The organism is Salinicola avicenniae (genome assembly GCF_023736115.1).
GTDB classification, from domain to species: domain Bacteria; phylum Pseudomonadota; class Gammaproteobacteria; order Pseudomonadales; family Halomonadaceae; genus Salinicola; species Salinicola avicenniae.
Genome location: NZ_JAKQZC010000001.1, coordinates 515,976 through 741,616 on the forward strand (window position 1 = coordinate 515,976; position 225,641 = coordinate 741,616).

Sequence of the window (225,641 nt, forward strand, 5' to 3'; positions counted from 1 at the left end):
TCGATAACGGCAGGATATTGCTGGTCAAGGAGAAGATGGACGGTCGCTGGACGATGCCCGGCGGCTATGCCGAGGTCGGCGTCTCCGCGGCCGACAATACGGTCAAGGAGGTGTGGGAAGAGGCCGGCATTCGCGTCGCGGCGTCTCGCCTCTACGCCATCCGTCACAAGGCGCGGCATGCCTATCCGCCGGATGTGGTCGATTTCTACAAGTTCTTCTTTCTCTGCGAGCGGCTCGACGGCGCGGCCCTGGACCCCGGCCACGAGGTCCATGACGCGGCCTATTTTTCGCCCGACGACCTGCCGCCGCTTTCCGAACCTCGCGTCATCGCGCGGGATATCGCCGATGCTTTCGCCTACTTGGCCGATCCGCAGCGACCCGCGATAATCGATTGATATCCCATCGACCGTGAAAGCGTCTCTCCGCCGCCGGCCGTCAGGCTGGTGGCTCGCGGTTCGAGGCCAACAATGCGCTCAGGCGAGGAGAATCCCGGATGCGGCGGATCGGCTGGCTGGGCATGGCGTTCGTACTGTGTAGCGTCGCGGGATGCACCGCCTTGCCACCTCCGGAGGGGCGCTCGGTCTCCCGTGCCCTGCCCGCCGAAGCGACCGCCGATACGGTGCTGGGGCGCGCGGTCGAGGCACGCGCGGCGCGCGAGCCGGCCGGTCGTAGCGGCATTCACCCCATGCTCGATCCTCGGGAAGCCTTCGCGGCGCGCCTGCTGCTGGCCCGGGCGGCGGAGCGGACGCTGGATGTTCAGTACTATATCTGGCGCGACGACTTGACCGGCACCTTGCTGCTGGATGCGCTGCGAGACGCCGCCGACCGCGGAGTTCGCGTGCGCCTGCTGCTGGACGATAACGGGACGACAGGGATGGATGACACGCTGGTCACGCTCGATGCGAATCCCAATATCGACGTCCGCCTGTTCAATCCGTTCAGGCATCGGGATTTCAAGTGGCTCGGTTACCTGACCGATTTTTCCCGCGCCAACCGGCGCATGCACAACAAGTCGTTCACCGCGGACAATCAGGCCGCGATCATCGGGGGGCGCAACGTTGGCGATGAGTACTTCGGCGCCGATGACGGCATCCTGTTCGCGGATCTGGACGTGCTGGCCGTCGGCCCGGTAGTTCAAGCGCTTTCTCGCGATTTCGATCGTTACTGGGCCAGCGACTCGTCGTATCCGGTCGCCGACGTGGTCGACGACGTCGCCCCCGACGATTCGTCGTCCTTGGCAGCGCGAGCCAGAGCGCTCGAAACCGCGCCGGAAGCGAGGGCCTATCAGGAGGCGCTGGAGCGCTCGGCGCTGATTCGGCGCCTGGAGACGGGCAACCTGTCGCTCGAGTGGGCGGATGTCGAGCTGCTCAGTGACGATCCGGCCAAGGGTCTGGGGCAGGCCTCGTCGGACAGCCTGGTGCTGAGCCACATCATGGCGCTGGCCGAGGCCAGTGATCGCACCTTCCTGCTGGTGTCGCCCTATTTCGTGCCGACCGATGCCGGCAGCGAGATTTTTCGCCAGATGGCCGCGCGTGGCATCCAGGTACAGGTGCTGACCAACTCGATGGCCGCGACCGACGTGTTGGCGGTGCATGCCGGCTACACCCGCCAGCGTCGTACGTTGCTCGAGTCCGGCGTCACGCTCTACGAGCTCCGGCGGCAGCACTCGGCAGCCGGCCGTCAGGTAGGCCTCTTCGGCAGCTCCGGGGCCAGCCTGCATGCGAAGACGTTTGCGCTGGATGGCCAGCGGCTATTCGTAGGGTCGTTCAATTTCGATCCGCGCTCCGCCAACCTCAACACCGAACTGGGCTTCGTCATCGAGAGTCCCGCGCTCGCGGCGCAGATGGCGGCGCTGTTCGAGGAGGACATTCCCCGGCTCGCTTACCGGGTCAGACTGGATCGCGATGGCGACATGGAGTGGATAGCGCTGGACGGAGATCGACGCGAGATCTATCGGCATGAGCCCAACTCGACCTGGTGGCAGCGAGGCACCGTCTGGCTGATTTCGAAGCTGCCGGTGGAGTGGCTGCTGTGATCTACCCAAGACGCTGCGAGGCGGCTATCGGGCACTGCGCTAGCCGCTGTCCATGGTGACGGTCCTCAAGGTGACGGTCCGGGAATCGGGCGCCGGGATTGACACCTTGAGACGTGGTGCTGGGGATGAGATACGGTGGGTCGGGTTTCGAGCGCCGCCGGCTCAGAACTCGGTCCACTCTTCAGCTTCGGTGGCACGGTTCGTCTGCGGCGCGGCGGAAGGGCGCGTAGCCTGGGCAGGCATGGGTGTGGCGGCGTTGAGGCGCTGCGGCGCCGGCGCATTCATGCGCGGCGTGGCACTATCCACGGCGTCCAGTCGGAAGATGGCCACCAGCGTCTGCAGTTCGTCGGCTTCCTGCTCGAGTGTGCGCGCGGCATTGGCTGCCTGTTGGACCAATGCGGCATTCTGCTGTGTCACCTCGTCCATCTGGGTGATCGCCTGATTGACCTGGGTGATGCCGTTGGTCTGCTCTTCCGAGGCGGTGACGATCTCGCGCATGATGTCGTTGACGTGGCTGATCGCCGAGACGATATCGGTCATGGTTGCGCCCGCATTGTCGACCAGTTTGGTCCCCGCCTCGACTCGTTCCGCCGAACCCTGGATGAGTTCGCGAATCTGCTTGGCCGCGTCCGCCGAGCGGCGGGCCAGCGTCTGCACTTCACTGGCGACAACCGCGAAGCCGCGCCCCTGCTCGCCGGCACGAGCGGCCTCGACCGAGGCATTGAGCGCGAGGATATTGGTCTGGAACGCCAATGAGTCGATCGTATCCAGATTCTCCACCGCCTGGCGGGAGTTGGCGCTGATCTCGTGCATCGTCGTCACCACCTGGCCAACGACCTCCCCCCCGCGATTCGCGACACCGGTTGCTTCGTCGGCCAGCTGGCTGGCCTGACGCGCGTTGTCGGTATTCTGGCGTACGGTCGATGTCAGCTGTTCCATGCTGGCGGCGGTCTCCTCGAGCGAGGCCGCCTGCTGCTCGGTGCGCGAGGAGAGATCGGTATTGCCCTGCGCGATATCGGTCGCGCCGCCATGCACATTGTCGCTGGCGCGGCGAACATTGCCGACCGTGCGTGCCAGATGGCTGCGCGTGCTCTCCAGCGCCTTGAACAGGCGCCCGATCTCATTGTTGCCACGACTCTCCACCGCGCCGGACAGGTCGCCGTCGGCCAGCCGCTCGAAATGTCCGACGAGGCGGTTAAGCGGGCGGATCACGTTGGCCGTCACGCCCCACAGGATGATGCCGACCAGCAGCACGGTCATCACGACCGTGATGCCGATGGCCATGTTCAGCCAGCCGGTATCCAAAAGCCCCTGGCCACCGGTATTGACGGCATAGGCGGCCAGGCCGGCCTCGGCCAGGACCAGTAGCGCAAAGGCCGCGACCACAAGAATCCAGCTGGTGCGTACGGTGAGATCGTCGATTCGTTTCATGCGGCAGCATCCATCTTCGAATTGGCTGAGCGAAAGCGGGATGGCGGGTGCGGTGGCGTGCAGCGTTACCCCTCCCCGATAACGGATTATCGGCCGGTCGAGCGCTGCCTTGAGCGCGTTGGCCAGCGGTGGCGGTCACCCTCTTTGCGTCACGCGGTGGTAACGCCAGGCGGGTGCGGATGCCGGGCAAAATCATCGCACGGGGCTGAGTTCCGCAGACGGTGACAAAACGTCACGCGCCAAGCCGCGCCGCCGGCCCGGATAAGGGCTAGCGGCGAGGTTGCCGTCTTGAAGGAGTGGGAGGGCGTCGGGACAGAGCGTCATGCGGGACGCCGAATCAGCGCGCGTGAGCGTCCAGGCGCCGTTGTATCAGCGTACCGAGGAAGGCGGCCAGTGACAGCAGCGCGACCAGGCCGCCATAGGCGTAGGTGGTCGGCAGCAGACCGAAATGCTGGGTCGCGATACCGCCGAGCAGGGCCAGAGAGCTCGCGGAGAGATAGCAGATCACGTAGAACGCGGCCATCAGCGCGGAGCGCTCATGGGCGGGAGCCATGGGCATGATCGTGCGCATCGCGCCCATGAACGCGGCGCCGAAGCCCACGCCGGCGACCGCCGCCCCGAACAGCAGCAGGGCCAGCAGCTGCAGATGGACGCCGGAGAGCATCAGCAGCATGCCGACGATCAGGCAGGCGGTCCCGATCAGCAGGGGAACATGGGGCGGTCGGGCCCGCAAGTAGAGAATGCTGATGCCGCCGACGAACGGCAGCAGGAAGGTGATCAGGCAGTCGACCACCGGATTGTGGATACCGCTGACGCGCTCGACCAGCATGGGCCCGAGGGATAGCGAGAAACCGCCCAGCGCCCAGGACGAGATGACGGCGGGAATGGTGCGCAGCAGCGGCCCGCGAACCGGTGGCGGTACGCGCGCCCGGGGGCGCAGCGACGCCATGGCACCCGGGCGGCGTTCGACGCTCTCGGGAATTCGCCGAAGCAGCAGCAGTTGCAGGGCTAGCAGGGCCGCCAGCAGGGCATAGGTCAGATGCATGGGCGACGGGGCATAGGTAACCAGCGCCCCGGCCACCAGCGCACCGATACCCATCCCGCAGAGTGGCGCGATGCTGGCCATGACCGGGCCGCGGGTATGGTCGCTGTCGAGCATGGCGGCCGCCAGGGCGCTGGTCACCACGCCGGTGGCGATCCCCTGCATGACGCGTGCGGCCAGCAGCCAGACCAGATCGTCGGCGAGCAGAAACAGGCCCATCGACAGCAGTTCGAGAACGATCGCGACCGCCACTACCGGACGTCTACCGAGATAATCCGAGAGGGAGCCGGTAACCAGCAGCGTGATCATTAGGGCAAAGATATAGCTGGCGAAGATCAGCGTCAGCCAGGTGGTCGAAAAGCCCCAGGCGGTCTGATACGCCTGATAGAGCGGTGTCGGTGCGCTGGAGGCGGCGAGAAAGGTCACCATCAGCAGGGTGTAATAGAGCAGGGCGCCCGGGCGTGGCGAAGGATAGACGTTGGTCGAGCCGGCGGACGAGGGCGGTGCCATGAAGGATTCCATTAATGCTAAAATTTTGCGTTAGGCAGGAGTCTGAGCTTAGCAGGCTCATAAAGCAAACTTTTTGCGTTTGTCTCCGGCGCCCCGGAGCGCGCCCTCGGCGGATAGAGACCATGACAGGCAGGGAAGGAGTTCGGCCTGGCGGCCGAAGTGCCAGAGTGCAGCAGGCGGTGCACGCCGCGGTGCGAGCGCTGCAGGAGAGCGGTTCGCGCGAGATGCTGACGATACCGAGGATCGCCGAGCGCGCCGGCGTGACACCGTCGACGCTCTACCGGCGCTGGGGTAATCTGGCCGAGCTGCTGGCGGATGTCTCGCTGGAGCGGCTGCGCCCCGATGAGACACTGCCGGATACCGGCACGTTGGCCGGTGATCTTCAGGCCTGGGGCGATCACTATCTCGAGGAGATGCTGTCGGTGCCCGGGCGTCTGGCCCTCAACGACATCATGGCGAGCACCGACGATGCCCGGCGCGAGCGCTGTCGCCGCTATACCGAGTCAGTGCTCGAGACCCTATGCTGGCGCGCGCGGCAGCGGGGCGAATGGACGCCAGAGATTCCGCGGCTTGTCGATGGCGTGATCGCGCCCATGACCTATCGCCTGCTCTATGATCGCGCCGCGGCGACGCCTGCCAACCTGGCCCGATGGATCGCCCATAGCCTGGGCGGACCGGCTGATCGTGGCCGCGATCCCGCGTAACCGACCTATCAAGGTTCAACCGACATTAACTTGATTAACATCAGCCTCATCAATTAACTCTGGTGAATTTTTCCTTCTTTTTCAGTGATTTATTGAATTTTGGCGGTTGCCGGACTAGAGTGGGATTCTCCTTGGGGAGTAGCCGGTCGCCATCAGGGCGACGTTCGCGTCAACATGCTCGGTCCTTGACCGTGGCGCGGACACCGATCTCGGTTGGCGAGACCATGGATACTGCCGCGCGCAACGTCGGGTGCCGGCGGTGTCATGGGAACCACCGGCTGGACAATGTCATGAACCCTGCATCCTTCATTCTGCTGGCCTTCGCGATGTCGACCGATGCCTTTGCCGCTTCGGTCGGCAAGGGCGCGGCGCTCGATCGTACGCGAGTCGGTGAGGCGCTACGCATCGGCGCGATTTTCGGCGCGATCGAAAGTATCACGCCGGTGATCGGCTGGGCCCTTGGCATGGTGGCCGCCCGCTACATTGCCGAGTGGGACCACTGGGTCGCCTTCGTGCTGCTGGGGGGGCTGGGGTTACACATGGTCTGGTCCGGGCTGCAGGTCGAACGGCAGGGTGACAAGACGCCGGCGACATCCCGACGCGCGTCGCGGTGGGGCATGGCCGCCACCGCGCTGGCGACCAGCATCGATGCCATGGCCGTCGGCGTGACGCTAGCCTTCACCGACGTCAACATCGTGCTGGTCGCCGCAACGATTGGCCTGGCCACGATGTTCATGGTGACGATAGGCATCCTGCTCGGGCGTGCGATCGGCTCGATCGTCGGCAAGCGCGCCGAGGTTCTGGGCGGATTGGTGCTGGTCGGTATTGGCGCCACGGTGCTCTACGAACATCTGTCGACCCAGGTGGGATGAGCCGCCGCCCCGGGAGAGATCACGCGTCACGACATGGTTTTCTGCACGACATGGTTTTCTGTACGACTTAGTTTTCTGCACGACATGGTTTTCTGTACGACTTAGTTTTCTGCACGACATGGTTTTCTGTACGACTTAGTTTTCTGCACGACATGGTTTTCTGTACGACTTAGTTTTCTGCACGACACAGTTTTCTGGAGGTAACATGAGCCGCCACCCGATTCGGGATAACGCGCTCAAGGCCGCACTGCGCTCACCGCAGTTTCGGCAGCAGCAACAGCAACCCAAGAAAGGCAAGGGCAGCTATACCCGCAAGGGTCGCGCCCCTCAGGGAGGGCGCTATCGCCAAGCGGCCTAAGACCGACCGCTTGGCCATGGCGCTCTCCGCCCGCTGGCACCCCGATGCCCCCGCTTCTGTTTTTTAACGCTTCGTAAGCACTCGCGCTTTCGATGCCGCCCCATTCTCGGTTTATGGCGTCCCGTCTTCTTCCGGATAGCTAGACGTCTACGCTAGAAGAGACATCCGCGATGGAGCCTTTCATGTCCTCCTCTCTCTGGCACATGCCGCTGCACGATTTTCAGCGAGCGGTCGAAACGCGCTCCACGCCCGGGTGTGGTGCGGCGGCTGCGCTCAATGGCTGTTTGGGGCTTTCTCTTGTGCTCAAGGGCGTACAACTGGCGAATGACAAGAGCGATGCACAGCAACGCCTGATCGAGGCAGGCGAAAGCTTGCAGCGTGCGCTGGCGGCGGCAGTCGATGACGATGCTGCCGCTTTTTCTCGCTATCTCGAGGCGCGCAAACGTCCGGCAGATAGCGCTCACGCGCGTCAGCAGCGGGAAGCGGCGCTGGCGGCAGCGGGGGAGGAGGCGATACGCATTCCGCTGGCGGCGGCCGAACGGTGTCTGGCGGCACTGGCCCTGGCGCTCGACATCCGTCCGTTGACCGGTGCGATGCTGCAAAGCGATATCCGTGCCGGGGCCGCATTGCTCGGCGGTGCGCTGGAGGCTCTGCTGGTCGGCGTCGAGGCCAATCTGGCCGGTCAACCGGATTCGGTCGGCCGCCTGTCGCATGAAGCGCGCTGTCGGGAGCTGCGAGAAGCCGGGCAGGCCTATCGGCGACAGCTCGATCCGCCGGACTGACGCGGTGAACGAGCCAGGCAAGCCCCAAGCGCCCGGATTCGTCGTCGACCAAGCCGCCCTAGACCGATACCCCCATGTTTCCCGGTCCCGTTCGGGGTGGGCATTGCACCGTCGCTTCGACGCCTGCGCGCAGGCCCCGTGAGTCTGGCGGCAGTCGGCCACCCAGCTGGACTGTTCCTGCTCGGTCAGGCGAACGTTGCCTGCAGCGCTGGCGTACCGGCTTCAGACGTCCGGCTTGCCGCGCTCTGAAGGTGACTGCCGCGCTCGGACTCCTCGAGCCGGAAGGTCGCCACGGCGTCGGCGAGCTGATTGGCCTGTTGCTCGAGGGTCTGCGCCGCGGTCGCTGCCTGCTGCACCTGTGCCGCGTTCTGCTGGGTCACCTCGTCCATCAGCCCGACCGCCTGGTTGACCTGAGAGATGCCCATGCTCTGTTCGCGCGAGGCCGCCGAGATCTCCTGCATGATATCGGCGACCTGGCGGATCGAACTCTGCAGCGTCTGCATGGCACCATCGGCCTCCTTGACCAGCCTGTCCCCGTCCGCCACCTGGCGGTTCGAGGTCTCGATCAGGCCGCGGATTTCGCGAGCGGAGTCGGCGCTGCGACTGGCCAGGTTACGGACCTCGTCGGCCACGACAGCAAATCCCTTGCCGTGCTCCCCGGCACGGGCTGCCTCCACCGAGGCATTGAGCGCCAGCAGGTTGGTCTGGAACGTGATCGCATCGAGCACGCCGATGATTTCGTGGATGCGTTTGGCACTCTCGGAGATCGCTTGCATCGTGCTCGTGACTGCCGCGATCACCTCCGCGCCCTGGCTGGCGCTGGCGCTGGCCTCGCCCGCGAGCGTATTACCCTGGGCGGCGTTATCGGCGTTCTGCTTCACCGTCTCGGTAATCTGATCCATGCTGGCGGCCGTTTCCTGCAAGGAGGCGGCCTGTTCGTCGGTGCGTACCGAGAGATCCATATTGCCCTGCGCGATGTCGCGACTGCCGACGTGGATGGCGCCGCTCGCCTGGCGTACCGTCAGTACGGTACTCGACAGACCGGTCTGCATTTCCCGCATGGCGCGGAACAGCGTGCCGATCTCGTTGCGGCCGTCGACGTGAATCGGGCGCGTGAAGTCGCCGCCGGCGATCGCCTCGAAATGGGTGGCGGCCTGGCGCAGCGGGCGGACGATGGTCCGTGCGATCCCCTGACGTACCATCACCACGATCACGATAGCCAGCAGGAGCACGCCGATCTTGATCAGGTCGGCACGCTGCTGGAAGGCGGTGATTTCCGCCATCAGGCCGGCACCGCGCGCATCCGCATAGTCGATGAAATCCTGCCCGACATGATGGAACTCGGCGAACGTCGCCTCGACTTCGGGCAACAGCGCTTCGAAGGCTGCCATGTCGCCTCGGTTCAGGGCGTCCAGCTGTGGCGCGATGCCGTCATCCACCAGGTGCTGGTAGGTTTCCTCGATGGCGTTGGCGAGCGGTTGGCCACGCGGTGACTTTGGCTCATCCGCAAACTGCTGGTGGCGATGCGCCGCCAGCGCCATGGCTTCCTGGGCCAATGCGAGGTAGTGGCTCGCACGCTCGGTGTTGCGCTGCTCCAGCGCCCGTGCCGCCTTGGTACTGTCTAGTTGGACATCGGCGAGATGGGCCCAGGTCAGGTTGAAGGCATTGAGCTGATGCACATTGATGGCATTGAGCTCGTCCAGTGCTGTCTCGCCCTTGCGGTCGACGAGATAGCCCAGACCCGCGGTTAAGAGAATCAGCAGACTAAAGACAATCAGCATCGCGGTCAGAGAAGTGTTGACCGAAAGGTTATTGAACAGGCGTCTCATAGCAGTAACCCGAAGTGTGTTTTCTAAGTTTGATTAGTTTTGGCCGAATCCTCGTCTTTCTTGTTGTCTATAGCGAGCGCGTTTTCCCGGTTTGGCCTGTTTTTATCAAGATGCTGTTTTATAGAGTTTTTAATCGGCAGTAGTGCTTTTCGAGTCTCCCGGATGACTTGATGTACTCGTTATATCGCCCATTCGATAGGCCCTCTTTAGGGCGCTCCCAAAATAAACAGAACCTGAGTCTTCAGTATAATTAGGCTTTCTATTAGGCGTTTGTCCGATAAAAAATTCGGAAGCCTCGAGCTGCCGTTTGCGACTCACGCGGCGAGGCATGACAGGTGCGCATGATCGTGAAATCTGCCGTGACTCGGCCTAACCTGAGACGACTCAAATCTTAGATAGCAGGAGCATCGCCAGCGCTCGGAAGAGAACTCAATCCGGTAGGGGCGCTTCGAAGGTGTCGTGATGGCGCAGGGTCAGGGTAGTCCCGATGGAGGCGACGATGATCAGGCCAATTGCAAACCACTGCAGCAGGCCGAGATACTGGCCGAGAAAGAGCAGACCGGAGAGCGCTCCGATGGCCGGTTCCAGGCTCATCAACGTGCCGAAGGTCTGGGTTGGCAGGCGAGGCAGCGCGATCATCTCCAGAGTATAGGGCAGTGCCGTGGAGAGCACCGCCACGGCGAAGGCGAAGGGCAGGACGTCCGGCGAGAAGATGATCGGACCGACATCGATCAGGCCGACTGGCGCGATGATGACCGCAGCGATGCTAATGCCCAGCGTGGCGCTCTGCGCCCCATTGACAGCGCCGGCCTTCTGGCCAAAGAGGATATAGATTGCCCAGCAAACGCCGGCCCCGAGCGCGCAGGCAGCGCCATAGGGATCAACCGGTTCGGCGCTGTCGTCGCCCAATAGCAGCAGCAGGAGCAGTCCGATCACGGCGAAAGCCACCCAAACGAGATCCAGCCAGCGCCGCGAGGCGAGCATGGCCACCGCCAGCGGGCCGGTGAACTCCAGGGCCACCGCGATCCCGAGTGGTACGGTGGCCAGCGCCTGATAGAACAGCAGATTCATGAAGCCCAGCGCAACGCCGTAGGTCAGCGTCGATTTCCACGCTCGGCGGCTCAACTTCCGCCGCCAGGGGCGCATCACGGCCAGCAGCAGGACCGCGGCTAGAATCAGACGAATCGAGGTGGTGCCGGTCGCGCCGATCACCGGGAAAAGCGTCTTGGCGATCGACGCGCCACTCTGGATCGAGCACATGGCGACCAGCAGCATGGCGACTGGCCAGATTCGAGCCACGAGCTCACGCACGGCAACGGACATGACACCTCCCCGATGGATGGTTTTCAGACGATTCGCTCGGCGACGCCGCGCCGGATGCTAGAGTGCCCATCCAACACCCGATGGTGACCGGCTTCTGTGCTCGGGACGCCTTGCGCTTCACTACGCTCGTCGTCGCGGCGGCATTGGCCCAGGAAAGGATGGCTGATTGTACGTATGGGCAATATATTGCACAACTCCGGTAGGCGCTCCGATGTGCTGGTCAACGTGGCAGCCAACGTGCGTCGCTTGCGCCTCGCTAGAGGGGAGAGCCAGCAGGCCCTGGCCGAGCGTGCCGGTATTAGCCGTCGCATGCTGGTCAATATCGAAAAAGGCGACGTCAACGTCAGCCTGGGCACGCTGGACCGGCTGGCTGCGGCGTTGGGTGTCGCCTTTCACGCCTTGATCCAGCAGGCGGATAGCGACGGCGCGGCGCGCATCGACGAGATTGCCTGGGCCGGGGCATCACCGCAGAGCCGCGCTCGGCTGCTGGCAAGCCAACCGGCGCGTCATGAGGTTGAACTGTGGGCCTGGTCGCTGGCGCCGGGCGAGCGTTATGACTCCAGCGCCGACAACGCCGGCTGGCACGAGATGCTGGTGGTCATCGGAGGGCGGCTCACACTCGAACTAGCGAGCGGCGACGTGACGATTGCTTGCGGCGATTTCCACGTCTTTCCCAGTGACCAACCCTATGCCTACCGTAACGACGGCGACGAGCTGCTGCGCTTCCTGCGCAATGTGGTGTATTGAGGGGGCGCGAGTCGCGGTAAAAACAGGCCGACGGTTCGCAAAAGGCCGTCTATCCCCGATCGCCCGGTGGGGTGATCCTCCGATCACTAAGCAGCCGGCCGATAGACACTTCACCGGTGGAGATGGAGAGCGTCGGCTACAGACCTGCCTATTGCGCGGCCGTGCTCTCCTGGTTCAGGATTTTTAATCCAAAAGAACAGGTAACAATATTTTAACGATGCATCGGGTCTCTCTAGTGTTGGGTCGACGCGACCAATAACAACGCTAGAGGCCAGATGAGTACATCAACCGCGTTCGTTTCGACGGGATTTTGTCTCAGGCCGTATGCCGATCTGGCTGTCAGTCGCTGGGTGCAGTGTCGAATGATGCGGGGTTCTTGTCCGTGGGGCAGCGAGCGCGACGTGCTAGGCAGTATTAAGCATCGCCGATAGCGACAGCCGCGCGTCCCGCATCTCGGTAGCGCCTCTCGATTTTCAAGGACACGGATATGACACACGACAAGACAAGCACCGATACGCTGGTCGTCGGCGCGGGACAAGCCGGCATCGCCATGAGCGAGCATCTCGGCCGCCATGGCGTGCCGCATCTGGTGCTGGAGCGCGACCGCATCGCGGAGCGCTGGCGCAGTGCCCGCTGGGATTCGCTCGTGGCCAATGGCCCAGCTTGGCACGACCGTTTCCCCGGCATGGAGTTCTCGAATATCTCTCCGGAAGGCTTTGTGCCCAAGGAGCAGGTGGCGGATTACTTCGAGTCCTACGCACGCAAGTTCGAGGCGCCCATTCGGACCGGTGTCGAGGTCAAGCGGGTCACCCGCAACGAGGGGCGGCCGGGGTTCACGGTGGAAACCTCGGAAGGCGTGATCGAGGCGCAGCGCGTCGTGGCGGCAACCGGTGCGTTCCAGGCACCGGTCATTCCCTCGATCGCACCGCAGGATCCCCTCCTGACTCAGCTGCATACGGCCGACTATCGCAATCCCGAACAGCTCCCCGAGGGCGCCGTACTGGTCATCGGCGCTGGCTCATCCGGGACTCAGGTCGCGGCTGAACTGAATCGTGCCGGCCGGAAGGTCTATCTCTCCGTCGGGCCGCATCATCGCCCACCGCGCGCCTATCGTGGGCGTGATTTCGTCTGGTGGTTAGGGGTGCTCGGCGAATGGGACAACGAAATCCGCCAGCCGGGATCGGAGCACGTCACCATCGCTGTCACCGGTGCGCGGGGTGGCTATACCATCGATTTCCGCCGACTGGCACACGAAGGCGTGACGCTAGTCGGGCGTACCGAGGCTTTCGTGGACGGCGTGGCGCGCTTCGCCTCCGACCTGCGCGCGAACCTCGATGCGGGGGATGCCAACTATCTGGCACTGCTGGATGGCGCCGATGCCTATGCCGAGCGCAACGGTCTCGAGCTGCCGCCGGAACCGGAAGCGCGGGTTATCCCGGAAGATCCCACCTGTGTCAGCGACCCGCTGGCCGAACTCGATCTGGCGAAGGCGGGCATCACGACCATCGTCTGGGCGACCGGGTTCTCGCAGGACTATGACTGGCTGGCCGTCGATGCCTTCGATGAGCAGGGCAAGCCGAGCCACCAGCGTGGTGTTTCGAGCGAACCCGGAGTCTATTTTCTTGGCCTCCCCTGGCTTTCCCGCCGTGGTTCCAGTTTCATCTGGGGCGTTTGGCATGACGCCAAGCATATCGCCGATCACATCGCCAAGATGCGTGGCTACCTCGCGCACTACGAGGCGCCGGGGGCCGTATCGGTGACGTTAACGGCGTCGACTGAGCCGGCGAGCACCGATGCCGACGCACGGAGGGTCAGCTAATGCCGACGCATACGCGCATTCGCATGTTCAATACCCAGGAAACCTATCCCAACCAGACGCTGGACAATGATCTGTGCCAGGCCGTCCGTGCCGGCAACACGGTCTATGTCCGCGGGCAAGTCGGGACCGACTTTGACGGCAATCTGGTCGGCCTGGGCGACCCACGAGCGCAGGCCGAGCAGGCAATGAAGAACGTCAAGCAGCTGCTCGAGGAAGCCGGCAGCGATCTCTCGCACATCGTCAAGACGACGACCTACATCACTGATCCGCGCTTTCGCGAGCCAGTCTATCGCGAAGTCGGTCAATGGCTGCGCGGGGTCTTTCCGATCTCGACCGGACTGGTCGTTGCCGGTCTGGCGCAGCCGGAATGGTTGATGGAGATCGATGTGATTGCCGTCATTCCCGAGGAGGAAGCATGACCTTTTCCATCGCGGCACGTTGCGCCGAGACCGGCGAAACCGGTTGCGCGGTCAGCTCTTCAAGCATCTGCGTGGCGGCACGCTGCGCGTTCGCTGGTCCCAAGGGGGCCGTGCTGACACAGAACGTGACAAACCCGGCGCTGGGACCGCAGGGGCTCGCGCTGATGGCGGCCGGTCACGCACCGCAAGAGGCGCTGAAACAGCTATTGGCCGGTGAGGCTGCCCCCGAATACCGGCAACTGCTGCTGATCGACGGTGCGGGGCGTACCGCGGTCTACGATGGCGCCAGCGCGCTGGGTATCGTCGGGCGAGCCGATGGGGTCGACTGCGTCGCGGCAGGCAACCTGCTTGCCGACGCCGGCGTGCCAAGAGCCATGGTCAATGCGTTCGAGCAGAGCAACGGGCCGCTGGCCGAACGTCTGCTGGTGGCCATGGAGGCTGGCATGGCGGCCGGCGGCGAGGCGGGGCCGGTCTACTCGGCCGGGCTGGTGGTCGCGCGGCCTGACGTATCCTGGCCGGTTGTCGATCTGCGTGTCGACTGGGCCGAGGCGCCCATCGACGGACTGCGAAATCTCTGGATGCGCTATGTGCCGCAGCTCGAAGCCTATGTCACACGCGCCCGGCAGCCGGTAGCCGCGCCCAGCTACGGCGTGCCCGGTGATCAATAGCGCAGGTTGCGTTGCTGGATCGGAAAAGCTGATTCAGCGTCTCGGATAAATTGATTATCGCTGAGCTATCGACCTTCGGTAAGTTGACCTCAGATCTCTCTGCCGCGGCCGTTTGCCAGCAAGACCACGATAACAACAAGGTGGTGACAGACATGTTAAGTCATTCTCAGATCGAACAATTTCACCGTGATGGCTATCTGGTCGTGGAGAACGTGCTCGCTGCAGACGAGCTGACGGCACTCAACGACGCCTTCAACCGCTGGGTCGATGATAGCCGCGAGCAGACGGCAGCCTATGGCGAAACGCTGGATCGCCGTGCGCGTTTCGACGTCGGTGGCGACCATAGCGCCGAGCATCCTTCCTTGCGCCGGGTCGCGTCGCCGACCGAAATCTCGCCGGCCTACCTTCAGGTCGCGACGGATTCCCGTATGGCTGACATGGTGCACGAACTGATCGGTGCCGCCGGGGTTCGCCTGCACCACAGCAAGGTCAATTCCAAGCTGCCGGGTACCGAAACGCAGGTGAAATGGCATCAGGATTTCCTTTTCACGCCCCATAGCAACGACGATCTGGTGACTGCGCTATTGATGGTCGGTGAAGTGACGGCCGAGAACGGCCCGCTGCAGGTCATCCCGGGCAGCCACAAGCAGCCGCTCTACTCGCATTGGCAGGACGGGCGCTTCACGGGCAGCGTCGATGACTCGGTCATTGCCCGCGAGTGCCAGTCCCCGGTCGAATGCATCGGTCCTGCCGGTTCGGTCTGCTTCATGCATACGCGCCTGCTGCATGCCTCGGCGCCCAATGCTTCTCGTCTGCCGAGAACCCTGTTTATCACGGTCTATGCCGCCGAGGATGCGCTGCCTTACGGCGACAACCCGCTGCCTAGTCGACATCAGGGGATGCTGGTGCGAGGCGAAGAGAGTGGTGCGGTACGCACCACAGCCAACGTGCTGAAGCTGCCGCAGAAGCCCAATGGGGCCTCCTTCTTCGTGCAGCAAGCCGGCAGCGATGCGATGACATAGGCCGATCCCGCCATCGCCGTGAGAAACCGATAAAGACCCTAAGAAAGGACAGTCGACGTCAACACAGTCGATGCCAGCGCAATCTGTTCCAACAATGACAAGACAGGATGACAACCATGAAGATGATGATGGCGGTGGGTGTACTGGCCATGCTGAGTGCGTCGGTGATGGCGCAGGCCGACACGCTGGATGATGTGAAAGAGCGCGGCGTGCTGCGAGTGGGGACCGAGATGCAGTTTGCGCCCTTCGACTACCTGGAGAATGGTCAGCAGTCCGGTTTCAACAAGGCCGTCTTTGAAGAGGTCGGTAAAGCGCTGGGAGTCGAGGTGGGTTTTGTCGATCTGCCCTGGGCCAGCGTGCTGCCGGGTCTCGAGGCCGATAAGTACGATATGGTGGCGGGGCCGCTGATCATCACGCAGGAACGCATGGAGCGCTATCGTTTCACCGCACCGGTGGCGGAGAGCTCGGTGGCCCTGCTGACCCGGGCCAGCGACGATAGCATTCATGCGCCATCGGATATCGCCGGCAAGGTGGCGGGTGGCGGCAAGGCTTCGGCACAGCTCGCCGCGCTGGAGTCCTATGTCGAGACGCTCGATGAGCCGGTAGAAATCCGTGAATACGTCGACAACAATCAGGCCTATGCCGATCTGGCGGCGCGGCGTCTCGACGCCGTCGCCAACTCGCTACCCAATATCGCCTACATTGCCAAGCAACGGCCTTCGCTGTTCAAGGTGGTGACGCCCTCGTTCGGGCCGCAGAGCTGGTTTGCCTATATTGGCCGTGGTGGTGATGAGTCGGCGAGCCTGATCGACGCGTTCAACGCGGCGTTGGCGGAGATGCGCGAGGATGGCCGTCTGGCGCAACTGCAGGAAACGTGGATCGGCCAAGCGATGGATGTGCCCGATCACCCGGTGCCCGCCGAATAAAGGGCGCCTGCGATGTTCGATCCTGGTCTGTTGATTCAGAGCCTGCCGTTACTGCTGGCAGGTCTCTGGAACACTGTCTGGCTATCCGCCGGCGGCCTGCTGGCGGGTTTCGTTATCGGCGTTGGCGTGTGTTCACTGAAGCTCTCTGAACGCACGGTGCTGCGTCGGCTCGGTGGCGCCTATGTCAGCGTCTTCCGCGGCATTCCCCTGCTGATCCAGCTCCTGTTCATCTATTACCTGCTACCGCGTCTGGGGCTTGATGTGCCTGCCTGGGTCGCGGCGATGGCAGGTCTAGCGCTTTGCTGCGGTGCCTATCTGTCGGAAATCCTGCGCGGCGGGTTCTTGACCCTGCCGCCCGGACAAGTCGAGGCGGCGCGTCTACTGGGACTCGGCGGACGCGACATCCTGGTTCGCATCAAGCTGCCTCAGGCGTTGCGGGCAACGCTGCCGGCACTGCTCAATGAGGTGATTCTGTTGATCAAGGCTTCGTCGTTGATCTCGGCGGTCGGGCTAGCGGAGTTGACTCGCACGGCGCAGAACCTGGCTGCCAGTACCTTCCTGCAGCTGCAGTTCTACCTGGCCGCGGCGGTGCTCTATTGCGTCGTCAACATCAGCCTGGCGCTGCTGGCCGGACGGCTGGAGCGGCGTTTCGAAGCGGGGAGAGCCTGATGGATTTCAGTGTGTTGACCGAGCATGCCGGGGAGATCGGCAGCGGATTCCTGATGACGCTCTGGACCTGGATCGGCGGCGTCGCGCTCGCACTGGCAGCGGGCCTGGTGATCGCTGTGATCCAGCTCAGCGCGGGGCCCTGGATTCGCGGTGCGCTGCGGTGCTACATCGAGGTCATTCGGGCCACGCCGTTTCTGGTGCAGCTATTCCTGCTTTACTACGGTGGCCCCAGTTTCGGACTATCGCTTTCGCCGATGGCCGCCGGCCTGATCGGTCTGGGCCTCTACGGTAGCGTCTACTTCGCCGAGATCTTCCGTACCGGCTTCACCTCGATACCGCAGGGCCAGATTGAAGCGGCACAAATGCTGGGATTGACGTCACGACAGATCGTCTGTCGCGTGCAGATACCGCAGATGCTGGTGCTGATCCTGCCGGCGCTGGTCAACTTCACCACCATTCTGGGCAAGGAAACGCCGGTGCTGTCGATCATCACCGTACCCGAACTGACCTTCGTACTGACCGGTGTCGGGGCCGAGACCTTTGCCTACGTCGAGACCCTGCTCGCGCTCTGCGTGGGTTACTTCATCCTGGCCGAGCTTTGCTCTCGACTGGGGCAGTGGCTCGAGCGCCGAGCCAGTCTTTATCTTACCCAAGGCGTGCGGACGCCGCGTACCCTCAAGCCTCAGGAGACCGCCGCATGAGTGTCTTGCCGCTGACAAAGAATGGTCACGAGGTCATGCTCGAAGCGCGTGGCATGAGCAAGCGGTTCGGAGAACACACCGTGCTGCGAGATATCAGTCTGTCGATCCAGCGCTCGGAGGTTGTCTGCCTGATCGGCCCTTCGGGGTCGGGCAAGAGCACCTTGCTGAGAAGTCTCGCCTTTCTCGAGGCGTACGACGACGGCGAAGTGTTCGTGGAAGGGGAGCTGCTCGGCTACGATCGTGCTCAGGGAGGGCGCCGTGTGATCTCGCGACCGGCCCGGTTGCGTGAGGTGCGGCGCAACATGGGGATGGTCTTTCAGCAGTTCAATCTCTGGCCGCACATGAGCGTGGCCGAGAATGTCATGGAGGCGCTGATTCGTGGTCGAAGGCTATCGCGCGCCAAGGCACGCAAACTGGCGCTGGAAACGCTGGAGAAGGTCGGGCTCGTCGACAAGGCCGATGCCTGGCCCAATCGCCTGTCCGGCGGCCAGCAGCAGCGGGTCGCTATCGCCCGTTCCTTGGCCATGTCGCCGGCGATCATGCTGTTCGACGAGCCTACTTCTGCGCTCGACCCGGAACTGGTCGGTGAAGTGTTGCAGGTGATGAAGCATCTCGCCGAAGAAGGCATGACCATGGTGGTGGTGACCCACGAGATGGGATTTGCCGCGCAGGTGGCGGATCGCGTTGTCTTTCTCGACGGGGGACAGATCGTCGAGCAGGGGGCGCCGGCCAAGCTGTTCCGGGAGCCGAGTTCTCCCCGGTTGGCTCAGTTCCTCAAGAACTATCTCGAGCGCAATTCGCTATTCGACGATCGGCCAGCTGCCAACGGCACCTGTCTCTAGGCTTCGTTAAGGCTGACATGGACGGGCGTGACAAGGCAGCGCAAGATGCTTGACGCCGCACCGGTGCGATACGGGGGCGGCCCATCCCATCGAATTCGACTCTGCCGGGAAGCCCAGATGTTACATGCCACCCTTAAGCAGCTGCGCTATTTCGTGGTCGCCGGGGAGCTCAAGAGCGTCACGCGTGCCGCCGAACAGCTACACGTGTCGCAGCCTTCGGTCTCGGCGGCCATCGCCTATCTGGAAGGTACCGCTGGCGTACAGCTGTTCGTGCGCCACCATGCCCAAGGGCTATCGTTGACGACCGCAGGCGTTCAACTGCTCAATCGGGCACGTGCGCTGCTTTACGATGCTGACAGCCTGATGCAGTTCGCAGTCTCACTGGGCGAAGAGATTGCCGGCCCTCTGAATATGGCTGCCTTTCATACCTTTGCACCTATCTTCATGCCGCGGCTGATGCAGGCGTTTCTCGATCGGTTTCCACGAGTCGAACCGCAGTGCGACGAGGGGCATCAGGTCGATATCGTCGATGGACTGCGTCATGGTCGCTACGAGCTTGGCCTGATCTACGATATGCAGGTGCCGGACGATATCGACTTCCAGCCGCTCTGTCGTTTCCCGCCGTACGTCGCGGTCGCGCCAGACCACCCGCTCGCCGCGCACGAGCGTCTCTCGATCGATACCCTGAGCGAGTACCCCATGGTGCTGCTCGACTGGCCGATGAGTCGGGACTATTTCCTGTCACTGTTTTTGGATGCGCCACGTCAGCCGACCATCGCCCATCGGGCGACATCGCTGGGGATGGTACGCGGGCTGGTTGCCAATGGGTTCGGCTTCTCGCTGCTCAATGTGCCACCGGGGCGGCATCTGGCACTCGATGGCAAATCCTTTCGCACGATTCCGCTCGAAGGGGAGGTGAGGGCCTTGACGGTAGGCATGGCCAGGCTCAAGGGCATTCGTCTCAGCCCCGCGGCGCAGGCCATGGGCGAGTTCCTGCGCCACAGCGAGCTACTACGACAGGCGCCGCTGTCGGCAGAGGTCGAATCGTCGGCCGTCTCGCCGCCCGGGCAACCAAGGAGTGTTGAATAGGAAAAACTGATGCCAAAGCGAGCATAAAGATATTTTAAAAATTCAAGGCGGCTCAGTAGCGTAAAACTATGACGACACGAGAATCTCTACGGTTCCCGGTCGCACCATAACAATGACAAGGATATTTTCTCATGCCCGATAGGCTCCCTGACGAGGCGCAGCTTCGTGTGGATATGGCCGCGTTGTTTCGGATCGTAGCCCGTCAAGGCCTGCACGAGGCCGTGGCGAATCACTTCAGCGCTGCGGTCTCCGCTGACGGTCGCCGATTCCTGATGAATCCCAAGTGGAAACACTTCTCACGCATCTGCGCCAGTGACCTGGTGCTTTTCGATCTCGACGGTGAGACACCCGATGTATCGCGGGTCGTCGATCCTACGGCCTGGGCGATTCACGGCCAGATGCACCGTCTGATGCCCCAGGCACGCGTCGTTCTGCACCTGCATCCCCCCTTCGCCACCACGGTAGCCACGCTGAAAGACCCCACGATATTGCCGATCGATCAGAATACGGCGCGCTACTTCAATCGTGTGGCCGTCGACCAAGGGTTCAGCGGCATGGCCAACAGTGAGGAGGAGGGGGCCCGTCTCGCCGGTCTGCTGGGGGACAAGTCGCGGCTGATGATGGGCAATCACGGTGTCATGGTCGCGGCGGAGACCGTCGGCGAGGCCTTCGACGACATGTACACGCTAGAGCGCGCCTGCCGCACCCTGGTGCAGGCCTATGCGACCGGGCAGCCGCTCAACGTGCTGCCCGACGCCGTGGCCGAAGCGACGGCGCGTGACTGGGAATCGATCCGTGATTTCTCGGTGACTCACTTCGAAGAGATGAAAGCGATTCTGGATCGTGAGGATCCGGATTACGCGGCGTGAAATCTCGGCGCGATGCTCATCGTGTCCCCGACTCCTGCCAATCGTGATCGTGGCCCCGGTTTCCCTACAGGGGACGGCCGTTTAGGCCAGGAGGGAGTGCGTTGCGAAAAATTTGTCCATGGAGAGAAAAACAATGACTCAAATCATGCGCTTTCACCATGACCGAACTGCCAACTGGAAACGCAAGTTACTCGGTGGTTTCGGCGCGATGGCTCTGGGTGTCGCCAGTCTCGGGGCGCAGGCCGGCACCTTGTCGATAGGTCACACCACCTGGGTTGGTTACGGCACACTGTATCTTGCACAGGCCAAGGGATTCTTCGAGGAAAATGGTTTAACGGTCGAACTGCCCACATTCGAGGATTCTTCCGCCTATATGGCGGCACAGGCGGCGGGCCATCTCGACGGCTCGGCGGGGACCATCGCGGAATTGCTGAAATATCGTTCCGCCGACTTCTGCTTCAAAAGCGTGGTGGTGCTAGATGGCAGTAACGGTGGTGATGGTTTGTTAGCGGACGAGTCGGTAGCGTCGGTCGAGGAGATCAAGGGCGAAACCGTTGCCATGAACGAGGGAGGCGCTTCCCAGTTCTGGCTCGCCTACCTTCTGTCTCAGCATGGCATGTCTCTCGATGACGTCACAGTCCAGAACATGTCTGCGGATGCCGCAGCGGCAGCATTCATCGCGGGTCGTGTACCGGTCGCTGTCACTTGGGAACCTAATCTGAGTTTCGTGCGCTCTCATGATGCGGGCCAGGTCTTGGTTGATAGCAGTGCGACGCCGGGTGTCATCATCGACGTCGTGGCGTTGAGCTGTGATGTCATTGATGAGCGCCCCGACGATGTTCGAGCGCTGGTCCAAGGGCTCTATAAAGCGGTCGACTATCTCGATGCCCATCCTGCTGAGTCCTATCAGTTGATGGCCGATGGCGTGGGCGGCTATCTCAGTGACCCTGCGGATCTCGCCGAAGCCACTGAAGGCGTCGAGTTCTACGGCCAGCGCGGCAACCGGAACTTGCTCGGTACACAGGACGAACCAGGGTCTATCGCCGAACTGATTGATCTCGCGCGTGATACCTGGAATCAGTTGGAAAACCGGGATATCACGGCAGCCTATAAAGAGGTCGTGGATCCGTCATTTGCCGAGACGCGTTGAGGGGGATTCATGGCCACGTCTACGCTATGGCAACGATGCTTGACCCCTCGGGCTCATCTCCCCAAGCGCCTGACCTGGATCGCGGGCATTGGTATCTGGCTGTTGGTGATCGTCCTCTGGTCTCTGGTGACATACGGCGGACTCGTACGGTCGATCTTCCTGCCGACGCCGACTGCCGTGTTGAGCACGGCAGTGCGTATGATTGGTGATGGTTCGCTATGGCAAGATATCTGGGCTAGCGCCCAAGTCGTCATCTATGGGTTCGTACTGTCGTCGATCCTGGCCATCCCGCTCGGCATTCTGATGGGCAGTTTTCGCTTGGTACAGGCACTACTCGATCCATTGGTCAACTTCATGCGCTATCTGCCGGTCACGGCCTTTGTGCCGCTGTTGATCCTATGGATCGGCATCGGCATTGAGCAGCGGGTTACCGTGATCTTCTTCGGTATCTTTTTCCAACAGCTTGTCATGATCGCCGATGTTTCACGTGGAGTGTCTCAGGATCTCATCAACGCCTCCTACACACTTGGCGCCAAGCGTCGGGATGTCGTTGCGCACGTGTTGTTTCCCGCCTGCTTGCCAGGTGCGATCGACATGCTGCGCGTCACCATGGGATGGGCATGGACCTTTGTCGTGGTTGCCGAGCTGGTCGCGGCGGACAGTGGGCTTGGCTACATCAGTCTCAAGGCGATGCGAGGGTTTCAGGTTGACGTGATTTTCCTGTCCATCGCCCTGATTGGTCTGTTGGGACTGATGACGGATCAATGTTTTCGATTCCTGCGTGCGAGGATTACATCATGGGCACTCTAACCGTCCCTGGTCCGACGATAGGAGTCGATTCGAAGGATATTCATGCCTCGGCGGCGCCAAGCCCCTGTCTGGATATCCGGGATATTAGCCTCACCTTCTCGTCGGGGAGTCGCTCGGTTACCGCGTTGGAGCATATCTCTCTGCAAGTGCCGGAGAATGAGTTCGCTGTCATCGTCGGCCCCTCCGGGTGCGGTAAATCGAGTCTGCTGTATCTTACCGCCGGATTGATGGCTCCGACTGCTGGTGAAATTCGTGTCAACGACCAGCGAGTCACCGGCCCGGGAGCCGACCGCGGTATGGTTTTCCAATCGTATACGCTATTTCCTTGGCTTAGCGTGCGCGACAACGTGGCGTTCGGACTGAAACGACGTCGTATACGGCCAGCGCAACGCCAGGAGATCGTCGAGCAATATCTCAGAGAGGTAGGCCTCGAGAGCTTTGCCGATGCTTGGCCGCGACAGTTGTCGGGCGGCATGATGCAGCGAGTGGCGATTGCGCGAGCATTGGCCAATGACCCCGATATTCTCTTGATGGACGAGCCTTTCGGCGCGCTTGATAGTCAGACACGGCTATCCATGCAGCAGTTGCTACTGGATGTCTGGGAGCACAACAGCAAGACCGTGCTCTTCGTGACGCATGACATCGACGAGGCCATTCTGTTGGCGGACCGGATCTATGTCATGAGCGGCCGGCCTGGCGTCATCTGCGAGACGATCGATGTACCACTCAAGCGCCCTCGGTCATCCGAAGTCGTCATGGACGCGAGCTTCATCGAGATCAAACGGCAAATCCTGTCTCGTCTTCATCAACACGATGATTGAACTCCTTGCCGAGTACGCTGGTCTCGACGACAACGTCTCCCGACCAGTCCCCTCGCCGCTGACGGCTTTTCGTCAATTACCGTTCTGACCAATCTCCCGCCTCTCAGCGGCGTTCTCCGGGACGCCTTGAGAGGTTGTCCGCTATCGCGAAAGGCCGCCTAGGGCGCGACCTATTCGATGGCCACTCGATCTAACCTGGTCACTCTCTCCTGCTAAGCCACACTACAAGGTTTGTCGGCCCGCGGCCTCCACGGGGGACGGCTTGGAGTCTTACCCTTCAACCCATGCGTTCGCCGATACCGTCTACGCTGAGGGTTTATGCCTTCACGCGCGATGATAACGACAACCCCTAGTGACCGAGGCTAGTCATGCAATGGACGATCAACGGCCAGATTCGACAGGCCGAGGTGGATTTCCGAACATCGCTGCTCGACTTGCTGCGCGAGCAGTTTCAACTCAGTGGTACCAAGAAGGGCTGTAACCAGGGCGCCTGCGGGGCCTGCACCGTGCTGCTCGACGGTCAGCGCATCAACGCGTGCCTGACGCTGGCCGTGCAGGTTCAGGGGCGCTCGATCACGACGATCGAGGGGCTGGCGAGCGGCGAGGCCCTGCACCCTGTTCAGGCTGCCTTCATCGAACATGACGGTTTCCAGTGCGGCTACTGTACGCCGGGGCAGATCTGCTCAGCGGTGGGGCTGGCCGGCGAGCTGGCGCGCGGCTGGCCGAGTGCCGTCACCGCCGATCTCGCCGCTGATGACATCGCATTCGATCGCCTCGAACTGCGTGAACGCCTGAGCGGCAATCTCTGCCGTTGCGGTGCCTACAACGGCATTGTCGATGCCGTGGCCGCGTCACTGGGCCAGGAGGCGGGCGCATGAGAGCGTTCGACTACCACCAGGCCGTGGGCAGCGAGCAGGCGATCGAGCGGGCCATGCGCCGCGAGCAGGCCCGTTATCTAGGCGGCGGCACCAACCTGGTCGACCTGATGCGCGAGACGATCGAGGGGCCGGCGATGCTGATCGATGTCAGCAATTTGGCTCGCGACATCGAGGAGAGCGAGTCGGGTGGTTTGTTCATCGGTGCGGGTGTCACCAATGCCGAACTGGCCGCCGATCCGCGCGTGCGGCGGCAATATCCGGGGCTGTCGCGCGCGATCCTGTGCGGCGCCAGCGCGCAGATCCGAAATCGAGCGACGGTTGCCGGTAACCTCCTCCAGCGCACCCGATGTGCCTATTTCTATGACATCGGCGCCCACTGTAACAAGCGCGAGCCGGGCAACGGCTGTGATGCCCAAGAGGGATTCCATCGTTATCACGCGATTCTTGGCACGTCGTCATCCTGCCTTGCCACCCATCCGTCGGATATGGCCGTGGCGATGGTCGCGCTCGAGGCCCGCGTGCATCTTCGTGGCCGGGACGGCGAGCGCGTGATCGCGCTGACCGAGTTATACCGTGAGCCCGGCGAGCGACCGGACCTCGAGACCGTGCTCACGGCCGAAGAGCTGATTGTCGCGGTCGAGCTGCCGCCGCTGCCGATGGCGGCGAGTAGCGAATACCGCAAGGTACGTGATCGCGCCAGCTACGCGTTCGCGCTGTTATCGGTGGCGTCGATGCTCGAGCTCGATGGCGCCACCATCAAGCAGGTGCGCCTGGCACTCGGCGGCGTGGGCACCCGACCGTGGCGTGCCTGGAAAGCGGAGGCGGCACTGCGTGGACGACCGGCAAACGCCGCAACGTTCGAAGCGGCCATCGATGCCGAACTGGCCGCGGCCCGACCGCAGTCAGACAATGCCTTCAAGGTGCAGCTGGCACGTCGCGTGGTGATTTCGGAACTGAATCAGCGCCTGGCGCAGGCCCGCCAGGGAGGGGAAGCCTCGTGAATCCGTTTACGCCATCCCACGATACACGTCACGAGGAGAAGCCTCCCGGGGCACTGGCCGGTGACTACTGGCGTCCGGACGGTTCTCCCGATCCGCTGGGCAGTGGATTGCATGCCGGGATCGGTGTGTCACTGGCAAGAGTCGACGGTCAGCGGAAAGTGACCGGTCAGGCGCCGTTCGCCGCGGAATTCCGCTTCGCTGACATGCTCTATGCGGCGCTGTCCTACAGCACCATCGCCAACGGGCGTATCGTCGACATCGATACGCGTGCGGCCGAGGCGATGGACGGCGTGGTGCTCGTCATGACCCACGAAAATGCGCCGCCGCTGCGCACACCTCCAGTGTTTCTCGGCTCGCCCCACGGTGCGGCGGGCGATGACTACCCGGTCATGCAGAGCGATCGCGTGCACTGGAACGGCCAGCCGGTAGCGCTGGTGCTGGCCGAGACGCAGGAGCAGGCGGATGCGGCGGCCGAGAGCCTGCTTGTCCGTTACGCGCGCGAGACGGCGATGACCGATTTCGAGATCGCGAAGTCGCAGGCGCGTGAGCCGGATAGTGTCCTCGGCGGGCCGGCGACGATCACGCGTGGCGACGCCGACGCTGCGTTTGAGACGGCGGCATATCGAATCGATGCGACCTACACCACGCCGCGCCACAATCACAATGCCATCGAGCCGCATGCGCTGACGCTTGCCTGGCATCATGACGGCAAGCGCGAGACCCTGCGAATCCACGATGCCTCGCAGTGTGTCGACCTGGCAGTGACATCGTTGGCGGACGTGTTCGGTCTCGACCCCGGACAGATTCACGTGACGTCGCCTTTCGTCGGTGGCGGCTTTGGCAGCAAGACGCTCTGGCAGCATCAGATCCTGGCGGCGGCAGCGGCGAAGCTGGCGGCGCGCCCGGTACGGCTGGCGCTCTCGCGCGAGGGTGTCTATCGCGTTGTCGGTGGGCGAGCCTGTACCGAACAGCGGGTGGCTTTGGGCGCCGACAGCAGCGGCAAACTGCAGGCGCTGGTCCATACCGGGGTGGCGGCGATGACACGCCACAATTACCTGCCGGAGCCCTTCGTCCAGGCCACCAAGTGTCTCTATGGGGTCGACAATCTCCGGCTCGCAGTGACGGTCGCCGACATGCATATGCTCGCCAACACGTTCATGCGCGCACCGGGAGAGGCGGTCGGTACCTTCGCGTTGGAAAGCGCGCTGGACGAGCTGGCCGAGCTGCTCGGTATGGACCCGCTGGCGCTGCGCGCGCGCAATGAGCCGGAGCGCGATCCGCTCAGCGGTCTGCCATTTTCGTCGCGGCATCTGCGGGAAGCGGCGAGCGCCGGCGCCGAGCGCTTCGGCTGGTCTTCTCGCCACGCAGCACCCGGCAGCCGACGCGAGGGCGAGTGGCAGATCGGCATGGGCTGCGCTACCGCGACCTACCCGTATCAGCGCATGCCCGGGGCGGCGGCGCGAATCACGCTCGATGCCGAGGGCGCGACGGTCGAAGTCGCCGCGCACGAGATGGGCATGGGCACGGCGACGGTACAGACGCAGGTCGCTGCCGCGCGCCTGGGCCTGCCTGTGGAGACGATCCGCTTTCGCTATGGGGACTCCTCGCTGGCGGGGGCGGTGCTCGCCGGTGGCTCGCAGCAGACCGCCGCCATCGGTGGGGCGGTAATTGCCGCGCAGCGGGCGCTGGTCGACGCGCTGCTGGCGAGGCTCGAGGACGACTCTCCGCTGGCTGGGCTCTCCGCCGATGACATCGAATGTCGTGATGCCGGACTGGGGGCCATTGGCAATGCCGTGCGTTTCGTGAGCTACCGCGAACTGCTCGAGCAGGCCGGAAAGCGCGAGATCTCGGTCGAGGCGAAGGCCGCCGACTCGGAGGAGAAGTCGCACTGGTCGATGCACTCCTTCGGTACGATCTTCTGCGAAGTCGGCGTGAGCGAGGTCAGCGGCGAGGTGCGCGTGCGCCGATTGCTGGGCTCGTTCGACTGCGGGCGAATACTCAATGCCAAGACGGCCGCGAGCCAGTTCCGCGGCGGCATGATTATGGGGCTCGGCCTCGCGCTGATGGAGGAGACCTGGTTCGACGCGCGCAGCGGTCGGATCATGAATCCGAGCCTGGCCGATTATCATGTGCCGGTGCAGATGGACGTGCCCGATATCGACGTCATGTGGACGGACATTCCCGATCCGCACACGCCGATGGGGGCCCGCGGGATCGGCGAGATTGGCATCACCGGCGTCGGTGCGGCGGTCGCCAACGCGGTCTACAACGCCTGCGGCAAGCGAGTACGCGATTTGCCGATCACGCTCGATAAGCTGCTGTAGCGCAGCTTCGCGGCAGGAAACGAGCCGGCCCGGCATCTTGCGGGCCGGCTTTTTGGTGTCGAGTTCAGTTCCGCCGTCAGGCGGTTTCACGCATGATGTCGAGGCACGGGCAGCGACCGATCAAACGTGAAAGGAGACCGGACATGGTCAGGGCGGGGATGAAGCGGGCGGGATGTGTGGCCAGTATGGCGCTGGTGTTGGCCGGCACGACGAGCGGGGCGATGGCGCAGCAGGCGCCGACGAGCCCGAAAGACGCGCTGGAAACCGTCATCTTGCCGCTGATGGACGAACAGCAGATACCCGGCATGGCGATTGCCCTCATCCAACCCGGCGGCATGCTGATCGCCAACTACGGCCTTGCCGATCGAGAAGCGGGTACGCCGGTCGACAACGAGACCTTGTTCGAGATCGGGTCGCTGAGCAAGCCATTTACCGCCACGCTCGCCGCGCTGGCTGTCGAGGAAGGTCGGTTTGATCTTGACGCGCCGGTGAGCGATTACCTGCCTGCGCTCGAGGGGAGCGCCTTCGACGGCATTACCGGCGCGAACCTCGCGACGCACACCGGGGGCGGCTTGCCACTGTTCGTGCCGGACGCGGTGACAGATCGCGCCTCGCTGATGGCGTGGTATCGCGACTGGCAGCCGAGCCAGCCGGTTGGCGAGAGCCGTACCTACTCCAACTTGGGCATTGGCCTGCTGGGGCTGGCCGCCGCTGCCAGCCTTGAAAGCGACTTCGTGCCGGCCATGCGTCACCGCCTCTTTGCCCCGCTGGGGCTCGATCACTCCTGGTATGACGTGCCCGACTCGCGGCACGCTGTCTATGCCATGGGCGAGAGCCAGACGGGAGAGGCGGTTCGTGTTTCGCCGGGGATACTCGATGACGAGGCCTACGGCCTCAAGACCACGGCGGCGGATCTGGCGAGACTGGTGCAGGCGAATCTGGGGCTGCTGGCGCTGGACGACGAGCTGCAGCGGGCGATCGATGCCACGCGAGCGGGCTACTATCAGGTGGGCGCCATGACTCAGGATCTGATCTGGGAGCAGTACCCTTTGCCGGTATCACTTGACGCGCTGCTGGCCGGCAACGGCTACGACATGATTCTCGAGCCCAACACGGCCGAGGCGATAGCGCCGCCGCAAGCGCCGCGTGATGACGTCTGGATCAACAAGACGGGCTCCACCAACGGCTTCGGCGCCTATGTGGTGATGCTGCCAGGCGAGCGGACCGGGCTCGTCATGCTCGCCAATCGCAACTATCCCAACGAGGCCCGGGTGAGGGCGGCGTATCGTATTCTCGAAGGGCTCGGCACCCTCCCCACCTCGTAGCAGGCGCTGCAGGGCGTCGCATTGTCGCCGGGCGTTGTCGTGCAGCCGCTTTTCGCCGAGAGCGTCGAGGCGCGGCTGTCGGCAAGCCATGGCTCAGGCAAAGCCGATGCCTTGGCTGTTGACGAAAAGGGCGTAAAGCGAGTGGCTGCTCGCCATGAAGAGGCGGTTGCCTAGGGCCCCGCCGAAGCAGACATTAGCGCAGCGTTCGGGGAGGTGAATGTGTCCGATTGCCTGTCCGGAAGGGTTGAAGATCCGCACGCCATCGAGAGTCGCTGGGTCGCCATCAGGCGTGCCGCTGCTACCCCATCCCGCCCAGATATTGCCATGGATGTCGACGGCAAAGCCGTCCAGTGCGCCAAAATTCTGCGCCTCAACAAGCTTGGTTTTCTGGCTTAGCTGGCCATTTTCGTGAGTAAATTGCCATAGGATACGGTTGGGTTTAGTGCGGCCTTCGACCAGGAAAAACCGACTACCGTCGGCGGAAAAGGCCAGACCGTTGGGGCCGGCGATATCATCGAGTACCTGCTCGATTTCACCGCTGTCGGCATCGATGCGATAGAGCGCGGCTGGCAGTTCCTGCTCGACGATGCGGCCTTCGTAATTGTTGCCGAGCTGAAAAGGTGGGTCAGTAAACCAGATGTCGCCGTTGCTGGCGCAGACCACGTCGTTGGGTGAATTGAACGGTTTTCCCTGATATTGATCGGCCAGTACGGTGATCTGGCCGTTGTATTCGGTACGTGTCACTCGTCGGCCGATGGACCCCTCGCAGGTGATCAGCCGGCCTTGGTTGTCGCGAGTGTTGCCATTGGCATAGTTGGACGGTGACCGAAACGTGGACGCATGGCCGGTTGTTTCGTCCCAGCGAATCAATCGGTTGTTGGCAATATCGCTGGCGATAAGGTAGCGGCCATCGCCAAACCAGACCGGACCCTCCAGCCATCGGAATCCGGTGGCCAAGCGCTCAACACTGGCATTGAACAGCCGGTAGTCGAGAAAACTCGGATCGAGGACTTCAACGGCGGGGTCGGGGTATCGCAAAGAGGGCTCCCATGCGGCACGGGCCGGCAGCACGGCCATCGTGGCGAAGGCCGCACCCGCCGTTATCAGACCTCTTCGCATGGTGTCGACAGGAATTTTCGGGGATGAAGTAGGATCATTCATGCGTGTTGTTCTCTATGTCATACAAAGTCTCTCGAACTCTAATTCACGAGGGAGAACGCAGAAATAACGCAAAAGTCGTACAACATCCGGAAAGCGCATTGGCTCGATGCGATTTTGCGAGATCAGTTTGGCTTCGTGGCTGCCGCGATGACACGCGCGGCCGACGGCAATACCCTCGGTCGGCCCCACCCGGTGGCTCTGTCAGACTGGTCTGTCATCTGGTCAACCAAGGCCTGGCGTGTCCCCACGGCATCGCTCGATGAGACTTAGCTGTTGACGTCGACCACCAGCCGACCGCGGACCTCTCCCTTCAATAGCGCTGCGGCCTGCTCGAGCGTCTCGCTCAGGCGAGTATCGCGGGCGATCTCCTGTAGCAGGTCTGGCTCGATATCCTCCGCCAGGCGGGCCCAGGCGCGGTCGCGCTCCACGGCGGGGCGGGTAACGCTGTTGATGCCGAGCAGGCTGATGCCTCGCAGAATGAACGGCGCCACGCTGGCGGGGAGGTCCATTCCCTGAGCGAGCCCGCAGGCGGTCACCAGGCCATCTGGCAGTGTCTGCGCGCAGGCGTTGGCCAGCGTATGGCTGCCGACGGAGTCGACGGTGGCGGCCCAGCGTGCCTTCGCCAGTGGCTTTCCCGGGGTCGACAGGGTTTGTCGGTCGATGATCTCGGCGGCGCCAAGGCGCGTCAGGAAGGCGGACTCCTGCGGTCGGCCGGTGGCAGCGACAACCCGGTAGCCCTGGCGCGCAAGCAAGGCAATCGCGAAGCTGCCCACGCCGCCGTTGGCGCCGGTCACCAGGACGTCGCCGTGGTTCGGTGTCAGGCCGTGGCGCTCGAGCGCCAGTACGCTCAGCATGGCCGTGTAGCCGGCGGTGCCAATGGCCATTGCCTGATGGCTATCCAGCGCGTCCGGCAGACGCGTCAGCCAATCACCGCTGACCGAGGCGCGCTGAGCCAGCCCGCCCCAGTGGGTCTCGCCGATGCCCCAGCCATTCAGGACCACGCGGTCGCCTGCGACCCAATCGGGATGCTCGCTGTGTTCGACCACACCCGCGAGATCGATCCCGGGCACCAGTGGGAATTGGCGAACCACGGCGCCGTTGCCGGTGATGGCCAGAGCATCCTTGTAGTTCAGCGTGCTCCATTCGACGCGTACCCGGACATCGCCCGCCGGCAGGCTATCCTCTGACAGGGAGGTCAGCGAGGCATGGCACCGGTCATCGACCTGTTCCAGTAAGATGGCATTGAACACGGCAATCTCCCTAGCGCGCGGCAGAAGCGGGCATCACTGCCCGTCAAGGCGCCGACATCGTCTGTCGACCGCCATCGCTGACGATAGGAAAAGCGCTCGGCGAATGCCATGCGCCCTTTGTGGCACGCGCATGCGGCGGGAACAACGGCCGTGCGTGCCCATTCGATGGGTGGCAAGGCGAGGGCACGCGCGCCTTCGAACGCCGGCGGCCCGCACTGGGAGTGCCGGTGCGGGCCGTCGAGCGTGTCACGGACGCATCGGATCAGCCGTCGCTGGTTGCCGGCTCCGATTGCGATGCCGGCGTTGTGGTCAAGTCCGGCTCGGTGAGCTCCAGGAGTTCGCGGGACATGGTGCGCACGTCGTAGAGCAGCTGCGGATTATCGGCGAGCGCCTGGCCGTAGGAGGGAATCATCGTTTTCAGCGTGGCCTGCCACTCGGGGCTGGCTACCTGATCCGGGAAGACACGCTCCAGCAGCTTGAGCATGATCGACGGCGCCGTCGAGGCGCCCGGCGAGGCGCCGAGCAGTGCCGCGATGGAGCCCTCGGCGCCGGTCACCAGTTCGGTGCCGAACTGCAGCGTACCGCCCTTGCCCTCGACGTCCTTGATCGTCTGCACGCGCTGGCCGGCGGTCCAGAGTTTCCAGTCTTCCTGCTTCGCTTCCGGATAGTAGTTCTGCAGTTCCTTGAACTGTCCGCTCTCGGACATGCGAAGCTGGCTGATCAGGTAGCGGACCAGATCCAGATTGTTGAGCCCGACCTTGGTCATCGGCCACAGGTTGTTGGGCGTGACCGAGCGCACTAGGTCCGTCCAGGAGCCGTTCTTGAGGAACTTGCTGGAGAAGGTCGCGAACGGCCCGAACATGATCGCCGGGGTACCGTCGAGAATGCGCTTGTCGATATGCGGCACCGACATCGGCGGCGAACCCGCGGGCGCCAGGCCATAGACCTTGGCGTCGTGCTTGGCGACCACTTCCGGATTGGTGGTATAGAGGAACTGACCGCCCACCGGGAAGCCGCCGTACATGCGGGCTTCCGGAATGCCGGATTTCTGCAGCAGCGGCAGCGCCGCGCCGCCGGCGCCGATGAACACGAAGCGGGCATTGACGCTGCGTTCGTTGCCGCCGTCGCTGGTGTTCGCCACCGTGACCTTCCAGCTGCCGTCGGCGTTGCGCTTGAGGTCGCGGACCTGGGTGTTGACCGACAGGTGGAAGTTGTCGCGCCGGGCCAGCGATTTCATCATCTGGCGGGTGATCTCGCCGAAGTTGACCTCGGTGCCGATAGGCATGCGGGTCGCGGCGACCGGTTCAGCGGCATCGCGCCCGGTCATCACCAGCGGGATCCACTTCGAGATCTGCTCGGGATCCTCGGAGTACTCCATGCCCGCGTAGAGCGGATTCTCGTGCATCGCCTCGAAGCGCTTGTTCAGAAACGAGACGCGCTCGCCGCTCCAGACGAAGCTGAGATGGGGCACGGTGTTGATGAAGGACCGCGGATTGGCCAGTACGCCTTCGCGGACCTGGCTGGCCCAGAACTGGCGCGACACCTCGAACTGCTCGGTGATGTTGATGGCGCGCTGGATATCGACGCTGCCGTCCGGCTGCGGCGAGGTGTAGTTCATCTCGGCGAAGGCGGCGTGGCCGGTGCCGGCATTGTTCCAGACGTTGGAGCTCTCCTCGGCGGCCTTGTCGAGGCGTTCAAAGAGGTGAATGGTCCAGTCCGGCTGGAGTGCCTGCAGCAAGGTTCCCAGCGTGGCACTCATGGTGCCGCCGCCGATCAGAACCACATCGACGTTGGGGGTATCGTCGGAACTCGCGCCAGCGGAGGAGGTATCGATACTGGCGCTCAGGATAGAAGCGTGACGCAGTTTCATGGGGGCTCTCTGTCTGATGGACAGGCGCGAATGCGAATACGCGATTAGTTTAATGAGGTCGCCACGCTATTGCCATGGTCCCGCAACGGCGAAAGCCGCTGGTAGTTGCGGGGTTTTCGTTTTTTATTTGTTAAAAACAATTAGTTATCGCCAAATGGCGATTTTTTACAGCCTCGAAAGGAAACGACCCCGTGCCGCCGGAAGGCGGTACGGGGTCGTGATCGGGCGTCGCGGTACCGAGCGTCAGACGTCGGTGGTTGCCTCACCGGCGGGCGCGCCTTCCGGGGCGATCGCTTCCTCGGAGGGGGCTTCACCCTCTTCGGCTTCCGCCTCGGCCGCCTGTTCGAAGGTGGTCGGCGCGTCGCCATTGGTCAGTCCGAGATCGTCCGCCGTGCGCTGGCGCAGTTCGCGCAGCAGTGCCGGATTGTCCGCCAGCTGCTGGCCATAGGAAGGAATGATCTCACGCAGCTTGTCCTGCCAGGCCGCGCTGGCCACCTGCTGCGGGAAGACGCGATCCAGCAGGCGCAGCATGATCGGCGGGGCGGTGGAGGCGCCGGGAGACGCCCCCAGCAGCGCCGACATGGAACCGTCCTCGGATGTGACGACTTCGGTGCCGAACTGGAGCACGCCGCCTTTATCCGGATCGTTCTTGATGATCTGCACGCGCTGACCGGCGGTCCACAGCTCCCAGTCGTCCGGATCGGCTTCCGGATAGAACGCCTGCAGGGCGTCGAAGCGATCTTCGTCGGACTGCATCACCTGGCCGACCAGGTACTGCACCAGATTGAAGTTGTCCATGCCGACTTCCATCATCGGCCAGGTGTTGCTGAAGGTCATCGAGTCCAGCAGATCGGTCCAGGAGCCGTTCTTGAGGAATTTGCTCGAGAAGGTCGCGAACGGGCCGAAGAAGAGTGCCGGTTGGCCGTCGAGCATGCGCGCATCCAGGTGCGGTACGGACATCGGCGGCGAGCCTTCGGCGGCCAGGCCGTAGGCTTTCACCTGATGGCGAGCGACCACGTCCGGGTTGGTGGTGTAGAGGAACTGGCCGCCCACCGGGAAGCCGGCATACTGTTCGGCCTCGGGAATGCCGGAAGCCTGCAGGAGCGGCAGCGCGGCACCGCCTGCGCCGATGAAGACGTAGCGAGCATCGACGGAGGATTCGCCGCCGTTGGCCAGATCGGCCACGGTGACTTTCCAGGTGCCGTCATCGTTGCGCTCCAGGTCGCGCACTTCACTGTTGAGGGACAGGGTGAAGTGGTCGTCGTCGGCCAGCGAGCCAACCAGCTGACGGGTAATCTCGCCGTAGTTGACCTCGGTACCGATCGGCATGCGAGTCGCGGCGATAGGACCGTCGTTTTCCGCTCCCTCCATGGCCAGTGGCAGCCACTCGCGGATCGTTTCGCGATCTTCCGAGTACTCCATCTGGTCGTAGAACGGGTGCTGATGCATGGTGGAATAGCGCTCGCGGAGGAAGTTCACGTGATCCTCGCCCCACACGATGCTCATGTGTGGCGTGCTGGTGATGAAAGAGGCCGGATCGTGCAGGACGCCCTGTTCGATCTGGTGCGACCAGAACTGGCGCGAGATCTCGAAGTCCTCGGTCACGCCGATGGCACGGTCAATGGCGACGCTGCCGTCTTCGCGCTGCGGCGTATAGTTCATCTCGCAGAAGGCGGAGTGGCCGGAGCCGGCGTTGTTCCAGGCATTGGAGCTCTCCGCGGCGACTTCGCCGAGCCGTTCGAACAGCGTGATGTTCCAGTCCGGCTGCAGCTCCTGCAGGTAGGTGCCGAGCGTGGCGCTCATGGTGCCGCCGCCAATCAGCACGACGTCGACGGGCGCATCCGACGCCCAAGCCGGCGTGACACTGGTCGCAAGACCCAGTCCCAGCGCAATACCCCTTAAATGTTTCATGAAAACCCCTTGAGTGTGAATCGTGACGCGAGTCGATCCCGATGCGAACGCTGACGAATTGCTGTCGCATATATGGTTGTTATTGGCTGGCGGCAATGGACGAGCGATGCGGCATGGCGCAACGCGTTATCGGCGCCGAATAACGTCGCTGTAGCGGTGACGGCGATGAAGCTGACTGGCAGACCCTCAGGCCATTCAACACGTTGGGCATGCGCTGTGGTGGCACGCCATCGCGGTCTTATCCCGAAAAGGCGGCAGCGATTCTAGGGAGCGCCAGGGGTGCTGTAAATTGTCGCAGGCCAGGCCGCTCAGGGGTTTGATTTTATAAGTTTAATAATGGATCGATGATCGTCAGCTTTAATCAGAAAAAGCGGAGAAGCATGGCGATTTCGACAGATCGCGCGCGTCTTTTTCGATAGTAAATAAACTAAAAAATCATTTATTCAATGATCAAATATCGGCCTCGTGCAAGCAGAAAGCGCTCGGCGACAGCCTGTGACCTTCTCGTTCATGGCGTGCTTGACGGCCGACGAATTGTTTAGCAAGCTAACAAGGCGTTGCGGCAATGTGTCGCAGGAGTGTGCGTTGCAGGAAAGTGCGTCGCAGGAAGGTGTCTCGCAAGGAAGGGGGCGCAGGAAGGAAGTGCGTCGTAACGGCGAGTGGCCCATGAGCCACTGTCATCTTTTTCGTCACCGCAGGAGGGAGTATGAAAATCTTCAACCGGTTGTTATCGATGCTGGCGACGGTCGTCGTCTCTGCCGTACTGCCGTTTTCTCTGGCTGCGGAAAGCGAGGCAAGCCAGGCGGTGAGCCATCACAGCGAGGCGGCCAACGAAGCGGGTCTAGCGGCGCCTCAAGATGACGAAACGCGTTCGGCAGACTCGACCCACTGAACGCGCCTGCCACGGCACGCAGGGTGCCGGCGGTGCCGGTTTGGCTAAAGTCGGCTGGTTGCAGGGCCAAGCCCGGGGGAGCATGGGGCAACGCCATCAACGACCGGAGTGCCTGTCATGCCTGTTTATGCCTATTGGGATCATGTGCCTCGTCTACCCGACAAGAATCGCTATTGGGTCGCCCCCGGCGCGCATGTCATCGGCCAGGTCGAACTGGGAGAGGATGTGGGTATCTGGTTCAACGTGGTGATCCGCGGCGACAATGACCGCATCGTGATCGGCGCGGGCAGCAATATTCAGGAAAGCGTCATGCTGCACACCGATCCGGGGTTCGAGCTTCGTATCGGACGCGGCTGCACCATCGGTCACCATGCCATCCTCCATGGCTGTACGTTGGGGGACAATACGCTCGTCGGCATGGGCGCGACCGTACTCAACGGGGCACAGGTCGGCAATAACTGCCTGATCGGTGCCAGCGCCTTGGTCACCGAGGGCAAGTACTTCCCCGACAATTCGCTGATCGTGGGCTCGCCGGCCAAGGCGATTCGCACACTCGACACGGCAGCAGTGGAAGGCCTCAAGACCGCCGCAACGCACTACGTCGAGCGCTGGAAATCGTTCGCCACCGGATTGCGCTGCCTTGAGGCCTGAACGAGTTGATCAGGCACCGCCCCGCCTGCAAGGCGTGTGCTGGCGTTGACGACTCGAATGCCCCCCGGCAGGCCGACTCACCAGTCTGGCCCGCCCTCATCAAGTCTGATCGTTTCCAGGAGGGCCCATGTTGCCCGATTACACCACCGATGAGCCCGACCTCGAAACGCTGCGTGCGCGGTCGGGTTGGACCGTCATCGAGTTTGGCGCTCCCTGGTGCCCCTGGTGTCAGGCCGCCCGTCCTCTGATCGAGGCGGTTCTCGATGAGAGACCGGACCTTGTCGTCTTTCGTATCGAGGACGGCAAGGGGCGTCCGCTGGGTCGAGCATTCGGCGTCAAGCTGTGGCCGACGTTCGTCTTTCTGCGTGATGGCGAGGAGATCGCGCGTTGCGTGAGACCGGAATCGACCCAGTGCCTCCGAGAGGCGCTGCCGCCGGGCCTTGGCGGCCATGCTGTGGATGGGTGACTGCCTAGTTCATAGCGAAATCGGCGCAAATGCCTTACAAATCGATACATAAACAAGCCGATTACTTGATCTGCATAAAGCTTATTCATACCCAACGGGCGTAAGGTGGGCGTACAGCGTCAGGGAGACGCCGTGCCAAGGAAGGAGTCGCGGGAAGCGACCGCCACAAGGACGCATGGCAGGAAGCCATGGCTAGTAGGCAAGGAACCGCAGCGCTATCGACCCGGCCCCCGTGGCCGGGTTTTTTGTGTCTATCGTATGGGCTCGTACCGCCGTTGTTCGCGCCGTGTGGTGCCTGTTCCACTCTTGTCTTGTGGCGAATGAGAGACGGCGTGACGGCGTAGCCCTGCTCACATGTCGGTGGCGATGGTCATGCCGAGCCGCACGGCTGACGACCTCTCGACGAGACGCTGGTCTGAGAGGGCCTCGTGGTCGATAGTGAGGGAAACGGCCATGGTTGACGCCGGTCCGGGCTTGAACAGTGGTCGGAAGAGGAGATGCGTGATGAAAGATACCGCTAGCAGGCTGCGAGCGTTATTGACCGGGTTTTGCCTGGTACTGGTAGCTGCCGTGACAACGGCACACGCGCAGGGCGTGGAGAGTGACTCGCGGGCTGGTTCGACGGCGTCGGAGTCATCGTCTCGGCCTACCCAGGTCACCCGCCCTACCGATACGAAGGCGTCGGCGTCCCCTCGCGACGAGAACTCGATGACCCGCTACCAGGACCGACAAGCCGAGCAGGCAGAGCGATCCCGCAGGCTCGGCAGAGATGGCGCCGACCATCAGGGGGCGGCTCGGCAGGAGCGCCGCGATCCTTGAGCCTTCACTGGCAAGCGGCGCCGGGCCACCGCATGCGGTGGCAGGGCCTTACCGCTTTCAGGTGGGCGCCAGCGTCAGCAGTTCGCGCTCCAGGCTGAAGACGTGGGCGTCGCCGAATCCCAGTTCCCGTAGCGCCGCCGCCAGATTGAGCAGATAGTCGCGATTGGGGCCGCTGGGGCCATGCGAATCGGCGATCTGACGGGCAATATCTCGCTCTGCCGCCGGTCCGAGGTAGGCTTCGTTGTCTTCGCCGGCGAGATAGACCACACCCTCTCGGGCCGTCCCGTCATCGAAGCGCATCTCGGTGACGACGCGCAGATAGCCGTTCTTTTCGCGATGGTCGAGCTGTGCGAATAGAGCCGGCGAGATGCGATAGGCCATGCCGTGACAGGTCGCCCCTTCCTCGGGTACCAGCGTGACCACCCGCCCAGGAGCGTCCGGCGTGCCACGATGATCGTGGGACCCCTGCCAGAAACGTCTCGTCCAGCCGCGAATCGAGGCCGGGCGACGCTCGAGATAGTCGAAGTCCGCTTTCCAGATCAGTGAACCGTAGCCGAATAACCAGACCGACTCATGGCCATCGAAGTGAGTCATCCGGCGATTGTGCGCGGTGGTGTCGAGTGACATGAGAACCCGTAGCCGTGGGTGAAGCAGGCAATATGCGGGGCGGGTTGGCGTTTCTCAAGCCTGGCCATCAGGCCCGGTACCCTACCAGTGCCGTTGCGGATCGTTTAGCCACTGGCTGACCGGGCCGATGCCGTCGGCACACCAAGGCTCGCTCAGGCGAGTGATGAAGAAGTCGGTCTTGCTACCGAAGGCGCGCGTCAGGCGCGAACGCAGAAACTCGATCGGGTTGGTCGACTCGATCAACCAGGCCGTGCTGAAAAGGCGCGTCGTCTCGAAGCGATCGAGCATGGTTTCCAGCCGGTGTCGGTCCATCCGCCCCAGCGGTCTGTCGAAAGTCAGGCAGTAAATGCCCATGACGCACTCCTTGCTGTCGATTGCTCGCTACCGATTGACCGTTCTGCCGTTCAGCCTAGGAGGTTCTCGCGTAACTGTCTTTAGCATCGGTCAATGCTTGGCGGCGTCCCCGGTATCGCAGTGGTCACGGGGCAGGATCAAGTTGAGCACGATGGAGGCCAGGGCGCCCGGGATCAGGCCGGACTCGAGCAGCACGCCGATCTGTTGAGGCGCATTCTCGTAAAGTCCGCTCTGAGCCGGCAGGCCGATCGCCAACGCCAGCGAGACGCCGACGATCAGCATGTTGCGTTTGTTGAACGCCGCGTGAGAGAGCATTTTCACGCCAGCGCTGGCAATCATTCCGAACATGATGATCACGGCGCCGCCCAGCACCGCTGCGGGGATCGCCGAGACGATCGCGCCGAGTTTGGGCACGAGACCGGCCAGCACCAGGAAGGCGCCGCCGATCGCGACCACGAAGCGGCTGGCGACGCCGGTCAGCGCCACCAGGCCGACGTTCTGGCTGAAGCTGATCTGCGGAAAGGCGCCGAACAGGGCGGCGAAGCTGCTGGATAGGCCGTCGGCCATGACGCCGCCGGAGAGTTCGCGCGGTGTCGCCTCGCGCTCGGCGCCGCCGATCGCCGTGCCGGAGATATCGCCGATCGATTCGGCGCACGTCACCACGGCCATCAGCGCGATCGCGAGAATTGCTACCGGGTCGAAGGCGAGGCCGACCTGGAAAGGTATCGGCAACTGGAACCAGCGGGCATCGCCGACCTTGGCAAAGTCGAGCAGGCCCATCGGCGCCGCGACTACGCAACCGACCAGAATGCCGATCAGCACCGCCGCTTCGGAGAGAAACCCGCGACAGAACTGGTGAAAGGCCACGGTCACGACGAATACCAGTGCGGCCAGCAGCAGGTGATGGGGCGCCCCGAAGTCCGAGGCGCCGACGCCACCGCCGACATAGGCGAAGCCAACCGGCAGCAGCAGAATGCCGATCAGCAGCACGAAGGTGCCCGAGACCACCGGCGGGAAGAAGACGCTCAGGCGTTTGTAGAAGAGCCCGACCACGGCCATCGCCAACCCGCCGACCAGCGCACCCCCGAAGACCGCGGGCAAGCCTTGGCTGGCCGCGATGGGGATCATCACCGGCACGAAGCCGAAGCTGGTGCCCATGACGATCGGCAGGCGAGCCCCGAGCGGCCCGACGCCGAGTGTCTGTACCAGCGTCGCCACGCCGGCAACGAACATCGCCATTTGCACCAGAAACATCGTATCGGCGCCGGAGAGCCCGGCCGCGCCGGCGATGATCAGCGGTACGGCGGCATTGCTGACAAACATGGCCAGCACGTGTTGTATACCGAGAGGAATGGCTTTCCGCAGCGGCGGAAGATAGTCGACGTCACGTAGCCTGGCGTCGGTTTTTTCTGCCGTGAACGGCTGTTTTCGGGGCGTCGCCGTGTCGACAACCGGGGATCTCGAGGCGGCTTCCTGGCTCATGATGGGCTCCGGGCGCGTTATTGTTGTGTCGCGTTAGGGCTACTGTAGAGATTTTTTGTGTACAAAAAAACCGATAGACACTCGCGATGCTCGACAACGCTCATGGCGGATCCGGCCACCAGCGCGATAGCGCCTCGTCGGCGCGTCGTTTGATGTCTTCATCGAGGTAGACCGAGACGGCCACCAGTGCCGCGGCCAGCACGCTGGCATCGTCGGTATAGCCGACGCCTGCGATGAAGTCCGGAATCGCGTCGAGCGGGGAGATAAAGTAGCCCAGTGCACCGACGATCGTGGATTTGGCCCACACCGGCACGTCGGGACGCTTGAGCACGAAATAGAGTTCGAGCGCCTTGCGCGCACCTTCTCGTCCGGTTTGCCTGCCGACGCGTGTCAGCTTGTGCCAGAAGCGTTTATCGCTGTAGGCCGCGCGGTGCGGTGCAGTGTCGAACGCACCCGACGACCGGGCTTCGGTGACGCGAACTCGATCGTCGTCGGTGCAATCCGCCGTATGGCGTGGCTCGTCGATAGGGTGGGATGGCTCTTGCCGGTCAATGGCATCGCCGGCGGTGCGGTTGCGCCGGAAGAGGCGAGGGACGCGTGGGGTGGCGGGCATGGCCGGGCTCCGTCTTGGACCGTCTTTCCAGTCTAGTCAGCGTGACGACGACGGCACAACGGCGCCCGGCAGGGACGGAATCAGTCCTTCACGCCGCCGTCGAAGTCGATCTCGAGGCTGAGGGCCGCGTTGAGTGGCAGATTGTTCACGCTGAGCGCGTGCTCGGTCATCTTGCGAATCAGCGTTTCGTACTCGTCGCCACCGCGCTCCTTGATCGCCTTGACCTGATTTTCCGACAGGTTTTCGCTACCCAGATAGTTCTTGGCCGTCTTGCGCAGTGCATTGCCCGCCTCGCCGCCGGTGAGAGTGTGAAACTCATCGGCGTCCATGCCGTCGTTATGGACCAGGATTTCCATGTCGAACACTCCTTGTGATGTGACGTTGTGGCACTCAAAACCTAGTCGTCCCCAGCGCTTCGCTCAAATGCTGTCGATGAAAATTTGATGCATCATGATTTGACGCCGCCTGGAAAGCGGAGTAACGAATGACAGTTGGCGGCATGGCCGCACTCACGTGTCTTGGCGACGTCATGCCATGGCGACGATGATAGCGACGATGTCGAAGCCTCTCGTTTCAGGCAATACGCTCCTTAGGTAACTCGATCCTCAAGTAACTCGCTCTTCAGGTAACAACAAGGACAATCGCATGACCCCGGCAACGACCGACCTGACTCCGATCCGTACCGCCGTCGACGGCAAACGTCTGTGGCAAAGTCTGATGGCGCTGGCCGTTATCGGCGCCACGCCCAAAGGCGGCAACAATCGCCAGGCGCTGACCGAACTCGACCGCGAAGGGCGCGATCTGCTGACGCGCTGGTGTGAAGCCGAAGGGCTGACGGTGCGCTTTGATGCCATCGGCAACCTGTTCGCCCGACGCGCCGGTCGTCAGCCCGACGCCGACCCGGTGGCGATCGGCAGCCATATCGATACCCAGCCCACCGGTGGCAAGTTCGATGGCTGTTTCGGCGTGTTGGCCGCGCTCGAGGTGATCCGCACGCTCAACGCCCAGGATATCGAGACCGAACGGCCGATCGAACTGGTCTCCTGGACCAACGAGGAGGGCTGCCGGTTCGCCCCCTGCATGATGGGCTCCGGTGTCTTTACGGGACAACTCTCGCTCGAGGCAGCCCGCGCGCGTGCCGATGTCGACGGCATCACCGCCGGCGAGGCGCTGGATGCCATCGGCTATGCCGGCCGTGATGCCGATTGTCCGCGACGTTTCGCCGGCTACCTCGAAGCCCATATCGAGCAGGGGCCGATCCTCGAGGATGAAGGCAAGACCATTGGCGTGGTGACCGGTGCCTTGGGGCTCAAGTGGTTCGACGTGACGCTGACCGGCATGGACGCGCATGCCGGACCGACACCGATGCATCTGCGTCGAGACGCGCTGCTTGGCGCCACGCGGGTGGTCGAGGCGGTCAACCGCATCGCCACCGCGCAGGCCCCCGACGGACGCGGTACCGTCGGCGCCTTCCAGGTCTCGCCCAACTCGCGCAACGTGATTCCCGGACAGGTCACGCTGAGCGTCGATTTCCGCCATAGCGACGACAAGACGCTGGCCGCGATCGTTGACGAGTTTCGCCGTACGCTCGATGGCATCGCCGCCGAGACCGGTCTCGGGATCGAGATCACGCCTACCGCCGACTACCCGCCCCAGCATTTCGACCGCGCCTGCATCGACGCCGTGCGCCGCGGCACCGAGGCGCATGCGTATGCCCATCGAGAGATCGTCAGCGGCGCTGGACACGATGCCGTATTCGTCGCTGACGTGGCACCGACGGCGATGATCTTCATCCCTTGCGAGAACGGTATCAGTCACAACGAGAGCGAGTACGCTACGCCCACGGACGTGACCGCCGGTGCCAACGTGCTGCTGCACGCCACGCTCGAGTTGGCCGGTCAGACGGCTAAAGTCACGGCGGCGGAGACTGATGCATGAGTCATAACATCGATACGCCAGCAACCGCGCTGCACGCGCTGCACGCGCTGACCGCGCAGGAAGCGTTGGAAGGCTTTGCCAGCGGCGCATTCTCTCCGGTCGAGCTGACCGCCGACTGCCTGTCGCGGATCGAGCGCTTCAATCCGGTGGTCAACGCCTTCTGCCATGTCGATGCCGACGGCGCGATGGCCGCAGCGCGCGAAGCCGAAGCGCGCTGGCAGCGTGGGGCACCGAAGGGGCCGCTCGACGGTGTTCCGGCGACGATCAAGGACCTGACGCTGACGGTCGGCATGCCGACCCGCAAGGGCTCGACGACAACGGCTGAACTGACCATGGCGACCGGCCCGTGGGAGATCGATGCGCCCTTTACCGCGATGATGCGCGAGGCGGGCGCCGTGCTGCTGGGCAAGACCACCACGCCGGAGTTCGGCTGGAAGGGCGTCACCGACAATCCGCTCTACGGCATCACCCGCAACCCCTGGAACCCCGAGCTGACCGCCGGTGGTTCCTCCGGTGGTGCTGGGGCGGCGGCCGCGCTCAATCTGGGGCTTCTGCATCAGGGCAGCGATGCCGGCGGCTCGATCCGCATTCCGTGCGGCTTTACCGGGACCTTTGGCCTCAAGCCGACCTTCGGCTTCATTCCGCAGTGGCCGGCCAGCGCGATGACTACGCTCTCGCACCTGGGGCCGATGACGCGCAACGCCGCCGACAGCGCGCTGATGCTGTCGGTCATCGCGCAGCCGGATCCGCGCGATGGCTACGCGGGGCCGGCATGCTCGCTCGACTGGCTGGCAGCACCGCCGGCCGATCTCACGGGCATGCGCATCGCCTACAGCCGGGATCTCGGCTATGTATCGGTGGCACCGGATATCCTGCGGGCAGTCGATGCGGCAGTGGCGCATCTGCGCGCGCTGGGTGCCGAGGTCATCGAGTGTGACCCGGGCTTCGACTCGCCCCAGCAGACCTTCGACACCCTCTGGCACGCCGGCGCCTCGCGGCTGCTGGATGGCCTCGACGACGCGCAGATCGAGGCGCTCGATCCGGGTCTCCGGCGGATCGCCGAGCACGGTAAGACGCTCTCGCTCACCGACTACCTGATCGCCCGCGAGCAGCGTGCGGCGCTGGTGGCACGGATGGCCGAATTCCACCGCGAATTCGATCTGCTCGTCACACCGACGCTGCCGTTGGCGCCCTTTGCCGCCGGCCACGAGACTCCCCCCGGCAGCGGCTACGTCGATTGGGTCGACTGGACGCCGTTCAGCTATCCGTTCAACCTCACCCAGCAGCCCGCCGCCTCGTTGCCCTGCGGCCTCGATGACGCTGGCTTGCCTGTTGGTCTGCATCTGGTCGGCCCGCGCTACCGCGACGACCGCGTGATGGCCGTGGCCCAACTGCTCGAAGCGCAACTGCCGAGGCTAGTACCGCCGATGGCCGCGACGTGATCCGGCGCGGGCCCGCCCCGAGCGGTGTACGAGGCCCGAACGCCGTCCGCGGGAAGACATCCGCATGAGTCAGGCGTCCTCTTGGGGAAGAGAAGGGAGAACCATGATCGCCGAGACACCGGAACCGCCTTACTACGCCGTGATCTTTACTTCGCTGATGACCGAGGAGGTCGATGGCTATGCGGCCATGGCCGAGCGCATGGTCGCGCTGGCGTCGCAGCAGCCCGGCTTTCTCGGCATGGAATCGGCACGCGAGGAAGTCGGGGTCACCGTTTCTTACTGGAGCAGCCTGGAAGCGATCAGGGCGTGGAAGGCGCAGCTCGATCACCGGGAGGCGCAGCGGTTCGGTCGAGAGCGTTGGTATGCCGCTTATCGAACGCGTATCGCGCGCGTCGAGCGGGAATATGGCACCTCGATTCCGCCCCCGTCTGATGGCCCGCTTTCACCGACACAGGAGTATTCATGACCGCCGCACGCCCGACAACGCTATCCGCCGCCTGGAGCCTCTGGACCCTGCTGCTGGGCGTCGGGCTTCTGATGATGGGCAACGGTCTGCAGGGGTCGCTACTCGGCGTGCGCGCCTCGGCAGCGGATTTCGGCAATACCGTCACCGGGCTGGTGATGTCTGCCTATTTCGTCGGATTCCTCGCCGGCTCGGTACTAACGCCACGCAAGCTCAGGGAGGTGGGGCACGTTCGCGTCTTTGCGGCGCTAGCGTCGATCACCTCGGTCGCGATCCTGATTCATGCGTTGTTCGTCGATCCACTGATGTGGGCAGCGATGCGGTTTGTCACCGGGTTTGCCTACGCCGGGCTCTATGTCGTCGCGGAGAGCTGGCTCAACGGCTATGCCAGCAACCGCCTGCGTGGTCGCCTGCTCGCGATCTACATGGTGATCAGCTATCTCGGCATGGGCGGCGGCCAGCTGCTGCTGGGTAGCGCCGATCCGGACGGCATGGCGCTGTTTCTGCTGGTCTCGATTCTGGTCTCGCTGGCACTGGTGCCCATTCTGATCAGCTACACGCCGCAGCCGGAGATCACGCAGGCGGAGTCGATGAGCCTACGGGCGCTCTACCGTCTCTCGCCGCTCGGCACGGTAGGCTGCTTCATGACCGGTGTCACCAACGGCGCCGTGTTCGGCATGGGCGCGGTCTTCGCCAACGGTAGCGGGCTAGACGTGGGTCAGGTCTCGGTGTTCATGGGCGCGTTCATCTTCGGCGGTGCCGTAACACAGTGGCCGCTGGGCAAACTGTCCGACAAGGTCGATCGGCAATGGGTGATCGTGGTGGTCGCGCTGATCGCTGTCGCGCTGTCGCTGTTCGGTGCGATCTCCAGCGGCGGGTCGCCGACCTCGCTGACCGTACTGGGGGCACTGCTGGGGGCGACCACGCTGACGCTCTATTCGATCTTTCTCGCCTGTGCCAACGACTTCCTGACCGATCAGCAGACCGTCGCGGCGAGCGCCAGCCTGGTGCTGGCGCTGGGGATCGGGGCCATTCTCGGGCCGGTGAGTGCCGGGTTGCTGATGGAGTGGCTGGGGCCGGATGGCTTTCTGTGGGATCTCGCGGCGATGCACGTGGTGATGGTGCTGTTTGGCCTTTACTGCATCCGCATGCATCCGACCAGCGCGTCCGACGAGCAGGGCCACTATGTGATGGTGCCCTCGGAGACGGCGCCGCTGGGGACGGCATGGACCGAGGAAGCCGCAACGGAGCTCGGGCAGCTGGAAATGAACTTCGACGAGGCCGACACCGAGGCGGCAACGTGACGAGGCAACGCCCTAGATGGTCGGCGTGTCGTCTCGCGAGGCAGTGCGGGGGTGACGCACCGCCCCCGGCGTCTGCCCGGTTTCGCGCTTGAAGGCGCGGGAGAAGGCGGCCTGCGAGCCGTAGCCGAGACGGTCGGCGACCTGCTCGATGGAGAGCCCTTTCTCGCCGATCCACTGGCTGGCCAGCTGCATGCGCAGCTGCGTGACGTAGCCGAGCGGGGAAACGCCGAGCGCGGCACGGAATTTCTCGGCGAAGACGGAGCGCGAGCTGCCCATCGCCGATGCCATCTCAGCGACCGTCCAGTCGTGGCCCGGGGCACGGTGAATGGCGGCGATCACGCGGCCGAGGCGCGGGTCGTGCAGTGCCTCGACCCAGCCGCCGATATCGCTGCACCCGCACTCGACCCAGCCGCGCACGATGCTGGCCGCCACCACGTCCGCCAGTCGCGAGAGAATCCCCGCGGCGCCGGCGCGTTCCAGTCTCGCTTCCCGTGCCATCGCTTCCAGCATGGGCAGGATCTCGGGATAACGGGAGAGCAGCGTGCCCACATGCATCACCGTCGGCATCATCGAGATCAGCGGCTGCATGCCGCCGAGATCGAATTGCATGCAGCCACTGAAGAGGTGGACGGCTTCGCGCTTGTCGATCGGATCGCGGCAGGTATCGACATGGCTGACGCTGTCGCAAAGCGGGATGGCGTCGATCTGCTCGATGTCGCGGCTTTCGACGTCGGGCGAGGAGAGCAGGTGATGGTCGCCGCCGCGCGGCAGCAGGACGGCATCGCCGGTCTGCAGCCACTGGTGGTCGTGGCCGACCGTCAGCAGGACCGGCCCCTGGGTGACGAAGTGGAAATGCGCGAATTGCCTGGCGTTATCGAAATGAATGCCGAACGGCGGCGCAACTTGAACGCAGCGGTAGCTGAGGCCCGAGAGCCGCATGCCGAGCAGCAGCTCGTTGATCCATGCGTTGGCGGTGACGCCGATCGTTGTCATCAGACGGAATCCGGAGTATCGATCAATCATTCGAGAGTATCGATGATAGATTATCCTGTCTTGCGACTTTAGTCTAAGCGGCATTCTCGACACCGACAGGATCCTTCGCGATGCCGACCCAAGACTCTCGAGACGCCGCTTCGGCGTCTACCTCACCACCTTCTGCCACGACGTCTGCCCCGGCCACGCCCAAGGCTGCCTGGAGCGCCGTATTTTCGCTGACGCTGGGCGTTTTCAGCCTGGTCATGGCGGAATTCCTGCCGGCCAGCCTGCTGACGCCGATGGCCGAATCGCTCGCGATCAGCGAGGGGCAGGCCGGTCAGGCAGTGACCGCGACCGCTATCCTGGCGCTGCTCTCGGGGCTGCTGGTGACGGCGGCGACCCAGCGACTCGATCGCCGTCACGTCCTGCTGGGCTTCTCCGTGTTGATGATCATAGCCAACCTGCTCGTCGCGCTGGCTCCTCATCTGGCTTGGCTGCTGGCCGGCCGCATGCTGCTGGGCGTCGCGCTCGGCGGGTTCTGGGCGCTGTCGGCCGCCACCGTGATGCGGCTGGTACCGGAGCACGACGTGCCGCGAGCGCTGTCGCTGATCTTTACCGGTGTGCCGATCGCTACGATCAGTGCCGCGGCGCTGGGTAGCTATCTCGGCGATCTGGTCGGGTGGCGCAACGTGTTCCTGCTGGCGACGGCGCTGTCGGCGGTTACGCTCCTGGTCCAGGCGGTCACGCTGCCGAAGATGACGCCGGAACGTCCGACCCCGTTGAGCACGCTGATCAGCGTGGTCAGGCGCCCCGGCATCGGGGTCGGTATCGTCGCCATCGTGCTGGTCTTCTGCGGCCACTTTGCGCTCTTCACTTACGTGCGGCCGTTTCTGGAGACGGTTTCCGGCATGGGCATCAACGGTATCTCCTCGACCCTGCTGGCATTCGGCGTGGCCAACTTCGTCGGTACGCTGGTGGCTGGCTATCTGCTCGAGCGCAGCCTGCGCCTGACGCTGCTGTCGATGCCGTTGATCATGGGCGTCATGGGCTGGCTGCTGTCGACGTTCGGCGGTATTGCCATCAGCACCGATGCCGTGATGATCGCGCTCTGGGGCTTCGCCTTCGGTGCCGTGCCGGTGGCGTGGTCGACCTGGATCACCAGGGTGGTGCCGGATGAAGCCGAGAGCGGTGGCGGCCTGATCGTGGCCTCGATCCAGCTGGCGATCGCGCTGGGCGCGGCCATCGGCGGCGTGGTCTTCGGCGTCGGTGGTGTCCTCGGTGTCTGCGCCACGGCGGGCACGCTGCTGCTGGCGGGCGCGGCGTTGGTGACGGTTGGCGTGCGAACCCGGGCGCGGTCGTCCATGGATGCGTGCGCGGGAGTCGCGGACGGTCATTGACGGACTCGTCGGGCATCCGTACGGGTGCCCGACGTCTCTCTCCTTCGGGGCGGTTTTTAGAAAGAAGCCACCAGATTAGCAAAGGCGTACTGACCGGCAGCAAACGCGATATGGGCGATGATGACGTAGACAATAAGCACCGCCTGGTTGGGTAGCTTGCGCCCCAGAACTCCGCCGCCGAGTCCTGGCATCAGGATGAGCAAACCGGCCAGCGAGCTGATCACGACTCCGACCCAGAACACCGGCATGACCTGTGGATCGGCGATATAGTCCACGCCCCAGATCAGCAGTATGAGCATTGCGTAGGCCAGGCCGACGAGATAGTGGAAGAGCCAGCCGACGATCTTTTCGCGACCGCCTGGAGCCGGCCGATCGGGACGACTGTCCAGTACCAGACGTCCTTTGGGAATATCGAGCAACCAGCGGCCAACTACACCCCAATCGGTGCCCGCCATGCCCGTGGTTTTTGCTACGAGCCATGCCCAAAGGTCGAGAACGATCGTCGAGCCGACGCCGACGACCAGTATGAAAACCACGACTCCATCCATGACGCCTCCTTCGCGACGAGCTTCTGAAACCTCGGCAGCCAGATAAACGGACTGTACAGTCTCACCACCTGCCAAGACCATGATAAAAACGGCCAGATATTATCACGCCTGAAGCACTATGACTTCACGGATGTGCGCTTGACGTTCAATTATGGATCGATTAGTCTATAACTATGTGAGGCAGACTCCGTACCAGTGATTACGAGGCAATCTTGTACTGAAATTCGCCTCATAAAGCTTTGCCAATTTATCGCAAATTCTGTGGAGGAGGTAATATGGCTGCGTCTACGATCAATCTCGAACTTAGCTGGAAAGATGGATTCAAGGGTAGTGGCAAGATCGTCGGTAAGGAATTTTCCACCGATATCAGCATCCCGGCGGAGTATGGCGGCCCTGGTAAAGGCAGCAACCCGAAAGAGCTTTACACAGCCTCGACGGCGGCGTGCTTCATCTCGACGCTGACGGCGATGATCGGCGGCAAGAAGCTGCCGCTTCAGCAGCTTTCGGTAGATACCCAGGCCGATATCGATGGTGATGAATTCGTTATCACGCATACTGCCAATGTCGTGCTCGAAAGTGCTGCGAGCGACGAAGATGTCGAAAAGACGAAAGAAGTCGTCATCAAGGCAGACGAAAACTGTGTCGTCGGCAACCTGGCCCGCAAGGCTGGCGTAGAAGTGAATGTGAAGCCGGTCGTCAGCAAAGCCTGATTCGATTTCCGGTAACGCCGAAATGAAAATGGCCTGCTGAAAAGTAGGCCATTTTTTATCGATATATTCGCGATTACGTCAGTTTTATCCAGGATAATATTCTATCAAGTCATAAAAATCGGTAGAAATACGTCCTTGAAAGAACTCAGTTTTGTCAGTAAACACGAAAAAACGGGCGAGTGTTCATGTTTCACTCGCCCGTTTGGCATCGTACCGGGGTGATGAACTATCTTATCCGGTTCGACTCTCCTGCTCGCTGAGAAACTTCTCGGCATCCAGCGCTGCCATGCAACCGCTGCCAGCCGAGGTGATGGCTTGGCGATAGACGGCATCGGCGACATCGCCTGCAGCAAAGACCCCGGGCACCGAGGTTTCTGTCGAATTCCCATCCAGCCCCGAGTTGACGATGATATAGCCATCTCGAAGTTTCAGGGAATCGGCAAAAATTTCGGTGTTGGGTTTGTGGCCGATGGCCACGAACAACCCGGAAATGGCCAGGCGCGTCAGGGCACCAGTCTCGGCATCCTCGATCATGACTCCGGTCACGCCGGTCTCATCGCCGAGCACTTCGGAAACCGTGTGATTCCAGCGAACACTGATCACACCTTCTTTCACTTTTTCCATCAGCCGATCCTGCAGTGCGGCTTCTGCGCGAAGCTTGCCTCTGCGATGGACCAGCGTGACGTGGGAGGCAAGATTGGCAAGATAGAGCGCTTCCTCCACCGCCGTATTGCCGCCGCCCACGACCACGACGTGGTTTCCCTTGTGAAAGAAACCGTCACAGGTAGCGCAGGCCGAGACGCCTTGTCCCATGAAGCGGCCCTCGGACTCCAGTCCGAGGTATAGCGCCGTGGCACCGGTCGCGATGATCAATGCGTCACAGGTGTAGGTTTCGTTGCCTTTCAGCGTGAAAGGGCGCTTGCCGAGATCGACCGACTCGATGTGATCCATCAGGATCGTCGTGCCGACGTTTTCAGCGTGCTGGCGCATCCGTTCCATCAGCTCGGGCCCGAGAATGCCGCTGCCTTCACCGGGCCAGTTATCCACGTCCTGGGTCGTGGTTAGCTGGCCGCCCATCGTGCTTCCGGTGATCAGCGTCGGCTTCAGGTTGGCCCTGGCGGCATAGACTGCCGCCGTGTAGCCGGCCGGGCCGGACCCGAGCAAGATGACGTTGCTATGGCTCATCGTGTAACTCCCAGAGGGTCAGATCGAGTTGACGAGATCCACGAGGCCGCGCTCGTTCAAAAGCCCCGTATGGCGCTGGACCTCTTCGCCGTTCTTGAACGCGACAACGGTCGGGATGCTGCGGATGCCAAGCTTGCGCGCGATGTTCGGGCTGTGATCCAAATTCATTTCAGACAGTAGCGCCTTGTCGCCAATGTCCTTCGCCGCCTTCTTGTACATCGGCTGCATCATCATGCAGGGCGGGCACCACGGCGCCCAGAAGCGGACCAGCACTACATCGGATTCGCTCAGCGTGCTGTCATACTGATTTTCGGTGATCGATTTGATTTGATCGCTCATTATCACACTCCTGATTGGGTCGATTGACAGAGATTCGCCGTTACGCTGCGGCTGACAACGATTTGGCGTGCTTCTTGTCCCAGGCACCGCTCACCAGGGTCAGCAGGATGCTGACACCGACAACGATGGCGGCCGCGGGACCGGTGGCCATCAGGCCAAAGTGTTCGACGACGATCCCGCCAATCCAGGCGCCGGCGGCGATACCGCCGTTGAAGGCGCCGATATTGATGCTCGAGGAAGCGTCGACCGATTTAGGGGCGTGGATTTCAGCCTGCTGCACCACGTAGAGCTGCAGGACGGGAATACTGCCGAAGGCGACGGCGCCCCACAGCATCACGACCGGCACCATGAGCACCTTGTTGACCGCGACGAGACTGAGAACCGCCATGGCGAACGTGAGCAGACCGAGGATCCAGAGCAGAGCGGCAATGGCGCCTCTCTTGTCTGCCAGGCGTGCGAAGAAGGTATTGCCCAGCGTGACGGCTATGCCGTAGAAGATCAGCACGGTGCCGACACCGGAAACCGAGAAGCCGGTCACCTCCTGCAGTATCTCGGAGAGATAGGTGTAGGCGATGAAAGCGCCACCATAGCCGATGCCGGTAATCAGGAAGACGAGCAGCATCTTGGGGACGGTGACGATGCTGAGCTGCTCGATCAGGCTGGCTGGCTCAGGGCGCTCGACCTTCTTCGGCAGAAAGATCCACAGGGCGATGATCGACAGTGCGCCGAGTACCGTGATGAACAGAAAGGCTGCGCGCCAGTCGAACAGATCGGTCAGGAAGGTACCGAGCGGTACACCGGCCACGAGCGCCACGGTCAATCCCGTGAACATGATGCCGATCGCCGCACCGGATTTTTCCTTGGGGACGGAGTTAGCCGCAACCACGGTCGCCATGGAATAGAAAACACCCTGAACTACGCCGGCCAGCACGCGGCCGATCAGCAGCATTGGGTAACTCTGCGCCTGCCAGGCGAGCCAGTTCGCGGCCACGAAAAGAATCATCAAACCGCAGGCGAGCAGACGCCGGTCGATTCGACTGGTCAACGGTGTGATGATCGGTGCCGCGATGGCTACGCCCAGCGCGTAAAGACTGACTAGTTGGCCAGCAGTAGGGATATCGATCTGCATGTCGGTCGCGATAGCGGGCAGAATGCCCACGACCACGAACTCGGCCATGCCGATGGCAAAGGCGGCTGCGGCCAGTGCATAGAGAGAAATTGGCATCGTTTGTCCCGGACCCCGAAAGGGAAGTTAGTGACTTATGGAATGGTTAGTCCGGAATTTGAGCAGAAGTCGTATTCCCTTGTCAATGAATTGTGGAATGAGTAGTCTAATAATGTGTGAAGCGCGGTGAGCAACACCCCGCGGGAGGGCGAAAATGGCCAGAACCGGAAGACCCAGAGAGTTCGATCGGGAAAGCGCCGTTCGGCAGGCGATGAATCTTTTTTGGGCGAAAGGGTTCGAGAGTACGTCTCTCTCGGATCTCAAAAGCACGCTGGGCGGGCTCTCCTCGGCCAGTTTCTACGCGGCCTTCGGCTCCAAGAAGGCTCTGTACGAGGAGTGTTTGGCGGAGTACATGGGCACCTGCGGAGAGCTCGTCGCGACGCTGCGGGACGAGTCGCTGTCGGCGCGGGAGGCACTTCGAGCGATGCTGTGGCGCTCCATCGAGATTCAGACTTCGAGAGATTCACCGCTGGGCTGCATGGCGGTGCTGTCAGGCATCGTCTGTGATGATGACAACGCCGATGTCGCGGAGTTGGCGCGTAACGCCAGGAAGGTCAATCGTGACGCCATCGCCGACTGTATCGCCAGAGGCGTGGCGAATGGGGAGCTCGCCGATGATGGCTCCGCAGAGGCCTTCACGCTGACGCTGGACTCCTTTCTCAAGGGGCTCGCCGTTCAGTCGCGAGACGGAATCTCGCGTGAGGCACTGCTGCGCTCGGCCGATCAGCTGCTGTCGATCCTGGATCGCTGAACGCTCCATGCGCTCACCGTCGTCGTCTGGCAAAGGAGCTTGTGAGTCGCGTGCCCGAAAGAGGAGATAATCGGACAACCGGACCGAGAAGGCTCGTCTTGCCTGGGGTGGTCGATAATGGTCTGCTATAAGTCGGACTACCGACCATGAACATCGAAAAGGACACGACGATGGGTATCTCCCCCCAAGCAGGACGCTTGCCCGAAGAGAAGACGCTGGCGAATCTGCCGCGTCTCGTCGCACGCTATTACAGCGAGCGTCCCGATCCGAGCGACCCCGGCCAGCAGGTCGCCTTTGGCACCTCCGGCCATCGCGGCTCGTCGCTCAAGACGAGCTTCAACGAGTGGCACATTCTGGCGACGACCCAGGCGATCTGCGAGTATCGCGAGGCGCAGGGCATCGACGGGCCGCTCTACATTGGCATGGATACCCATGCGCTCTCCGAGCCAGCGTTCGTCTCAGCGCTGGAAGTGCTCGCGGCCAATGGTGTCGAGACGCGCATCGATGCCGGCTGCGAGGAGACTGGGGGCGACGTCGGCTATACACCGACCCCGGCGATCTCCAATGCCATCCTGGTCCACAATCGCGGTCGAGCGCACGGTTTGGCCGACGGTATCGTGATCACGCCGTCCCACAATCCGCCGGTGGATGGCGGTTTCAAGTACAACCCCACCAACGGTGGTCCCGCCGATACCAGCATCACCGGCTGGATTCAGGATCGCGCCAACGCCCATTTGGCCGACGGTCTCGCCAATGTTCAGCGCGTGAGCTATGCCGACGCGCTGGCAGCGCCTACCACCCAGCGTTTCGATTTCATCGATAGCTACGTCAGCGGTCTGGATCAGGTCATCGATATGGCCGCGATTCGCGATTCCGGGCTCAAGTTCGGCGTCGATCCGCTGGGTGGCGCCGGTGTGCACTACTGGCCGCGCATCGCCGCGAAGTACGATCTGCCGCTGGAGGTGATCTCGACCACCGTCGATCCGACCTTCCGCTTCATGCGCGTCGATTGGGACGGCAAGATCCGCATGGACTGCTCGTCACCGCATGCGATGGCGGGGCTGATCGAGAACAAGGATCGCTTCGATGTCTCCTTCGCCTGCGATACCGACCACGATCGCCACGGGATCGTCGCTCGCTCGACGGGGCTCTTGAACCCCAATCACTACCTCGCTGTCGCCATCGAGTACCTGTTCACGCATCGCCCGAACTGGGGTGACAAGGCCGCGATTGGCAAGACGCTGGTCTCCTCCTCGATGATCGATTACGTCGCCGAAGGACTGGGACGCGAGGTGGTCGAAGTACCGGTGGGCTTCAAGTGGTTCGTCGACGGGCTGATCGAGGGCTCGCTGGGCTTCGGCGGCGAGGAGTCCGCCGGCGCGTCGTTCCTGACCAAGGATGGCCACCCGTGGTCGACCGACAAGGACGGCATCATTCTCGGCCTGCTGGCCGCCGAGATCACCGCCGTCACCGGCAAGGACCCGGGCGAGCGCTACCGGGCGCTGACCGAGCGTTTCGGCGCCCCGGTCTACGAGCGGGTCGATGCGCCGGCCAACCGTGAGCAGAAGGCCAAGCTCAAGGCGCTCTCGCCGGAACAGGTTACGGCCGAGACGCTGGCCGGGCATCCGATTACGCGCAAGCTGACCGAAGCGCCGGGCAACGGTGCCGCCATCGGCGGGCTCAAGGTCGTCACCGATGCCGGCTGGTTCGCCGCGCGGCCATCCGGCACCGAAGATGTCTACAAGATCTATGCCGAGAGCTTCGAGGGCGACGCCCATCTGAAACGCATTCAGGAAGAGGCCAAGGCGCTGGTCGACCAGGTCCTCGCCGGCTAGTTCGTCTCCCGTCGAGGAGATTGTCGCCGACATGGCGCGCCAGCCGTGTCGGTGCCCTCCTGCCAGATCGCCGACGTCCTGTTGGCGAACATTCACTTCAAGTTTGGCTTCGGTCTCGCCGATATCGCAGGCAGACGGTCACCAGACCGGTGATGCGATATGCCGCCCACGCGAGGTGGTTTGGTGTCTCATGCCTGCCGAGGTCTTTCCATGCATTTCAAATCCGTACGCACCCTGGTCACGCTGCTGGTCGGCGGTTGCATCCTGCTGGTGGTGGCCGCGCTGGTCGGCTATTCGCTGTATGCCAGTACACGCTCCCAGGCGCTGGTCGATGCGCGCACCCAGGCCTTGATGGAAGATAGCGTGGATCAACGCCTCGACGCGGTCGCCTCGGATCAGGCGGCACGTATCAAGGCGCCACTCGAGCGGGCGCTGACACTAGCCACGCAGCTGGCCAATACCAATGCCCTGATGGGCGAGACCGATGCAGACGGGCAGAGGCGCCTCTACCTGGGGCGCAACGAGCTTTCGAATCTGGTGCGCCAGACGGTGGTCGACAACCCTGACCTGCTGGACGCCTTCATCGGCTGGGAGCCGGACGCCTTCGGCAGTGACAGTTACTATCTCGATCGCGAGGATCAGGGCTACGATGCCGACGGCCGCTTCATGCCGTGGTGGTACCGTAACGAGAGCGGCGATGTCGCGGTGTACCCGTTGGGCGAGACGCTGGAAAGCGAGACACTGATGGCCAGCGGCGTGCGCGAGGGAGAGTATTATCTCTGCCCGAAAGAGACCGGCCAACCCTGCATCATCGATCCGGCTCCCTATGACTACAACGGCGAAACGTTGATGGTGACCTCCTTCAACGTACCGGTCATGGTGGACGGCGAATTTCGAGGCAGCGCCGGGGTCGACCTCTCCGTCGATTTCATTCAATCGCTGCTGGTCGAGGCCGATGCCTCGCTCTACGACGGCGCGGGTCGATGGGCGTTGATCGCGCCGGGTGGCGGCGTCACGGCGCTGACCGACAGCAGTGACGTGAGCGCGGCGCTGGGCGAGCCGGCGACGGCCGTCTTTGACACCGCGCTGGCGCAGCGAATCGACAGCGCCCGCACGGGCAGCCCGGTGCGCGAGACCGTCGACGGCGAAGTTCAGCTCTATTGGCCGTTCACTGTCGGCGATGCCGAGAGCACGCCTTGGGTCCTGATGATCAGCCTGCCGCAAAGTGCAGTCCTGGCCGGGCTTCACGACCTGCAGGGGGCGCTGGAGGCTCGCCGCCACAGCGATACCCTGGCGATGCTCGCGGTTGGACTCGGTGTCGTAGTGCTGGGGCTGATCGTCAGCTGGCTGCTGGGTGGCAGCTTGTCCCGGCCGCTGCGTCATCTGGCGAATCGCATGCGCGAGATCGCGTCCGGCGACGGCGACCTCACTCGCCGCCTGCCGGTGAAGGGGCGCAACGAAACCGCCGAACTGGCGCTTCAGTTCAATGCGTTCGCCGACAAGATGCAGGATGTGTTGCATCAGGTTCGCGACAGCAGCGAGAGCGTCAATATCGCTTCGCGCGAGATTGCCAGCGGCAGCGAGGATCTCTCGCGGCGAACCGACTCGATGGCCGCCAGCCTGCAGCAGACGTCGGCCTCGATGGAGGAGCTGACCAGCACGGTCGAGCATACCGCGCAGTCAGCCCGTCAGGTCGACCAGCTCGCGGTTTCCGCCACCGAAGCGGCGCAGCGGGGCGGCGAGGTGGTCTCCGACGTGGTACAGACGATGGACGAGATCGAGGCGTCGTCACGCCAGATCACCGAGATCGTCACGACCATGGATGGCATCGCCTTCCAGACCAACCTGCTGGCGCTCAACGCTTCGGTTGAAGCGGCGCGGGCCGGCGAGCATGGGCGCGGTTTTGCCGTGGTGGCCGAAGAGGTGCGCAAACTTGCCAGCCGTAGCGCCGAGGCGTCGCATCAGATCAAGGCGCTGGTGGAGACCTCGACCGGCAAGACCCAGCTGGGCGCGCAGCGGGTGCGTCACGCCGGCGAGGCGATGGAAGAGATCGTGGCCAGCATCGCACGAGTGACCGATGTGCTGGGCGAAATCAGCGCGGCGACCGGCGAGCAGAGTCAGGGCATCGGGCAGGTCAATCAGGCGGTGGTCGAAATCGACAACGTGACCCAGAAGAACGCCTCGATGGTCCAGCAGACCGCGGCGGCGGCGGCGGAGCTGCAGCGGCAGTCGCAGCGTCTGGCCGCGACCGTGGGTGTCTTCCAGCTAGGCGAGCCGCCGGCGACAACGAACGCCGCATCCCGAGAGACCCCCGCCGCACTCTCCTCACCGGTGCGTCGGACGCCTGAGCTCGCCTGATCAGCGCCGCGCGGCCAGTGCGCAGAAGAAGTCGATGTACTGGCCGTGCCCGTCGGGAAAGATCACGTCCAGCTTGAGGGGATCGTCGGGGTCGGTGATCCCCTCCAGCGCCGGCCAGATGTCGACCTCCGCTCCCTGAAGCTGCTCGGCCAGGCGGTCGGCATCGACGCCAGGCCGTCTGACCTCGCCGCCGCTGCTGTCGACGAAGAGCACGCGGTTGCCGCTGTCGAATGTCTCGCCCAGCTGCTGGACCAAGGTCAGGAAACCGCGGTCGCTGCCGCCGCGCAGCCGTTGGTGCCGACCCTCGGTCGTTTCGGTGAAGGAGGTCACGGTATCGCCGACACCGACGATCGTCGGCATCAGTGCCGGATCGAAGTGATCACGGGCCAGCGCGAGCAACGCGTCATGGTCGCGCGGCGCCTCGCGGGCGTTGAACGCCTCGCCGAGGGGATAGTGACCGGTATGGCGGTGATAGTAGCGGTTGAGAATCACCAGCACGCCGACCTCCTTGACCGCTCCGCGGAGCATGAATTGGAAATCCGTGGTACCGGCGCTGGTCGATCGGCCCTCGCGTTCCACGCTTTCCCTTAGCCGTTCGTTGCCGGCCTCGTCATGGCCGGCGTTGGGCGCATAGTGCACGAAGAAGGCATCGCCGAGCCCGGCCTCGTCGGCGGCCTCGAGCTGGCCCTGCATGAACGCGGCCACGTCCTGCTGCAGCTGGCGGTAGCGCTCGGGCGCTGTCTGCCAGTGGCGATGAAAGACGTTGAGATTAAGCGTCGGCGAGGCCAGGTTGTCGAGCACGGCGGCAGCGATCAGATCGCGGCGGCAGGCGCTGTCGAGCGCGTAAGGCGGCTCGGCGAGTCGTGCATCGAGGAACTGCTCGGCTTTGGCCGGAAAAGCCGCCAGAAAAGCCAACTCCGCATCGCTGACGCCAGGATGCGAGACATCGCCGAAGCGGTCCTGCCACTGTACGCCTCCAGCGGCCAAACCCGGCAGATAGCGGCCCTGCTCGCCAGCACGATCCGGCGTCGCGAAATGCGCCTCGACGATGCCGTTTACGCCGCGCGAGCCGATGTGCTCGCCGTTGGTCAGCACGAAAAAATGACCGTCGAGTCGGCGCGCCGCGTCGAGGTAGCGGCGTTCGAGCTGGCGGGTCAGCGGATCGCCGACCAGCCCCATGCAGACACCATCCAGGTCCTGGATGATCAACAGGTTATCGGTCGCGGCCAGGTCGTCCAGCAGCGCGTCGTGGTCGAGCGAAAAAGGGGCGGATCGAGTCATGGTCGGCAGCAAGCCATATCGAGACAGTGGAAAGACGTTGGCCTTCAGTATAGAGGTTTGGCACGTTGTAGAGAGTTGACGCGTTGTAGAGGGTTGATGCGTTGCCATGGCCAGCGGGCGCTGATGTCACCGGCCGGTTTGCCGAGGCCCGCCGGGACGACTAGCCTGCAGGGGCGCGCCGTGATAGCGGCGTGCGCCCGTCGCGCCGGGAGGGCGTGACGCCAGCCACAGGAGGAGGCAACGATGTCCAGTCCCGAACACAAGCAGAAGATCTGGCAACTGATCGACAAGATCAAGGTCGGCATGCTGGTGACGCTCGACGATGGGGTGCCGCGCTCGCGGCCGATGCACCTGGTGCAGGATGCCTACGACGGCACGCTCTGGTTCTACACGCGCCGCAGCGCCGAAAAAACCTTCGAGGCAGCGGAAGACCGTGACGTCTGCCTCTCGTTTTCCGATCAGAACGATGGCATCTACGTGTCGCTATCCGGGCGGGCACGACTGCGGGACGACCAGGCGCTGATCGAGAAATACTGGAACCCGTTCGTTGCGGCCTGGTTCGAGGGCGGCAAGGATGACCCCGATATCACCATGCTCGAGGTCGACGTCGATTTCGGCGAGCACTGGAAGGCTCGGGAGAGCAAGACGTTCCAGCTCTACGAGATCGCCAAATCCAATCTCAAGAAAGACCATCAGCCCGATCTCGGCGAAAACGAAAAGTTCGGCGAGTAAGAAGCGGCGAGTAAGAAGCGGCGAGTGAGAAGCTTGGGTGAGAGGCGGCAAGTGATTCCCACTGCATGATTGCCTGCGCCGTCGGCACGCGGCCGGCGGCGTCACGGCCGGCCGAGATTGACAGCGACCCGCCAAGTCAGGATAAAGGCTCCTCAACGGTGACATAGCGAATTCCCATGTTTCTCCTGACGGCGTTTGTCGTTCTCTCCATCGGCTTCTCCTTCATCTGCTCGGTGCTGGAGGCCGCGTTGCTCTCTCTGACGCCCAGCTATATCGCGCAGTTCAAGGAGTCGCGGCCCAAGCTGCATGACTCGCTCAACGCACTCAAGTCCAATATCGACCGTCCGCTGGCGGCGATCCTGACGCTCAATACCATTGCGCACACCGTCGGCGCTACCGGCGTTGGGGCGCAGGTCGCGGCTGTCTTTGGCGAAGCGCACGTGGCGATCGCCTCCGCACTGATGACCTTTGGCATCCTCGTCTTCTCGGAGATCATCCCGAAGACGATCGGCGCGACCTACTGGCGCACGCTGGCGCCGCTGTTGCCTAAAGTGCTGCGAACCATGGTCTGGATGCTGGCACCGTTCATCTGGCTCTCCGAAATGATCACCAACCGGATCGCCAAGTCGGAGAACGATGTCGACATGCGCGGCGAGATCAAGGCGCTGGCGCGCATCGGGCTGGAAGAGAAGGCGCTCGACCCGGACGAGACGCGAACTATCACCAATATTCTCAATCTGCACGAGATTCCGGTGAAGAGCGTGATGACGCCGCGCACGGTGTGCGAGACCGTCACGCCGGACATGACGGTGGCCGAATTCGACCACCGCTACGGTAAGACGCAGTTCACCCGCTTTCCGGTGATGGACGGCGCTGAGGACGCGCTGGGCTACGTGCACAAGGCGGATACCTACCACGCCGACGACGAACAGACGCTGAAGACGTTGATGCACTCGGTGGCCGCGGTCGACGAGAGCGACAGCGTGGAGCACGTCTTCACCGCGATGCTCAAGGACCACAACCATATGCGCGTGGTCTACGACGACCATGGAAGCTGGGTCGGCCTGATCACCATGGAGGACGTGATCGAGACGATCCTCGGCCAGGATATCGTCGACGAGACCGACAACGTCCAGAACCTGCGCAAGTACGCTAAACAGCGCTGGCTGAAGCGTATTCGGCGCGACAGCGCCAGCTGATCGACAGCGGTCGTCCCTGCTGGATATCGCTCCCGGTGTAGGCCGGGGCGACCGCGATCGGCTTTCCCGGCTGCTCTTCTCAACCTGTCGACCGCGGCGGCCATAGCTGTGGACGATAGCGTTTGCTTGGCACATTAAATGTTATGATATAACATTGTTTATCGCCAGCGCCGAGGAGGTTGTCATGGCTCGTCAGACACACATCGACAGCAACGCCAAGCTGTTGGCAATGCCAGAGCAGGACTACATGAACGCCGCGCAGCTTGCGTATTTCCGACGTCTTCTGACCGAGGAGCGCGCATCACTAGAATCGGCACTGGCGCAGACGCGCCAGACCATCGTCGACAGTCGCGGTGCCGGTGACGATGCCGATCTCGCCGCCAACGAAGAGACGCTGCGTCTGCTGCTGCGGCAGGCAGAACGCGAAACGCGTCTGCTGCGCAAGATCGACGTCACGTTGCGGCGGCTCGACGAAGGTGAATATGGCTTCTGCGAGGAGACCGGCGCGCCAATCGGTCTGCAGCGCTTGCTGCTGCGCCCGACCGCGACGCTCTGCCTCGAAGCCAAGGAGCGCCAGGAGATGCAGGAACATCATTACGCCAAGCGGCGCAGCGCCTGACACGCAGCGACGCTTGGCCGGACCGTTGGGAGCCATGTCATGAATCCTTTACCCGTCACCGTGCTCTCCGGCTTTCTGGGTGCCGGCAAGACCACCGTGCTGAATCATCTGCTCAACAATCGCGACGGTCGGCGTATCGCCGTCATCGTCAACGACATGAGCGAGATCAACATCGATGCCGCGCTGGTCGAGCGCGAAGTCGAATTCAATCGCGCCGAAGAAAAACTGGTCGAGATGAGTAACGGCTGCATCTGCTGCACGCTGCGCGAAGACCTGCTGGTCGAAGTGAACCGGCTCGCCGACGAGGGTCGCTTCGACTATCTGGTGATCGAATCCACCGGCATCTCCGAGCCGCTGCCGGTCGCCGAGACCTTCACCTTCGAGGACGAAGAGGGCCGCAGCCTGTCGCAGGTCGCGCGACTGGATACGCTGGTCACCGTGGTCGACGGCGCCAATTTTTTGTCGCAGTACCATGAGGCCAAATCGCTGGCGGAAGCCGGTGAAAGCCTGGGCGAGGAAGACGAGCGCAACGTCGCCGACCTGCTGGTCGACCAGATCGAGTTCTGTGATGTGCTGTTGATCTCGAAGTCGGACCTAATTGCGCCGCGCCAGCTCGAGGAGCTCAAGGCGGTGCTGCGAACGCTCAATCCCGACGCCGAGATCCTGCCGATCCAGCACGGTGGCGTCGCGTTGGACAAGGTGCTTGATACCGGACTGTTCAATTTCGACAAGGCGCAGCAGGCGCCGGGCTGGCTCAAGGAGATGCGCGGCGAGCACGTGCCGGAAACCGAGGAGTATGGCATCTCCAGCTTCAGCTTCGAGGCGCGGCGGCCCTTTCATCCGCAGCGTTTTCACGATGTGCTCCACGGTGATTGGGGTGGCGGCAAGCTGTTGCGCTCCAAAGGCTTTTTCTGGCTTGCCAGCCGCCCACAGTTCGCCGGCCAATGGAGTCAGGCTGGTGGCATTGCTCACCACGGTTTTGCCGGGCTGTTCTGGCGCGCGGTGCCGGAATCGCGCTGGCCGCAGGAGCCCGACTATCTCGCCTCGATCCGGGAAAAATGGGAAGAACCGTTTGGCGACATGCGACAGGAGCTGGTCTTTATCGGACAAGGTCTGGATGAGGCCGAGATCCGTCGTCGCCTTGAAAGCTGCCTGCTCACCGATGAAGAACTGGCGGGAGGCAAGGCGGCTTGGTTGAACCTGCCCGACCCCTTTCCCGATTGGGGAGTCGGTGTGCCCGCCGCTGACGACACCGCGCCTGCCTGACCTCATTTCCAGTCTGGTCTCCACCAGGGTTTCCCCGGTCCTCGGACCGGGGTTTTTTTGCCTGAAATCGTGATCCGCAGCTCGCGGCGATCAGCCGGGGTCAATCGCCAACATCAGACGCTGGCCCGGTGGCGAGCGATGGATCAAGCCGCCACCGGCATTGCCGATCCAGCCCGAGCCCTTCATCAATGCCAGGTCTCCGGCGGCCAGGCGTTGAATCTGGCTGGCGTCGCGGACGATATCGGGTTTGTCCGGAGACGCCGCGCCCAAGCCTCGGCGGTTGGCGGCATGCTCCGGCAGCCACTCGGTGCCGGGGCCGGCGTAGGTGGTGATAAAGCGAACGCCGAGATTGTCGACGTGGAAGCGGGGGCACATCGCACTGTTCAGCCGGCGCAGGCGGACACCGATCAGCGGCGCCTCGAACAAGTAGGCGATCGCCTCGGCCAGCAGGCAGACGTCGTCGACCAGGGCGTCCTCCTGTGGCGCTTTCAGCTCGCGTGCCAGATCGGCGCGCATGGCATCGTTGGGCGCGCCGCGCCAGGACCACTCGAGGGAGCGGGGTTGGCCCATTACGCCGTCGACGCTCGCCGCGATCTCGTCGGAGAGCGGTCGTCGCATCACGCTCAGCGTCATGCCGTCGTCGAAGATGCATAGGAGACGATCAATCGTGTCGCCGATAGCCCAGTGGGGCATGGCCGCCAATGGCGGGGAGGGAAGATCAATGGCTGGCATGAAGGCTCCGGTGGCGGTTGTCATGGCGTTATCGTCCTCGTCGCCGCGACGCCAAGGTGACAGCGCGCGCGGAGAGGGGGCGTAGCGTTTCGGTGGAAATATCAGGGTTGTGCGTCGCCATATTTGTTATGTTATAACATAATTAATTGAGCGTCGACGGTCCGCAGCGATCGTGCAGAGATGCCATGAGCTGGGCGGATGGCCTGCAGCAGGGTGTCCCGCACCGAATGAAACCGGCGACGTCACGGCGTCGTCCCAACGATTCAGGAGTAGAGTCATGAAGACACGTGCCGCGATTGCCTGGGCGCCGAACCAGCCGCTCGAGTTCGAGGAGGTGGACCTCGAAGGCCCGAAAGCGGGCGAGGTCCTGGTGCGCATCGTCACCACCAGCCTGTGCCACACCGATATGTTCACGCTGTCGGGCAAGGACCCGGAAGGGCTCTTCCCCTGCGTGCTGGGGCACGAGGGCGTCGGCATCGTCGAGGAGGTCGGCAAGGGAGTCACCTCCGTGGTACCGGGCGATCACATTATCCCGCTCTACACGCCGGAAGACCCCAACTGCCCTTACATCCAGTCCGGCAAGACCAATCTGTGCCAGACCATCCGCAAGACGCAGGGCCAGGGCCTGATGCCGGACGGTACCAGCCGTTTCTCCTACAAGGGCAAGATGCTGCGCCACTACATGGGCACCAGTACGTTTAGCGAGTACACGGTGTTGCCGGAGATCGCCGTGGCCAAGATCAGCAAGGATGCGCCGCTGGCCAAGGCCAGCGTGATGGGCTGCGCGGTGCCGACTGGCATGGGCGCGGTGCGCAATACGGCCAAGGTCCAGCCCGGCGACACGGTCGCGGTTTTCGGCCTGGGCGCGGTCGGCATGGCGGTGATCCAGGGCGCCAAGCTGCAGGGCGCGGGGCGAATCATCGGTGTGGACATCAACCCGGCGAAATTCGCCCTGGCCGAGTCGCTGGGTGCGACCGAGTGTATCAATCCGGATGACTTCTCCGAGCCGCTGCACGAGGTCGTGATCGACATGACCAATGGTGGCGTCGACTTCTCGTTCGAGTGCGTGGGCAACGTGCGCCTGATGCGCGCCGCGCTGGAGTGCTGTCACAAGGGATGGGGCGAGAGCATCATCATCGGCGTGGCCGGTGCCGGCGAGGAGATCGCGACCCGACCGTTCCAGCTGGTAACCGGGCGCGTCTGGAAAGGCTCGGCATTCGGCGGCGTTCTGGGTCGTTCCCAGCTGCCGGGCATGGTCGACGAATGGCTCTCGGGGCGCTTCGACGTCGATCCGTACATCACCCACAACATGGCGCACGACCAGCTCAATACGGCCTTCGACCTGCTTCATCGCGGCGAGGCGATCCGCTCGGTGATCCACTATCAGCCTCAGGAGACGATGACCGGCGACCTCCCCGGCACCATCGTCGGCCGGCATCAGAAGACATTGGAGCCAGCGTGATATTCAGACAATCCCGATCCCTTCAGCGGCGTCCGGTAAGCGGACGCCCGATGAAGCGCATGCTGTGGCTGTTGGGGCTTGCCGCTGCTCTAGCGGCGCTGCCCGCGGTTGCCGGCAGTACGCACTACCCGCTGACGATCGATAACTGTGGCACGCCGGTGCGAGTCGCCGCGCCGCCCGAGCGAACCGTGACGGTCGGTCAGTCGGCGACCGAGACGCTCTATGCGCTCGGCCTCGCCGACAAGGTCGTCGGCACGTCAGTCTGGTTCACGCCGGTCTTGCCGCAGTTTCGCGAGGTCAACGCGGGTATCGAGCGGCTAGCCGATAACGACCCAAGCTTCGAGTCGGTGGTCAACCGTCATCCGGATCTGGTGACCGCCCAGTTCGAATGGCATATCGGCCCGACCGGTAGCGTGGGCACCCGGCAGCAGTTCCGCGATCTGGGCATCGCCACCTATATCATGCCGGCGGATTGCGAGCACAAGGACAATTCGACGGGCGGCGACGGTACCCGGGCGGCGGCGTTTTCGCCCGACTCGGTCTACCAGGGTATCTCACAGTTGGCCGCGATCTACGACGTCCAATCCGCCGGCGAGCAGTTGATCGCCTCGCTCAAGGCGAAAGAGGCCGCAGCGGTTTCGCAAGCCAAGGCGCTCGATCTGCCGGAGGATCTCTCGGCGGTCTTCTGGTTCTCGTCACCGGACGATGGTGTAGCGCCCTACGTGGCGGGAAGAAAGGGGGCGCCGGGTTACATGATGAAGACGCTTGGCATCCACAACGTCATCGAGTCGGATGACGAGTGGCCGACCGTCGACTGGGAGACGATCGCCAGAGCCAATCCGGACATCATCGTGATCGCGCGGATGGATCGCCGGCGCTACCCGGCCGATTCGGTCGAGGCGAAGCTCGCATTCCTGCACAGCGACCCTGTCGCCAGCCAGATGATGGCGGTCAAGCAGGGGCATATCGTCGAGATGAATGCCCATGCGATGAGTGCCACGATGCGCACGATCTATGGTCTCGAGACGTTGACCGACGCGCTGGCGACAATGTCCTTCCCGCGATGATGGCGGTGAAGCCACAGCAGGCCAGCCCGCTTCGGTCTCGCTGGTTTTGGCTGTCGCCGCTGCTTCTGCTGGGCTCCTTGGTGGCGGGCGCGGCGATTGGCGAGACGACGATCCCGATAGACACCGTCCTGAAAGTCGTCGCCAACCGTTTCGTCGATGCCCATTATCCCATCGATCCCATCGATGCCGGTATCGTCTGGAACTACCGCTTGAGCCGCTCTGTCGTGGCGGGCTGCTGCGGTGCGGGGCTGGCATTGGCCGGTGTGGTCTTGCAGGCGCTGCTGCGCAATCCGCTGGCCGATCCCTACCTGATGGGGATTTCGGCGGGGGCCTCGACCGGCGCCGTGCTGGTGGCCATCGCCGGATGGGGCGGCGGTGTTCTCTCGCTCTCCTCGGGGGCCATGGCTGGGGCGGCCGCTGCCTTCGGTCTCGTCACGCTACTGGCCGGCGCGGCAGGTCGCGGAGTCGGTCGCAGCGGCAGTGCTGCGGGGGCGGGGGGCATCATCCTGGCGGGAATCGCCGGCTCGAGCCTGTTCAATGCGCTAACCGCTTTTGTCATCGCGCGCTCTGCCAGTGCCGAACAGGCACGCGGCATCATGTTCTGGTTGATGGGCAACCTCTCCGGGGTGCGCTGGGAGGATGCTTACTTCGCGGTTCCCGCCGTTCTCGTCGCGTTGTTGACCTGCCTCTGGCATCGGCAGGCGCTCGATGCCTTCACGTTCGGCACCGACAGCGCAGCGTCCATGGGAATTGCGGTACGGCCGGTGCGCGCCGTGCTGATCGGTACCGTGGCACTGGTCACGGCGGTGATGGTGTCCATGGTCGGTGCCATTGGTTTCGTGGGACTGGTTGTTCCCCACGCGATGCGCCTGCTGGTGGGTAGCCGTCACTGGCGCTTGGTGCCGGCTTCCGCTGTTGCTGGCGCTATTTTTCTGATCGGTGCCGATGTGGTCTCGCGCATCATCGTCAAGGGGCAAGTGTTGCCGATCGGCGTGGTCACATCGTTGATTGGCGCACCGGTATTCGCGGTCATTCTGATACGGGGAGCGACATCACGGTGAATCTGACCGTCGACAATGTGGGGTGGCGGATCCGTGGCCGCCCGCTGCTACAAGACGTGAGCTTCGAGGTCCAGTCTGGTGAGACACTGGGACTCATCGGGCCCAACGGTTCTGGCAAGACCACGCTGTTACGGTTATTGGCAGGACTCGAGAAAACCAAGCAGGGTACCGTCTATTTGGGCAATCGGGATATCAGTCGTCTGCCCCGGAGGGAGGTAGCTCGAACGGTGGCTTTCGTCGAACAGCAGGCGAGTACGGAAGAACGCATCAACGTCTACCAGGCTGTCAGTCTAGGGCGTACGCCGTTTCTATCTCCGCTGCGGCCGTGGGCGCTGGAGGACGAGCAGATCGTTGCCTGCGCCCTGCACGACGTGGGGATGTCGCAATTGGCCAACCGTGCCTGGCATACGTTATCCGGCGGTGAGCGTCAGCGTGCGCATATCGCCAGGGCACTGGCGCAGCAGCCAGAGATTCTTCTGCTCGACGAGCCAACGAATCATCTGGATATTCGCCATCAGCTGTCGCTGCTGCAGCTCGTCGATCATTTGCCGGTCACCGTGATCGTCGCACTCCACGATCTCAACCAAGCCATGATGTGCGATCGAATCGGCGTCATGGAGGAGGGGCGGCTAGTCGATATCGGAACGCCGCGAACGGTGCTTACCGCGGCGAGGCTGCGTCAGACCTTCGGCGTACATGTCGATATCTTGCCGGCGCCCGGTGAAGCGAATCCGGTCATGCGCTTCCGCCAGGCGCTCTGATGTCCCGGGCGTTGCCAAGAGAACAAAAGAGTCTATTTATCGAGCTGTTTGAGACGTTGTTCAGCTTTTTTCAGAGCGGTCATCTTCTCCGGTCTTTTCATGGACTTCCAATGGCGTATGTCTTCGAGGGTGCGTCCGCAACCGGTACACAGCCCTCCTTTGAGCTGACAAATGGCAACGCAGGGGCTCTCGATTTTCTTGGCCATGGGGACGCGATATCCTGTCGTGTGTTCGTCGCTGCCAAACTTTCGCCATGCTTTGCGGGGAGTTCGGCGCCTCTCGTCCGGCTCGCGGCCTGACAGTCAAGGTCGTTTGAGCGTCTCGTATCCTTACCCCGCAACGCACCGGCGAGATGCTACCCGTGTCAGCCGACTGAGAGCATAGATCCCGAAGCTCAGTCCGGCGATGCAGGAGGATGCCGGCAGATTGGCGTAATAGGAGAGGATAAGCCCACCCATTGCTTCGCCAAGCGCGAGCAGCGCAGTGAGAGCCAGCCCCATGCCAACACGCCCGCTCCACGCCTGTGCGGCGCTGGCAGGACCGATGAAGATGGCAAAGCTCAAGAGCGCGCCGATCACCGGCACCGCGATGGCGGAAGCGGCGCCCAGCAACAGTAAGAACAGCGTATCGATCAGTGAGACCGGGATGCCTCTGGCGCGGGCGGCATCCGGGTTGAGGCTGGCGAAGCGCAGCGGACGGAAGAGGGCAACCAGTCCGGCCAGCACGACGAGCGAGGTGATCGTGATCCAGCGGATCTGGCTGGCGTCGATCCCGAAGACGCTGCCGAACAGGATGCCGATGGCGGCGTTGGCATTGGCACTGTAGAGATTGACGAACAGCGCGCCGAGACCCAGAGAAAACATCAGGATCATTCCCACGCTGATGTCACGCTCGCCGACATGGCGTCCGGTCCAGGCCATCAACAGTGCCGCCCCCAGGACGAAGACCAGTAACCCGAGCATCGGTTCTGCGCCGATCAGCGAGGCGCCGGCCGCGCCGGCGAAGCCGATGTTGCTCAGCGCATGCGAACCGAATGCCTGGCGTCGCAGCACTACAAAGTAGCCCACCAGCGAGCCCATCAGCGCGATCAACGTGGTGGCGATGAAGGCGTTCTGCATGAAGTCGTAGCGCAGAAACCCGGGCATCAGCATTGGCCCACCGCTTGCAGCCGACGCTGGCTCCCCTCGAACACGAAGCGGCGTCCGCCTTCAATGATGACGCGCATTGGCGTGCCGTAGAGCTCGCTCAGCGTGCGGTCGCAGATGATCTCGTCGACGCTGCCGGCGCGGCCGCGCCCTCCGGCCAGGTAAAGCACCTGATCGCAAACCGGTAGTACCGGGTTGATATCATGAGTGCTGAATATCACCGCGATACCGCGCCGGGTCAGTGCGTTGGCCACCGACACGATACGGTCACGCGCAGCCGGGTCGAGCTGCGATAGCGGCTCGTCGAGCAGAATCAGGCGTGGCTCGTTGACCAACGCCTGGGCAATCAGCAGACGTTGACGCTGACCACCGGATAGCGTCGACAGGCGACGTCGAGCCAGGTCTCGGGCGTCGACCGTCTCCAGGGCCGCATCGACGGCCTGCAACTGCTGCCTGCGACCGCTCGGCAGCGGCATGCCCCAGCGGTGCGATTGATAGGCGGCGCTCACGAATTCACGGCCGACCAAAGCATCGTCATGGAGCAGTCGGGAGACTTGGGGGACATAAGCAATCCGACGTCTGGCATGGCATGGACGACCGCCCATCACTGTGAGCGTTCCCGCACGCAAGGCCACTAGCCCGAGCAGGGTGTCGAACAGGCTGGTTTTGCCGGCGCCGTTGGGGCCGACCAGCGCGGTGAAGCTGCCGGGGGAAATCTCGAACGATAGCGCTTCGAATACGCTCGTCGTGCTTTTGCCAGCAGTGATATCCAGGGCTCGAACCAGCGCATTATCCGTCATGATTCGCGCTCGGCCCGGCCTCGTCCAGCGCCCGGTCGATGGCGCGGAGCTGTTCGATCTGCCACTCGACGTAATTTTCGCCATGCAGCGGAATGGCGCTGACGCCGACGGTCGGGATGCCAGCCTCTCTGGCAATGCCGACCTGATTTTCCGTCAGGCGGTTATGGACTTGCAGGTTGTAGATCAACAGGTCGACCTGATGCTGCTTCAGCGCATCCGTAAACGTCGCGACCTGCTGAGCGCTGGGCTGGTGGTTGTCCATCGAGGCGAACTGGATGTCGTGATAGCGATTTTCGTAGCCGATCAGATCGATCATGTAGCTATAGACCGGGACCGTAGCAGTAATGCTCAGGTTGGGATGATCGGCGATCAACTGCTGAACGGCGCCGTAGACCGGCAGCAGCGATTGCTGGAAAGCGGCCAGGTTGGCCTGATAGTCATCGGCGTTGCCCGGGTCGAGCGCTTTCAGCGCGTCAGTCACACGGCTTGCGGTGGCGAGCATGATCTGCGGTGAGTAGAACAGGTGCGGGTTGTTGTCCGCCATGACCTTATGGCTACCAGCGTCGCTGGCGCGGACGACCCGGCGCTCATCACCGCCAGTGCTCTCGAGCAGCGGCTCCATCCAGCCATCGAATCCGAGACCATTGAACACCACCAGGTCGGCTTGCTCCAGATCCCTGGCGATCCTCGGATCGGCTCGGAAAGCGTGTGGGTTGACGTCCGGGCTATCCAGCAGCGAGACGACATCAACATGCTCGCCGCCAATCGACTTGACCATACTACCGTAGCTGCTCTCCGCGGCGACGACGTGAATAGCGGCTTGGGCGGAGCTGACACCGGCAACGGACAAAAGCGAGAGCGCGAGAAGCGTAGAGAGCGAACGGCGAGATAGTGGCATGGCCATGGTTCCAGATGAAAAGCGGTATAGATATTATACGTTATAACATAACATTGTAGATTTGGAGGCTCAATGCCGTCTGCCTCGTTCGCCTCGACCCATGATGGCGGATAGGCAGGACAACAATGCGTCATGGCACCGGTTGTTGCCTATGCTGACAGTCGTTGCGATTGGCCATGACCCCGGTTCCGACCCGCATCGAGGGGGATACTGGGACTTCATGACCGCGAGTGCGGCCGGGTTGATGCGATCGTTTGCAGAGGCGTCACGTCTCCGAGGTTGGTGAGCGTCGCCTTGGCGAGTTTCTCGCTGGCGTCATTGATACCGCGCATTGGTAGATCAATCAGCACCAACTGCGCGTCGGGATCATCCAAGTCGATATCGCGGGCCTAATGAGTCGTGTGCAATGAACGATGGACGCCTTCGATGATTTCTCCTGTCAAAAAGTTTCCGTTGTCTTGGCCGCTGTCTCTTTGGCTGAGACGACCGGGCGACGTCGTGTCGCGCCGGGTTGCCAATCAATTATTAGCCGGCTACTTTTGGCGCATACGTCAGTCATACCCTATTCGGACCAGGAGACCTTGATGGCTTCCCCAAGACTCTTTCACCCGCTCAAGCTGGGTGGGCTCGAGCTGCCCAACCGTATCGTCATCGCGCCCATGTGCCAGTACTCGGCGGATGCCGAGGGCAACATGACCGATTGGCACCATACCCACCTGGGCCATCTGGCGCTCTCCGGTGCCGGACTGCTGATCCTCGAAGCCTCCGCCGTGGCCGCAGCCGGCCGGATCACGCCGGGCGACGTCGGGCTCTATTCGGCGGACAACGAGGCGGCCATGGCCCGCACGCTCGAAGCCGTGCGGGCACACTCGCCAATGCCGATCGGCATTCAGCTCGGTCATGCCGGGCGCAAGGCGTCGTGCAAAGCGCCGTGGGAGGGCGGTTCGCAGCTCGGTCTCGACGAGGGCGGCTGGGAAACCGTCGCGCCTTCCGCCGCGCCCTACGCCGACAGCGATCGCGCGCCCCGCGCCATGAGCCTCGACGATATCGAGCAGCTCAAGGCGGACTTCGTTGCGGCTGCCGAGCGCGCCGATCGCCTCGGGCTCGACCTGATCGAGCTACACGCGGCCCACGGCTATCTGCTGCACGAGTTCCTGTCGCCGCTCTCCAACCATCGTGACGATGCCTATGGCGGCAGTCTCGAGAACCGCATGCGCTTGATCCTGGAAATCTTCGATGCGGTGCGCGCGGCGTTCCCGGCACGCAAGCCGGTCGGTATCCGCATCTCCGGCAGCGACTGGGTCGAGGGCGGCTGGGATCTCGAGCAGAGCGTCGAGCTGGCCAAGGCGCTGGATGCGCGTGGCTGCAGCTTCATCCACTGCTCCGGTGGCGGGCTCGATCCGCGCCAGACGCTGAACGTCGGTCCCAACTACCAGGTGCCGTTTGCCCGTCGCATCAAGCAGGAGGTGTCGATGCCGGTCATCGCCGTCGGCCTGATCACCGAGCCCGAACAGGCCGAGGGGATTCTGGTCGGCGAGGAGGCGGATGCCGTGGCGCTCGCCCGCGGCATGCTCTACAACCCACGCTGGCCATGGCATGCCGCGGCGCAGCTGGGGGCGACGGTCCACGCGCCGAAGCAGTACCTGCGCAGTCAGCCGCATACCCTGAAGGGGCTGTTCGACGCCTGAGCCGGCATCCCTGATGTCAGCAGTCTTGCGCTCGGCCGAGCGCAAGACTATCGCCTGGGTGACCTCCGGCGCTCGCCTGGTGATAGCGTCGGGCGACTTCTCGCCAGTCGATGATTTCAAAGAATGCCTCGATGTAGTCGGGCCGACGGTTCTGGTAAGCCAGATAATAGGCGTGCTCCCAGACATCGAGTCCGAGAATCGGTGTCGCCCCGGAGAGCGCGGCGAAATCTCCCATCAGCGGGTTGTCTTGGTTGGCACTGCTTTCGAGGCATAGACGTCCCTGCTTATCCACGCCGAGCCAGGCCCAGCCGCTACCGAAGCGCCCCTTTGCCGTTGTCGAGAAAGCTTCTCGAAACGCCTGCAATCCCCCCAGCTCACGATCGATGGCCGCAGCGAGCTCGCCTTCCGGCGCCGTGCTGTCGGGCGTCAGCACCTGCCAGAACAGTGAGTGATTGGTGTGACCGCCACCGTTGTGGCGAACTGCCGTGCGAGAGGATTCAGGCAAGGCGTCAATGTCGGCAATCAGCCTTTCCACCGGCATGTCGGGAATGTCGGCCGCGGCAACAGCCTCGTTGAGGTTGTTGATATAGGTCTGGTGGTGTCGGGTGTGATGAATTTCCATCGTCAGACGGTCGATGTGCGGTTTCAGGGCGTCGTAGCGGTAGTTCAGCGTCGGCAGTTCGTAAGTCATGTCAGGCTCCGTGGCAATGGATAACGTCTGTCGTCCGGCCGGCTTGCCAGACGAGGACGCTGTCTTTATAAATCCTCAAGTTAACTTGAGGTCAATGCCATGAGCCGTCGAACGTCCTACACCGGTCGTCTGCTGAGCGTCGGGGAAGTTTCCCGTCGCAGCGGGCTTGCCGTCTCAGCCATTCACTTTTACGAAACCAAGGGATTGATCGGCAGCGTGCGGAGTCCGGGTAACCAGCGGCGCTATTTCCCCAACGTGCTGCGCTATCTGGCGATCATCAAGGTGGCACAGCGTACCGGCATTCCACTGGGAGAGATCGGTGAAGCGCTGGGACCATACGAGCCCGGTGCCAGGATGACCGCGGACGACTGGGGGCGGGTCGCCACTCACTGGCGCTCGGCGTTGGATTCCCGGATTCGCGATCTCGAACGTCTGCGCGATGAACTGGACGGCTGTATCGGCTGCGGCTGTCTCTCGCTCGAGGCGTGCCCCCTGCGTAACCCCGACGATACCCTGAGCCGAGAAGGCCCGGGACCGCGCATTTTCGAACGCCCTTCGGGTCGCGGATAACCTCCGACATTCGTGCCGGTGGCGCCTGGTCAAGCTGTCGATGATGGACGCTCGACACTGTTTGATAGCGCTTGACCTCAACTTTACTTGAGGTCTTAGAGTGCTCTTCCGATGACCCTCGTCGCCGTGAGGCGGATGTCGGTCGCCGACGGACACCATCGTCTACTGAAGGAGCCACGTGATGTCGGAGAGTCAAAAAATTGCCCTGGTAACGGGAGCCAATCGGGGATTGGGGCGTGCCATTGCCGATTCGCTGGTCGGCCAGGGAGTGCAGGTGCTGGCGGGGTGCCGAAATCCCGAGTCGCTGCGTGACGATGAGCGTCAGGGGTTCATGCCCGTCGCGCTGGATGTGACCGATCCCGCAACCGTAGATCGCTTGCGCGACGAAATCGCCGAGCGCTTCGGCAGGCTGGATATCTTGGTCAACAACGCGGGCCTGTTCCTGGATTTCGAGACGTCTCTAAGCCTCGAGGCGCGCTATCGTCGTATGTTCGATGTCAATGTCTTCGGCGCCACGCTGATGACCGAGACGATGACGCCGCTGCTGGCGCGTGCCGGCAGCGCGAATGTGGTCAACATCTCCTCCGGTCTTGGCGCCTTTGGTTTGCGGACCGACCCTGAGTGGGACTATGCGGAAATGAACGTACCGTTTTATGCGGCCTCCAAGGCCGCCTTGAATGCGCTGACGCTCAGTCATTCTCGCGCGTTGGCGCCGCTGGGGATTCGTGTCAATGCGGTTTGCCCGGGGCTGACCGCGACCGAAGCGACCCAGTTCCAGGGGCGCGAGGCATGGGAGAGCGCACCGATCGCCGTGGCAATGGCACTGCAGAGTGCCGACGGGCAGACAGGAAAATTCCTCAACGACGCCGGGGAGCTGCCCTGGTAGGGGATGTGGCCTGATTCACGCGGTCCGAGGTCGAGCTGATCTTGATCGGGGCTGTGTTCCTGTCCAGCGCCGCGGCCCTTGGGGGCGACTAGGAATCGGCGCCTGGCCGCGCTCGCCCCATTGCGGCGCGGGCGTCGTCCAGGCTGGTCGGGTCGTCGATCGTGGCGGGGACGTCGAATGGCTCACCGTCGGCGATATGGCGTAGCGCCTTGCGCAGGATCTTGCCGGAGCGGGTCTTGGGCAGGCGGTCGACCACCAGCACCTGCTTGAGGCAGGCGACCGGGCCGATACGTTCGCGCACCAGTGCGACCAGCTCCTGCTCGAGCGCGGCCTCGTCGCCGTCGAAACCGTCCTTGGGTATCACCAGCCCCATCGGTAGCTGTCCCTTCAGCGCATCCTGCATGCCGATTACCGCGCACTCCGCAACCGCCGGGTGGGCGCCCAGTACCTCTTCCATCTCGCCGGTCGAGAGCCGATGGCCGGCGACGTTGATCACATCGTCGGTGCGCCCCATCACGAACAGGTAGCCATCCTCGTCGAAGTAGCCGCTGTCACCGGTCGTGTAGTAGCCGGGATAAGTACTCATGTAGGCCTCGCGCATACGCTGCGGGTCACCCCAGATACCCACGAGACAGCCCGGCGGCAGCGGTTGCTTGATCACCACGCTGCCCTGCGTGAGCGGCCCCACTTCCTCGCCGTGGCGGTCGAGAATGCGCACGGCGTAGCCGGGTACCGGCACGGTCGCCGAGCCGGCGCGGGTCGGCATCGGTGATAGTCCCAGCGGGTCGGCGGCGATCGGCCAGCCGGTTTCGGTCTGCCACCAGTGGTCGACCACGGGGACCGAGAGGTGGGCCTTGAGCCAGTGATAGGTCGGCGGGTCGAGGCGCTCCCCGGCCAGAAACAGGGCTCGCAAGGAGCGAATGTTGTGCTCCGCCAGTAGGCGCGCCTCGGGGTCCGCCTTCTTCACCGCGCGGAAGGCGGTCGGTGCGGTGAAGAAGCACTTTACCTGGTAGTCGTCGATCAGCCGCCAGAAGGCGCCGGCATCCGGCGTCCGTACCGGTTTGCCCTCGTAGACCACGCTGGTTGCCCCCCGCAGTAGCGGGGCGTAGACGATATAGGAGTGCCCCACGACCCAGCCGACATCGGAGGCGGAGAAGAACACCTCGCCCGGCGCCGTGTCGTAGATCGCCTCCATGGAGTAGTGCAGGGCCACCGCATAGCCGCCGGTGTCGCGCACTACCCCCTTGGGACGCCCTGTCGTGCCGGAGGTATAGAGCACATAGAGCGGGTCGGTAGCCCGCACCGGCACGCACTCGGCTGGCGTCGCGGCGGCCAGGGCCGAGTGCCAGTCGTGCTCGCCGCGCTGGCAGGCGTCGCGCTGATGTTCGCGTTGCACGATCAAACACGCCTCGGGCTTGTGTGCGCTGCGCTCGATCGCTTCTCGCAGCATCGGCGGATAGGCCACGATGCGGTCGATTTCGACACCGCAGGAGGCGGTGATGACCACGCGGGGTGCGGCATCCTCGATGCGTGCCGCCAGTTCGCGCGGGGCGAAGCCGCCGAACACGACCGAGTGAATGGCGCCGAGGCGCGCGCAGGCGTACATCGCAATCAGCGCTTCCGGCACCATCGGCATGTAGATCACGACCCGGTCACCCGGGACGATACCGAGATCGCGCAACGCACCGGCACAGCGGGCCACCTGATCGCGCATCTCTCGATAGCTCAGCCGGCGGCGGTCGGCGGTGACTGGCGAATCCCAATAGATCGCGATCTGTTCGCCGCGCCCCTGGGCGACATGATGGTCGAGCGCGGCGTGGCAGATATTGAGTTCACCGTCGCCGAACCAGCGAGCGTGACCCTCGGCGTCGTAGTCGAGCGCACGGGTGGGGGCTCGGAACCACGGAATGCGCTTGGCCTGCTCTAGCCAGAAGGCCTCCGGATCCTTGATCGAAAAGCGATATGCATCGTGATATCGACTCATGGAAGGAGCCTCCCGAAAGGCGAGACGAACGGACTCGCGACGATGGGTAATGATTGCCACTGTATGGCGCGGCCACGCCTTCCGCTGTCCGACCATGGGCTAGATTCGACGAACGGACGGCCAGCCAGTGCGGCAAAGCGCTATGCCGCGGTGAGAGATGACGGGGCAGGAGAACGCGGCAGCGAAGAGCGACAAGAAGTCAAACGAGCCGATGACAGGGCTGATAAGAGGACTGGTGAGAGGACTGATGAGCGCCTCGACAAGCGAGCGGTGCGGCGGCCGAGTTGGTCTGGAGCCAGCCACGGCCGTGCTTCAAGCGGCCGGCGTCAGACGGTCGGTTCGACCTGCCAGTTGATCGGGATCTCGGCGATACCGGCGGTGGGCGGCAGTTCGAGCACCAGTGTCACGACGCGCGCAATCTCCTCGGGGCGTGTGATATCACCGCCATCCAGACCGCCCTCGATCGCCATGTCCGTCGCGACCGGGCCGGGACAGATGGCGGTGGCGCGCACGCGGGTCTCTGCGCTGCAGTGGCGCAGGCCGTAGACGAAGGCCTGGGCGGCGAACTTGCTCATGGCGTAGAGCCCGGAGTGGGCCGACTTCACGCGTTTGCCCGAGAGCGAGACGATCGAGATCACCTTGCCCTGCTCGGCGGCGACCAGGTGCGGCCACGCCTGCTGGGTCAGCAGCATCGGCGCACGCACGTTGACCGCCATGAGCTGGTCGAACTCCTCGCCGCTGGCGTCCAGCACCGTTGAGCGGCTGAGGATGCCGGCATTGTTGACCAGCGCGTCGAGGCGGCCGTATTCGGCCACCGTGCGTTCGACCCAGGCGCGGCCGCTGTCGGCATCCAGGGCATCGTAATGGCAGACCAGCCAGCCGTCGCGTTCGAGCGGATCCTCCGGGGCAGTGCGACAGCCCAGGCTGACGCGCCAGCCGGCGGCGTGGAGGGCTTCGGCGATGGCGGCACCGATGCCGCGATTGGCACCGCTGATCATGACGACGGGAGAGGTTGGATCCATGTCGAACTCCGTAAGTGGGCGAGGCTATCGGATGACAGCGTCGCGTCAGATTGCCGGCCGCGGCGAGCGCTGTCAGTCGGCCAATGCGGCAAGGCTAGCCGCCAGCGCGCCACCGAGAGACTCGACGTGTTCCGGACCGAACACCAGCGGCGGGCGGATCTTGAGCACGTTGCCGTGCGGTCCCGTGGCGCTGATCAGTATGTGGCGCTCGCGCAGTGCGTCGACCAGCGCTTGGGCGAAGGCGGCATCCGGCGAGCCCGCCGGGTCGAGCACCTCCACGCCCGCCAGCAGGCCCGCACTGCGCACCTCACCGAGCCTGGGGTGGGCGTCCGCCAACTGGTTCAAGGCGACATGAAGTTTGCCACCGACCGTTGCGGCGTGTTCCACGAGTCCCTCTTCGGCGATGACCGACTGTACCGCCAGCGCGGCGGCACAGGCCACCGGGTTGCCGCCGAAGGTGTTGAAGTAGCGTGACGTCTCGCCGAAGTGGTCCATGACGTCGCGTCGGCCGACCACGCCTGCCACGGGGTGGCCGTTGCCCAGCGGTTTGCCGAGCGTCACCAGATCGGCACTCACGTCATGGCGGGGAAAGCCCCACATCACGCCGGTGCGGCCGAGCCCGGCCTGGACCTCGTCGGCAATGTAGAGGCCGCCGGCCCGGCGAATGGCGTCGACCGCGGGACCGAGGAAGCCGCGCGGCCCGGTAATGATACCGTCACTGGAGAAGACGCTGTCGAGCAGCAGCGCGGCCGGGCGGATGCCGTGGGCGGCCAGGTCGTCGATCGCGGCCTGTACGCCGGCGGCAAAGCGCGTGCCCATGGCCGCGGCGCCGTCGCCAAGGTCGACCGGTGCCGGCACGGTGCGCACCGCTTGGCCAAGCCGGACCTTGCTGCCGAGCGAGGGAGAGGCTTCGGCGATGGACTGGGTCACGCCATGGTAGGCAAGCTCGGTGACGATGAGCCCGTCGCCGCCGGTGAAGGCCCGAGCCATGCGCACGGCGAGATCGTTGGCCTCGCTCCCCGAACAGGTGAAGACCATCTGCTCGAGAGGCGGTGGCAGCGAGTCGATCAGGCGCTGTGCGCAGTCGAGAATCGTCTCGTGCAGGTAGCGGGTGTGGGTGTTGAGCGTGGCCGCCTGGGTGGCAATCGCTTCCACCACGCGTGGATGGCAGTGGCCGACGCAGGCGACGTTGTTGTAGGCATCCAGGTGCGGCGTACCGTGGCGATCGAAGAGCCACACGCCTTCGCCACGTACGGGATGAAACGGCTGCCGGTAGAACAGCCGGTATGAGGCGCCGAGCAGGCGTCGACGGCGTTCGATCAGTGCCGTGTCGACGCTATCCTGGTGATCGCTCATGGCTGGGTTTTTCCTGTTCCTGTGCCCGTCGGGAGGCCGTTCAGCGCCCCCGCCAGGCGGTGCTGGAAAGTGCTCTCGGGCAGTGCCGTACAGTAATGCAGCGCGCGCCAGGAGGCGGCCGTGTTGCGCAGCAGGTAGTCGGCATTCTCCGGGTAGCGCTTCGCGCGATGGGTCGAGACGGTGATCGCCATCGCCAGCCGAGTCTCGATCAGCCCGCGCAGCAGCGCGACTTCCGTTGCCTCGAGCGGGGTGCGCGCATGATAGCCGGCGATCAGCGCCAGCGCGCCGGTCATCGGGTCATCCTGCGCCTTCATCTGGTAGGCGGCGGCGACGGCCAGATCGACGATGCGCGGGGCGAACAGCATGTCGCCGAAGTCGATGATGGCGGCCGGTCGTTCGGGCGGTGCGTCACGACTCTCCGGGGCGGCCGCGAACAGCACATTGTGGCCGTTGAGGTCGTTGTGGATCGGCTGGCGCGGCAGGGTTGCCAGGCGTGGACGCAGCTCTTCGGCGAACCGCTGCAGCACGCGCCGAACCGTCTCGCGCGTGGTGTCGTCGGTGAGGCTCTCGGTCTGTGGCAGCAGGTCGTCCGCGCGCTGCAGATCCCATGGCATCGAGAGCGCACGAACCGGGTGATCGAAATCGGCCAGGGCCGCGTCGAGACGCGCCAGCCAGTCGCCGAGGGTAGCCTGGAAAGCCGGTGCTGCCACGCGGTCGGCGAGCGGCTCGCCGGGCAGGAAGGTCGACAGGCGTACGCGACTGACCCTGCCGTCATCCAGGCGCAGCGGTGGTGCCGGATCGCCATCGCGGTCGCGGAGCACGCGGGGAATCGGCAGCGTCGGATCGCGTTCGGCGAGATGCATCAGCGCGCGCACCTGAAAGTCGCTGACCGCCTGGCGCTCGGCCGGGTGGGTGAACTTGAGCAGGTAGGTCTGGCCGTCGGCGGTGGTAGCGCGGAAGTTGCGGTCGCGCTCCCCGGTCAGCGGCTTGAGCGCGGCATCGAGGCCGAAGCGGGTCGTCAGCAGCCGCTGCGCGGTCTCTGTCGACACCGACAGCGCCGGTGCCTCCAGCACGCTGGCGGTGTCGCGTTCCGGCGGCGTGGTCATTCGAACCCCGACAGGGCGCTGACGAGGTTGTCGCCGAGGGCGTCGGAGAGATAGCCGCCCTCCTGCACCAACACCGTCGGCAGCCCGAGCTGGGCGATCTGGCGCGTGATCCGCGCAAAGCCCTCGGTGGTGACCGCGACGCCCTGGTAGGGATCGTGTTCGTAGGCATCGAGACCGAGCGAGACCACCAGGGCGCCGGGCGCGAACTCGGCGATGCGCTCGCAGGCGCGGGACAGCGCGCGCAGATAGCCGTCGGTATCGAGCCCCTTGGGCAGCGGCAGATTGAGATTGTAGCCTTCGCCCGCGTCGCGTCCGGTCTCGTGGGCATGGCCGGTGAAAAACGGTGTCATGAAATGCGGATCGGCATGCAGCGAGACCATCAGTACGTCGTTGCGGTCATAGAAGATGCCCTGGGTGCCGTTGCCGTGATGCACATCGATATCGAGGACGGCGACGCGGGCGTGGTGGCGGCGCAGCTCGCCGACGGCGACGGCGGCGTTGTTGAGATAGCAGAAGCCGTTGGCGCGTTCCGCGTAGGCATGATGGCCCGGCGGCCGGCACAGCGCGTAGGCGCTACGATGGCCGGCCTGGACATGACGCGCGGCGCTCAGCGCACAGTGGGTGGCGCACAGCGCGGCACGCCAGGTGCCGGCGCCGATCGAGGCCGCCATGTCGCCGAGATGGAAGCCGACCCGGCCGACCAGATGCTCGGGGTAGGTGCAGGGCTCGCCGGGAAACGGATGCACGTTCGCCACCACTTCGTCGGGGTTGCGATCCTCGAGGGCCAGCCATCGAGTATGCACGTGTTCGAGGAAGTCGAGGTAGCGTGGCGTGTGCACCCGCTCCAGCGTTTCGCGACCGAGGTCCGTCGCGGCGTCAACGAGGGTATGACCGGCGCGTTCGGCCGCCTGGCGCAGCCGTTCGGCACGTTCCGGCTGTTCGTTGCTGCGACGGACCTGGCCCCGTACGACAAAGAAATGCGGATCATGCTCGCGGTGGGTATCACTGACGAAAACGTGCACGCGACGACTCCTGGCGGATCACAGAGACAGGGAAAGAGATGTGATGTTAATGGATACATGATGCATCATAAGTTGTCGAGAAGAATCCATGCTTGCCGACGCCTCTTCAGCCGGGGCTCGGCAGGAGACATGGCCGCAAAGGCGGTGATCGTCGGGAGTGAAGCGAGGCCTGACCCACGATCCAGACTGCTGAAAGCGGCCGCGGTATGACTGGGCATCTCGACGCGGCCAAGGTAGCGTTGGCCCCGACAAGTACGTGTCTTAACGACGCCAGCATTGCGGCGGGGCGTCAGCGCGATTTTCGAGGGACGACAGCGTTTTTAGGGATGACAGCGTTTTGAAGGATGACAGAGCCATGGAACATCGCTTTTCCCATGTCGAGCCGGCGTCGCTTGGCGGCAGCGTCTACACGCATCTGCGCGAGGCGCTGATCGGCGGGCAGCTGAAGCCCGATGATCGCCTGCGCATTCGCGAGCTGGCGGAGCAGTTCGGCACCAGCGTGACGCCGGTACGCGATGCCATCCTGCGCCTGTGCAAGGAGCAGGTGCTCGAAATGCGTACGGCCCGCGATATCCGTGTGCCGCTGATCGATGTGGCCCAGTACGACGAGATCTACCGTCTGCGGCTGGAACTCGAGGGGATGGCGGCGGCACTGGCGGCGGCGGCTATCGACGATGCCGCTGCCCGCCAGCTACGCGAGCAGGTCGGGCAGAACCACCGCGCCATCGTCGAAGGTGACATGGCACGGGCGATGAAGCTCAACCAGCAGTTCCATTTCGCGCTGGCGGGACTGGCCGGTTCTCCCATGCTCGAACGCTTCATCGACAGCCTCTGGATGCGCGCCGGGCCGGTGATCGCACTGGCCTATCGTGCTTTCTCCGAGCGCGTCGCGATTCAGCACCACTGGGAAGTGCTCGAGGCGCTGGAGTCACGCGACGCCGAGGCGGCACGCCTGGCGATCCGCCGCGACATCGAGGATGGCTACGACATGATGGTGCAGTTCCTGACCTCGCTTCGCCAGGATCGACGCTAGCGGGCCATCCGGTTCGGTCGCGCCGAGGTCGATGGGAAATCGCGCTCGATCCGGGCCACCGCATCGTGAGCGTGCAGGCTCTCGGCGTGCGTGATGTCGATACGATAACCGTCGACACCGGGCTGCGCGTCGCAACAGCCGCCGAGACGGCGTGCCGCATCCTCGCAGAACAGCAGATTGGCGCCGTTGCGCTCGGCGAAGGCCTGCTCGTCGAGGCGTTTGACCAGCGTCTGCACCGGTGTCTGCAGGGTCTCCTCGAAATCGACGATGCGAGCGGCGATATCGAGCGATGCTGACGCGCCGAGGCTCAGTGCGATCTCGGCACGGCTGCGCTGGCTGTGTGGCGTGGGGAAGCTGCCGTCTTGCTCGATCCAGCGGGCCAGTACATCGGGGGCGCGCGCGGCATCCGGGTGTTCCTCGGCCCAGGCGCGCCAGTCGCGTGCCATGGCGTGTCGCGCCAGCGCCGCCGAGCAGGGGCAGGTCGACGAATAGTCGAGCGACAGCGTCAGTACGGTCTGCAGGTCGCCAAGCGTGCCGCAGAGCGTGAGCGTGACCGGATAGTGCCGCCAGCCGCTGGCCTCACTCAACAGCGCCGGCCGCCGTAGCGGCAGATCGAAATGCAAGGCGAGTTCGAGACGTTCGCTGATCCCCGCCTGACTCTCGAGCAGCGAAACACCGAGCGCGTGGAAGGTATCGACACTCAGTGGCGTCTCATCGAGCCGGTCGAGCAGCCGATAGAGCCGCGACATGTGAATGCCACGATGGCCGGTAGCCAGGTCCACGCCGACGTCCACGGTGACAGGCAGTCGCGTGCCGTCCTCCAGTTGAAGACGCGAGGCGATACCGCGCATGCCGACGTGTTGCAGCGCGCGCGTCTCCGCGCTTGGCGATGACCCGTCTGAGGAGGAAGCGGCAGCTCGGCTGGCGGCCACATCGGGAAGAGGAGAACGTTGCAGCATAAGAGACCGGGTTTGATAAGTTATGTTATTTCATAACAATAAGGTGCGTGAGTCGCTGACACAAGCATTGAGATTCTCGACGGGCAGTCCGAGGCCGCCCGCCGCGTACGCCGATGGCAAGAAGCGTGTCAGTTGCCGACCACCGCCTTTTCCAGACGCTGCAGATGCTCGGATCCGATCTTGTCCGGCGAGCTGGCGCCGATCAGGGTCATGGTCACCTTCATGTCGGCGGCGATCAGCTTGAGCAGATTGGCGACGCCGCGCTGGCCGTCGGTGGCGAGAGCGTACATGTAGGCGCGGCCGAGCAACACGCCCTTGGCGCCGGAGGCGAGCATGCGGACCACGTCGAGCCCCGAGCGGATGCCGGAGTCGGCGAGCACGGTGAGATCGTCGCCGACCGCTTCGGCGATCTCCGGCAGCACACGCACCGTCGGCGCGGCGCCGTCGAGCTGGCGACCGCCGTGGTTGGAGACGACGATGCCATCCGCGCCGAGGCGCACCGCGTCGCGGGCGTCTTCCGGGTCGAGAATGCCCTTGATGATCAGCTTCCCTTTCCACGTCTCGCGAATCCATTCGAGGTCCGTCCAGGCAATGGACGGATCGAAGTTCTTGCCGAGAAAGCCCATGTAGTCGTCCATCTTCATCGTGCGGCGGGTGTAGGCTTCGATGTTGCCGAACGAGAGCGGGCGTCCCTTGTAGCCGACGTCGTAGGCCCACTGGGGATGCGTGAGGGCCTGTAGATACTGACGACTGGTGGCGAAGGGCCCGGACATGCCGGAGTGGCGGTCGCGATAGCGCGAGCCGGGCACCGGCATGTCGACGGTGAAGACCAGCGTCTGCATGCCGGCCGCCCAGGCGCGCTCCAGCGAGTTCTGCATGTAGCCGCGATCCTGCAGCACGTAGAGCTGCGACCACAGCTCGCCGCTGGCGCCCGCGGCGACCTCTTCGATGGCGCAGACCGAAACGGTGGAGAGCGTCGAGGGGATGCCGGCATCGGTCGCGGCGCGTGCCGCCTGCACCTCGCCACGGCGGGCATACATGCCGCACGCGCCGATCGGCGCCAGTGCCGCCGGCATCGACCAGTGGCTGCCCAGGATATCGGTCCCGAGCGTCGGTGCACCGACACCCTGCAGGACGCGCTGACGCAGGGAGATGGCGTTCAATGCCGTTACGTTGTCGTTGAGGGTTTTCTCGCTGACGGCGCCGCCGTCGAGATAATCGAACAGGAAGCGGGGCAGCTTGCGTCGGGCGGCCTCGCGATAGTCGTTCGGGCTGGAAATGATCATTGGCGTCCTGTCTGGGGAGGCGAGTATCGGCATGGATCGGTAGCGTTAGCATGCACTCGAGCGGTATCGGATTTGAATCCGCTATCGCCTAAAGTCGAATGTGTCTTCTTTCTCGAAGGCGGGGCGGCGCTGCCGGGAGAATCCCGTATGCTGTGCGATCCGCGCACCGGTTGGAGCCTTGTCCATGCGTATGTCGCCCATGCCCCCGCTCAATTCGCTGATCGCCTTCGAGGCTGCGGTCAGGCATCTGAGTTTCACTCGCGCGGCCGTCGAACTGCATCTCTCGCAGAGCGCCGTCAGTCGGCAGATCGTGCATCTGGAGGCGTTTCTCGGCCGCAAGCTGTTCGTGCGCCAGCAACGACAGTTGACCCTGACGCGCGCCGGCGAGACCTATGCCCTGCAAGTGCGCGCGATCCTGGACGACTGCGTACAGGCCACGGCGGAGGTGATGAAGAGCACCGGCGAGAACGAGCTGACGATTGCTTGCACGGCCGGAGTGGCGCAGTTCTGGATGGCCCCGCGTCTCAGTCGGTTTCGTCGCGACAATCCGGACATCAATCTGCGCCTGGTGGTGCGCGACGGCGTCTCGTTGCTTTCGTCATTCGAGTTCGATATTGCGCTCTACTACCTGAAGACGGCGACGCTGTCGGGTTACGAGACCGCACCGCTGATTCCCGAGCAGGTCTTCCCGGTCTGCGCGCCGGGCTACCTCGAAGCCTGTCGCGCCCGTCAAGGTCTCGCCGACGAGGCCCGCCTCGAGCCGTCGCACCTGCTGGGCGAGACATTGCTGGCGCTGGAAGATGCGCAGAGCCTGTGGATCTCGTGGCGCGACTGGTTTCGCTATCACGATCTGGCGCTGCCGGCGGCCACGAGTGCGGTGGTCTTCAACAACTATCCGGCACTGGTGGAAATGGCGGTACAGGAGCAGGGTGTCGTACTCGGCTGGCGCCATGTGATCGACAGCCAGATCGAACGGGGTCGATTGGTGTGGGCCTGTGACCGCTGGGCGAGCCACGGCGGCGGCTACTACCTGATCACCCCCGAAGAACGACGCGAAAATGCCGCCACGCGACGCTTCAAAACCTGGTTGCTGCGGCATGAAAAGGTCGTCGAAGCGGAGGCATGATCGATGCCTCCAGCGCATGCTGGCATGCGTTTTTTGCGCTTTTCAGGCGTCGGAAGGGCTCAGTAGGCTCGTGATGAATTCGCGTCACTCATCACAAGAGCGCTCGCTTTACCCGAGCGCGTCACAATAGAGTCCATGTCATGACCGATTCTGCTTCCCAACCAACGTCTCTACTCCTGACTAATGCCGATCTCGTCGATGGGACTTCCCCCGAGCCGCGTCGCGGTGTCAATGTCCTGATCGAGAACGGCCGAATCGCCCAGGTCTCCGAAGCGTCGATCGCCGCGCCCGACGCTCGCGTTGTCGACCTCAAGGGCCGCACGCTGATGCCGGGATTGATCGACTGCCATGTGCACGTCATTGCCACCACGGCGGATCTTGCCGCGAATGCGCTGCTGCCGGATGCCCTAGTCGCGGCACGGGCCACGCCGATCCTGAAAGGCATGCTTGCGCGCGGTTTCACCACCGTACGCGATGTCGGCGGCGCCGACCGTGGCATCCAGCAGGCCGTGGAAGAGGGGCATTTCGCCGGCCCGCGGCTGGTGGTGTGTGGCAAGGCGCTCTCTCAGACCGGCGGGCACAGCGACCTTCGTGGCTTCTACGATGAACGTGATGACCAGTACCAGACGCGTCGCCTTGGGTCGCTGGGCCGGCTCTGCGACGGTATCGATGCCGTGCGGCGCGCCACGCGCCAGGAGATCAAGGGTGGTGCGCAGTTCATCAAGGTGATGGCCAACGGCGGGGTCTCCTCGCCCAGTGACCCGATCGATTTCCTGAGCTTCTCGGTCGATGAGCTGAAGGCTATCGTCGAAGAGGCCGCCAACGCCCAGACCTACGTCGCCGCCCACCTCTATACCGACCAGGCCATTCGGCGGGCGGTCGAAGCCGGCGTGCATTCGCTCGAGCACTGCAACCTGATCACGCCGGAAACCGCGAGGCTCGCGGCCGAGCGCGGCGCCATGGCCTGTCCGACCCTGGTGACCTATGAGCGGCTCAAGATCGACGGTGCCGACTTCGGCCTCAAGCCCGAGTCGGTCGCCAAGATCGATGACGTGCGCCTGGCCGGCCTCGAGAGCCTGGCGATCATGCGCGAAGCCGGTCTGGAGATGGCATTTGGTACCGATCTGCTTGGTCAGATGCACCCGCATCAGTCCGAGGAGTTCGTCATTCGTTCCCAGGTACTGCCGGCCCAGGAGATCATCCGCAGCGCCACGGCCACCGCCGCCAAGCTGCTGCGCATGGAAGGCGAAATCGGCTGCGTGGCCCCCGGCGCGCGCGCTGACCTGATCGTGGTCGATGGCAATCCGCTCGAGGATCTGCGCCTGCTGGCAGGGCAGGGAGACCACCTGTCACTGATTCTGCAGGGCGGCATCGCGGTCAAGGATCGCCTCGGCCTCCAGTGAATCGCTGGTTGCCGGCGGCGGGCCGGCAGCCATTGACCTGTTCTCGCCCCGTCTGCTGTCGACCCAAGCCTTTTCGACTCGACGTATAACAATCACAATCGGAGGCTGCACGCATGCAAGCACTCTTTGTCATCGCCTATCTACTGCTGATGGTCGTCATCGGCTTCTATTTCTCCCGGCGCAAGGTCCACGACGATACCGACTTTATCGTCGCCGGGCGCTCGCTCTCGACGATCGTCCTGACAGCCACCCTGCTGGCGACCTTCGTCGGCTCCGGTTCCATCGTTGGTGGTGCCAGCTTCGTGTTCCAGCACGGCCCAGGCGCCGCGATCTTCTTATTCTCTGGCACGCCGGTCGCTGCGCTGGTGATCTACTTCCTGCTGGCCCGCAAGATGCGCCGCTCGCGGGCAACGACCATTCCCGCGCTGATCGAGGAGCGTTTCGGCCCGGCCGCACGCGCCATCGCCTCGTTGATCATCCTGCTGGCCTATGTCGGTATCGTCGCATATCAGTTCACCGGTGCCGGGCAGGCGCTCAATCTCGCTTTCGGCCTGCCGGTCTGGCAGGGCGTACTGGTGGCAGCGGCGGTGATGATCGGACTGGCGACCATGGGCGGGCTGATCTCGGTTGCCTATACCGATTACCTCAGCGCGATTCTCATCTTCGGCAGCATGCTGATTGCGTTGCCGCTGGTATTGACGCGGCTTGGTGGACTGGATGGCCTGTTCGAGGCGCTGCCGGCGACTCAGCAGACGCTGCTGGGCGGGCTCTCGCCGTGGCAGGCGCTCGGCTATTTCCTGCCGTTGTTCCTGCTGATCCTGGGAGATCAGAACCTGTTCCAGCGCTTCGCCGCCGCGCGCGACCCGGCCACCGCTCGCAAAGCCTCCATGGGTCTGGTGATAGCCTCGATTGCCAGCTCCGCCCTCATCATCTTGCTGGTCTGCGCCACGCGGGTGATGTTCCCGAACATCACCCCCTCGACGGCGATGATGACGCTGGCCCAGCAGGGCTTACCGACGGTGGTGGGCGGTCTGCTGCTCGCCTCGCTGGTAGCGCTCTTGCTGACGACCGGCAACTCCTACCTGCTTTCCGCCTCCGCCAGTCTGACCCAGGATATCCTCGGCGGCTGGATGAAGCTGAAGATCCCCGCTGGCAAGGCGCTACTGGTCAATCGCCTGACCGTCGTCGGTCTCGGCGTGCTGGCGTGGATTCTGGGTGGCTTCTTTCCCAGCGTGCTGGCGATGCAGATGTACTCCTACGGCATGTACGGCGCGGCCATCACGCCGGTCTTCCTGGCGGCATTGCTGTGGCCGCGTGCGACACCGACAGCGGCCCTGGCCGCCATGATCGTCGGTGGCATCGTGACCCTGGTCTGGGAAATTCCGCTGGCCAAGCCGATGGGCTGGAATAGCGTACTGGTGGCGATGCCGCTCGCTTCGCTGACGCTGATCGCGGTCAGTCTCGCTGGCGGGCGCCGCGCAGTGGCCTCGGCCAACGCCTGATCGAGCATCGATCGCCGATAGCGCCCGGCGCTCGCGGATAGCGAGGCCGGGCGCTGTCGTTCCTGGTGCGCGGCGCGCTTAACGGGCCAGCCAGCCACGGGCGATCAGCGGTGCGAAGAGACGGCGATGCAGGGTACGCGCCAGCGCATGCAGTGGCGGCAGGTAGCGCGACTCCAGCGCGGCGGCGAGGCCGGCGACGCCGAGCGAGACCGCCAACGCCCCGAGCATGTCGAGCGGAAAGTGGACGCCCAGGTAGACCCGCGACCAGGCGATGCCGACGCCGATCCCCGCCAGCGCGATACCGAGCGTGCGCGCGCCGCGCGACAGCAGCAGGCTGATCGCGAACGTCGAGATAACGGTCATGTGATCGCTGGGGAAGGAGGCGTTGGGTGCATGCGCGAGATAGGTGTGGCCCACGGGCACCACGAACGGGCGTGGATGCATCCACACCAGCGTGATCAGCTGGTTGACGGCCAGTGCCGCGATGCAGGCGATGAGTGCGCGCAGGGCGATCTTCTGGCGCTCAAGATCTCTCTGCAGCCAGCCGACGATCAGCAGCAGCGGTACCAGATAGATGGCGTAGATGGCGAAGGCGTAAGCGAGATCGAGGGTCAGACGCGGGGCGTGAGCCGGGGCATTGAGCCAGTCGAACAGACGCAGGTTGAGAGCTTCCATGACAGTGAACCGATGACCTCCTGGGTGACGAGCGGCTTATGCTACGCGCCGGCTCGAAGGCCGACGGCAGCAATTGGTAACGCGATCGTCATCTTTGTGTAGTCGTCGCGGCGCTGGCGTCGTGGCTAGCCGACACGGCTGGTCTGCCGGACACTCCGGCGCAGCGACTGGACAAAGGCGGCGATGAAGACCAGCGAGAAGAGCAGCACGATGGTCGGTGCCGGCGCGCTGTCGAGGAAGAACGAGAGATAGACGCCGAGAAAGGCGATGACTGCCGACATGATCACTGCCACCAGCAGCATACTGCCGAAACGCCGGGTGAGCAGGAAGGCCACGGCGCCGGGGGCGATCAGGAGGGCAATGGCGAGGATGATACCCGCCGCCTTCAAGGCGCCGACGATGGTCAGCGAGATCAGGCAGAGCAGGCCGTAGTGCAGCCAGTTCACCCGCAGGCCTACCGCGCGGGCCTGTGCAGGATCGAAGGCGTGGAGCAGGAAGTCCTTCCACTTGAGGCCGATGAGGCCGGCCACGATTGCGGCGATGGCGGCCGAGCCGGCGATGTCCTGCCAGCCGACGCCGAGAATGTCGCCGAAGAGAATGTGATCGAGATGCACGTGGGTCTGGATCCGCACGTAGAGCACCAGCCCCAGGCCGAACATGCCAGCGTAGACGATCCCCATGATCGTGTCCTGCTTGATGCGGCTGTTCTCCTGGAGAAAGCCGGTGGCGACGGCACAGAACATGCCGGCGGCGAAAGCGCCGATGGCGTAGGGAAGGCCGAGCATGTAGGCCACCACCACGCCGGGAAAGACCGCATGCGAGATCGCGTCCCCCATCAGCGACCACCCCTTGAGCACCAGGAAGCAGGAGAGCAGCGCCATGGGGACCGAGACCAGCACGGCGATCAGCATGGCGTTGACCATGAAGTCGAACTGGAAGGGGGCGAGCAGCCAGGCGTGCCAGCTCATCGTCCCGACTCGCCGTGATGCGTGAGGGCGCCTTCTGCGGGCTCGGGTGGCCGGCGCAGGGTCGCGGCGGCGCGGCGTCTGGCGGCAAGCATGCCGTGCTTGGGTGCCAGCAGGAAAGCGATGAGAAACAGGAGCGTTTGCAGCACCACGATGACGCCGCCGGTGGCCCCGTCGAGAAAGTAGCTGAGATAGGCGCCGATGGCGCTGGTCAGCGTGCCGATCGCGACCGCGACGACCAGCAACCGAGGGAATCGGTCGCACAGCAGGTAGGCCGTGGCGCCGGGGGTGATCACCAGGCAGATGACCAGAAAGGCGCCAACGGTCTGCAGGGCGGCGACCGTCGAGGCGGACAGCAGCGTGAAGAAGACGATCTTCAGCGCGTTGGGGTTGAGCCCGATCGAGCGCGCGTGGTGCTCGTCGAAGAAGGTCACCATCAGATCCTTCCACTTCGCCAGCAGCACGAGCAGCGAGACGCTGCCGATCAGCGCCAGCTGCCAGGTATCACTCGGGCTGATGGCGAGCACGTTGCCAAGCACGATGGTCTGGATGTTCACCGACGTCGGTGACAGGGACACCATGAACAGCCCGAGGCCGAAGAACGTGGAGAAGATCAGTCCAATGATCACGTCCTCCTTCAGTTGGCTGCGCTGATGCAGAAACAGCATGGCCGCCGAGGCGAGCCCGCCGGCGAAGAAGGCGCCAAGAGAGAAGGGCAGACCGATCATGTAGGCACCGGCGACGCCGGGCACGATGGCGTGCGATAGCGCATCGCCGATCAGCGACCAGCCCTTCAGCATCAGGTAACAGGAAAGAAAGGCGCATACGCCGCCGACCAGCGCCGAGACCCAGATAGCGTTGCGCATATAGCCGTAGGCGAACGGTTCGAGCAGCAGATCGATCATTCGCGCGTTCCCCCGCCGACGTCGTCATCTGCGCCTTGAGTCGGACCAGATGCCGAGGCCGAAGCCGACTCTTGGTCTCGCGTGCGGCGCCGTGCGGCGATGCCGTTTTGCAGCACCAAGGGGCGTTCGTCGTCGGTGAAGACGCCGACCGGATGCCGTGACGCCGTTTGGCCGGCGTCCTGCTCGAGCACGAAGTGGCGCAGTACGCCACCGAAGGTGTGCTCCAGGTTGGCCTGGGTGAACGTCTCTTCGGTCGGGCCATGAGCGAGCACCGTGCCCTTGATCAGCACGGTGCGGTCGCAGAATTCCGGCACCGAGCCGAGGTTATGGGTCGACACCAGCATGACCCGCCCTTCGTCGCGGAGCTCCCGCAGCAGTCGGATGATCTGGTCCTCGGTCTTGACGTCGACACCGGTGAAGGGCTCGTCGAGCAGAATGACGCGCCCTTCCTGGGCCAGCGCGCGGGCCAGGAAGATACGCTTCTTCTGGCCGCCGGAGAGCTCGCCGATCTGACGCTTGCGAAATGCGCTCATGTCGACCCGTGCCAGCGCGGCATCGACCGCCTCGCGATCGGCGCGCTTCGGTAGGCGCATAAACCCCATACGACCATAGCGGCCCATCATGACGAGATCCTCGACCCGTACCGGAAAGTGCCAGTCCACCTCCTCGGACTGCGGGACATAGGCGACCAGATTGCGCTTCAGCGCCTGAGAGACCGGCATGTCGAGCACCCGGATCTCGCCCCTGGCCAGGCGGACGAATCCCATGATCGCCTTGAACAGGGTCGATTTGCCGGAACCGTTGACGCCCACCAGCGCGGTGATGGTGCCGGTGGGAATCGCGAAGGTCGTGTCGTGCAGCGCGGTGTGGCCGTTGCGATAGGTCACGGTGGCATCGGTGACGCGAATGCCGCTGCCGTCGGCCGTGTCGGCCACGCCGCGCGGGGCAGCGGACGAGCGGGCGGTCATGGCGTCGTCCCCGCGGTCAGACCGTCGGCAATGGTATCGGCGGTGACGCGCAGCAGGTCGATATAGGTCGGTACCGGCCCCTCGGGCGTGCTCAACGAGTCGACGTAGAGCACGCCGCCATAGTGGGCGCCGGTCTCGCGGGCAATCTGGCGAGCCGGACGATCGGAAACGGTGCTTTCGCTGAAGATGGTCGGAATATCGTGCTCGCGCACGCTGTCGATGACCTGACGTACCTGTTGCGGCGTCCCCTGCTGATCGGCATTGATCGGCCACAGATAGAGTTCGCGCAGCTCGAAATCCCGCGCCAGGTAGGAAAAGGCGCCTTCGCTCGTCAGCAGCCAGCGGTTCGATTCGGGAATGGCGGCGAGCTTGTCGCGGATCGGGGAGACGGCCGATTCGATCCGCTGCTTGTAGTGCTCGGCGTTCTGGCGATAGGTCTCTGCATGCGCCGGATCGTGTTCGATGAAGGCGTCGCGGATGTTGTCGACGTAGATCAGCGCGCTGGATGGCGACATCCAGGCGTGGGGGTTGGGTTTGTCGCGATAGGGTCCGTCCGTGATGCTCATCGGCTCGACGCCGTTGGACACCACGGCGCTTGGCACGTCTTCCAGGTGGCGAAAGAAGCGTTGGAACCAGAGCTCGAGATCGAGCCCGTTCCATAGAATCAGGTCGGCATCCCGGGCACGCAGGATGTCACCGGGCGTTGGCGAGTAGTTGTGAATCTCCGCGCCGGGCCGGGTGATCGAGGTGACCGTGGCAGCGTCGCCGGCGACGTTTTGCGCCATGTCCGCGATCACGGTGAAGGTCGTCACTGCCTTGAACCTGGCAGGCTCGTCATCCTGTGCGTCGGCGGCGGGGGCGATGACCATTCCGAAGAGGGTCAGCAGCGCCACCGCGATGGCATTCACGAGCATCGTATACCGCGCCATAAAACCGAGCATGAAGGCTCCCACTTGAGGCATGGCGGAAAGGCTATTGGTGTCACGCTGGCGTGATACTTCGAGCGCGAAACATTAGCGAATCCGCCTTTTTTACCATGGTTAAACTGATATCCCTTGGTTTCGATTTATAGCACCGGTTGATTTGACTGTGAAGCCTGTGCGATCCGTCGGAATGCACGGGAAGGGAAAACCAGAAAGGGAAAACCGGGAAGGCGGTAGCCCCCGGAAGCCGATAGGCGTCACGCGTCGCGGGGTAGCCAGGGTGCTGCCAGCGCCAGGCTGCCATGGCCGCTGCGCTTGAGGCACGAGAGCACCGCGAGCCAAGTCAGGTCGGTCGGGTGAACCTGGGCCGCGGGCACGATCTGCAGGGCGCCCGCCGTCAGGCCGGCCGAGCCACCATCCGGAATGAAGATCGACGTCCAACCATCCGCGCTGTCGACGATCAGGCAGAACTGCACGACATCCCCATCGATATATAACCCGACCTGTGTATCGGTATCCTCTTCCATGCCGGTCAGGCGCGCCATCGTGTCCTTGAGCAGGCGATAGCCGGGCACGTTATCGAGCAGCTTGTCCTCGATGACATGACGAATGCGCTTCGCTGCTCGGGTCTGGGCCAGCAGGCCGGCCAGAAAGCAGAGCAGGAGCAGGGCCAACAGCGCGGCGAGGGAGAGCAGGGTCACGCCGGCCACGCTGTGATGGGCGAAGACGGGCAGCAACTTGGCGATCGGCACGCGCAGGATGCCCACGGCTTTCTGCACGAGGATCGCGATCAATATCAACGGCAGGATGAACAGCACGCCGCCGAGTGCCGTCGTCTTGAGAAATCGGAACATCGGCCCCTCCTGATGCCCGCGCCGGGGCGGGCGGATACCGCGCACGAATATCGACAAGCGTCATCGACGTCGGTTGCCCGGCGAGCCTAGGCACGGTTCGGATCCACCTAGTATGGAATCTTCCGATCAGCGCGTCGCGGCCATGTGGCGAGGCAATGGTCGAATCGGCAAGTCGTCGCGGTGGCGTGCAATAGCCGAGCAGTGGGGGCGCGACCCTCGAAATTGACGAGATTTGGGGGTCTCGACAGTCGAGGCTGGCATCAGATGCGCGGCGCGGCAGACGCGACGTTATCCCTCACGCGGCAGGGCGCGCAGCAGCGCCTCGCAATCGGCGAGCTGCCAGTCGACGTCCGTCGGGTCGCGCATCGTGGGGGCATTGACCAGTACCGTTCGCGTGCCCGCCGCCCGGCCGCAGGCCATGTCCAGATGGCTGTCGCCGACCATGACCATCGCCTCGGGCGCGACCTGCCATTGGTCGATGAAATGATCGAGCCCGCCGGGGTGCGGCTTGGGCGGTGCCTCGTCGCGCCCGAGTACGTCGTGCGGCGCGAAGCAGTCGTCGAGCCCGATTGCTTCGAGTGTGATATGCGCCAGTGCCTTGGCGTTGCGGGTCAGAATGCCGAGCCGACAGTCGCGCCGACACAGCTCGCGAATCAGCTCGATGGCACCGACCGCTGCGGTGGAGCGCAGCGCCAGCTCACGCTCGTGTGCGAGCAGCCAGGCATGCTTCGCCTCGCGCTCGGCGGTGGGCAACGTCTCCAGATGGTGGAGGATATCCGCCGATTCGGGAATCTCCAGCTCGCGCCGAATGGCGGGGAAGTCATGCACGCCAACGGTCAGCGTGCCATCCATGTCGAAGACCCAGTGGGTCAGCCGAGGAATCGTGGAGCAATTCATTTCAGGCATAGGAGCACGCTAGCAGACGACGAGACCTCATCCTAACCCTGCCTTGGTGTGCCTTCACGTCTCGCTACGAAATAGCCGAAAGCGATAGGTCATTGACGTTCGTCTAATCGTATACGAATATGCAGAAAGACCATTGGTCATCATTCCAATAACAATTGAGACTCATCATGGCATCTGTCGTTACGTACCCTGGGCTCGACACGGCCGATCGGCCGATGGGGCCGGCACCACTTTCCCCCGCGCTTCAGAGCGGTCCCTTCCTTTTCGTCTCTGGCCAGGTTGCCATCGATCCGCTGAGTGGCGAGATCATTGGCGATGACGTCGCCACGCAGACGCGACAGGTGCTGACCAATATCCAGACACTGGTCGAGGCCGCCGGGCTGACGCTGGCCGATGTGGTCAAGGTCGGCATCTTCCTGACGCGTCCCGAGCAGTTCGATGCACTCAACGCGGTATACGCCGAGTTCTTCGGCGCCCCCTATCCGACCCGCGCCACCATTGGCGTCAGCCTCAACAATCCGGCGCTGCTGGTGGAGATGGACGCCATCGCCCTGCGCTGGCCCGATGCCACGGCGAGCTGAGGCCGTCATGCACATTCACGTTCTCAACGGCAGTGGCCCGCTCGCACTGGCGCCGGGAGAGCTGGACGCCCGGATAGCCGAAGCGGGGCTTGATGCGGGTACCCTGCGGATCACGCAAAGCCTGGGGGCCGAACTGCCTCACGATCTCGGCTCGCCGGAGGTGCTCTTTACCTGCCACGCGCTCGACCTGAACGCGGCGCGTGCGGTCTATCCGTCGCTGCGTTGGGTGCAGGCGATCTCGGCAGGCGTGGAGACATTCACCGCCGACCGCGAGGGCCGCGTGATCCTGACCAATGCGTCCGGCGTGCATGGCGAGAAGGGTGCCGAGTTCGTGCTGACGGCAGTGCTGATGCTCAACTACGCCATTCCCAACTTCATCGACGACAAGCGCGAGCGACGTTGGCAGCCGGTCTTCGGCGGCACCCTGGCCGGCAAGACCTGCACACTGCTCGGCGTTGGCGGTATCGGGCAGGCGGTGGCGGCGACGCTGCGCGAGCGAGGCATTCGAGTGATCGGCGTGACCCGCAGCGGGAACAGCGCCGCGATGCTCGATCGCTGTATCGCGACGAGCGAGATCTGGCCGAGACGGACTTTCTGGTCTCGACGCTGCCCTCGACACCGGACACACGCGGGCTGATGAGCCGTGAACGCCTGGCGCGGCTACCGCAGGGCGCCGGCGTGGTCAACGTCGGGCGCGCCGATGTCTTCGATGACGTTGCGCTGCGCGAGGGACTGGCGGATGGGCATCTAGGCGGCGCCGTGCTGGACGTGTTCCCGATCGAACCGCTGCCGGCCGCACATCCATTGTGGGAGACCCCGCGTCTGATCATGACGCCGCACTGCAGTCTCGATGACCACGACAACTACATGCGCCGCTGTGTGGACATTTTCCTCGACAACCTCGGTCGCTATCGGCGCGGGGATGTTTTGAACAACCGGGTCGATCTCGGTCTGGGTTACTGAACCCGTGCTGCCGCAGCACGGGCATCGACAACGAGCAACGGCAAATGGGCGGTGTGTGGCGAGGTCGGTCCCAGGAGCGAGGTGGTCGCTGCACAGCGTCTCTTAACGAAGAACCAACTTGATTGACCTTTGGAGAACAACAAATGAAGGCAAATGGTTTGAATTCCCGCGCCCTGAAGCCGCTCGCGTTCGCGCTGAGTGCACTGGGTCTTGCGGCTTTGAGCGGCCCACCGGTGCAGGCCGCCGACGATATCTCGCCGACGGCCGAAGCATTCTCCGACATGCCGGCGTGTCAGTCGCTGCGCGAGCAGTATCCAGATCTCGGCGACACGTTGAAGGTCGGGCTCGGTGGCTACACCAAGGGGTGGGAGGCGCCCACCGCCGATGACCCCTCTCAGCTCGAAGGACTGGATCCCTCGCTTTTCGATCGAATCGGCAGTTGTCTTGGCATGACGCCGAGCTATCAGAATGGCTCGTTCAACGTGCTGCTGACCTCGATCGCCAGCGGTCGCGTCGATATCGGCCCGATGCTCTACGTCACCGATGAGCGAAAAGAACAGGTCTCGTTCGTTGCCTCGATTCAGGTGCGTGACAGCTCGATCGTCAAGCAGGGAAATCCTGAAGCGCTGACGTCGATGGATGATCTGTGCGGCAAGACCGTAGCTTCGGCGGCCGGTACCTATGAAGCCGCGACGCTGATCCCGCAGCAGAGCCAAGCCTGTACCGCGGCCGGCAAGCCGGCGGTCAGTCTGTTGTTGGTGCAGAACACTGACAACAGCATTCAGGCGGTGCGCAGCGGACGCGCGGATATCTATCTGACCGAAGCGGGGTCGGCACGTCAGATCTCGGCACAGGATCCGACTCTGGACACGGCTTTCTCCATCGACCTGCCGATCATGGTCGGCTACCCGCTGGCGAAGGACAACACGACGCTGATCAACGCCGTCCATGATGCGTTAGCGGTCATCCAGTCCACCGGGGCCGAGAAGCGACTGCTCGAGCGGTGGGGGCAGGGCGCCGACGGTGAACGTCCGGTCGCGATTTTCGACTGATGTGAGATCCGCCTCGGCCGCTGGCGGTCGGGGCACTGGGCATGCGCGCTCATGACAGCGGCGCGAGGAGCTGCGGCGAGGGTGCCTTGGACGCAACATATCTCGAGGTTGTGACATGCAGGATTTCTTGCACTACCTGACCCTGCCGTATCTGTGGCAGGGCGGGTTGATCGCGGTAGAGCTGCTGATCGGCGCGCTGACCGGCGGCGTGGTGATTGGGTTTTTCCTGGCGCTGGCCAGTCTCTCCAAGCAGTGGTGGATTCGGCTGCCGGTGCAGACCTACATCTATATTCTGCGCGGTACGCCGGTGCTGCTGCAGCTGATTTTACTTTACAACGTGCTGCCGCAGTTCGGCGTAGAGTTCTCCGCCTTCTACAGTGCGTTGATCGCGTTGACGATCAACGAGACCGCGTTTTGCGCCGAGATCATTCGTGGCGGCATTCAAGCCACCGACCGGGAGCAGCGTATGGCGGCACAGGCCTTCGGTTTCTCGCGCACCACCGAGATGGTTCGTGTAGTGATTCCGCAGGCGCTGCGGGCCATCTTGCCGACACTGGGCAATGAGGCGGTCGGTCTTCTGAAGTCGACCTCGCTGGCCTCGGTCGTGGGCGTCAACGAACTGACCATGCGTGGCCAGACCATCGTGTCGCAGAACTTTCTGTTCATTCCGGTGCTGGTCGCCTCTGGCGCTATCTATATCGCGCTCTCCTCGGGGCTGGCCGGCATTCAGTGGTGGCTCGAAAGCCACGTCGGGCTCGAACATCGCGCGCGCCGGGCGCGCCGTCGATATCAGCGATTGAAGGCGAAGATGACCCGCAGCGACGGCACGGCGCTGGTCGCCACGCCCGAGAGCCGGAAGTCTCGTGTGCTCGAGATCGATGATTTGCATGTGGCCTACGGCGACAGCGAAGTCCTCAAGGGGATCTCGCTGACGGTCAAGCGCGGCGAGGTGGTGGTCATGCTCGGCCGCTCCGGGTCGGGCAAGAGCACGCTGCTCAAGTCGATTTTGGCGCTGGCGCCGGTCACGGCCGGCTCGATTCAGGTCGATGGGCACCGCATGGGGCAGACGCGCGGGGGGCGGCCGCTGCGCGCCGGGCAGCTGGCGGACAATCGCGCCCGCTCAGGCGTCGGTATCGTGTTCCAGCATTTTGCGCTGTTCGACCACATGACCGCGCTGCAGAACGCCATGTCGATCCCGCGGCTGGTGCAGCGGTTGCCGACCGGCGTCGCCTGTGAGCGGGCCAGTCGGGCGCTCGAACATGTCGAGCTCGGCGCGTTCGAGGCCAGCATGCCGCACGAGCTGTCCGGCGGACAGAAGCAGCGCGTCGGCATTGCCCGCGCGCTCGCCAGCCACCCCAAGGTACTACTGTTCGACGAACCGACCTCGGCGCTCGATCCGGAGCTGGTGCGTGAGGTCAATCAGACCATTCGCGGGCTGGCGCATACCGGTATCACCATGTTGATTACCACCCACGATATCGCCTTCGCCGAGTCGGTCGCCGACCGCATCGTGTTTCTCAAGGACGGTCATCTGGTCGAGCAGGGGCCGCCGAGCATTCTGCAGACGCCGCGGACCGAGGCGCTGGCGACCTTTCTACGCCATGAAGAGGCGACGCATTTGAAGACGATGGAGGTCATGTCATGAGATCCGCCGACAACCTGCCCTTTGCCGAGGCGACGAGGGCAAAGCTGGGCGATACGCTCTATCGCTATCTGCTCGGCGGCGCGCGGGATGCCGGCGGCGCGGACGGTGATGCCAATGCGGCGGCGCTGAGGCGCTATCGTCTGCTGCCGCGTCTGTTGACTGGGCTCGAGGGCGTCGATACCGGAGTCTCGCTGTGGGGCCATCGCTTCGGCGCGCCGCTGGCGGTGGGTGCCTTCGCCGGGGATCGAGTATTCCACGCCGATGGCCTGTTGCCGGTCGCGGCGGTCTGTCGCCGGCTCGCGCTGCCGCTGATCGTCTCCGAGGAGACGGTAACACCGCTGGCCGAGATCACTGCGATCCACGATGCCTGCTGGCTGCAGCTGCGCGGGGCCGGTCCGCTCGAGCGCGTCGTGCGGCTGCTGGACATGGCCGTCGAAAGTGGGGCGATGGGCGTGATCTTCACCGCCCTGGCACCGACGCACCCGGCGCCGGACATGCAGCCGGGCGGCTTCTCGATCAGCGAAGAGATCGCCGCGCGCGGCTGGTCGACCATCGGCGCGGCCGCCGGCGTCGAGGCGCTGCCGACTTTTCCCGCCTGGAGCGCGGAGACTTTTACCGAAGTCTGTCGACTGGCCGACATGCGCGGATTGCCGGTACTGCTCAAGGGCGTGCTGCGCGGCGAGGATGCGGCGCTCGCCGAGGCGTGTGGGGCGAGCGGCGTGATCGTTTCCAACATCGGACTGCGCCAGAGCGCGCGCTGGGCGCTGGGTGTGGACCGGCTGGCCTCGATTCGGGCGGCGACCTCGCTGCCGGTCGCTCTCGACGGTGGCGTGCGCTCGGGCACCGATGCGCTGATCGCCCGTTGCCTGGGTGCCGATGTCTCGCTTGCCGCACGACCGGTGCTCAGCGCGCTGGCGGCTGGCGGTGAAGAGGCGGTGGCCTCGCTGCTGACGAGTTGGTGCGATGACATTCTCGCCATGCTGACCTGGTGCGGCGTGGACGGCGTTGACGCGCTCGGTCCCGATTTTCTGGCCTCTTCCCCGTCCGAGGAGCCGTCATGAATCACAACGATGCGATAGCCACGCACCATTCCGTACTGCGGCTCAATCTGGGCGATGCCAGCGAATCGCGCATTTACTACTGCGCACACTTCGTCGCCCGCGCACTGGGGCTGTTCGCGCGCCACGGGGTCGAGGTGCGGTTTCAGATGACCGAGGCGGGTGGGCACACGGTTCGCGGCGGCCAGATCCCGGCGCTGCTCTCCGGCGAGGCAGACCTGGCCGTCGGCGGGCCGATGGTGATCATGAAAATGCGCGAAGAGAACGAGGCGCATCTGGTCGCGTTCTGCGCCGTCGCCAACGCCAATCCGTGGGTGCTGGCGAGACCGGAGCCCGGTCGTTTCGCCTCGCTGGCCGAGCTCAAGGGACATCGCGTGCGCGACGTCGCCTGCGTCGGCACCGCGACCATGGCCTTTCGCGACGCGCTGGCGCGGGCCGGCCTCGCCGAGGAGGATGTCGAGATCGTGGACGGTCCTCCGCCCGGCAACCACTGGTCGGACGAGGAAGTCGTGCTGCATTCGCGTCATGCGCTGGCCGAGCCGCTGGCTGCCGGCGAGCTCACCGTGTGGTGCGATCTGGCCGAAGAGACCGGCGCCGTGCCGTGGAGCGCCTACATCGCGGCGCCCGAGGTGCTGGCTTCGCGACCGGCGGCCTTCGAGGCTTTTGTCGGCGCCATTGGCGAGGCGCAGCGTGTCATCGCGAACCAGCCGGCAGCGAAAATCGCCGCGCTCATCGCCGCGGACTATCCCGAACTCTCGCCGGCGGCACTGACGGCCGGGATCGAGGGTTACCGCGAGAGCGGTGTCATCGCCACCGAGCCCGCCATTTCCGCAGCTGACTTCGAGCGCTTCTCGCAGCTGCTCGAGGCGATTGGCTGGCTCTCGGGCGCCGCCGATTATCACCAGCTGGTCGACACACGGCTTTGGCCGGCCCATTCGGCCGCTGCCACGCAGGAGGTATCATGAAGCGTTTGATCCAGGGTGGCACGGTCGTCACCGAACAGGGCGCGCAGGCGCTCGACCTGGTGATCGAGTCCGGCCGTATCATCGGGTTTCACGCCCACGGCACGTTCGCGCCGCGCGACCATGAGGTGATCGATGCGCGCGGACTGATCGTCATGCCCGGCGCGATCGATGTGCACACGCACTTCACCGGGCCGCACGACTCCCCGGAGGAGGAACTGCGCGAGGGCACGCTCGGCGCGGCGATCGGCGGCATCACGACCATCATCGAGATGCCGCACTCCGACCCACCGGCCACCACGCCGGCGGCGTTCCGGCGCAAGCGCGAGTTGCTCGAGGCGACCTCGACGCTCGACTTCGGCCTCTGGGCCGGGCTGACCAACGACAATGCAGACTCGCTCGCCGAACTCGATTCATTGGGGGCGTCGGCGTTCAAGGCGTTTCTGACCAGCGGCAATCCCAGTGGTGAGGCGCCCGACCAGCGCGGCCTGCCGCAGATGAAGGATTCCGCGCTGCTCAAGGCGATGAAGCGTATCCACGGCTTCGACGGCGTGGTTGGCGTGCATGCGGAAAACCACGAGTTGCTGTTGGAAGCGCGACTGGGCGAGCAGGCCGCCGGGCGCCGTGACGCCCGCGCTCACGCGGCCTCCGCGCCGGAAATCGCCGAGATCGAGGCAGTCTCGCGACTGATGCTGTTCGCGGCCGAGACCGGCGTGCGCTGCCATGTGGTGCACGTGAGTTCACCGCGTGCGGTCGAACTGATCCGCCAGGCTAGCGCCAGCGGCGTGCGAGCGACGCTTGAAACCTGCCCCCATTATTTGATTCTCGATGAGGAGGATCTGGTGAGAATCGGCCCGGACGCTCGCTGCGGCCCGCCGCTGCGCCCGCGGCCGACGGTCGATGCGCTGTGGCGCCATGCGCTCGCCGGGCGTATCGATATGCTCTCTTCCGATCACTGTCCCTACCTGCCGGCGCAGAAACGCGTCGGCGACGACTCGATCTGGGAAGCCGGCATGGGGCTGACCGGCGTCCAGACGCTGGGGCCGATGTTCTTCAGCGAAGCGGTCGCCGAGCGTGGGTTGGGGCTCGAGACCTTCGCGCGTATGACCGCGACGGCGCCGGCGCACCTGATGGGGCTCTACCCGCGCAAGGGGGCGATTCGCATTGGCGCCGACGCCGATCTGGCACTTTATGACCCCGAAGCCCAATGGACCGTGCGCGGTGAGGGGTTTCACGGTCTGGCGCCCTGGAGCGCCTTTGAGGGAATGACCTGTCGCAGTCGTGTCGTGCGTACGCTGCTGCGTGGCCAGGACGTTCAGGTCGACGGCGAACGTCGTCTGGTGCCGGGGCAGGGCCAATTTGTCACGCGTCGCTACGCCGAGGAGGAGGTATGAGCGAAGACAGTTCCAGTGTCTCCAGCGGCTGGGAAGCCGCACGGCCGCGCACGCTGGTCGATCATGCTGTCGATACGATTCTCTCCGCCGCGGCGCGCGGGGCGCTCTTGCCCGGTGACAGAGTCAGCGAGCCGGAACTCTGTGCACGGCTCGGCATGAGTCGAGTGCCCGTGCGCGAGGCGCTGCGCATTCTGGAAAGCCAGGGGGTGGTTACCAGCGAGCCCTACAAGGGGATGCGGCTGATGGAGGTCTCGACCCGCCGGCTCGAGCAGATCATCGATGTGCGCGTGTCGATCGAGAGTCTCGCCTGCTGCCGCGCGATCGAAGCGGGTCGCAACGGACCCGAACAGCTCGCGCGACTCGAAGCGGCCATCCATGAGTTGACGCTGATGGCGGAGCGCGGCGACGCCTACGCGTTCGCGATGGCGGACACCGACTTTCATCGTGTGCTGTGCAGCTTTGCCGACAACCCGGTGCTCGATGGTGTCTGGGAGTCGATCGCCCGCCAGCTCACGGTGCTATTCGGGCTATCCACGGCAACCAAATCGATGACGACCATCGTGGGCGAGCACCGGGCGCTGATCGACGTCTTCGCCGCCGGCGACATCGGCCAGATGCAGCGGGAAATCGAGGAGCATATTCGCGTGCAGACGCTCGACATCAACTACGAGGCGATCATCGAGGAGAAACGCCGCGCGCGCGACGCGTGATGCCTCTTCGGTCGGCGAACCGCCAGCGTTCGAGCGGATCGTCGGCCAATGCAGTGACCCACTATCGACCGGGCCAGGCGCCATTTGCGACGTCCGACGCGGTCGTTCATACCAATAACAAGGGCCGTTTTCATGAAAATTACCGATGTCGAGGCGTTCTACCTGCGCCTCCCCGACGTGCAGGCGCGGACCGACAGTTCGCAGGATGCCTTGATCATCCGGATCACCACCGACGCCGGCATCATCGGCTGGGGCGAGGTCGACGGCTGTCCGGTCGTGACCCAGGCGATCATCGAGGCGCCGTACTCTCACACCATGGTGACCGGGCTAAAGTCGCTGCTGATTGGCGAGAATCCGCTCGAGACCACGCGTCTGTGGGACAAGATGTACCAGGCGACGATCTTTTACGGTCGCGGCGGCGCCGTGCTGCAGGCGATGGCGGGGATCGACATTGCCCTGTGGGATATCAAGGGCAAGGCGCTGGACAAGCCGATCGTCGAGCTGCTGGGCGGGGCAGTGCGCGATCGCATGCGGGTATACTCTTCAAACATGTTCCAGTTCGAGCTCGCCGACACGCTGGATCGGGCGCGCCATGCCGTCGATACCGGGCATACCGGGGTCAAGTTCGGCTGGGAGCCGTTCGGCCGCGATGCCAAGGAGGACCTGCGCATGGTCGCCGCGGTGCGTGAGGCGATCGGGGACGACATCGACTTCATGCTGGATGTCGGCATGGCGTGGGACGCCAAGACGGCGATCCAGCGCGCGCGCTCGTTCGAGCCTTTTGATCTCTACTGGATCGAAGAGCCGCTGCATCCGGACGATTATGCCGGCTACGGCAAGGTGTCCCGTACGGCAACTCAGCATATTGCGGCGGGCGAGGAGGAGTGCTCGCTGACCGGTTTCCGCCGTCTGATCGACGAGGGCGATATCGATGTCGTGCAGGTCGATCTCACCCGCACCGGCTTCACTCAAGCGATCCAGATTGCCGATTATGCGCGCGCGCGAGGCAAGAAGGTCTGCAATCACAACTTCACGACCGACATCAATACAGCGGCGTCACTGCACTTCCTATGTGCCATCGATAACGCGCTGGTGATGGAGTATTGCGTGGAGCCCGGTGAGATCAGTCGTAATCTGGCAAGCAACCCGGTGCGTATCGAGGACGGCTTCGCGCATCTGCCGGCTGGCAATGGCCTTGGCGTCGAGCCCAATCTCGACGTGATCGAGAAGTTTCTGGTCAAGCCGGCCCGGTAGCTGTCGGGCGGTTTAGCTTTTCTCCTCCCCCTTTTTCTTCTCCCCACTTTTACGTGGGGAGGAGCCTTCTCCCCCCTCCCGTTCCCGAAACATCTCCACCACACGCTGCTGGGCGACGCCGATGTGGTAGTCGAGCGCGGCTTCGCAAGCGGCTGGATCGCGACTGCGCAGCGCGTCGATGATCGGTTCGTGGGTGTCCGCGACGCGCAGGGCGTCGTCGTAGAGCTGGCCGATCAGCAGAATGCAGAAGCGCATCTCGTGGCAAAGCTCGTCATAGACCTTGACCAGCCGCTGGTTGCCGCTGAATTCGCACAGCATGCGGTGAAAGGCGACATCCTCCTCGATCTGCTGGACGGCGGTGCCGCCCCGGGCGACCTGGCGCATCGTTTCCAGCTGTGCCTGCAACTTGGCTTCCATGTCTGCCGTCAGCGTGCCGGCAAGCTGTCGCGCCGCGTGGCGTTCGAGGCAGAGGCGTAGCTCGTAGACGTCATCGAGCTCGCGGGCGTTGAAGGTGCGCACGAAGAAGCCGCGACGCGGCTGCGAGACCAGCATGCCGCGGCTTTCGAGCAGTCGTGCGGCTTCTCGCACCGGCGCGCGGCTGACGCCGAAGTCCCGGGCGAGCTGTGCCTCGGAGAGGTGCGAGCCGGGGGCGAAGTCTCCCTTGAGCAGGGCCTCGGTCAGCATGTCGGCAATCTGATTGACCAAGTCGCGCTGCTGAATGGCGGCGAACCCGCGTGAGCTCGTGGTCATGGCGTCCCTGTTCTGTCGTTGCCGGCCGCGATCGCGCGGTAGCCGGTATGGGCGAAGGATCTGGCGATGGTGAGATCATCGCGTAAATCGTCTTCCGGGTCGACTGTCGAGTGTCGACAGTTTGAGCGGGGCCTGATAGGTTAGCTTTCAGACATCGGACAAGAACACCGCTTCGACGGCGACGCTTCTGACGAGCGACAGCCCGGACAAGCGGCAACCGAACCAGTGACAGGAGAATGACGATGGATATGGCGACCGACGCCTCCAAGACACCGGTGATCACCGACGCGCGCCGCGACCTGGCGGCGGCCTATCGGCTGATCGCCCATTTCGGGCTGGATGACAGCATCTATACCCATATCTCGGCGCGGGCCCAGGCGGACAAGGAAGACTTCCTGATCAATCCGTATGGCTATCGTTTCGAGGAAGTGACCGCCGGGAATCTGGTCACCGTGGATATCGACGGTCACGTGGTCGACGATCCGGAAGGCGCCGGGATCAACAAGGCCGGGTTTACCATCCACAGCGCAATTCATGCCGCGCGTCCGGACGTGCATTGCGTGCTGCATACGCACTCCGTCGCCGGTGTCGCCGTCTCCTGTCTCGAAGAGGGGCTGCTGCCGCTCAACCAGTGGGCGATGGAGTTCCATGGCCGCACCGCTTATCACGACTACGAAGGGATCGCGCTGGATCTCGCCGAGCGTGAGCGGCTGGTCGCGGATCTCGGCGACAAGTCGATCATGGTGCTGCGCAACCACGGCATGCTGGTCTGTGGCCGAACGGTCGGCGAGGCCTTCAAGCGCATGCACAACCTGGAGCGCAGCTGTCAGGCGCAGCTGGCTGTGATGGCGACCGGCATGAAGATCCGCCGCCCTGACGAGGCGCTGGCCGAACACACCGCCCAGCAGTACGAAAAGTGGGATGCCGACCACGATGTCAGCGATCGCGACCCCGAGTGGGAAGCGTACCTGCGACTGCTGAAGCGCATCCAGCCCGACTTCGAAGGCTGATCGGGCGGCGCGAGACCGGGATGCGCCACCGCACTGCGAGTGTGAAGACTACGCGAGCGTGATGAACGAGGCCGACACCAGAAGGTCAGCGCGAATAGAGCTCAACAAGACGACAAGAGACAATACCGAACGGTAAGAGACAAGACAGAGCGGCGGCGCCGACCGCCGCTGTGACAGCGGTTGAAGATTCGACAAATCCAATAATGACGAGATCGACCATGACCCTGCTATCGTCCGTGCCCGGCCGCCTGTCGGTGGCCACTCTGCTGGTAACGCTCACTGCGCCCGTCCTGGCGCAGGAAACCCCGCAATCCGGTGGCGTCGCCAACGTCGCGATCCAGCCTGAACCCCCTGGTCTGATGCTGCCGCTGGTGCAGAATGCGCCGACCCAGCGCGTCGCCGGCAACATCTTCGAAGGTTTGCTGCGCTACGATGCTGACCTCGATCCCATGCCGCAACTGGCCGAATCCTGGGAGATCAGCGACGACGGCCTGACCTACACCTTCCATCTGCACCCCGACGTGACTTGGCACGACAGCGAGCCGTTCTCCGCCGAGGATGTGCTGTTCTCCGTCGACTTCATGCGTGAGACCAACCCGCGGACCCGTGCCGCGCTCGATCACGTCGCGGACGTGACGGCGCCGGATGACGCGACCGTCGTGTTCACGCTCGATCAGCCTTTCCCCGCCTTCATTCAGGCCTTCGAGGTCGGCACGCTGCCGATGGTGCCGAAGCATATTTATGAAGGCACCGACTACTACAACAATCCGGCCAACCGCCATCCGATCGGCACCGGCCCGTTCGAGTTCGCCAAGTGGGATCGCGGCTCGGTGATCGAGCTCGATAAGAACCCGGACTACTACGAAGACGGCAAGCCCTATCTCGACAAGATCTACTGGCATGTGATTCCGGATGCCGCTTCCCGTGCCGCGGCGTACGAGAACGGTACGCTGGACATCATGCCGGCCGGTTCGGTGGAGAACTTCGACATTCCGCGCCTTTCCGAGATGGAGGGCAGCTGCATGACCGAGGCGGGCAACGAGTACTTCAACCCGTTTGCCATGCTGTGGCTCAACAATCGCGAAGGCCCGACCGCCGACAAGCGTTTCCGGCAGGCGGTGATGTATGCGCTCGACCGCGATTTTGCCAAGAACGTACTCTGGAACGGCCTTGGCCAGGTGCCGAGCGGGCCGTTCACCTCCTCGCTGGCCGCCCATGACGACGATCTCGAGCCGTATCCGCACGATCCGGATCGCGCCGAGGAACTGCTCGACGAGATGGGCTACGACGGCGAACCGGTGCGTCTGCTGCCGCTGCCCTACGGCGAGACCTGGACACGCTGGAGCGAGGCGGTGCGCCAGAATCTCGAGGATGTGGGTATCCATGTCGAGACCGAGTCCACCGACGTCGCCGGCTGGAACCAGAAGATCAGCGACTGGGACTACGATATCGCCTTCACCTATCTGTTCCAGTACGGCGACCCGTCGCTCGGCATCGCACGGACCTATGTCTCCGACAATATCGCCAAGGGCTCGCCCTGGAACAACGTCGAGGGCTACGAGAATCCGCGAGTCGATGAGTTGTTCGAGGCCGCCGCGGTCGAGAACGACCCCGACAAGCGCCAGGCGATGTATGACGAGCTGCAACAGATCCTGCACGAGGACGTGCCGCTGGCGTGGATCATGGAGTTGGCGCAGCCCACCATCTACCGCTGCAACGTGCACGACCTGATCACCACGGGGATCGGTCTGAACGATGGTTTCAAGAACGCCTGGATCGAGCAGTAAGCGACCCTGACGGGAAACGGGATGGGCTGGCGGCCGGCATCGGTCGTCAGCTCCCCTCGGCGAGGACGGAATGATGCCCTATCTCTCCCTGATCCTGGGTCGTATCGGCAAGGCGGTCATTGTGCTGCTGGCGATCCTGGTCTTCAATTTCTTTCTGATACACGCGGCACCCGGCGACCCGGCGGCGGTCATGGCCGGCGAGGCGGGGGCGGCCGACGAGCAGTTCCTGGAAGATCTACGCGAGCGTTTCGGTCTCGACCAGCCGCTGCCGGTTCAGCTTTGGCGCTACATGAGCGGCGTTCTGCAGCTCGACTTCGGCTACTCCTACCGCCAGCAGATGCCGGTGCTCGATCTGATTCTGGACCGGCTGCCGGCCACGCTGATGCTGACCGGTGCCGCCTTCGTGATCTCGCTGGCGCTGGGGATTCTCGCCGGCACGCTGGCGGCGATGCGGGTCAAGCGACCTTCCGGCTCGATCATCATGGGGCTGTCGCTGCTGTTCTATGCCACGCCGCTTTACTGGGTGGCGATGATGGCGGTGCTGATCTTCTCGGTGGTGCTCGACTGGCTGCCAGCCTACGGCTATGCCACCGTCGGTGCCGGCTACACCGGGCTTGCGCATGCGGGCGATGTCGCCGTGCACCTGATCCTGCCGGCGCTGACGCTGGGGCTCTTCTTCATGGCGGTCTACACCCGCATGACGCGCACCTCGATGCTGAGCGTCTCCCAGCAGGACTTCGTCAAGACGGCACGCGCCAAGGGGCTCGCGCCTGGCGTGATCCAGCGTCGTCATATCCTGCGTAACGCGCTCCTGCCGATCATCACCCTGGCTGGCCTGCAGGCCGGGCAGATGGTGGGCGGCGCCGTGCTGACGGAGACCGTGTTCGCCTGGCCCGGCATCGGCCGTTTGATGTACGAAGCGCTGATGCAGCGCGACTACAACCTGTTGCTCGGCATCTTCTTCTTCTGTGCCCTGCTGGTGATCCTGTTCAACATGCTGACCGACGTGATCTACCGGCTCGCCGATCCCCGCATCAAGCAGAGCGCTGCCTGAATGTCTGCGCAGACGAATCGCTTCGTTGCGCGGTGCTCTAGCGCAATCCTAACAGCCAGTTATGTCTTGCCCTCTGAGCGCCGTGCGCCTCGCGCTTCATTCCGCTCGGCGATCCAGGCAACACTTTCCATGGAGGCTGCATGAACTTCTTCAAACGTTTTGCGCAGAATCGCGGTGCGCTGGTCGGCCTGATCATCCTCGCGCTGGTGGTCCTGCTCGCGCTGCTGGCGCCGTTTCTCTATCCCGACTCGCCATGGCGCATGGTGCAGCGGCCCTTCCTCGCGCCCGGCGAAATCGCCGGCTTCCCGCTGGGCACCGACACCATGGGGCGCGACGTGGCCGCCGGGCTGGCCCATGGTGCCTGGGTGTCGCTGCTGATCGGGTTGATCTCGACTGTTGTCGCGCTCGCCATCGGCGTACCGCTCGGCGCGCTGGCCGGCTACTTCGGCGGCAAGATCGACGATGCCCTGATGCGCTTCACCGAGTTTTTCCAGACGATCCCCAATTTCGCCCTGGCGATCGTGCTGGTGGCGATCCTGGAGCCGAGCACGGTTTCGATCGTGCTGGCGATTGCCATCGTCAGCTGGCCGCCGGTCGCGCGTCTGGTCCGCGGGGAGTTTCTGTCGATCAAGCACCGCGAGTACGTCGAGGCGGCGCGGCTGGTCGGCCAGACCCACCGCGACATCATCATCAAGCAGATCCTGCCCAACACGTTGTCGCCGGTGATCGTGCTCGCCTCGCTGATGGTGGCCACCGCGATCCTGCTGGAGTCGTCGCTGTCCTTTCTCGGCCTCGGCGATCCGGACACCATGTCGTGGGGCTACATGATCGGCGCGGCGCGCACGGTGATGCGTCAGGCCTGGTGGCTGTCGGTGATCCCCGGTGTCGCGATCCTGCTTACCGTGCTGGCGCTCAATCTGGTCGGCGAAGGCCTGGATGACGCGCTCAACCCGCAACTGGCGCGTGCGCGCTGAGATGACAGGAGGTCGATCATGAGTGAACTGTCTCGCAACGAGGGGGCGTCCGCCGACGCGTCGAACGCCCCGCTGCTGCGCATCGAGCGCCTGGCTTTGTCGCTGCCGGAGGGGGCCGACCGCCTCTACGCGGTCGATAACATCAACTACGAATTGAACGCCGGCGAGATCCTGTGCGTGGTCGGCGAGTCCGGCTCCGGCAAGTCGATGACCGCCAACGCCGTCATGGGCCTGCTGCCCCAGGGCGTGAACGTGGCCCAGGGTCGCGCGCTGTTTCACGGCCAGGACGTGCTGGCGCTCTCCGAGATCGAACATCGCGAGCTGCGCGGGCAGCGCATCGGCATGATCTTTCAAGAGCCGATGACCGCGCTCAACCCGCTGATGCGCGTCGGCGAGCAGATCGCCGAGGTGTTCGAGGCCCACGGCCTGCTGACGTCTAAGGCCCGGCGCGAGCGGGCCCTGGCGCTGCTGGAAGAGGTGCGCCTGCCCGATCCGCAGGCTGCGCTACGGGCCTATCCGTTCGAACTTTCCGGCGGTCAGCGCCAGCGGGTGATGATCGCCATGGCGCTGGCGCTCGAGCCGGAGCTCTTGATCGCCGACGAGCCGACCACGGCGCTGGATGTGACGACCCAGGCGCAGATTCTGCATCTGGTGAAGGACCTTCAGACCCGTCGCGGCATGGCGGTGATGTTCATCACCCATGACTTCGGTGTGGTGGCCGAGATCGCCGACCGCGTCTGCGTCATGCGCATGGGCAAGATCGTCGAGATGGGCGAGGCGCGCGACGTGCTCGAACGGCCGCAGCATGACTACACCCGGGCGCTGATCGAGGCGATCCCGGGAGACGCGGTGCCGCCGACGCGCGATGCCGGCGACACCAAGCCGCTGCTTTCGGTGTCGGGGCTCGACAAGGTCTATCGCTCGAGCGGCGGCTGGTTTCAGCCCAAGCGGGAAGTGGTCGCGCTGGACGGTATCGAGTTCTCCCTGGGGCGCGGTGAAACGCTGGGTATCGTCGGCGAGTCGGGCTCTGGCAAGTCGACGCTCGGGCGCTGTATCGTCGGTCTCAATACGCCGGATAGTGGCGAGATCTCGCTCAACGGTGTCGATCTGCGCGCGCTCGAGGGGCGCGAGCTGCGCGAGCATCGCCAGCGCATCCAGATGGTCTTCCAGGACCCGTACGCCTCGCTCAACCCGCGTATCAAGGTCGGCATGGCGATCGCCCAGGGGCCGATCGCCAACGGCGTCCCCAAGGCGCGGGCGCTCGAACAGGCGCGCGAACTGCTGGCTACGGTGGGGCTCGATGCCAGCGCCGCCGAGCGTTTTCCGCATGAATTCTCCGGCGGTCAGCGTCAACGTATCGGCATCGCGCGCGCGTTGGCACTCGACCCGGAGCTGATCGTCGCCGACGAGGCGGTCTCGGCGCTGGATGTCTCGATCCAGGCGCAGGTGCTGGCACTGCTCGACCGCTTGAAGCAGGAACTCGAGCTGTCACTGTTGTTCATCACCCACGACCTGCGCGTGGCGGCGCAGATCTGCGATCGTCTGATCGTGATGCAGAAGGGGCGTATCGTGGAACACGGCAGCGCCCGCGAGATATTTCTCTCTCCGCAGCACGCCTACACTCGCGAGCTGCTCGAGGCGATTCCCGGGCGTCAGGATCGACGCGAGACGGCCCCGGCGGCGGTCGGCGCCATCTGAGCGCGGCGGCGACAGCACGTGGATGACAGCATAGGAACGACAACACAGCGCCGACAGTCGCCGGGAGACCGGCGCTGTCGAACTGATTGTAAAGAGCGGACTGACAAGACAGTGAAGAAGGCGAAGCAGACGTGACGAAGACGATGGTCAGTGATAGGCCCGGCGGCGCCGGCAATACCCCCACCACGACGCCGGTTCAGGGGGTCCTGCTGGGCGACCCGGAGATCATGACGGCCTATATCGAGGCCTTCGCACGCTATGCGCCGCAGGTTCGGCTGGCGCTGCCCGAGGCGATCAAGGAACCCGAGGCGGTGACGTTCGCGCTGGCGTGGTACCCCGACGATACGGCGTTCGAGGCCTACCCGAACCTGCGTCTGGTGTCGTCGATCGCCGCCGGGGTCAACGGCATTCTCGACAATCCCAGCCTGCCGGCCTCGGTACCGCTGATGCGTATCGCCGGGGAGGCGCAAGGGCAGATGATGGCGGGGTTCGTGGCCTGGCACGTGCTGTGGCACCACCGGCGCTTCGGCGAGTATCTCGCCAATCAGCGGCGCCGACAATGGGAGCGGTTGCCCAAGCGCGACGCCGCCGAGGTTCGTGTCGGGCTGCTGGGCGCCGGCAAGATGGGCGGTGCCGTGGCGCAGGCGCTGCTGGCGCTGGGTTACGACGTCGCGATCTATTCACGTAGCGGACGCAATCTGCCGGCGGGCGTCGAAGGCTTCAGCGGCGAAGCGGGGCTGGGCGATCTGGCGGCCCGCAGCGAGATTCTGGTCACGCTACTGCCGCTGACCCCACAGACGCGAGGCATCCTGAATGCCGCGCTCTTTGCGCGTCTGCCGGAGGGGGCGGCGCTGATCCACGTCGGCCGCGGCGAGCATCTCATCGAGGCGGATCTGCTCGCTGCACTCGACAGCGGCCAGCTCGCCGGTGCCTCGCTCGATGTCTTTGCCACCGAGCCGTTGCCGCCAACGCATCCATTCTGGACGCATGAAAAGATCACGGTCACGCCGCACGACGCCTGCGACTCGACGCCGCCGCAGGTGGCGCAGGAAGTCGCCGCAGCGCTGGCCGGGCTGGAGGCGGGGCAACTGCCCGTCAGCCTCGTCGATCGCGACGCCGGTTACTGAGCGCCCGGCGAGCGCGAGCCCCGCGAGTCCGGTTTTGTCTCGAGCCTTCCCTCAGGCCGTCGTCTCAGACCCTAAGGACAACAACATGAAGACCTTTTTTCACGACGATCAGCTGCTGCACCAGCCGCAGACCTACTTTTCACGCGGCAAGATGCGCCAGCCGCAGGAAGTTCGCGATCGCGCTGAGCATCTGCTAAGCGCTGCCAAGCGCCTCGGCTTCGAGGTTCAGTCGCCGGTGGATCACGGTGTCGCGCCGCTACGCGCGGTGCACTCGCTGCCCTATCTGCGCTTCCTCGAAAGCGCGCACCGCCGCTGGCACGAACTCGGCGAGGATTGGGGCGAAGAGGTGATCTCCAATGTTTTCGTGCGTTCCCCCAACGCCCTGCGCGGGATTCTCGCCGAAGCAGCGCGCTATCTGGCTGATGGCAGTGCACCGGTCGGCCAGCACACCTGGCAGGCCGCCTACTGGGCGGCGCAGAGCGCGGTGGCCGGCGCCGAAGCGCTGCTGGCGGGCGAGCGCACGGCCTATACGCTGTCGCGCCCGCCGGGACACCACTCGGGGATCGACTCCGCCGGCGGCTTCTGTTTTCTGAACAACGCCGCCATCGCCGCCCAGCACCTGACCTCACGCTATCCGCGCGTCGTCGTGCTGGATACCGACATGCACCATGGCCAGGGCGTGCAGGAGATTTTCTACGAGCGCGCGGACGTGATGTATATCTCGATCCACGGCGATACCACTAACTTCTATCCGGCCGTCAGCGGCTTCGAGGACGAGCGCGGTCGGGGCGAGGGGCTGGGCTACAATCTCAATCTGCCGATGCCGCACGGCTCGCCCGAATCGGTATTCTTCGCACGGCTGGCCGAGGCGCGCCAGGCGATCGAACTGTTCGAGCCCGATGCACTGGTGCTGGCGCTCGGCTTCGATATCCACGAGCAGGACCCGCAGGCCAAGGTGGCGGTCTCTACGGAAGGTTTCGGCCGTCTGGGCCGCGAGGTGGCCGCGCTCGATCTGCCGACGCTGGTGGTGCAGGAGGGCGGCTACTACCTCGAAGGGCTCGAGGAGAACGCGGTCAGTTTCTTCGAGGGATTGCTGGCACGTTGAGCGTCCGGCGATTCGGCGTCATAGCATCTCGTCGCGAAAATCCGCGGCGCGGTCGATCTCCTCGCCGGCGATCATGAAGCGGCCGTTGCCGCGATAGTGGAGCGTCTTCGGGCGCTCGACCGTGGGGTCGACATGCGCCTTGACGATCTCCCAGATAAACAGCTCGTGGCGATCGATCTGGCTGTCGTCGGCCAGCCGGCATTCGAAGCTGGCGTAGCACTCCGCGACCGTGGGTGCCGACACGCACTCGCCGTGTTCGGGGGTCAGGCCAAAGGCCGCGAACTTGTCGACCTCATACCCTTTGCTGTTACCGACGCCGACCACCGCATCGGCGAGTTCGCGTGTCGGCACGTTGATCGTGCATTCGCGGCTCTCGCGGATCAGGCGATAGCTGTAATTGCCCGGGCTGATCAGACAGCCGAAGTGCGCTGGTGTGAAGCCGAGCATCATGTGCCAGCCCATCACCATCAGATTGCGCGTCTCCTGCCACTGCGATCCCACCAGGACCACCGGCCCGGTCTCCAGATGACAGCGGCACTGGTCGAGCGGGAAATCACGCTTGCGGTCACTCAAGTCGCTTGCCTCCTGGCCGATAGCACTCACCTCAGCATAGGTCATCTCGGACGTCGGATAGTCGTATCGACGTTTGGCATGGGCGTTATCAACGCCTTCAATTTTTCGTCACAGTTGTGTGGTCTTATGCTGACTGCCACCTCTCCCCACCTTCCTTCTCCAGGAGCCGCAGCGTGAAGATTTCCGGGCGCATCAAGGCGTTGATCATTATGGCCGTCGTCATCTACGTGTTGGCGCATTTGGTACGCGCCATGATGATAACGCTGACGCGACCGCCGCTGCGCCTGGCCGCCCCGAGACGTACGCTGCGTCTCCGTCAGGAAAAGTCCCTGAAACACTGCTCGCGCTGCTGAACATGCCGTGAAACGAAAACGACGCCCGCGCTCATTCGAGCGCGGGCGTCGTTGTATGAAGCCGCACGGCGGAGTCGTTCGCTTACTTGTTCGGCTGCTTGGTGACGCGCAGGTAGGGCTTCTTCTCCTCCCAGCCGTTGGGGAACAGGGCCTTCGCCTGCTCGTTGTCGATCGAGGGCACGATGATCACGTCGTCGCCGTCGGTCCAGTTGACCGGCGTGGCGACCTTGTAGCCGTCGGTCAGCTGCAGGCTGTCCAGCACGCGCAGGATCTCGGCGAAGTTGCGGCCGGTGCTCGGCGGGTAGGTGATGGTCAGCCGTACGGTCTTGTTCGGATCGATGATGAAGACCGAACGCACGGTATTGGTACCGCTGGCATTGGGGTGAATCATCCCGTAGAGCTCGCTCACCTTGCGGTCGGCGTCGGCGAGCAGCGGGAAGTTGAGTCCGCAGCCCTGGGTCTCTTCGATATCGCCGATCCAGCGCGTGTGATCGTCGAGCGGGTCGACGGAGAGGCCGATGGCCTTGGCGTTGCGACGTTCGAACTCCGGCTTCAGGCGTGACACCTCGCCGAGCTCTGTCGTGCAGACCGGGGTGAAGTCGGCAGGGTGGGAGAACAGGATGACCCAGTCATCGCCGGCCCACTCGTGAAAATTGATCGGTCCCGCGGTGCTTTCCTGCGTGAAATCCGGGGCGGTATCGCCGAGTTGCAGAGCCATGACTTACTCCTTTTACCGGTGGTGGCCTCTTCGCGAAGCCTCGAATCGGGCGCTCATCATGCCGAGCGGCGGCGGCGCTGTGAAACAATCGATGGTGATAACGACATGCCACCGCTCGGCTGATGCGCCGCTGCGTCTGTAAAGGTGGTAGCCACGCAGGCATTTCTCAAGGGCAGAGGCGCGCGCGCGAGGTGGGGGTGCCCACCTGATCAGCCGCTCAGCAGCAGCGTCAGCTGGGTCAGGGCGTGGATCGCCACGCCGATCAGCCCCCCGACCAGTGTCCCGTTGATGCGGATGTACTGCAGGTCGTTGCCGACGTTCTTTTCGATCTGCGCGACGATCTCGCGGCTGTCGAGACTGTTCAGATAGCGCTCGATCCAGGCATCGACATGAGGGCCGCTGCGCTGCACCAGCGGCGGGATGACCGCCAGCGCCTGGTCGTTCAGCCACTGACGGGCGGCCGGATCGTGCTGAAGCGAGTCGGCGTACCAGCCGATGAAGCGCTCCAGATAGCCTCGCACCTCGGAATCGGGGCTTGCCAGATCCCGAGCCAGCCAGGCCATGATGTCCTCCCATACTGCGCCGAGCCAGTCGGCCAGGCGCTCGTTGGCGAGCAGATCGTCACGCAGGCGGTCGAGCCGTTCCCGAAGCGCTGGATCCGTGCGGACTTCGTCGATCAACGAGGCGAACTGGCGGTCGAGATGGTGACGTAGCGGATGATCGGGATCGTCGCTCACGGCCTGGATCAGGCGCGCGCTCTGTTCGACGATTCGTTCGCGTATCAGCCAGCCGGCCAGGCGGTTCAGGCTCACCTCGCGCCCCATGACCTTGGGGTTGAACAGCCGGAAGACCGTGTCGGTAATGAAGTGCTTGACCCGCTCCTGGTTCTCTTCTTCCGCCAGCCAGTCCGAAAGCCGTTTCAGGCTGTCGTCGAGCAGTGCCTGATGACGCCGCTCGGCTACCAGCACCTGTAGCGACGCCGCCAGCGTGCGCGAACTGTCGAGACGGCCGAGCTGATAGCGCAACGCCTGAGTCAGAAACGTCCGCGCCGCCTCCTGGCGCACGGCGGAGAGCGCACTCGCCAGCGCCGTGGCGAGACGACCGGCGAGCGCACGCTGGCGCGTCGGTCGCGATAGCCAGTCGACCAGGGCCGTCGCGACATCGAAACGTGCCACGCTATCGCGGACGTACTGCTCGTCGAGGAAATTCTCGCGAATGAACGCGGAGAGGCTGCGCCCCAGGCGTGCCCGGTTGCGCGGCACGATCGCCGTATGCGGGATCTTGAGGCCCAGCGGGTGCCGGAACAGGGCAGTGACGGCAAACCAGTCGGCGATGCCACCGATCAGCGCGGCCTCGGCGAAGGCAGTCAGCCAGGCTAACCCCGGATAAGGGCGTTCGAGCCAGACGCCGGCCACATAGAGTATGGCGGCGGCGGCCAGGCAATAACCGGCGATGCGCCGGCGATCAGGTATGGGAGCGGTCAAGCAGCGGTATCCCGACATGAGTGGGCGTAGGTAAAAGTACGAGCGTGCCCACCGAAAGAGCAATCAGGCGTCTCAACAGTGGCGCGCGTGCGGCCACGGGCAAGCCAGGTATCATCGGGCTGGCGCGGCGGCGCCGAGGTAGTGCTGACGCCAATAGCGGATATCCAGCGAGGAGACCGTCACGGTGCGCCCGCTACCCGGGGCATGGATCATCTGGCGGTCCCCCATGTAGATGCCGACGTGGGTGGCTCGGCTGCCACTGCCAAAGAACAGCAGGTCGCCGGGGCGTGCGACGTCGATCTCCTCGAAGGCGTGATACTGGTCGTTCGACGTGCGTGGCAGCGAGATACCGGCCTTGGCGTAGGCCATCTGCACCAGCCCCGAGCAATCATAGCCGGCGGGCGTCGTCCCGCCCCACCGATATGGCGTACCCAGCGCGTCCTTGGCCGCCGACATCACCAGGATACGATCGATGGAGAGGTTGTCGCCGTCGATGGCAGGGCCATCGTCACGGGTGGCGATCGTCTTCTGCGAACTGCAACCGGCGACCATCAGCATGAGTAGGCACAGCAGCAGGCAGCCGAACGAGGCGCGCGGGGCGTCTCCGATGAGCCGCGCGCCGCGAAGGGCGGGACGACGGTCTGGCCGCTGGGGAAGCGGAAGTCGTGAAAACGGAGTTGTGCCTGTCGCCATGCCGCGGGCTCTATCTGCCAGTTTGTCTCGAGTGTAGAGCAGGGTCGTAAGGCTGCAAATAGCCGGTGTTGGCGGGGCCCGACGCCACGCGCCGCCGACGCCACTTGTGGCCTGGTGGTGTCGCCCTCATCTTGGTGACATACGGGCCGTTATCCACGCCTTAAATGATCAATCAGAGGGAGAGTTTCATGGCGATCAGCGAAGATCAGGTGCCGGGCGTCGAGCCGGCCCCGCGCGAGACCGAAGGGTTCGTATTCAACCACACCATGCTGCGCGCGAAAGACCCGCAGGCCTCGCTCTCGTTCTACACCCGTGTGTTCGGCATGCGCCTGTTGCGCAAGCTCGATTTCCCCGAGATGCAGTTCACGCTCTACTTTCTGGCGCGCGTCGACGACGAGAGCACGATTCCGTCCGAAGAGGGCGAGCGTACGGCCTATACCTTCTCGCAGAGGGGGGTCCTGGAGCTGACTCATAATTGGGGCAGCGAGAACGACCCCGAGCTTCAATATCACGACGGCAATGCCGAACCGCAGGGCTTTGGCCATATCTGCTTCTCCGTGCCCGATATCGCCGCGGCGGAAAGCTGGTTCGACGCCAACAATGTCGAATTCAAGAAGCGGGCCGATCAGGGCAAGATGAAGAACGTGATCTTCGTCAAGGACCCGGACGGTTACTGGATCGAGGTAGTGCAGCCGTCGTTGTCGAAAGGCCTCGGTCAGTAAGAGAACGGCTCGCCGACCCTGTCGTGAGGGCGGTTTCGCTTCGGGTATGGCATCTGGAGATCGAACGGCAGATACCGAACAGGGAGTCAGTATGAGCCAGCAGCAGGGCGGCGGCGTCGACAAACAGGCATTCATCGAGCGACTCAACGGGATCGTCGGCCGGCGCCACGTGATTACCAGCGAGGTTGGCACGCGACGCTACCGCAGGGGCTTTCGCTTCGGCGACGGCCCGGTGGTGGCGGTGGTACGCCCCGGTTCGCTGGTCGAGCAATGGCGGGTACTCAAGGCGTGCGTCGAGAGCGATCGTATCGTCATTACCCAGGCCGCCAATACCGGCCTGACCGGTGGCTCGACGCCGGACGGTGACGACTACGACCGCGAGATCGTCATCGTCAGTACCCTGCGTCTCGACCAGCTGCAGGTGATCGACGAGGGAAGGCAGGTGATCTGCCTGCCCGGCGCCACGCTGGACCAGCTCGAGAAGCGGCTGGCGCCGCTCGGTCGCGAGCCCCATTCGGTGATCGGTTCGTCGTGTCTCGGCGCCTCGGTGTTCGGGGGCGTCTGCAACAACTCCGGCGGGTCGCTGGTGAAGCGCGGGCCGGCGTACACCGAGCTTTCGATCCACGCCAGACTCGATGCCGATGGTCGGCTCGAACTTGTCAATCATCTGGGCGTGCAGCTGGGCCGGGGGCAGGAGGTCGATCCCGAAGCGATCCTCTCGCGGCTGGAACGCGGGCAGTATACCGCCGCCGATATCGCCCACACCGGTGCGGCGGCCTCGGATCCGGACTACCGCGATCACGTGCGCGAGATCGATGCCGAGACGCCGGCGCGCTTCAACGCCGACCCGCGCCGGTTGCACGAGGCCTCCGGCTCCGCCGGCAAGTTGATGGTGTTCGCGCTGCGTCTCGATACCTTTCCGCAGGAGCAGGGCGCCCAGGTGTTCTACCTCGGTACCAACGATACCCAGGCGCTGACGGCGCTGCGCCGGCGTATTCTGGCCGAGTTCGAGACCTTGCCGGTGGCCGGCGAGTACATGCATCGCGAGGCGTTCGACGTTGCCGAGAAATATGGCAAGGACACCTTCCTCACTATCCGTGCGCTCGGTACCGGACGGCTGCCGCGCTTCTTCGCGCTCAAGAATCGGATCGACGGCTTCTGTGACCGTCTAGGCTTTCCGGCCAACATGTCCGACCGTGCGCTGCAGCGATTGAGCCAGCTGTTTCCGTCGCACCTGCCCGCTCGGTTGACCGAGTATCGTGATTGCTTCGAGCACCATCTGATGCTCAAGGTCTCCGGCGAGAGCGTCGAGCCGACCCGCGCGCTGCTGCGCGAGCATTTTGGGGGTGCCGAAGGCACCGGGTACGAAGGAGAATACTTCGAGTGCACGGTGGACGAGGGCGCCAAGGCGTTCCTGCATCGCTTCGCGGCGGCGGGCGCGGCGGTGCGCTATCGCATCATGCACGATGACACGGTCGAGGATATCGTCGCGCTGGATATCGCCCTCAAGCGCAACGAACGCGACTGGTTCGAGACCTTGCCGGACGAGATCGAGCGACCGCTAGTGAAGAAGCTCTACTACGGTCACTTTCTCTGCCACGTGCTGCACCAGGACTATATCGTCGCCAAGGGCACGGATTGCCTGGCGCTCGAGCACCGCATGTGGGCACTGCTCGACGCTCGTGGCGCGGAATACCCCGCGGAACACAATGTCGGTCATCTCTATAAGGCCAAGCCCGCGCTGGCCGATTTCTATCGTGAGCTCGACCCCTGCAACGCCTTCAACCCCGGCATTGGCCAGACCAGCAAGTGCCGTCACTGGGCTGGGGCTGCAGCGAGCGAGGCGGCGTCGACGGCCGCCTCGTCGAAGAGGGCTTGATCGCGTCGCCCGTCAAGGTACGTCGCCGAGGTGCTCGCCGTTCGGTGCCAAGGCAGAGGGGCGCCGCGGGGTGTCGTCGGCGCCCGGCGCATAGGGCGAGCGGCGCAGGCATTCGGGCGTCAACTGATCGAGCGTCGGCCGACCGAGCTGCGCAAGCAGGTTGTGGAGCTGGTCGCGCAGCAGGTCGAGCGCCTGCGTCGCGCCGGCTTCGCCGCCAAGCGCCAGACCGTAGAGCGTGGCGCGGCCGCACAGTACGCCTTCGGCGCCCAGCGCGACCGCCTTGGCGATATCGCCGCCACGGCGGATGCCGCTGTCGAGCAGAACATGCATCGCGTCGCCCACGGCGTCGACGACCTCCGGCAGGGCATCGAGCGTCGCCGGGGCACCGTCGAGCTGTCGCCCACCGTGATTGGTGACGACCACGCCATCGGCGCCGATGCGCTTCGCCTCGCGAGCATCGGCGGCATTCATGATGCCCTTGATCAGTAGCTTGCCCGGCCAGCGCGCGCGAATGTCCTCGAGCGCCTCCCACGTCAGCCGGCGCGTCATGCGCTGATTGATGTAGCCCGCGGCGCTGGCGGCGCTCTGCTGCTCCTTCGGCAGATACTTCATCAGGTTGCCGAGCGTCGGCAGCCCTGCCGGCCACAGAGCCCGGTAGGCCCACTGCGGATGGAGCGCGGCATCGAAAAGCTGTGGCAGCGCCAGCCGGCGCGGATTGAGATAGCTGCGGGCGTCCCATTCGCGGCGACCCAGCACGACGGTGTCGGTCGTGACCAGCAGTGCCTCGGCGCCTGCAGCGTGGGCGCGTGCCAGCATGTCGTTGCGCACCGCTTCATCGTCGAGCACATAGAGCTGGAACCACAGGCGTGCCTCGGGAACCGCCTCGGCGATCGCCTCGAGGCTGTTGCAGGAGACCGTGCTCAGCGTGAAGGGCACCCCGCGGGACGCCGCCGCCCGTGCCAGGGCGATATCGCCATCCTTCCACAGCATGCCGTTGTAGCCGGTCGGGGCGATCGCCAGTGGCATCTCGGCGGTTGCGCCGAGCAGCGTCGTTCGGCTGTGTCGTGTCTCGACATCGACCAGCGTTCGCGGTTGAAAGCCCCAGGCGGCGAAGGCCCGGCGGTTGTCCTGCAGCGTGATCTCGTCCTCGGCACCACCGTGGACGTACTCCCAGGCGAAAGCGGGCAGGCGACGGCGTGCCATCCACGCCAGTTCGTCGATGCTCTGCGCACGACGCCAGTGATAGTGGGATAGATAGCGACGTTTCACGGGGCCTCTCTCACAGCCGAAACAGGGAGGCCTTTGACGTTAGCACGCTTCCTTTCCGGCGGCGATGCCGTACTCTTCTTGCCACGCCCAGGCGACTGAACCCCGCGCCCTCCATGACGTCTGAAGAGGGAATCTTTTCCGATGCAGCCTGCCCCGACGGGATCGGGTATGCTGCAGAATCGACGGCAATTCACAAAGGATGCGTGTTCATGGATCGTAGAACCCTGCTGAAGAGTTCCATTGCGCTGGCGGCATGGTACGGGCTGCCTTCGGCGCCGCTGTTCGCGGTGGCCCAGGAGTCCAGCCGAATCGCCGATGGCGACTCCGAGGCGTTCAGCTTCGAATGGCTGCAAGGCTTTGCCAAGGATCTCGCCGCCAAGGCCTATCAGAGCAACGTCGAGCAGCTGCCGCCGACGCTGGCCAACCTGACGCCGCAGCAGTACAACGCCATCGGCTACGATCCCGAGCACTCGCTGTGGAACGAGATGAACGGGACGCTCGATATCCAGTTCTTTCATGTCGGCATGGCATTCAACCAGCCGGTGCGCATGTACTCGGTCGATCCAGAGACCCAGCGCGCCCGCGAGATCCATTTCCGCCCGGACCTGTTCGACTATTCGCGGGCCGATGTCGATGTCTCGCAGCTCGAGGGGCAGGGCGATCTCGGGTTTGCCGGCTTCCGCGTGTTCAAGTCGCCGCTGCTGACCGAGAAGGATATCGTCTCCTTCCTGGGGGCGAGCTACTTCCGCGCCGTCGACGATACGTACCAGTACGGGCTCTCCGCGCGTGGCGTGGCGGTGAACACCTACACCGACGGCCAGCAGGAAGAGTTCCCGGCGTTCACCCGCTTCTGGTTCGAGACGCCGGAGCCGGGCAGCACGACCTTTACCGCCTATGCGCTGCTCGATTCGCCGAGCCTGGCCGGTGCCTACCGCTTCGTCATCCGCTGCGAGGAGACGCGCGTGGTGATGGATATCGACAAGCACCTGTACCCGCGCGAGACGATCACCCAGCTCGGGGTCACGCCGATGACCAGCATGTTCAGCTGCGGAACCCAGCAGCGCGACATGTGCCTGACCTACCATCCGCAGATTCACGATTCCGACCGTCTCTCGATGTGGCTCGGCAATGGCGAGTGGGTCTGCCGCCCGCTCAACAATCCGCCGCGCCTACAGTTCAATACCTTCTCGAACGACAACCCGAAAGGTTTCGGGCTGCTGCAGACCGACCACGACTTCACCCACTACGAGGATATCGTCGGCAACTACCACGAGCGTCCGAGTCTGTGGGTCGAACCGAAGGGCGACTGGGGTCCCGGTGAGCTGCAGATGCTCGAGATCCCGACGACCGGCGAGACCATGGACAACGTGGTGGCCTTCTGGAAACCGGAAAAGGCGATCGAGCCGGGGCAGATGCTCTCCTACGGCTACCGCCTCTACTGGAGCGCGCAGCCGCCGGTGCAGAGCGAGCTGGCGCGGGTGCGCAAGACCTTCACCGGGATCGGCGGCTTCCCCGAGGGCTGGGCGCCCGGCGAGCATTACCCCGAAGAGTGGGCGCAGCGCATTGCAGTCGACTTCACCGGCGGCGAGCTCAAGCGTTTCTATGACGACGGGGTCGATATCAAGACGGCACTCGATATGCCCGAGGGCGAGGTTCGCCAGCTCGATATCCTGTGGGTCGACGAGTTCGAGGGCTTCCGCATTCAGTTCGACTGGTACCCGACCAGCGAGTCCAGTGACCCGATCAACATGCGTCTGCACCTGACCGCCAACGACGAGACGGTCAGCGAGACCTGGCTGTTCCAGTATTTCCCGCCGGCACCGGAAGAACGTCAGTACCCGGCGCATCCCAACAGCTAGCGGGCAAGTTGGCGCTAGATCTAGCGCGTCAGGCGGGACCCCTTGCGGGGCGGCTACCGGGCCGCCCCGTTTTGCGTGGAGATCGCAAAACGAGGCTGGCCGCCTTCAACGCGTTCCCGGGGGACCGCCGCTGTCGATGTGACGCCCATACCCGAAACGCTGTGCCGTCGGGCCGGTGATCTCGGCGATCATGGCGAGCTCCTCGTCGCTGAAGTCCGGGCGATAGTAGGTCGGGGCATGCAGATCGCCGGCGGCGGCCTCGAGGGTGGGCGCGTCGATCTCGAGGTCGGCGTGGGCGAAGATGCCGCCCAGGGTGTCGAGCGGTTGGCCGCAGAGTTCCTCGTAGCGCACGATCAGGGCGCTTTCCCGTAGCGCGGAGTCTGCATCCAGCGTGTCAGCGACGTGGGCGTAGATCGCCGCCCAGTAGCGCGCCCAGCCCTCGATTTCGCTGGCTCGATCCCCCTGTGCGCCGGCTTCCCACAGCTTGGTGATCCGCCGCGTTTCCTCGTCGTTGCCCACGTTAATGGCACGGCGGTCGAGCCCGAACTCGTAGTGGCCGACACGACGCATATGCTCGAGTGCGCGCGGCTCGCTGATTTCGCCGGCGACGAACAGCTTTTGCTGTTTCATCAGCGAGGCGATATGCCAGATCGGGTCACGGATCACCAGCAGAAAGCGGGCATCGGGATAGCGCGCATGGAGATAGCCCAGCCGCACCAGGTTGTAGTTGCCCTTGGCGACATAGCGGGACCGCTTGCGCACGGCGAGCAGCTTGCGCACGTGCTCGTCGTAAAAGCGCGCGAAGGCCGAATGCTCCGCTTGCCGGCCCATCACCGAGCTGGTCGCGGGATCATGGGTGGCGGGAAAAAACGCCATCCACAGCATCTCCTCGAAAGCCTCCGGGCTTTGCGAGGTCACTTCGATGCCGTCCTTGTGCGCGCGCTCCTGCGCCTTTTCCCCCGACTTGGGAACCCTGGCCAGCCAGCGATTCCACCAGTAAGGCGTCATGAGCGGCGGGAAATCGATGTAGCGATGCGTGGCGACGGCCGGGTTGGCGGCGAGGTGCTCGAGCAGAATGGTCGTGCCGGAGCGGGCGAGGCCGGAGACGTAGACCGGGCGGTCGACGCGGATATCGGCAATGGCATCGCTGACCGCGCGGGTCTCCAGGTTGCCGAGCCGGATCCACGTCTGTGGCTTGCGATGGATCCAGCCGCCGAGCCAGTGCATCCAGCCGGGGACCACGAAGCCTGGGTCATCGGCCGTGACGCTCTCGCGCTGGCGGTCGTCGGGGGCGGTCTCTTTCGAGCGGTTGACGGTTGGCTGATTCATTCGCTTGTGCCCCTCATTCGATTTTGGCCCAGCGGTAGGTCAACAGAGAAACGATCAACATCACGGGGAAGAAAATCGCCAGCCAGTGGCGCATCCAGCTGGGGCCGAAGGGCAGGTACTCTGGCTGTGGCAGCGCGATCGTGACGCGCTCGATGCCGCTTTCCGCCGGCAGATAGCCCAGCGGGTTGCCGGCCAGCCAATTCCACCACTGGTGCGGCTCGACGACCGGGATCGGCGCCGTCATGGCGATATTGGCCAGCTCGCCGTTGCTGTCGCTGACAATCAGGTGCGGTGCGTTGCCCTCGTCTCGCCACTGTGGTTGATACGTCTCCGGCGTGACTTGAATCTCGGGCGCCTGGCTCGGCGCCGGCAGGGTATGGGCGTAGTGGCTCTCCAGCCAGGTCAGCAGGGCCAGTAGCGGCAGAATCGAGACCAACGTGGGCAGCAGCACCAGGCCAAGATGGCGAAACGCACTGACGAACTGGTTGCGGATCAGTGGCCCGGCATCGCTGAATTCGCCATCGAACGCGTTGAGCTGTTGGCGCGCGGCGCGGGCATTGCGCTTGGCCTCGCCGATCCGGCCCTGCGGTGACAGCAGCCGATAGAGCAGCAGCGTGCCGACGCCGGCGATGATCGCCCATATCGCTAGACGCACGCCGCCCGGCAGAACCGTGGCCAGGCCGTCGTCGAGGGCACCGAAGAGCGGATCGGGTAAGTCCAGTAGTCCCATGTGTCCTCCTGACACGAGACACGCGATCACTCGCGGTAGCGGCGCTCGGCCACTGCCGTCGAGACGATTGCGCGGGGGAATCGGGTCGGCCGGCGTGCCGCTCAAGGACGTGAACGGCACGCCGGTCGAGGTTGCGATCAGTGGCGCGATTCGGGGGAGCGGATCTCGCTCTCTTCGACCTGGCGGGTGGTCGGTGGCGTCTCGGGGTCCTGAGCCGCCTGGTTGACGTGCGCGGCTTGCGCCGGTGTGCCGTTGGCGGCGGCAGCCTCTGCCTTGCGCCGCCGACGCATGCGCCGAATCGGCCAGGCCACCACGAAGAACAGCGCCATCCCGATGGCGGCAATGATGCCCCAGAGCGCGGTGAGCAGGCTGAGGCCCGCACCGGGGCCGACATAGGCCTCGGCGGTAAGCGGCAGGATGGCGACGGCGGCGAGCAGGCCGGTCGGCATGAGCTTGGCGTATCGGCGGGTCATGTGGGTCATGGCGTTCACCTCCCAAAGGTGTCGAGATCGACGCGAACGGTCGCGCCGAGTGGATCAATCACGATGTGGTGTCGCAATGATGGGGTATTGCAATGATGGAGTGTTGCAATGATGTGGTGTCGCAACGAGGTAGCAGCCACCACGATCCCTGGCGCGGCTGTGACGCGATCCTGCCTGGAAGGGCGCTGCGAGGAATGCCGTTGACGATCTGGCGGCGGGTAGGGCGGCACCGCCGTCGCGCTGCGACGGGGCGGGCGCGGCGGGCACGATCCAAATTGTGCATGTCACATGTTCCTGAAGTTGCTGAGCTAGCCCCTTCAATCACCCCCGGAGGCTGCCGACAGCGCGGCGGCCTCGGCCGGTACTCTCCGTACCGGTCCGTTGTTACTGTTCAGCTTAGGGTCGACGAGGCGAAAAAGAATCAGGTTTTTTGTTAACTCGTTCGCCGACATTCGCCGAAATTTGTAACCACTGGTTGTTCAGGTAACCGTCACGATGGCAGTCGATCCGGCTCGAGCAGGGCGCCAGCCGGGGTGTTTGTTGTGTTGCCGTCGATTTTCGCTGGCGTTCACGAATCGGGGCGATATCATCGGCGCCTTTCTCGGATCGGTAGCGTCCGGACGAGTGGATTTCGCGGCAAGAGAGGCAATGCATGAATGCGGTAGTACTGGCCATCCTGTTGATGGTGACCTTGAGTCTGGCGCGCGTCTCGGTGGTGTTTGCGCTGATTGTGGCGGCGCTGGCGGGCGGACTCTATGCGGGAATGCCCCTCGACGAGATTCTCGAGGCCTTCAACGACGGTTTGGGCAACGGCGCGACGGTGGCGCTTTCCTACGCCGTGCTTGGCGCTTTCGCGGTGGCACTATCGCGCGCCGGGATCACTCAGGGGTTGGCTCGCCGCGCGGTCGATCGCTTTCACCTGCACGGCGCTGGCGGAAAAAGGCGCCAGTTGACGCTGGGTCTGCTGGGTTGCCTGCTGCTGGCGGCGATCAGCTCGCAGAACCTGATCCCGGTGCATATTGCCTTCATACCGATCCTGGTGCCGCCGCTGCTGACGCTGATGAATCGCCTCAGGCTGGATCGCCGCGCCGTGGCCTGCGTCATCACCTTCGGCATCACCGCGCCGTATATGTTGCTACCGGTCGGCTTCGGCGCGATCTTTCTCAACGACATCCTGCTCGCCAATCTCAACGCCAGTGGTGCCGAACAAGGGCTCGACATTGCGGCGTCCCAGGTGCCGTTGGCGATGGCGATGCCGATCGGTGGCATGGCGCTGGGTCTGCTGGTGGCGGTGTTCTTCAGCTACCGTCGCCAGCGCGAGTACGCCGATCGTGATATCGAGCGCGCGAACAGCACCGACGCCTCGGTGACGCCTCCGGTCGTCTCGCTGTCGACCTGGCAGAAGGGCGTGTTGGCGGTGGCCCTGGTGGGTACCGTGGTGGTCCAGCTGGTGACCGACTCGATGGTGCTCGGTGGCCTCTTCGGTTTTGCGCTGCTCTCGCTGAGCGGCGTGTTCCGCTGGCGCGAGCAGGACGATGTCTTCACCGAAGGCATGCGCATGATGACGCTGGTGGGCTTCATCATGATCGCCGCCGCCGGCTTCGCCAGCGTGATGCAGGCGACCGGGGCGGTCGACAGCCTGGTCACGAGTTCGGCGGCGGCGATCGGTGACCACAAGGGATTGGCGGCGCTGGTCATGCTGCTGGTGGGGCTGTTCATCACCATGGGGATCGGCTCGTCGTTCTCGACCATTCCGATCATCGCCTCGCTCTATGTGCCGCTGGCGCTCGGTTTCGGTTTTTCGCCGCTGGCGACCACCGCCCTGGTCGGCACCGCCGCCGCACTCGGCGATGCCGGCTCGCCGGCCTCGGATTCGACCCTGGGCCCGACCGCCGGGCTCAACGCCGACGGCCAGCACGACCATATCTGGGATAGCGTCGTGCCGACCTTCCTGCACTACAACGTGCCGCTGCTGATCTTTGGATGGATTGCGGCAATGGTGCTCTAGCTTCGCCCCGTCACTGCGAGGACGCCTGCGCGTCGACGTGCCCGGCAATCGCACCGGGCGTTGTCCACCACACGCCATCGGCGGTGCCGTAGCCGGCCAGTTCGGTCAGCACGGCGCGCAGGCGGCGCAGACGAAACGGCTGGCCGGTCAGGAAAGGGTGCAGCGCGATACCCATGACCAGCGGCTGGTGCCGGGACTGCTCGCGTAGCTCATGGAACTGGTCGCGAATCATGTCGCAAAACTCTTCCATCGACACGCGGTGCGTCGAGATCGTTGGAATGTCGTTGAGCTCCTGCGGATAAGGAATCGACCACAGAGGGCCGTGATCCGTCTGCATCCGGGTCGGGCGGTCGTCGTGCGCCCAGTTCAGCGTATAGGCGAAGCCCGCTTCGGTGAGCAGATCCGGCGTTTTCTCGCTCTCCGAAATCCACGGCGATAGCCAGCCCGGCACGGCTTGCCCGCCATGCACCTGCAGGCGTTGGCGCGTCGCACCGATCAGTTGTCGTTCTGCCGTCGTTGTCATTTGCCCCTGACGTTCGGCGTTGGTATGGCCGTGAGCGATCAGCTCGTCGCCGCGCTCGATGAAGGCGTCGATCAACTCGGGGCAGTGATCGAGAATCGACGTATTGGCAATCACGCCGGCAGCCAGGTCCAGTGCGTTGAACAGCTCGAGACAGCGCCACGCCCCCACGCGATTGCCATACTCCCGCCAGGCGTAGTTGAGCACGTCGGGTTCGCCCGCCGGTGCGGGTGGCGCAATGCCCGGCCCGCGCCCTTGGCCGAACTCGAAATGTTCCAGATTGAGTGCCACGTAGACGGCCAGACCGGTGTCGTTGGGCCAGCGCCAGGCATCGCGGTCGATGATCGGGCGGTAGGCAAAGCGTTCGTGGTGGTTGAGCGGCGCTCGAGACATGCGGTCTCTCCATGACAGTCAGCAGGACTCCTCAGCGTAGACGCGTCCTCGTCGCCTGCGACGTCGCGTCAGCGAGCACTCGGCGCGGGGGTAGCGCATTCGCGACCCTGAGGCTGCTAAGCTAGATCGACGAACCGACCTTTCAGGGAGATGGCATGAGCAAGACGACCGGCAAGAGCCCGAGCAAGAAGGGCGCCCGCAGCAGCGCCAACCGTCCGCTGAATGCGGACGCCATGACATTCCTCGAGCGCTATCTGAACAACGCCTCGCCCACCGGTTATGAGTGGGAAGGGCAGAAGCTGTGGATGGAGTACCTGCGACCCTACGTCGATGAATTCATCACCGACACCTACGGCACCGCGGTCGGCGTGATCAATCCGCACGCCGACTACAAGGTGGTGATCGAAGGCCACGCCGACGAGATTTCCTGGTACGTCAACTACATCACCGACAGCGGGCTGATCTACGTCATCCGCAACGGCGGCAGCGACCATCAGATCGCCCCCTCCAAGCGCGTCAACATCCACACCGACAACGGCATCGTGCCGGGCGTCTTTGGCTGGCCGGCGATCCATACCCGTCGTCAGGGGCCGAAGGAGAAGCCGCCAGAGCTCGACAACATCTTCATCGATGTCGGCGCCAGCTCGAAGGATGAGGTCGAAGCGCTCGGCGTCCACGTCGGCTGCGTGATCACCTATCCGGATGAGTTCATGGTGCTCAACGGCGACAAGCTGGTCTGCCGCGCCATCGACAACCGCATCGGCGGCTTCATGATCGCCGAGGTCGCGCGTTTGTTGAAGGCGCGCAAGCAGAAGCTCGATTTCGGTCTCTACATCGTCAACGCGGTGCAGGAAGAAGTCGGCCTGCGCGGCGCGGAAATGATCGCCGAGCGCCTCGACCCCAACGTCGCCATCGTCACCGACGTCAGCCACGACACCTCGACGCCGATGATCGAACCGCGTCGCGAAGGCGCCAACAAGATCGGCGACGGGCCGGTGATCTGCTACGCCCCGGCGATCCAGAACAAGTTGCGCGAGCGGTTGATCCAGGTCGCCACCGAGCAGAAGATTCCGTTCCAGCGCCTCCCGCGCTCGCGTGCCACCGGCACCGACACAGACGCTTTCGCCTACAGCAATTCAGGAGTCGCCTCGGCGCTGATCTCGCTGCCGCTGCGCTACATGCACACCACCGTCGAGATGGTCCACAAGCAGGACGTCGAGCATGTGATCGAGCTGATCTACCACACGCTTCTGGCGATCGAACCGGGCGAGACCTTCAGCTATTTCGAGTGAATCCGAAGGCATGCCGCGACCGTCGGGTCGCGGCATATTCCTTTCGCCCTGCTCCTCTCGCCTCGGCCCCGTTCAACTCGCCTCGGCCCCGTTCGGCTCGCGTCGATGCCTCTTCATACTAACGACCAATTGCACTCTGAGAATTGACTTGCATGCCATGGTATGCCAAAGATATTCCACAGCGGCACCCATAAGACAACATGGCCGCGAACGAGATGACAGCCGCTTTTCGTGGCGACAACAATAACCCAGGAGTCGAACATGAAGCCGACCCTTTCCCGTCTTGCCGTGCTCGGTACGGCAACCCTCCTCGGTACGAGCGCCATCAGTGCCCAGGCCGCGACGCAGCTGATGATCGTGACCCCTTGGCCCGAAGGCAATTTCCAGGCGCAGACGCTCAAGCAGTTCTCTGCCGCCGTGGAAGAAGCTACCGACGGTGAAGTCATTCTGGATGTCCACTCGGGTGGCGAGCTCGGCCTCAAGGGCCCGGAACTGCTGTCGGCCGTGCGCGACGGTATCGTGCAAGGCGCGGACATGCTGCTGACCCAGCAAGTCGGCGAAGCGCCGCTGCTGGGCATCGAGTCCGTCCCTTACCTCACGCGCGACGAGGATGACGCGGCACTGCTGCGCGAGACGGCATGGCCCTACTACGAAGACGTGGCCGCCCGCTTCAACCAGAAGTTTCTGTATACCGTGCCGTGGCCGGGACAGGGCGTCTTCACCCAGCAGCCGGTGGAAACGGTCGATGATCTGGCCGGCGTGAAGCTGCGCACCGTGGACAAGAACGGCACCGAGTTCTTCGATGCACTGGGCGCCTCGCCGGTGCAGATGCCGTGGGGCGAAGTGGTGCCGGCATTGGCTTCCGGCGCGATCGACGGGGTGACGACCTCCACGCCGTCCGGCGTCGACGGGAACTTCTGGGAGTTCACCGATTACTTCAACAAGCTCGACTGGCAGCTGGCACCGGATGTCGTCTCGATCAATCTGGACGCCTGGAACTCGCTGACCGACGAGCAGCAGCAGACCATCGAGTCACTGGCTCGCGAGATGGAACCCCAGTTCCAGCAGGTCTCGAAGGACGAGGACGCGCGTAACGCGCAGATTCTGGCCGACAACGGGATCCAGCTCTCCTCGCCGGATGCGGCGATGTCAGAGGCGCTGACCGAAGCGGCCCAGCCACAGTGGCAGCAGTTCCGCGAGGCCGCCGGGGCCGAGGCGGACGAGCTGATGACGCGCTACCTCGAGGCGCGCGACGCCGACTAGTCGCGCCACTGCTATCCGATCCGTGCGGTGAGTCTCGAGGCTCGCCGCGCGGCGCGCTCCGTTCGACCAGGGGACACCTCCGATGATCTCTCGCTTGCTGCGGTACAGTGACCGTCTGGCCTGGGCCAGCGCGGCACTGGCTGCCCTCGCCATGGCGCTGCTCTTCATTCTCATGCTCTCCGAGATCGTCTCGCGCAATCTGCTCGGGTTCAGTCTCGGCTTTACCTGGGAGATCAGTGGCTATCTGCTCGGTCTGATCATCTTCATGGCCAGCAGTTGGTCGCTGCGCAATGAAAAACATATCCGCATCACCCTGCTGCGCGAGAATCTGCCGGCCGGCGGCGTGCGCTGGCTGGACCTGCTGGCGACCCTCCTCGGCGCGGTGATTGCCGTATTCTTCAGCGCGGCCTTCATCGGATTCTGTCTGCAAACGTGGCAAAGCGGCACGGTGTCGAGCACACCGCAGCAGATCCCGCTGATCTATCCGCGCCTGCTGATGGCCATGGGCCTGATGATCTTCACGGCGACGCTGATTGTGCGCGGGCTGGTACTGGTGTTGGCGCCCACGCTGCTCGACGAGCTTCCCGACAAGATGCCGGACAACGCGCCGGCCCGCACGACGGAGGGCGTTTCATGACGGCGATCATGCTGACTGCATTTGCGCTGCTGGTGGCACTGCTCGCCAGCGGTGTCTGGGTCGGGCTGGGGCTGGCTGGGGTCGGGATCGTCTCGCTCGAGACGTTCCGTGGCTTCATGCCGGTCGAGAAGCTGCTGGCACAGACGGTATGGAATTCGACCACCAGCGCCGAGCTGGTCGCGCTGCCGCTGTTCATTCTGATGGGCGAGCTGCTGTTCCGCAGCCGCCTGACGCAGCTGTTGTTTGACGGTCTGGCGCCCTGGGTCGACCGTATTCCCGGGCGGCTGCTGCATACCAACATTCTCGGCTGCACGCTGTTTGCCGCGATTTCCGGCTCCTCGGCCGCGACCACGGCGACGGTCGGGCGGATTACCGCCAACGAGCTGACCCTGCGCGGTTACGATGCGCGGCTCGCGGCGGGTACGCTGGCCGGTGCCGGTACGCTTGGCTTTCTGATTCCGCCCAGCACCATCATGATCATCTACGGCGTGCTGGCACAGGTCTCGATCCTGAAGATGTTCATCGCCGGGATCGTGCCGGGACTGCTGCTGGCCCTGGCCTTCATGAGCTATATCGGCATTCATGCGCTGCTCAATCCGGGGCAGTTGCCACCGCGTCAGCGTGGCTTGCGCGCGGCGGATTACCTGCGTGCACTGGTCCAGCTGGGGCCAGTAGCGCTGCTGATCGCCTTCGTCATCGGCAGCATGCTGACCGGCATGGCGACCCCCACCGAAGCGGGTGCGGTCGGTGTGCTGGGGGCGCTGATCGTCTGCCTGCTGCAACGCTGTCTGAGCTGGCAGAGCCTGTGGAGCGCGCTGATGGGGGCGGCCCAGATCACCTCGATGATCGGACTGATCATCGTCGGTGCCATGTTCCTGTCGGTGGCAATGGGCTTTCTCAGCGTGCCGCGCACGATCGCCGATGCCATTGCATCGCTGGGGCTCTCGCCGCTGGCGCTGATCGCCATGCTGCTGGTGTTCTTCGTGGTGCTGGGGATGCTGCTCGAGGGGATGTCGATTATCGTCATGACGCTGCCGATCACGCTGCCGCTGATTACGCAGGCCGGCTTCGATCCGATCTGGTTCGGCGTGTTCCTGGTGCTGGTCGTGGAGATGGCGCAGATTACGCCGCCGGTCGGCTTCAACCTGTTCGTGATCAACGGCATTACCGGGATGAAGATCGGGCAAATTGCTCGTGCGGTGCTGCCATTCTTTCTGATCATGGTGGCGTTCACGCTACTGTTGGCGGTAATGCCGGAGATCGTGACCTGGCTGCCCAATCATGTTCAGGGGCGGGGGTGATCGCAACATGGCAGGGCGACAGTCATGACATCGCAAGAGACGACAGGTGATAGGCAGGCCGAGTCAAGGCGCTATTCCCTCGTGCCGCTGGCCGATCAGGGCGTGCTGGTCGACTGCGGCGAGACCATCGACGTCGAAACCAATCGATGGATCGATGCCGCCGCGCGGGCGGTGAATGCCGCCGCCATCGCGGGAGTTACCGGCGTCGTGCCCACCTACCGCTCGCTAACGGTGGAGTACGATAGCACCACGACGACCCAGGACACGCTGACGACGCGACTGGACGCGCTGCTCGCCACACTGACGGTCGCGTCGCGCCGCTATCGTCGCTTTCACGTGCCGGTCGTTTATGGTGGCGAGTACGGGCTCGACTTCGACGACTTTTGCCGCCGCCACGCGCTGTCCCGCGAGGAGGTCATCGCGTTGCATACGGCACCGGACTATCGCGTCTTCATGATCGGCTTCATGCCCGGCTTCGCCTATCTCGGCGGGTTGGAAGCGCAACTGCACACTCCACGTCGGGATTCGCCGCGCACGCGAACGCCGGCTGGCAGCATCAGCGTCGGTGGCCAGCAGACAGCGGTCTCTTCCGTGGAAGCGCCGAGTGGCTGGCATCTATTGGGGCGTACGCCGGTACGTACCTTCGACCCGCAGCGCGAGCCGCCGATCCTGATCGAGGCCGGCGACAGCGTGCGTTTCGAAGCGATCGACGAGGCGCGTTTCCGGGCGCTGCAGGCCGATCCCGACTGGCAACCGGCCTGGGAGTGGATGTCGTGAAAGGAAGTCGTGACAGTGAAAACGTCATGAGCGAGGGCTCGATGGCCAGTGACTCGATGACCAGTGATCCGATGACGAACGACGCGATGAAGGCGAGTGCCGCGCTGCGCGTCAGTGCGCCCGGCATGCTGACGACGTTGCAGGACGGTGGTCGCCCCGGCCAAGGGCATCTGGGCGTACCGCCCTCCGGCGCCCTGGATGCGATGAGCCTGGCCCTGGCCAATGCGCTGGTCGGCAATGCACCCGAAACCGGTGCCCTGGAGATTACGCTGCTGGGGCCGACGCTGGTCGTCGAAGGTGGCAACTGCGCCGTGGCGGTGGCCGGAGATGTCGAGATGCTGCTCAATGATTGTCGCGTCGACGCCTTTTGCTCACTATGGTTGCGCGACGGCGACGTGCTGAAGGTCCGGCGCGTGCTCAGCGGGGCCCGGGCCTATCTGGCGGTGGCGGGCGGTTTTCGCGCGACGCCGTTTCTGGGTAGCGTCGCGACGCTGGCGCGGGCCGGCATCGGCGGTTTCGAAGGCCGCGCGCTGCTCGCCGACGATCGCTTGGAACTCGCGGCACCGGGGAGCGGGCAGGCGAGTGTCGGGCGCGTCGGCGAACAGCATCTACCGCAGCGGGAAAAGCGTCCGATCCGCGTGGTGCTTGGCCCGCAGGCGGCGCATTTCGCGCGGGCGAAACAGGCGCGTTTCTTCTCCGCCGAGTGGGCGATCTCGACGCTGGCCGATCGCATGGGCTATCGGCTGACCGGCCCGGCGCTGGCGAGCGCCAAGGGGCACAATATCGTCTCCGATGCGTTGCTGACGGGCAGTGTGCAGGTTCCCGGCGACGGTCAGCCGATCATCGCCATGAACGACCGGGGTACCACCGGCGGGTATCCCAAGATCGCCACCGTCATTCGCGCCGATCTGGCGCGGCTCGGGCAGATGAAACCGGGGGACCGCCTGCGTTTCGAGGCGGTCGACGTCGCCCACGCCGAAGCGCTCTGGCGCGGGCGGCAGCAGGAGTTCCAGGCCTATCTCGAACGATTGTCCGGCTGAGTCGCCTGACTCACTGGCCGGCAGCGGTAATAACCATAACCATCCATTGTCAGGGAATTGCAGCAATGCAGACGCTGGACATCGACAGAATCTTGCAGGGAACGCGCATTCAGAGCCTGGCGGGCCGGGCCTATCAGCAGCTGTTCGAGATGATTCAGCTCGGCAAGCTGCCGGCCGGCACGCTGCTGCAGGAGCGCAACCTGGCGGAGGCGCTGGATATCTCTCGCACGCCGGTGCGTGAGGCCTTGAGCCGGCTCGAGCACGAAGGCTTCGCGATCCGCGTGGCGCGTGGACAGCTGGCGGTGAAGGCCCCGTCGGTGCACGAGTATATGGAGATCCTGCGCGTACGCGCGCTGCTCGAAGGGGATTCGGCGTGGCATGCGGCCAAGCGGCTCGATCTCGACGCGATCGAGGTGCTGGAGCAGCAGGTCACCACCCTGTTGGAGACGCCCCCGGAAGCGCGCACCTCGGAGCACCTGCATCGGGTCGACGATGCCCTGCACAATGGTATCGCCGAGGCCAGTGACAACCAGCTGCTGGCACGCATGGTCGCCGATCTGCGCCTGAAGACGCGTGTTTTCGATCTGGTGCAGGTGCCAGAGCGTTTCGAACCCGGTTGTCGCGAACACCTGGCCCTGCTTGCACGGCTACGCGAGCGTGACAGCGAGGGGGCCAAGGCGGCGATGGAAACGCATATCGGCAATGTGCGCCAGAGCATCATCAATCGCCTGGCGCATATCTGAGCGCCGCCGCTCACGGTGACTGGGCGCGGCGCTGGCCCGTCAAGCCGGGCCTCTGGCGCCCGGGCGCTATGTCTGAATCCCGCTATGCCTGACTCTCGCTATTCCTGAATCAGGGCGGCGAGCACGCGTATCCCTTCGACGAAATCCTCGATGCGCATCGCCTCGAACGGGTTGTGGCTGCCGTGCTGGTTGCGCACGAACAGCATCTGGGTCGGCACGCCGGCGTTGGCGAAGGTCGCCGCATCGTGCCCGGCGCCGCTCGGCATCAGGCGGTGCGAGATTTTCAACTGTGTGGCGAGCGTCGCGGCGCGTTGGGTCAAGGCCGCGCTCATGGGGGCCGGCGTGCTGGCGGTCCGCGGGCCGAGATCGAAGCGGACGCCACGCTCGCGTTCCAGTCGCTCGATCGTAGTCTGGAGCGTCGCCTCCAGATCGACGAGCACGGCTGGATCCTCGCTGCGCACGTCGAGGCAGAAGCCGACTTCGCCGGGAATCTTGCTGAAGGCGTGCTGCGCCGGCGGGGTCGCGATCTGACCCACCGTCACGGTGGCGCGGCGGCCGTCCTGTTCCAGGGTGTCCCATGCCTGCTCGAGTGCCATCGCCAGCTCGGCGAAGGCCATCAGTGCGTCGTGTCGATAGGGTTTGGCGACGGCGCCCGAGTGGCCCCACTCGCCGAAGCAGCGGGCTTCGCGATAGCGGAAACTGCCGGCGATGCCGGTGACGATACCGACCGAACGCTTCTCGGTCTCGAGCGTCGGGCCCTGCTCGATATGCAGCTCGAGCATGCCGTGCAGTGCACGTTGGCCCAGCCAGTTGTCGCCGGTGGCCACCGCGTCGGGGTCGCCACCGCAGTCACGCAGGTGTTCGGCGAGCGTGCGTCCGGTATCGGCGCGCGTCAGCGCCAGTTCTTCTGCGGCCAACTTGCCAAGCGCCGAGCGGCTGCCGAGGTAGGAGGCCGGGAACCAGGTGCTCTCCTCCGCCCGAAAAGCGGCGACGATGATGTCTCGCGGCGGCGTGATGCCGCGCTCGCGTAGCGCCGCCACCGCTATCAGACCGGCCACGACACCGGCCGCGCCGTCGAAGTTGCCGCCCTGCGGTACGGAGTCGAGATGCGAGCCGACGACCCAGGCGGGCTGATCGCGATCCTCGCCCGGGTAGATGGCGAAATGGTTGCCGGCGGCGTCCTGCTCGACTGCCAGCCCCAGCGCGCTGGCCGTCTCGATGAACAGTTCGTGCGCGCGTTGCTCGCCTTCCCCGTAGGCGTCGCGCGTGATGCCGATCTGCTCGGCATAGGGCGCGGCCAGCCGCGAGAAGAGAGTGTCGATCAGGGATAGGTCGATGGCATCGGAGATCATGGCGTCACCTTCGGCGGGTTGCTGGCGGCTGATGTGGCCGCGAGCGCGTCGGGATTGACGACGTGCGCTGGTGTCACGCCCCGGCTGACGTCGAGGATGTTGCGCGCCACGGCGAGCGCCGTGCGCGACATGCTGGCGGCGGTCGAGCCGCCGTTGTGGGGCGACACGACCACGTTGTCGAGCGCCAGCAGCGGGTGGTCGTAAGGCATGGGTTCGACGGCGAAGACATCCAGACCGGCACCGCCGAGGTGGCCCGAGGCGAGCGACTTGGCCAGGGCCATTTCGTCCACGGTGCCGCCGCGGCCGGTGTTCAGAAGCAGTGCGCCGGGCTTCATGCGGGCCAGCTCCTCGCGGCCGATCATGTTGCGGGTGCGGTCGTTGAGTCCGACATGCACCGACACTACGTCGGCCCGGGTCAGCAGCGCATCCAGCGTTGGCGCGCGGCCGACGCCTGCGGCGGCGAGATCGGCATCCGGAGCGTTGGGAGAGAATACGACGACGCGCATGCCGAGCCCCTTCGCCATGGCGGCGGCGCGGCGCCCGATATTGCCGAAACCGACGACGCCAAAGGTCTGGCCGGCCAGCTCGATCATCGGTTCGTTGTACTTGAAGGCAAAGAAGTCACCCTCGCGCACGATGCGGTCGGCCAGCGGCACGCGGCGTGCGCAGGCGAACATCAGCGCGATGGCCTGTTCGGCGACGGCCTGGGCATTGCTGCCGGGGGTGTTGGCGACGATCACGCCATGGTCGGTGGCGGCCGCCATATCGATGGCGTTGACACCGACGCCGTGCACGCCGATCACTTCAAGCCGTGGTGCCTGCGCCAGCATCTCGCGGGTGACGGCGGCACTGCGCACGATCAGTGAACGGGCATCCGCCAGCAGCGGTATCAAGCTCTGCGGATCGGGGGCCTGGGCATCGATCACGTGGATGCCGCCCTGATGCAGGCTATCGACACCATCGGGATGAATGGGTTGGGCGATGACACAGATGAAGTCGGTCAAGTGGGGTCTCCCTGATTGTTATTGGTGGCCCGGGCTCGCGGGGCTCGGTAGTACCTGCGGCACGAGGCGACAAACCAGTGGCGCGGTAATGCATACTATTGGTATACCATGGATATGGCATGATCGATACCCGACCCGCGACGGGTTTTCGATAACGCTAGCCAACGTCAACGCCGCTGCGCGTGGCACCCTGGCCAATAACAATCCTTCAGGAGGACGCATGAGTCTAAGCGTGGATCTCAACTGCGACATGGGCGAAAGTTTCGCCGCATGGAAAATGGGCGACGACCGGGCGATGCTCGATATCGTGACCACGGCCAATATCGCCTGCGGCTTTCATGCCGGCGACCCGATGGTCATGCACGAGACCCTGACGCTCGCGCGCGAACGGGGCGTGCAGGTCGGGGCGCACCCGAGTTTCATGGATCTGGTCGGCTTCGGTCGCCGGCGACTCGAGGGTGAGGATCCGCAGGATCTGGAAAAGCAGCTGATCTATCAGATCGGCGCGATGGTCGCGATGGCGCGAGCGGTCGGCCACCCGATCCGCCACGTCAAGACGCACGGTTCGCTGGGCAACATGGCCGCGGAAGACCGGGAGATGGCGCTGGCCGTATCGCGGGCGATCCAAGCGGTCGACGGCAAGCTGATCCACCTCTGCATGCCGGGTATGGAGACCTCGCTGACGGCGCAGGAACTGGGGCTCAAGGTGGGCAACGAAGTCTTCGCCGATCGCGCCTACGCCGACAACGGCAACCTGCTGTCGCGCAAGCTGCCCGGTGCCGTGATCCATGATCCGGACGCGGCCGCCGATCGCGTGCTGCGCATGCTCGAGGAGCAGGCGGTGACCACGGTCTCCGGCAAACAGATCCCGCTCGCCATCGATAGTATCTGTGTCCATGGCGACACCCCGGGTGCGGTGGCAATGGCGGAAACGCTGCGCCGGCGTCTCGAGAGTGCGGGCGTCGCGATTCGGCCGATGGCGGATCTCGTCGAGGCACGCTGAAGACCCGCTTGCCACGCTTGTCTTGCGACTGTCGCCAACCCCCAGGCATTCCTTTCAGGGCATAACAACTCAGGGAACCACACCATGACTCAACTTGCGCAGCGACTCTCCGTCGTTCGTCCCTCCGCCTCCATCGAGATCAGCCGTCGCGCCGCCGAGATGCGCCGTGAAGGTCTCGACGTGATCTCGCTCTCCCAGGGCGAGCCGGACTTCGAGACGCCGGCGGCGATTCGCGATGCCGCCAAGGCGGCGCTGGATGCGGGCGCGACCCGCTATACCGACGTCGACGGTACGCCCGCGCTCAAGCAGGCGATCGTCGAGAAATTCCGCCGTGACAACGGGCTCGATTACCAGACCAGCGAGATCAGCGTCGGTGCCGGCGGCAAGCAGGTAATCTTCAACGCGCTGATGGCGCTGGTCGATCCGGGTGACGAGGTGATTTTCGCCGCCCCGCATTGGGTCTCCTATCCGGATATGGTGCGCCTGGCCGGTGGTACGCCGAAAGCACTGACCTGCCCGGCCGAGCGCGGCTTCAAGCTCGGTGCAGCGCAGCTCGCCGAGGCGATTACGCCGCAGACCAAGGTGCTGATTCTCAACTCGCCGGGCAACCCCTCCGGGGCGGGCTACACCCGCGACGAGCTGGCAGCGCTGGCCGAGGTACTGCTGGCGCATCCGCAGGTCTTCGTGCTCTGCGACGATATCTACGAATACCTGGTCTACGACGATTTCGCGTTCTACACGCTGGCGCAGGTCGAGCCGGCGTTGAAACCGCGCACGCTGACCATCAACGGGGTGTCGAAAGGCCACGCGATGACCGGCTGGCGCATCGGCTTCGGCGCCGGCCCGGCGGATCTGATCAAGGCGATGGCGGTGATGCAGTCGCAGACCACCTCCAACCCGGCCTCGGTCTCGCAGGCGGCGGCGGTCACCGCGCTGGGACTGCCGCTCGACGAGATTCGGGCCCGCAACGCGATCTTCGCCGAGCGGCGCGATCGCTGTCTGGCCGCCTTTGCCGAGATCGACGGGCTGAGCTGCCGCCTGCCGGAGGGGGCGTTCTATCTGTTCCCCAACTGCGAGGCGCTGCTGGGGCGGCGCACGCCGGCCGGCGACACGCTCGACAGCGACCAGGACCTGGCGCGCTATCTGTTGGAGGCGGGGCAGGTGGCCGTGGTCCCGGGCAGCGCCTTCGGTCTGCCGGGCTATTTCCGCATCTCGTTCGCGACCGACACCGAGCGGCTGATGGAAGCGTGCCGGCGTATCGCCGAGGCGTGCGCGGCGCTCGACTGATCGGGGGGGCAGGCCGGCAAACGACCGCGGGGCGGCAGAGTCATCTGCCGCCCCGCGGTCGTTTGCGATGGGTCGTTTGCGATGGGTCGTTTGCGATGGATCGTTTGCGATGGATCGTCGCCGATCAGATGCTGACCAGCCCTTCCCACCAGCGGCGGATCGGTCGCCACCAGTCCGCTTCCGCTTCCAGCGCGTCGCGGTCGCTGTCGAGGTAGATAGTCGCGGTCAGTCCGGCGGAGAGCTTGGTTTCCGCCGGCACATCGTCCAGCGCGATGCGTACCGGAATACGCTGCGAGAGGCGTACCCAGTCGAACGAGGCGGAGACACTGGCCAGGCCGTTGCCCTGGCTCGCCAGGCTGTTGTCGCTGATACCGCGGGCGAAGCTATCGACATGGCCCCAGATCGGCTGGTCGCTGGAGAGCAGTTGAATCCTGACCGGCTCCCCGATGTCGATGCTGTCCAGTTTGGTCTCCTCGAAATAGCCGAGGGCGTAGAAGCTGTCGGCGTCGACCAGCGTCATGGCGTTGGTGCCGACATTGACGTACTGACCCGGGCGCAGCAGCAGGTTGGTGACATAGCCGTCGACCGGCGCGCGCACCGTGGCGCGCTCCAGGTCCAGTTCCGCCTGATTGACCTCGACCCGCGCCTGCTGCACGGCGGCCTGCGCGCCGGTCAGGGTGAAGCGGGCGTTGTCCTTGTCTTCCTGGGAGACGTAATTCTGCAGACGCTGACGCCGGCTGTTGGCGGCCTGCGCCTCGTCACGCTGCTGTTCCAGCTGGTTGAGATTCGCCTGCGCCTCGTCGAGCGCCAGCTGATAGCGCTGCTTGTCGATGGTGAACAGGACATCGCCCTGCTGCACGAGCTGGTTGTCGTGGACCTGCAGGTCCTCCACCAGCCCTGACACATCGGTGCCGAGATTGACCACGTCGGCACGAATGCGGCCGTCTCGGGTCCACGGGTCGTGCATGTAGTGGTCCCAGATCTGGGCGACGGCAACAATCGCGGCTGCGACCAGGATCAGCGTCAGCAGCAAGCGAACCGTTTTGCGAAGTCCGGTTGGCCAGTTCATCGGTTATTGTTCCTCATCCTGCCATTCTTATCCTGCTACCGGGAGAGCGCCGCCTACTTCGAGGACGCCCCACAGCAGCAGTGCGTAAAGCGCGATATCCAGCAACACTGGTTGCCAGAACCAGTGATAGAGCTTCAGGCGCACGAAAAGCCGGCGGAGCAGCAGATAGCCGGCCAGCGCCAGCAATACCGGTACGGCCAGGGGGGGCATCAGAAAGCCCAGAAACGACCATTCAGCCAGCATGTCCGGGTTCTCCTGCCGCCGGGGCGGACGTGGCCTGCGTCTCCTGCCCGCGAGTTTCGAGTTCGACGCCGGGGGCGTCGCGCATCAGATGTTTCAGCATGGCGAATTCGCCAATGGTGGCGATCGGCAGCCGCGCCTCGTGATAGAGCCGCTCGAGCCACGTCTGCGCCTCGTCCGCCAGGGTCTGCCACATGGCGGGGTCGTGCTGCCGTCGGTCGGTCAATTGGCCGCCCACCTGCGCCAGCCACGCCTCGATATCGGCATGCAGAGGCCCGACGGCATCGCGCAGACGGCGGATTCGCCAGACGCAGAGTGCCATGGCATGCAGATCGACCGCTTCACGCAGCGCCTTGTCGCTGCCGCCGAGCGCGATCAAGCGGCCGAGACGGTCGTAGAGCCGACTCTCGAGGCGTGCACGGTTGGGTAGAGAACGCTCGCCCAGCAGTCGTCCCAGGCCGCGCCAGTAGGAGGACATCAAGGTATTGATGCGATCTTTCGGCGAGCGCTGACGCAGCAGCGAATAGGTGAACATCGAGGCAAGCGTGCCGATGATCGAGGCCAGGCCGCCGTTGACGTAGCTGGTCGGCGAAAAGGTGTAGGTCGAGTGCAGGTTGAGTAGAGTCATCATGGTGATCGCCCCGGCCATACCGACCAGTGACCAGCGTGGATAGGGCGTCATCAGCGTTCCGATGGCGATCGGAATGCCGATGGCAATGGCCAGCAGCGGGAAACCGTTGATCACCGGTAACACCAGGAACAGCAGGATGCCGCCGAGAATGACGGCCGCGATCGACCCCCACAGGAACTGATAGACCACGGCTGCGGGGTCGGGTGCCTTGGCAAACAGCATGGTGAAGACGCCGAGCAGCATCATGGCCAGATAGCCGGAGTGCCAGCCGCTGTGAATCCAGAACTGGCCGAGCAGCTCGAAGGCGATGAATAGCCGAAATGCGTTGTAGCGGGCGACAAAATGCTCGTTGTGCGTGGTGCGCGAGCGGCGCGACCAGGGTAGCGTCTTGACCTTCGCCGAGGCGGGGTCTTCGAGCGCGTTACGCAGGCGTCGGCCGTGCTGCAGCAGGCCCAGTACCTCGCCCAGGCGCTGCCTTACTAGCTCGGCACGGGCGCGGGTACGCGGCTCGACCGTCTCCTCGTCCCAGTCGAGATCGTTCAGCACCAGCCGTCTGCTGGGCTTGCCATCCGGCGCCGCCTCGATCGCCTGCAGCAGGGGGATCGCCTGACGCTTCAGCGCGTCGAGCCAGCGCTCGCCGTCGTCGCACTCGCGCAGATAATCGAGCGCCGTCTCCAGTTCGCGTACCGCGGTCAGCAGCGCGAGACTGTCGCTGGCGAAGCGGTCCAGCGCCGGAATGAAGTGGCTGAGCCGGCGGGTTTCCAGCCGTGTCAGCCCGCGCAGTTTCTCGAACTGCTGGTAGCGCTGCAGCAGCATCTTGAGCTGCGTATCGCGCATCTCCCGGGAGCGAGGGGCATCGAGTGTCGCCAGTGTCTCGGTGGCGGCCTTGGAGAGGAATTCCGAGAGCGCGCCGGGCAACGCGCGGCTGCCGAAGCGCGGTGCGATCGCCACGTGCACCAGCAGGGCACAGCCGATACCCAGTGCCGTCTCACTGAAGCGTCCCTGAGCGACCGACCAGATATCCTCCACGCCGGTACCGATGGCGGTCAGCGACACCAGCGTCGAGGTATAGCCGCTGAGCATCATCACGTAGCCGATATGCTCGTCCTGCTCGAGCATCACCCAGTAGAGACAGAAAGCCAGCCAGGCGCCGGCGAACAGCAGGTAGAGCATCGGCTGCTGTCCGAACATGACGATCAGGACCAGGCCGACGATGGAGCCGAACAGCGTGCCGAACAGGCGCGCCATGCTGCGCCCGATAATGATACCGATGGGCGGTGTACCGCCGGTGAACATGACCGGCTGCAGCGTCACGATCATGACCGCCATGATCGCCCACGCGGGTTGGTAGAGATCGAGACGCATGGACAGAAACAGCGCCAGCCAGGCGGCCAGAACCGTTCGCAATGCCAGCAGCCAGTGATCGGCAGGAATTCGCAGCATAGACAACCAGAAAACCCCACGAATGGGCTCACTCGTGGGGACGAGAAAGAAACGGGGTGAAAGTTAGGCTGCGAATGATCTCACCGGTTGCGGCGTTTGTCTACCGTGGCATGCAAGATCCTGTGGAAAAGCGAGCGAAAGCTGCTGCAGGTGGCAGTGGGGACAGGCATAAAAAAGGCCACCGCAAGGGTGGCCAACCATCGTGCCCGATAGGGTTTTTCGGCTCAGAAGCGGAAGCCGATGCCGCCCATGATGACCCAGGGGTCGATATGGACGGTGGTGTCGTAGTCCTGACCACCGACGGTCGCTGTGGCGTCGGAGTCGATGTCGAGATACCAGGCCGCGGCATTGAGCGACCAGTGGTCATCGATCAACAGGTCGACGCCGAGCTGGCCGGCGGCGCCCCAGGAGTCGTCGAGGTCGAGGCTGCCGACATCCAGGTCTTCGTCGGAAAAGTGGGTGTAGTTCACGCCGGCACCGATATAGGGCTGGACGCGGGCCTGAGTACCACCCAGCGGGTAATACTGCAGGGTCAGGGTCGGCGGCAGGTGCTTGGTGGAAGCCAGCTTGTCGCCATTCAGGTTGATGTCGTGCTCGAACGGCTCGGCGGCCAGCAGTTCCACGCCCCATTTGTCGAGGAAGCGGTAGCCGAAGGTAAACGCGAAGCCGGTCTTGTCCTCGACATCGACATCCATATCCAGGCCGTCGAAGTGGCCGTTGTCGTCCTGCGGGGAAACCTTGGCGATACCGAAGTGGGTGAACCAGTCACCGGCGCCGTAGGCGAAAGCGTTGGCTGCGCTGAGAGAGGTCATGACCGCCAGTCCGGCGATGCTGACTCGGCGTAGGATCGTATTCATGGATGGCGTTCCCTTATGAAGCCCTGAATGAAGCCCTGAGTCTGTAATCCCACGGCGGACCCGGCATCGGTCCGCTACCGTGTGGACCCAGCTTACGCCTCAATAACCACAAGGTCTGTGTGGTTATTTGTCGCAAAAGTATTCTTAAGGATTCGAAAGCTTAGGGGGCGGCAGGAAAAGCTTTAGGGCGTCGACAGGATCCGTCATCGTGCGCTGCGTTCGACAAGGTAAGCGGGGGCCGTCACGTCAAGGCGAGACGACGCTGCGAATCCACCGGCCAATGGCTGGTCAGGCGCCGAGCCAGGTCGCGCTCGCAGGCAAGATGCAGCTGCGCAAGCCCCAGCCAGCGAGCCAGCGATTCGAGTCGGTCGGCGAGCGTCTCGAGAGCGTCGGCGTCGAAATCGACGCCCGGCTCGGGGTGAAGCGCCAGTATCGCCAGCTCACGCGTCTCGCGCCGGGTGCGCAGATCGACACGGGCGATCAGGCGGCCCCGGTGCAGGAAGGGCATCACATAGTAGCCGAAGACCCGTCGATGGGGCGGTACGTAGAACTCCAGCCGATAGTGAAAGCCGAACAGCCGCTCGGTGCGTTCGCGATACCAGATCAGTGAGTCGAAGGGCGATAGCAGGGCGCTCGCGTCCAGTCGTCGAGGAATCACCGGATCGCCGACGAGATACGCCGTCTGCCGCCAGCCGGCGACCGATACCGGCGTCAGCGATGCCTCTTCAAGCAGGGTCGCCAGCGCCTCGCGTGTCGCCTTGGGTGTCAGACGGTAGTAGTCGCGCAGATCCTTTTCGGTGGCGACGCCGAGTGCCTCGGCGGCCTGATAGAGCAGCTGGCGGTGCGCCTCGAGGGGCGTCGGTACCGGTTGCTGCAGAACGCTGGCTGGCAGGACACGCTCGGGCAGATCGTAAAGTCGTTCGAAGCCGCGCCGGGCCGCGACGGTGACCTTGCCCGCCGCGAAGAGCCACTCCAATGCGTGTTTCTCGTCGCTCCAGTCCCACCACTGACCGGCTGGTGTATCGCGCGTATTGAGCGCCCCGGCGCTGACGGGGCCGTGTGATTGGACGTTGGCCAGCACGCGTTCGATGACATCCTGTCGTTCACGACCGAAGCGTGCCAGCCCCTTGTAGATGCCGATGCCGCGGCGGGCTTGCTGCATGCGCCAGACGAGCGCGGGATAGCGCGACAGCGGCAGGAGCGAGGCTTCATGGCCCCAGTATTCGAACAACTGGCGATGGCGATTCCGCCCCCAGGCCGCCTCATCGAGCAGGGCGGTCGGGTAGTCGCCGAGACGCGCGAAGAGCGGTAGGTAGTGGGAGCGAACCACGGCGTTGACCGAATCGATCTGCAGCACGCCGAGCTGGTTCAGCAGGCGTTTGAGATGACCGCGGTTGGGGCGCTGGGGCAAGGTCGCCGTGAAGCCCTGTGCCTTGAGCGCGAGATGTCTTGCCTGGGCGGGTGTCAGCTCGCGCTGGGCGCGAGCAAGCGAGTCGCGTGAAAACATGGCAGCGGAATGAGTGGATTCGAGTGCCGGTCAGTGTCGTTCAGCCTGCATGAGATGACCAGCGGCGGACACGCCAAACGCGAACGGGAGGGGGAGCGAAAACGCCAGGGCCGACGATTGGCTTGCGATGCCGACGAACGCCACCATTGCTAACATGGCGATTCCAACGCGGGCGGCGAGTTCGCGTGTGCTGCGTAGGAAGGATGCCGTGCCTCATCTGTTTACCAATCGTGCCAAACTTTCCAACCTGACGCGTCGCCCCCAGAACTGGCGCGACGACTTTCGCTGGGAAACCGCCAACGCGGTGCTCTACAAGGCCGGCGGCCTGCTGTTTATCATCGGCAGCGTCTTCTTCTTTCCCCACTTCGAGGCATATCAGGATGTCGGCGCCTGGATTTTTCTGGTCGGATCGCTGCTTTACCTGGTGGTGACCGGACACGATATTCTGGAGGTGCGCAAGTTCTGGCGGTTACGCGCGCATCATGGGCTCGACCGAAGACTCGAGCTGATCGCGGCCGTTAGCTATCTCGCGGGTACGGTGTTGTTTACCGTGGGCAGTCTCTTCTTTCTCGACTGGTGGGGCTGGATCGTTGCCGGTGGCTGGTGTTTCGTGATCGGCTCTCTGCTGTTCGTGCTCGGGGCTAGCGTCAACGTGCTGCAGATCATTCAAGCACCATCGCTGCTTTCCATGCAGCTGACCAATCTCACGGCGGTCACGTTCGTCGTGGGCTCGGTGCTGTTCGCCATCGCCTCCATTCCCTACCTGTGGCATTTCGATGCCGCGACAAGGCCGGAACGGCTGTTCACGTTTCTTGCCTGGCAGTATCTGACCGGCAGTCTGCTTTTCTTTCTGGGCGGCGTGTTCAACTACTACCGCGCCTATCTGCTCATGTGTCGCCGGCGTGACGGCGAGAGCCGCCACGCCGGCGACGATGCCTTGCTGATGGCCTATCTGCGAGGCGAGATCAGCGCCGCCGAGTTTCGCGCGGCCTGGCGCAGCGAGGGGCTGCCCGCCAGCGGCATGCCCTGACGGGTTCGAGATCGGCTCCTATCGTTCATCACTCTTTCTCGGCCAGTGCCTCAACGAGCGTGTCGACGTTGTGGCGGAACATGCCGAGATAGGTGCTGCCTTCGCCTTCCGGCGTCAGGGCGTCGGCATAGAGCTCGCCGCCGATGGCCACGTCGGTCTCTTCGTGAAGCTGGTTGATCAGCGCCGGGTTGGTCATGTTCTCGATGAACAGCGCCCGAGCATGGCTCTCTTCGATCTGCTGGATCAGTGCGCCCATGTCGCTCGCGCTCGGCTCGGATAGCGTATTGATGCCAACCGGTGACAGCATCTTCAGCCCGTAGGCATCGGCGAGATAGCCGAAGGCGTCGTGGCTGGTGATGATCAGACGGTCCGACTCGGGGATCTGGCCGAGCCGTTCCTGCGCGCTGGCGTCCAGCGCCTGCATCTCCTCGAGGTACTGCTCGGCGTTGGTGCGGTAGTCTTCGGCGTTGTCCGGATCGAGTTCGACCAGCGCGTCGCGGATGTTGCGCACGTACTGCTCGGCGTTCTCGAGGTCCTGCCAGGCGTGCGGATCGACACCGCCATGATGGTGGTGATGGCCTTCCGCTTCGGCATGGTCATGCCCGTGGTCGTCATGATGCTCGCCGTGGTCGTCATGATGCTCGTCGTGATCGTCATGATGTTCGTCGTGGGCGTCATGATCACCCGCGTGATCGGCGTGCTCGTCCTCATGACCCGAAAACGCGCGGGTCTCGATGCCGTCGCTGGCCACGACCACGTCTCCCTCATATCCACTCGCGTCGATCAGGCGGTCGATCCAGCCCTCGAGCTGCAGGCCGTTGACCACTACCAGATCCGCGTCCGCCAGCGACTGGGCATCGGCCGGGCTCGGTGAAAAGGCATGGGCGTCGCCGTTGGGGCCGACCAGCGAATCGACGCGCACGTGCTCGCCGCCCACCGTTTCGACCATGTCGTCGAGAATGCTGAAGCTGGTGACGATCTGCAGCGGCGCCTGCGCCTGGGCGCTACCGGCGAGTAGGGCGGAAGCACCGAGGGCGCCGGTCAGCAGTGCGCGAAACGGGACGTGCGACATTCTGGGATTCCTTCTTCGGATCAACGAACGAGGGGGCAGGCGCCGGAAACGGTCAACCGGGGTGCGGCGCCTTGGAAAAGCCGATTAGCCGTGGGCGTCCGGCGGCAGCATCGGCTGGACTCGGCGGCGCCAACGCGCGAATACGCTGTGGTAGCGCCCGAACAGGGCGGAAAGCAGATAGATGCCACCCGCCAGTAGAATGATGCAGGGCCCGGAGGGCAGGCCGGCATGATAGGAAAGCAGCAGGCCGCCGACGCTTGATAGCATGCCGATCGCGATCGCCAGCCCCATCAGCCCCTCGAGCCGCTTCGACCAGAAGCGCGCCGCGGTGGCCGGGAGCATCATCAGACCCACCGCCATCAGCGTCCCCAGCGTCTGGAAACCGGCGGTGAGGTTGAGCACCATCAGCCCCAGGAACAGGCCGTGAACCGCGCCGCCGCGCACGCCCTGGCCGCGCAGGAAGAGCGGGTCCAGGCACTCCACCACCAGGATGCGGAAGATCGCCGCCAGGATGAGCAGCGTGGCGCTGGAGACGCCGACGATCAGCCAGAGGGCCGTGCTGTCCACGGCCAGAATCGAGCCGAACAACACATGGGTCAGGTCGACACTGCTGCCGCGTAGCGAGATCAGCATGACCCCGGCGGCCAGCGAGATCAGATAGAAGCTGGCGATCGCCGAGTCTTCACGATGTCCGGTCAGGCGCGACACGCCGCCGGCCAGCCCCGCAACCAGCAGCCCGGCTATCAAACCGCCGGCACTCATTGCCGGCAGCGAGAAGCCCGCCAGCAGAAAGCCGACCGCGACGCCCGGCAGTACTGCGTGCGCCATGGCATCGCCGACCAGGCTCATGCCGCGCAGGGTGAGAAAGACGCCGAGCGGCGGCGCCACCAGCGATAGCGCCAGCCCGGCCACCAGGGCGCGGCGCATGAACCCGAAATCGACAAGGGGGGAGATCAGCCAATCGATCATGACGCCTGCTCCCCGGTCATCGACGCAGGTGCCGTGGAGAAGAGCGCGCCGGCCGTCGGCGAGGCCGTGCCCAGCGCCGCCGGCGTGGTCCAGGTGCCATGGCCGCGATCCAGCAGCAGGACTCGATCCGCCAGCCGCATGAGCTGCTCGTGATCGTGCAGCACGATAATGATCGATACGCCCTCGCGGGCCATGTCGCGCAGGACGTCGATCAGAATATCGACGGTCGCGGCATCGACGTTGGCGAAGGGCTCGTCCAGCAACAGCAGCTGTGCCTCCTGCATCAGGGTCCGCCCGAGCAGCGCACGTTGGCGCTGCCCGCCGGAAAGCTCACCCAGCGGGCGGTGCTCGAACGCCTGCAGGCCGAGGCGGTGCATGATCGCCTGGCCACGGCGATACTCCGTTCCGCCGTAGCGGCGAAAGCTGCCGTGCGTCGGCCAGCAGCCGGACATCACCAGCTCCTCGACGCTCATCGGGAAGCTCAGATCCAGCGCCAGCTGCTGCGGCAGCCAGGCGCGACGGGCGTTGGGCACTGCGCAGTGCACGCGGCCACGGATCGGCTTCAGCACGCCCATGATGCCCTGCACCAGTGTGCTCTTGCCGGCGCCGTTGGGCCCGACCAGGGCGGTGATGCTGCCGGAGGTGAATTCACCATCGACGTTTTCCAGCACCAGGCGATCGCCCTGGGCCAGGCTCAGGGATTCGAGGGTCAACACAGGTTTCATGTTCTCAACCCAACCAGCCGCCGGCCCAGGCAGCCGCGAGCCATAGAACGGCAACCGGCGCCAGTGCCAGCAGCACGCGCTGGCCCGCGCCAAGAGACATCAGGGAAAAATGGCAAGGCCCGTCAGGGCGGTGACGATGTGACATGACAAGGAGGTGCCTCGGGGAATCGGTGGGTAAGGTTATAATATAACAAAAGAGGTGGGAAGAGCTGACGCTGAGATTGGGCGCACCCGAATGCATTGCCGGATTTTTGTAGGAGATCTGCGACAGTCATTGTCAGTTGGCTTGCTGCGCCAGCGTAAGTGCGTTACGAACAGTAACGGATATAACTAAAGCAGCCAGTCTACATGGATGACCTTTCCAGTACCGATCTCAAGACGATTCTGCACTCTAAGCGGGCGAACCTCTATTACCTCCAGCACTGCCGCGTGCTGGTCAATGGTGGTCGAGTCGAGTACGTCACCGATGAGGGCAAGCGATCAAAATACTGGAACATCCCGATTGCCAACACCACCTCACTGTTGCTGGGTACCGGCACCTCGGTCACTCAGGCGGCGATGCGTGAGCTGGCCAAGGCCGGTGTGCTCGTCGGCTTCTGCGGTGGGGGCGGGACACCGTTGTTCTCCGCGAACGAGATCGATGTCGAGGTCGCCTGGTTCAACCCCCAGAGCGAATACCGCCCGACCGAATACTTGCAGTACTGGGTAAAGTTCTGGTTCGACGACTCGCTTCGACTGGAGGCCGCCCGTCTCTTCCAGATCGAGCGCGCCAAACAGGTCGAAAAGCTCTGGCTGGACTCTCGTTACCAGCGTGATAGCGGCTTCTCGCCCAATGACGGTGAATTGGCCGCCCTGCTGGCGCGTAGTCGAGATTCCATTGCGCTGGCACCCGATACCACGGCGCTACTGACGGAAGAAGCGCGGCTGACCAAGCAGCTCTTCAAGCTGGCGAGCCGCGCAACCGACTACGGCGATTTTACTCGGGCCAAACGCGGCAGCGGCGCGGACCCTGCCAATCGATTTCTCGATCATGGCAACTATCTGGCTTACGGCCTTGGTGCCACCGCGACCTGGGTGCTCGGTTTGCCACACGGCCTGGCGGTATTGCATGGCAAGACGCGTCGAGGCGGTCTGGTGTTCGATGTCGCCGATCTGATCAAGGACGCCGTGATTCTGCCACAGGCCTTCATCTCGGCCAGTCGTGGTGATGAAGAGCAGGAATTTCGCCAGGCCTGCATCGAGCGACTCAGCCGTGTCGAGGCGCTCGACACCATGATCGATACCTTGAAGCGCGTGGCCGAACGCCTTGGTCATGAGGCAACGTCATGAATGTGCTGCTTGTCTCCCAGTGCCACAAGAATGCCCTGAAGGAGACGCGGCGAATTCTCGATCAGTTCGCTGAGCGCCGTGGAGAGCGCACCTGGCAGACGGCTATCACGAAGAGCGGGCTGGATACGCTCCGCAAGCTGCTGCGTCAGAAGGCGCGCAAGAACAGTGCGGTTGCTTGCCACTGGATTCGCGGCCACGACCACAGTGAGCTTCTGTGGATCGTCGGCGATGCCTCGCAGTTCAATGTGCGGGGTGCCACGCCGACCAACACCACACGTCGCAACGTGTTGCGCGCCGAGGACGAAAACGACTGGCACTCGCTGCGGCTGATCCATCTGCTCGCCTCGCTGGCGGCGCTATTTCACGATCTTGGCAAAGCCAGTGACGCCTTCCAGCTTCGGCTAGCCGGCAAGCTGGAAGGGCGTAATCGCTTTCGCCATGAATGGGTGTCGCTGCGATTGCTGGAGGCATTCGTCGATGATGACAACGATGCAGGCTGGCTGGCGAGACTTCAGCAGCTCGGCGAGGGAAATGATGCCCGGTGGCTTGGTCGACTCAAGCGCGATGGTCTGGATTCGCTAGGGGAGGAAGACGCACCGTTTCTACATCTGCCGCCACTGGCCGCCGCTGTCGGCTGGCTGATCGTCAGCCATCACCGTCTACCCGCGAACCCTGCCGAGTATGAAGATGGCACTCAGAAATGGGTCGGCGCTCGCGCCACTCTCAACGCGGATAACGTGCCGACACTCCCCGGTGCGATCACCGCCAAATGGAACGAGATCGTACAGCCCGCCAGCGAAGACGAAGACTGGCCGTACTGGCGCTTCTCCCGAGGATTGCCGATCGAGAATGAAGCCTGGCGCGCGCGCGCGGCACGACTGGCTCGCCAGTTGGAAGAGTTACGCCTAGCCGCGCCACCGCTCGAGTCGCCCTACGTCATGCATCTCGCGCGACTCTCGCTGATGCTCGCTGACCACCACTATTCGAGCCTTGCGACTGAAGGCCGGCTGCAGGGCGATTGGACGGCAAACGATGGCAAGATTCATCTCTATGCCAATACCGTCTTTGAGAGCGGCAAGCGCAGACTTTCGCAGCCGTTGATCGAGCACCTGCTTGGTGTGGTGCGCGCGACTGGCGAGATCACACATCACTTGCCGGATCTGACTACGGCACTGCCGCGCATCGCTCGCCATAAAGGCTTCAAGGCGCGTAGCAAGCTCTCTCGCTTTCGCTGGCAGGACAAGGCCTACGACCTTGCGGTCGGGCTGCGCGATAAAAGTCACGAACGGGGCTTCTTCGGCATCAACATGGCGTCGACCGGTTGCGGCAAGACAATCGCCAATGGCCGAATCCTTTATGGACTGGCGAATCCGGAGACCGGCGCGCGCTTCTCGATCGCGCTGGGGCTGCGCACGCTGACCCTGCAGACCGGCCAGGCCTATCGCGAACGACTGGGGCTTGGCAGCGACGAACTGGCGATTCGTGTGGGTGGCAGTGCCAGCCGGGCGCTATTCGAACATCAGCAAGGCCAGGACAGCGGTGGGTCGGAGTCCCGTGCGGGCCTGCTGGATGAGCAGGCTCACGTCGTCTTCGAGGGAGACATCGACAATCACCTGGCGCTCGGCAAAGCCGTGAGCGATCCGCATGCGCGTGCGCTGATCGCCGCGCCGGTGCTGGTCTGTACCATCGATCACCTGGTGCCGGCGACCGAGAGTCTGCGCGGTGGTGGGCAGATCGCCCCGATGTTGCGGTTGATGAGCGCAGATCTGGTGCTCGATGAGCCGGACGACTTCGACATCAAGGATCTTCCCGCCCTGACGCGACTGGTCTACTGGACAGGCCTTCTCGGCTCACGGGTACTGCTCTCGTCGGCAACGCTGCCGCCGGCGCTGGTGCGCGGACTTTACGATGCTTATCGAGAAGGGCGCGCCGAGTACCAGCGACATCGAGGAACGCCAGGCGCACCGGTCGAGCCCGTTTGTGCGTGGTTCGATGAGAACGGCTGCGCACATCAGGGCTGCGCGGACGGTGAATCGTTCGACGCCGCTCACAATGCCTTCGCCCAAAAGCGCGCGGATCGGCTCGCCGCCCTGGAACCCCGGCGCCGCGGTATCCGCGTGCCGGTGTCGGCGCCTTCCAAACATCCGGATGCGGTTCACAAGGCGGTAGCGCAGACCGTGCTGACACAGGCGCTTGCGCTGCACGCGCAGCACCACTCGATCGACCCGTTCAGCGGCAAACGCATCAGCTTCGGGCTGGTGCGGATGGCCAACATCGAGCCGCTGGTCGCCGTGGCGCAGGCGATCTATCGCTCGGAAATTCCCGAAGGCACGCGGATTCATCTCTGCGTCTATCACTCCCAGTTTCCGCTGCTGCTGCGCTCACGGCTGGAAAACCGGTTGGATCAAGTGCTGGACCGCCGCGAGCCGAACGCGGTGTTCGAACTGGCCGATGTTCGCGCCCGGCTCAGTGATGAAGACGAGAACCATCTATTTATCGTCCTGGGATCTCCTGTAACAGAGACCGGCAGGGATCATTGCTACGACTGGGCCGTGGTCGAACCCTCCTCGATGCGCTCCATAATTCAGCTCGCCGGGCGCGTACGGCGCCACCGCCAAGATCCCGTTACCGCGCCCAATATCGCCCTGCTGGAGACCAACGTGCAGCGGCTAAAAGGTGAGCGGCCCGCTTTTCGCCGCCCAGGCTTCGAAAACGACGACTGGCCGCTAACCAAGCATGATCTAACCCACCTGCTGCGCGATGAAGAGATCGACGCCATCGACTCGCGCCCATGCCTGTTGCCGATAGAGGTTCCCGAGCCGACCGGCAAGCTGGTCGACCTCGAACACGCCCGGCTCAAAATGCTGATGGTGGAAGGTGCCGAGCTGCCGCGGCAGCGGCGTGCTCGGCGCAGAAAAACACTCCATCTGGGCACGTATCTCTTCTATCGCCCCACGGCGATGTCACTCAGTGGCATCGCCAGCCAGCAGCAGCCGTTTCGTGAAGACAACGAGCCGGAGGCCGAATTCGTGCTCTACCCGGATGAATTTGATGAGGATTACGGCTTCTACCGAGTAGATCAGGAAGGCCGTGAGGAGACACTCACGCCGGTGGAATCCGAGCTGGATCGTCTGGCCGACGAAACGCTGGCGAACTCGCGCATCACACCCTGGAACGAGCCGGACTACATCGCCGCGCTGAACGAGCAGGCCGAAGTGATGGACATGACGCTTGAGCGCTGCGCGAGGCACTTTGGAGGGATTCGACTCAAACGGGACCGCGCGCCGCAGGGGTGGCACTTTCATCCCGCGCTGGGGTTTGTTAGGCGGAAATGAAGCAGCCGGCCCTATAAGGCCGGCTGCTGCTGCCTATGCGGCAGCAGAAATAAACCGCTGATAGGCACGCGGTAATTTTCTGAGCTGTCTTGCGACAGGTGGTTGATTGTACCTACAATGTCTCTAGACATCTTTTATTCTCCTTAACCTCTGATGGTCACGCTGTAATGGTTGTTTTTCAGTGGCTGAGGACTGTAGGATTAGAGATGTGGGGCATGGCAGTGCCCCACGTCAAAGTGAATCAATGCTGACTTGATGAGGTCGGCCCCAAGCTTTCTGGGCAAGTGAGGGCAGGAGGATACGCAACGTGGCTAGCTACCACCGCAAGATAATAACCCTGTGACGGGCTAGCGTCCGTCCATATCCAAGCCCCGAGGCAGCAATGCTTCGGGGTTAATTATGCCATGTCTTCAAAAAATCCCCCAACTAATGGCAGATCGCCCATGTCGGAATCTCCTCCGCCAGCGTCTATGCGCGCGCTGATCGATCAATTCATTTACCACCGTTATCAGACCAAGACGGAAAAGCTCGCGCCGGACGATCCCGCTTATCTCAAGCTGCAGCAACAGTTCGAGTCGCAGACCTGGCTGGCTGACGCCGCGCGACGCGTCAGTCAGCTTCAGGTCGTCACCCATTCGCTCAAGGCGATTCACCCCGACGCCAAGGGCACCAACCTCTACGTCGAGCCGGGTCAGCTCGAACGTGACGAGCTGGTCGGTAGCCACTGCCTGTCTCCGGATTTTGAAGGCGACGTCGTCGGTAACGCAGCTGCCTTAGACGTCTATAAGCTATTAAAATTGCAATGGAAAGGGCGCTCTCTGCTGGAGCTGGCGCTGGAAGGTGATGGCGCCCTGGTCGAAGGGCTTAGCGATAATCGCACCGAGGCGGAAACCTGGGTACAAGCCTTTGCCAATATTGTCGAACCCAAAGGCGCGCCGAGTTCTCACGCCCGTGGCAAGCAGCTTTACTGGCTGGTCGGTGATGAACCTGGCAATGACGCGAACTACCGACTGCTGGCACCGCTTTATGCCACGGCTTTGGCGCATCCGTTTCACGCGCGATTGAGCGAAGCTCGTTTCGGCGAGCACGCCAAAGCCGGCCGCAAGGCGCGGCGAGACAATACGGTTTTTGAAGGCGGCTACGCCGACTACCTCAATCTCGCCGTTCAAAAGTTCGGCGGCACCAAGCCCCAGAATATCTCCCAGCTCAATAGCGAGCGCGGCGGCCAGAACTACCTGCTCGCCTCGCTGCCCCCCCACTGGCAGTCGCGCGAGGTCACAGCACCCCTGCGAACCGAGTCGGTTTTACCTCGTTTTGGAAGGCGAGCGCCGGTGCGGCAGTTGGTTAACGATCTTGTGAGCTGGATGAGACACAACATCAAGGAGGACGAGAGGCGACTACAACAGGGGAAAAAGCCCCGCAAAACGATGCAGGATCGAGATCTTCACGATGACCTGACAGCATCTCTGACAGATGAGCTGTTGCTGTTTACCTTCGAACTACACCGGCTGCCGGCCGGTTGGTCGGCCAACGCTGACTGTCGTCTGGTTTTGGCAGAGCAGTACTGGCTCGACCCGGGACGTGCTTCGCTAGACGCCGATTTCGATAGCGCGCGTCGACAGTCGCAATGGCAGGAAGAGATCGCACAGCGCGTTGCCCGGTGGCTACGCCACGCTATTGATCGTCGAGTGACGGTAAGTCTTGGCGACCCGGAACATGATTTCTGGGCCAGTCGGGTTGAGACCGTGATGGAAAGCTTCCGCCGCCAGCTCGATGACCTGCAGGACGCGCTGCGTGACGACGATGACGAAGGAGAGGCGGCATGATCGTTTCCACACCGCACCTTCTCGTACTGCCGCGGCTGCGCATCCAGAACGCCAATACCATCTCGAGTTCCATGACCTGGGGCTTTCCCGCCATGAGCGCCTTCATGGGGGCCGTTCAGGCGCTGGAGCGTAACCTGCCTGACGATATCCGAATCGTCTTTAACGGTGTCGGCGTGGTGTGCCATCACATCGAGCCGCAAGTTACCGAGGGCGGTTTTACCCGCGCCTTCCATCTCACCCGCAACCCGGTGGACAAGACCGGCAGCACGGCGGCCATTGTCGAAGAGGGCCGCGCACATCTGGATGTCACGCTGCTGATCGGCATCGAGTCCAACGGTGACGATCTGGGCAGCGCCGAGCGCCGCCGTGACATCGCCCATCGGCTTTTCGAGCAGGTGCAGGGCATGCGCGTCGCCGGGGGCAGCGTCATGCCGCCCCTGAGTGACGCGACGCGCCAGCGCCCTGAGCTGATCAGCTTCGATGATGACGAAGATAGGCGCGGCAAACAGTGGCGCCGTCTCAAGCGCCGGCTACTGCCCGGATTCGCGCTGGTACTGCGCGATGACTATCTGAACGAGCACACTGCAACGCTCAAGGTCGAGGATGACAGCGCGACCGCGCTCGATGCCTGGCTCGATCTCTGTCGGCTCAATCACGAGTGCCGGATCGAGACGCAGCAGGACAAGGAGGGCCAGGCGAAGGAGGTAGCAAAGTGGGAGATCCGCCGCCCCTATCCCGGCTGGCTGGTGCCCATTCCGGTCGGCTATGGCGCCATCTCCGAGCTGTTTGCGCCCGGTGAAGTCGCCAACGCTCGCGACCCGGCGGTGGCGTTCCATTTCGTCGAAAGCCTCTACTCGATCGGCGAATGGGTCAGTCCCCATCGCCTGCGAACCCACGACGCGCTGCTCTGGTTCGTGGAAAACGACCTCGAACGTGGCGTCTATCGCCTCACCAACGACTATGCCCTGACCCATTCAGAAAACGACTGATCATCAAGGAGAACACCATGGCCAAGAATGATGCTTTGAAAACCGCTTCCGTCCTCGCCTTCGAGCGCAAACTCGATCCTTCTGATGCCCTGTTCAGCGCGGGCCGCTGGGATGATCGCAGCCAATATGAGCAGTGGCCCGCGATCACGGTTCGGGAAAAATCCGTACGCGGCACGATCTCCAATCGTTTGAAGGCCAAGGATCAGGATCCGGCCAAGCTCGATGCCGCTATCGAGAACCCCAACCTGCAAACGGTCGATGTTGCGACGCTCCCTCATGATGCCGATACGCTGGCGGTGCACTTCACGCTACGTGTACTGGCCGGCGCTGGCACGCCCTCGGCCTGCAATAACGCCGCGTATCAGCAGAAGCTCAAACAGACGGTGACCGGCTATGTCGGTGAGCACGGCTTTGGTGAGCTTGCCCATCGCTACGCCTGCAATCTCGCCAACGGGCGATTCCTATGGCGTAACCGCATTGGCGCCGAGATGGTCGAAGTCGTCGTTAGCCAAATTCAGGAGGGCCAGAAGGCACAGCAGTGGACGTTTGATGCACTCGGGCAGTCCACGCGCCGCTTCGACGGTGATGCCGATACGAAAGCATTGGGGGGCTGCATCGATCAGGCGCTGTCTGGAGAGCGCTACCTGCTACTGGATGTCGTCGCTTTCGCCCGAGTCGGGGCAGGCCAAGAGGTCTTCCCGTCTCAGGAGCTGATTCTCGATCGTTCCCGTGGCGACAAGAGCAAGACGCTCTACAGCATCGGCGATGCCAAGCATGCCGCCATTCACTCGCAGAAGCTCGGTAATGCGCTGCGCACCATCGATACCTGGTACCCACAGCCGGAAGACGGTAGCGATCTTGGCCCGATCGCAGTCGAACCCTACGGTTCCGTGACGACGCAGGGCAGTGCTTACCGGCAGCCGAAACAGAAAAAGGATTTCTACAACCTGCTCGACAACTGGCTGCTCAAGGATCAGGCGCCCGCAGTAGAGGACCAGCACTTCGTGATGGCGACGCTGATTCGTGGCGGTGTCTTCGGCGATGCGGGGTAAGCCATGGATCATTACATCGACATTCGGCTGCGGCCGGATCCGGACTTTCCGCCCGCCATGCTGATGGGTGCGCTCTACGGCAAGCTACATCGAGCGCTATTTGATCTGGACGCGAACGATATTGGCGTGAGTTTTCCTGAGCACAAGACTGGCGTGCGAGCGCGTACGCCGGGAGATCGACTACGGATCCATGGAAAACGAACTCGACTGGACCTGCTGATGACGAGGCCCTGGCTAAAAGGAATCAATGAACTCGTCGAGTGTGCCGAGATCAGCACTGTTCCAGTTGAATCACAACATCGCAACGTTCGACGCCGGCAGTTCAACACGGGCAGTCCAAGTCGTGCCAAGCGTTACGCGAAGCGCCACGACATGACGCCAGACGACGCGCAGGCACTCTATCGGGACGTCGCGCAACGACGTATCGAACTGCCATTCGTTCAGATGGCCAGTCGGTCCAGCAGCGAGCGCTTTGCCCTGTTTATCGAGCATGGCCAACCACAGCCGGAGCCATCGTCCGGCCAGTTCAATCACTACGGTCTCAGTAAGGACGCAACGATCCCCTGGTTTTGACCCTTTTTTGAGAGATATCTCGTGAAGACTATAAATCAGTAACTTAGCGACGCCTCCTGAATTTAGGGGGCGTCGCTTTGTATAGCCGTTGCTCTTTAACAATCAGATGGTTAACGTGAAATAGCGCTAGTGCGCTGCCGCCCAGGCAGCTCAGAAATGCACGCCTCACCGGACTGCACCCACCACAGCGTGCGCTGCCGCCCAGGCAGCTCAGAAATGGTTCCGCTCACGGATCAACACCAGTCGGCAGTGCGCTGCCGCCCAGGCAGCTCAGAAAAATGACGGGTCCATGTCCAGCAGTGCCACCTTGTGCGCTGCCGCCCAGGCAGCTCAGAAATTACGTATGTCTTGCATATGTAAGCGAACATCGTGCGCTGCCGCCCAGGCAGCTCAGAAATCAACGTGAAGCGCTACGCTCTCTTCGTCGACGTGCGCTGCCGCCCAGGCAGCTCAGAAAGGCGAGATCACCGGGCCACCAGAGCCCGAATAGTGCGCTGCCGCCCAGGCAGCTCAGAAAGGCTCACGGCCGACGCCGACATGCACGACCAGGTGCGCTGCCGCCCAGGCAGCTCAGAAACTGTCTGGCAGGACATCGGGCGTCGACTGCAAAGTGCGCTGCCGCCCAGGCAGCTCAGAAATGGCGAATCAGGCTCCATGGCTTGACCGGCTGGTGCGCTGCCGCCCAGGCAGCTCAGAAACTGGATCTCTCGCCACCCTCGGCGTTTGATCGGTGCGCTGCCGCCCAGGCAGCTCAGAAATCTCGCCAGTTGCCGTTTAGACTGATATTGGAGTGCGCTGCCGCCCAGGCAGCTCAGAAATTCGCCAGTTGCGTGACCCGCGCTACCCGCTGGTGCGCTGCCGCCCAGGCAGCTCAGAAATAGACTCGCGTCGCCTCGCGCGAGGCGGAGAGGTGCGCTGCCGCCCAGGCAGCTCAGAAAAGGGCCTCCGCCTCGCACAGCACATGCGCGAAGTGCGCTGCCGCCCAGGCAGCTCAGAAAACTCGGTCGCGCGCTGGAGTTGCTGGTAAGGCGTGCGCTGCCGCCCAGGCAGCTCAGAAAATGGTGCCTCCGGGCATGAAAAAGCCGCCCGTGTGCGCTGCCGCCCAGGCAGCTCAGAAACGCCGGAGAACCGACGAGAGGTGGCACGATGAGTGCGCTGCCGCCCAGGCAGCTCAGAAATATCTGGTCGGCCTGGCCGTCACCGACACGCCGTGCGCTGCCGCCCAGGCAGCTCAGAAAATCACCGATCGCGTCGAGTGCCTTTTGCAAGTGTGCGCTGCCGCCCAGGCAGCTCAGAAATGCGCAAGGCGCTGAATATCGCGGCGACGGATGTGCGCTGCCGCCCAGGCAGCTCAGAAAAATGCGTTGTCACGCAATGTGACCCTTGACACGTGCGCTGCCGCCCAGGCAGCTCAGAAAGTCCCGATGGCATGAACGATGCGAAATGGACGGTGCGCTGCCGCCCAGGCAGCTCAGAAAAGCGCGCCATGGCCGAGGAGCTGACAAAAGATGTGCGCTGCCGCCCAGGCAGCTCAGAAAACAGCGCCCACGCGTCCAGCAAGTCATCGATTGTGCGCTGCCGCCCAGGCAGCTCAGAAAATAACGGCATTCGCATTGAGATGAACGAAGCGGTGCGCTGCCGCCCAGGCAGCTCAGAAATCCCGCAGCACCTCGGCTACCGATTCCGGCCAGTGCGCTGCCGCCCAGGCAGCTCAGAAAACCTCCGCATCAACAAACTCGATTTCATCCTGGTGCGCTGCCGCCCAGGCAGCTCAGAAATCGGCTCGCTGCCGCGAACTGCAGGAGAGCCGGTGCGCTGCCGCCCAGGCAGCTCAGAAATTGATCTGCGCGGCCTGGTCCTTGTCTGCCACGTGCGCTGCCGCCCAGGCAGCTCAGAAATACCTCGACGAATATTTCTGGATCAACGGCTTGTGCGCTGCCGCCCAGGCAGCTCAGAAAGACGGCGAGCTCACTGATGGTGATCTGGCTGCGTGCGCTGCCGCCCAGGCAGCTCAGAAAGAGACCACCGTCGCCAAGACCGAAGACAACACGTGCGCTGCCGCCCAGGTAGCTCAGAAATGTCAGATTCCGTCGGGGAAGTACTCGGGGACGTGCGTTGCCGCCCAGGCAGCTCAGAAATCCTCCGACCGGATAGCGTGTCGCATGATGTCGTGCGCTGCCGCCCAGGCAGCTCAGAAACTGATAGACCGTCGCGCCGGCTTCGAGGTCGTGTGCGCTGCCGCCCAGGCAGCTCAGAAACTGATAGACCGTCGCGCCGGCTTCGAGGTCGTGTGCGCTGCCGCCCAGACAGCTCAGAAACGCAGATATCGGCCGACCCGGACAAGCTCCAGGTGCGCTGCCGCCCAGGCAGCTCAGAAATCCAAAACCCCGGTACCATGAACATGACCACGGTGCGCTGCCGCCCAGGCAGCTCAGAAAACTGGGAGTATCAGATCGCCAAGGGATATGGTGCGCTGCCGCCCAGGCAGCTCAGAAAACGCTGAGCGAGAACACCATCAACAAGGTGATGTGCGCTGCCGCCCAGGCAGCTCAGAAATGCTCGGAGCGGAATGCCGCGAGCTTGGCGTCGTGCGCTGCCGCCCAGGCAGCTCAGAAAACACCGCGACCGGGCCGGTCGAATCGCCAGTGGTGCGCTGCCGCCCAGGCAGCTCAGAAATGAAAATACGACATGAGCGCATAAGGGTCGGAGTGCGCTGCCGCCCAGGCAGCTCAGAAACTCTCCGTGGCGGCTTTCAACATCGCCAGCCCGTGCGCTGCCGCCCAGGCAGCTCAGAAATGTTGAATACGCGGCTAGACTCTACGAAGGAAGTGCGCTGCCGCCCAGGCAGCTCAGAAATTGAGCGACGTCGCATCGTTGAGCTCGTCGTTGTGCGCTGCCGCTCAGGCAGCTCAGAAACCAACCTCGAAAGGCTTGGGAATGAAAAACGCGTGCGCTGCCGCCCAGGCAGCTTGGAAACGCCTGTGCTCGAGCGTTAGCAAGGAGGGCTAGGGTAAGAGCGCATAGGTAGAGATTGTTACTGGTGCTCTATCAATAGCCGCGATATTTTTCTTCGGAACCATCAATTAGTGAGCTAATAAAATAACCCCCATCATATCGTCAACGGTTGAGCCAGGGGGCCAACCCCCTAACGATGATATGGGAGGTTCCGATGAAAACTCGTCTTCTTGCAGCTGTTGCCATGATTGCAGTACTACCCACCATGGCTCAGGCCAACAGTGCCATGACGGAGAAGGCTTTCGCGCGTCAGCACGAGGCGTTGAACACACAGGTCACGACGGAATATCAGCTGCTGCCGAGCACGTATCGTTTCGATACGGTGGGTGGTGGTCACAGTACTGCCGAAGGGGCGTCGCTGAGTTTCGTCAATGCCGTGACGCAGCGCGCGACAAATATCGATGGCGGCAGCCCTGCGCTGGTTGGCGGCGGTCAGAGTGACGCCGCGGCGAAGGCGCTCGAGCGCGTTAACGGTGGCGCAGGCCCGGTCGCCGGTCATGTCGAGATGTCGTTTGCCAGCACCCGCTGATCGCGTTTCACGCGACGCGACGCGCGCGCCCACCTTGGCAGGATCTGCCTGAGTCACCTCCAACTTCCCCGGTCTGTCGATCGGGGTTTTTTGTTTTGGGTCGGCGCACTGCCGTCCAACGCCATGCGCCAATATCTAGAGGACTCAACCTCTGGTGCCATCGGTCGATAACGACAGTATGTTTAGGCAACGACGCCAGGAACGCTCTCGACGCCGCCATGGAAGTTGAAGCTCCTCTCGGGGAACCGGTCACTGTGACCGATACTGCGCATATCGCGACCGTTATCGAGTCGCTGGAAGATGACGTCTATACGCTGTCGCTGCGCGTCGATGGCGAGGCAACGCATTTCCCGGTCATGCCGGGAGTCGTCGAGCGTGAGTCCCGGCGCGTGCGCCTGCGCGCGCTGGATGCGCAGTCACTGGATATCGACCGGCTGCAGGGCGCCAGTGTGGCGCTGCATGCTGAAGGGGTGGCGGAAACGCTGCGCTTTGGTGAGAGCGAGGTGATCGAGGTGACCCGCGATGGTGACCGCGTGGCCATGCTCTGTCGGCTGCCGCAGTCGCTGCAGACGCGCTCCAAGCGTCGCAACGCGCGCTTTACCCTGGTCAAGGGCATGAACGCGCGGGTTTCGATGACGCTCTTGCCGGGACAGCCGGCGGTTCAGGGGCGGCTGTGCGATCTCTCCGCCTGCGGTTGTCGGGTCGAATTTCCGTTGAACCAGAGTGCGCCTTGCCTGCCGGGTAACGAGATTCCTGCGCTGGAAATCCTCTTTCCCAATGGCAGCGCGTTGTCGCTGCGTGGCGAGATTCGTCATGTGACGCCAGCGGGGCGATCGCATCGGGTGGCCATGGGCGTGGCCTTTGGCGAACTGAGCGCGGAGCAGGCAGAGCGGCTGGTGCATGCCGTCAACGAGACCGAGCAGGAACTGGGGTATCGAACGCGCGAAGCAGGGCAGATGGCCTGGCCCTCACCGCTCTATCGCTCCGACCGGGGCGTTCGCTCGTCGGCGCTGAAACGGCAGTCACGCCAGCCGCAGAGCTCGCCGATGGTCAAGGTGCTCAAGGACGTGGCGCGACAGCTTCACCTGACGCTCCTGAAGCTGCAGCAGCGTCGACCGTTGCCGACGGCAATGCTGAACCTGTGCGCGGATCGCATGCTCGAGCTGCACGGGCAGCATCGCCAGAACTTTCTCTATGCGTTGCACTGTCTCGGTGATGAGCCGGCCTGGGTGCAACATTCGATCGGTGTGGCGGGGCGGCTGGCGGACCTGCTGGCCGTGGATGAGGCGATGCATGGCATGGTTCGGGACGCGGTGGTCGGCGCGCTGCTGCACGATATGGGCAAGGCGATGTTGCTGGGACGTTCGTTGCCGTCGCTGGTCGGCGAAATGAGCGAGACACAGAAGCTGGAGCTGCGCGGCCACGTCGATGTGCTCAATACTCGGCTGCGGGAAGTGGGCTGGCGTGGTCGCCCGGCGACCCAGTTAGTGATCGATACCATCAACGAACGCCTCGACGGCAGCGGGTACCCGCGAGGACTGACGGCGGAGTCGATGTCGCCGCTGTCACGTGTCGCGGCCGTGGTCGACGTGATCGATGCCATGACCCGCTCGCGCGGCGACCGTCCGCCGCAGACGGCGGTGGAGGCCTATCGTTGTCTCTATGGTGCGCCGGGATGCTTCGACAAGTCCTGGGTTACGCGCTATATCCAGCGCCACGGCTTCTATCCCATCGGTAGCCTGGTGCGTTTTTCGCGCGGCTTTCTGGCTTGGACCATGCAGCTCGACGAAAGCGGTCAGCCATCGCAGGTACGCGTGGTGATGAATATCGCCGGCAAGTATTCCGCGCTCGACGATATCGTCTCGAAAATCGACTTTCATGAACTAGGCAAGCCGGATGGGCTGGTGCGGCCGGAAGCCTACGGGCTGACGCCGTTCTAGGCGCCGCCCGTCAAACGCATCAATCCTCGTCGTCTTCCGGCGCCTGGAAGGCGCGCTTGTCGTCGGGCAGACGCACCATGTCCCCCAGCGAGAGGTCGCCGAAGTTGTCGTGGCGCTTGCCGTCATCTCCGATCAGCGCGGCCACCTTGCCGATGCTGGTTCCTTCCTTGTAGGCCTCGACCTGCACACGCACGGTCGCACCGTGGTAATGGCCTGTCAGGATCATGCCGGGTTGCGGTGTGACGCGATGCTGCTCGTCCTTGGCAAAATGGGCATCGACGCTGTCGCTGCCGGGGCTGTCCCATTCGATATGCTTGTGCATGGCGTCCTCCTTCGCTGCTTTTGATGAATCTGGCGTCTACAGCGTAGCGTGGAATCGCCGCAAACGCCGCCGCTCCCGGCGCGCGGCATGCGATCACGAAGCGTTACAGACAGGCTTGTCTTTTGACCGGGCAAGCAGCAGAGTTAACGAGGCAGTATTGGCCAACCACGATTCGTAATCCGCCATTCACAATCAACAATCCATTACCAGCCATTCATCATCAACCACTCATCATCAACCACTCATCATCAACCACTCATCATCAACCAAGAGCGACAACAGCGATGAAGAAGACAGTATTGGCACTCGCGATCGCCGCGAGTGCGGCGTGCGCCAGCGCCGCGCAGGCTGAGGTCAAGGTCGGTTTTCTGGGGGGCTTCACCGGTGGCATCGAGAGTCTGACGCCACCGATCTTCGACGGCGCCAAGCTGGCGATGCAGGAGATCAACGAGCAGGGTGGGCTGCTCGACGGCGAAGAATTGGTCATGCCGTCCGGCGATACCACCTGCTCCGATGCGGCCGCGGCTTCCAACGCCGCCGATCGGCTGGTCAACAGCGAGCAGGTCACGGCAATCGTGGGGGCGCTGTGTACCGGGGCGACCATTGCCGCCGCCAACAATGCGGCCATTCCCGGTGGCGTGGTGATGGTCTCGCCGGCCTCTACCGCGCCGGCGGTCACGGATCTCGACGACAACGATCTGGTCTTCCGCACCGTGCCGTCGGATGCCTTCCAGGGCGAGCAACTGGCCAAGCTGCTGCTCTCCAAGGGAATCGAGGATGTCGCGGTGACCTACGTCAACAATGACTACGGTCAGGGGCTCGACAGCGCCTTCACCGACACCTTCGAGGCCGAGGGCGGCACGGTCACGGCCAACCTGGCCCATGAAGACAACCGCGCCGACTATCGTTCCGAGATCGGTCAGCTCTCTGCCGGTGGCTCGCAGACGCTGGTCGTGCTCGCCTACGCCGATACCTCGGGGCAGACGATTCTGCGCCAGGCCTACGAGAGCGGCGCCTTCATGCAGTTCGCCGGAGGCGATGGCATGGTCGGCAATTCGCTGGTCGAGGCGATCGGTGCCGATGTGCTCGAAGGCATGATCGCGACGCGGCCGGGCTCCCCGGATACGCCGGGAACCGCGCTCTTCACCGAGCTGGCCGAGTCCGCTGGTATCGATCCGAGCGCGGTCTTCGCGGCGCAGTCCTACGATGCCGCCTTCCTGCTGGCGCTGGCGATCGAGAAGAATGGTAGCGCCGATCGCGAAGGGCTCTCGGCGGCGCTGCGCGATGTCGCGTCGGCACCCGGCGAGACGATCCTGCCCGGCGAATGGGAAAAGGCCAAGCAGCTGCTCGCCGAGGGTCAGGAGATCGACTATGAAGGCGCTTCCGGCAGTCAGGACTTCGATGACAACGGCGACGTGCCGGGCATCGTGGTTGAAATGGCGGTCGAGGACGGTGCCTTCGTGACGAAGGGACCGGTTGGCGAATAGTCCCACGGTACTATGACTCCGGGATGCAGCAGGCCCGGGGCGTAACCGGAAGCAATAAATGCAGAACCCCGAGCTCAGGCTCGGGGTTCTGCGTTTTCGGGCGGCGCGGCCGCTCTCAATCGTGATGCTTGACCTTCTCCGGGATCAGCCCGCCCGGCGCGAAGCGCAGCACCAGCAGGATCAGCAGGCCAATGACGAAGACGCGCGCCTGCAGCGCCCGGCTGTCGAGGTTGCCGGGCTGCCAATCGAACCAGTGTGCGCCGAGGGCAGTCACGCCGTGCATGACCGCCAGCGCCAGCGGGCCGGACATGATCCAGATCACGTAAACCAGCACCGCCCCGAACAGCGTGCCCAGGTTGTTGCCGGGGCCGCCCAGAATCACCATGACCAGCACGAGAAAGGTGTGATTGAGCGGCAGGTAGCCCTGCGGGTCGAAAATGCCGGTGAAGCTGGTCAGGGCCGCGCCGCCTAGCCCCATCAAGATGCAGCCGAAGACGAAGATCTCCTGGCGGCGGCGGTTGATCGACTTGCCCATCGCCGCAGCGGAGACCTCGTTGTCGCGGATGGCACGGATCATTCGCCCCCAGGGCGCATGATAGGCGCGGTGGAGCAGAAAGAAGATCACCGCGATCATGATCACGGTCACCGACAGATAGAGCGCACGAGCGGTGACGAAGCCGACGGCGCCGGGATCTGGCACTGGCCAAGGCAGTGGCGAGATGGTGGCGGTGCCGCGGGTCAGCCAGTCCGAATTCTTGAGAAACGCCTTGATGATCTCGGCGATCCCCAGCGTGGCGATGACCAGGTAGTCGCTGCGCAGCCCCAGGCAGATATGGCCGATGAGGTAGCCGACGCCGCCGGCCAGGGCGCCGCCGACGATCCACCCGAGCCACACGGGCAGCCCCAGTCCGCCGACGAAGTCGACCTGCGACTGGATATCGCCGGTAACCTCGCGCAGCCAGCTGACCACGACCAGGTAGGCGACAAGCCCCACGACGACGGCGAGCAGCGTGCGCAACAGCTTCGGCACGCCGAGACGGTCGACGCGACAGACCGCCCAGACCAGCGCGATCGCGGCGACGATCGCCAGCAGAACGCCACCCAGCCGCCACGGCAGGTCGCTGGCCCAGAAGTCATGATTGACCGGGATACTGAAGAAGGTTGCCGAGAAGCCGCCGAGCGCGACAAAGCCCATGATGCCGGCGTTGAACTGGCCGGCGTAGCCCCACTGAATGGTCAGCCCGAGCGCGAGAATGGCGTAGCAGGCGGCTTCCACCAGCATGCGCGTGGCGTAGGCCGGCCCCATCATCGCGAAGACGCCGAGCACGATCGCGGCGAGACCGCCGAACAGTACCAGCTCGCGGATCGGGCGCGTCGGTGGGGTGGGGGCGGGCGCCTGGCGGCGGTGCTGCGAGGCGTCGTCGCGGTTGGGCGAAGTAGACATCGTCATCAGATCACCTTCCCTTTGAAAATGCCGGTCGGGCGCCAGATCAGCACCGCGATCAGGATGAAGAAGGGCACCACGATCTTGTACTCGGTGCCGACCAGCGCGAGATTCGCGGGCAACGCCAGCCAGTCCGGCAGGCTGTCACGGATCGGGCGCAGCAGCACTGACCAGTTGAAGACCGCTAGCGTCTCGGCAAAGCCGACCAGGAAGCCGCCGGCGATGGCGCCGAACGGATGACCGACGCCACCGACGATCGCCGCGGCGAAGATCGGCAGCAGCAGGAAGAAACTCAGGTCCGGCTTGAAGGCGACATCCAGCGACAGCAGCGTGCCGGCTAGGGTCGCGAGCGACCCGGCGATGACCCAGGTCAGCGTGATGATCAGCCGGGTATTGATGCCGGAAGCGCGAGCCAGATCCGGGTTGTCTGACATCGCGCGCATGGCCTTGCCGAGACGCGACCGGGTCAGAAAGAGATGCAGGCCGACCACGGCGGCGATCGTGACGACGAACAGGATGACCTGCGGCTCGGTCAGAATGATCGGTCGGGTAATGCCCGGCACCTCGAGGCGGAAGATCTCCTTGCGCGCATCCACATAAAGGCTCTGCGCACCGGTGCCGGCGAACAGGCGAATCAGACCCTGCAGCATCAGCGTGACGCCGAGCGAGGCGATGACCATCACGATCGGCTTGACCTTGTGCGTTCTCAGCGGTTGGTAGAACGCCCGGTCGATGCCCACCGCGACCAGCGAGGTGAACACCATGCCGATCGGCAGCATGACGATCGCGGTCGGCAGGCCGAGGGCATCCCCCGCATGCGGGAAGAGCATGGTCAGCAGCAGCACGACGAAGGCGCCCAGCGTCATCATGTCGGCATGGGCGAAGTGGGCGAAGCGCAGAATGCTGTAGATCAGCGTTACGCCGACCGCGCCCATGGCATAGATGCAGCCGGTGACGCTGCCGGCAACCACGACATAGTTGAAGAAGTAGATCAGCTCATTCACGGCGACATCTCTTGGATCAGAAAGACTTTCTGGGATCAGAAAACCCTGGAAATCGAATTCATGCCGGCTGCGCCAGCGTGAAGGTCGGCCTCAACCGCCGAGGAAACTCCTGGCCACCTGTGGATCGTTCAGCAGCGCCTCGCCGCTGTCGGTAAAACGGTTTTGCCCGGCGGCCAGCACGAAACCCTTGTGCGCGATGCGCAGCGCCTGCTTGGCGTTCTGCTCGACCATCAGCACGCCAACGCCGGTCGCGGCAATCGCCTTCACGCGTTCGAAGATCTCGTTCATATAGCGTGGTGAGAGTCCGGCAGTGGGCTCGTCGAGCAGCAGCACGCTGGGCTCGTTCATCAACGCGCGCCCCATGGCGACCATCTGGCGCTGGCCGCCGGAAAGCTCGCCGGCGGGCTGGCGACGCTTCTCCTTCAGCGGCGGGAAGAATTCGTAGATCTGCTGCTTGAGGCGCGAGGCGCTGGCCGGCTTGAGAAAGGCGCCCATCTCGAGGTTCTCCTCGACCGACAGGCTGGGGAAGATGTTCTTCTCCTGGGGGACGAAGCCCATGCCCCGTTCCACCAGCTTGTGCGGCGAGAGGTTGGCGATTGGCTCGCCGCGCAGGCGAATGTCGCCGTCGGTGACGCTCAGCAGGCCGAAGATCGCCTTGAGCATGGTCGATTTGCCGGCGCCGTTGGGGCCGACGATGACGCCGATCTCTTCGGCTTCGATCGCCATGTCGACGCCGTTGAGAATGTTCATGCCGCCATAGCCGCCATGAACGTCGATCGCTTCGAGTAGTGGCATGCGTCGCTCTTTCGTTGTTGTTTGGCCGGTGGTTGCCGCGGATGTCATCGCGTAGGGGCTTACCGTTTGTCCGGGGCAACGAAACCGCCACGGTGACCCTCGGTTTCCCCCCAAGGCAAACCGCTAGGCGGTTTCAGCGCCGAAATAGGCCTCGATCACGGCCGGAGTGTTCTGGATCTCCTCGATCGAGCCCTGCATCATCACCTGGCCTTGAGCAAGCACGATCACCGGATCGCAGAGCCGCGCGATCATGTCCATGTCGTGCTCGATCACCAGGAAGGTGTAGTCCAGTTCGCGATTCAGGCGCTCGATATTGCCGATCAAGTCGCCGAGCAGGGTGCGGTTGACCCCGGCGGCGATCTCGTCGAGCAGCACCACGCGCGCGTCGGTCATCATGGTGCGGCCGAGCTCCAGCAGCTTCTTCTGGCCGCCGGAGAGGTTGCCGGCCAGTTCGTTGCGGACGTGGGCGAGACCGATGAAGTCGAGCACCTCGAGGGCACGGCGGCGGGTCTCCGCCTCCTGGCGGCGGACCTCGCCTGGCTTGAACCAGGTGCTGAAGAGGTTCTCGCCCTCTTGCGCGGGCGGCACCATCATCAGGTTTTCCAGCGCGGTCAAATGGCTGAACTCGTGCGCGATTTGAAAGGTGCGCAGCAGCCCCTGGTGGAAGCGCCGGTTGGCGGGCAGGTCGGTGATCGGCTTGCCGTCGAGCAGGACTTCGCCGCTGTCGGGCATCAGGCTGCCGGCGATGATATTGAACAGGGTCGACTTGCCGGCGCCGTTGGGGCCGATCATGCCGGTGATCGAGCCTTGCGCGACCTGAAGGGAACAGTCATCGATGACCGTCAGGCCGCCGAAGGATTTTCTGATATGACGGACATCGATGATGGGGCTCATCGCGTCTCTCCGAGGCGTTGTTGCTGTTGTTATCGTGCTGTCGTTGCCGACGCTATCGTGATCGCGGGTTCCGCGGTGGCAGCGGCGTGGACAATGTTGCCGATTGTACAGGGGTCTGAACGTCTGAATAGTCCCGCGTTTCGAATAGTCTTCTGACCGGTCTTTCTGAACAGCCTTTTGGCGTAGCCCTCTCTTACCTAGCCCTTTTTGCGTAGCTCTACTGAACAGTCCTGCCTGAAACGACGACACCCGCCGATTGGCGGGTGTCGTGGCAACGGATCGGCGGGCGATCAGCTCTTCTTGGCGCGCTTGCGCTCGTTCTCGGTGAGGTGCTTCTTGCGCAGGCGGATGTGCGACGGTGTCACCTCGACGAGTTCGTCGTCATCGAGGAACTCGATCGCCTGTTCCAGCGTGAAGCGGACCGGCGGCGTCAGCACGATGTTCTCGTCGTTGCCCGTGGAGCGCATGTTGTCGAGCTTCTTGCCCTTGGTCGGGTTGACCACCATGTCATCGGCACGGTTGTTGATGCCGATCAGCATGCCTTCATAGACCTCGGTGCCGTGCTCGATGATCAGCTTGCCGCGATCCTGCAGGGCGTAGAGCGCGTAAGCGAGCGCCTTGCCGGGAACCATCGACACCAACACGCCATTGCGGCGCTTGATGGCGGCGTCGGGCTTGAGCGGGCCGTAATGATCGAAACGGCTGGTCAGAATGCCGGTGCCCGACGTCAGCGTCAGGAACTGACCGCGGAAGCCGATCAGACCGCGAGCCGGGATGATGAAGTCCAGACGCACGCGCCCCTTGCCGTCCGGGTTCATGTTGGAGAGCTCGCCCTTGCGGTAGCCGAGCTCTTCCATCACCGCGCCCTGATGCTGCTCTTCGCAGTCGATGATGACCTCTTCGTACGGCTCCTGCTTGACACCATCGATCTCGCGGATGATGACTTCCGGGCGGCCCACGGCCAGCTCGAAACCTTCACGACGCATCGATTCGATCAGCACCGACAGGTGCAGCTCGCCGCGGCCGGAAACCTTGAACTTCTCGGCGGATTCGCCCTGCTCGACGCGCAGTGCCACGTTGTGGATCAGCTCCTGGTCGAGACGATCCTTGATGTTACGGCTGGTGACATACTTGCCTTCCTTGCCGGCGAACGGCGAGTCGTTGACCTGGAAGGTCATCGAGACGGTCGGCTCGTCCACCGACAGCGCCGGCAGTGCCTCGACCGCGCTCTGCTCGCAGAGCGTGTCGGAGATCGCCAGATCTTCGATACCGGTAATGCAGACGATGTCGCCGGCGGTCGCCAGATCGGTCTGCACGCGGTCGAGCCCCAGATGGGTCATGACCTGGCCGACCTTGCCCTTGCGGACGTTGCCTTCCTTGGTGATGACGCTGATCTGCTGGCTCGGCTTGACGCTGCCGCGCTTGATGCGGCCGAGGCCGATGACGCCGACGTAGCTGTTGTAGTCGAGCGCCGAGATCTGCATCTGGAACGGGCCGTCGATTTCGACCTTCGGCGGCTCGACGATGTCGACGATCGACTGGAACATGGGCGTCATGTCGTCGGTCAGCTGATCCGGCTCCATGCCGGCGATGCCGTTGAGCGCCGAGCAGTAGATGATCGGGAAGTCGAGCTGCTCGTCGGTCGCGCCGAGGTTGTCGAACAGGTCGAAGATCTGATCGATGACCCAGTCAGGGCGCGCGCCGGGACGGTCGATCTTGTTGACCACGACGATCGGCTTCAGGCCCTGGGCGAACGCCTTCTGGGTCACGAAGCGGGTCTGCGGCATCGGGCCGTCGACGGCGTCGACCAGCAGCAGCACGGAGTCGACCATCGACATGACGCGCTCGACCTCGCCACCGAAGTCGGCGTGTCCTGGGGTGTCGACGATGTTGATGTGGTAGTCGCGGCCGTTGCCATCGTTCCAGCGGATCGCGGTGTTCTTCGCCAGGATGGTGATGCCGCGCTCTTTTTCCTGGTCGTTGGAGTCCATGATCCGCTCCTGACCTTCGGCCTTGCGGTCCAGGGTGCCGGATTGGCTCAGGAGCTTGTCGACCAGTGTGGTCTTGCCGTGGTCGACGTGGGCAATAATAGCAATGTTTCTGATGCTCTCGATGCGAGCGTCGGCGACGTTGTCACTCATGGGGCGTTATCCATCGTAAAATGTAGGCGCCCATGTTCTGTATCGATGACCCGCTGACAATGCGGATCGACGAGTCCCCTGGGCACGGGTAGGAAGGTTGGGCGCGCATTGTACAGGCAAGGGCGCGACACTGGCTACTTTCGTCGACGACGGCCACACCTGCCGCGGCATGCGGCCGATTCCTGGGTGCGGTGGGGGTAACGCTGGCAGCTCATGGCGGTGCAGAAGATGGCAGGGAGACGACGGCAGGGAGGCGAGACGATGGCAACGAACGCGGCATGGGGCGATGCCATGCGCCTGCTCGGCTGGCTGCGCGAGGATCGCTTTCGCCTGACGGCGCTCGAGCGGGCGCGCGAGCTCGGGCTGACCGACTGGTGCCTGGCGGCGGGCTTTGTCCGCAACCGGGTCTGGGATTGGTTGCATGGACCGGCGTTTTCGACCCCGCTGAACGATCTCGATCTGGTCTATTTCGATCCGGAGCGTTCGCATGCCGAGCGGGATCGGATACTGACAGCGCGCCTGCGGGCGGAGACGGGGTTGCCCTGGTCGGTGAAGAATCAGGCGCGCATGCATCGGCGTCATGGTCACCTGCCCTACGCCTCGCTGGCCGAAGCGCTTCTCCGCTGGGTCGAGTGCGAGACCGCCGTTGGCGTGCGGCTCGAGGGTGATGACCGACTGACGCTGATCGCGCCGCTGGGTATCGATTCGCTGCTCGCCGGCCGTGTCTCGCACAACCCTCGCCATGGCGATCCCGCCGTGTTTCGCCGCCGCGTCGCGCAAAAGGGCTGGCGGCAGCGCTGGCCGCGCCTGGTGATCGAGGACGGACGGGCCGGCGATGCGGGCTCGTTCGGCGGAGGCGCTACGGAGACGCGCTGAGCGGGGGCGGATCTCACGAGGTACGGATTTTACGTGATGTGGATCTCACGTGGTACGGATCTCACGAAGAGAGATTGCCTAGCAGGCGGTCGAACAGTAGCCCGGGACTGTTGGCCAGCGGCTGCGTGATGGTGAAGCGCGGCAGCAGGGGGCGCTCCGCCGGCAGCGACAGCCACCCGGGCTGACGAGTCAGCACGTGATCGAGCCCCAGTCTGGCAATCAGGCGGCCCAGAGATTCGGCATCGCTGATCGCCTCTTCGTCGCAGGCGGCGACCGGCAGTGGCGACTCGCAGAGAGCTTGTAGACGTTGGTGATCATGCGGGATGCGTTGTGAGGCGGCGTCGGCATCTCGCGGCAGCAGGCTGCCGAAGCGCAGCAGACCGCCCTGCTCGAGCCGCCGTACGCTGAAAGTGTCGAGCGCCTGGTCGGCGAGGCCAGAGGCGGGAAGCAGCGTTGTCGCCAGGGCGTCGAGCGTCTTGACGGCGATCTCGCTGAAGGGCGTCAGGTAGTTGAGTATCGTCTGGCTGTAGCGGGCGTCGCGCGCCGCGACCGGCGGTGGCGCGGGCAAGCCGGCATCGCCGAAGGCGTCATCCACGGGCCCGGCCGATGTTCTTTGCCACAGTGCCTCACCCAGCACGGCTTGCCAGGGCGCCCGGAAACGCGGTGCGGCAAGCGGCGCGAGAAAGATGCTGGCAGGAAGGGCGCGGCGCTCCAGCGTCGGTGCCACCTGATGGTTGAGATCCTGCCAGCCGCCATCGAAGGTCAGCGCGATACGCGGGCGCGCATCGTGATGGAGCTGCAGTGCGCTCTCCAAGCTGACGATCTGCGCGCTCTCGCTCAGGCTGTCCAGCAGCTGCGCGAAGCTGTCAGGCCCTAAACACCAGCCGGCGCGATGCGGCAAGCGTGCCTCGGCTTCGTCATCGAGTACGCGCTGCAGGGCCAGCACGGCACTGCGTCCCCACAGAGGCTCATTCACGTTGAGACGCCAATGCCCACGCAGGCGCTGCACGACAGCCTGAGGGCCTTCCAGTTTGGGCATGGGCGAACTCCTTGCGCTGTCTCGGACCCGTTCGCGTTGGCGAGTCGGATTGACAGTATCCGCACCCGGCGCGGTCGGGGCAAAGACTCATTGATCGGCAAGTGTGGTTTATCTTGGTGCAAAGGGGATGTTTTTCGCCCCTTTTTGGTGCTTTGCGATGCCAGGCGAGAAAGGTTTGGCGTTCAATCGGTAAACAAATTGTCGGTAGTACCACGCTGTTAGGAAAAAATAAGCTTTCAACTCATGAGGTTATTACCTTGCCCCAATGTCGTGCCTCATTTTGGCACATCCTATGCATTGTCATGGAAAAACGGCGTGCGCGTGGGCAAGGCCTTCGACCCATGCTAAAACGATGCATGCTACAAAGCGGTGTTGGATATTCGCCAACGAATCGAGCCATGGCTCACAGTGGAGGACAACATGTCTGAGAAAACCCTCGCCCTTATTGAGGAACACGACGTCAAGTGGGTAGACCTGCGCTTTACCGATACCAAGGGCAAGGAGCAGCACGTCACGATCCCGGCCAGCGCCGTCGATACAGAGTTCTTTGAAGATGGTCAGATGTTCGACGGTTCTTCGATCGAAGGCTGGAAGGGCATCAACGAATCCGACATGATCCTGCGTCCGGAAGATGGCACCGCCTTCCTCGACCCGTTCACCGAAGACGCCACTCTGATCCTGCGCTGCGACATCATCGAGCCTTCCACCATGCAGGGCTACGAGCGCGATCCGCGTTCCATCGCCAAGCGTGCCGAGGCCTACCTGAACAGCACCGGCCTGGGTGACACCGCCTTCTTCGGTCCGGAGCCCGAGTTCTTCATCTTCGACGAAGTCCACTTCAAGTCCGACATCGAAGGCTCGATGTACAAGATCTCTTCCGAGGAAGGGGCCTGGGCGACCGATCGTCAGTTCGAAGGTGGCAACTTGGCGCACCGTCCGCGCGTCAAGGGTGGCTACTTCCCGGTACCGCCGGTCGACAGCTTCCACGACATCCGTAGCGCAATGTGCAACACGCTGCAGGCGATCGGCCAGGGCGTCGAAGTGCATCACCACGAAGTGGCGAACGCAGGCCAGAACGAGATCGGCGTCAAGTTCAACACGCTGGTCAAGAAGGCCGACGAAGTTCAGGAGATGAAGTACGTCATCCACAACGTCGCCCACGCCTACGGCAAGACCGCGACCTTCATGCCCAAGCCGCTGGTTGGCGATAACGGTTCCGGCATGCACGTCCACCAGTCCTTCTGGAAAGACGGTACCAACCAGTTCGCGGGCGACGAGTACGCGGGCCTGTCGGAGATGGCGCTCTACTACATCGGCGGCATCATCAAGCATGCGCGTGCCCTGAACGCCTTCACCAACGCCTCGACCAACTCGTACAAGCGTCTGGTCCCGGGCTTCGAAGCCCCGGTCATGCTCGCCTACAGCGCGCGTAACCGTTCCGCTTCCATCCGTATCCCGTACACCGCCAGCCCGAAAGGCAAGCGTGTCGAGGCGCGTTTCCCCGACCCGACGGCCAACCCGTACCTGGCCTTCGCGGCGATGCTGATGGCCGGTATCGACGGCATCAAGAACAAGATTCATCCTGGCGACGCCATGGACAAGAATCTATACGACCTGCCGCCGGAAGAAGGCAAGAAGATCCCGACGGTCGCCAACAGCCTGGATCAGGCGCTGGAAGCGCTCGACGCCGATCGTGCCTTCCTGACCGAAGGCGGTGTCTTCACCGACAGCATGATCGATGCCTATATCGAGCTGAAGGGTGAAGACGTCGAGCGCCTGCGTCTGGCTACGCATCCGGTCGAGTTCGAGCTGTACTACAGCGTCTGAGCGCGGCAGCCTTGCGGCATGCCCGCGGGATCGGAACGAAAAGCCCCACCCTCGGTGGGGCTTTTTTTATGCCGGATTCGTGTCCCGCTCATCGGCGTGGTGTCTCGTCCGGCCGAGTCTCGTCCGGGGTTTATGCGGCGAGCGCGGGGCAATTGTCGGACGGTCGGGTCGATATCGACCCGGCATCGGAATCATTAGGGAGCGTGGGGTCATGCCGGGGATAAACGGACTGAAGGGGATGGGTGGGCGGTGGGGCTGGTTGTTGATGGGTGCCTTGCTGGTGGCGGCGCCGTCGATGGCTGCGCCGGTCTATCGCCACGTCGACGGCGATGGCAACGTGGTCTATAGCGACGAACCGGGCGCGGGCCGAGAGGTGCCGCTGCAACCGATTACCGTGGTTGACCCGGCACAAGGTATGGATCGCGAGACCGTTGCCCCCCGTACCGAAACGCGCGAAGGCGACGCCGCCCGCTACACCCGCTTCGAGATCGCCGAACCCGGTGATGGTGAAACGCTGCCAACCGGTCGGGCAGGCAACGTGCAGGTACGACTCGAGATCGAGCCGCCGTTGCAGCCGGGCGACCGCGTGCAGCTGCGCGTCGACGGCGAGGTCCGCCAGTCGCCCATGCGCGCCAGTGTCTTTGCACTCAACCAGCTGGCGCGTGGCGAGCATCGACTCCAGGCCGAGTTGGTGGGGGGGGGAGGCGAGGTTCGCCTGGCCAGCGCGCCGGTGACGCTGTATGTCCAGCGGGCCAGCGTCAACCTGCCGGCCAACCCCAACAATCCCAATCATTAAGCATGAGTTTCTTCTTATGCGCTATTTTGGTGCATTAGAGGGCTCTCGTTGATGCCGCGCTCCCGTCGATGTGCGAATTCGGGGAGTGGCGCGGTTCTTGCACTGTATAGGTACATGCTGGATCACCACGATGGAACAACGTATGTATCAACGCTTGCTGGAGCACCTGACGACGGCCGTTGTGCTGCTCGACGACCGCTTGCGCGTGCGCTGGCTAAATCCGGCGGCGGAGGCGCTTCTGGCGGCCAGTCGGCCCCGCGTCGTGGGGCAGTGGCTGGAGTGTCTCGAAGGTGAAGGGGGGGCGATCCGGCAGGTGCTCGAGAAGGCCATGCAGGAGTTCCACCCCTATACCCAGCGGGAGGCGGCACTGGTGCTGGCGGTCGGCGAGCCGATCACGGTGGACTTCACCGCCACGCCGATGACCAGTCGCGAGCTGCTGGTGGAGATCGAGCCGCGCGATCGGCTTCTGCGCATCTCGCGCGAGGAGGCCCTGATCGCCCGCCAGGAAACGGTCAAGGTGCTGATGCGCGGGCTGGCGCACGAGGTCAAGAATCCGCTTGGCGGCATTCGTGGCGCGGCCCAGCTGCTGGAGCGCGATTTGCCGGACCCGCAGTTGACCGAGTTCACCCGGATCATCGTCGAGGAGGCCGACCGGTTGCGCGATCTGGTCGACCGCATGCTGGGGCCGAACACGCTGGTCCACCACGAGCCGCTCAACGTGCACAAGGTGCTGGAACGTGTGCGCGCGTTACTCGAGGTGGAGCACCAGCATCTCACCTTCGAGCGTGACTACGACCCCAGCGTGCCGGACCTGATCGGCGACGAGGCACAGTTGATCCAGGCGGTGCTGAATATCGCCCGCAACGCGGTGCAGGCGATGGAGGAATTCGGCACGCCGGCGCCGCGCCTGTTGTTGCGCACCCGGGTCCGGCGGCAGTTCACGCTCGGGGCCGAGCGTCATCGACTGGTGTGCGAGGTGGCCGTGATCGATAACGGCCCGGGTATTCCCGAGCATATCCGCGAGACGCTGTTTTTCCCCATGGTCTCCGGCCGCGCCGAGGGCAGCGGGCTGGGGCTATCGATCGCGCAGTCGATCCTGCACCAGCATCAGGGTCTGATCGAGTGCGAGTCGCAGCCCGGGGCCACCGAGTTTCGCCTGCTGATCCCGTTCGAGGCGCCGCAGTGAGACCGACCGAACACCAGGCCGCGTGACGGTGCGGCTTGTGATACCCAAGTCGCCGAGCACGCGATTCACCGTTCTGCTGGAGGAGTGTCATGACTGATGTCGCTCGTATCGTGATCGTCGATGACGACCGTGCGATCCGCTGGGTGCTGGAACGGGCACTGGCGCAACCCGACCTCGAGGTACAGTCCTTCGAGCGGGCCGATGTCGCGCTGGAGACGATCGAGCGCCATCCGCCCGACGTGCTGCTGACCGACATCCGCATGCCGGGGCTGGATGGCCTCGATCTGATGGCCAAGGTCCGCGAGAAGCATCCGGATCTACCGGTGATCGTGATGACCGCGCATTCGGACCTCGACAGCGCCGTGGCCTCCTATCAGGGCGGCGCCTTCGAATACCTGCCCAAACCGTTCGATGTCGACGATGCGCTGGCGCTGGTTCGCCGTGGCGTGGCGCACGCCCGCGAGCGCCGCTCGCCGGCGGCGATGCCGGAAGGGCTCTCCGCCGAGATCATCGGTGAGGCCCCGGCGATGCAGGAGGTCTTCCGCGCCATTGGCCGGCTGTCGCAGTCGCATATCACGGTACTGATCAACGGCGAATCGGGGACCGGCAAGGAGCGGGTCGCCCAGGCATTGCACCAGCATAGCCCGCGCGCCGGTCATCCCTTCATTGCGCTAAACATGGCGGCGATTCCCAAGGACCTGATGGAGTCTGAGCTGTTCGGGCACGAGAAGGGCGCGTTCACCGGCGCCGCGGCGCAGCGTCGTGGCCGTTTCGAGCAGGCCGACGGCGGTACGCTATTCCTTGACGAGATCGGCGACATGCCGGCGGATACCCAGACCCGACTGTTACGGGTACTGGCGGACGGCGAGTTCTATCGGGTTGGCGGTCATACCCCGGTGAAGGTGGACGTGCGCATCATCGCCGCCACGCACCAGAACCTGGAGCAGCTGGTCACCGACGGCCGCTTCCGCGAGGATCTTTTCCATCGCCTGAACGTGATCCGCGTGCATCTGCCACGGCTCTCCGAGCGGCGCGAGGATATCCCGCGGCTGGCGCAGCACTTTCTGGCCGAGGCGGCCAAGGAGCTCTCCACCGAGCCCAAGGTGCTGACCCAGGAAGCCGAGGCGCATCTGACGCGGCTGCCATGGCCCGGCAACGTGCGCCAGCTCGAGAACACCTGCCGCTGGCTGACGGTAATGGCTTCCGGGCGTGAAGTGCTGGTCGACGACCTGCCGCCGGAGCTGCGCGAGCTGGCGGGCACCGAAACCAGCAGCGGCGACTGGCGCAACGCCTTCCGTGAATGGGCCGACCGCGCGCTCGCCTCCGGGCATACGCATCTACTGGAAGAGGCGGTGCCCGATTTCGAGCGCATCCTGATCGAGACGGCGCTGAAGCACACCGGCGGGCGCAAGGGCGAAGCCGCCGAGCTGCTCGGCTGGGGCCGCAACACCCTGACGCGCAAGCTGAAGGTGCTGCTGCCGGCGCTGGCCGACGACTGAACTTGTCGATTCCGGTCGCGGTCACACCCCTTAACTTGAATTAAGGAAAGCGGCTAGGCTGACAAGTGACGCCCGGACCGGTCCGGGCGTCGTCGTCTGCGCGCGGCGAGGGGAGGCTAGCGCGCCGACACCGTGATCCAGTGACCAATGTGGGGAGACTATGCCCGACAAGACCCAGTGGTGGCGCGGCAGCGTCATCTATCAGATCTATCCGCGAAGCTTCATGGACGCCCGGGGCGACGGCATCGGCGATCTCCCCGGCATCACCTCGAAACTCGACTACGTCGCCGAACTGGGCGTCGATGCCATCTGGATTTCGCCGTTCTTTCCGTCCCCGATGAAAGATTTCGGCTACGACGTGACCGACTACCGCGGTGTCGATCCGATGTTCGGCTCGTTTCAGGATTTTCAGGCGCTGCTCGAGCGGGCTCATGAGCTGGGGCTGAAGGTGATCATCGATCTGGTGCTGAGCCATACGTCGGATCAGCACCACTGGTTCCTCCAGAGCCGCAGCTCGCGGGAGAACCAGAAGTCGGACTGGTATGTGTGGGCCGATCCCAAGCCGGATGGCACGGCCCCCAACAACTGGCTGTCGTTCTTCAGCGGCAGCGCCTGGACCTTCGACAGCCGGCGCCGGCAGTACTATCTGCACAATTTTCTGTCGTGCCAGCCGGATCTCAATTTCCACAATCCGGCGGTGCGCCGCGCCCAGCTCGAGAACGCCCGTTTCTGGCTCGATCTGGGCGTCGACGGCTTCCGTCTGGATACTTCCAATTTCTATTTCCACAGTCTGGCGCTGCAGGACAATCCGGCGCTCGGCAGCGGTGAGCTGAAGACACCCAGCGTGCCTGCGTCGAATCCCTACTCGATGCAGCGCCACCAGTTCGATATCAGCCAGCCCGAGAACCTCGGCTTCTTGAGCGAGCTGCGCGCGTTGATGGACGAGTATCCCGGTACCGTGACGGTGGGCGAGATCTCCGACGACAAGCCGCTGGAGCGGATGGTCGAGTACACCATCGGCAATGATCGTCTGCACATGGCCTACACTTTCGATCTATTCGACGCCCGTTTCGAGGCCAGCCAGCTGCGCGACATCATCGAGCATTTCCAGTACTACGCCGGCGACGCCTGGCCGTGCTGGGCGCTTTCCAATCACGATGTCATGCGGGTGGTGTCGCGCTGGGCGAGTCACGAGCATCTCGAGCATCAGGGGCCGCTGGTCGCGCGCGTGGCGATGGTCATGCTCTGCTCGCTCTATGGCAGCATCTGCCTCTATCAGGGCGAGGAGCTGGGGTTGCCGGAGGCCGACGTGCCCTACGAGCGGCTGGTCGACCCCTATGGGCTGGCGTTGTGGCCGGAGTACAAGGGGCGTGATGGCTGCCGCACGCCGATGCCGTGGAGCGACGGAGAGCGCGGCGGCTTTTCGACGCGCGAGCCCTGGCTGCCGGTGGACGTCCACCATCGCCGGCTCTGCGTCGACCGCCAGCAGGACGACGCGGAGAGCCCCCTCAACGTGACGCGGGAATTCCTGCGCTGGCGCAAGACCCAGTCGGCGATGGTCGACGGGACGCTGATTCTCGGCGACTTCGACGATGACCTGCTGGGCTGGCTGCGGGTCTCCCGCGATCAGGCGATTCTGGCAGTCTTCAACCTGACGGATGCCACGCGATCGACCAGCCTGCCGACGGGGGCCGGGCAGATCGTCTACCGTCACGGCTTCACCGCGCAGCTGCGCGAGGGGTGGCTGACCCTGCCGCCGTTTCAGGCGGCCTTCATCCATGTCGACCGTGACAGCATCGACCCTCAGGCGCTGATCGAGCAGGAGCCCGATCCCGAGCGCAAGGGTTTCCTCAGCAGGCTACTGGGGTCGTTGATCGGCCACGACGACCAGGAGCCGCGCTGACCGGCGCGTGGGCGAACGGGCGGCTGAGTCGCCGCCCGTTCGCTGGCGTCGGCATTGTGGCCGATCGCGGGATCAGCCCTGCGGCCAGTAATCGGCGGCGATGTCGCGCACCAGGCGGATCTTCTCCCACTGCGCCTGCTCGGCCAGATTGTTGCCTTCCTCGGTCGAGGCAAACCCGCACTGGGGGCTCAGGCAGAGCTGCGACTTGTCGACGAACTGCGTGGCCTCGTCGAGCCGCGCACGCACGGCGACCGGGTCCTCGAGCTCGCCGACCTTGGTGGTCACCAGCCCCAGCACCGCCTGCTGATGCCCTTCGGGAATATGGCGCAACGGGTCGAAGCTGCCGGCGCGGTCGCTGTCGTACTCCAGGAACCAGGCATCGACGCCAACCTTGCCGAACAGCGTCTCCGCGACCGGTTCGTAACCGCCTTCGCTGATCCAGGTCGAGCGGAAGTTGCCACGGCAGACATGCAGGCCGACATGAAGATCGTCGGGTTTGTCGGCCAAGGCGTGGTTGAGCATGTCGGCGTAGATCGCCTGCAGCTGATCGGGATCGTCGCCGCGATCGCGCGCCGCCTGCAGCTCCTTCTCCGAGCAGAGATAGGCCCAGACGGTGTCGTCGAGCTGCAGATAGCGGCAGCCGGCGTCGTAGAAAGCGCGAACGGCGTCGCGATAGGCATCGGCGGTGTCGGCGAAGAAGGCGTCCAGTGTCGGATAGACGCTGCTGTCGATCTTCTTGCGGCCCCCGCGGAAGTGCAGCACGCTGGGGCTGGGAATCGTCATCTTGGGTGTCACGTGGGTGACCCCGGCCAGATAGCGGAAATGCTCGAGCATCGGATGCGCCGGGTTGAAGGCGACCTTGCCATCGACGCGAATCTGCTTGTTGCCGGTCTGCACGCCCTGGAACTGAATGCCCTGATCGCCGAAGAAGCCGGTGACGCCCTCGAGCTGCTCGAGAAAATCGAAGTGCCACCAGGCGCGCCGGAACTCGCCGTCGGTGACGACCTCGAGGCCGTTCGCTTCCTGCTGCTCGACCACGCGACGGATCTCCTGATCCTCGACCGCCTTCAAGCTGGCGGCGTCGATCTCGCCCTGCTGGAAGCGCGCGCGGGCTTCCTTCAGTGCCTGAGGGCGCAGGAAGCTGCCGACGATATCAGCTCGGAATGGGGGATGCGTTTGTGACATAAGATGATCTCCTGAAATTCGGGTAGCCGGCCAGTAAGCGAGGCGAGTGCCGTCACGGCACGGAATGGCCTGTCGAGCGTCGACGGGATTCGGATCGTATGCCGCAATTCGAGCCGATGACATCCGCGTTTTCGCCGAGGTTACGCGCTTTTCCCTCTTCGAGGCCGCGCCGGTGACGAAATCCTAGGGCGCTAATGATGCGGCTTTCCCGTGGCCGCCACCAGTGAAGGCGGCTCAAGGTCGACATGCAGCAGCTTCACGTTGTAGGGCGCCAGCATGGCCGTGAGGAATCGCTCCCTCCCACTTTAGTGGTAGGATGTTCGGCCGCGCCGAGGCATTCATCGTGACCTTTACCGGCCATCGGCGGGCGTACCCCACACCGCCGAGGGCCGCATCGCCGTACTTCGCGAGCGCGAGCCGGGCGGGCGAGAACGACAGGAGATTTTCGTGACGACCCCATCGCAGCATGATCTACGCAACGCCTTTCGTGAACTGCTCGCCAGCGAGCAGTGCTACTACACCGCCTCGGTCTTCGATCCGATGTCGGCGCGCATCGCCGCCGATCTCGACTTCGAGGTCGGCATCCTCGGCGGCTCGGTCGCCTCCCTGCAGGTTTTGGCGGCCCCCGACTTCGCGCTCATTACGCTGAGCGAGTTCGTCGAGCAGGCGACGCGCATCGGCCGTGTCGCCCGCTTGCCGGTGATCGCCGACGCCGACCACGGCTACGGCAACGCGCTCAACGTCATGCGTACCGTGACCGAACTCGAGCGGGCGGGCGTCGCGGCGCTGACCATCGAAGACACGCTGCTGCCGGCCCAGTACGGCCACAAGTCCACCGACCTCATCCCGGTCGAAGAGGGCGTCGGCAAGATGCGTGCGGCGCTGGAAGCGCGCATCGACCCGGCGCTGTCGATCGTCGCGCGGACCAACGCCGGTCAGCTCGACGACGACGCGGCCGTGGCGCGTATCCGGGCCTATCAGGCTGCCGGCGTCGATGCTATCTGTCTGGTCGGCGTGCGCGACTTCGCTCATCTCGAAACGCTTGCCTCCGTGCTCACGGTGCCGCTGATGCTGGTCACCTACGATAACCCGGCGCTGCGCGACCGGGCGCGGCTGGCCGCGCTCGGCGTGCGTATCGTGGTCAACGGCCATGCAGCTTACTTCGCGGCGATCAAGGCAACCTACGACTGCCTGCGGGAACAGCGCGATATCGCCGCGCATGACCTCGATGCCTCGCAGCTCTCCACGCGCTACTCCACCCTCGAGGAGTATCGGATCTGGGCGCGTGAGTATATGGATGTGAAAGAGTAGGTAGGGACGTCGATAGAGTCGGTAGAGACGTCAATGCGTCGATAGGGACGTGAAGCGATCCACCACCGCCTGCGAGCGTGGTGCAGGTCGTCAGGTCGGCGCGCCGCCTGCTTGACTCGTCGCGGGGACACGGCATGCTGTCCTGCTCGCAGCGCCGATGTTTTCTGACCGGAGAGCCCGATGACCGCCATGCAATGGGAACGCCTGCTCGATCCCGTGCGTCTCAACGACGCCCGCACCTCGCGAGGCGAGGTGGGGCGCAGCCCTTTCCACAAGGACTACGATCGTATTGTCTTCTCGGGCTCGTTCCGGCGTCTCGGGCGCAAGACGCAGGTCCATCCGCTGACCGACAACGATCATATCCACACCCGGTTGACGCACTCGATCGAGGTCGGCTGCGTCGGCCGCAGTCTCGGCATGATCGTCGGCGAGCAGCTGCGCGATCGCCTGCCGACCTGGGCGAGCCCGGCCGATCTAGGGGTGATCGTGCAGGCCGCCTGTCTGGGACACGATATCGGTAACCCACCCTTTGGCCACGCCGGCGAATACGCCATCCGCGACTGGTTCAAGTGGGCCGAGCTGCAGGGAAGCGGTTTGCTCGACGGGCTCGACGAGGCGCAGCGCCGCGATCTGCTGACCTACGAGGGCAACGCTCAGGGCTTCCGCGTCGTCACCCAGATCGAGTACAACCAGTTTCGTGGCGGCATGCGCCTGACCGCGGCGACGCTAGGGACGCTGCTCAAGTACCCATGGACCGTGGAGCACGGCGGGGCCATGGGCAAGTTCGGCTGCTATCAGTCCGAGAAGCACTTGCTGGCCGAGCTGGCGGAGCGGCTGGGACTGAAGTCGGCGGGGGAGTCACGCTGGTGCCGCCATCCGCTGGCCTATCTGGTCGAGGCGGCCGACGACATCTGCTATGCACTGCTCGACCTCGAGGATGGCCTGGAGATGGGCATCCTGCGCTACGAAGAAGTCGCCGACGTGCTGCTGCAGATCGCCGGTGAGCCACCGGCCGGCTATCACGGCATGGCCGAGGCCGGTGTCTCCCAGCGGCGGCGCATCGCCGCGCTGCGTGGAGCGGCGATGGAGCGGGCGGTCAATGAAGTCGGCGATGTCTTCGTGCAGCACGAAAGCGCGCTGCTCAACGGCACGCTGAACGACGACCTGCTGGAGCTTTGCCATCCGGATCTGACCTGGGGTGTGGCCTCCGCCAAGCAGCTTGCCCGTGAACGTATTTTTCAGAACGAGCGCAAGGCCAAGCTGGAGATCGGCGCCTACACGACCCTCGGCATTCTGCTCGAAGCGTTCATCGGTGCGGCCCACGAGCTGCACCACACCGGCGAATCGTCGTTCAAGCATCAGCGCGTGCTGGCGTTGATCGGTGAGAACACGCCGAAGGCCAACTGGCCGCTCTACGATAGCTATCGGCGCATGCTCGATTTCATCGGTGGCATGACCGATCACTATGCGGTCGAGCTCGCCCAGGAGATGGGCGGGCGTCTCAAGGGTGAGTAGTCGCTCACTCTCGACTGTACCGCACAACGCCGCATGACCGCTGCTCGCCTGATGCCAGTCTGACGCCAGCGACACGCGGCGTTGGCGATTGCGGCCCCCGCCCCCCCCCGCCCGATGGAAAAACGCCAATGCCTGGGTGCCCGTGGCGCCCGGGCGGCGCACGCCATCGGGGGCCGCAAGTTGCCGACTCCCGCCGTCACTCACGCTCCGCCACGCCCGATTCCCGTTTTCCTGTCCGACCCTCGGCCTTGCCTCAGGCTGGCTCCCTCGCGGTCGGTTGTCACGCCGTGCATAAAATTTCGAGATCAGTTGAAAGCGCATCGATAACGCCGTATTTTGATTGAATGATCAATCAATAAAAATCGAGGCTAGGTACCGTATCCTTGTGAGCTCGCCGCTCGTTACCCAACGCGACGGTCCTGCGTTGAAAGCGGTGCCTGGTTTCAACGACCAAAGTCGACTTAACTCATCGCAAGGCCATCTGGCCCGAGACGGAGTATTCACCACATGCGCAATGCTTTTGCCAATATCGACAAGCCGATCTTCTTCGGGTCGCTCGGCCTCCTGCTGGCGGTGACCCTGCCGCTGATCATCTTCCCCGAGGTGGGGCGAGTGTGGGTCAACGCCGCCCAGGCCTTCGTGACCGAAAACTTCGGCATGCTCTACCAGGCCATGGGACTGGGAGCGCTGGGGTTCATGTTCTACATCATCTTCAGCGATATCGGTCAGATCAAGCTCGGCGACGTCGATGACGAGCCGGAGTTCTCGCTGTTCTCGTGGGGCGCCATGCTGTTCGCGGCCGGTATCGGTGGCGCCGTGGTGTTCTGGGGTATGGTCGAATGGATGTATTACCTGCAGAACCCGCCGTTCCACGTTGAACCCTTCTCCGAAGAGGCGACCGCCTGGGCCGCAACCTATGGCATGTTCCACTGGGGGCCGGTGGCCTGGTCGATCTATCTGGTGCCGGCGCTACCGATGGCCTACTTCCTCCACGTGCGCAAACACAAGGTGCTGCGCATCAGCGAGGCGATTCGTCCCGTGCTGGGCGAAAAAATGGCGCGCGGTTGGCTCGGACGCATCATCGACGTGCTGTTCATCTTCGGCATGCTGGGCGGTGGCGCCACGTCGCTGGGGATTCTGGTACCGCTGATCAACGAAGGCCTGGGCGATCTGTTCAGCTTCACACCCAATGCCTTCAGTCAGATCTGCGTGCTGATCGGCACCACGGCGATCTTCGCGGTCAGTGCCTGGCGCGGCCTCAAGGGCGGCATCGAAATTTTGTCCGACATCAACATGTGGCTCGGTCTGGCGGTGCTGCTGTTCGTGCTGGTCGTCGGCCCGACGGTCTTCATTCTCGACACCGGGCTCAACTCCATCGGGCTGATGCTCTCGAACGTCGTGCGCATGTCGACCTGGACCGAACCCTTCGGGGCGCTCGACGGCTTCACCGACAGCGGCTTCCCGCAGGCCTGGACGATCTTCTACTGGGCATGGTGGCTGGTGTTCGCGCCGACCGTAGGGCTGTTTATTGCGCGTATCTCCAAGGGACGCCGCATCAAGACCATGGTGGCGGGTTCGATGTTCTTCGGGTCGCTCGGCTGTGCACTGTTTTTCGTGATTCTTGGCAACTACGGCCTGTACCTCCAACTGACCGGTGCCGTCGATCTGATCCAGATCATGAACGACCAGTCGGCCAATGCTGCCTTCTACGCTGTGCTGCACCAGTTGCCGATGTCGTGGCTGCTGATCGTCGCCGTGGTTGTGCTGCTGGCGATCTTTACCGCGACCACTTTCGACTCGATCGCCTACATTCTCTCGTCGGCGGCGGAGAAGGATCTCGACGAGGAGCCGATGCGCTGGCACCGCCTGTTCTGGGCCTTTGCGCTGTCGCTGTTGCCCATGTCGCTGCTGTTCCTCGGTGGGCTACAGACCCTGCAGACCGCGAGTATCGTGAGCGGGGTGCCGCTGCTGGCGATCTCGCTGATGCTGATGATCTCGATGGTGCGCGCGGCCAAGTACGATCTGCGGTTCCAGCCCGATTACACCGAGCCGGAGATCAACATCGAGGAGTTTCCGGAGAACGACCCCTGGACCGAAGAGGGGACCTGGGAATTGCCGGATGACACTGGCGAGAGTGCCGCAAGCGGCGGGACTTCACAGGGTCGTGACGACGCGGGACGCAATCCCTCGCCCGCGGGCTGACCCCCTTCGCTGTCTCTATCTCTCGACAACCCCGGCCCTCTGGCCGGGGTTTCTGGTTTGGGCACCATCAGGGCGAATTGTCTTGTCGGACTTTGCCGTTCGGTCGGTGCGCTCGGCACGTGTCGGCGTCTTCCTACGACGATCGCCCGGACGGGCCGCTGGCCGGGGGCGTGCTACGCTAGATTTGTCGGTAGCAATGCTCGCCGCGAAGGACGCATGTCAAAAAGTGCGCTTGTCGAGAAGAGCACTTGTCGAGAACGGCACTGGTCGAGAACAGTACTTGTTGAGAACAACAATGCGAGGACAGGGATGTGGGCGCTTTCACGTGGCTGGATACCGTCGTTCTGATTGTCTATGTGCTGGGCATTGCCTGGGTCGGGGCGCGTTTCGGCAAGGATCAGGAGAGTACGCAGGATTACTTCCTCGGTGGCCGCAAGATCCCCGGCTGGGCGATCGGGTTGTCGGTGATGGCGACGCAGGCCAGCGCGATCACCTTCATCGGCGCGCCCGGCTGGGGCTTCGAGGGCGGGCTCGAACGGCTCGCGGTCTTTATCAACGTGCCCCTGGCGATGGCGGTGCTGATCGTGGTGCTGGTGCCGATCTTCCATCGCGCCGGTATCTACAGTATCTACGAGCTGCTCGAACGCCGCTTCGGCCCCGGCACCCGGTCGCTGGCGGCGCTGCTGTTCCTCGTCGCGCGCGGCCTGGCGACCGGCGTCGTGCTCTACGCGCCGGCGCTGGTGCTGTCGGTGGTGACCGGCTGGGACGTCAACCTGACCATCGTGCTGATGGCGGTCATTGCCGTCAGCTATACCGTCCTGGGGGGGATCAGTGCGGTCATCTGGACCGACGTGATCCAGATGTTCGTACTCTGGTTCGGCGCCATCCTGAGCATGGTGCTGATGGTCTCGAGCCTGCCCGGCGGCTGGAGCGACGTGTTCGCCTACGGTGCGGCCAACGGCAGTTTCGATGCCATCGACCTGTCGCTCGACCCCACCGTCACCTATTCGCTGTGGGCCGGTCTGATCGGCGGGGTGGTCATGCACATGGCCTACTTCGGCACCGACCAGAGCCAGATTCAGCGCGTGCTGACCAGCCCTTCGATCGCCGAGGGTCAGCGGTCACTGCTGATCGGCGGCTACCTGCTGGTGCCACAGATGCTGCTGTTCCTGTTCATCGGTGTGATGCTGGCGACCTACTATCAGCAGCATGGGTTGAGTGCGCCGGAGAACCTCAACGAGCTGTTCCCGCGCTACGTGGTCGAGGCCTTCCCCATCGGCGTGACCGGCCTGGTGATCGCCGGGGTCTTCGCGGCCGCCATGTCGAGCCTGGACTCCGCGCTCAATTCGCTCTCGGCGGTGACCGTACGCGACTTCTATGCGCGCTATCTGAAGCCGGAAGCCGACGAGCACCACTATCTCAAGGCGTCACGCTGGGCGACGGTGTTCTGGGGCCTCTACGCCACGCTGTTCGCCTTCTTTGCCGGCAACCTGGGGCCGGTGATCGAGGCGGTCAATCGTATCGGCTCGTGGTTCTACGGCGCGCTGCTCGGCGCGTTCCTGCTGGCCATTCTCAGCCATCGCAGCAACGGCCGCGGCGCGGCCACCGGTATCGTGCTGGGCATGGCGTCGGTCTGGGCAGTGTCACTGACCGAGATCTCCTGGCTTTACCAGAATGCCGTCGGTCTGGGCGTTTCGGTGGTGGCGGGTTATCTGGTCAGTCTGACCGCACCAGCGCCTGACCGGGCGCAGCTGGCGGACGTGGCGATCGACGAGCAGGCGCCGGACATGCAGGCGATCCTCAAGGGGCGCCGTGGACAGGCGGCCGTCGTCGGGCGCGACGCGCGCCTGACACGTCGCCGCTGTCTCGGGTTGCTGCTCTGGTTCGTCATCTCGCTGGTTGTGCTGGCGTGGCTGCAGGGGTGGGCCAATGCGTAGCGCGCGACGGGTAGCGAGACAGCTGGACGCGCCGGCCGCCTGCTCGCGGTTGCGCAGCTACGGGGCCGAGCGATTCGAATCGGCCTGGCTGACGCTGTGGGCGGCGGCCATCGGCCGCCGAGGTGGCGAGCCGCGTGCCTGGCTGATGGCGACGACCGTGATGCCGCAGGCGCTGCTGCTGCCACACAGCGGTGCGCTGGAGGCGACAGGCGAGGATGACGGGGCGCTGCAGCTCGATGCCGGCGGCCCGCCGCCGCTGGCCCAGTTCGAGCGCTGGTGGCTGTGGGAGCGCCTAGGTCGGCCGCGTCAGTGGGCGCTGCGGGTACAGCCCGAGACGCTGTGTGCCGTCGACTTGCCGCTGTGGTTGGGATACAGCGAAGGCCGACAGACACAGTTGATCGTGCTTAGCGGGCTCTCCGGCGAGGCGCTAGGCGCGCTCAAGCCGGCGGTGCTGAGCGCGCTGCATCGGCTGTCGTCACCGGCGGACCACCTGAGCGAACGCGGCGTCGACCGCGTCTGATGTCGCCAGGGCGGAGGCTAGATCGCGTCGCCGCTGCGTTCCATCTCACTCAGCGTCTGGCGCGATGGCAGGCCTTCCATGTCGCCGATCACCTGCACCTGGCGAGCGCCGATCAGGTTGCCGCGGTGCAGCGCCGGCGCCCAGTCGAGTCCGTCGAGGTAGGCGCTGATGATACCGACGGCGAAGCCGTCGCCGGCGCCCACGGTGTCGACCACGGTCTTGACTGGGGCGCCCTCGACGGTGCCTTCGCTGTCGGCCGTTCGGAAGTAGCTGCCCTCGGGGCCGAGTTTGATAACCACGGCGCGGGCGCCGCGGTCGAGGTAGTCGCCGGCGATGTCGTAGGGCGTGTCGCGTCCAGTCAGCAGGCGTCCCTCGGAGAGCCCCGGCATGACGATATCGGCCTCGGCGGCGAGCGCGTTGAGTGTCTCGATCATGACCGTTTCGCTGGGCCACAGGGTGGGACGTAGGTTCGGGTCGAAAGAGATCGACTGGCCGCCGGCGCGGGCGCGCTTGAGCAGATGAAAGGCCAGTTCGCGCGCCGAGGCGGAGAGCGCCGGCGGAATCCCCGTCGCGTGCAGATGACGTGCCGATTCCAGCGACACCTCGGCGGCATCGTCAAGGCCGAGATGGCTGGCGGCGCTACCGCGACGGGCATATTCGACGTGGGGATCGGCACCGTCGACGGCGCGTTCCTTGAAGACGATGCCGGTGGCGTGGTTCGGGTCGCGCTGCAGGTGACGACAGTCGAGGCCTTCCGCCTCGAGCGCGCGTTGAAGAAAACGGCCGTTGTGGTCGTCGCCGATGCGACTCAGCCAGCGGACATCGAAGCCCAGCCGGGCGAGCCCGATCGCGACGTTGGTGTCGGCGCCGGCGGTGCGGCGATGAAAACGGGTCACGGCGTCGAGCGGGCCTGCCTCGTCGGCAACGAACAGGGCCATCGCTTCGCCGAAGGTGAGCACATCGAACGCGGCGGAATCTGCAGAGGGCATGGCGTCTCCTGGGTCGGTCGTCGGGATCAGCGCGTCGCGCTGCGGGAGCTCCGCTGGTGCGCGAAACGCTGGTTACGGGCATCGAGCGCTTCCACCAGGCGCTGACGCTGAGCATCGTCGATCACTTCTTCGGTGGTGGCCTCCAGCTGGGCGGCAAGGTCGAAGCCGTCGACCACGCGCACATCGCGCGTCGCGCCGAGATGGGCCGTCTCGTCGTCGATCTGCCAGCCCGGCAGCACCAGGATGCCGCAAACCGGCACGGTCAGCTGGGCGTGTCGGGTCAGCCAATGGCGCAGCCAGACAGTGGAAAGTCGTACCTGTCGCAGGATCTGGCGCTCCTGCCAGCCGGGGAAACGCAGACGCTCCTGCTCGACGGAGACCGTGTTGTTGGGGCGCCCCTCGAAATCCAGCGGGAATTCGCGGGCGGCCGTCTGGATCACGAAGACTCCCTGCGGCGTGATCAGCACGTTGTCGATGCAATAGCTGTTCGCCGGGAAGTCGTGAAAGACGAAATAGGGTCGCGCGACCGGCCGTATTAGATGGTCGAGGGCCTGCCCGACCGCCAGCTCGCAGGCCAGGCTGCGGGTCAGGCGGCGCAGTCGCTGGACGTCGCGCAGGATCAGAAAGCAGAACAGCATCGCCAGCAGCGTGCTGAAGACGCCGTAGAGCGACCACTCCAGCCAGCTCTGGCGCTCGGCGAACAGCATGCGGCCCATGCCATAGACCAGTGGCATCAACGTCAGCGTGGGCGCGAGTGTGGCATCGAGAAAGAACACCACCCGCGCCTTCTCGAGGCGATCGCGATGGACCTGGGCAATCTCGCGAATCGGTTCATTGTCGTGGGGCGAGCGCAGACCGACTGTCTGCACATCGCGCAGCGTGATGGCCACCAGCGCGGCGGCACCCAGCGGCGCGAGGAAGATCAGCGGCAGCACATACTCCAACCAGGCCATGGGCGGGGGTCCTTGCGGTGGCGTGGACGGGACAGCGGCACCATTCTAGCCGAGGTTCGGCGTGCTCCGCGATGCCGGGAGCGACGAGGTCGACGCGTGCATGGCTCGCCGTGACCGTGGCAGGATCGACATGTGACGCGATCCCTCATGAGTACCTGTAACGGGAGACGAGGCATGCAACGGCACGCGCAGTACGATTCGTCGCGGTCGGCGACGAGCGAACGAACCGCGCACGCGGCGCTGGCGACCTTTGTCGCCGAGCATCCGGGGCTATTCGTACTGACCGGTGCCGGTGTCAGCACCGACTGCGGCATTCCCGACTATCGCGACGTGCGCGGCGACTGGAAACGGCCGCCGCCGGTGGACCACCAGGCCTTCGTGAGCCGTCTCGACGTGCGTCGCCGCTACTGGGCGCGCAGTCTCGTGGGGTTTCGCGCGCTGGCTAGTGCCCAGCCCGGTCAGGCGCATCGGGCCCTGGCCGCGCTGCAGCGGCAGGGCCGGATATCCTGTCTGGTCACCCAGAACGTCGACGGCCTGCATCAGCGCGCGGGAACCCGGGGTGTAATCGACCTTCACGGGCAGGCGGACATGGTCAAGTGCATGCGCTGTGATGCCACGATCATGCGCCACGCTCTCCATGACGAGCTGGCGCGCCGCAATCCCGAGTGGGTGGGACTGAGCGCGGCGGTCGGCCCCGACGGCGATGCCGATCTCGAGGGGTACGACTTTTCGCGCTTTTCGGTGCCGGCCTGCCAGCGCTGCGGCACGGGCGTACTCAAGCCGGACGTGGTGTTCTTCGGCGACAGCGTGCCGCGGGCGCGCGTGGACGCCGCCTTCGCCGCCCTGGAAGCGGCCGACGCCATGCTGGTGGTCGGCTCGTCGTTGATGGTCTATTCCGGCTACCGTTTCGCCCGCTACGCCGCGCAGACGGGCAAGCCGATCGCCTGCGTCAACCTGGGGCGAACGCGGGCGGATGACCTCTACACGCTGAAGGTGGCGACGTCGATCGGACCGACACTCGGCGCGCTGGCCGATACCCTGGCCGGGCGGCTCGCCAGCGCGCCCGAGTGATCCGGCTTGCCCGGGGCGATCCGGCCAGGGACGTGTCGACGCCGGGGAAGCCTAGTCGCGCGTGGGCGGCGCCATGAACTCCGGCCCGACCGGGTCCGTGACGTGCTCGGCGAGAATGGCGTCGATATCGCGCAGATCCTCCGCGCTCAGTTGCCAGCCGTCGATCCCGTCGAGGGGGGTGACCTGATCCGGCCGGCGCGCCCCCCAGAGGGCGGCGATGTTCGGCGAACGGTCGAGCAGCCAGCGCACGGCCAGCTCGAGGACGCTCTTGCCGTGGCGCGTCTGAGCCAGCGTCGAGAGCGCATCGACGGCGCCGAGATACTGGGAAAAGCGCGGCGGCTGGAACTTCGGGTCCTTGTTGCGCAGGTCGTCGCCGTTGAAGGTGTACTCCTCGTGCATCTTGCCGGTAAGCAGGCCCCGGCACAGGGCACCGTAGGTCAGCAGCGTCAGGTCGTGGCGCTGGGCGTAGGGCAGAATGGCGTTGTCGATATCGCGTTCGAACAGATTGTAGGGGGGTTGCAGCGTGTGCAGCGGGGCGCTTTCGCGGAAGGTATCGCACTGCTCGGGCGAGAAGTTGCTGACGCCGATGGCGCGAATCTTGCCCTCGCGATGAAAACGCGCCATGGCTTCGGCCGTCTCTTCGATCGGCACCAGCGGGTCGGGCCAGTGAATCTGGTAGAGATCGATGTAGTCGGTCTGCAGGCGCCGCAGGGAGTCTTCCAGCTCCTGTGCCAGTCGCCGGGCGGTGGCGTTACGCGCCGGGGCGCCGCTGTCGAATTCCAGCCCCGCCTTGGTCGCCAGCACCAGCCGGTCTCTTCCTCCTTGCTCGGCCACCGCCCGGCCGACGACCTCCTCGGCGTGACCGAAGCCATAGGCGGGGGCGGTGTCGATCAGCGTCACGCCACGATCGACGGCGGCATGCAGCGTGCGAATCGCGCTCGGATCGTCAGCGCCGCCCCACAGGCGCCCGCCCATCGCCCAGGTGCCGAGTCCGATGCGCGACATCTCGATATCGGTACCGGGAAGTGTCAAGGTTTCCATCCGATCCTCCTGGCCAGAAAAAGCGCCGCATCATGCGGCGCTCGGAATGCGTCTTGCGTCTTTCCAGCGTGGCCAAGATGACGCTCGTCGACAAGTCGACCTTCAGCGAGCTTCCGCGCCGGTGGTGACGACCGGAATGTCGGGCTCGCCGGGATCGTCGACGCCGAACACCGAGACGGTCTCCCGATTGAGATAGCGGATGCGGCCGTCGGCCCGAATCTGGGCGTCGAGACGATAGAGATTGTCACGATCGATGGCGGCGGGGGCGTACTGCAGCGTGACCGGAATCGGCAGCTGAGAGAGGTTTTCGTAGTGGCTGCTGGCCAGCACGTCACCGGTGCTGAAGTCTGTCAGCTGGATATCCAGCGTCGCGTTCTCGGGCAGGGCGACCGGCTGCTCCGAGACCACGCGGGCAGCAAGCGTCTCGAACTGCGGCCCGCTGGCGCAGCCGGCGAGCGCGGCCAGCGTCAGCAGGGCGACGACGAGACGATAGCGGCGGAGACTAGCGGACGGCATGGCAGACTTCCTCGATGGCGCGGCGATAAATAGGCGAGACGGTAAACAGGTCCGACGATAAATAGACGCGACCGGAGAGCCGATGATGGCCGCGCCGGAGCTGAGACAGGCGAGACGGCGGGAAATTCCGCACGGCCACCAGCTCAGCCGCCGGCCAGTTTGACCTGATAACCGCGGGCTTCGAGTTCGCTCTTGAGCACGTCGCGGTGGTCGCCCTGGATCTCGATCACGCCCGCCTTGACTGACCCCCCGGTGCCGCAACGCTTCTTCAGCGCCTTGGCCAGCGTCTTCAGCGCGGCCTCTTCCAGCGCCACGCCCTCGACGGTGGTCACGCCCTTACCCTTGCGGCCGCTGGTCTCGCGTCGGATACGCACGATGCCGTCGAGTGCCGCCAGGCGCTCGGCTTCTTCGCGGGCCTGGCAGTCGCAGGCGCTGACGGGCTGTCGGCAGCCGGGACAGGTCTCGCCATGTTCAGTCGAATAGACCAGCCCGCGCAGTTGATCCTGTAGGGAAGGCATGAACGCTCCGGTGTGACGGGAAAAGCGTGATGATAACGTGCGCTGGCGTCGGTTCGACAGCGTCGCCGAGCGGCAGGAGGTTGCCGGGCGCAAAGGCGGACGTGGCGGCGTCGCCTGATGACGCCGCCGACGGGCTCAGAGAGAGTTGGCGATCAGCGACGGTATGAGGCGGTCGATCGCCGCCGGCAGGTCGCCCATGCTGCGGATGCCGATGGCACCGGCGGGCGTCGTCTCGCGCTCGGGGAAGCGGTTGATGTGGATCACTCGCATGCCTGCCGCCAGGGCCGCGCGTACGCCGACCTCGGCGTCATCGATCACCACGCAATCGGCGGGGGCGAAGCCCATGTCGCGCCCGGCGTGCAGGAACAGCCCCGGTTCCGGCTTCCAGCTGCCGACGGTATAGGCGCTGTAGATGCTGTCGCCGAAAAAGGGGCGCAGCCCGGTACTGTCCAGGGCGCGGCGGATCTTGTGCTCGGGGCCGTTGGAGGCGACACAGCGCGGTAGCGAATCGAGTGCCTCGAGGGCTTTCGAGACGCCATCGATCGGCGTCAACTCGCTGCCCATGCGCTCGTGCATCTCGCCACGCATGGCGCTTTCGATCTGCTGGCGTACGGCGTCGTCGATGCCGCCGTGGACGCGTTCCAGATGGGTGACGATGCTGGCGAAGCGGGCGCCACGGAAGTCGGTCATGTAGTCGCTGGCCTGGAAGGGCAAGCCAGCCTGGCTCAGGTGTTTGGCCATGATCTCGGCGAGCAGCGGCTCGCTGTCGACCAGGGTGCCGTCACAATCGAACAGCAGACAGAGCGGATCGGGCATGATGAGTCGCCTCGAGGGCGCGGTCGGTGGCTGAAGGGCAGCCGAAGGTGGATCGGCCGTCGTTCTGGCGGGCGGAGACCGCCCCGCACCAGTCTTCCGATTATCGGCGCCATGTCGCCTTAACTGTAGATAGAGTTGCGGAACACTGTTTTCAATGTCGCTCTCGAACTTTAGTCGCCCCGCTCCGGCCTGACAAGCCGGAGCGGGGATCTGCGCGTTGATTGCACACTTTCTGGGGGCGGCGCTCAGCCGGCGTCCGGGCCGAAAGTCTGAGGCAGGTAGAGAATCAGCTCGGGGAAGGCGATCAGCGCGCCGATGACCACCAGCATCACGGCGAGATAGATCATGGTGGTACCGAGTGCCTTGAGCAGCGGAATGCCGCCGATCTTGGCGGAGATCATCAGGCACAGCCCGTAGGGCGGTGTGATCAAGCCGAGCCCCAGCGCCATCACGCTGATGACACCGAACTGCAGCGGGTCGACGCCGGCCTGGGCGGCCAGTGGCTGAAAGATCGGTGCCAGGATCGCCATCGCCGGCAGCGAGTCCATGAAGGTGCCGACCAGCAGCATGACGACGGTGGCAATGATCAGCAGCGTGGTCGGATCGCTGATCTCGACGCCGGTCATCAGCTGCGGCGGGATGCGATAGAAGCTGATCAAATAACCGAAGATCGCCGCGCCGACCAGACTGAACAGCGATAGCGAGCAGAGTCGCACGGTATCGGTCGATGCGGTCAGGACGCTCTTGAGATTGAGTTCACGGTAGACCACGAAGCCCAGCACCAGCGCATAAAGTACGGCCATCACGGCCGCTTCCGTGGGCGTGACGATGCCCAGCGTAATGCCGCCGATGATCAGTACCGGAATACCGGCGGCAAGCAGGCCGTCCTTGCCGGAACTGGCGAGCTGTCGGAAGGTGGCGCGCTTGCGGGTCGGTACGTCGTAGCGGCGCACGTAGCCCAGGTTCATCAGCAGCTGTGCCCCGGCGATCAGGATGCCGGGTACGATGCCGCCGAGGAACAGCCCGGCGATCGAGGTGCTGGTCAGCGCGCCCCAGACGATCATGTTGATCGAGGGAGGGATGATGATCCCCATCACCGACGAGGCGGCGGTGACGGCGACGCTGAAGTGGGTCGGGTAGCCCTCTTTCTTCATGGCCGGGATCAGCACCGTGCCGATGCCCGCGCTGTCCGCGGTGGAGGAGCCGGAGACGCCGGCGAAGAGCATGCTGACCAGCACGTTGACGTGGGCCAGCGCCCCCTTCACATGCCCGACCAGGTTGAGACACAGCGTGATCAGGCGGTCGGTGATGCGTGCGGCGTTCATCAGGTTGCCGGCGAGCAGGAACAGCGGCACCGCCAGCAGCACGAAGGAGTCCATGCCGTAGTACATGCGCTGGAACAGGATCCACGGCGTCAGGCGCGGGTCGAGCACGATGATCGAGAACGACGTCAGCACCAGCGACATGGCGATCGGCACGCCAGCCACGATCAGCACGCCGAGCAGCACGAAGAGGAGCCAGGGCAGCAGCGGTAACCAGTCGGCGGGCATCATGGGGCGGGCTCCTGGTGGCGATCTTGGCGGGCGGTCAGGTGGCTATCGAGTTCCTGGGTCGGCGGTGCGCTCGGTGCTTCCGGATCGATCAGCTCGTCGATCTCCGAGGGCGTGTCCAGCTCGCGCTGCATGGCGTCGACGCCGTGCGCGGCCGCCAGCAGCAGGCGCTGCAGGCTGAACGAGACGATCAGCACGCCACAGGCGAAGAAGGTCGAATAGGTCACCACCATCGGCAGCTGCGAGGCGCTGGCGATGCGATGGAAACCCGACAGCAGGAAGCCGAAGCCGAAGATGACGAAAATCGCGCCGACCAGCAGGCAGGCAAGGTCACGAATCACGCGGGTGACACGGTCGGCCCGCGAGCCGCGCGGGAACGCCTCGAGCACGAAGTGGTCGGCGTGCAGCACGCCGATCGCGGTGCCCAGCATGATCATCCACTGGAAGGCAAAGCGGCTCATCTCCTCGGTCCAGTAGATGCGCGGCAGGAAGCCGAGGTTGCGACTGACGATCTGATAGACGATCAGCACGATGAAGCTGGCCAGCAGCAACAGCAGCACGACGTTGAGAACGCGCTCCAGCTGGCGATTGACGCGGCCCAGGGCCGTTGCGAGTGCCATGCGATTCTCCTCAATCCGTGTTGACGATCAGCTCGTAGACGTCGCGCAGCCCCATCTCATCGATCACCTTGCCCAGCGGCTCGGCGACCATGGCCTGCATGCGTTCGCGATCCATCGGGTAGAAGGTCGCGCCCTCGTCTTTCAGTTTCTCGCGGGATTCCGTATCGAGCCGGATCTGCAGGTTGCGGGCGTAGGTCTCGCTCTCGTCGGCGGCCGCCTGCACGGCCTGCTGCTCGTCCGGCGACAGCGTGTTCCAGGTGTCGTCCGAGATCGTCAGCAGGCGCACGGTGATGTCGTGCCCCGAGAGCCCGATATAGGGCGCGACCTCGTGGAATCGCATGCGGTAGATCCACTCCGCTTCGTTGAGCAGGCCGTCGATGGCGCCCAGTTGCAGCCCGGTGTAGATCTCCTTGTAGGCCATGACCGTCGGTTGGGTGCCGAGCGCCGCCCAGGCGGTGATGGTCGGCCGGGTCGGGTTGGTGCGCAGCTTCATGCCCTGCAGGTCGTCGAGACTCTCGAGCGGCCGGGTGCTGACGATCTGTCGGGTACTGCCGCCGTAATAGGCGAGCACCTTGACCCCGGTTTCGTCCTCGATGCGCGCGGCGATCTCGCGCCCCGCCTCGCCGTCGAGCACGTGGCGCCAGTGATCGATATCGCGATAGAGAAAGGGAATCGAGAAGATGCTGGCCGTGTGCGAGAACTCCGAGATCAGCCCCGGGTTGACGATCGAGAAGTCGAGCGCGCCGGCTGTCTGCTGTTCGAACATCTCGGTTTCGTGGCCGAGCACGCCGTTGCTGTAGAGACCGACCGTCAGCTCGCCGTCGGTCTTCTCCTCCAGCAGTGCCTTGAAGCGCGCCGCGCTCAGGTGATAGGCGGTCTCTTCGGTGGCGCCGTGGGCGAAGATCAGCTCGCGGGCCGACGCGGTGGGGGCCGCAAGCGTCACGCAAGCCAGCGTCAGCGTGGCCAGCAGCGCGAGGCCAAGGCCGCGAACGTTCAAGGGGCGAGCGTTCGAGGGGCGAGCGTTCGAGGGACGATAGCTCATGAGGACTCCTGTTCGCGCCGGGGCGAGGTCGATGTGGTGTCGCGAATCTCGAGGGTGGCCGGCAGCACGATGCGGGCGGGGGCGCCCTGCGGGTCCGCGATGCGCGCCAGGGCCAGCTCGGCGGCGGCGCGACCGATCGCCTCGGGATGCGTGGCGACGCTGGTCAGCGCAGGGTGGGTGAGCGCGGCTTCGTCGATGTCGTCGATACCGACGACCGCACAGTCGAGTCCGGGGCGCAGGCCGCGGCGCTGCAGTGCCAGTATCGCGCCGAGCGCGACCAGGTCGTTGTGACAGATCAGCGCGGTGGGCGCGGCGGCTTCGTCCAGCAGGGCCAGCGTTCGCTGGAGGCCTGCGCCGCGCGTCAGCTCGCCGCGCAGGACGCGCGATTCAACCTCGAGCCCGGCAGCCTGCATGGCCTGGCGATAGCCATCGAGCCGCTCCCGGTCGGCCGAGTGGTCACTGTCGCCCGCGAGCAGCGTGATATGGCGATGCCCCAGGCTCACCAGATGTGCCACCGCATCGTGTACGCCTTGGCGGATATCGGCGCCGACGTAGTCGCCCTGCGGTGTCTCGCCGAGGTGACGCATCAGCTGGATGCAGGGCAGCTGCCAGGTGGCCAGGGTGTCGATCAAGGCCGGCGGTGTCTCTTCGGCAGGGCAGAGCAGCAGGGCATCCACGTGCTGTTCGCGCATGCGCGTCAGGAAGCGTTCCTGGCGCGCGGGGCTGTCGCCGCTGTTGGCGAGGAAGGGAACATAGCCGGCCGCCTGCAGGACATCGTCGATGCCGGCGACCATGGCGCCGAAGAAGGGGTTGGCGATGTCGTGGACGACCACGCCGACCGTGGCGGTACGGGCGCTGCGCAGCATGGCGGCGCCACGGTTGTAGACGTAACCGAGCGCTTGGGCGCTGGCCTGCACGCGGGTCCGCGTCGTCTCCGCGACCAGCGGGCTCTCTTGCATGACCAGCGAGACGGTCGATCGCGAGACCCCCGCGTGCGCGGCGATCTCCTTGAGCGTGACCCGGGGCGCGCCCGGCCCGGCAGGGCCGGACGGCGGCGAGCGGTGGTCGAAGTGGTCTTCCTGCCTCATCTCGATATCCGTCATTTGGATCGATCCAAAACGTCAATCGCAGGCTAGCCGGGTCGACTGACATCGACTATCCGTCTTTGGTGGAAGAGCTTGTAGACGAGCGACAAGACGCTGGCCTGTCGGGCGTCAGGCCCCGGACCGTGTCACGCCGCGGGCATCGCCGGACTCACCTGCCGCCAGGAGATAGCGGCCAAGAGACAGCCGCCAGGAGACAGGGGATGGCTGGGATCAGGTGGCCGTTTCGTTGCGTACCTCGGGGTTGACCGGGCTGATCGGTGCCTTGCCGTCGAGCGCCAGCAGGATGTTGTCGACCGCGCGTTGCGCCATGGCCGTGCGCGTCTCATGAGTGGCAGAGCCGATATGCGGCAGCGCGACCACGTTCGCCATCTGCGGCAGCGGCGAGTCGGCGGGCAAAGGTTCCTTCTCGAACACGTCGAGGCCGGCGGCGCGGATCTGGCCACGCTTGAGGGCGTCGATCATTGCCGGCTCGTCGACCACCTGGCCGCGCGACAGGTTGATGAAGATGGCGCTCTCCTTCATGCGTTCGAACTCGCGGGCGCCGATCAGCCGACGCGTCTCGTCCGTCAGCGGCACGATGGCACAGACGAAATCGGATTCGCGCAGCAGTTCGTCGAACTCGCAGCGACGTGCACCGAGTTCGCGTTCGATCTCCGGCTTGGGCGAGGCATTGGAGTAGAGCACCTGCATGCCGAAGCCGAGCGCTCCGCGCCGGGCGATCGCCTGCCCGATACGACCGAAGCCGACCATGCCGAGCGTCTTGCCATGCACGTCGCTGCCGAACTGCTCGGGGCCGATGCTCGCTTTCCAGTCGCCGCGCTTGACGAAGTCGGCCAGCTCGACGACCCGACGCGCACTGGCCATGATCAGCGAGAAGCCAGTGTCGGCGGTGGTTTCGGTCAGCACGTCCGGGGTGTTGCAGAGCAGGATGCCGCGGCGGGTCAGTTCGTCGACGGGGTAGTTGTCCACGCCGACGGAGATGCTGGCGATCGCCTCGAGTTTGGGTGCGGCGTCGAGCAGTACCGGGGTGATGTTGACGCCGGCGCCGATCAGGCCGTGGGCCTCGGCCAGCGCTTCGCGGAACGCCGGATCATCGGCGGAGGAAAGCTTGCCGAAGTAGTCGACGTGGTACCGGCTGCGTAGCTGCTCGAGCTGCTGCTCGTCGAGACGGCGATAGGCCAGTATGCGTTTGCTCATGGAAAATCTCTCCGGCTGAAATCGGGAACGGACGTCGTTCGGACGATGCGCAACACGAACCGCCGAACGAGACGACGAATGCCCGAGCTTAACCGACGCACCCCGGGCTGCGGTGGGACGCTTCGACGAAAGTCTAGCGAATGCCCGGCCGAACGGGTGCGTACCGGCAGGCAGAGGCGGCCCGGCTCAGGCCGCGGCGCGCTTGACCTGACGCCGCTGACGGATCTTCGGCAATTGGCGCGCGATGGGCGGGATGCGCAGGATCATCAGGCAGGCGCCGACGGCGGCATAGGCGCTCCACTGGCCGAGATCGGCACGCACCACCCAGAGGAAGTGCAACAGCCCCAGCCCGAGTACCGGGTAGACGATCCGGTGCAGTGTCTTCCAGCGCCTGCCGAGCCGGCGCATCGACCACTGGTTCGAGGTCACGCCCATGGCGATCAGACCGAGCAGCGCCAGCATGCCGACGATGATGTAGGGCCGGCGCACGATCTCGCTGCCGAGCCGGGAGAGATCGAGCCCGAGGATGAACAGCGCATAGCAGAGCAGATGCGCCACGGCGTAGGCGAGCGTCCACAGGCCGAGCTGTCGGCGGATCAGGGTGAACCCTTTCCAGCGCGTGAGCTTGGACAGCGGCGTCAGCGAGAGGGTCAGGAGCAGCATCCACAGGATGCCCTGGCCGATATTGAGCAGCAGGTAGCGACCCGGTTCCGGCCCGGCGGCGTTGATCGCCACCTGCCAGCCCCAGTAGACCAGCGGTGCCAGCGCGGCGATGAAGACGGCCACGCGCCAGAGGGTCAGGACACGACGCGAAGTGGCCATCAGTACTGTTTCCTCAGATCCATGCCGGCGTAGAGACTGCCGACCTCGTCGGCATAGCCGTTGAACATCCGGGTATCGATGATGTTCGGGCTGAAAAGACTGTTGGGCAGGCGCCGTTCGGTCGCCTGGCTCCAGCGCGGGTGGTCGACCTCGGGATTGACGTTGGCGAAGAAGCCGTACTCGTCCGGGGCGATCGCCTGCCAGGAGTTGACCGGCTGTTCTTCGACCAGAGAGATGCGCACGATCGACTTGATGCTCTTGAAACCGTATTTCCACGGCACGATCAGGCGGAAGGGGGCGCCGTTCTGATTGGGCAGCTCGCGGCCGTACATGCCGAGCCCGAGGAGGGCGAGCGGGTGCATCGCTTCGTCCAGGCGCAGGCCCTCGACATAGGGCCAGTCGATCAGCGCGAACGAGGAGTCCTGCCCCGGCATCTGTTCGGGGCGTACCAGCGTTTCGAATCGGACATAACGCGCCTTGGCGGTCGGCTCGGCGCGCCGGATCACGTCGCTGAGCGGGATGCCGAGCCACGGAATTACCATTGACCACGCCTCGACGCAGCGTAGCCGGTAGATCCGTTCCTCGAGCTGCGACGGTCTGGCGATATCCTCCAGGGCGAAGCGCCCACCGTTATTCACTTCGCCATCGATCACCACGCTCCACGGTTGCGTTTCCAGGCGGTCCGCCCGACGTGCGGGATCCCCCTTGCCGGTACCGAACTCGTAGAAATTGTTGTAGTGGGTCGCGTCATCGAACGGGGTGTTTTTGTCGACCTCGCGGTCGGCGGGAACGACGGCGCCCCACTTGGCATTCTCGAGCTTGGGGCCGAACCAGCCAGGCGGGTTGCCCGCGGGAACATCCGCGTAGTCCGGTCCGGTGGCAGCTTGGGCGCGGCCAGCCAGTGCCAGCCCTGCACCGACGCCGATCACGCCCCCCATGAAGCGCCGGCGCGAAAGATAAACCGATTCCGGGGTGACGTCCGATTCGCGCAGATCGCTGGGTTTGGCAATCTTGATCAACATGATGACTCTCCTGCGGTGACTGTTGACAAGGGTAGTTACTCATACGCTGTCCGGCCGTTGCTGGATGCCTTGGCGTTCTGACCATGGCGGGGTCTATGTTGAGGCAACGTTGCTCATGGATGAGACAGTCAGGATGAGACAGTGACATGAAAAGATCGATGGCCACGCTCTGTTTGAGCGGTGAACTGGATGCCAGGCTGGAAGCCATTGCGCGAGCCGAATTCGGCGGCGTGGAAATCTTCGTCGACGACCTGGACGGCAGCGTGCTGACGGCAAGGGAGATCGGCGAGCGCTGCCGGGATCTCGGACTCTCGGTGGTCGCACTGCAGCCGTTTCGGGATGCCGAGGGGCTTCCGGCGCCGGCTCATCGCCAGAAGCTCGAGGCGGCGCGCCGACAGTTCGAGACGCTCGCGACACTGGGCGGCGACTTCCTGCTCCTGTGCAGCAACACGCGCGAAGATGCCAGTGAAGCGTCCGATGACATTGCCGCCTCGCTTCACGACTTCGCTGCGCTGGCGACGGAACACGGCATGCGTATCGGCTACGAGGCGCTGGCCTGGGGGCGACACGTCGACGACTACCGTGAGGCCTGGCGGCTCGTCCGGCTGGTCGATCATCCGGCACTGTCGGTCGTGTTGGACAGCTATCACGTTCTCGCCCGCGATCTGGATCTACAGACGCTCGCGGATATCCCGGCCGAGCGTATCGGGCTGGTGCAGCTGGCTGATGCGCCGCGGCCGCCGGCCAACGCCGACAGGCACGCGTTGCAGTCGCTCAGCCGCCATCGCCGCGCCTTCCCGGGCCAGGGCGAACTGGCGATCGGCGCGTTTCTCGAGGCGGTCGGGCGGACAGGCTATGCGGGGCCAATCTCGCTGGAGATCTTCAGCGACATTCTCGGCGTGATGCCGACCGGCATGTCCGCGCTGGAAGGCAAGCGGACGCTGGACGAGGCGCTGGCCGAGCGGCCCTGAAGGCGCCCTACAGCAGAAAGGCGTGGGCGTACCAGATACCGGCCGCCAGCGTCAGCGCAGAGAGCACCGTCGCCATCACCATCGCGGCGGTGCCGAGCTCGGCGAAGCCGTAGCGCTGGCCCAGCAGCGGATACATCGAGAGCATCGGCGAGCAGGCGAAGACCATGGCTGCCGTCGCGAAGACCGGCGTCAGCCCGGGAATCAGCGCGATCATCAGCAGTACGCAGAGCGGATGCAGGATCAGCTTGGTCAGCGCGATCTGCGCCACGTCGCTGGCCATGCCGCGCACGCGCAGCCCGCAGAGCGTGCCACCGATGACGATCAGCGCCACCGGCGACGACGAGGCGGCCAGCATCGCCAGCACGCGGGTGATCGGCTCCGGTGGATGCAGATCCAGCGCCGCCAGCAGCGTACCGACGACGATCGCGAGAATCAGCGGATGACGTAGTACCCGTAGGGCCACTGGCTTGAGCGTCCGCCAGAACCCGCCGCTCTGCCGCGCGCTCAGCTCCGCCAGTACCAGCGCGGTGGGGATCACCAGCAGATTCTCGATCAGCATGTTGAGCGCCATGGCGATGCCGGCGGTCGGCCCGATCACCAGGACGGCCACCGGATAGCCGATAAAGCCACTGTTGGAGGCCGAGACGCCCAGGGCGTAGAGCGCACGCCGGCCCAGTGGCAGATCGCTGCGCCAGGTGGTCCAGGCGAGCATCGCCGCGAACGCGAGCCCCGAGCCGAGGCCGTAGACCAGCAGATAGGGGACGTTGAAGACGTCGGCCAGCGGGCGCTCGAGCAGCGCCTGAATCACGAGCGCCGGCAGGGCGATGTTGATCACGTAGCGACCCATGCCCTGGACATGGGCCTTGTCGACGAGCCGCTTGAGCACAGCCAGATAGCCGATGCCGAGCAGGATGAAGATCGGGATGATGGCGCCGAGGATGGTACTCAAGGGCAGACTCGAAGGGTGGAGCGCAAGTGGATATTGGTCTTATGAGCGATAGCATGATCCCGGCAGCGCGCCGAGGCAAGCGGTACACACGAGCGGGCTGGCCAGAGCGAATCGCCGCGAGGCGCCCGACGCGCTGTCGGTCACACCGCCCGCGCTGCCATTCAGCGCCCGCAGGGCTGTTGTAACGGCTGTTCTAACTGCCGCTGTCGAGAGGGCGTATCGAGAGCGCCGCATTTAGCGCCGGCGCAGCATCCAGGCGGCACCGACCAGCGAGAGCAGGCAGCCGGCGGCAAGATACACCGCGACCGGTGTCCAGCTGCCCCCGGCGAGATCCACCAGGGCGGTGGCGATGAACGGTGTGAACCCACCGCCGACGACGCTCGCGACCTGATAGCCGACGCCGGCGCCGCTGTAGCGATAGCTGGCGCCGAACAGCTCGGCGAAGATCGGCTGCTGCACGCTCACCACCATGTCGTGGGCGAGGTTGGCCAGCGCCACCGCGAAGACCACGATCCACACGATCGAACCCGACTCGAGCGCCATGAAAAACGGAAAGGCCGCCAGCACGCCGATCAGGGCGCCTGTCAGATAGACCCGGCGGCGGCCGAGCGTATCGGCGAGGAAGGCGAACAGCGGGATGGTGACGCAGCTGATCGCGCCGACCAGCAGACCGATATGCAGGAAGAGATCCCGCGACAGGTCGAGATAGCCGGTCGAGTAGCTGAGCGCAAAGGTGGTCACGATATACATCGTGAACAGTTCGGCCAGGCGCATGGCGATGATGGTGGCGAAAGCGCCGGGATGACGCTTGAGCGCCTCCAGAATCGGCGGTTTCGCCGGCTTTTCGGCGGGTTTCTCCACCGCTTCGACGAACTCGGGAGACTCCTCGAGGCTCGTGCGGATCTTCAACGCGATCAGCACCAGCACCACGCTGAACAGAAACGGCAGGCGCCAGCCCCAGGCCTGGAAATCGGCGTCGTCGAGGAAGTGACTGAGCAGCGAGACGCTACCGGTCGCCAGCAGTAGGCCGACGCCATAGCCGACCTGTACGCCGCTCGAGTAGAAAGCGCGCCGCCCCCTCGGTGCGCTTTCGACCGCCATCAGGGCAGCGCCGCCCCATTCACCGCCGACCGCGAAGCCCTGGATCGCACGCAGCGTCACCAGCAGGATCGGCGCCCATACGCCGATCTGGGCATAAGTGGGCAGCAGGCCGATCAGCGCGGTCGCGATGCCCATCAGGATGACGGTGATGATCAGCATGCGCTTGCGACCCAGACGGTCGCCAAAGTGTCCGAAGACGATGCCGCCGAGCGGCCGGAACAGAAAGCCGACGCCGAAGGTGGCCAAGGCCGCGAGGGTGCCGGCGGCGGGGCTGACATTGGGGAAGAACTGGGCGTTGAAAACCAGCGCGGCGACGATGCCGTAGAGCAGGAAGTCATACCAGTCGACCACCGCGCCCACGAAACTGCCGATGGCGGCCCGCCGGGCCTGGCTGATTGACGCTGCCGGGGCCGTGGTCACTGCCGATACGCTCATCCTGCTCTCCCGCTGTCGGCGACGCCGATACATAGGCGTGCCGTGAACTCTTGTGATGGTTGCCGACGACGACGACCGGGAGGGCGTCGCGTCCGGATTGGGGCTGCGCATTCTACGCGATTGCGCGGCCGGCGGCAGGGGAAAAGTCCTTCGCGAAGGGTGGGGGGCGGCGAGAGGCGTCAGCGTGCGTGCGACGCTTGCCGCTCGCGGCGCCAACGATCGAGGAAAGCCTGGCGTCGCAGCGGGTCGACGAAGGCGAGCAGCGTCGCGTTGATCGGAATCGGGTAGAGATGATCGCCGACCTGATCGCGCAGGCGCTGCGCCGTGTAGGGGCCGATGACATCGTCGCGCACGCTGAACAGCGGCGTGCCGCCGGCCATGATGTGCTGGCCGCGCTGGCTCAGCAGAAAGGCGACGAAGCGTTTGGCGGCGCTCGGGTGCGGGGCGTCGCGATGGACGAAGGCCATGCGCATCAGCACCAGCGAATAGTCGTTGGGCACCTGCACGATAATGTCCGGGTGCGTTTGCGCCCAGACCATGGCGTAGGAGCCGAGCAGGTTATAGCCGAGCCAGTAGCGTCCGTCGCTCAAGCCTTCGAGCATCTGTCGGGTCGTACGTTCCGGCTGGACGTCGGCAGCGTCCATGGCGGTGAACAGGTCCCAGGCCCGCGGGGTGTAGCGCGCGTCCTGCTGCGCCAGCAGATAGCCGACGCCGCTCTCCTCGGGCGAGTAGGTCGTCAGGCGGCCCGCCAGGAGCTCGCGATAGTCGGTGAAGAGATGCAGCAGGTCGCGGTGTGTTTCCGGCGGCGGCATGTGCGAGGCGAGTTCCAGCCGATAGGCCATCACGATCGGTTCGAAGGTGAAACCGAAGACTTCGTCGCGCCACTTGGCCCACGCGGGCCATTCGGCCGCTTCCGGGACGTCGAGCGGCTGCGCGAGGCCTTCGTTGCTCAAGGCCATCTGCCATGGCATGGCGGAGCTGATCACGACGTCCGGCGGGTCGTCGCGATCGCGGGCGCGCTGGTCCACGGTCAGGGTCGAGCGGTCGCGGTAGTCGACGTCGAGCTGGGGGTTCTCGGCGGCAAAGGCCGCCAGTACCGGTTCGAAGACATCGCGATCGAGCGCGGCCTCGACGACCAGGGCCGTTCTGGCCTCAGCCGGGGAGCTTGCCGCCAGACCGGCGAGCAGTCCGATCAGTGCCCCCGTTATCAGCCACCCCGAGGGCCGGGCGCGGGCCGCCGTTCGGCCAGTGTGGATGGCTCGTTGCCACGTCATGCGCTTGTCTCCGACGGGGGCGCGCCGCGCGCAAGGTCGAGCGAGAGGCGCAAGCCGTGAGGTTGGCACGCCGCCACCGTGATATGGGTCCCGTGACGGTGCGCGATCGAGTCGGCGATGGCGAGTCCCAGTCCCGAGCCTTCGGTATCCTGGCGCTGGCCGCGCTCGAACGGCCGCGTGAGACGCGCGATGACATCCGCGGGCACGCCTGGCCCGTCGTCTTCGATACTGAGGCGCACCGCGTTATCGACCGAGGCGAGTGTCAGGGTGATGGTGCTGCCGGGCGGGGTGTAGCGACAGGCGTTGTCGATCCAGTTATGGAGCAGCTCGGCCAGTGCCCAGGCCTCGCCCTCGACCCAGACCGGTCTCGGCGTCTGGATATCGAGGCCGAGATCGTGCGCGTGGCTCGCCTCGCGCTCGGCCCAGTCGGTGACCACCTCGCGCAGCAGCCGGTCCAGCGCCAGCGGGTGGCGCTCATGCGCCGGACCGAGATGATCCAGGCGGGTCAGGCTCAGCATCTGGCCGGCCAGGCGGCTGGTGCGCCCGGCGCTCTCGTGCACCGTGGCTAGCGCGCGGCGCCACGCGGCGGGGTCCTCGCTCGCCAGCGCCAGCTCGCTGGTGCTCTGCAGGCCAGCCAGCGGCGTCTTCAACTGGTGGGAGGCGTCGGCGATGAAGCGCAACAGCATCTCGCGATGGTTGCGCTGATCGCTGAACAGGCGATTCAAGGTGTCGACCAACTCCTGCATCTCGCGCGGCACGCCGAGATGCAGCGGACGGATGTCGTCGGCACGACGTGCCCGCAGCGCACGACGGAGCTGCTTCAGCGGGGCGAGCGCGGTGAACATGGCGATGGTCACCAGTACTGCGGTGATCATGACCATGGCGGCGAAGCGCGTGGCGCTCTTCTCGAACAGCTCGCCGGCCAGGACATCGCGACCTTGGCGCGTGTGACCGACCCAGAGCTGCACGGGCTCCTGCGTATCCCAACCGGCGGAGTTCACCTCGCGGCCGGCTAGCCGGATGGGCACGCCGTCGAGGTCGGCGTCGCGGTAGACGGTGTCGGCGCGCGCTTCACGCGCCATCATCGCGGTAATCGGTAGATCGGCATTGCGCGTGATGATGCGGCCGTTGTCCGCGCGTAGCCAGTAGAAGACGCGCTCCTGCCACGGCGTGGCAAGGATCTGCAGCGCCGAGGCCGGCATCTCCAGCGTCGGCACGCCATCGGGCCACTGCAGCGATTCGGCAATCGTCAGGCTCGCCGCCTCGAGCTGGCCATCCAGGGCGCGATTCGCCGCCTTGCGCGCGCTGGTATAGGCCTCGATCAGCAACAGCGTCCCCAGGCCGGCCACGATGACGACCAGCCACAGTGCGAGCCGCCGCTTGAGCGAAATCGCCCCTGGGGTCACGCCGGTACCTCTTCCAGGCGATAGCCGAGCCCGCGCAGGGTGCGGATCGCCAGGCCGGAGTGCTGTAGACGCTTGCGCAGGCGACTGACGTAGACCTCGAGCGCGTTGGCACCGACAGCCTCGAAACCGAACAGGCGATTTTCCAGGGTTTCGCGCGCCACGATCCGGCCGGCGTTGAGCATCAGGGCTTCCAGCAGGCGACATTCGCGGCGGGGCAAATCCAGTGGCTCGCCGCCGAGCCAGGCGCTCGCCGACTGCGTATCCAGCGTCAACGCCCCGTAGCGCAGACGATCATCGAGTCGCTGCTGGCTGCGTCGCAGCAACGCGCGGGCTCTGGCCTCCAGCTCGCTCATCGAGAACGGCTTGGGCAGGTAGTCGTCGGCACCGAGGTCGAGTCCGCGGACGCGATCCTCGAGTGCGTCGCGTGCGGTGAGAATCATCACCGGTGTGGTCATGCCGGCGTCGCGCAGCCGTTCGAGCAGCGTCAAGCCGTTGCCGTCGGGGAGCCCCAGGTCGAGCAGGACAAGATCGAAGCGCTGCTGGCGCAGCGCCTGCCAGGCATCCTCGAGTCGTGTCAGGCGGTTGACCGTGTGGCCGATCTGCGTCATCGCCTGATCCAGCGAGCGCGCCAGCAGAGGGTCGTCCTCGATCACCAGCAGGTGCATGGCAAGGCTCTCCGACGAATGTCTTATAAGACCAAAGATTTAGATGAAAGGTTGGTGACAGCTTGGCGCCCTAGCATCGCGATCATCCGGTCATGCCAGCGAGCGTGGCCGAGGCAAGCGAGCATAACAACCCGGGAGACTGAGAGCATGCCGAAATCCTCATCCTTGCGTCGCTGGGCCGGCGCCGCCATCGCCGGTGCCACCCTCATGGCCGGTGCCGTACAGGCACAGGCCAAACCGCCGGAGTGCATCGCACCGGCCAAACCGGGCGGCGGTTACGATCTGACCTGTCGCTTGGCCGCCAACGGGCTACAGGATGCCGACCTCATCGACGAGCCGATGATGGTCAGCTACATGCCCGGCGGCATTGGTGCCGTGGCCTACAACCATGTCACCGGCGTGCGCGATGACGACCCCAACCTGATCGTTGCCGCGAGTACCGGGGCCGCGCTCAACCTGGCGCTGGCCAAGTTCGGCCAGCAGCACTCCGCCGACGATGTTCGCTGGCTTGGCGCGCTCGGCGTCGACTACGGCGCGGTGGTTGTCCGTGCCGATGCGCCGTGGCAGAACCTCGGGGAGCTGATGGCAGCACTCGAGGAAGAACCCTCCAGCGTGGTGATCGGTGCCGGCGGCACCGTCGGCAGTCAGGACTGGATGAAGGCGGCACTGATGGCCAAGGCGGCCGATGTCGATCCGCGCAGCCTGCGCTACGTGGCGTTCGAGGGCGGCGGCGAGGCACTGGCCGCGCTGCTCGGCGAGCATATCCAGGTGTTCACCGGCGATCTGGCCGAGCTCAAGCCGCAGCTCGACAGCGGCGAGGTCCGTATTCTGGCGGCGCTGTCGGAAGAGCGCATGGCTGGGCCTTATGCCGACATTCCCACCGCCAAGGAGCAGGGTTTCGACGTCGAGTGGCCGATCTGGCGCGGCTATTACATGGGGCCGAACGTCAGCGACGAGGCCTACCAGGCGTGGTCCGACCGGCTGCGCGAACTGAGCGAGACCGACAGCTTCGCCACGCTGCGTGAAGGTCGCGGTCTGTTCCCGATGGCGCGCTTCGGCGATGACTTCGACAGCTACGTGAAGCAGCAGGTCGAGGACTTCAGCCAGCTGGCGCGAGAAGTGGGTCTGACGCAATGACCCTCGCCGCCGACCGAATCTTAAGTCTGCTGTTGCTCGGTCTGGCGGCGTTCGTCGCCGTCCAGGCCTGGCAGCTCGAAGTGCCGTTCAGCTACGACCCGGTCGGGCCAAAGGCGTTTCCGCTGATCCTGTCGGGCCTGCTGGCGATTCTGGCGATCGTGCTGTTCGTGCGTCCGGGGGCCAGCGGTCAGTGGCCCACCGGCGCACTGCTGCTGCGGCTGGTTTTCACTATGGTGCTGCTGGGGCTCTACGCGGCACTGTTCGTCAATCTCGGTTTTCTGATCACGACCGCGCTCGTCAGCGTGGTCATCGCCTGGCTGTTCGGCGCCACGCCGGGGAAGGCGCTGCTCGGTGGCGTACTGCTCGCCGTGGGCAGCTATCTCTTGTTCACCCATGCGCTGGGGATCTCGCTGCCCGTGGGTAGCTGGATCGAGCCGCTGCTCGGAGAGCGCTAAGCATGTTCGACTTTCTGATCGATGGATTCGGTGTCGCGCTGACGCCGCTCAACCTCGGACTGGCCTTTCTCGGGGCGCTGCTCGGGACGCTTTTCGGTGCGTTGCCGGGCATCGGCCCGATCAACGGCATCGCGATTCTGATGCCGCTCGCCTACACGCTGGGGCTGCCGGCGGAGTCGGCGTTGATCCTGCTGGCCGGTATCTATACCGGTTCCGAATATGGCGGGCGCATGTCGAGTATCCTGCTCAACGTGCCCGGCGATGCAGGCGCGGTCATGACCACGCTGGATGGGCATCCGCTGGCTAAGAAAGGGCTTGCCGGACCGGCGCTGGGGCTCTCCGCGGTGAGTTCGTTCATCGGCGCCACCGTGGCCATTATCGGGCTGACGCTGTTCGCGCCGCTGCTGGCGGCCGTGGCGGTCAAGTTCGGTCCGGCGGAGTTCTTCGCGCTGATGATCTTCGCCTTCGCCTCGATGTCGGCGATGATGGGCAAGGACCCGGTCAAGACACTGATCGGTGCCGTGCTCGGCGTACTCATCTCCACCGTCGGCGTCGATTCCGGCACCGGCGTGCTGCGTTTCACCTTCGACATGCCGGAGCTTTACGACGGCATCGATTTCGTCGTCATGATCATCGGCCTCTTTGCCGTCAGCGAGATCCTGCTGATGCTCGAGCATGCCTTCCGCCACGACGCCGAGGGCGAGATGGCCCCGATCGGCCGGGTGATGGTGAAGCTTTCCGAAGTGCTCTACTGCAAGTGGTCGATTCTGCGCTCGAGCGTGATCGGCTTCGTCATCGGCATCCTGCCGGGCACGGGCGCTTCGGTCGCCAGTGCCGTGGCCTACACCACCGAAAAGCGCCTGACCGATCACGACAACAGCTTCGGCACCGGCAACATGCGCGGTCTGGCCGCGCCGGAAGCCGCCAACAACGCCTCCGCCGCCGGCTCTTTCGTGCCCATGCTGACGTTGGGTATTCCCGGGTCTGGCACCACGGCGATCCTGCTCGGGGCGCTGATGCTTTACAACATCAATCCTGGTCCGATGATGTTCCGCGAACAGCCGGTCGTGGTCGGGGGGCTGATCGCCTCGCTCTACATCGGCAACGTGGTGCTGTTGCTCCTCAACCTGCCGCTGGCCGGCGTCTTCGCGCGCGTGCTGCAGGTGCCGCGCTGGCTGCTGGTGCCTAGCGTGGCGATTCTGGCTTTCGTCGGCGTCTATCAACTTCACTCCGATCTGATGGCGATCTACCTGATGCTCGTCATTGGCGTGTTCGGCTACCTGCTGCGCAAGTTCGGGTTCTCGCTGGCGCCGGTGGTGCTGGGCTTCGTGCTCGGCGGGCTCATGGAGGAGAATCTGCGCCGGGCGCTGTCTATCAGCGGTGGCGACGTCGCCATCCTGTGGCAGTCCGCGCTCTCCGTCGGGCTCTGGATCGCCGCGGCGCTGGTGGTACTGCTGCCGCTGGCGGCGGGACGGCTCAAGGCGAAGCTGATGGAGAAAGCCGCGTGATGCGTCACGTCCTGACGCCATTTGGTGGCCGCCACGCAGCGTCGCGGTGCGCGATGTCGGCGCTCGGGCTAAGGTAGGGCGCTTGGGCTAAGGTAGACAGTAGCGCGGGTCGCGGCGGCACCCGACGAGCACCCGACAGGCAGGAGGCAAACGGCATGCGTGACGATAGCGACGAGCGGGTCCGCCAGCAGCTGGCACCGGCGGGTGAGCTCAGGGTGGCCATCAACTACGGCAATCCGGTGCTGGCCCAGCGTGGCGAGGACGGCGAGCCGAGCGGCGTCTCGGCGGTGCTGGCGCGAGCGCTGGCCGCCGAGCTCGATGTCGGTATCACCTTCGCGACCTATGCCGGTGCCGGCGATGTCGTTGCCGCCGTTGCCGAGGATGCCTGGCGGCTTGCCTTCCTGGCGCGCGATCCGGTACGCGCGGAGACGATCCACTTCACCGAGCCCTACGTGCTGATCGAGGGCACCTATCTGGTACCCGCGTCGGCGCCGTTCCAGGCGGTCGACGAGCTGGACCGGGGTGATGTGCAGATCGCCGTGGGCAAGGGGGCCGCCTACGATCTCTATCTTAGCCGGGCCCTGGAGCAGGCGAGTCTGGTACGGGCGCCGACGTCCGCCGCCGCCATCGAGCTGTTCGTCGAGCGCGGGCTCTCGGCGGCGGCCGGCGTGCGTCAGCCGCTGGAGCGTTACGCCGCCGCGCACCCCGCTTACCGGGTACTGCCGGGGCGCTTTACGGCGATCGAGCAGTGCATGGCGCTGCCCGTCGCCCACGCCGAGGCGGCCGGCTATGTGGCCGACTTTCTGGCGCGCATGAAGCGTGAAGGGCTTATCACCCGAGCGCTCGAGGCGAGCGGTCAGTCGTCGTCGCTGGCCGCGCCGTAAAAGTCAGGGCCGAGAGACTTCACACCGGGCATGACTTTTCTGTTATGCTACGCCACCGCGAAACGCCGCTGGGTTTGCGCTTCGGTGCAGATTGATCCGCCCGATGACGTGAATGGCCGGAAACCGCTTCGGTGGAGGCTGGACGGCAGCGGTTTCGCGATAAGGAGAGGTGGCAGAGTGGTCGAATGCACCGCACTCGAAATGCGGCATACCTTCGCGGGTATCGAGGGTTCAAATCCCTCCCTCTCCGCCACGAATGACGAAGAACCGGCTTACGAGCCGGTTTTTTTGTGTCTGGCGTCAGCGTCCTCGGATGTCAGCGCGATGATCCGGCGTCGATTCGGGGGGGATCGCGTTCCTGGCGCGGCGTAAGACGACCGCAAGGCTCACCGCGCGCGAGGTGTTTACCGCGAAGGCCTCCTCCACCGCCTGACCTTGGCTAGTCGATGCGCCGACGGCTCGGTATTACCTCCAGCACGGCGGCGGCGATCACCAGTACCGCGCCGATGACCTGAATCATCGCCAGCGGTTCGCCGGCCAACAGCGCCGCCGACAGCACCCCGACGAGAACCTCGCTCATCATCAGGATGCCGAGTCGCGCCGGTGGCAAGTGGCGTGCTGCCCAGACCACGATAGCCAGCGAGGCCGACCACCACAGGCCGGCGGCGGCGGCGATCCAGGCCGCCGCCCGCCACCACGTCTCGGCCGGTGGCAGACCCGGCCAGGCGGAGAGGAAGGGGGCAAGCAGCAGTGCCGCCAGCAGCGCTCCGACGGCGAACAGGAAGCTGCCTTCGCCCGGCCCCAGCGTGTTGTGCGCGCGCATGCCACTGGAAGCGATGGCCCACAGCGCCCCGGAGGCCAGCCCGAGCCAATCGCCGATGCCATGCGGCAGGGGCGTCCCGCCATGGCTGCCCATGACCAGCCCGAGCCCCCCGAGGCCGAGCGCGATGACCGCCAGGCGACGCCCGGTCAGCGGCCAGCGCCACCAGAAGCGTTCGATCAGGGTGCTCCAGACCGGTGTCAGGTAGAACAGCAGTATGACGACCGCGACCTGGCCGTGAACCAGCCCGACCGAATAACACATGAAGGCGGCGCCCCCGAGCACCACCGAGGCGAACCCCAGCGGCGAGACACGCCGCAGGCGTCCGCGATGGCGAATCGCCCATGGCGAAAGCATCACGCAGGCGGTGGCGGCGATGATCAGCGACCCCCATACGCCGCCCAGCGAGAGTGCTTCGAGACGGCGGATCGGCCACCAGTAGAGCCCCCAGAGCGCCCCCGCGAGCAGGATGCCGAGGGCGGCCAGCTGCGCGCTGCTGAGGGAGGGTGTGTCCGGTGTCTGGATATCGGGCGTTGCCTTCCCTGGCACGCAACCTCCTTGTCGACGAGCGCCGGGTATCAGCGGGCGGCCTGTTCGAGCGCGGCCACGGCGGGCAGGGTCTTGCCCTCGACGTATTCGAGGAAGGCACCGCCGCCGGTGGAGATGTAGGAGACCTGATCGGCGATGCCGTACTTGTCGATCGCGGCCAGAGTGTCACCACCGCCGGCGATGGAGAATGCGGGGCTCTCGGCGATGGCTTTCGAGATGACCTCGGTGCCCTTGCCGAACTGATCGATCTCGAACACCCCGACCGGCCCGTTCCACAGAATGGTACCGGCGTTCTTGAGCAGGCCGGCGAGGTCGGCGGCGGTCTGCGGGCCGATATCGAGGATCATCTCGTCGTCCGCGATCTGGTCGACCGGCTTGACCGTGGCCTCGGCGGACTCCGAGAACTCGGTCGCGACGACCACGTCGGTGGGCAGCGGGATCTTCACCTTGGCCATCAGCTCCTTGGCCTTGTCGACCAGATCGGCCTCGAAGAGCGATTTGCCGACGTTGTAGCCGGCCGCGGCGATAAAGGTGTTGGCGATGCCGCCGCCGACGATCAGCTGATCGCACTTCTCGGACAGCGCATAGAGCACGTCGAGCTTGGTCGAGACCTTGGACCCGCCGACGATGGCGGCCATCGGGCGCTTGGGTGCGCTCAGCGCCTTCTCGAGCGCTTCGAGCTCACCGGCCAGCAGGGGCCCGGCACAAGCCTGAGGGGCGAAGCGGGCGACGCCGTGGGTCGAGGCCTGGGCACGGTGGGCGGTTCCGAAGGCATCCATGACGTAGACATCGCAGAGCGCGGCGTAGCTCTTGGCGAGGGTGTCGTCGTCTTTCTTCTCGCCGCTGTTGTAGCGCACGTTCTCCAGCAGCACGACTTCGCCCTCGTCGATGTCGAGTGCGCCGTCGAGATAGTCCTTCTCCAGCCGTACCGGCTTGCCAAGCAGGCCGGCGAGATGTTCGGCCACCGGCGCCAGGGTGAACTCGTCGGCCGGCTCGCCTTCGGTGGGGCGGCCGAGGTGGCTCATCAGCATGACGCGGGCGCCGGCCTTCAGGGCCGTCTGGATAGTCGGCAGGCTGGCGCGGATGCGCGCGTCGCTGGTGACCTTGCCATCCTTGACGGGTACGTTGAGGTCCTCGCGGATCAGCACGCGTTTACCGGAGAGATCCAGCTCGGTCATCTTGAGTACGTTCATCAGATCCTTTCCTTGAGAGTGCTCGAAAGCTGAGTGCTCGAAATGTCAGTGCTCGAAAACTGAGTGCTAGCAAGCGGTGTGCTCGACCACCGCGGCGGTGTTCGGACGTCCGGCAAGGGCGCGAGTCGATCCGACGGGGCTGCGTCAGTCAGCCGGTGGCGGGCCGTTCGCGGTGGGCAGCTCCAGCCAGTGACGGGCGACATCGAGCATGCGGTTGGCGAAGCCCCATTCGTTGTCGAACCAGCATAGCGCCTTGAGCAGGCGCCCGCCGGCCACGCGCGTCTGAGTGGCATCCACGATACCCGAGCGCGGATCGTGGTTGAAGTCGACCGAGGCCATCGGCTCGGAGGTCACGCCGAGCAGGCCGAGAAAGCGGTCGCGGCTGGCGGCGGCGAGGCAGGCGTTGACCTCGCCAGCATCGGTATCGCGCTCCAGCGAAATCGCCATGTCCATGGCCGAGACGTTGATCGTCGGCACGCGCACGTGCAGGCATTCGAAGCGCTCGGCGAGATGCGGCAGCAGGCGGCCGATACCACGCGCTAGCCCGGAGTCGACCGGCACGATCGACTGCATCGCGGAGCGGGTCAGGCGCAGGTCGCTGCGGTGGTAGGCATCGATGACCGGCTGGTCGTTCATTGCCGAGTGAATGGTCGTGGTGACGCCGTGGGAGACCCCGAACCGGGACTCCAGCACGTCGAGAATCGGGACCAGACAGTTGGTGGTACAGGAGGCCGCGGAGACGATCTGCATGGCGGGATCGAGCACCTGGTGGTTGACGCCGTAGACCACCGTGGCGTCGACGTCCGCTTCCGCCGGCTGGGAAAACAGCAGCCGGGCGGCGCCGGCCGCGAGATGGCGCTCGGCGGTGGCGCGATCCTTGAAGCTGCCCGAACACTCCAGCACCAGATCGATGCCCAGCGCTTCCCAGTCCAGCGCCGTCGGCTCCGCTTCGCTGCGGATCGCGATGGCACGGCCATTGATCCACAGCAGGCCGTCACGGGCTTCGACGTGACCGGGGAAGCGGCCGTGGGTGGTGTCATAACGGGTCAGGTAGGCGATCGTCTCCAGATTGGAGAGTTCGTTGATGGCGACGATCTCCAACGGCAGGTCGGGACGCTCGACCAGCGCACGCAGCACGCTCTGGCCGATACGGCCGTAGCCATTGATGGCGACGCGATAGGTCATGGCGCACCGGGCTCGCGAAAAGAAGTGAGAAACGCATGGTAGCGCATCGCGGTGTCGTGGCCGAGTGGCGGCCGCTCATCGACGATCGGCAAAACAGTGGGGGGCCGGCAGAGTGGACGCCAAGGCTGACACACCATAGTTTGAGTTTTATACGCTGTGTCGCGCCCTGGAGGATGACATGTCTCCTGTTACCTATCGACGAGCCCGCTGCCATGTCGCGTCGACTTGAATCGCTTGTCTTTCTGCTGCCGGCCGCCGCCCGTGTGGTCGATGGCGACGCCAGTGCCCCGGCCGTCGTCTCGGCGGCATCGTCGGCTGTCCGTCCAGGGGCGAGTCTGGCCGACGGCGGGTTTGCCGGTCGCGCCTGGGTCGTACGCGGTGGACGGTCGCCGGAGGGCGATCCGGGGCTGCTGGCGGCCATCCTGGCGGAAAAGGCGCCGGCGCTGATCGTGCTCGACGGCGGCGATCCGACCCTGGTGCTGGATGCCGTGCTGGCCGAGGTCATCCTCGGCATCACGCTACCGGTGGTGGTGTTGGATGCGGCGCGTTTCGCCATGGCCGAAGCCGCCGAGATGCTCTCGCTCGATCGCGGTGGCCGCCTCGTGTTAAGTGGCTCTCGGCTGACCGGGCTGGCCAATGTCACGGCCGGCGGCGAGCTGGGGCATGAGCCGCTACCGGCGGGGGCCGCCAATGACAGCTTCACGCTGACGCACGAGGACCGACGTCGCCTTGACGGGCAGACCGGCGTGGCAGCGCAGCGGGCGATGCATCTCGTGCTGCGCCTGGCGACGTTGCTCGGCGTCACGCAGCTGTTCGACGTGGGCCGCGTCGACCTGAGGTTTCCGCTGGAGGCTGCTGACCTCGCCGTCGCTGCGCGACTGGCAGCGCTGGGTGCGCGGGTATCGGTGCCGACGGTCTGGCACGGGCTGACGAGCGACGGATCGCTGGCGGACCTGTCGCGCGCGCGTCGGACGCTGGCCGCGTTGGGCATCCACGAGGGGGCGTCAGCGCCCCGCACTGGCGCCGACAGCGCGCCAGCCAACGTCGTCCCGGCGCGGCTGGCGCTTTGCATGGCGCTGGCCGGCCGTGGCTTTGCGCTGGCCGACGGGGCGGGATTCGCGACGGATAGCCGTGCCGATGCGCCCGGGCGGGTCTGGGCGTGACGCCTTGGCCATCACTGCCTGCCGCGCTGCCGGGAGGTCGACGCGCCGTCGTTCAGCGGCGACCGGTGGTCCGGATCTCGTCGGCGATGGCCTCCAGCCGCTGTGCCAGCCGCGCCGGCATTTCCAGCGGCAGCAGGTGGCCGTAACCCGGGTAGACCTCGAGTTCGCCGGCGGCCAGATGCGGCATGACCTCACGACGCTGGGTCGATGGCGGCAACGACGGGTCGAGATCGCCGACCAGCACCCAGGCGGGCGTGTCGAGACGGCCGACGCGCTCGCGCCAATCCTCGGCGTAGGTTTGTGTCGGCCAGGCACGCCAGGCCGCCGGATTGGCGCCAATGGCATCTTCCACCGCCTGCTGGTAGTCGGTCGGGTCGAGGGTGACGGCGCTGGCACCGTCGATAAAGGCGCGCGCCTGCGCCTCGCTGAAGTCGAAATCGAGCTGAAAGCGATGCTCCTCGTCGCTGATGGCCTGCGGGCCCGGCGGGGAAGGGGCGATCAGCACCAGCGCGCGCAGCCAGTCGGGTTGCGCGGCGGCGAGCGTCATCGCGATGCGTCCGGAAAACGAGTGGCCGACCAGAATCACGTCGTCGAGGTCGGCGGCCTCGATCGTCTCGCGCACGTGACGGGTCATCGAGGCGACATCGTAGCCCGACACCTCGCGAGCACTGCCGAAGCCCGGCATGTCCAGCGTGACCACGCGGCAGTCCGAAGCGATCTGCGAGATGACCGCCGTCCATTCATGGTGCGAGCTGCCGAAGAAGTGCATGAGTACCAGGGTCGGTTGCCCCTGGCCGCTGTCACTGGCGATGGTCATCCTGATGGCCTCCCTGCCGGTATGGATACCTCAAGCGTAGCGGGCTTGAGGGATCTGTCAGGGGGCGGATGCGGCGCGCTCGAAGGATGCGCTTGGAGAGAGCGGGACAGCCGAGGCCATTCGGATCAGAAGAACAGGTGCCACACCAGGGGCAGCGCCACGGCGGTGAAGGTGCCGGTGAGGCTCATGCCGAGCGAGGCGAAGGCGCCGGCGACGCTGCTGATCTCGAAGGCGCGTACCGTGCCCAGGGCATGGCCGTTGATGCCCAGTGCCAGGCCGATCAGGCGCGGATCGCGGATTCTCAGCAGGCGGCAGAGCCACTCCACGCCGAAGATCGCGGTGACACCGGTAATGACCAGCGCGCCCATCAACAGCGCAGTCGATCCGCCCAGCTCGCGTGTCAGCCCCATGGCGATCGGCGAGGTGACCGATTTCGGCGCCAACGAGGCCAGTATCTCGACCGGTGCGCCCAGCAGGGCGGCGATGGCCACGGCATAGAGTGCGGCCAGCGTGGCGGAGAGTGGTAGCGTCAGCAGGATCGGTTTCCACAGGGCGCGAATCTGCGGCAGCTGCTGATAGAGCGGCACGGCCAGGGCAACCGTGGCCGGGCCGAGCAGCAGCATCAGCCAGGCGGCGCCTCGGTTGTAGTCCTCGACGCCGACGGGCAGCACGGCGATCACGGCGGCGATCAGCAGGGCGGCGATCAGCATCGGCGGGCACCAGCTGGGGCGCCGCATCAGCTTGAACACCTGAATGCCCGCGAAGTAGGCGCCAAGCGTCAGCGCGATGGCGGCAACGGGCGTCTCGAACCAGCTCTGTGGCAGGCTGGCGAGGCGCGAGAGCCACTCATTCATGGGCCGGTGCCTCGGTCGCCGGCGGCAGATAGCGACGCATCAGCAGCAGGCTCGACAGCACGCTGAGCAGGGTACCGACGATCAGCGCGATCAGGATCGCCGGCCACTGGTGGGCGTAGCGCCCGGCAATGAAGAAGATCTCGACCACGCCGGGCATGATCAGCAGGGCCAGCATCGCGATCAGCGGCTGGCTGACATGCACGATGTCGTCGTTCATGCGGCCGCGATAAAGGAACCACAGCGCCAGCAGCAGCATGCCGATGACGCCGCTGGGCATGGGCAGGTCGAGCAGCTCGACGCCTGTCTGGCCGAGAAGCAGGAAACCGAGCAGCCAGAGAAAGCCGCGAAGAACAGACATGAAACGATTCCGGGCAGGCGAAAGGTTCGCATCATAACAAATTGCGGGATCGCGCGCGGTCGCCGGTGCGCAGGGCCCCGCACTTTCCGATGACGATTTTCAGCCACCGCGCGGATACGAATCGTGACAATCTGGGCGAGCCCCGCCATGACGTGTCGTCGACGCGACAGCCGGTGCAGAAACCATGCACGGGCGTGAACTGCGGCGCAATGTCGCTTATTCTTGGCGATGCCTTCGTTGTGAGTCGATCACCGCTGCGGCAGTACAGAGGGGGAAACACTGCACAGAGTGGCGCGCGGTGAAGCGGTCAAGGGCCTACCCGGGCGATTTCGATGATGTGCGTCGCGCTTGTCGCCACCTGCGGGTGCTGGTTGTCACCCAAGGGTGTCAGCGCCGAGCGAGCGGCGGTCATCGCGTCATGCAGGGAAGCTGCCCCGGACGATAATTCCCCAGATGAACCATCTTGAGGACAGAGGAAACGCGACATGACCGATATTGCCAAGCTGCTGGGCGACGAAGCCGACAGCCTTCTCAGCCACACCTGCACGGGGTTCAAGAAGGACGACCTCTACCTGCCCGGGCCCGACTATGTCGATCGCGTCTTCGCCGACAGCGACCGCAGCCCGCACGTGATGCGCAACCTGCAGACGCTCTTCAATACCGGTCGTCTGGGAGGCACCGGCTATCTCAGCATTCTGCCGGTTGACCAGGGCATCGAGCACTCCGCAGGCGCCTCGTTCGCGCCCAATCCGATGTACTTCGATCCCAAGAACATTCTCGAGCTGGCGCTGCAAGGTGGCTGCAACTGCGCCTGCTCGACGCTCGGCGTGCTCTCTTCGGTGGCGCGGCGCTATGCCCACAAGATCCCGATGATGCTCAAGCTCAACCATAACGAGAGCCTGACGCTGCCGGCCATGTACGAGCAGACCATGTTCGCGCAGATCGAACAGGCTCACGACATGGGCTGCATCGCGGTCGGCGCCACCATCTACTTCGGCTCCGAGGATTGCCGTCGGCAGATCCAGGAAGTCAGCGAGGCCTTCGAGCGTGCTCATGAGCTGGGCATGGTCACCGTGCTCTGGTCCTACCTGCGCAACCCCGAGTTCAAGAAGGACGGCACCGACTACCATGTCGCGTCCGATCTCACCAGCCAGGCGGTGCACCTGGCGGCGACCATCAAGGCCGATATCGTCAAGCAGAAGCTGCCGGAGAACAACGGTGGCTACAAGGCGATCGGCTTCGGCCATACCCATGACAAGGTCTACAGCGAGCTGACCAGCGATCACCCGGTCGATCTGGCCCGCTACCAGGTGGCCAACTCCTTCATGGGACGTGCCGGACTGATCAACTCCGGTGGCGGCTCCAAGGGGCACTCCGACATGGGTGAAGCCGTGCGTACCGCCGTGATCAACAAGCGGGCCGGCGGCATGGGCCTGATCTCCGGGCGCAAGGCGTTCCAGAAGCCGATGAACGAAGGTGTCGAGCTGCTCAACGCGATCCAGGATGTCTATCTCTCCAAGGACGTGACGATCGCCTGATCGGCATCTTCGTGGCACGCGCCGAGTCCATCTCGGACTTGGCGCGTTCGAGACCGCCACATCCCGGCGACGTATCAGCTCTTGCCGTCCCGCCCCAGGCTTCAGTGCCTCACGGTCACGCTATCGACCTCGACCTCGACCTCGACCTCGACCTCGACCTCGACCTCGACCTCGACTCCGGTTGGGTTGCCACGTATCGTGCCTGTCCTCTGTCCTCTGTCCTCTGTCCTCTGTCCTCTGTCCTCTGTCCTCTGTCCTCTGTCCTCTGTCCTCTGTCCTCTGTCCTCTGTCCTCGCGAGCCCCCGCTGTCCGGCTCGGTCGCTGAATCTCGCCGTGTTAGACCAAAGCCGATTGGCGGCGTCTTTCCGGTAGGCGTATGTCTCAAGGGCATTTTTATCGCCGCGACTTTAGTCTGAAGACCTAAGTTGAATTGTCTGACAAAGTTCCCTTCTTTACCTTGCAGGTCGTGATCAATGGTAACGCTATCATTTGGTTCCCGATGACGAGACAGGCCGATGCTGGCCCGCGGGAAGCAACGGTGAAGGGAGACGTATCATGCGAACGAATTGGAGCAAGACCAGCCTGGCACTGCTGGCCAGTGCCGCCATGGGGCTCGGCGCCACCGCCCAGGCCGCCGACGACTGCCCGCTGCCGGGCAACCTGCGCGTCGTGATCGGTTCGACCTCGACCGGTGGCGACACGTACCAGAATTCGAGCATCGTGGTCGATCACCTGGCCGAGAAGCTCGACATCAATGCCAAGGTCGACGCTGTCGGTGCCATGGCCGGCTTCCGCGCACTCGAACGCAGCCGCCACGGCAATACCGTGATGATCTTCCACGACCAGTCCTACCTCGGCAATCTCTACGGCGTGAACGGCTATCCCGACATTTTCGCGGACTACCAGATCGGACCGACGGTCGCGATCAATCCGGGTAACGCTTACCTGGTGCCCAAGGATTCGCCCTATCAGAACCTGCAGGAGATCATCGATGCCGCCGGCAACGGCGAGCAGGTGCGCGTGGCGATCCAGCCGGGCGGCGTCTCCGAGATCGGCTTTTCGGCGCTCAAGAATGCCGTGCGGCTGCAGTATCCGGGGCAGGAAGGCAACATCGTCGCGGTCAACACCGGCTCCCAGGCGGACAAGAACCAGCTGCTGTTCGACGGTGCCGTGGACGTGATCAACGGGTCGGTGCAGGCCAACGAGCAGTACACCCAGCTGCCGGAAGACGACCAGAAGGCGATGCGCTTCGTCTGGCTGACCGCCCGCGAGGATACGATCGAGCAGACCAACGAGGCGGGCATGGGCGACACCTCCCGCGAGCAGCTGCTGGCCTACGTGGCGCCCAACGTCAGCGTGCCGATGAATGAAGGCGCGGACGAGAACTTCACCTTCGATAAGGAGTTCTTCTTCCTCTACAACAAGGACATGGACCCGGCCGCCATCGACTGCATCGACAACGCGCTGGCCGAGATCTACGACGAGGGCGGGATCCAGGAGCAGCAGAAGCGCTCGTTCTTCGTGCCCGACTTCAAGCCGTCCGCCGAAGCGGCGAGCTACCTCGAGCAGAAGCGGGATCAATACGAGTCGATCATCGACAATCTCGACGGTTGATACCGCCGGCACCGGCCACGATCGCGGCCGGTGCCGCCCTTTCCACCCCGACGAACCCCGTGATACGCCCCGCGTCGACACCCTCGCTCTGCCGCGATGGGCTCGCGCCGACGCCGCACACGGACCCGTTTTCTCGATGCTGTCGGCGGTAAGCCGGCGCAGGAGCCGCTTTCCATGGAAAGCCATTGGCTATCGCTGCTCGATGTCTCCATCGACTTCGATCAATCGCATCTGTTCTTTCCGCGTATCGTCACCTGGGTGCTGGTTATCCTGCTGGGCCTCATCCTGGTGACGCGCTACCGCCGCGTGATGCCGGGTATCCAGCGTGCCGGGCGTGTGCTGGCGGGGCGTGAAGGCCATTTCGATCACAAGCGTTTCTTCGGCACGCTGATACTGACCACGCTCTACTTCTATCTGATGGGCGTCCTGAGCGATGTCTTTCCCAATACGGGATACAGCTTTTTGATCATGTCGGTGGTCTTCGTGCTGTCGCTGTCGCTGCTCTATCTCGACCGCTTCACGCCGCGCCTGCTGACGATCGTCATCCTGAATGCGCTGATCGCGCCGACGCTGGCGTGGTACGTGCTCTCCCAGCTTTTCCGCATCACGCTGCCCTGACCGGAGAGACTCATCATGGATATCCTCTCTCATCTCACGCCGCTGTTCTTCGGCCTGATCGCCGCCGGTACGCTGATCGGCATCATCTTCGGCGCGATTCCCGGGATGACCGCGACCATGGCGGTGGCGGTCTGCTTGCCGCTGACCTACGCCTTCGGGCTCGAGAATGGCATCGCGCTGCTGCTGGGGCTCTACGTCGGCGGCATCTCCGGCGGCATGGTGCCGGCGGTGCTGCTCAATATTCCGGGGACGCCGTCGTCGATCACCACGACCTTCGACGGCTACCCGATGGCGCAGCGTGGCGAAGGCGAGCGGGCGCTCAAGACCGGTATCGTGGCGTCGATCTTCGGCGGGCTGTTCAGCGCCGCAGTGCTCTTCTTCTTCGCGCCGGTACTCTCGGACTTCGCGATCCAGTTTTCCAACGTCGAGAAGTTCCTGATCATTCTGCTGGCGCTGACGGTGATCGCCTCGCTCTGTTCCAACATGCTGATGGGCATCTTCAGCGGCGTGCTCGGTGTCTGGCTGAGCCTGATCGGCACCTACTCGATCATGGACGGCGGCAACGGCGAAACCCGTCTGATGTTCGACTGGATGGAGTACCACCTGATCGACGGTTTCTCGCTGCTACCGGTGCTGATCGGGATCTTCGG

207 protein-coding genes, 1 tRNA gene and 1 CRISPR repeat array (2 of these 209 cut by a window edge) are annotated in these 225,641 nt (G+C 64.4%); of the genes, 115 read left to right on the forward strand and 93 right to left on the reverse strand.

The genetic code is table 11. The annotated features are described in order from the left end of the window. Together MC381_RS02335 and MC381_RS02340 are read left to right on the forward strand one after the other, a co-directional pair. Positions 1 to 395 carry the 3' portion of an NUDIX hydrolase gene (locus MC381_RS02335; RefSeq protein WP_251976108.1) on the forward strand. 226 nt of this gene lie to the left of the window's left edge, so only the last 395 of its 621 coding nucleotides appear in the window; its start codon lies off the left edge, out of view; the stop codon is at positions 393 to 395. 98 nt (positions 396 to 493) lie between these two features. After that, positions 494 to 2,035, forward strand: a complete 1,542-nt coding sequence (locus tag MC381_RS02340; RefSeq protein WP_251976109.1) for a phospholipase D family protein — start codon at positions 494 to 496, stop codon at positions 2,033 to 2,035. A 162-nt stretch (positions 2,036 to 2,197) separates the two neighbouring features. On the opposite strand, the gene MC381_RS02345 is transcribed toward MC381_RS02340, so the two are convergent. Continuing rightward, the gene (locus tag MC381_RS02345; protein WP_251976110.1) at positions 2,198 to 3,466 is read right to left on the reverse strand and encodes a methyl-accepting chemotaxis protein; all 1,269 of its coding nucleotides are present in this window, start codon (positions 3,464 to 3,466) and stop codon (positions 2,198 to 2,200) included. Positions 3,467 to 3,803: 337 nt separating this feature from the next. Next, positions 3,804 to 5,018, reverse strand: coding sequence for an MFS transporter (locus MC381_RS02350; RefSeq protein ID WP_251976111.1), 1,215 nt, complete (start codon positions 5,016 to 5,018; stop codon positions 3,804 to 3,806). A gap of 122 nt (positions 5,019 to 5,140) precedes the next feature. On the opposite strand from MC381_RS02350, the gene MC381_RS02355 reads away from it, so the two are divergent. The 4 genes from MC381_RS02355 (at position 5,141) to MC381_RS02370 (ending at position 7,734) form a co-directional block, all read left to right on the forward strand. Further along, positions 5,141 to 5,722: a TetR/AcrR family transcriptional regulator gene (locus MC381_RS02355; protein ID WP_251976112.1), complete on the forward strand. Its 582-nt coding sequence runs from the start codon at positions 5,141 to 5,143 to the stop codon at positions 5,720 to 5,722. A 290-nt stretch (positions 5,723 to 6,012) separates the two neighbouring features. Then, complete coding sequence (gene mntP / locus MC381_RS02360) at positions 6,013 to 6,594, forward strand: manganese efflux pump MntP (protein WP_251976113.1); 582 nt, start codon at positions 6,013 to 6,015, stop codon at positions 6,592 to 6,594. 205 nt (positions 6,595 to 6,799) lie between these two features. Then, complete coding sequence (arfA, locus tag MC381_RS02365; RefSeq protein ID WP_251976114.1) at positions 6,800 to 6,952, forward strand: alternative ribosome rescue factor ArfA; 153 nt, start codon at positions 6,800 to 6,802, stop codon at positions 6,950 to 6,952. Between the two features lie 182 nt (positions 6,953 to 7,134). Next, positions 7,135 to 7,734 (forward strand): cyclodeaminase/cyclohydrolase family protein, encoded by a 600-nt coding sequence (locus tag MC381_RS02370; protein ID WP_251976115.1) that lies wholly within the window; start codon positions 7,135 to 7,137, stop codon positions 7,732 to 7,734. Positions 7,735 to 7,919: 185 nt separating this feature from the next. Here the strand turns inward: MC381_RS02370 and MC381_RS02375 are convergent, their stop codons facing one another. Beyond that, positions 7,920 to 9,563, reverse strand: a complete 1,644-nt coding sequence (locus MC381_RS02375; protein ID WP_251976116.1) for a methyl-accepting chemotaxis protein — start codon at positions 9,561 to 9,563, stop codon at positions 7,920 to 7,922. 429 nt (positions 9,564 to 9,992) lie between these two features. Then, the gene (rhtA, locus tag MC381_RS02380) at positions 9,993 to 10,886 is read right to left on the reverse strand and encodes a threonine/homoserine exporter RhtA (protein ID WP_251976117.1); all 894 of its coding nucleotides are present in this window, start codon (positions 10,884 to 10,886) and stop codon (positions 9,993 to 9,995) included. 174 nt (positions 10,887 to 11,060) lie between these two features. Here rhtA and MC381_RS02385 point away from each other — a divergent pair, with 174 nt between their 5' ends. The 18 genes from MC381_RS02385 (at position 11,061) to ampC (ending at position 28,966) form a co-directional block, all read left to right on the forward strand. Next, complete coding sequence (locus MC381_RS02385) at positions 11,061 to 11,633, forward strand: helix-turn-helix domain-containing protein (RefSeq protein ID WP_251976118.1); 573 nt, start codon at positions 11,061 to 11,063, stop codon at positions 11,631 to 11,633. A gap of 487 nt (positions 11,634 to 12,120) precedes the next feature. Continuing rightward, complete coding sequence (locus tag MC381_RS02390) at positions 12,121 to 13,452, forward strand: flavin-containing monooxygenase (RefSeq protein ID WP_251976119.1); 1,332 nt, start codon at positions 12,121 to 12,123, stop codon at positions 13,450 to 13,452. Then, the gene (locus tag MC381_RS02395; protein ID WP_251976120.1) at positions 13,452 to 13,871 is read left to right on the forward strand and encodes a RidA family protein; all 420 of its coding nucleotides are present in this window, start codon (positions 13,452 to 13,454) and stop codon (positions 13,869 to 13,871) included. The genes MC381_RS02390 and MC381_RS02395 overlap by 1 nt, the downstream gene beginning before the upstream one ends. After that, entirely contained in the window at positions 13,868 to 14,539 is a 672-nt protein-coding gene (locus MC381_RS02400; protein WP_251976121.1) for a DUF1028 domain-containing protein, read from the forward strand. Before MC381_RS02395 ends, MC381_RS02400 begins: the two co-directional genes overlap by 4 nt. Positions 14,540 to 14,691: 152 nt before the next feature. Next, positions 14,692 to 15,561 (forward strand): phytanoyl-CoA dioxygenase family protein, encoded by an 870-nt coding sequence (locus MC381_RS02405; RefSeq protein WP_251976122.1) that lies wholly within the window; start codon positions 14,692 to 14,694, stop codon positions 15,559 to 15,561. A gap of 116 nt (positions 15,562 to 15,677) precedes the next feature. Continuing rightward, complete coding sequence (locus MC381_RS02410; RefSeq protein ID WP_251976123.1) at positions 15,678 to 16,487, forward strand: transporter substrate-binding domain-containing protein; 810 nt, start codon at positions 15,678 to 15,680, stop codon at positions 16,485 to 16,487. A 12-nt stretch (positions 16,488 to 16,499) separates the two neighbouring features. Next, positions 16,500 to 17,156, forward strand: a complete 657-nt coding sequence (locus tag MC381_RS02415) for an amino acid ABC transporter permease (RefSeq protein ID WP_251976124.1) — start codon at positions 16,500 to 16,502, stop codon at positions 17,154 to 17,156. After that, positions 17,156 to 17,857 carry an amino acid ABC transporter permease gene (locus MC381_RS02420; RefSeq protein ID WP_251976125.1) on the forward strand — a complete coding sequence of 234 codons (702 nt, stop codon included), beginning with the start codon at positions 17,156 to 17,158 and terminating at the stop codon, positions 17,855 to 17,857. The genes MC381_RS02415 and MC381_RS02420 overlap by 1 nt, the downstream gene beginning before the upstream one ends. After that, a complete protein-coding gene (locus tag MC381_RS02425; protein WP_286009602.1) occupies positions 17,854 to 18,699 on the forward strand; it encodes an amino acid ABC transporter ATP-binding protein in 846 nt (281 codons plus the stop codon). Before MC381_RS02420 ends, MC381_RS02425 begins: the two co-directional genes overlap by 4 nt. A 117-nt stretch (positions 18,700 to 18,816) precedes the next feature. Further along, the gene (locus MC381_RS02430; protein WP_251976126.1) at positions 18,817 to 19,788 is read left to right on the forward strand and encodes a LysR family transcriptional regulator; all 972 of its coding nucleotides are present in this window, start codon (positions 18,817 to 18,819) and stop codon (positions 19,786 to 19,788) included. A 131-nt stretch (positions 19,789 to 19,919) separates the two neighbouring features. Further along, on the forward strand, positions 19,920 to 20,657 hold the full coding sequence (locus MC381_RS02435; RefSeq protein ID WP_251976127.1) for a class II aldolase and adducin N-terminal domain-containing protein: 738 nt from the start codon (positions 19,920 to 19,922) through the stop codon (positions 20,655 to 20,657). A 133-nt stretch (positions 20,658 to 20,790) separates the two neighbouring features. Further along, complete coding sequence (locus MC381_RS02440; RefSeq protein WP_251976128.1) at positions 20,791 to 21,807, forward strand: ABC transporter substrate-binding protein; 1,017 nt, start codon at positions 20,791 to 20,793, stop codon at positions 21,805 to 21,807. Positions 21,808 to 21,816: 9 nt separating this feature from the next. Continuing rightward, the gene (locus MC381_RS02445; protein ID WP_251976129.1) at positions 21,817 to 22,617 is read left to right on the forward strand and encodes an ABC transporter permease; all 801 of its coding nucleotides are present in this window, start codon (positions 21,817 to 21,819) and stop codon (positions 22,615 to 22,617) included. Further along, positions 22,572 to 23,438, forward strand: a complete 867-nt coding sequence (locus tag MC381_RS02450) for an ABC transporter ATP-binding protein (RefSeq protein ID WP_251976130.1) — start codon at positions 22,572 to 22,574, stop codon at positions 23,436 to 23,438. The genes MC381_RS02445 and MC381_RS02450 overlap by 46 nt, the downstream gene beginning before the upstream one ends. Before the next feature lie 368 nt (positions 23,439 to 23,806). Continuing rightward, positions 23,807 to 24,316, forward strand: coding sequence for a 2Fe-2S iron-sulfur cluster-binding protein (locus MC381_RS02455; protein WP_251976131.1), 510 nt, complete (start codon positions 23,807 to 23,809; stop codon positions 24,314 to 24,316). Further along, positions 24,313 to 25,317 (forward strand): FAD binding domain-containing protein, encoded by a 1,005-nt coding sequence (locus MC381_RS02460; RefSeq protein ID WP_251976132.1) that lies wholly within the window; start codon positions 24,313 to 24,315, stop codon positions 25,315 to 25,317. Before MC381_RS02455 ends, MC381_RS02460 begins: the two co-directional genes overlap by 4 nt. Further along, a complete protein-coding gene (locus MC381_RS02465; protein ID WP_251976133.1) occupies positions 25,314 to 27,641 on the forward strand; it encodes a xanthine dehydrogenase family protein molybdopterin-binding subunit in 2,328 nt (775 codons plus the stop codon). Before MC381_RS02460 ends, MC381_RS02465 begins: the two co-directional genes overlap by 4 nt. A gap of 143 nt (positions 27,642 to 27,784) precedes the next feature. Next, the gene (ampC, locus tag MC381_RS02470) at positions 27,785 to 28,966 is read left to right on the forward strand and encodes a class C beta-lactamase (RefSeq protein ID WP_251976134.1); all 1,182 of its coding nucleotides are present in this window, start codon (positions 27,785 to 27,787) and stop codon (positions 28,964 to 28,966) included. 93 nt (positions 28,967 to 29,059) lie between these two features. Here ampC and MC381_RS02475 read toward each other — a convergent pair whose 3' ends face one another. The 4 genes from MC381_RS02475 to mqo (MC381_RS02490) all read right to left on the reverse strand — a co-directional run bounded on the left by MC381_RS02475 (position 29,060) and on the right by mqo (MC381_RS02490) (position 35,158). Further along, a complete protein-coding gene (locus MC381_RS02475; RefSeq protein ID WP_251976135.1) occupies positions 29,060 to 30,127 on the reverse strand; it encodes an SMP-30/gluconolactonase/LRE family protein in 1,068 nt (355 codons plus the stop codon). 266 nt (positions 30,128 to 30,393) lie between these two features. After that, positions 30,394 to 31,377, reverse strand: a complete 984-nt coding sequence (gene acuI, locus MC381_RS02480; protein WP_251976136.1) for an acrylyl-CoA reductase (NADPH) — start codon at positions 31,375 to 31,377, stop codon at positions 30,394 to 30,396. A 262-nt stretch (positions 31,378 to 31,639) separates the two neighbouring features. Then, positions 31,640 to 33,247, reverse strand: coding sequence for a malate dehydrogenase (quinone) (mqo, locus tag MC381_RS02485; RefSeq protein WP_251976137.1), 1,608 nt, complete (start codon positions 33,245 to 33,247; stop codon positions 31,640 to 31,642). Positions 33,248 to 33,490: 243 nt separating this feature from the next. Further along, positions 33,491 to 35,158, reverse strand: a complete 1,668-nt coding sequence (gene mqo, locus MC381_RS02490) for a malate dehydrogenase (quinone) (protein WP_251976138.1) — start codon at positions 35,156 to 35,158, stop codon at positions 33,491 to 33,493. A gap of 706 nt (positions 35,159 to 35,864) precedes the next feature. Here mqo (MC381_RS02490) and MC381_RS02495 point away from each other — a divergent pair. The 3 genes from MC381_RS02495 (at position 35,865) to MC381_RS02505 (ending at position 37,167) form a co-directional block, all read left to right on the forward strand. Then, positions 35,865 to 36,050, forward strand: a complete 186-nt coding sequence (locus MC381_RS02495; RefSeq protein WP_251976139.1) for a hypothetical protein — start codon at positions 35,865 to 35,867, stop codon at positions 36,048 to 36,050. A 117-nt stretch (positions 36,051 to 36,167) separates the two neighbouring features. Beyond that, positions 36,168 to 36,701 (forward strand): gamma carbonic anhydrase family protein, encoded by a 534-nt coding sequence (locus MC381_RS02500; protein WP_251976140.1) that lies wholly within the window; start codon positions 36,168 to 36,170, stop codon positions 36,699 to 36,701. A 127-nt stretch (positions 36,702 to 36,828) separates the two neighbouring features. Then, complete coding sequence (locus tag MC381_RS02505; protein WP_251976141.1) at positions 36,829 to 37,167, forward strand: thioredoxin family protein; 339 nt, start codon at positions 36,829 to 36,831, stop codon at positions 37,165 to 37,167. Between the two features lie 876 nt (positions 37,168 to 38,043). On the opposite strand, the gene MC381_RS02510 is transcribed toward MC381_RS02505, so the two are convergent. From MC381_RS02510 to MC381_RS02530, 5 genes are all read right to left on the reverse strand, one after another. After that, on the reverse strand, positions 38,044 to 38,613 hold the full coding sequence (locus MC381_RS02510) for a gamma-glutamylcyclotransferase (RefSeq protein WP_251976142.1): 570 nt from the start codon (positions 38,611 to 38,613) through the stop codon (positions 38,044 to 38,046). Positions 38,614 to 38,694: 81 nt separating this feature from the next. After that, entirely contained in the window at positions 38,695 to 38,967 is a 273-nt protein-coding gene (locus MC381_RS02515) for a hypothetical protein (protein WP_251976143.1), read from the reverse strand. A gap of 90 nt (positions 38,968 to 39,057) precedes the next feature. Beyond that, positions 39,058 to 40,449 carry a uracil-xanthine permease family protein gene (locus MC381_RS02520; protein ID WP_251976144.1) on the reverse strand — a complete coding sequence of 464 codons (1,392 nt, stop codon included), beginning with the start codon at positions 40,447 to 40,449 and terminating at the stop codon, positions 39,058 to 39,060. Between the two features lie 100 nt (positions 40,450 to 40,549). Further along, entirely contained in the window at positions 40,550 to 41,062 is a 513-nt protein-coding gene (locus tag MC381_RS02525; protein ID WP_251976145.1) for a YkvA family protein, read from the reverse strand. Positions 41,063 to 41,142: 80 nt separating this feature from the next. Beyond that, positions 41,143 to 41,418: a hypothetical protein gene (locus MC381_RS02530; protein WP_251976146.1), complete on the reverse strand. Its 276-nt coding sequence runs from the start codon at positions 41,416 to 41,418 to the stop codon at positions 41,143 to 41,145. Between the two features lie 289 nt (positions 41,419 to 41,707). On the opposite strand from MC381_RS02530, the gene MC381_RS02535 reads away from it, so the two are divergent. The 4 genes from MC381_RS02535 (at position 41,708) to MC381_RS02550 (ending at position 46,209) form a co-directional block, all read left to right on the forward strand. Next, a complete protein-coding gene (locus MC381_RS02535) occupies positions 41,708 to 43,000 on the forward strand; it encodes a Zn-dependent hydrolase (RefSeq protein ID WP_251976147.1) in 1,293 nt (430 codons plus the stop codon). Beyond that, on the forward strand, positions 42,997 to 44,442 hold the full coding sequence (locus MC381_RS02540; protein WP_251976148.1) for an amidase: 1,446 nt from the start codon (positions 42,997 to 42,999) through the stop codon (positions 44,440 to 44,442). The genes MC381_RS02535 and MC381_RS02540 overlap by 4 nt, the downstream gene beginning before the upstream one ends. Positions 44,443 to 44,545: 103 nt before the next feature. Then, complete coding sequence (locus tag MC381_RS02545) at positions 44,546 to 44,908, forward strand: antibiotic biosynthesis monooxygenase family protein (RefSeq protein WP_251976149.1); 363 nt, start codon at positions 44,546 to 44,548, stop codon at positions 44,906 to 44,908. After that, on the forward strand, positions 44,905 to 46,209 hold the full coding sequence (locus tag MC381_RS02550) for an MFS transporter (RefSeq protein ID WP_251976150.1): 1,305 nt from the start codon (positions 44,905 to 44,907) through the stop codon (positions 46,207 to 46,209). Before MC381_RS02545 ends, MC381_RS02550 begins: the two co-directional genes overlap by 4 nt. Positions 46,210 to 46,221: 12 nt before the next feature. Here MC381_RS02550 and MC381_RS02555 read toward each other — a convergent pair whose 3' ends face one another. Continuing rightward, positions 46,222 to 47,232, reverse strand: coding sequence for an AraC family transcriptional regulator (locus MC381_RS02555; RefSeq protein ID WP_251976151.1), 1,011 nt, complete (start codon positions 47,230 to 47,232; stop codon positions 46,222 to 46,224). Positions 47,233 to 47,312: 80 nt separating this feature from the next. Here MC381_RS02555 and MC381_RS02560 point away from each other — a divergent pair, with 80 nt between their 5' ends. After that, a complete protein-coding gene (locus MC381_RS02560; protein WP_251976152.1) occupies positions 47,313 to 48,581 on the forward strand; it encodes an MFS transporter in 1,269 nt (422 codons plus the stop codon). 56 nt (positions 48,582 to 48,637) lie between these two features. Here MC381_RS02560 and MC381_RS02565 read toward each other — a convergent pair whose 3' ends face one another. Then, the gene (locus MC381_RS02565) at positions 48,638 to 49,129 is read right to left on the reverse strand and encodes a DUF2938 family protein (RefSeq protein ID WP_251976153.1); all 492 of its coding nucleotides are present in this window, start codon (positions 49,127 to 49,129) and stop codon (positions 48,638 to 48,640) included. Between the two features lie 275 nt (positions 49,130 to 49,404). Here MC381_RS02565 and MC381_RS02570 point away from each other — a divergent pair, with 275 nt between their 5' ends. Beyond that, a complete protein-coding gene (locus MC381_RS02570; protein ID WP_251976154.1) occupies positions 49,405 to 49,839 on the forward strand; it encodes an OsmC family protein in 435 nt (144 codons plus the stop codon). Positions 49,840 to 50,070: 231 nt separating this feature from the next. On the opposite strand, the gene trxB is transcribed toward MC381_RS02570, so the two are convergent. From trxB to MC381_RS02585, 3 genes are read right to left on the reverse strand one after another with little or no spacing between them, the layout of a single operon-like run. After that, positions 50,071 to 51,024: a thioredoxin-disulfide reductase gene (gene trxB / locus MC381_RS02575; RefSeq protein WP_251976155.1), complete on the reverse strand. Its 954-nt coding sequence runs from the start codon at positions 51,022 to 51,024 to the stop codon at positions 50,071 to 50,073. Positions 51,025 to 51,042: 18 nt separating this feature from the next. After that, on the reverse strand, positions 51,043 to 51,363 hold the full coding sequence (locus MC381_RS02580; RefSeq protein ID WP_251976156.1) for a thioredoxin family protein: 321 nt from the start codon (positions 51,361 to 51,363) through the stop codon (positions 51,043 to 51,045). A gap of 40 nt (positions 51,364 to 51,403) precedes the next feature. Beyond that, on the reverse strand, positions 51,404 to 52,588 hold the full coding sequence (locus MC381_RS02585; RefSeq protein ID WP_251976157.1) for an MFS transporter: 1,185 nt from the start codon (positions 52,586 to 52,588) through the stop codon (positions 51,404 to 51,406). Positions 52,589 to 52,799: 211 nt separating this feature from the next. On the opposite strand from MC381_RS02585, the gene MC381_RS02590 reads away from it, so the two are divergent. The 3 genes from MC381_RS02590 (at position 52,800) to MC381_RS02600 (ending at position 57,532) form a co-directional block, all read left to right on the forward strand. Next, on the forward strand, positions 52,800 to 53,339 hold the full coding sequence (locus tag MC381_RS02590) for a TetR/AcrR family transcriptional regulator (RefSeq protein WP_251976158.1): 540 nt from the start codon (positions 52,800 to 52,802) through the stop codon (positions 53,337 to 53,339). A gap of 170 nt (positions 53,340 to 53,509) precedes the next feature. Beyond that, positions 53,510 to 55,174 carry a phosphoglucomutase (alpha-D-glucose-1,6-bisphosphate-dependent) gene (pgm, locus tag MC381_RS02595; RefSeq protein WP_251976159.1) on the forward strand — a complete coding sequence of 555 codons (1,665 nt, stop codon included), beginning with the start codon at positions 53,510 to 53,512 and terminating at the stop codon, positions 55,172 to 55,174. Positions 55,175 to 55,384: 210 nt separating this feature from the next. Further along, a complete protein-coding gene (locus MC381_RS02600; protein ID WP_251976160.1) occupies positions 55,385 to 57,532 on the forward strand; it encodes a methyl-accepting chemotaxis protein in 2,148 nt (715 codons plus the stop codon). Here MC381_RS02600 and stpA read toward each other — a convergent pair whose 3' ends face one another. Next, positions 57,533 to 58,813, reverse strand: coding sequence for a glucosylglycerol 3-phosphatase (gene stpA, locus MC381_RS02605; protein ID WP_251976161.1), 1,281 nt, complete (start codon positions 58,811 to 58,813; stop codon positions 57,533 to 57,535). Between the two features lie 243 nt (positions 58,814 to 59,056). Between stpA and MC381_RS02610 the strand changes: the two genes are divergently transcribed. From MC381_RS02610 to zigA, 4 genes are all read left to right on the forward strand, one after another. Next, positions 59,057 to 59,545 (forward strand): pyridoxamine 5'-phosphate oxidase family protein, encoded by a 489-nt coding sequence (locus MC381_RS02610; RefSeq protein WP_251976162.1) that lies wholly within the window; start codon positions 59,057 to 59,059, stop codon positions 59,543 to 59,545. A gap of 176 nt (positions 59,546 to 59,721) precedes the next feature. Continuing rightward, positions 59,722 to 60,744 carry a CNNM domain-containing protein gene (locus tag MC381_RS02615; protein ID WP_251976163.1) on the forward strand — a complete coding sequence of 341 codons (1,023 nt, stop codon included), beginning with the start codon at positions 59,722 to 59,724 and terminating at the stop codon, positions 60,742 to 60,744. A 184-nt stretch (positions 60,745 to 60,928) separates the two neighbouring features. Next, positions 60,929 to 61,363: an RNA polymerase-binding protein DksA gene (gene dksA, locus MC381_RS02620; protein ID WP_251976164.1), complete on the forward strand. Its 435-nt coding sequence runs from the start codon at positions 60,929 to 60,931 to the stop codon at positions 61,361 to 61,363. 39 nt (positions 61,364 to 61,402) lie between these two features. After that, the gene (zigA, locus tag MC381_RS02625) at positions 61,403 to 62,629 is read left to right on the forward strand and encodes a zinc metallochaperone GTPase ZigA (protein WP_251976165.1); all 1,227 of its coding nucleotides are present in this window, start codon (positions 61,403 to 61,405) and stop codon (positions 62,627 to 62,629) included. Between the two features lie 90 nt (positions 62,630 to 62,719). On the opposite strand, the gene MC381_RS02630 is transcribed toward zigA, so the two are convergent. Further along, the gene (locus tag MC381_RS02630) at positions 62,720 to 63,385 is read right to left on the reverse strand and encodes a DUF1826 domain-containing protein (RefSeq protein WP_251976166.1); all 666 of its coding nucleotides are present in this window, start codon (positions 63,383 to 63,385) and stop codon (positions 62,720 to 62,722) included. 253 nt (positions 63,386 to 63,638) lie between these two features. Between MC381_RS02630 and MC381_RS02635 the strand changes: the two genes are divergently transcribed. The 4 genes from MC381_RS02635 to MC381_RS02650 are packed head-to-tail and all read left to right on the forward strand — an operon-like array spanning position 63,639 to position 67,712. Next, the gene (locus MC381_RS02635; RefSeq protein WP_251976167.1) at positions 63,639 to 64,823 is read left to right on the forward strand and encodes an S-(hydroxymethyl)glutathione dehydrogenase/class III alcohol dehydrogenase; all 1,185 of its coding nucleotides are present in this window, start codon (positions 63,639 to 63,641) and stop codon (positions 64,821 to 64,823) included. A 50-nt stretch (positions 64,824 to 64,873) separates the two neighbouring features. Continuing rightward, positions 64,874 to 65,890 (forward strand): ABC transporter substrate-binding protein, encoded by a 1,017-nt coding sequence (locus MC381_RS02640; protein ID WP_510184877.1) that lies wholly within the window; start codon positions 64,874 to 64,876, stop codon positions 65,888 to 65,890. A gap of 5 nt (positions 65,891 to 65,895) precedes the next feature. Then, complete coding sequence (locus tag MC381_RS02645) at positions 65,896 to 66,951, forward strand: FecCD family ABC transporter permease (RefSeq protein ID WP_251976168.1); 1,056 nt, start codon at positions 65,896 to 65,898, stop codon at positions 66,949 to 66,951. Further along, a complete protein-coding gene (locus tag MC381_RS02650; protein ID WP_251976169.1) occupies positions 66,948 to 67,712 on the forward strand; it encodes an ABC transporter ATP-binding protein in 765 nt (254 codons plus the stop codon). The genes MC381_RS02645 and MC381_RS02650 overlap by 4 nt, the downstream gene beginning before the upstream one ends. A gap of 32 nt (positions 67,713 to 67,744) precedes the next feature. On the opposite strand, the gene MC381_RS02655 is transcribed toward MC381_RS02650, so the two are convergent. The 5 genes from MC381_RS02655 to MC381_RS02675 form a co-directional block, all read right to left on the reverse strand. Next, complete coding sequence (locus MC381_RS02655; protein ID WP_251976170.1) at positions 67,745 to 67,918, reverse strand: DUF1289 domain-containing protein; 174 nt, start codon at positions 67,916 to 67,918, stop codon at positions 67,745 to 67,747. 123 nt (positions 67,919 to 68,041) lie between these two features. After that, the gene (locus tag MC381_RS02660) at positions 68,042 to 68,863 is read right to left on the reverse strand and encodes a metal ABC transporter permease (protein WP_251976171.1); all 822 of its coding nucleotides are present in this window, start codon (positions 68,861 to 68,863) and stop codon (positions 68,042 to 68,044) included. Next, positions 68,857 to 69,657 carry a metal ABC transporter ATP-binding protein gene (locus MC381_RS02665; protein ID WP_251976172.1) on the reverse strand — a complete coding sequence of 267 codons (801 nt, stop codon included), beginning with the start codon at positions 69,655 to 69,657 and terminating at the stop codon, positions 68,857 to 68,859. Before MC381_RS02665 ends, MC381_RS02660 begins: the two co-directional genes overlap by 7 nt. Beyond that, entirely contained in the window at positions 69,647 to 70,555 is a 909-nt protein-coding gene (locus MC381_RS02670) for a metal ABC transporter solute-binding protein, Zn/Mn family (protein ID WP_251976173.1), read from the reverse strand. The genes MC381_RS02665 and MC381_RS02670 overlap by 11 nt, the downstream gene beginning before the upstream one ends. Positions 70,556 to 70,773: 218 nt before the next feature. Beyond that, a complete protein-coding gene (locus tag MC381_RS02675) occupies positions 70,774 to 70,929 on the reverse strand; it encodes a hypothetical protein (protein ID WP_251976174.1) in 156 nt (51 codons plus the stop codon). Between the two features lie 210 nt (positions 70,930 to 71,139). On the opposite strand from MC381_RS02675, the gene MC381_RS02680 reads away from it, so the two are divergent. Next, positions 71,140 to 72,243, forward strand: a complete 1,104-nt coding sequence (locus MC381_RS02680; RefSeq protein WP_251976175.1) for an NADH:flavin oxidoreductase/NADH oxidase — start codon at positions 71,140 to 71,142, stop codon at positions 72,241 to 72,243. Positions 72,244 to 72,259: 16 nt separating this feature from the next. Here the strand turns inward: MC381_RS02680 and MC381_RS02685 are convergent, their stop codons facing one another. Further along, positions 72,260 to 72,934 (reverse strand): superoxide dismutase, encoded by a 675-nt coding sequence (locus MC381_RS02685; protein ID WP_251976176.1) that lies wholly within the window; start codon positions 72,932 to 72,934, stop codon positions 72,260 to 72,262. Between the two features lie 99 nt (positions 72,935 to 73,033). Between MC381_RS02685 and soxR the strand changes: the two genes are divergently transcribed. Both soxR and MC381_RS02695 read left to right on the forward strand, forming a co-directional pair. Continuing rightward, positions 73,034 to 73,504 (forward strand): redox-sensitive transcriptional activator SoxR, encoded by a 471-nt coding sequence (gene soxR, locus MC381_RS02690; protein ID WP_251976177.1) that lies wholly within the window; start codon positions 73,034 to 73,036, stop codon positions 73,502 to 73,504. A gap of 181 nt (positions 73,505 to 73,685) precedes the next feature. Next, complete coding sequence (locus MC381_RS02695; protein WP_251976178.1) at positions 73,686 to 74,390, forward strand: SDR family NAD(P)-dependent oxidoreductase; 705 nt, start codon at positions 73,686 to 73,688, stop codon at positions 74,388 to 74,390. 88 nt (positions 74,391 to 74,478) lie between these two features. Here the strand turns inward: MC381_RS02695 and MC381_RS02700 are convergent, their stop codons facing one another. From MC381_RS02700 to MC381_RS02720, 5 genes are all read right to left on the reverse strand, one after another. Next, a complete protein-coding gene (locus MC381_RS02700) occupies positions 74,479 to 76,374 on the reverse strand; it encodes a propionyl-CoA synthetase (protein WP_251976179.1) in 1,896 nt (631 codons plus the stop codon). 326 nt (positions 76,375 to 76,700) lie between these two features. Further along, positions 76,701 to 77,396 (reverse strand): SDR family NAD(P)-dependent oxidoreductase, encoded by a 696-nt coding sequence (locus MC381_RS02705; RefSeq protein ID WP_251976180.1) that lies wholly within the window; start codon positions 77,394 to 77,396, stop codon positions 76,701 to 76,703. A 72-nt stretch (positions 77,397 to 77,468) separates the two neighbouring features. Beyond that, the gene (locus MC381_RS02710) at positions 77,469 to 78,752 is read right to left on the reverse strand and encodes an aspartate aminotransferase family protein (protein WP_251976181.1); all 1,284 of its coding nucleotides are present in this window, start codon (positions 78,750 to 78,752) and stop codon (positions 77,469 to 77,471) included. Continuing rightward, on the reverse strand, positions 78,749 to 79,858 hold the full coding sequence (locus MC381_RS02715) for a phosphotransferase (RefSeq protein WP_251976182.1): 1,110 nt from the start codon (positions 79,856 to 79,858) through the stop codon (positions 78,749 to 78,751). Before MC381_RS02715 ends, MC381_RS02710 begins: the two co-directional genes overlap by 4 nt. Then, complete coding sequence (locus MC381_RS02720; protein ID WP_251976183.1) at positions 79,855 to 80,880, reverse strand: histone deacetylase family protein; 1,026 nt, start codon at positions 80,878 to 80,880, stop codon at positions 79,855 to 79,857. The genes MC381_RS02715 and MC381_RS02720 overlap by 4 nt, the downstream gene beginning before the upstream one ends. A 355-nt stretch (positions 80,881 to 81,235) precedes the next feature. On the opposite strand from MC381_RS02720, the gene MC381_RS02725 reads away from it, so the two are divergent. Continuing rightward, the gene (locus MC381_RS02725) at positions 81,236 to 81,913 is read left to right on the forward strand and encodes a GntR family transcriptional regulator (protein ID WP_251976184.1); all 678 of its coding nucleotides are present in this window, start codon (positions 81,236 to 81,238) and stop codon (positions 81,911 to 81,913) included. On the opposite strand, the gene folE2 is transcribed toward MC381_RS02725, so the two are convergent. Then, positions 81,910 to 82,872, reverse strand: coding sequence for a GTP cyclohydrolase FolE2 (gene folE2, locus MC381_RS02730; protein ID WP_264297411.1), 963 nt, complete (start codon positions 82,870 to 82,872; stop codon positions 81,910 to 81,912). The two genes, MC381_RS02725 and folE2, sit on opposite strands and share 4 nt — an antisense overlap. Before the next feature lie 128 nt (positions 82,873 to 83,000). Further along, complete coding sequence (gene lldD, locus MC381_RS02735) at positions 83,001 to 84,158, reverse strand: FMN-dependent L-lactate dehydrogenase LldD (RefSeq protein ID WP_251976186.1); 1,158 nt, start codon at positions 84,156 to 84,158, stop codon at positions 83,001 to 83,003. A gap of 184 nt (positions 84,159 to 84,342) precedes the next feature. On the opposite strand from lldD, the gene MC381_RS02740 reads away from it, so the two are divergent. The 3 genes from MC381_RS02740 (at position 84,343) to MC381_RS02750 (ending at position 88,189) form a co-directional block, all read left to right on the forward strand. Continuing rightward, on the forward strand, positions 84,343 to 85,284 hold the full coding sequence (locus MC381_RS02740; RefSeq protein ID WP_251976187.1) for a LysR substrate-binding domain-containing protein: 942 nt from the start codon (positions 84,343 to 84,345) through the stop codon (positions 85,282 to 85,284). A 140-nt stretch (positions 85,285 to 85,424) separates the two neighbouring features. Beyond that, the gene (locus MC381_RS02745) at positions 85,425 to 86,687 is read left to right on the forward strand and encodes a metal-dependent hydrolase family protein (protein ID WP_251976188.1); all 1,263 of its coding nucleotides are present in this window, start codon (positions 85,425 to 85,427) and stop codon (positions 86,685 to 86,687) included. A gap of 113 nt (positions 86,688 to 86,800) precedes the next feature. Beyond that, complete coding sequence (locus tag MC381_RS02750) at positions 86,801 to 88,189, forward strand: sodium:solute symporter family protein (protein ID WP_251976189.1); 1,389 nt, start codon at positions 86,801 to 86,803, stop codon at positions 88,187 to 88,189. Between the two features lie 78 nt (positions 88,190 to 88,267). Here MC381_RS02750 and MC381_RS02755 read toward each other — a convergent pair whose 3' ends face one another. From MC381_RS02755 to MC381_RS02785, 7 genes are all read right to left on the reverse strand, one after another. After that, on the reverse strand, positions 88,268 to 88,864 hold the full coding sequence (locus MC381_RS02755; protein ID WP_251976190.1) for a phosphatase PAP2 family protein: 597 nt from the start codon (positions 88,862 to 88,864) through the stop codon (positions 88,268 to 88,270). Between the two features lie 125 nt (positions 88,865 to 88,989). Continuing rightward, positions 88,990 to 89,832 carry a metal ABC transporter permease gene (locus MC381_RS02760; protein WP_251976191.1) on the reverse strand — a complete coding sequence of 281 codons (843 nt, stop codon included), beginning with the start codon at positions 89,830 to 89,832 and terminating at the stop codon, positions 88,990 to 88,992. Continuing rightward, complete coding sequence (locus tag MC381_RS02765; RefSeq protein WP_286009603.1) at positions 89,829 to 90,734, reverse strand: metal ABC transporter permease; 906 nt, start codon at positions 90,732 to 90,734, stop codon at positions 89,829 to 89,831. Before MC381_RS02765 ends, MC381_RS02760 begins: the two co-directional genes overlap by 4 nt. Further along, a complete protein-coding gene (locus MC381_RS02770; protein WP_251976192.1) occupies positions 90,731 to 91,702 on the reverse strand; it encodes a manganese/iron ABC transporter ATP-binding protein in 972 nt (323 codons plus the stop codon). Before MC381_RS02770 ends, MC381_RS02765 begins: the two co-directional genes overlap by 4 nt. Then, complete coding sequence (locus MC381_RS02775; protein WP_286009604.1) at positions 91,699 to 92,643, reverse strand: metal ABC transporter substrate-binding protein; 945 nt, start codon at positions 92,641 to 92,643, stop codon at positions 91,699 to 91,701. Before MC381_RS02775 ends, MC381_RS02770 begins: the two co-directional genes overlap by 4 nt. A 239-nt stretch (positions 92,644 to 92,882) precedes the next feature. After that, positions 92,883 to 93,479 carry a hypothetical protein gene (locus MC381_RS02780; RefSeq protein WP_251976193.1) on the reverse strand — a complete coding sequence of 199 codons (597 nt, stop codon included), beginning with the start codon at positions 93,477 to 93,479 and terminating at the stop codon, positions 92,883 to 92,885. 288 nt (positions 93,480 to 93,767) lie between these two features. Continuing rightward, positions 93,768 to 94,385, reverse strand: a complete 618-nt coding sequence (locus MC381_RS02785; protein WP_251976194.1) for an HAD family hydrolase — start codon at positions 94,383 to 94,385, stop codon at positions 93,768 to 93,770. Positions 94,386 to 94,552: 167 nt separating this feature from the next. Here MC381_RS02785 and MC381_RS02790 point away from each other — a divergent pair, with 167 nt between their 5' ends. The 10 genes from MC381_RS02790 (at position 94,553) to MC381_RS02835 (ending at position 104,004) form a co-directional block, all read left to right on the forward strand. Further along, positions 94,553 to 94,966 (forward strand): RidA family protein, encoded by a 414-nt coding sequence (locus tag MC381_RS02790; RefSeq protein ID WP_251976195.1) that lies wholly within the window; start codon positions 94,553 to 94,555, stop codon positions 94,964 to 94,966. A gap of 7 nt (positions 94,967 to 94,973) precedes the next feature. After that, the gene (locus tag MC381_RS02795) at positions 94,974 to 95,603 is read left to right on the forward strand and encodes an NAD(P)-dependent oxidoreductase (RefSeq protein ID WP_251976196.1); all 630 of its coding nucleotides are present in this window, start codon (positions 94,974 to 94,976) and stop codon (positions 95,601 to 95,603) included. Next, positions 95,573 to 95,929 carry an NAD(P)-dependent oxidoreductase gene (locus MC381_RS02800; RefSeq protein WP_251976367.1) on the forward strand — a complete coding sequence of 119 codons (357 nt, stop codon included), beginning with the start codon at positions 95,573 to 95,575 and terminating at the stop codon, positions 95,927 to 95,929. Before MC381_RS02795 ends, MC381_RS02800 begins: the two co-directional genes overlap by 31 nt. A gap of 143 nt (positions 95,930 to 96,072) precedes the next feature. Next, positions 96,073 to 96,981 carry a transporter substrate-binding domain-containing protein gene (locus MC381_RS02805; RefSeq protein WP_251976197.1) on the forward strand — a complete coding sequence of 303 codons (909 nt, stop codon included), beginning with the start codon at positions 96,073 to 96,075 and terminating at the stop codon, positions 96,979 to 96,981. Between the two features lie 115 nt (positions 96,982 to 97,096). Then, a complete protein-coding gene (locus tag MC381_RS02810; protein WP_251976198.1) occupies positions 97,097 to 98,626 on the forward strand; it encodes an amino acid ABC transporter permease/ATP-binding protein in 1,530 nt (509 codons plus the stop codon). After that, entirely contained in the window at positions 98,623 to 99,687 is a 1,065-nt protein-coding gene (locus tag MC381_RS02815; RefSeq protein WP_251976199.1) for an alpha-hydroxy acid oxidase, read from the forward strand. Before MC381_RS02810 ends, MC381_RS02815 begins: the two co-directional genes overlap by 4 nt. Then, a complete protein-coding gene (locus tag MC381_RS02820; protein WP_251976200.1) occupies positions 99,684 to 100,649 on the forward strand; it encodes an ABC transporter substrate-binding protein in 966 nt (321 codons plus the stop codon). Before MC381_RS02815 ends, MC381_RS02820 begins: the two co-directional genes overlap by 4 nt. Next, positions 100,646 to 102,040, forward strand: a complete 1,395-nt coding sequence (gene allB, locus MC381_RS02825) for an allantoinase AllB (RefSeq protein ID WP_251976201.1) — start codon at positions 100,646 to 100,648, stop codon at positions 102,038 to 102,040. The genes MC381_RS02820 and allB overlap by 4 nt, the downstream gene beginning before the upstream one ends. Continuing rightward, the gene (locus MC381_RS02830) at positions 102,037 to 102,750 is read left to right on the forward strand and encodes a GntR family transcriptional regulator (protein ID WP_251976202.1); all 714 of its coding nucleotides are present in this window, start codon (positions 102,037 to 102,039) and stop codon (positions 102,748 to 102,750) included. The genes allB and MC381_RS02830 overlap by 4 nt, the downstream gene beginning before the upstream one ends. Before the next feature lie 132 nt (positions 102,751 to 102,882). Next, positions 102,883 to 104,004, forward strand: coding sequence for a mandelate racemase/muconate lactonizing enzyme family protein (locus MC381_RS02835; RefSeq protein WP_251976203.1), 1,122 nt, complete (start codon positions 102,883 to 102,885; stop codon positions 104,002 to 104,004). Between the two features lie 12 nt (positions 104,005 to 104,016). Here MC381_RS02835 and MC381_RS02840 read toward each other — a convergent pair whose 3' ends face one another. Further along, complete coding sequence (locus tag MC381_RS02840) at positions 104,017 to 104,754, reverse strand: GntR family transcriptional regulator (protein WP_251976204.1); 738 nt, start codon at positions 104,752 to 104,754, stop codon at positions 104,017 to 104,019. Positions 104,755 to 105,002: 248 nt separating this feature from the next. On the opposite strand from MC381_RS02840, the gene MC381_RS02845 reads away from it, so the two are divergent. From MC381_RS02845 to MC381_RS02875, 7 genes are all read left to right on the forward strand, one after another. Beyond that, positions 105,003 to 105,764, forward strand: a complete 762-nt coding sequence (locus tag MC381_RS02845) for a class II aldolase/adducin family protein (RefSeq protein ID WP_251976368.1) — start codon at positions 105,003 to 105,005, stop codon at positions 105,762 to 105,764. 218 nt (positions 105,765 to 105,982) lie between these two features. Beyond that, entirely contained in the window at positions 105,983 to 107,551 is a 1,569-nt protein-coding gene (locus MC381_RS02850; protein ID WP_251976205.1) for an ABC transporter substrate-binding protein, read from the forward strand. Between the two features lie 73 nt (positions 107,552 to 107,624). Next, positions 107,625 to 108,605: an ABC transporter permease gene (locus tag MC381_RS02855; RefSeq protein ID WP_251976206.1), complete on the forward strand. Its 981-nt coding sequence runs from the start codon at positions 107,625 to 107,627 to the stop codon at positions 108,603 to 108,605. A 140-nt stretch (positions 108,606 to 108,745) separates the two neighbouring features. Then, the gene (locus MC381_RS02860) at positions 108,746 to 109,579 is read left to right on the forward strand and encodes an ABC transporter permease (RefSeq protein ID WP_251976207.1); all 834 of its coding nucleotides are present in this window, start codon (positions 108,746 to 108,748) and stop codon (positions 109,577 to 109,579) included. 18 nt (positions 109,580 to 109,597) lie between these two features. Next, a complete protein-coding gene (locus MC381_RS02865) occupies positions 109,598 to 111,277 on the forward strand; it encodes an ABC transporter ATP-binding protein (RefSeq protein ID WP_251976208.1) in 1,680 nt (559 codons plus the stop codon). Positions 111,278 to 111,408: 131 nt separating this feature from the next. Then, complete coding sequence (locus MC381_RS02870; protein ID WP_251976209.1) at positions 111,409 to 112,404, forward strand: 2-hydroxyacid dehydrogenase; 996 nt, start codon at positions 111,409 to 111,411, stop codon at positions 112,402 to 112,404. A gap of 85 nt (positions 112,405 to 112,489) precedes the next feature. Further along, the gene (locus MC381_RS02875; protein ID WP_251976210.1) at positions 112,490 to 113,509 is read left to right on the forward strand and encodes a histone deacetylase family protein; all 1,020 of its coding nucleotides are present in this window, start codon (positions 112,490 to 112,492) and stop codon (positions 113,507 to 113,509) included. 18 nt (positions 113,510 to 113,527) lie between these two features. On the opposite strand, the gene MC381_RS02880 is transcribed toward MC381_RS02875, so the two are convergent. Continuing rightward, on the reverse strand, positions 113,528 to 114,082 hold the full coding sequence (locus tag MC381_RS02880; protein ID WP_251976211.1) for a flavin reductase family protein: 555 nt from the start codon (positions 114,080 to 114,082) through the stop codon (positions 113,528 to 113,530). A 173-nt stretch (positions 114,083 to 114,255) separates the two neighbouring features. On the opposite strand from MC381_RS02880, the gene MC381_RS02885 reads away from it, so the two are divergent. Continuing rightward, the gene (locus MC381_RS02885) at positions 114,256 to 114,435 is read left to right on the forward strand and encodes a hypothetical protein (protein WP_251976212.1); all 180 of its coding nucleotides are present in this window, start codon (positions 114,256 to 114,258) and stop codon (positions 114,433 to 114,435) included. Positions 114,436 to 114,517: 82 nt separating this feature from the next. On the opposite strand, the gene MC381_RS02890 is transcribed toward MC381_RS02885, so the two are convergent. The 3 genes from MC381_RS02890 to MC381_RS02900 all read right to left on the reverse strand — a co-directional run bounded on the left by MC381_RS02890 (position 114,518) and on the right by MC381_RS02900 (position 117,195). Continuing rightward, entirely contained in the window at positions 114,518 to 115,153 is a 636-nt protein-coding gene (locus MC381_RS02890; RefSeq protein WP_251976213.1) for a peroxiredoxin, read from the reverse strand. 209 nt (positions 115,154 to 115,362) lie between these two features. Continuing rightward, the gene (locus tag MC381_RS02895) at positions 115,363 to 116,637 is read right to left on the reverse strand and encodes a DUF445 domain-containing protein (RefSeq protein ID WP_251976214.1); all 1,275 of its coding nucleotides are present in this window, start codon (positions 116,635 to 116,637) and stop codon (positions 115,363 to 115,365) included. A 111-nt stretch (positions 116,638 to 116,748) separates the two neighbouring features. Next, positions 116,749 to 117,195 carry a C40 family peptidase gene (locus MC381_RS02900; RefSeq protein WP_251976215.1) on the reverse strand — a complete coding sequence of 149 codons (447 nt, stop codon included), beginning with the start codon at positions 117,193 to 117,195 and terminating at the stop codon, positions 116,749 to 116,751. 323 nt (positions 117,196 to 117,518) lie between these two features. Here MC381_RS02900 and gloA point away from each other — a divergent pair, with 323 nt between their 5' ends. Continuing rightward, the gene (gene gloA, locus MC381_RS02905) at positions 117,519 to 118,052 is read left to right on the forward strand and encodes a lactoylglutathione lyase (RefSeq protein ID WP_251976216.1); all 534 of its coding nucleotides are present in this window, start codon (positions 117,519 to 117,521) and stop codon (positions 118,050 to 118,052) included. Between the two features lie 91 nt (positions 118,053 to 118,143). After that, the gene (gene dld, locus MC381_RS02910; protein ID WP_251976217.1) at positions 118,144 to 119,931 is read left to right on the forward strand and encodes a D-lactate dehydrogenase; all 1,788 of its coding nucleotides are present in this window, start codon (positions 118,144 to 118,146) and stop codon (positions 119,929 to 119,931) included. A 12-nt stretch (positions 119,932 to 119,943) separates the two neighbouring features. On the opposite strand, the gene MC381_RS02915 is transcribed toward dld, so the two are convergent. Beyond that, positions 119,944 to 121,200 carry an alpha-hydroxy acid oxidase gene (locus tag MC381_RS02915; protein ID WP_251976218.1) on the reverse strand — a complete coding sequence of 419 codons (1,257 nt, stop codon included), beginning with the start codon at positions 121,198 to 121,200 and terminating at the stop codon, positions 119,944 to 119,946. Positions 121,201 to 121,409: 209 nt separating this feature from the next. Between MC381_RS02915 and MC381_RS02920 the strand changes: the two genes are divergently transcribed. Further along, positions 121,410 to 123,059, forward strand: coding sequence for an OpgD/OpgG family glucan biosynthesis protein (locus MC381_RS02920; protein WP_251976219.1), 1,650 nt, complete (start codon positions 121,410 to 121,412; stop codon positions 123,057 to 123,059). Between the two features lie 105 nt (positions 123,060 to 123,164). Here the strand turns inward: MC381_RS02920 and MC381_RS02925 are convergent, their stop codons facing one another. The 3 genes from MC381_RS02925 to MC381_RS02935 form a co-directional block, all read right to left on the reverse strand. Further along, the gene (locus MC381_RS02925; RefSeq protein ID WP_251976220.1) at positions 123,165 to 124,388 is read right to left on the reverse strand and encodes a sulfotransferase; all 1,224 of its coding nucleotides are present in this window, start codon (positions 124,386 to 124,388) and stop codon (positions 123,165 to 123,167) included. Between the two features lie 13 nt (positions 124,389 to 124,401). Continuing rightward, on the reverse strand, positions 124,402 to 125,118 hold the full coding sequence (locus MC381_RS02930; protein WP_251976221.1) for a hypothetical protein: 717 nt from the start codon (positions 125,116 to 125,118) through the stop codon (positions 124,402 to 124,404). 137 nt (positions 125,119 to 125,255) lie between these two features. After that, positions 125,256 to 125,600, reverse strand: coding sequence for a hypothetical protein (locus tag MC381_RS02935; protein WP_251976222.1), 345 nt, complete (start codon positions 125,598 to 125,600; stop codon positions 125,256 to 125,258). Between the two features lie 652 nt (positions 125,601 to 126,252). Here MC381_RS02935 and MC381_RS02940 point away from each other — a divergent pair. Continuing rightward, positions 126,253 to 127,608, forward strand: coding sequence for a Na+/H+ antiporter family protein (locus MC381_RS02940; RefSeq protein WP_251976223.1), 1,356 nt, complete (start codon positions 126,253 to 126,255; stop codon positions 127,606 to 127,608). A 10-nt stretch (positions 127,609 to 127,618) separates the two neighbouring features. Here MC381_RS02940 and MC381_RS02945 read toward each other — a convergent pair whose 3' ends face one another. Next, positions 127,619 to 128,521: a polysaccharide deacetylase family protein gene (locus MC381_RS02945; protein WP_251976224.1), complete on the reverse strand. Its 903-nt coding sequence runs from the start codon at positions 128,519 to 128,521 to the stop codon at positions 127,619 to 127,621. Between the two features lie 155 nt (positions 128,522 to 128,676). Between MC381_RS02945 and MC381_RS02950 the strand changes: the two genes are divergently transcribed. The 7 genes from MC381_RS02950 to MC381_RS02980 all read left to right on the forward strand — a co-directional run bounded on the left by MC381_RS02950 (position 128,677) and on the right by MC381_RS02980 (position 135,574). Continuing rightward, entirely contained in the window at positions 128,677 to 129,813 is a 1,137-nt protein-coding gene (locus tag MC381_RS02950) for a M42 family metallopeptidase (RefSeq protein ID WP_251976225.1), read from the forward strand. A gap of 261 nt (positions 129,814 to 130,074) precedes the next feature. Continuing rightward, positions 130,075 to 131,076 (forward strand): TRAP transporter substrate-binding protein, encoded by a 1,002-nt coding sequence (locus MC381_RS02955; protein ID WP_251976226.1) that lies wholly within the window; start codon positions 130,075 to 130,077, stop codon positions 131,074 to 131,076. An 82-nt stretch (positions 131,077 to 131,158) separates the two neighbouring features. After that, a complete protein-coding gene (locus MC381_RS02960; RefSeq protein ID WP_251976227.1) occupies positions 131,159 to 131,713 on the forward strand; it encodes a TRAP transporter small permease subunit in 555 nt (184 codons plus the stop codon). Continuing rightward, positions 131,710 to 133,014 carry a TRAP transporter large permease gene (locus MC381_RS02965; RefSeq protein ID WP_251976228.1) on the forward strand — a complete coding sequence of 435 codons (1,305 nt, stop codon included), beginning with the start codon at positions 131,710 to 131,712 and terminating at the stop codon, positions 133,012 to 133,014. The genes MC381_RS02960 and MC381_RS02965 overlap by 4 nt, the downstream gene beginning before the upstream one ends. Before the next feature lie 24 nt (positions 133,015 to 133,038). After that, the gene (gene pxpB / locus MC381_RS02970; RefSeq protein WP_251976229.1) at positions 133,039 to 133,791 is read left to right on the forward strand and encodes a 5-oxoprolinase subunit PxpB; all 753 of its coding nucleotides are present in this window, start codon (positions 133,039 to 133,041) and stop codon (positions 133,789 to 133,791) included. After that, positions 133,788 to 134,831 (forward strand): 5-oxoprolinase subunit C family protein, encoded by a 1,044-nt coding sequence (locus MC381_RS02975; RefSeq protein ID WP_251976230.1) that lies wholly within the window; start codon positions 133,788 to 133,790, stop codon positions 134,829 to 134,831. The genes pxpB and MC381_RS02975 overlap by 4 nt, the downstream gene beginning before the upstream one ends. Positions 134,832 to 134,896: 65 nt before the next feature. Continuing rightward, positions 134,897 to 135,574 carry a GntR family transcriptional regulator gene (locus MC381_RS02980; RefSeq protein WP_251976231.1) on the forward strand — a complete coding sequence of 226 codons (678 nt, stop codon included), beginning with the start codon at positions 134,897 to 134,899 and terminating at the stop codon, positions 135,572 to 135,574. A gap of 98 nt (positions 135,575 to 135,672) precedes the next feature. Here MC381_RS02980 and MC381_RS02985 read toward each other — a convergent pair whose 3' ends face one another. After that, positions 135,673 to 136,926: a Zn-dependent hydrolase gene (locus MC381_RS02985; RefSeq protein WP_251976232.1), complete on the reverse strand. Its 1,254-nt coding sequence runs from the start codon at positions 136,924 to 136,926 to the stop codon at positions 135,673 to 135,675. Beyond that, positions 136,923 to 137,930: a hydroxyacid dehydrogenase gene (locus MC381_RS02990; protein ID WP_251976233.1), complete on the reverse strand. Its 1,008-nt coding sequence runs from the start codon at positions 137,928 to 137,930 to the stop codon at positions 136,923 to 136,925. Before MC381_RS02990 ends, MC381_RS02985 begins: the two co-directional genes overlap by 4 nt. Before the next feature lie 220 nt (positions 137,931 to 138,150). On the opposite strand from MC381_RS02990, the gene MC381_RS02995 reads away from it, so the two are divergent. Both MC381_RS02995 and MC381_RS03000 read left to right on the forward strand, forming a co-directional pair. Beyond that, positions 138,151 to 138,933 carry a LamB/YcsF family protein gene (locus tag MC381_RS02995; RefSeq protein ID WP_251976234.1) on the forward strand — a complete coding sequence of 261 codons (783 nt, stop codon included), beginning with the start codon at positions 138,151 to 138,153 and terminating at the stop codon, positions 138,931 to 138,933. Positions 138,934 to 139,017: 84 nt separating this feature from the next. Beyond that, complete coding sequence (locus MC381_RS03000; RefSeq protein ID WP_251976235.1) at positions 139,018 to 140,220, forward strand: pyridoxal phosphate-dependent aminotransferase; 1,203 nt, start codon at positions 139,018 to 139,020, stop codon at positions 140,218 to 140,220. 124 nt (positions 140,221 to 140,344) lie between these two features. Here MC381_RS03000 and MC381_RS03005 read toward each other — a convergent pair whose 3' ends face one another. From MC381_RS03005 to MC381_RS03025, 5 genes are all read right to left on the reverse strand, one after another. Further along, on the reverse strand, positions 140,345 to 141,289 hold the full coding sequence (locus tag MC381_RS03005) for an efflux RND transporter periplasmic adaptor subunit (RefSeq protein ID WP_251976236.1): 945 nt from the start codon (positions 141,287 to 141,289) through the stop codon (positions 140,345 to 140,347). Positions 141,290 to 141,316: 27 nt separating this feature from the next. Beyond that, entirely contained in the window at positions 141,317 to 141,532 is a 216-nt protein-coding gene (locus MC381_RS03010) for a DUF1656 domain-containing protein (RefSeq protein WP_251976237.1), read from the reverse strand. Continuing rightward, the gene (locus MC381_RS03015) at positions 141,522 to 143,603 is read right to left on the reverse strand and encodes an FUSC family protein (protein WP_251976238.1); all 2,082 of its coding nucleotides are present in this window, start codon (positions 143,601 to 143,603) and stop codon (positions 141,522 to 141,524) included. The genes MC381_RS03010 and MC381_RS03015 overlap by 11 nt, the downstream gene beginning before the upstream one ends. A gap of 224 nt (positions 143,604 to 143,827) precedes the next feature. Beyond that, the gene (locus tag MC381_RS03020) at positions 143,828 to 144,460 is read right to left on the reverse strand and encodes an OmpW/AlkL family protein (protein WP_251976239.1); all 633 of its coding nucleotides are present in this window, start codon (positions 144,458 to 144,460) and stop codon (positions 143,828 to 143,830) included. 241 nt (positions 144,461 to 144,701) lie between these two features. Continuing rightward, positions 144,702 to 145,967, reverse strand: coding sequence for a winged helix-turn-helix domain-containing protein (locus tag MC381_RS03025; RefSeq protein WP_251976240.1), 1,266 nt, complete (start codon positions 145,965 to 145,967; stop codon positions 144,702 to 144,704). 208 nt (positions 145,968 to 146,175) lie between these two features. On the opposite strand from MC381_RS03025, the gene MC381_RS03030 reads away from it, so the two are divergent. Further along, on the forward strand, positions 146,176 to 146,997 hold the full coding sequence (locus tag MC381_RS03030) for a YrhK family protein (RefSeq protein WP_251976241.1): 822 nt from the start codon (positions 146,176 to 146,178) through the stop codon (positions 146,995 to 146,997). Between the two features lie 28 nt (positions 146,998 to 147,025). On the opposite strand, the gene MC381_RS03035 is transcribed toward MC381_RS03030, so the two are convergent. The 4 genes from MC381_RS03035 to MC381_RS03050 form a co-directional block, all read right to left on the reverse strand. Next, positions 147,026 to 148,069 carry a metal ABC transporter solute-binding protein, Zn/Mn family gene (locus MC381_RS03035; RefSeq protein WP_251976242.1) on the reverse strand — a complete coding sequence of 348 codons (1,044 nt, stop codon included), beginning with the start codon at positions 148,067 to 148,069 and terminating at the stop codon, positions 147,026 to 147,028. A gap of 84 nt (positions 148,070 to 148,153) precedes the next feature. Further along, positions 148,154 to 149,038 (reverse strand): metal ABC transporter permease, encoded by an 885-nt coding sequence (locus MC381_RS03040; protein ID WP_251976243.1) that lies wholly within the window; start codon positions 149,036 to 149,038, stop codon positions 148,154 to 148,156. Beyond that, positions 149,035 to 149,763 carry a metal ABC transporter ATP-binding protein gene (locus MC381_RS03045; protein ID WP_251976244.1) on the reverse strand — a complete coding sequence of 243 codons (729 nt, stop codon included), beginning with the start codon at positions 149,761 to 149,763 and terminating at the stop codon, positions 149,035 to 149,037. Before MC381_RS03045 ends, MC381_RS03040 begins: the two co-directional genes overlap by 4 nt. A 4-nt stretch (positions 149,764 to 149,767) precedes the next feature. After that, on the reverse strand, positions 149,768 to 149,908 hold the full coding sequence (locus tag MC381_RS03050) for a hypothetical protein (protein WP_251976245.1): 141 nt from the start codon (positions 149,906 to 149,908) through the stop codon (positions 149,768 to 149,770). A gap of 203 nt (positions 149,909 to 150,111) precedes the next feature. Here MC381_RS03050 and cas1f point away from each other — a divergent pair, with 203 nt between their 5' ends. The 8 genes from cas1f (at position 150,112) to MC381_RS03090 (ending at position 164,351) form a co-directional block, all read left to right on the forward strand. Beyond that, entirely contained in the window at positions 150,112 to 151,092 is a 981-nt protein-coding gene (gene cas1f / locus MC381_RS03055; protein ID WP_251976246.1) for a type I-F CRISPR-associated endonuclease Cas1f, read from the forward strand. After that, the gene (cas3f, locus tag MC381_RS03060; RefSeq protein WP_251976247.1) at positions 151,089 to 154,427 is read left to right on the forward strand and encodes a type I-F CRISPR-associated helicase Cas3f; all 3,339 of its coding nucleotides are present in this window, start codon (positions 151,089 to 151,091) and stop codon (positions 154,425 to 154,427) included. Before cas1f ends, cas3f begins: the two co-directional genes overlap by 4 nt. Positions 154,428 to 154,897: 470 nt before the next feature. After that, entirely contained in the window at positions 154,898 to 156,253 is a 1,356-nt protein-coding gene (csy1, locus tag MC381_RS03065) for a type I-F CRISPR-associated protein Csy1 (protein WP_251976248.1), read from the forward strand. Further along, the gene (csy2, locus tag MC381_RS03070) at positions 156,250 to 157,242 is read left to right on the forward strand and encodes a type I-F CRISPR-associated protein Csy2 (RefSeq protein WP_251976249.1); all 993 of its coding nucleotides are present in this window, start codon (positions 156,250 to 156,252) and stop codon (positions 157,240 to 157,242) included. Before csy1 ends, csy2 begins: the two co-directional genes overlap by 4 nt. A gap of 17 nt (positions 157,243 to 157,259) precedes the next feature. Further along, the gene (gene csy3 / locus MC381_RS03075) at positions 157,260 to 158,294 is read left to right on the forward strand and encodes a type I-F CRISPR-associated protein Csy3 (protein ID WP_251976250.1); all 1,035 of its coding nucleotides are present in this window, start codon (positions 157,260 to 157,262) and stop codon (positions 158,292 to 158,294) included. Positions 158,295 to 158,297: 3 nt separating this feature from the next. Then, positions 158,298 to 158,867 (forward strand): type I-F CRISPR-associated endoribonuclease Cas6/Csy4, encoded by a 570-nt coding sequence (gene cas6f / locus MC381_RS03080; protein ID WP_251976251.1) that lies wholly within the window; start codon positions 158,298 to 158,300, stop codon positions 158,865 to 158,867. A gap of 129 nt (positions 158,868 to 158,996) precedes the next feature. Continuing rightward, positions 158,997 to 161,843: direct repeats of the CRISPR family, unit length 28 nt; unit sequence GTGCGCTGCCGCCCAGGCAGCTCAGAAA. A 193-nt stretch (positions 161,844 to 162,036) separates the two neighbouring features. Next, a complete protein-coding gene (locus MC381_RS03085; RefSeq protein ID WP_251976252.1) occupies positions 162,037 to 162,411 on the forward strand; it encodes a hypothetical protein in 375 nt (124 codons plus the stop codon). Positions 162,412 to 162,665: 254 nt separating this feature from the next. Beyond that, on the forward strand, positions 162,666 to 164,351 hold the full coding sequence (locus tag MC381_RS03090) for an HD domain-containing phosphohydrolase (protein ID WP_251976253.1): 1,686 nt from the start codon (positions 162,666 to 162,668) through the stop codon (positions 164,349 to 164,351). A 19-nt stretch (positions 164,352 to 164,370) separates the two neighbouring features. Here the strand turns inward: MC381_RS03090 and MC381_RS03095 are convergent, their stop codons facing one another. Beyond that, a complete protein-coding gene (locus tag MC381_RS03095; RefSeq protein WP_251976254.1) occupies positions 164,371 to 164,673 on the reverse strand; it encodes a hypothetical protein in 303 nt (100 codons plus the stop codon). 284 nt (positions 164,674 to 164,957) lie between these two features. Between MC381_RS03095 and MC381_RS03100 the strand changes: the two genes are divergently transcribed. Next, positions 164,958 to 166,160 carry an ABC transporter substrate-binding protein gene (locus MC381_RS03100; RefSeq protein WP_251976255.1) on the forward strand — a complete coding sequence of 401 codons (1,203 nt, stop codon included), beginning with the start codon at positions 164,958 to 164,960 and terminating at the stop codon, positions 166,158 to 166,160. Positions 166,161 to 166,275: 115 nt separating this feature from the next. Here the strand turns inward: MC381_RS03100 and MC381_RS03105 are convergent, their stop codons facing one another. From MC381_RS03105 to typA, 5 genes are all read right to left on the reverse strand, one after another. After that, complete coding sequence (locus MC381_RS03105; protein WP_374708148.1) at positions 166,276 to 167,610, reverse strand: branched-chain amino acid ABC transporter permease; 1,335 nt, start codon at positions 167,608 to 167,610, stop codon at positions 166,276 to 166,278. Next, complete coding sequence (locus tag MC381_RS03110; protein WP_251976256.1) at positions 167,610 to 168,608, reverse strand: branched-chain amino acid ABC transporter permease; 999 nt, start codon at positions 168,606 to 168,608, stop codon at positions 167,610 to 167,612. The genes MC381_RS03105 and MC381_RS03110 overlap by 1 nt, the downstream gene beginning before the upstream one ends. Before the next feature lie 90 nt (positions 168,609 to 168,698). Beyond that, positions 168,699 to 169,403 (reverse strand): ABC transporter ATP-binding protein, encoded by a 705-nt coding sequence (locus tag MC381_RS03115; RefSeq protein WP_251976257.1) that lies wholly within the window; start codon positions 169,401 to 169,403, stop codon positions 168,699 to 168,701. 123 nt (positions 169,404 to 169,526) lie between these two features. Next, entirely contained in the window at positions 169,527 to 170,297 is a 771-nt protein-coding gene (locus tag MC381_RS03120; protein WP_251976258.1) for an ABC transporter ATP-binding protein, read from the reverse strand. Between the two features lie 290 nt (positions 170,298 to 170,587). Then, positions 170,588 to 172,438: a translational GTPase TypA gene (gene typA / locus MC381_RS03125; protein WP_251976259.1), complete on the reverse strand. Its 1,851-nt coding sequence runs from the start codon at positions 172,436 to 172,438 to the stop codon at positions 170,588 to 170,590. A 261-nt stretch (positions 172,439 to 172,699) separates the two neighbouring features. Here typA and MC381_RS03130 point away from each other — a divergent pair, with 261 nt between their 5' ends. Next, positions 172,700 to 173,314 carry a nucleotidyltransferase family protein gene (locus MC381_RS03130; RefSeq protein WP_251976260.1) on the forward strand — a complete coding sequence of 205 codons (615 nt, stop codon included), beginning with the start codon at positions 172,700 to 172,702 and terminating at the stop codon, positions 173,312 to 173,314. 61 nt (positions 173,315 to 173,375) lie between these two features. On the opposite strand, the gene MC381_RS03135 is transcribed toward MC381_RS03130, so the two are convergent. Continuing rightward, positions 173,376 to 174,353: a polysaccharide deacetylase family protein gene (locus MC381_RS03135; RefSeq protein ID WP_251976261.1), complete on the reverse strand. Its 978-nt coding sequence runs from the start codon at positions 174,351 to 174,353 to the stop codon at positions 173,376 to 173,378. A 420-nt stretch (positions 174,354 to 174,773) separates the two neighbouring features. Here MC381_RS03135 and glnA point away from each other — a divergent pair, with 420 nt between their 5' ends. The 5 genes from glnA to MC381_RS03160 all read left to right on the forward strand — a co-directional run bounded on the left by glnA (position 174,774) and on the right by MC381_RS03160 (position 181,564). Next, complete coding sequence (gene glnA / locus MC381_RS03140) at positions 174,774 to 176,180, forward strand: glutamate--ammonia ligase (protein WP_251976262.1); 1,407 nt, start codon at positions 174,774 to 174,776, stop codon at positions 176,178 to 176,180. A 211-nt stretch (positions 176,181 to 176,391) separates the two neighbouring features. Next, a complete protein-coding gene (locus MC381_RS03145) occupies positions 176,392 to 176,976 on the forward strand; it encodes a DUF4124 domain-containing protein (RefSeq protein WP_251976263.1) in 585 nt (194 codons plus the stop codon). Positions 176,977 to 177,118: 142 nt separating this feature from the next. After that, a complete protein-coding gene (gene glnL / locus MC381_RS03150) occupies positions 177,119 to 178,162 on the forward strand; it encodes a nitrogen regulation protein NR(II) (protein ID WP_251976370.1) in 1,044 nt (347 codons plus the stop codon). An 89-nt stretch (positions 178,163 to 178,251) separates the two neighbouring features. Further along, positions 178,252 to 179,661 (forward strand): nitrogen regulation protein NR(I), encoded by a 1,410-nt coding sequence (gene glnG / locus MC381_RS03155; protein WP_251976264.1) that lies wholly within the window; start codon positions 178,252 to 178,254, stop codon positions 179,659 to 179,661. Positions 179,662 to 179,821: 160 nt separating this feature from the next. Beyond that, complete coding sequence (locus MC381_RS03160; protein ID WP_251976265.1) at positions 179,822 to 181,564, forward strand: alpha-amylase family glycosyl hydrolase; 1,743 nt, start codon at positions 179,822 to 179,824, stop codon at positions 181,562 to 181,564. Between the two features lie 72 nt (positions 181,565 to 181,636). Here MC381_RS03160 and MC381_RS03165 read toward each other — a convergent pair whose 3' ends face one another. Further along, the gene (locus tag MC381_RS03165; protein WP_251976266.1) at positions 181,637 to 182,749 is read right to left on the reverse strand and encodes a cobalamin-independent methionine synthase II family protein; all 1,113 of its coding nucleotides are present in this window, start codon (positions 182,747 to 182,749) and stop codon (positions 181,637 to 181,639) included. A 447-nt stretch (positions 182,750 to 183,196) separates the two neighbouring features. Between MC381_RS03165 and MC381_RS03170 the strand changes: the two genes are divergently transcribed. From MC381_RS03170 to MC381_RS03190, 5 genes are all read left to right on the forward strand, one after another. Further along, the gene (locus MC381_RS03170) at positions 183,197 to 184,060 is read left to right on the forward strand and encodes an oxaloacetate decarboxylase (RefSeq protein WP_251976267.1); all 864 of its coding nucleotides are present in this window, start codon (positions 183,197 to 183,199) and stop codon (positions 184,058 to 184,060) included. A 180-nt stretch (positions 184,061 to 184,240) separates the two neighbouring features. Next, complete coding sequence (locus MC381_RS03175) at positions 184,241 to 185,575, forward strand: deoxyguanosinetriphosphate triphosphohydrolase (RefSeq protein WP_251976268.1); 1,335 nt, start codon at positions 184,241 to 184,243, stop codon at positions 185,573 to 185,575. Positions 185,576 to 186,082: 507 nt separating this feature from the next. Next, entirely contained in the window at positions 186,083 to 187,777 is a 1,695-nt protein-coding gene (locus MC381_RS03180) for a BCCT family transporter (RefSeq protein WP_251976269.1), read from the forward strand. A gap of 311 nt (positions 187,778 to 188,088) precedes the next feature. Continuing rightward, positions 188,089 to 189,714, forward strand: a complete 1,626-nt coding sequence (locus MC381_RS03185; RefSeq protein ID WP_251976270.1) for a sodium:solute symporter family protein — start codon at positions 188,089 to 188,091, stop codon at positions 189,712 to 189,714. Next, positions 189,707 to 190,234, forward strand: a complete 528-nt coding sequence (locus tag MC381_RS03190; RefSeq protein ID WP_251976271.1) for a hypothetical protein — start codon at positions 189,707 to 189,709, stop codon at positions 190,232 to 190,234. The genes MC381_RS03185 and MC381_RS03190 overlap by 8 nt, the downstream gene beginning before the upstream one ends. Positions 190,235 to 190,251: 17 nt before the next feature. On the opposite strand, the gene MC381_RS03195 is transcribed toward MC381_RS03190, so the two are convergent. Both MC381_RS03195 and MC381_RS03200 read right to left on the reverse strand, forming a co-directional pair. Further along, the gene (locus MC381_RS03195) at positions 190,252 to 191,223 is read right to left on the reverse strand and encodes a sugar kinase (protein WP_251976272.1); all 972 of its coding nucleotides are present in this window, start codon (positions 191,221 to 191,223) and stop codon (positions 190,252 to 190,254) included. A gap of 26 nt (positions 191,224 to 191,249) precedes the next feature. Next, positions 191,250 to 192,176 (reverse strand): nuclease-related domain-containing protein, encoded by a 927-nt coding sequence (locus MC381_RS03200; protein ID WP_251976273.1) that lies wholly within the window; start codon positions 192,174 to 192,176, stop codon positions 191,250 to 191,252. 174 nt (positions 192,177 to 192,350) lie between these two features. On the opposite strand from MC381_RS03200, the gene MC381_RS03205 reads away from it, so the two are divergent. After that, positions 192,351 to 193,247: an NAD-dependent protein deacetylase gene (locus tag MC381_RS03205; RefSeq protein WP_251976274.1), complete on the forward strand. Its 897-nt coding sequence runs from the start codon at positions 192,351 to 192,353 to the stop codon at positions 193,245 to 193,247. A gap of 51 nt (positions 193,248 to 193,298) precedes the next feature. Here the strand turns inward: MC381_RS03205 and MC381_RS03210 are convergent, their stop codons facing one another. From MC381_RS03210 to msrP, 11 genes are all read right to left on the reverse strand, one after another. Beyond that, positions 193,299 to 194,288 carry an aldo/keto reductase gene (locus MC381_RS03210; protein ID WP_251976275.1) on the reverse strand — a complete coding sequence of 330 codons (990 nt, stop codon included), beginning with the start codon at positions 194,286 to 194,288 and terminating at the stop codon, positions 193,299 to 193,301. Positions 194,289 to 194,390: 102 nt separating this feature from the next. Beyond that, a complete protein-coding gene (locus MC381_RS03215; RefSeq protein ID WP_251976276.1) occupies positions 194,391 to 194,804 on the reverse strand; it encodes a YbaY family lipoprotein in 414 nt (137 codons plus the stop codon). A 143-nt stretch (positions 194,805 to 194,947) separates the two neighbouring features. Next, positions 194,948 to 195,322, reverse strand: a complete 375-nt coding sequence (locus tag MC381_RS03220; protein ID WP_251976277.1) for a translation initiation factor Sui1 — start codon at positions 195,320 to 195,322, stop codon at positions 194,948 to 194,950. A 135-nt stretch (positions 195,323 to 195,457) separates the two neighbouring features. Then, complete coding sequence (locus MC381_RS03225; RefSeq protein WP_251976278.1) at positions 195,458 to 196,138, reverse strand: HAD family hydrolase; 681 nt, start codon at positions 196,136 to 196,138, stop codon at positions 195,458 to 195,460. Positions 196,139 to 196,383: 245 nt separating this feature from the next. Beyond that, on the reverse strand, positions 196,384 to 197,691 hold the full coding sequence (locus MC381_RS03230; RefSeq protein ID WP_251976279.1) for a TRAP transporter large permease: 1,308 nt from the start codon (positions 197,689 to 197,691) through the stop codon (positions 196,384 to 196,386). Then, positions 197,688 to 198,308: a TRAP transporter small permease gene (locus MC381_RS03235; RefSeq protein WP_251976280.1), complete on the reverse strand. Its 621-nt coding sequence runs from the start codon at positions 198,306 to 198,308 to the stop codon at positions 197,688 to 197,690. Before MC381_RS03235 ends, MC381_RS03230 begins: the two co-directional genes overlap by 4 nt. 10 nt (positions 198,309 to 198,318) lie before the next feature. Further along, positions 198,319 to 199,350: a TRAP transporter substrate-binding protein gene (locus tag MC381_RS03240; protein ID WP_251976281.1), complete on the reverse strand. Its 1,032-nt coding sequence runs from the start codon at positions 199,348 to 199,350 to the stop codon at positions 198,319 to 198,321. Then, a complete protein-coding gene (locus tag MC381_RS03245; RefSeq protein WP_251976282.1) occupies positions 199,347 to 200,438 on the reverse strand; it encodes a LacI family DNA-binding transcriptional regulator in 1,092 nt (363 codons plus the stop codon). The genes MC381_RS03240 and MC381_RS03245 overlap by 4 nt, the downstream gene beginning before the upstream one ends. Positions 200,439 to 200,666: 228 nt before the next feature. Continuing rightward, positions 200,667 to 201,653, reverse strand: a complete 987-nt coding sequence (locus MC381_RS03250) for a 2-hydroxyacid dehydrogenase (RefSeq protein WP_251976283.1) — start codon at positions 201,651 to 201,653, stop codon at positions 200,667 to 200,669. Positions 201,654 to 201,839: 186 nt separating this feature from the next. After that, positions 201,840 to 202,475 (reverse strand): protein-methionine-sulfoxide reductase heme-binding subunit MsrQ, encoded by a 636-nt coding sequence (gene msrQ, locus MC381_RS03255; protein WP_251976284.1) that lies wholly within the window; start codon positions 202,473 to 202,475, stop codon positions 201,840 to 201,842. Beyond that, positions 202,475 to 203,497: a protein-methionine-sulfoxide reductase catalytic subunit MsrP gene (msrP, locus tag MC381_RS03260; protein ID WP_251976285.1), complete on the reverse strand. Its 1,023-nt coding sequence runs from the start codon at positions 203,495 to 203,497 to the stop codon at positions 202,475 to 202,477. Before msrP ends, msrQ begins: the two co-directional genes overlap by 1 nt. A 146-nt stretch (positions 203,498 to 203,643) precedes the next feature. On the opposite strand from msrP, the gene MC381_RS03265 reads away from it, so the two are divergent. Beyond that, positions 203,644 to 204,468, forward strand: coding sequence for a sugar phosphate isomerase/epimerase family protein (locus tag MC381_RS03265; protein WP_251976286.1), 825 nt, complete (start codon positions 203,644 to 203,646; stop codon positions 204,466 to 204,468). 7 nt (positions 204,469 to 204,475) lie between these two features. Here the strand turns inward: MC381_RS03265 and MC381_RS03270 are convergent, their stop codons facing one another. From MC381_RS03270 to MC381_RS03290, 5 genes are all read right to left on the reverse strand, one after another. Next, entirely contained in the window at positions 204,476 to 205,417 is a 942-nt protein-coding gene (locus MC381_RS03270) for an AEC family transporter (RefSeq protein ID WP_251976287.1), read from the reverse strand. Positions 205,418 to 205,651: 234 nt separating this feature from the next. Continuing rightward, positions 205,652 to 206,953 (reverse strand): shikimate transporter, encoded by a 1,302-nt coding sequence (gene shiA, locus MC381_RS03275; protein ID WP_251976288.1) that lies wholly within the window; start codon positions 206,951 to 206,953, stop codon positions 205,652 to 205,654. A 179-nt stretch (positions 206,954 to 207,132) separates the two neighbouring features. Further along, the gene (locus MC381_RS03280) at positions 207,133 to 208,227 is read right to left on the reverse strand and encodes an ABC transporter substrate-binding protein (protein ID WP_251976289.1); all 1,095 of its coding nucleotides are present in this window, start codon (positions 208,225 to 208,227) and stop codon (positions 207,133 to 207,135) included. Then, positions 208,224 to 209,633 (reverse strand): sensor histidine kinase, encoded by a 1,410-nt coding sequence (locus MC381_RS03285; protein ID WP_251976290.1) that lies wholly within the window; start codon positions 209,631 to 209,633, stop codon positions 208,224 to 208,226. The genes MC381_RS03280 and MC381_RS03285 overlap by 4 nt, the downstream gene beginning before the upstream one ends. Then, positions 209,630 to 210,298 (reverse strand): response regulator, encoded by a 669-nt coding sequence (locus MC381_RS03290; protein WP_251976291.1) that lies wholly within the window; start codon positions 210,296 to 210,298, stop codon positions 209,630 to 209,632. Before MC381_RS03290 ends, MC381_RS03285 begins: the two co-directional genes overlap by 4 nt. Before the next feature lie 147 nt (positions 210,299 to 210,445). Here MC381_RS03290 and MC381_RS03295 point away from each other — a divergent pair, with 147 nt between their 5' ends. The 5 genes from MC381_RS03295 to MC381_RS03315 all read left to right on the forward strand — a co-directional run bounded on the left by MC381_RS03295 (position 210,446) and on the right by MC381_RS03315 (position 214,535). Next, positions 210,446 to 211,435 carry a Bug family tripartite tricarboxylate transporter substrate binding protein gene (locus MC381_RS03295; RefSeq protein ID WP_251976292.1) on the forward strand — a complete coding sequence of 330 codons (990 nt, stop codon included), beginning with the start codon at positions 210,446 to 210,448 and terminating at the stop codon, positions 211,433 to 211,435. Next, positions 211,432 to 211,890 (forward strand): tripartite tricarboxylate transporter TctB family protein, encoded by a 459-nt coding sequence (locus MC381_RS03300; protein WP_251976293.1) that lies wholly within the window; start codon positions 211,432 to 211,434, stop codon positions 211,888 to 211,890. The genes MC381_RS03295 and MC381_RS03300 overlap by 4 nt, the downstream gene beginning before the upstream one ends. A 2-nt stretch (positions 211,891 to 211,892) precedes the next feature. Beyond that, positions 211,893 to 213,398: a tripartite tricarboxylate transporter permease gene (locus MC381_RS03305; protein ID WP_251976294.1), complete on the forward strand. Its 1,506-nt coding sequence runs from the start codon at positions 211,893 to 211,895 to the stop codon at positions 213,396 to 213,398. 155 nt (positions 213,399 to 213,553) lie between these two features. Beyond that, positions 213,554 to 214,282, forward strand: a complete 729-nt coding sequence (locus tag MC381_RS03310; protein ID WP_251976295.1) for a transporter substrate-binding domain-containing protein — start codon at positions 213,554 to 213,556, stop codon at positions 214,280 to 214,282. A 163-nt stretch (positions 214,283 to 214,445) separates the two neighbouring features. Then, a tRNA-Ser gene (locus MC381_RS03315) sits at positions 214,446 to 214,535 on the forward strand. Positions 214,536 to 214,721: 186 nt separating this feature from the next. Here MC381_RS03315 and MC381_RS03320 read toward each other — a convergent pair. From MC381_RS03320 to MC381_RS03330, 3 genes are all read right to left on the reverse strand, one after another. Next, the gene (locus MC381_RS03320) at positions 214,722 to 215,651 is read right to left on the reverse strand and encodes a DMT family transporter (protein ID WP_251976296.1); all 930 of its coding nucleotides are present in this window, start codon (positions 215,649 to 215,651) and stop codon (positions 214,722 to 214,724) included. Between the two features lie 29 nt (positions 215,652 to 215,680). After that, entirely contained in the window at positions 215,681 to 216,844 is a 1,164-nt protein-coding gene (locus tag MC381_RS03325) for a phosphoglycerate kinase (protein WP_251976297.1), read from the reverse strand. A 144-nt stretch (positions 216,845 to 216,988) separates the two neighbouring features. Further along, positions 216,989 to 218,029: a type I glyceraldehyde-3-phosphate dehydrogenase gene (locus MC381_RS03330; protein WP_251976298.1), complete on the reverse strand. Its 1,041-nt coding sequence runs from the start codon at positions 218,027 to 218,029 to the stop codon at positions 216,989 to 216,991. Between the two features lie 212 nt (positions 218,030 to 218,241). On the opposite strand from MC381_RS03330, the gene MC381_RS03335 reads away from it, so the two are divergent. Further along, positions 218,242 to 219,192, forward strand: a complete 951-nt coding sequence (locus MC381_RS03335) for an aconitase X (RefSeq protein ID WP_251976299.1) — start codon at positions 218,242 to 218,244, stop codon at positions 219,190 to 219,192. A 52-nt stretch (positions 219,193 to 219,244) separates the two neighbouring features. Here the strand turns inward: MC381_RS03335 and MC381_RS03340 are convergent, their stop codons facing one another. The 3 genes from MC381_RS03340 to MC381_RS03350 all read right to left on the reverse strand — a co-directional run bounded on the left by MC381_RS03340 (position 219,245) and on the right by MC381_RS03350 (position 221,221). After that, a complete protein-coding gene (locus MC381_RS03340; RefSeq protein WP_264297410.1) occupies positions 219,245 to 220,009 on the reverse strand; it encodes an alpha/beta fold hydrolase in 765 nt (254 codons plus the stop codon). A 125-nt stretch (positions 220,010 to 220,134) separates the two neighbouring features. Continuing rightward, a complete protein-coding gene (locus MC381_RS03345; protein WP_251976300.1) occupies positions 220,135 to 220,863 on the reverse strand; it encodes an LrgB family protein in 729 nt (242 codons plus the stop codon). Further along, a complete protein-coding gene (locus MC381_RS03350; protein ID WP_251976301.1) occupies positions 220,856 to 221,221 on the reverse strand; it encodes a CidA/LrgA family protein in 366 nt (121 codons plus the stop codon). The genes MC381_RS03345 and MC381_RS03350 overlap by 8 nt, the downstream gene beginning before the upstream one ends. A gap of 485 nt (positions 221,222 to 221,706) precedes the next feature. Between MC381_RS03350 and MC381_RS03355 the strand changes: the two genes are divergently transcribed. The 4 genes from MC381_RS03355 to MC381_RS03370 form a co-directional block, all read left to right on the forward strand. Further along, positions 221,707 to 222,759, forward strand: coding sequence for a class I fructose-bisphosphate aldolase (locus tag MC381_RS03355; protein WP_251976302.1), 1,053 nt, complete (start codon positions 221,707 to 221,709; stop codon positions 222,757 to 222,759). Positions 222,760 to 223,314: 555 nt separating this feature from the next. Further along, complete coding sequence (locus MC381_RS03360) at positions 223,315 to 224,373, forward strand: type 2 periplasmic-binding domain-containing protein (protein ID WP_251976303.1); 1,059 nt, start codon at positions 223,315 to 223,317, stop codon at positions 224,371 to 224,373. A 174-nt stretch (positions 224,374 to 224,547) separates the two neighbouring features. Next, positions 224,548 to 224,991, forward strand: a complete 444-nt coding sequence (locus tag MC381_RS03365; protein ID WP_251976304.1) for a tripartite tricarboxylate transporter TctB family protein — start codon at positions 224,548 to 224,550, stop codon at positions 224,989 to 224,991. A 15-nt stretch (positions 224,992 to 225,006) separates the two neighbouring features. Further along, positions 225,007 to 225,641, forward strand: partial view of a tripartite tricarboxylate transporter permease gene (locus MC381_RS03370; RefSeq protein WP_251976305.1) — the 5' portion only. Its footprint extends 874 nt past the window's final position; 635 of the gene's 1,509 nt are visible here — the first part of the coding sequence; the start codon lies at positions 225,007 to 225,009; its stop codon lies off the right edge, out of view.

What these genes read in the sequence shown, in the direction of transcription:
- MC381_RS02340 (WP_251976109.1), top strand. Translation starts at nt 494, where the DNA reads ATGCGGCGGATCGGCTGGCTGGGCATGGCGTTCGTACTGTGTAGCGTC.
- MC381_RS02345 (WP_251976110.1), bottom strand. Translation starts at nt 3,466, where the DNA reads ATGAAACGAATCGACGATCTCACCGTACGCACCAGCTGGATTCTTGTG.
- MC381_RS02350 (WP_251976111.1), bottom strand. Translation starts at nt 5,018, where the DNA reads ATGGCACCGCCCTCGTCCGCCGGCTCGACCAACGTCTATCCTTCGCCA.
- MC381_RS02355 (WP_251976112.1), top strand. Translation starts at nt 5,141, where the DNA reads ATGACAGGCAGGGAAGGAGTTCGGCCTGGCGGCCGAAGTGCCAGAGTG.
- mntP (WP_251976113.1), top strand. Translation starts at nt 6,013, where the DNA reads ATGAACCCTGCATCCTTCATTCTGCTGGCCTTCGCGATGTCGACCGAT.
- arfA (WP_251976114.1), top strand. Translation starts at nt 6,800, where the DNA reads ATGAGCCGCCACCCGATTCGGGATAACGCGCTCAAGGCCGCACTGCGC.
- MC381_RS02370 (WP_251976115.1), top strand. Translation starts at nt 7,135, where the DNA reads ATGTCCTCCTCTCTCTGGCACATGCCGCTGCACGATTTTCAGCGAGCG.
- MC381_RS02375 (WP_251976116.1), bottom strand. Translation starts at nt 9,563, where the DNA reads ATGAGACGCCTGTTCAATAACCTTTCGGTCAACACTTCTCTGACCGCG.
- rhtA (WP_251976117.1), bottom strand. Translation starts at nt 10,886, where the DNA reads ATGTCCGTTGCCGTGCGTGAGCTCGTGGCTCGAATCTGGCCAGTCGCC.
- MC381_RS02385 (WP_251976118.1), top strand. Translation starts at nt 11,061, where the DNA reads ATGGGCAATATATTGCACAACTCCGGTAGGCGCTCCGATGTGCTGGTC.
- MC381_RS02390 (WP_251976119.1), top strand. Translation starts at nt 12,121, where the DNA reads ATGACACACGACAAGACAAGCACCGATACGCTGGTCGTCGGCGCGGGA.
- MC381_RS02395 (WP_251976120.1), top strand. Translation starts at nt 13,452, where the DNA reads ATGCCGACGCATACGCGCATTCGCATGTTCAATACCCAGGAAACCTAT.
- MC381_RS02400 (WP_251976121.1), top strand. Translation starts at nt 13,868, where the DNA reads ATGACCTTTTCCATCGCGGCACGTTGCGCCGAGACCGGCGAAACCGGT.
- MC381_RS02405 (WP_251976122.1), top strand. Translation starts at nt 14,692, where the DNA reads ATGTTAAGTCATTCTCAGATCGAACAATTTCACCGTGATGGCTATCTG.
- MC381_RS02410 (WP_251976123.1), top strand. Translation starts at nt 15,678, where the DNA reads ATGAAGATGATGATGGCGGTGGGTGTACTGGCCATGCTGAGTGCGTCG.
- MC381_RS02415 (WP_251976124.1), top strand. Translation starts at nt 16,500, where the DNA reads ATGTTCGATCCTGGTCTGTTGATTCAGAGCCTGCCGTTACTGCTGGCA.
- MC381_RS02420 (WP_251976125.1), top strand. Translation starts at nt 17,156, where the DNA reads ATGGATTTCAGTGTGTTGACCGAGCATGCCGGGGAGATCGGCAGCGGA.
- MC381_RS02425 (WP_286009602.1), top strand. Translation starts at nt 17,854, where the DNA reads ATGAGTGTCTTGCCGCTGACAAAGAATGGTCACGAGGTCATGCTCGAA.
- MC381_RS02430 (WP_251976126.1), top strand. Translation starts at nt 18,817, where the DNA reads ATGTTACATGCCACCCTTAAGCAGCTGCGCTATTTCGTGGTCGCCGGG.
- MC381_RS02435 (WP_251976127.1), top strand. Translation starts at nt 19,920, where the DNA reads ATGCCCGATAGGCTCCCTGACGAGGCGCAGCTTCGTGTGGATATGGCC.
- MC381_RS02440 (WP_251976128.1), top strand. Translation starts at nt 20,791, where the DNA reads ATGACTCAAATCATGCGCTTTCACCATGACCGAACTGCCAACTGGAAA.
- MC381_RS02445 (WP_251976129.1), top strand. Translation starts at nt 21,817, where the DNA reads ATGGCCACGTCTACGCTATGGCAACGATGCTTGACCCCTCGGGCTCAT.
- MC381_RS02450 (WP_251976130.1), top strand. Translation starts at nt 22,572, where the DNA reads ATGTTTTCGATTCCTGCGTGCGAGGATTACATCATGGGCACTCTAACC.
- MC381_RS02455 (WP_251976131.1), top strand. Translation starts at nt 23,807, where the DNA reads ATGCAATGGACGATCAACGGCCAGATTCGACAGGCCGAGGTGGATTTC.
- MC381_RS02460 (WP_251976132.1), top strand. Translation starts at nt 24,313, where the DNA reads ATGAGAGCGTTCGACTACCACCAGGCCGTGGGCAGCGAGCAGGCGATC.
- ampC (WP_251976134.1), top strand. Translation starts at nt 27,785, where the DNA reads ATGGTCAGGGCGGGGATGAAGCGGGCGGGATGTGTGGCCAGTATGGCG.
- MC381_RS02475 (WP_251976135.1), bottom strand. Translation starts at nt 30,127, where the DNA reads ATGAATGATCCTACTTCATCCCCGAAAATTCCTGTCGACACCATGCGA.
- mqo (WP_251976137.1), bottom strand. Translation starts at nt 33,247, where the DNA reads ATGAAACTGCGTCACGCTTCTATCCTGAGCGCCAGTATCGATACCTCC.
- mqo (WP_251976138.1), bottom strand. Translation starts at nt 35,158, where the DNA reads ATGAAACATTTAAGGGGTATTGCGCTGGGACTGGGTCTTGCGACCAGT.
- MC381_RS02495 (WP_251976139.1), top strand. Translation starts at nt 35,865, where the DNA reads ATGAAAATCTTCAACCGGTTGTTATCGATGCTGGCGACGGTCGTCGTC.
- MC381_RS02500 (WP_251976140.1), top strand. Translation starts at nt 36,168, where the DNA reads ATGCCTGTTTATGCCTATTGGGATCATGTGCCTCGTCTACCCGACAAG.
- MC381_RS02505 (WP_251976141.1), top strand. Translation starts at nt 36,829, where the DNA reads ATGTTGCCCGATTACACCACCGATGAGCCCGACCTCGAAACGCTGCGT.
- MC381_RS02510 (WP_251976142.1), bottom strand. Translation starts at nt 38,613, where the DNA reads ATGTCACTCGACACCACCGCGCACAATCGCCGGATGACTCACTTCGAT.
- MC381_RS02515 (WP_251976143.1), bottom strand. Translation starts at nt 38,967, where the DNA reads ATGGGCATTTACTGCCTGACTTTCGACAGACCGCTGGGGCGGATGGAC.
- MC381_RS02520 (WP_251976144.1), bottom strand. Translation starts at nt 40,449, where the DNA reads ATGAGCCAGGAAGCCGCCTCGAGATCCCCGGTTGTCGACACGGCGACG.
- MC381_RS02525 (WP_251976145.1), bottom strand. Translation starts at nt 41,062, where the DNA reads ATGCCCGCCACCCCACGCGTCCCTCGCCTCTTCCGGCGCAACCGCACC.
- MC381_RS02530 (WP_251976146.1), bottom strand. Translation starts at nt 41,418, where the DNA reads ATGGAAATCCTGGTCCATAACGACGGCATGGACGCCGATGAGTTTCAC.
- MC381_RS02535 (WP_251976147.1), top strand. Translation starts at nt 41,708, where the DNA reads ATGACCCCGGCAACGACCGACCTGACTCCGATCCGTACCGCCGTCGAC.
- MC381_RS02540 (WP_251976148.1), top strand. Translation starts at nt 42,997, where the DNA reads ATGAGTCATAACATCGATACGCCAGCAACCGCGCTGCACGCGCTGCAC.
- MC381_RS02545 (WP_251976149.1), top strand. Translation starts at nt 44,546, where the DNA reads ATGATCGCCGAGACACCGGAACCGCCTTACTACGCCGTGATCTTTACT.
- MC381_RS02550 (WP_251976150.1), top strand. Translation starts at nt 44,905, where the DNA reads ATGACCGCCGCACGCCCGACAACGCTATCCGCCGCCTGGAGCCTCTGG.
- MC381_RS02555 (WP_251976151.1), bottom strand. Translation starts at nt 47,232, where the DNA reads ATGATTGATCGATACTCCGGATTCCGTCTGATGACAACGATCGGCGTC.
- MC381_RS02560 (WP_251976152.1), top strand. Translation starts at nt 47,313, where the DNA reads ATGCCGACCCAAGACTCTCGAGACGCCGCTTCGGCGTCTACCTCACCA.
- MC381_RS02565 (WP_251976153.1), bottom strand. Translation starts at nt 49,129, where the DNA reads ATGGATGGAGTCGTGGTTTTCATACTGGTCGTCGGCGTCGGCTCGACG.
- MC381_RS02570 (WP_251976154.1), top strand. Translation starts at nt 49,405, where the DNA reads ATGGCTGCGTCTACGATCAATCTCGAACTTAGCTGGAAAGATGGATTC.
- trxB (WP_251976155.1), bottom strand. Translation starts at nt 51,024, where the DNA reads ATGAGCCATAGCAACGTCATCTTGCTCGGGTCCGGCCCGGCCGGCTAC.
- MC381_RS02580 (WP_251976156.1), bottom strand. Translation starts at nt 51,363, where the DNA reads ATGAGCGATCAAATCAAATCGATCACCGAAAATCAGTATGACAGCACG.
- MC381_RS02585 (WP_251976157.1), bottom strand. Translation starts at nt 52,588, where the DNA reads ATGCCAATTTCTCTCTATGCACTGGCCGCAGCCGCCTTTGCCATCGGC.
- MC381_RS02590 (WP_251976158.1), top strand. Translation starts at nt 52,800, where the DNA reads ATGAATCTTTTTTGGGCGAAAGGGTTCGAGAGTACGTCTCTCTCGGAT.
- pgm (WP_251976159.1), top strand. Translation starts at nt 53,510, where the DNA reads ATGGGTATCTCCCCCCAAGCAGGACGCTTGCCCGAAGAGAAGACGCTG.
- MC381_RS02600 (WP_251976160.1), top strand. Translation starts at nt 55,385, where the DNA reads ATGCATTTCAAATCCGTACGCACCCTGGTCACGCTGCTGGTCGGCGGT.
- stpA (WP_251976161.1), bottom strand. Translation starts at nt 58,813, where the DNA reads ATGACTCGATCCGCCCCTTTTTCGCTCGACCACGACGCGCTGCTGGAC.
- MC381_RS02610 (WP_251976162.1), top strand. Translation starts at nt 59,057, where the DNA reads ATGTCCAGTCCCGAACACAAGCAGAAGATCTGGCAACTGATCGACAAG.
- MC381_RS02615 (WP_251976163.1), top strand. Translation starts at nt 59,722, where the DNA reads ATGTTTCTCCTGACGGCGTTTGTCGTTCTCTCCATCGGCTTCTCCTTC.
- dksA (WP_251976164.1), top strand. Translation starts at nt 60,929, where the DNA reads ATGGCTCGTCAGACACACATCGACAGCAACGCCAAGCTGTTGGCAATG.
- zigA (WP_251976165.1), top strand. Translation starts at nt 61,403, where the DNA reads ATGAATCCTTTACCCGTCACCGTGCTCTCCGGCTTTCTGGGTGCCGGC.
- MC381_RS02630 (WP_251976166.1), bottom strand. Translation starts at nt 63,385, where the DNA reads ATGACAACCGCCACCGGAGCCTTCATGCCAGCCATTGATCTTCCCTCC.
- MC381_RS02635 (WP_251976167.1), top strand. Translation starts at nt 63,639, where the DNA reads ATGAAGACACGTGCCGCGATTGCCTGGGCGCCGAACCAGCCGCTCGAG.
- MC381_RS02640 (WP_510184877.1), top strand. Translation starts at nt 64,874, where the DNA reads ATGAAGCGCATGCTGTGGCTGTTGGGGCTTGCCGCTGCTCTAGCGGCG.
- MC381_RS02655 (WP_251976170.1), bottom strand. Translation starts at nt 67,918, where the DNA reads ATGGCCAAGAAAATCGAGAGCCCCTGCGTTGCCATTTGTCAGCTCAAA.
- MC381_RS02660 (WP_251976171.1), bottom strand. Translation starts at nt 68,863, where the DNA reads ATGCTGATGCCCGGGTTTCTGCGCTACGACTTCATGCAGAACGCCTTC.
- MC381_RS02665 (WP_251976172.1), bottom strand. Translation starts at nt 69,657, where the DNA reads ATGACGGATAATGCGCTGGTTCGAGCCCTGGATATCACTGCTGGCAAA.
- MC381_RS02670 (WP_251976173.1), bottom strand. Translation starts at nt 70,555, where the DNA reads ATGCCACTATCTCGCCGTTCGCTCTCTACGCTTCTCGCGCTCTCGCTT.
- MC381_RS02680 (WP_251976175.1), top strand. Translation starts at nt 71,140, where the DNA reads ATGGCTTCCCCAAGACTCTTTCACCCGCTCAAGCTGGGTGGGCTCGAG.
- MC381_RS02685 (WP_251976176.1), bottom strand. Translation starts at nt 72,934, where the DNA reads ATGACTTACGAACTGCCGACGCTGAACTACCGCTACGACGCCCTGAAA.
- soxR (WP_251976177.1), top strand. Translation starts at nt 73,034, where the DNA reads ATGAGCCGTCGAACGTCCTACACCGGTCGTCTGCTGAGCGTCGGGGAA.
- MC381_RS02695 (WP_251976178.1), top strand. Translation starts at nt 73,686, where the DNA reads ATGTCGGAGAGTCAAAAAATTGCCCTGGTAACGGGAGCCAATCGGGGA.
- MC381_RS02700 (WP_251976179.1), bottom strand. Translation starts at nt 76,374, where the DNA reads ATGAGTCGATATCACGATGCATATCGCTTTTCGATCAAGGATCCGGAG.
- MC381_RS02705 (WP_251976180.1), bottom strand. Translation starts at nt 77,396, where the DNA reads ATGGATCCAACCTCTCCCGTCGTCATGATCAGCGGTGCCAATCGCGGC.
- MC381_RS02710 (WP_251976181.1), bottom strand. Translation starts at nt 78,752, where the DNA reads ATGAGCGATCACCAGGATAGCGTCGACACGGCACTGATCGAACGCCGT.
- MC381_RS02715 (WP_251976182.1), bottom strand. Translation starts at nt 79,858, where the DNA reads ATGACCACGCCGCCGGAACGCGACACCGCCAGCGTGCTGGAGGCACCG.
- MC381_RS02725 (WP_251976184.1), top strand. Translation starts at nt 81,236, where the DNA reads ATGGAACATCGCTTTTCCCATGTCGAGCCGGCGTCGCTTGGCGGCAGC.
- folE2 (WP_264297411.1), bottom strand. Translation starts at nt 82,872, where the DNA reads ATGCTGCAACGTTCTCCTCTTCCCGATGTGGCCGCCAGCCGAGCTGCC.
- lldD (WP_251976186.1), bottom strand. Translation starts at nt 84,158, where the DNA reads ATGATCATTTCCAGCCCGAACGACTATCGCGAGGCCGCCCGACGCAAG.
- MC381_RS02740 (WP_251976187.1), top strand. Translation starts at nt 84,343, where the DNA reads ATGCGTATGTCGCCCATGCCCCCGCTCAATTCGCTGATCGCCTTCGAG.
- MC381_RS02745 (WP_251976188.1), top strand. Translation starts at nt 85,425, where the DNA reads ATGACCGATTCTGCTTCCCAACCAACGTCTCTACTCCTGACTAATGCC.
- MC381_RS02750 (WP_251976189.1), top strand. Translation starts at nt 86,801, where the DNA reads ATGCAAGCACTCTTTGTCATCGCCTATCTACTGCTGATGGTCGTCATC.
- MC381_RS02755 (WP_251976190.1), bottom strand. Translation starts at nt 88,864, where the DNA reads ATGGAAGCTCTCAACCTGCGTCTGTTCGACTGGCTCAATGCCCCGGCT.
- MC381_RS02760 (WP_251976191.1), bottom strand. Translation starts at nt 89,832, where the DNA reads ATGAGCTGGCACGCCTGGCTGCTCGCCCCCTTCCAGTTCGACTTCATG.
- MC381_RS02765 (WP_286009603.1), bottom strand. Translation starts at nt 90,734, where the DNA reads ATGATCGATCTGCTGCTCGAACCGTTCGCCTACGGCTATATGCGCAAC.
- MC381_RS02770 (WP_251976192.1), bottom strand. Translation starts at nt 91,702, where the DNA reads ATGACCGCCCGCTCGTCCGCTGCCCCGCGCGGCGTGGCCGACACGGCC.
- MC381_RS02775 (WP_286009604.1), bottom strand. Translation starts at nt 92,643, where the DNA reads ATGCTCGGTTTTATGGCGCGGTATACGATGCTCGTGAATGCCATCGCG.
- MC381_RS02780 (WP_251976193.1), bottom strand. Translation starts at nt 93,479, where the DNA reads ATGTTCCGATTTCTCAAGACGACGGCACTCGGCGGCGTGCTGTTCATC.
- MC381_RS02785 (WP_251976194.1), bottom strand. Translation starts at nt 94,385, where the DNA reads ATGCCTGAAATGAATTGCTCCACGATTCCTCGGCTGACCCACTGGGTC.
- MC381_RS02790 (WP_251976195.1), top strand. Translation starts at nt 94,553, where the DNA reads ATGGCATCTGTCGTTACGTACCCTGGGCTCGACACGGCCGATCGGCCG.
- MC381_RS02795 (WP_251976196.1), top strand. Translation starts at nt 94,974, where the DNA reads ATGCACATTCACGTTCTCAACGGCAGTGGCCCGCTCGCACTGGCGCCG.
- MC381_RS02805 (WP_251976197.1), top strand. Translation starts at nt 96,073, where the DNA reads ATGAAGGCAAATGGTTTGAATTCCCGCGCCCTGAAGCCGCTCGCGTTC.
- MC381_RS02810 (WP_251976198.1), top strand. Translation starts at nt 97,097, where the DNA reads ATGCAGGATTTCTTGCACTACCTGACCCTGCCGTATCTGTGGCAGGGC.
- MC381_RS02815 (WP_251976199.1), top strand. Translation starts at nt 98,623, where the DNA reads ATGAGATCCGCCGACAACCTGCCCTTTGCCGAGGCGACGAGGGCAAAG.
- MC381_RS02820 (WP_251976200.1), top strand. Translation starts at nt 99,684, where the DNA reads ATGAATCACAACGATGCGATAGCCACGCACCATTCCGTACTGCGGCTC.
- allB (WP_251976201.1), top strand. Translation starts at nt 100,646, where the DNA reads ATGAAGCGTTTGATCCAGGGTGGCACGGTCGTCACCGAACAGGGCGCG.
- MC381_RS02830 (WP_251976202.1), top strand. Translation starts at nt 102,037, where the DNA reads ATGAGCGAAGACAGTTCCAGTGTCTCCAGCGGCTGGGAAGCCGCACGG.
- MC381_RS02835 (WP_251976203.1), top strand. Translation starts at nt 102,883, where the DNA reads ATGAAAATTACCGATGTCGAGGCGTTCTACCTGCGCCTCCCCGACGTG.
- MC381_RS02840 (WP_251976204.1), bottom strand. Translation starts at nt 104,754, where the DNA reads ATGACCACGAGCTCACGCGGGTTCGCCGCCATTCAGCAGCGCGACTTG.
- MC381_RS02845 (WP_251976368.1), top strand. Translation starts at nt 105,003, where the DNA reads ATGGCGACCGACGCCTCCAAGACACCGGTGATCACCGACGCGCGCCGC.
- MC381_RS02850 (WP_251976205.1), top strand. Translation starts at nt 105,983, where the DNA reads ATGACCCTGCTATCGTCCGTGCCCGGCCGCCTGTCGGTGGCCACTCTG.
- MC381_RS02855 (WP_251976206.1), top strand. Translation starts at nt 107,625, where the DNA reads ATGCCCTATCTCTCCCTGATCCTGGGTCGTATCGGCAAGGCGGTCATT.
- MC381_RS02860 (WP_251976207.1), top strand. Translation starts at nt 108,746, where the DNA reads ATGAACTTCTTCAAACGTTTTGCGCAGAATCGCGGTGCGCTGGTCGGC.
- MC381_RS02865 (WP_251976208.1), top strand. Translation starts at nt 109,598, where the DNA reads ATGAGTGAACTGTCTCGCAACGAGGGGGCGTCCGCCGACGCGTCGAAC.
- MC381_RS02875 (WP_251976210.1), top strand. Translation starts at nt 112,490, where the DNA reads ATGAAGACCTTTTTTCACGACGATCAGCTGCTGCACCAGCCGCAGACC.
- MC381_RS02890 (WP_251976213.1), bottom strand. Translation starts at nt 115,153, where the DNA reads ATGGCTCTGCAACTCGGCGATACCGCCCCGGATTTCACGCAGGAAAGC.
- MC381_RS02900 (WP_251976215.1), bottom strand. Translation starts at nt 117,195, where the DNA reads ATGCTGATGGTCGCCGGTTGCAGTTCGCAGAAGACGATCGCCACCCGT.
- gloA (WP_251976216.1), top strand. Translation starts at nt 117,519, where the DNA reads ATGGCGATCAGCGAAGATCAGGTGCCGGGCGTCGAGCCGGCCCCGCGC.
- dld (WP_251976217.1), top strand. Translation starts at nt 118,144, where the DNA reads ATGAGCCAGCAGCAGGGCGGCGGCGTCGACAAACAGGCATTCATCGAG.
- MC381_RS02920 (WP_251976219.1), top strand. Translation starts at nt 121,410, where the DNA reads ATGGATCGTAGAACCCTGCTGAAGAGTTCCATTGCGCTGGCGGCATGG.
- MC381_RS02925 (WP_251976220.1), bottom strand. Translation starts at nt 124,388, where the DNA reads ATGAATCAGCCAACCGTCAACCGCTCGAAAGAGACCGCCCCCGACGAC.
- MC381_RS02930 (WP_251976221.1), bottom strand. Translation starts at nt 125,118, where the DNA reads ATGGGACTACTGGACTTACCCGATCCGCTCTTCGGTGCCCTCGACGAC.
- MC381_RS02935 (WP_251976222.1), bottom strand. Translation starts at nt 125,600, where the DNA reads ATGACCCACATGACCCGCCGATACGCCAAGCTCATGCCGACCGGCCTG.
- MC381_RS02940 (WP_251976223.1), top strand. Translation starts at nt 126,253, where the DNA reads ATGAATGCGGTAGTACTGGCCATCCTGTTGATGGTGACCTTGAGTCTG.
- MC381_RS02945 (WP_251976224.1), bottom strand. Translation starts at nt 128,521, where the DNA reads ATGTCTCGAGCGCCGCTCAACCACCACGAACGCTTTGCCTACCGCCCG.
- MC381_RS02950 (WP_251976225.1), top strand. Translation starts at nt 128,677, where the DNA reads ATGAGCAAGACGACCGGCAAGAGCCCGAGCAAGAAGGGCGCCCGCAGC.
- MC381_RS02955 (WP_251976226.1), top strand. Translation starts at nt 130,075, where the DNA reads ATGAAGCCGACCCTTTCCCGTCTTGCCGTGCTCGGTACGGCAACCCTC.
- MC381_RS02960 (WP_251976227.1), top strand. Translation starts at nt 131,159, where the DNA reads ATGATCTCTCGCTTGCTGCGGTACAGTGACCGTCTGGCCTGGGCCAGC.
- MC381_RS02965 (WP_251976228.1), top strand. Translation starts at nt 131,710, where the DNA reads ATGACGGCGATCATGCTGACTGCATTTGCGCTGCTGGTGGCACTGCTC.
- pxpB (WP_251976229.1), top strand. Translation starts at nt 133,039, where the DNA reads ATGACATCGCAAGAGACGACAGGTGATAGGCAGGCCGAGTCAAGGCGC.
- MC381_RS02980 (WP_251976231.1), top strand. Translation starts at nt 134,897, where the DNA reads ATGCAGACGCTGGACATCGACAGAATCTTGCAGGGAACGCGCATTCAG.
- MC381_RS02985 (WP_251976232.1), bottom strand. Translation starts at nt 136,926, where the DNA reads ATGATCTCCGATGCCATCGACCTATCCCTGATCGACACTCTCTTCTCG.
- MC381_RS02995 (WP_251976234.1), top strand. Translation starts at nt 138,151, where the DNA reads ATGAGTCTAAGCGTGGATCTCAACTGCGACATGGGCGAAAGTTTCGCC.
- MC381_RS03000 (WP_251976235.1), top strand. Translation starts at nt 139,018, where the DNA reads ATGACTCAACTTGCGCAGCGACTCTCCGTCGTTCGTCCCTCCGCCTCC.
- MC381_RS03005 (WP_251976236.1), bottom strand. Translation starts at nt 141,289, where the DNA reads ATGAACTGGCCAACCGGACTTCGCAAAACGGTTCGCTTGCTGCTGACG.
- MC381_RS03010 (WP_251976237.1), bottom strand. Translation starts at nt 141,532, where the DNA reads ATGCTGGCTGAATGGTCGTTTCTGGGCTTTCTGATGCCCCCCCTGGCC.
- MC381_RS03015 (WP_251976238.1), bottom strand. Translation starts at nt 143,603, where the DNA reads ATGCTGCGAATTCCTGCCGATCACTGGCTGCTGGCATTGCGAACGGTT.
- MC381_RS03020 (WP_251976239.1), bottom strand. Translation starts at nt 144,460, where the DNA reads ATGAATACGATCCTACGCCGAGTCAGCATCGCCGGACTGGCGGTCATG.
- MC381_RS03025 (WP_251976240.1), bottom strand. Translation starts at nt 145,967, where the DNA reads ATGTTTTCACGCGACTCGCTTGCTCGCGCCCAGCGCGAGCTGACACCC.
- MC381_RS03035 (WP_251976242.1), bottom strand. Translation starts at nt 148,069, where the DNA reads ATGTCGCACGTCCCGTTTCGCGCACTGCTGACCGGCGCCCTCGGTGCT.
- MC381_RS03040 (WP_251976243.1), bottom strand. Translation starts at nt 149,038, where the DNA reads ATGATCGATTGGCTGATCTCCCCCCTTGTCGATTTCGGGTTCATGCGC.
- MC381_RS03045 (WP_251976244.1), bottom strand. Translation starts at nt 149,763, where the DNA reads ATGAAACCTGTGTTGACCCTCGAATCCCTGAGCCTGGCCCAGGGCGAT.
- MC381_RS03050 (WP_251976245.1), bottom strand. Translation starts at nt 149,908, where the DNA reads ATGTCACATCGTCACCGCCCTGACGGGCCTTGCCATTTTTCCCTGATG.
- cas1f (WP_251976246.1), top strand. Translation starts at nt 150,112, where the DNA reads ATGGATGACCTTTCCAGTACCGATCTCAAGACGATTCTGCACTCTAAG.
- cas3f (WP_251976247.1), top strand. Translation starts at nt 151,089, where the DNA reads ATGAATGTGCTGCTTGTCTCCCAGTGCCACAAGAATGCCCTGAAGGAG.
- csy1 (WP_251976248.1), top strand. Translation starts at nt 154,898, where the DNA reads ATGCGCGCGCTGATCGATCAATTCATTTACCACCGTTATCAGACCAAG.
- csy2 (WP_251976249.1), top strand. Translation starts at nt 156,250, where the DNA reads ATGATCGTTTCCACACCGCACCTTCTCGTACTGCCGCGGCTGCGCATC.
- csy3 (WP_251976250.1), top strand. Translation starts at nt 157,260, where the DNA reads ATGGCCAAGAATGATGCTTTGAAAACCGCTTCCGTCCTCGCCTTCGAG.
- cas6f (WP_251976251.1), top strand. Translation starts at nt 158,298, where the DNA reads ATGGATCATTACATCGACATTCGGCTGCGGCCGGATCCGGACTTTCCG.
- MC381_RS03085 (WP_251976252.1), top strand. Translation starts at nt 162,037, where the DNA reads ATGAAAACTCGTCTTCTTGCAGCTGTTGCCATGATTGCAGTACTACCC.
- MC381_RS03095 (WP_251976254.1), bottom strand. Translation starts at nt 164,673, where the DNA reads ATGCACAAGCATATCGAATGGGACAGCCCCGGCAGCGACAGCGTCGAT.
- MC381_RS03100 (WP_251976255.1), top strand. Translation starts at nt 164,958, where the DNA reads ATGAAGAAGACAGTATTGGCACTCGCGATCGCCGCGAGTGCGGCGTGC.
- MC381_RS03105 (WP_374708148.1), bottom strand. Translation starts at nt 167,610, where the DNA reads ATGACGATGTCTACTTCGCCCAACCGCGACGACGCCTCGCAGCACCGC.
- MC381_RS03115 (WP_251976257.1), bottom strand. Translation starts at nt 169,403, where the DNA reads ATGCCACTACTCGAAGCGATCGACGTTCATGGCGGCTATGGCGGCATG.
- MC381_RS03120 (WP_251976258.1), bottom strand. Translation starts at nt 170,297, where the DNA reads ATGAGCCCCATCATCGATGTCCGTCATATCAGAAAATCCTTCGGCGGC.
- typA (WP_251976259.1), bottom strand. Translation starts at nt 172,438, where the DNA reads ATGAGTGACAACGTCGCCGACGCTCGCATCGAGAGCATCAGAAACATT.
- MC381_RS03130 (WP_251976260.1), top strand. Translation starts at nt 172,700, where the DNA reads ATGGCAACGAACGCGGCATGGGGCGATGCCATGCGCCTGCTCGGCTGG.
- MC381_RS03135 (WP_251976261.1), bottom strand. Translation starts at nt 174,353, where the DNA reads ATGCCCAAACTGGAAGGCCCTCAGGCTGTCGTGCAGCGCCTGCGTGGG.
- glnA (WP_251976262.1), top strand. Translation starts at nt 174,774, where the DNA reads ATGTCTGAGAAAACCCTCGCCCTTATTGAGGAACACGACGTCAAGTGG.
- MC381_RS03145 (WP_251976263.1), top strand. Translation starts at nt 176,392, where the DNA reads ATGCCGGGGATAAACGGACTGAAGGGGATGGGTGGGCGGTGGGGCTGG.
- glnL (WP_251976370.1), top strand. Translation starts at nt 177,119, where the DNA reads ATGTATCAACGCTTGCTGGAGCACCTGACGACGGCCGTTGTGCTGCTC.
- glnG (WP_251976264.1), top strand. Translation starts at nt 178,252, where the DNA reads ATGACTGATGTCGCTCGTATCGTGATCGTCGATGACGACCGTGCGATC.
- MC381_RS03160 (WP_251976265.1), top strand. Translation starts at nt 179,822, where the DNA reads ATGCCCGACAAGACCCAGTGGTGGCGCGGCAGCGTCATCTATCAGATC.
- MC381_RS03165 (WP_251976266.1), bottom strand. Translation starts at nt 182,749, where the DNA reads ATGTCACAAACGCATCCCCCATTCCGAGCTGATATCGTCGGCAGCTTC.
- MC381_RS03175 (WP_251976268.1), top strand. Translation starts at nt 184,241, where the DNA reads ATGACCGCCATGCAATGGGAACGCCTGCTCGATCCCGTGCGTCTCAAC.
- MC381_RS03180 (WP_251976269.1), top strand. Translation starts at nt 186,083, where the DNA reads ATGCGCAATGCTTTTGCCAATATCGACAAGCCGATCTTCTTCGGGTCG.
- MC381_RS03190 (WP_251976271.1), top strand. Translation starts at nt 189,707, where the DNA reads ATGCGTAGCGCGCGACGGGTAGCGAGACAGCTGGACGCGCCGGCCGCC.
- MC381_RS03195 (WP_251976272.1), bottom strand. Translation starts at nt 191,223, where the DNA reads ATGCCCTCTGCAGATTCCGCCGCGTTCGATGTGCTCACCTTCGGCGAA.
- MC381_RS03200 (WP_251976273.1), bottom strand. Translation starts at nt 192,176, where the DNA reads ATGGCCTGGTTGGAGTATGTGCTGCCGCTGATCTTCCTCGCGCCGCTG.
- MC381_RS03205 (WP_251976274.1), top strand. Translation starts at nt 192,351, where the DNA reads ATGCAACGGCACGCGCAGTACGATTCGTCGCGGTCGGCGACGAGCGAA.
- MC381_RS03210 (WP_251976275.1), bottom strand. Translation starts at nt 194,288, where the DNA reads ATGGAAACCTTGACACTTCCCGGTACCGATATCGAGATGTCGCGCATC.
- MC381_RS03215 (WP_251976276.1), bottom strand. Translation starts at nt 194,804, where the DNA reads ATGCCGTCCGCTAGTCTCCGCCGCTATCGTCTCGTCGTCGCCCTGCTG.
- MC381_RS03220 (WP_251976277.1), bottom strand. Translation starts at nt 195,322, where the DNA reads ATGCCTTCCCTACAGGATCAACTGCGCGGGCTGGTCTATTCGACTGAA.
- MC381_RS03225 (WP_251976278.1), bottom strand. Translation starts at nt 196,138, where the DNA reads ATGCCCGATCCGCTCTGTCTGCTGTTCGATTGTGACGGCACCCTGGTC.
- MC381_RS03230 (WP_251976279.1), bottom strand. Translation starts at nt 197,691, where the DNA reads ATGATGCCCGCCGACTGGTTACCGCTGCTGCCCTGGCTCCTCTTCGTG.
- MC381_RS03235 (WP_251976280.1), bottom strand. Translation starts at nt 198,308, where the DNA reads ATGGCACTCGCAACGGCCCTGGGCCGCGTCAATCGCCAGCTGGAGCGC.
- MC381_RS03240 (WP_251976281.1), bottom strand. Translation starts at nt 199,350, where the DNA reads ATGAGCTATCGTCCCTCGAACGCTCGCCCCTCGAACGCTCGCCCCTTG.
- MC381_RS03245 (WP_251976282.1), bottom strand. Translation starts at nt 200,438, where the DNA reads ATGAGGCAGGAAGACCACTTCGACCACCGCTCGCCGCCGTCCGGCCCT.
- MC381_RS03250 (WP_251976283.1), bottom strand. Translation starts at nt 201,653, where the DNA reads ATGAGCAAACGCATACTGGCCTATCGCCGTCTCGACGAGCAGCAGCTC.
- msrQ (WP_251976284.1), bottom strand. Translation starts at nt 202,475, where the DNA reads ATGGCCACTTCGCGTCGTGTCCTGACCCTCTGGCGCGTGGCCGTCTTC.
- msrP (WP_251976285.1), bottom strand. Translation starts at nt 203,497, where the DNA reads ATGTTGATCAAGATTGCCAAACCCAGCGATCTGCGCGAATCGGACGTC.
- MC381_RS03265 (WP_251976286.1), top strand. Translation starts at nt 203,644, where the DNA reads ATGAAAAGATCGATGGCCACGCTCTGTTTGAGCGGTGAACTGGATGCC.
- shiA (WP_251976288.1), bottom strand. Translation starts at nt 206,953, where the DNA reads ATGAGCGTATCGGCAGTGACCACGGCCCCGGCAGCGTCAATCAGCCAG.
- MC381_RS03280 (WP_251976289.1), bottom strand. Translation starts at nt 208,227, where the DNA reads ATGACGTGGCAACGAGCCATCCACACTGGCCGAACGGCGGCCCGCGCC.
- MC381_RS03290 (WP_251976291.1), bottom strand. Translation starts at nt 210,298, where the DNA reads ATGCACCTGCTGGTGATCGAGGACGACCCTCTGCTGGCGCGCTCGCTG.
- MC381_RS03295 (WP_251976292.1), top strand. Translation starts at nt 210,446, where the DNA reads ATGCCGAAATCCTCATCCTTGCGTCGCTGGGCCGGCGCCGCCATCGCC.
- MC381_RS03300 (WP_251976293.1), top strand. Translation starts at nt 211,432, where the DNA reads ATGACCCTCGCCGCCGACCGAATCTTAAGTCTGCTGTTGCTCGGTCTG.
- MC381_RS03305 (WP_251976294.1), top strand. Translation starts at nt 211,893, where the DNA reads ATGTTCGACTTTCTGATCGATGGATTCGGTGTCGCGCTGACGCCGCTC.
- MC381_RS03310 (WP_251976295.1), top strand. Translation starts at nt 213,554, where the DNA reads ATGCGTGACGATAGCGACGAGCGGGTCCGCCAGCAGCTGGCACCGGCG.
- MC381_RS03325 (WP_251976297.1), bottom strand. Translation starts at nt 216,844, where the DNA reads ATGAACGTACTCAAGATGACCGAGCTGGATCTCTCCGGTAAACGCGTG.
- MC381_RS03330 (WP_251976298.1), bottom strand. Translation starts at nt 218,029, where the DNA reads ATGACCTATCGCGTCGCCATCAATGGCTACGGCCGTATCGGCCAGAGC.
- MC381_RS03335 (WP_251976299.1), top strand. Translation starts at nt 218,242, where the DNA reads ATGTCGCGTCGACTTGAATCGCTTGTCTTTCTGCTGCCGGCCGCCGCC.
- MC381_RS03340 (WP_264297410.1), bottom strand. Translation starts at nt 220,009, where the DNA reads ATGACCATCGCCAGTGACAGCGGCCAGGGGCAACCGACCCTGGTACTC.
- MC381_RS03345 (WP_251976300.1), bottom strand. Translation starts at nt 220,863, where the DNA reads ATGAATGAGTGGCTCTCGCGCCTCGCCAGCCTGCCACAGAGCTGGTTC.
- MC381_RS03350 (WP_251976301.1), bottom strand. Translation starts at nt 221,221, where the DNA reads ATGTCTGTTCTTCGCGGCTTTCTCTGGCTGCTCGGTTTCCTGCTTCTC.
- MC381_RS03355 (WP_251976302.1), top strand. Translation starts at nt 221,707, where the DNA reads ATGACCGATATTGCCAAGCTGCTGGGCGACGAAGCCGACAGCCTTCTC.
- MC381_RS03360 (WP_251976303.1), top strand. Translation starts at nt 223,315, where the DNA reads ATGCGAACGAATTGGAGCAAGACCAGCCTGGCACTGCTGGCCAGTGCC.
- MC381_RS03365 (WP_251976304.1), top strand. Translation starts at nt 224,548, where the DNA reads ATGGAAAGCCATTGGCTATCGCTGCTCGATGTCTCCATCGACTTCGAT.